151 protein-coding genes, 5 pseudogenes, 4 riboswitches and 1 other annotated feature are annotated in these 189,097 nt (G+C 40.5%); of the genes and pseudogenes, 47 read left to right on the top strand and 109 right to left on the bottom strand.

All coding sequences use genetic code 11. From position 1 onward, the window contains the following. Both ACFX4H_RS21760 and ACFX4H_RS21755 read right to left on the bottom strand, forming a co-directional pair. Nucleotides 1–238: hypothetical protein (locus ACFX4H_RS21760; RefSeq protein ID WP_377436194.1), on the bottom strand; the 238-nt coding region annotated here is incomplete at its 3' end. Between the two features lie 221 nt (nucleotides 239–459). Then, nucleotides 460–633 carry a hypothetical protein gene (locus tag ACFX4H_RS21755; protein WP_377436193.1) on the bottom strand — a complete coding sequence of 58 codons (174 nt, stop codon included), beginning with the start codon at nucleotides 631–633 and terminating at the stop codon, nucleotides 460–462. 513 nt (nucleotides 634–1,146) lie between these two features. Between ACFX4H_RS21755 and ACFX4H_RS21750 the strand changes: the two genes are divergently transcribed. Then, entirely contained in the window at nucleotides 1,147–2,535 is a 1,389-nt protein-coding gene (locus tag ACFX4H_RS21750; protein ID WP_377436192.1) for a hypothetical protein, read from the top strand. Between the two features lie 359 nt (nucleotides 2,536–2,894). Here the strand turns inward: ACFX4H_RS21750 and ACFX4H_RS21745 are convergent, their stop codons facing one another. The 14 genes from ACFX4H_RS21745 to ACFX4H_RS21680 form a co-directional block, all read right to left on the bottom strand. Further along, nucleotides 2,895–3,626: a thioesterase II family protein gene (locus ACFX4H_RS21745; protein WP_377436191.1), complete on the bottom strand. Its 732-nt coding sequence runs from the start codon at nucleotides 3,624–3,626 to the stop codon at nucleotides 2,895–2,897. 20 nt (nucleotides 3,627–3,646) lie between these two features. Then, nucleotides 3,647–6,550 carry a non-ribosomal peptide synthetase gene (locus ACFX4H_RS21740; RefSeq protein ID WP_377436190.1) on the bottom strand — a complete coding sequence of 968 codons (2,904 nt, stop codon included), beginning with the start codon at nucleotides 6,548–6,550 and terminating at the stop codon, nucleotides 3,647–3,649. Beyond that, on the bottom strand, nucleotides 6,547–14,229 hold the full coding sequence (locus ACFX4H_RS21735) for an amino acid adenylation domain-containing protein (RefSeq protein ID WP_377436189.1): 7,683 nt from the start codon (nucleotides 14,227–14,229) through the stop codon (nucleotides 6,547–6,549). The genes ACFX4H_RS21740 and ACFX4H_RS21735 overlap by 4 nt, the downstream gene beginning before the upstream one ends. A gap of 79 nt (nucleotides 14,230–14,308) precedes the next feature. Further along, nucleotides 14,309–19,027, bottom strand: coding sequence for an amino acid adenylation domain-containing protein (locus ACFX4H_RS21730; protein ID WP_377436188.1), 4,719 nt, complete (start codon nucleotides 19,025–19,027; stop codon nucleotides 14,309–14,311). Between the two features lie 26 nt (nucleotides 19,028–19,053). Beyond that, nucleotides 19,054–19,320, bottom strand: coding sequence for a phosphopantetheine-binding protein (locus ACFX4H_RS21725; RefSeq protein WP_053533736.1), 267 nt, complete (start codon nucleotides 19,318–19,320; stop codon nucleotides 19,054–19,056). A gap of 10 nt (nucleotides 19,321–19,330) precedes the next feature. Further along, on the bottom strand, nucleotides 19,331–26,860 hold the full coding sequence (locus ACFX4H_RS21720) for an amino acid adenylation domain-containing protein (protein WP_377436187.1): 7,530 nt from the start codon (nucleotides 26,858–26,860) through the stop codon (nucleotides 19,331–19,333). A gap of 18 nt (nucleotides 26,861–26,878) precedes the next feature. Then, nucleotides 26,879–27,538 carry a hypothetical protein gene (locus tag ACFX4H_RS21715; RefSeq protein ID WP_377436186.1) on the bottom strand — a complete coding sequence of 220 codons (660 nt, stop codon included), beginning with the start codon at nucleotides 27,536–27,538 and terminating at the stop codon, nucleotides 26,879–26,881. Next, on the bottom strand, nucleotides 27,529–28,239 hold the full coding sequence (locus tag ACFX4H_RS21710) for a 4'-phosphopantetheinyl transferase family protein (RefSeq protein ID WP_377436185.1): 711 nt from the start codon (nucleotides 28,237–28,239) through the stop codon (nucleotides 27,529–27,531). Before ACFX4H_RS21710 ends, ACFX4H_RS21715 begins: the two co-directional genes overlap by 10 nt. 359 nt (nucleotides 28,240–28,598) lie before the next feature. Further along, nucleotides 28,599–28,886, bottom strand: coding sequence for a transposase (locus tag ACFX4H_RS21705; RefSeq protein WP_053533732.1), 288 nt, complete (start codon nucleotides 28,884–28,886; stop codon nucleotides 28,599–28,601). An 88-nt stretch (nucleotides 28,887–28,974) separates the two neighbouring features. After that, nucleotides 28,975–30,567 carry a hypothetical protein gene (locus ACFX4H_RS21700; RefSeq protein ID WP_377436184.1) on the bottom strand — a complete coding sequence of 531 codons (1,593 nt, stop codon included), beginning with the start codon at nucleotides 30,565–30,567 and terminating at the stop codon, nucleotides 28,975–28,977. Further along, a complete protein-coding gene (locus ACFX4H_RS21695) occupies nucleotides 30,542–31,258 on the bottom strand; it encodes an ABC transporter ATP-binding protein (RefSeq protein ID WP_034305539.1) in 717 nt (238 codons plus the stop codon). The genes ACFX4H_RS21700 and ACFX4H_RS21695 overlap by 26 nt, the downstream gene beginning before the upstream one ends. A gap of 49 nt (nucleotides 31,259–31,307) precedes the next feature. Then, nucleotides 31,308–32,096, bottom strand: a complete 789-nt coding sequence (locus ACFX4H_RS21690) for an ABC transporter permease (protein ID WP_034305541.1) — start codon at nucleotides 32,094–32,096, stop codon at nucleotides 31,308–31,310. Continuing rightward, on the bottom strand, nucleotides 32,093–32,998 hold the full coding sequence (locus ACFX4H_RS21685; protein WP_034305544.1) for an ABC transporter ATP-binding protein: 906 nt from the start codon (nucleotides 32,996–32,998) through the stop codon (nucleotides 32,093–32,095). The genes ACFX4H_RS21690 and ACFX4H_RS21685 overlap by 4 nt, the downstream gene beginning before the upstream one ends. After that, on the bottom strand, nucleotides 32,995–33,234 hold the full coding sequence (locus tag ACFX4H_RS21680; RefSeq protein ID WP_034305547.1) for a PLD nuclease N-terminal domain-containing protein: 240 nt from the start codon (nucleotides 33,232–33,234) through the stop codon (nucleotides 32,995–32,997). Before ACFX4H_RS21680 ends, ACFX4H_RS21685 begins: the two co-directional genes overlap by 4 nt. A gap of 402 nt (nucleotides 33,235–33,636) precedes the next feature. On the opposite strand from ACFX4H_RS21680, the gene ACFX4H_RS21675 reads away from it, so the two are divergent. Then, entirely contained in the window at nucleotides 33,637–34,182 is a 546-nt protein-coding gene (locus tag ACFX4H_RS21675) for a helix-turn-helix domain-containing protein (RefSeq protein WP_034305549.1), read from the top strand. Nucleotides 34,183–34,368: 186 nt separating this feature from the next. On the opposite strand, the gene ACFX4H_RS21670 is transcribed toward ACFX4H_RS21675, so the two are convergent. After that, nucleotides 34,369–34,929 carry a thioredoxin family protein gene (locus ACFX4H_RS21670; RefSeq protein ID WP_249597502.1) on the bottom strand — a complete coding sequence of 187 codons (561 nt, stop codon included), beginning with the start codon at nucleotides 34,927–34,929 and terminating at the stop codon, nucleotides 34,369–34,371. Between the two features lie 213 nt (nucleotides 34,930–35,142). On the opposite strand from ACFX4H_RS21670, the gene ACFX4H_RS21665 reads away from it, so the two are divergent. Then, on the top strand, nucleotides 35,143–35,994 hold the full coding sequence (locus ACFX4H_RS21665) for a GRP family sugar transporter (RefSeq protein WP_377436183.1): 852 nt from the start codon (nucleotides 35,143–35,145) through the stop codon (nucleotides 35,992–35,994). Between the two features lie 18 nt (nucleotides 35,995–36,012). After that, nucleotides 36,013–36,798, top strand: coding sequence for a glucose-1-dehydrogenase (locus ACFX4H_RS21660; protein WP_034305557.1), 786 nt, complete (start codon nucleotides 36,013–36,015; stop codon nucleotides 36,796–36,798). Nucleotides 36,799–37,138: 340 nt separating this feature from the next. Here the strand turns inward: ACFX4H_RS21660 and ACFX4H_RS21655 are convergent, their stop codons facing one another. Beyond that, a complete protein-coding gene (locus tag ACFX4H_RS21655; protein ID WP_063592181.1) occupies nucleotides 37,139–38,527 on the bottom strand; it encodes an amino acid permease in 1,389 nt (462 codons plus the stop codon). 508 nt (nucleotides 38,528–39,035) lie between these two features. Continuing rightward, nucleotides 39,036–39,114, top strand: a riboswitch (glycine riboswitch). 188 nt (nucleotides 39,115–39,302) lie between these two features. Between ACFX4H_RS21655 and ACFX4H_RS21650 the strand changes: the two genes are divergently transcribed. From ACFX4H_RS21650 to ACFX4H_RS21640, 3 genes are all read left to right on the top strand, one after another. Continuing rightward, entirely contained in the window at nucleotides 39,303–40,643 is a 1,341-nt protein-coding gene (locus tag ACFX4H_RS21650) for an amino acid permease (RefSeq protein ID WP_377436182.1), read from the top strand. A 276-nt stretch (nucleotides 40,644–40,919) separates the two neighbouring features. After that, nucleotides 40,920–41,120, top strand: coding sequence for a DUF3311 domain-containing protein (locus tag ACFX4H_RS21645; protein ID WP_048685209.1), 201 nt, complete (start codon nucleotides 40,920–40,922; stop codon nucleotides 41,118–41,120). Next, a complete protein-coding gene (locus ACFX4H_RS21640; RefSeq protein ID WP_096338936.1) occupies nucleotides 41,117–42,595 on the top strand; it encodes a sodium:solute symporter family protein in 1,479 nt (492 codons plus the stop codon). Before ACFX4H_RS21645 ends, ACFX4H_RS21640 begins: the two co-directional genes overlap by 4 nt. 135 nt (nucleotides 42,596–42,730) lie before the next feature. Here ACFX4H_RS21640 and ACFX4H_RS21635 read toward each other — a convergent pair whose 3' ends face one another. Then, a complete protein-coding gene (locus ACFX4H_RS21635; RefSeq protein WP_323602339.1) occupies nucleotides 42,731–42,937 on the bottom strand; it encodes a hypothetical protein in 207 nt (68 codons plus the stop codon). 230 nt (nucleotides 42,938–43,167) lie between these two features. Here ACFX4H_RS21635 and ACFX4H_RS21630 point away from each other — a divergent pair, with 230 nt between their 5' ends. Further along, the gene (locus tag ACFX4H_RS21630; protein ID WP_377436181.1) at nucleotides 43,168–43,419 is read left to right on the top strand and encodes a hypothetical protein; all 252 of its coding nucleotides are present in this window, start codon (nucleotides 43,168–43,170) and stop codon (nucleotides 43,417–43,419) included. A gap of 27 nt (nucleotides 43,420–43,446) precedes the next feature. Here the strand turns inward: ACFX4H_RS21630 and argH are convergent, their stop codons facing one another. The 5 genes from argH to ACFX4H_RS21605 are packed head-to-tail and all read right to left on the bottom strand — an operon-like array spanning nucleotide 43,447 to nucleotide 50,065. Beyond that, entirely contained in the window at nucleotides 43,447–44,931 is a 1,485-nt protein-coding gene (gene argH, locus ACFX4H_RS21625; RefSeq protein WP_034305612.1) for an argininosuccinate lyase, read from the bottom strand. Nucleotides 44,932–44,946: 15 nt separating this feature from the next. Beyond that, a complete protein-coding gene (locus ACFX4H_RS21620) occupies nucleotides 44,947–46,635 on the bottom strand; it encodes an ABC transporter permease (protein WP_377436180.1) in 1,689 nt (562 codons plus the stop codon). After that, complete coding sequence (locus ACFX4H_RS21615; protein ID WP_377436179.1) at nucleotides 46,632–47,744, bottom strand: ABC transporter ATP-binding protein; 1,113 nt, start codon at nucleotides 47,742–47,744, stop codon at nucleotides 46,632–46,634. Before ACFX4H_RS21615 ends, ACFX4H_RS21620 begins: the two co-directional genes overlap by 4 nt. A 15-nt stretch (nucleotides 47,745–47,759) precedes the next feature. Continuing rightward, the gene (locus ACFX4H_RS21610) at nucleotides 47,760–48,839 is read right to left on the bottom strand and encodes an extracellular solute-binding protein (protein WP_377436178.1); all 1,080 of its coding nucleotides are present in this window, start codon (nucleotides 48,837–48,839) and stop codon (nucleotides 47,760–47,762) included. Continuing rightward, nucleotides 48,839–50,065, bottom strand: coding sequence for an ROK family transcriptional regulator (locus ACFX4H_RS21605; protein WP_249597495.1), 1,227 nt, complete (start codon nucleotides 50,063–50,065; stop codon nucleotides 48,839–48,841). Before ACFX4H_RS21605 ends, ACFX4H_RS21610 begins: the two co-directional genes overlap by 1 nt. 254 nt (nucleotides 50,066–50,319) lie before the next feature. Between ACFX4H_RS21605 and ACFX4H_RS21600 the strand changes: the two genes are divergently transcribed. After that, nucleotides 50,320–52,827, top strand: a complete 2,508-nt coding sequence (locus ACFX4H_RS21600) for an NEW3 domain-containing protein (RefSeq protein ID WP_377436177.1) — start codon at nucleotides 50,320–50,322, stop codon at nucleotides 52,825–52,827. A gap of 243 nt (nucleotides 52,828–53,070) precedes the next feature. Here the strand turns inward: ACFX4H_RS21600 and ACFX4H_RS21595 are convergent, their stop codons facing one another. The 4 genes from ACFX4H_RS21595 to ACFX4H_RS21580 form a co-directional block, all read right to left on the bottom strand. Then, nucleotides 53,071–53,805: an amino acid ABC transporter ATP-binding protein gene (locus tag ACFX4H_RS21595; RefSeq protein WP_377436176.1), complete on the bottom strand. Its 735-nt coding sequence runs from the start codon at nucleotides 53,803–53,805 to the stop codon at nucleotides 53,071–53,073. Then, the gene (locus ACFX4H_RS21590; protein WP_377436175.1) at nucleotides 53,802–54,446 is read right to left on the bottom strand and encodes an amino acid ABC transporter permease; all 645 of its coding nucleotides are present in this window, start codon (nucleotides 54,444–54,446) and stop codon (nucleotides 53,802–53,804) included. Before ACFX4H_RS21590 ends, ACFX4H_RS21595 begins: the two co-directional genes overlap by 4 nt. 73 nt (nucleotides 54,447–54,519) lie before the next feature. Then, nucleotides 54,520–55,296 carry a transporter substrate-binding domain-containing protein gene (locus ACFX4H_RS21585; protein WP_328137171.1) on the bottom strand — a complete coding sequence of 259 codons (777 nt, stop codon included), beginning with the start codon at nucleotides 55,294–55,296 and terminating at the stop codon, nucleotides 54,520–54,522. 515 nt (nucleotides 55,297–55,811) lie between these two features. Then, nucleotides 55,812–57,149 carry a YjiH family protein gene (locus ACFX4H_RS21580; protein ID WP_328137172.1) on the bottom strand — a complete coding sequence of 446 codons (1,338 nt, stop codon included), beginning with the start codon at nucleotides 57,147–57,149 and terminating at the stop codon, nucleotides 55,812–55,814. A gap of 671 nt (nucleotides 57,150–57,820) precedes the next feature. Between ACFX4H_RS21580 and ACFX4H_RS21575 the strand changes: the two genes are divergently transcribed. Further along, complete coding sequence (locus ACFX4H_RS21575; RefSeq protein ID WP_377436174.1) at nucleotides 57,821–58,876, top strand: potassium channel family protein; 1,056 nt, start codon at nucleotides 57,821–57,823, stop codon at nucleotides 58,874–58,876. Between the two features lie 355 nt (nucleotides 58,877–59,231). On the opposite strand, the gene ACFX4H_RS21570 is transcribed toward ACFX4H_RS21575, so the two are convergent. From ACFX4H_RS21570 to ACFX4H_RS21545, 6 genes are all read right to left on the bottom strand, one after another. Further along, the gene (locus ACFX4H_RS21570; RefSeq protein ID WP_034305633.1) at nucleotides 59,232–60,737 is read right to left on the bottom strand and encodes a malate:quinone oxidoreductase; all 1,506 of its coding nucleotides are present in this window, start codon (nucleotides 60,735–60,737) and stop codon (nucleotides 59,232–59,234) included. Nucleotides 60,738–61,332: 595 nt separating this feature from the next. Next, entirely contained in the window at nucleotides 61,333–62,253 is a 921-nt protein-coding gene (gene coaA, locus ACFX4H_RS21565; protein ID WP_377436173.1) for a type I pantothenate kinase, read from the bottom strand. Nucleotides 62,254–62,348: 95 nt separating this feature from the next. Then, a complete protein-coding gene (locus ACFX4H_RS21560) occupies nucleotides 62,349–62,642 on the bottom strand; it encodes an RNA polymerase alpha subunit C-terminal domain-containing protein (protein WP_377436172.1) in 294 nt (97 codons plus the stop codon). Nucleotides 62,643–62,795: 153 nt separating this feature from the next. After that, complete coding sequence (locus ACFX4H_RS21555) at nucleotides 62,796–64,193, bottom strand: amino acid permease (RefSeq protein ID WP_034305642.1); 1,398 nt, start codon at nucleotides 64,191–64,193, stop codon at nucleotides 62,796–62,798. A gap of 333 nt (nucleotides 64,194–64,526) precedes the next feature. Beyond that, a complete protein-coding gene (locus ACFX4H_RS21550) occupies nucleotides 64,527–65,486 on the bottom strand; it encodes an L-threonine 3-dehydrogenase (RefSeq protein ID WP_034305644.1) in 960 nt (319 codons plus the stop codon). A gap of 45 nt (nucleotides 65,487–65,531) precedes the next feature. Then, nucleotides 65,532–66,722 carry a glycine C-acetyltransferase gene (locus ACFX4H_RS21545; protein WP_053533707.1) on the bottom strand — a complete coding sequence of 397 codons (1,191 nt, stop codon included), beginning with the start codon at nucleotides 66,720–66,722 and terminating at the stop codon, nucleotides 65,532–65,534. 374 nt (nucleotides 66,723–67,096) lie between these two features. Between ACFX4H_RS21545 and ACFX4H_RS21540 the strand changes: the two genes are divergently transcribed. Further along, on the top strand, nucleotides 67,097–67,228 hold the full coding sequence (locus ACFX4H_RS21540; protein WP_283867064.1) for a hypothetical protein: 132 nt from the start codon (nucleotides 67,097–67,099) through the stop codon (nucleotides 67,226–67,228). Nucleotides 67,229–68,106: 878 nt separating this feature from the next. Here the strand turns inward: ACFX4H_RS21540 and ACFX4H_RS21535 are convergent. The 5 genes from ACFX4H_RS21535 to ACFX4H_RS21515 form a co-directional block, all read right to left on the bottom strand. After that, a complete protein-coding gene (locus tag ACFX4H_RS21535) occupies nucleotides 68,107–68,634 on the bottom strand; it encodes a YehS family protein (protein ID WP_241637247.1) in 528 nt (175 codons plus the stop codon). Nucleotides 68,635–68,751: 117 nt separating this feature from the next. Continuing rightward, nucleotides 68,752–70,137: a 23S rRNA (uracil(1939)-C(5))-methyltransferase RlmD gene (rlmD, locus tag ACFX4H_RS21530; protein ID WP_283867062.1), complete on the bottom strand. Its 1,386-nt coding sequence runs from the start codon at nucleotides 70,135–70,137 to the stop codon at nucleotides 68,752–68,754. Then, complete coding sequence (locus ACFX4H_RS21525) at nucleotides 70,134–71,018, bottom strand: DNA-3-methyladenine glycosylase family protein (protein WP_377436171.1); 885 nt, start codon at nucleotides 71,016–71,018, stop codon at nucleotides 70,134–70,136. The genes rlmD and ACFX4H_RS21525 overlap by 4 nt, the downstream gene beginning before the upstream one ends. A 122-nt stretch (nucleotides 71,019–71,140) precedes the next feature. Then, entirely contained in the window at nucleotides 71,141–71,926 is a 786-nt protein-coding gene (gene pdaA, locus ACFX4H_RS21520; protein WP_376708045.1) for a delta-lactam-biosynthetic de-N-acetylase, read from the bottom strand. Nucleotides 71,927–72,061: 135 nt separating this feature from the next. Further along, nucleotides 72,062–72,247 carry a hypothetical protein gene (locus ACFX4H_RS21515; protein WP_034306471.1) on the bottom strand — a complete coding sequence of 62 codons (186 nt, stop codon included), beginning with the start codon at nucleotides 72,245–72,247 and terminating at the stop codon, nucleotides 72,062–72,064. Between the two features lie 111 nt (nucleotides 72,248–72,358). On the opposite strand from ACFX4H_RS21515, the gene ACFX4H_RS21510 reads away from it, so the two are divergent. Beyond that, a complete protein-coding gene (locus tag ACFX4H_RS21510) occupies nucleotides 72,359–72,496 on the top strand; it encodes a hypothetical protein (protein ID WP_174878768.1) in 138 nt (45 codons plus the stop codon). A gap of 49 nt (nucleotides 72,497–72,545) precedes the next feature. On the opposite strand, the gene ACFX4H_RS21505 is transcribed toward ACFX4H_RS21510, so the two are convergent. Next, complete coding sequence (locus tag ACFX4H_RS21505; protein WP_034305659.1) at nucleotides 72,546–74,114, bottom strand: fumarate hydratase; 1,569 nt, start codon at nucleotides 74,112–74,114, stop codon at nucleotides 72,546–72,548. Between the two features lie 291 nt (nucleotides 74,115–74,405). Next, the gene (locus ACFX4H_RS21500; RefSeq protein ID WP_034305661.1) at nucleotides 74,406–74,591 is read right to left on the bottom strand and encodes an SE1561 family protein; all 186 of its coding nucleotides are present in this window, start codon (nucleotides 74,589–74,591) and stop codon (nucleotides 74,406–74,408) included. Nucleotides 74,592–74,747: 156 nt separating this feature from the next. On the opposite strand from ACFX4H_RS21500, the gene yfkAB reads away from it, so the two are divergent. Continuing rightward, complete coding sequence (gene yfkAB, locus ACFX4H_RS21495) at nucleotides 74,748–75,869, top strand: radical SAM/CxCxxxxC motif protein YfkAB (RefSeq protein WP_376708046.1); 1,122 nt, start codon at nucleotides 74,748–74,750, stop codon at nucleotides 75,867–75,869. A 33-nt stretch (nucleotides 75,870–75,902) separates the two neighbouring features. On the opposite strand, the gene ACFX4H_RS21490 is transcribed toward yfkAB, so the two are convergent. Together ACFX4H_RS21490 and cax are read right to left on the bottom strand one after the other, a co-directional pair. Next, nucleotides 75,903–76,715, bottom strand: a complete 813-nt coding sequence (locus tag ACFX4H_RS21490) for a YfkD famly protein (protein ID WP_034305665.1) — start codon at nucleotides 76,713–76,715, stop codon at nucleotides 75,903–75,905. A 461-nt stretch (nucleotides 76,716–77,176) separates the two neighbouring features. Continuing rightward, nucleotides 77,177–78,235, bottom strand: a complete 1,059-nt coding sequence (cax, locus tag ACFX4H_RS21485) for a calcium/proton exchanger (protein WP_034306474.1) — start codon at nucleotides 78,233–78,235, stop codon at nucleotides 77,177–77,179. 189 nt (nucleotides 78,236–78,424) lie between these two features. Here cax and ACFX4H_RS21480 point away from each other — a divergent pair, with 189 nt between their 5' ends. Then, nucleotides 78,425–79,591 (top strand): MFS transporter, encoded by a 1,167-nt coding sequence (locus tag ACFX4H_RS21480; RefSeq protein WP_377436170.1) that lies wholly within the window; start codon nucleotides 78,425–78,427, stop codon nucleotides 79,589–79,591. Nucleotides 79,592–79,923: 332 nt separating this feature from the next. Continuing rightward, a complete protein-coding gene (locus tag ACFX4H_RS21475) occupies nucleotides 79,924–81,843 on the top strand; it encodes a heavy metal translocating P-type ATPase (protein ID WP_377436169.1) in 1,920 nt (639 codons plus the stop codon). A 229-nt stretch (nucleotides 81,844–82,072) separates the two neighbouring features. Here the strand turns inward: ACFX4H_RS21475 and ACFX4H_RS21470 are convergent, their stop codons facing one another. Further along, nucleotides 82,073–82,912, bottom strand: coding sequence for a YihY/virulence factor BrkB family protein (locus tag ACFX4H_RS21470; RefSeq protein ID WP_063577426.1), 840 nt, complete (start codon nucleotides 82,910–82,912; stop codon nucleotides 82,073–82,075). A gap of 16 nt (nucleotides 82,913–82,928) precedes the next feature. Next, complete coding sequence (locus ACFX4H_RS21465) at nucleotides 82,929–83,321, bottom strand: hypothetical protein (protein ID WP_048685126.1); 393 nt, start codon at nucleotides 83,319–83,321, stop codon at nucleotides 82,929–82,931. Nucleotides 83,322–83,552: 231 nt separating this feature from the next. Between ACFX4H_RS21465 and ACFX4H_RS21460 the strand changes: the two genes are divergently transcribed. The 4 genes from ACFX4H_RS21460 (at nucleotide 83,553) to ACFX4H_RS21445 (ending at nucleotide 85,898) form a co-directional block, all read left to right on the top strand. Beyond that, the gene (locus tag ACFX4H_RS21460) at nucleotides 83,553–83,777 is read left to right on the top strand and encodes a DUF1128 domain-containing protein (protein ID WP_034305672.1); all 225 of its coding nucleotides are present in this window, start codon (nucleotides 83,553–83,555) and stop codon (nucleotides 83,775–83,777) included. 97 nt (nucleotides 83,778–83,874) lie between these two features. Next, a complete protein-coding gene (locus ACFX4H_RS21455) occupies nucleotides 83,875–85,140 on the top strand; it encodes a molybdopterin molybdotransferase MoeA (protein ID WP_377436168.1) in 1,266 nt (421 codons plus the stop codon). Beyond that, nucleotides 85,128–85,643, top strand: a complete 516-nt coding sequence (gene mobB / locus ACFX4H_RS21450; protein WP_377436167.1) for a molybdopterin-guanine dinucleotide biosynthesis protein B — start codon at nucleotides 85,128–85,130, stop codon at nucleotides 85,641–85,643. The genes ACFX4H_RS21455 and mobB overlap by 13 nt, the downstream gene beginning before the upstream one ends. Nucleotides 85,644–85,655: 12 nt before the next feature. Further along, nucleotides 85,656–85,898, top strand: coding sequence for a DUF2164 domain-containing protein (locus tag ACFX4H_RS21445; RefSeq protein WP_034305676.1), 243 nt, complete (start codon nucleotides 85,656–85,658; stop codon nucleotides 85,896–85,898). 40 nt (nucleotides 85,899–85,938) lie between these two features. On the opposite strand, the gene map is transcribed toward ACFX4H_RS21445, so the two are convergent. The 6 genes and pseudogenes from map to ACFX4H_RS21415 form a co-directional block, all read right to left on the bottom strand. Beyond that, on the bottom strand, nucleotides 85,939–86,685 hold the full coding sequence (gene map, locus ACFX4H_RS21440; protein WP_034305678.1) for a type I methionyl aminopeptidase: 747 nt from the start codon (nucleotides 86,683–86,685) through the stop codon (nucleotides 85,939–85,941). A gap of 106 nt (nucleotides 86,686–86,791) precedes the next feature. After that, nucleotides 86,792–87,307 carry a type 1 glutamine amidotransferase domain-containing protein gene (locus ACFX4H_RS21435; RefSeq protein WP_034305681.1) on the bottom strand — a complete coding sequence of 172 codons (516 nt, stop codon included), beginning with the start codon at nucleotides 87,305–87,307 and terminating at the stop codon, nucleotides 86,792–86,794. Nucleotides 87,308–87,434: 127 nt separating this feature from the next. Then, nucleotides 87,435–87,686, bottom strand: coding sequence for a late competence development ComFB family protein (locus tag ACFX4H_RS21430; protein ID WP_377436196.1), 252 nt, complete (start codon nucleotides 87,684–87,686; stop codon nucleotides 87,435–87,437). Between the two features lie 69 nt (nucleotides 87,687–87,755). Beyond that, a pseudogene (gene motB / locus ACFX4H_RS21425) lies at nucleotides 87,756–88,512 on the bottom strand (flagellar motor protein MotB). After that, nucleotides 88,505–89,296, bottom strand: a complete 792-nt coding sequence (gene motA / locus ACFX4H_RS21420; protein ID WP_377436166.1) for a flagellar motor stator protein MotA — start codon at nucleotides 89,294–89,296, stop codon at nucleotides 88,505–88,507. The pseudogene motB and the gene motA overlap by 8 nt, the downstream one beginning before the upstream one ends. Before the next feature lie 384 nt (nucleotides 89,297–89,680). Beyond that, nucleotides 89,681–90,778, bottom strand: a complete 1,098-nt coding sequence (locus ACFX4H_RS21415; RefSeq protein ID WP_377436165.1) for an AbrB family transcriptional regulator — start codon at nucleotides 90,776–90,778, stop codon at nucleotides 89,681–89,683. Between the two features lie 276 nt (nucleotides 90,779–91,054). Here ACFX4H_RS21415 and mreBH point away from each other — a divergent pair, with 276 nt between their 5' ends. The 5 genes from mreBH (at nucleotide 91,055) to ACFX4H_RS21390 (ending at nucleotide 95,911) form a co-directional block, all read left to right on the top strand. Continuing rightward, nucleotides 91,055–92,062, top strand: a complete 1,008-nt coding sequence (mreBH, locus tag ACFX4H_RS21410) for a rod-share determining protein MreBH (RefSeq protein ID WP_057278618.1) — start codon at nucleotides 91,055–91,057, stop codon at nucleotides 92,060–92,062. Between the two features lie 268 nt (nucleotides 92,063–92,330). Further along, nucleotides 92,331–92,894, top strand: coding sequence for a tyrosine-type recombinase/integrase (locus tag ACFX4H_RS21405; protein ID WP_034305689.1), 564 nt, complete (start codon nucleotides 92,331–92,333; stop codon nucleotides 92,892–92,894). A gap of 52 nt (nucleotides 92,895–92,946) precedes the next feature. Next, nucleotides 92,947–93,444 carry a cation:proton antiporter regulatory subunit gene (locus ACFX4H_RS21400; RefSeq protein ID WP_034305691.1) on the top strand — a complete coding sequence of 166 codons (498 nt, stop codon included), beginning with the start codon at nucleotides 92,947–92,949 and terminating at the stop codon, nucleotides 93,442–93,444. 6 nt (nucleotides 93,445–93,450) lie between these two features. Next, nucleotides 93,451–94,677: a cation:proton antiporter gene (locus ACFX4H_RS21395; protein WP_063577434.1), complete on the top strand. Its 1,227-nt coding sequence runs from the start codon at nucleotides 93,451–93,453 to the stop codon at nucleotides 94,675–94,677. Between the two features lie 367 nt (nucleotides 94,678–95,044). Further along, a complete protein-coding gene (locus ACFX4H_RS21390; protein WP_057278615.1) occupies nucleotides 95,045–95,911 on the top strand; it encodes a YihY/virulence factor BrkB family protein in 867 nt (288 codons plus the stop codon). Nucleotides 95,912–95,959: 48 nt separating this feature from the next. On the opposite strand, the gene ACFX4H_RS21385 is transcribed toward ACFX4H_RS21390, so the two are convergent. The 4 genes and pseudogenes from ACFX4H_RS21385 to ribE all read right to left on the bottom strand — a co-directional run bounded on the left by ACFX4H_RS21385 (nucleotide 95,960) and on the right by ribE (nucleotide 99,375). Continuing rightward, the gene (locus tag ACFX4H_RS21385) at nucleotides 95,960–97,126 is read right to left on the bottom strand and encodes a DHH family phosphoesterase (protein WP_377436164.1); all 1,167 of its coding nucleotides are present in this window, start codon (nucleotides 97,124–97,126) and stop codon (nucleotides 95,960–95,962) included. Nucleotides 97,127–97,530: 404 nt separating this feature from the next. After that, a complete protein-coding gene (gene ribH, locus ACFX4H_RS21380) occupies nucleotides 97,531–98,001 on the bottom strand; it encodes a 6,7-dimethyl-8-ribityllumazine synthase (protein WP_034305700.1) in 471 nt (156 codons plus the stop codon). A gap of 78 nt (nucleotides 98,002–98,079) precedes the next feature. After that, nucleotides 98,080–98,718, bottom strand: a pseudogene (ribB, locus tag ACFX4H_RS21375) (3,4-dihydroxy-2-butanone-4-phosphate synthase); the annotation flags it as partial. Nucleotides 98,719–98,736: 18 nt separating this feature from the next. Further along, nucleotides 98,737–99,375, bottom strand: a complete 639-nt coding sequence (gene ribE, locus ACFX4H_RS21370) for a riboflavin synthase (protein ID WP_034305702.1) — start codon at nucleotides 99,373–99,375, stop codon at nucleotides 98,737–98,739. A 146-nt stretch (nucleotides 99,376–99,521) separates the two neighbouring features. Then, nucleotides 99,522–99,653, bottom strand: a riboswitch (FMN riboswitch). A gap of 201 nt (nucleotides 99,654–99,854) precedes the next feature. On the opposite strand from ribE, the gene ACFX4H_RS21365 reads away from it, so the two are divergent. Further along, the gene (locus tag ACFX4H_RS21365) at nucleotides 99,855–100,592 is read left to right on the top strand and encodes a TspO/MBR family protein (RefSeq protein ID WP_241637261.1); all 738 of its coding nucleotides are present in this window, start codon (nucleotides 99,855–99,857) and stop codon (nucleotides 100,590–100,592) included. Here the strand turns inward: ACFX4H_RS21365 and megL are convergent. The 4 genes from megL to putP form a co-directional block, all read right to left on the bottom strand. Next, entirely contained in the window at nucleotides 100,589–101,764 is a 1,176-nt protein-coding gene (gene megL, locus ACFX4H_RS21360) for a methionine gamma-lyase (protein ID WP_377436163.1), read from the bottom strand. The two genes, ACFX4H_RS21365 and megL, sit on opposite strands and share 4 nt — an antisense overlap. Before the next feature lie 220 nt (nucleotides 101,765–101,984). Continuing rightward, on the bottom strand, nucleotides 101,985–103,121 hold the full coding sequence (locus tag ACFX4H_RS21355) for a DEAD/DEAH box helicase (protein WP_034305811.1): 1,137 nt from the start codon (nucleotides 103,119–103,121) through the stop codon (nucleotides 101,985–101,987). 47 nt (nucleotides 103,122–103,168) lie between these two features. Next, complete coding sequence (locus ACFX4H_RS21350) at nucleotides 103,169–104,446, bottom strand: ATP-binding protein (RefSeq protein ID WP_241637264.1); 1,278 nt, start codon at nucleotides 104,444–104,446, stop codon at nucleotides 103,169–103,171. 165 nt (nucleotides 104,447–104,611) lie between these two features. Next, nucleotides 104,612–106,081 carry a sodium/proline symporter PutP gene (gene putP / locus ACFX4H_RS21345; RefSeq protein ID WP_034305814.1) on the bottom strand — a complete coding sequence of 490 codons (1,470 nt, stop codon included), beginning with the start codon at nucleotides 106,079–106,081 and terminating at the stop codon, nucleotides 104,612–104,614. Nucleotides 106,082–106,238: 157 nt separating this feature from the next. Here putP and ACFX4H_RS21340 point away from each other — a divergent pair, with 157 nt between their 5' ends. Next, the gene (locus ACFX4H_RS21340; protein WP_377436162.1) at nucleotides 106,239–108,284 is read left to right on the top strand and encodes a molybdopterin oxidoreductase family protein; all 2,046 of its coding nucleotides are present in this window, start codon (nucleotides 106,239–106,241) and stop codon (nucleotides 108,282–108,284) included. A gap of 192 nt (nucleotides 108,285–108,476) precedes the next feature. Here ACFX4H_RS21340 and ACFX4H_RS21335 read toward each other — a convergent pair whose 3' ends face one another. The 3 genes from ACFX4H_RS21335 to ACFX4H_RS21325 form a co-directional block, all read right to left on the bottom strand. Continuing rightward, a complete protein-coding gene (locus ACFX4H_RS21335; protein WP_063592217.1) occupies nucleotides 108,477–109,997 on the bottom strand; it encodes an aldehyde dehydrogenase family protein in 1,521 nt (506 codons plus the stop codon). A 216-nt stretch (nucleotides 109,998–110,213) separates the two neighbouring features. After that, nucleotides 110,214–111,653: an aldehyde dehydrogenase family protein gene (locus ACFX4H_RS21330; protein WP_377436161.1), complete on the bottom strand. Its 1,440-nt coding sequence runs from the start codon at nucleotides 111,651–111,653 to the stop codon at nucleotides 110,214–110,216. 12 nt (nucleotides 111,654–111,665) lie between these two features. After that, the gene (locus ACFX4H_RS21325) at nucleotides 111,666–112,991 is read right to left on the bottom strand and encodes an aminotransferase family protein (RefSeq protein WP_063592218.1); all 1,326 of its coding nucleotides are present in this window, start codon (nucleotides 112,989–112,991) and stop codon (nucleotides 111,666–111,668) included. Between the two features lie 400 nt (nucleotides 112,992–113,391). Here ACFX4H_RS21325 and rpoN point away from each other — a divergent pair, with 400 nt between their 5' ends. Next, a complete protein-coding gene (gene rpoN / locus ACFX4H_RS21320; protein ID WP_377436160.1) occupies nucleotides 113,392–114,732 on the top strand; it encodes an RNA polymerase factor sigma-54 in 1,341 nt (446 codons plus the stop codon). 119 nt (nucleotides 114,733–114,851) lie between these two features. On the opposite strand, the gene bluB is transcribed toward rpoN, so the two are convergent. The 3 genes and pseudogenes from bluB to dacB form a co-directional block, all read right to left on the bottom strand. Then, nucleotides 114,852–115,493, bottom strand: a complete 642-nt coding sequence (gene bluB, locus ACFX4H_RS21315) for a 5,6-dimethylbenzimidazole synthase (protein WP_034305824.1) — start codon at nucleotides 115,491–115,493, stop codon at nucleotides 114,852–114,854. A gap of 91 nt (nucleotides 115,494–115,584) precedes the next feature. Beyond that, nucleotides 115,585–116,191, bottom strand: a pseudogene (locus ACFX4H_RS21310) (uridine kinase family protein). A 478-nt stretch (nucleotides 116,192–116,669) separates the two neighbouring features. After that, nucleotides 116,670–118,091: a D-alanyl-D-alanine carboxypeptidase/D-alanyl-D-alanine endopeptidase gene (dacB, locus tag ACFX4H_RS21305; protein ID WP_483878271.1), complete on the bottom strand. Its 1,422-nt coding sequence runs from the start codon at nucleotides 118,089–118,091 to the stop codon at nucleotides 116,670–116,672. A 303-nt stretch (nucleotides 118,092–118,394) separates the two neighbouring features. Between dacB and ACFX4H_RS21300 the strand changes: the two genes are divergently transcribed. The 4 genes from ACFX4H_RS21300 (at nucleotide 118,395) to ACFX4H_RS21285 (ending at nucleotide 122,522) form a co-directional block, all read left to right on the top strand. Then, nucleotides 118,395–118,889, top strand: coding sequence for a PH domain-containing protein (locus tag ACFX4H_RS21300; RefSeq protein WP_034305830.1), 495 nt, complete (start codon nucleotides 118,395–118,397; stop codon nucleotides 118,887–118,889). Further along, nucleotides 118,889–120,361, top strand: a complete 1,473-nt coding sequence (locus ACFX4H_RS21295; protein ID WP_377436158.1) for a PH domain-containing protein — start codon at nucleotides 118,889–118,891, stop codon at nucleotides 120,359–120,361. The genes ACFX4H_RS21300 and ACFX4H_RS21295 overlap by 1 nt, the downstream gene beginning before the upstream one ends. 300 nt (nucleotides 120,362–120,661) lie before the next feature. Then, a complete protein-coding gene (locus ACFX4H_RS21290) occupies nucleotides 120,662–121,504 on the top strand; it encodes a cache domain-containing protein (protein WP_377436157.1) in 843 nt (280 codons plus the stop codon). Continuing rightward, nucleotides 121,497–122,522 (top strand): methyl-accepting chemotaxis protein, encoded by a 1,026-nt coding sequence (locus ACFX4H_RS21285; protein WP_377436156.1) that lies wholly within the window; start codon nucleotides 121,497–121,499, stop codon nucleotides 122,520–122,522. Before ACFX4H_RS21290 ends, ACFX4H_RS21285 begins: the two co-directional genes overlap by 8 nt. A gap of 52 nt (nucleotides 122,523–122,574) precedes the next feature. Here the strand turns inward: ACFX4H_RS21285 and ACFX4H_RS21280 are convergent, their stop codons facing one another. Continuing rightward, nucleotides 122,575–123,081 carry a general stress protein gene (locus ACFX4H_RS21280; protein ID WP_048685038.1) on the bottom strand — a complete coding sequence of 169 codons (507 nt, stop codon included), beginning with the start codon at nucleotides 123,079–123,081 and terminating at the stop codon, nucleotides 122,575–122,577. Nucleotides 123,082–123,244: 163 nt separating this feature from the next. On the opposite strand from ACFX4H_RS21280, the gene ACFX4H_RS21275 reads away from it, so the two are divergent. The 5 genes from ACFX4H_RS21275 (at nucleotide 123,245) to ACFX4H_RS21255 (ending at nucleotide 129,715) form a co-directional block, all read left to right on the top strand. Next, entirely contained in the window at nucleotides 123,245–124,309 is a 1,065-nt protein-coding gene (locus ACFX4H_RS21275) for a M20 family metallopeptidase (protein ID WP_241637271.1), read from the top strand. 647 nt (nucleotides 124,310–124,956) lie between these two features. After that, nucleotides 124,957–125,520: a 3D domain-containing protein gene (locus tag ACFX4H_RS21270; protein WP_034305842.1), complete on the top strand. Its 564-nt coding sequence runs from the start codon at nucleotides 124,957–124,959 to the stop codon at nucleotides 125,518–125,520. A gap of 147 nt (nucleotides 125,521–125,667) precedes the next feature. Continuing rightward, nucleotides 125,668–126,588, top strand: a complete 921-nt coding sequence (locus ACFX4H_RS21265; RefSeq protein WP_312019038.1) for a ketopantoate reductase family protein — start codon at nucleotides 125,668–125,670, stop codon at nucleotides 126,586–126,588. 230 nt (nucleotides 126,589–126,818) lie between these two features. Continuing rightward, complete coding sequence (locus tag ACFX4H_RS21260) at nucleotides 126,819–128,087, top strand: dicarboxylate/amino acid:cation symporter (RefSeq protein WP_377436155.1); 1,269 nt, start codon at nucleotides 126,819–126,821, stop codon at nucleotides 128,085–128,087. Nucleotides 128,088–128,296: 209 nt separating this feature from the next. Continuing rightward, on the top strand, nucleotides 128,297–129,715 hold the full coding sequence (locus ACFX4H_RS21255) for an NAD-dependent succinate-semialdehyde dehydrogenase (RefSeq protein ID WP_249597472.1): 1,419 nt from the start codon (nucleotides 128,297–128,299) through the stop codon (nucleotides 129,713–129,715). 55 nt (nucleotides 129,716–129,770) lie between these two features. On the opposite strand, the gene ACFX4H_RS21250 is transcribed toward ACFX4H_RS21255, so the two are convergent. From ACFX4H_RS21250 to ACFX4H_RS21210, 9 genes are all read right to left on the bottom strand, one after another. Continuing rightward, a complete protein-coding gene (locus ACFX4H_RS21250) occupies nucleotides 129,771–130,877 on the bottom strand; it encodes an AI-2E family transporter (RefSeq protein ID WP_249597471.1) in 1,107 nt (368 codons plus the stop codon). Nucleotides 130,878–131,271: 394 nt separating this feature from the next. Continuing rightward, nucleotides 131,272–132,798: a succinyl-CoA:acetate CoA-transferase ScpC gene (gene scpC, locus ACFX4H_RS21245; protein WP_034305854.1), complete on the bottom strand. Its 1,527-nt coding sequence runs from the start codon at nucleotides 132,796–132,798 to the stop codon at nucleotides 131,272–131,274. A gap of 131 nt (nucleotides 132,799–132,929) precedes the next feature. Next, nucleotides 132,930–133,580 (bottom strand): LytTR family DNA-binding domain-containing protein, encoded by a 651-nt coding sequence (locus tag ACFX4H_RS21240; RefSeq protein WP_063592230.1) that lies wholly within the window; start codon nucleotides 133,578–133,580, stop codon nucleotides 132,930–132,932. Nucleotides 133,581–134,148: 568 nt separating this feature from the next. Next, entirely contained in the window at nucleotides 134,149–134,511 is a 363-nt protein-coding gene (locus ACFX4H_RS21235; protein WP_034305860.1) for a P-II family nitrogen regulator, read from the bottom strand. Between the two features lie 14 nt (nucleotides 134,512–134,525). Then, nucleotides 134,526–135,740: an ammonium transporter gene (locus tag ACFX4H_RS21230; RefSeq protein ID WP_249597470.1), complete on the bottom strand. Its 1,215-nt coding sequence runs from the start codon at nucleotides 135,738–135,740 to the stop codon at nucleotides 134,526–134,528. A 300-nt stretch (nucleotides 135,741–136,040) separates the two neighbouring features. Further along, nucleotides 136,041–136,244 carry a YbdD/YjiX family protein gene (locus ACFX4H_RS21225; RefSeq protein ID WP_377436154.1) on the bottom strand — a complete coding sequence of 68 codons (204 nt, stop codon included), beginning with the start codon at nucleotides 136,242–136,244 and terminating at the stop codon, nucleotides 136,041–136,043. A gap of 13 nt (nucleotides 136,245–136,257) precedes the next feature. Next, on the bottom strand, nucleotides 136,258–138,312 hold the full coding sequence (locus ACFX4H_RS21220; protein ID WP_063577456.1) for a carbon starvation CstA family protein: 2,055 nt from the start codon (nucleotides 138,310–138,312) through the stop codon (nucleotides 136,258–136,260). A 376-nt stretch (nucleotides 138,313–138,688) separates the two neighbouring features. Beyond that, nucleotides 138,689–140,479 (bottom strand): ABC transporter ATP-binding protein, encoded by a 1,791-nt coding sequence (locus tag ACFX4H_RS21215; protein ID WP_377436153.1) that lies wholly within the window; start codon nucleotides 140,477–140,479, stop codon nucleotides 138,689–138,691. Then, nucleotides 140,454–142,202, bottom strand: coding sequence for an ABC transporter ATP-binding protein (locus ACFX4H_RS21210; protein ID WP_249597468.1), 1,749 nt, complete (start codon nucleotides 142,200–142,202; stop codon nucleotides 140,454–140,456). The genes ACFX4H_RS21215 and ACFX4H_RS21210 overlap by 26 nt, the downstream gene beginning before the upstream one ends. Before the next feature lie 446 nt (nucleotides 142,203–142,648). Here ACFX4H_RS21210 and ACFX4H_RS21205 point away from each other — a divergent pair, with 446 nt between their 5' ends. Beyond that, nucleotides 142,649–143,209: a nitroreductase family protein gene (locus ACFX4H_RS21205; RefSeq protein ID WP_377436152.1), complete on the top strand. Its 561-nt coding sequence runs from the start codon at nucleotides 142,649–142,651 to the stop codon at nucleotides 143,207–143,209. A gap of 618 nt (nucleotides 143,210–143,827) precedes the next feature. On the opposite strand, the gene ACFX4H_RS21200 is transcribed toward ACFX4H_RS21205, so the two are convergent. Beyond that, nucleotides 143,828–145,174, bottom strand: a complete 1,347-nt coding sequence (locus ACFX4H_RS21200; RefSeq protein WP_034305877.1) for an aspartate kinase — start codon at nucleotides 145,172–145,174, stop codon at nucleotides 143,828–143,830. 202 nt (nucleotides 145,175–145,376) lie between these two features. After that, nucleotides 145,377–145,877, bottom strand: coding sequence for a preQ(1) synthase (gene queF / locus ACFX4H_RS21195; protein WP_377436151.1), 501 nt, complete (start codon nucleotides 145,875–145,877; stop codon nucleotides 145,377–145,379). Nucleotides 145,878–145,981: 104 nt separating this feature from the next. Then, a riboswitch (PreQ1 riboswitch) is annotated at nucleotides 145,982–146,027 on the bottom strand. Nucleotides 146,028–146,157: 130 nt separating this feature from the next. On the opposite strand from queF, the gene ACFX4H_RS21190 reads away from it, so the two are divergent. Further along, nucleotides 146,158–147,015: an EamA family transporter gene (locus tag ACFX4H_RS21190; RefSeq protein ID WP_230134444.1), complete on the top strand. Its 858-nt coding sequence runs from the start codon at nucleotides 146,158–146,160 to the stop codon at nucleotides 147,013–147,015. Between the two features lie 245 nt (nucleotides 147,016–147,260). Continuing rightward, nucleotides 147,261–147,395, top strand: a complete 135-nt coding sequence (locus ACFX4H_RS21185) for a BA3454 family stress response protein (RefSeq protein WP_034305885.1) — start codon at nucleotides 147,261–147,263, stop codon at nucleotides 147,393–147,395. Between the two features lie 478 nt (nucleotides 147,396–147,873). On the opposite strand, the pseudogene ACFX4H_RS21180 reads toward ACFX4H_RS21185, so the two are convergent. From ACFX4H_RS21180 to ACFX4H_RS21145, 8 genes and pseudogenes are all read right to left on the bottom strand, one after another. Beyond that, nucleotides 147,874–148,317: pseudogene (locus ACFX4H_RS21180) on the bottom strand (YfmQ family protein). 318 nt (nucleotides 148,318–148,635) lie between these two features. Continuing rightward, the gene (qoxD, locus tag ACFX4H_RS21175; RefSeq protein ID WP_034305888.1) at nucleotides 148,636–148,920 is read right to left on the bottom strand and encodes a cytochrome aa3 quinol oxidase subunit IV; all 285 of its coding nucleotides are present in this window, start codon (nucleotides 148,918–148,920) and stop codon (nucleotides 148,636–148,638) included. A gap of 1 nt (nucleotide 148,921) precedes the next feature. Next, nucleotides 148,922–149,518 (bottom strand): cytochrome aa3 quinol oxidase subunit III, encoded by a 597-nt coding sequence (gene qoxC / locus ACFX4H_RS21170; protein ID WP_034305890.1) that lies wholly within the window; start codon nucleotides 149,516–149,518, stop codon nucleotides 148,922–148,924. Further along, nucleotides 149,518–151,464: a cytochrome aa3 quinol oxidase subunit I gene (gene qoxB, locus ACFX4H_RS21165; protein WP_034305892.1), complete on the bottom strand. Its 1,947-nt coding sequence runs from the start codon at nucleotides 151,462–151,464 to the stop codon at nucleotides 149,518–149,520. The genes qoxC and qoxB overlap by 1 nt, the downstream gene beginning before the upstream one ends. A gap of 73 nt (nucleotides 151,465–151,537) precedes the next feature. After that, complete coding sequence (qoxA, locus tag ACFX4H_RS21160) at nucleotides 151,538–152,461, bottom strand: cytochrome aa3 quinol oxidase subunit II (RefSeq protein WP_034305893.1); 924 nt, start codon at nucleotides 152,459–152,461, stop codon at nucleotides 151,538–151,540. Between the two features lie 1,130 nt (nucleotides 152,462–153,591). Further along, nucleotides 153,592–153,906 carry a hypothetical protein gene (locus tag ACFX4H_RS21155; RefSeq protein ID WP_052137210.1) on the bottom strand — a complete coding sequence of 105 codons (315 nt, stop codon included), beginning with the start codon at nucleotides 153,904–153,906 and terminating at the stop codon, nucleotides 153,592–153,594. Between the two features lie 255 nt (nucleotides 153,907–154,161). After that, nucleotides 154,162–155,397: a S1C family serine protease gene (locus ACFX4H_RS21150; RefSeq protein ID WP_249597466.1), complete on the bottom strand. Its 1,236-nt coding sequence runs from the start codon at nucleotides 155,395–155,397 to the stop codon at nucleotides 154,162–154,164. 191 nt (nucleotides 155,398–155,588) lie between these two features. Next, nucleotides 155,589–156,269, bottom strand: a complete 681-nt coding sequence (locus ACFX4H_RS21145) for a hypothetical protein (RefSeq protein ID WP_249597465.1) — start codon at nucleotides 156,267–156,269, stop codon at nucleotides 155,589–155,591. Nucleotides 156,270–156,456: 187 nt separating this feature from the next. On the opposite strand from ACFX4H_RS21145, the gene ACFX4H_RS21140 reads away from it, so the two are divergent. Beyond that, a complete protein-coding gene (locus tag ACFX4H_RS21140; RefSeq protein WP_048684962.1) occupies nucleotides 156,457–156,813 on the top strand; it encodes a hypothetical protein in 357 nt (118 codons plus the stop codon). Nucleotides 156,814–156,921: 108 nt separating this feature from the next. On the opposite strand, the gene ACFX4H_RS21135 is transcribed toward ACFX4H_RS21140, so the two are convergent. The 10 genes from ACFX4H_RS21135 to ACFX4H_RS21090 form a co-directional block, all read right to left on the bottom strand. Continuing rightward, nucleotides 156,922–157,374 (bottom strand): helix-turn-helix domain-containing protein, encoded by a 453-nt coding sequence (locus ACFX4H_RS21135; RefSeq protein ID WP_034306554.1) that lies wholly within the window; start codon nucleotides 157,372–157,374, stop codon nucleotides 156,922–156,924. 661 nt (nucleotides 157,375–158,035) lie between these two features. Then, nucleotides 158,036–158,290 carry a YciI family protein gene (locus ACFX4H_RS21130; RefSeq protein ID WP_057278570.1) on the bottom strand — a complete coding sequence of 85 codons (255 nt, stop codon included), beginning with the start codon at nucleotides 158,288–158,290 and terminating at the stop codon, nucleotides 158,036–158,038. A 14-nt stretch (nucleotides 158,291–158,304) separates the two neighbouring features. Beyond that, nucleotides 158,305–159,747, bottom strand: a complete 1,443-nt coding sequence (locus tag ACFX4H_RS21125; protein ID WP_249597464.1) for an aldehyde dehydrogenase family protein — start codon at nucleotides 159,745–159,747, stop codon at nucleotides 158,305–158,307. A 38-nt stretch (nucleotides 159,748–159,785) separates the two neighbouring features. Beyond that, complete coding sequence (locus ACFX4H_RS21120) at nucleotides 159,786–160,091, bottom strand: hypothetical protein (RefSeq protein ID WP_063577466.1); 306 nt, start codon at nucleotides 160,089–160,091, stop codon at nucleotides 159,786–159,788. Between the two features lie 85 nt (nucleotides 160,092–160,176). Next, entirely contained in the window at nucleotides 160,177–160,737 is a 561-nt protein-coding gene (locus ACFX4H_RS21115; RefSeq protein ID WP_249597463.1) for an NADPH-dependent FMN reductase, read from the bottom strand. 57 nt (nucleotides 160,738–160,794) lie between these two features. Further along, the gene (locus ACFX4H_RS21110) at nucleotides 160,795–162,279 is read right to left on the bottom strand and encodes an aldehyde dehydrogenase (RefSeq protein WP_249597462.1); all 1,485 of its coding nucleotides are present in this window, start codon (nucleotides 162,277–162,279) and stop codon (nucleotides 160,795–160,797) included. Continuing rightward, nucleotides 162,276–163,088 carry an alpha/beta fold hydrolase gene (locus ACFX4H_RS21105; protein ID WP_249597461.1) on the bottom strand — a complete coding sequence of 271 codons (813 nt, stop codon included), beginning with the start codon at nucleotides 163,086–163,088 and terminating at the stop codon, nucleotides 162,276–162,278. The genes ACFX4H_RS21110 and ACFX4H_RS21105 overlap by 4 nt, the downstream gene beginning before the upstream one ends. After that, the gene (locus ACFX4H_RS21100; RefSeq protein WP_063577469.1) at nucleotides 163,088–163,666 is read right to left on the bottom strand and encodes an amino acid synthesis family protein; all 579 of its coding nucleotides are present in this window, start codon (nucleotides 163,664–163,666) and stop codon (nucleotides 163,088–163,090) included. The genes ACFX4H_RS21105 and ACFX4H_RS21100 overlap by 1 nt, the downstream gene beginning before the upstream one ends. Beyond that, nucleotides 163,667–164,812 (bottom strand): LLM class flavin-dependent oxidoreductase, encoded by a 1,146-nt coding sequence (locus tag ACFX4H_RS21095; protein WP_377436150.1) that lies wholly within the window; start codon nucleotides 164,810–164,812, stop codon nucleotides 163,667–163,669. A 20-nt stretch (nucleotides 164,813–164,832) separates the two neighbouring features. Beyond that, nucleotides 164,833–165,489 (bottom strand): GntR family transcriptional regulator, encoded by a 657-nt coding sequence (locus tag ACFX4H_RS21090; RefSeq protein ID WP_377436149.1) that lies wholly within the window; start codon nucleotides 165,487–165,489, stop codon nucleotides 164,833–164,835. Between the two features lie 378 nt (nucleotides 165,490–165,867). On the opposite strand from ACFX4H_RS21090, the gene ACFX4H_RS21085 reads away from it, so the two are divergent. Then, nucleotides 165,868–167,280 (top strand): purine-cytosine permease family protein, encoded by a 1,413-nt coding sequence (locus ACFX4H_RS21085; RefSeq protein ID WP_241637289.1) that lies wholly within the window; start codon nucleotides 165,868–165,870, stop codon nucleotides 167,278–167,280. Between the two features lie 332 nt (nucleotides 167,281–167,612). Here the strand turns inward: ACFX4H_RS21085 and hmpA are convergent, their stop codons facing one another. From hmpA to ACFX4H_RS21070, 3 genes are all read right to left on the bottom strand, one after another. After that, a complete protein-coding gene (hmpA, locus tag ACFX4H_RS21080) occupies nucleotides 167,613–168,833 on the bottom strand; it encodes an NO-inducible flavohemoprotein (protein WP_241637290.1) in 1,221 nt (406 codons plus the stop codon). Nucleotides 168,834–169,120: 287 nt separating this feature from the next. After that, nucleotides 169,121–170,104, bottom strand: a complete 984-nt coding sequence (locus ACFX4H_RS21075) for a ketoacyl-ACP synthase III (protein ID WP_377436148.1) — start codon at nucleotides 170,102–170,104, stop codon at nucleotides 169,121–169,123. 285 nt (nucleotides 170,105–170,389) lie between these two features. Continuing rightward, complete coding sequence (locus ACFX4H_RS21070) at nucleotides 170,390–170,740, bottom strand: winged helix-turn-helix transcriptional regulator (protein WP_034305903.1); 351 nt, start codon at nucleotides 170,738–170,740, stop codon at nucleotides 170,390–170,392. A gap of 125 nt (nucleotides 170,741–170,865) precedes the next feature. Here ACFX4H_RS21070 and ACFX4H_RS21065 point away from each other — a divergent pair, with 125 nt between their 5' ends. Beyond that, nucleotides 170,866–171,489, top strand: coding sequence for a nitroreductase family protein (locus ACFX4H_RS21065; protein WP_034305905.1), 624 nt, complete (start codon nucleotides 170,866–170,868; stop codon nucleotides 171,487–171,489). Nucleotides 171,490–171,549: 60 nt separating this feature from the next. Here the strand turns inward: ACFX4H_RS21065 and ACFX4H_RS21060 are convergent. Further along, nucleotides 171,550–171,868, bottom strand: a pseudogene (locus ACFX4H_RS21060) (ABC transporter permease); the annotation flags it as partial. 342 nt (nucleotides 171,869–172,210) lie between these two features. Between ACFX4H_RS21060 and ACFX4H_RS21055 the strand changes: the two are divergent. Continuing rightward, the gene (locus ACFX4H_RS21055; protein ID WP_034305908.1) at nucleotides 172,211–172,741 is read left to right on the top strand and encodes an NAD(P)H-dependent oxidoreductase; all 531 of its coding nucleotides are present in this window, start codon (nucleotides 172,211–172,213) and stop codon (nucleotides 172,739–172,741) included. Between the two features lie 71 nt (nucleotides 172,742–172,812). Here ACFX4H_RS21055 and ACFX4H_RS21050 read toward each other — a convergent pair whose 3' ends face one another. The 6 genes from ACFX4H_RS21050 to ACFX4H_RS21025 all read right to left on the bottom strand — a co-directional run bounded on the left by ACFX4H_RS21050 (nucleotide 172,813) and on the right by ACFX4H_RS21025 (nucleotide 180,849). Beyond that, nucleotides 172,813–173,172, bottom strand: coding sequence for a winged helix-turn-helix transcriptional regulator (locus ACFX4H_RS21050; protein WP_034305910.1), 360 nt, complete (start codon nucleotides 173,170–173,172; stop codon nucleotides 172,813–172,815). A gap of 280 nt (nucleotides 173,173–173,452) precedes the next feature. Then, nucleotides 173,453–174,457: an ABC transporter permease gene (locus ACFX4H_RS21045; RefSeq protein WP_034305912.1), complete on the bottom strand. Its 1,005-nt coding sequence runs from the start codon at nucleotides 174,455–174,457 to the stop codon at nucleotides 173,453–173,455. A 1-nt stretch (nucleotide 174,458) separates the two neighbouring features. Further along, entirely contained in the window at nucleotides 174,459–175,961 is a 1,503-nt protein-coding gene (locus ACFX4H_RS21040) for a sugar ABC transporter ATP-binding protein (RefSeq protein ID WP_249597455.1), read from the bottom strand. Nucleotides 175,962–176,017: 56 nt separating this feature from the next. After that, nucleotides 176,018–177,130 carry a sugar ABC transporter substrate-binding protein gene (locus ACFX4H_RS21035; RefSeq protein ID WP_377436147.1) on the bottom strand — a complete coding sequence of 371 codons (1,113 nt, stop codon included), beginning with the start codon at nucleotides 177,128–177,130 and terminating at the stop codon, nucleotides 176,018–176,020. Between the two features lie 116 nt (nucleotides 177,131–177,246). Next, nucleotides 177,247–177,352: riboswitch (SAM riboswitch) on the bottom strand. 94 nt (nucleotides 177,353–177,446) lie between these two features. Beyond that, nucleotides 177,447–180,188: a GTP-binding protein gene (locus tag ACFX4H_RS21030; RefSeq protein WP_377436146.1), complete on the bottom strand. Its 2,742-nt coding sequence runs from the start codon at nucleotides 180,186–180,188 to the stop codon at nucleotides 177,447–177,449. A 487-nt stretch (nucleotides 180,189–180,675) separates the two neighbouring features. Then, complete coding sequence (locus ACFX4H_RS21025; RefSeq protein WP_164468807.1) at nucleotides 180,676–180,849, bottom strand: hypothetical protein; 174 nt, start codon at nucleotides 180,847–180,849, stop codon at nucleotides 180,676–180,678. A 207-nt stretch (nucleotides 180,850–181,056) separates the two neighbouring features. Then, nucleotides 181,057–181,303 (top strand) — a binding site (T-box leader). A gap of 98 nt (nucleotides 181,304–181,401) precedes the next feature. Between ACFX4H_RS21025 and brnQ the strand changes: the two genes are divergently transcribed. The 4 genes from brnQ to rluF all read left to right on the top strand — a co-directional run bounded on the left by brnQ (nucleotide 181,402) and on the right by rluF (nucleotide 185,646). Then, nucleotides 181,402–182,733: a branched-chain amino acid transport system II carrier protein gene (gene brnQ / locus ACFX4H_RS21020; RefSeq protein ID WP_063592245.1), complete on the top strand. Its 1,332-nt coding sequence runs from the start codon at nucleotides 181,402–181,404 to the stop codon at nucleotides 182,731–182,733. A gap of 110 nt (nucleotides 182,734–182,843) precedes the next feature. Continuing rightward, complete coding sequence (locus ACFX4H_RS21015) at nucleotides 182,844–183,776, top strand: aldo/keto reductase (protein WP_377436145.1); 933 nt, start codon at nucleotides 182,844–182,846, stop codon at nucleotides 183,774–183,776. 147 nt (nucleotides 183,777–183,923) lie between these two features. Next, nucleotides 183,924–184,823, top strand: coding sequence for a DMT family transporter (locus tag ACFX4H_RS21010; protein ID WP_034305924.1), 900 nt, complete (start codon nucleotides 183,924–183,926; stop codon nucleotides 184,821–184,823). A 115-nt stretch (nucleotides 184,824–184,938) separates the two neighbouring features. Further along, nucleotides 184,939–185,646: a 23S rRNA pseudouridine(2604) synthase RluF gene (gene rluF, locus ACFX4H_RS21005; protein WP_034305927.1), complete on the top strand. Its 708-nt coding sequence runs from the start codon at nucleotides 184,939–184,941 to the stop codon at nucleotides 185,644–185,646. 520 nt (nucleotides 185,647–186,166) lie between these two features. Here the strand turns inward: rluF and ACFX4H_RS21000 are convergent. The 4 genes from ACFX4H_RS21000 to ACFX4H_RS20985 all read right to left on the bottom strand — a co-directional run bounded on the left by ACFX4H_RS21000 (nucleotide 186,167) and on the right by ACFX4H_RS20985 (nucleotide 188,615). Then, complete coding sequence (locus ACFX4H_RS21000) at nucleotides 186,167–186,916, bottom strand: ABC transporter permease (protein ID WP_063592246.1); 750 nt, start codon at nucleotides 186,914–186,916, stop codon at nucleotides 186,167–186,169. Further along, nucleotides 186,917–187,678, bottom strand: coding sequence for an ABC transporter ATP-binding protein (locus ACFX4H_RS20995; protein ID WP_377436144.1), 762 nt, complete (start codon nucleotides 187,676–187,678; stop codon nucleotides 186,917–186,919). 198 nt (nucleotides 187,679–187,876) lie between these two features. Beyond that, the gene (locus ACFX4H_RS20990) at nucleotides 187,877–188,230 is read right to left on the bottom strand and encodes a DUF1048 domain-containing protein (protein ID WP_034305937.1); all 354 of its coding nucleotides are present in this window, start codon (nucleotides 188,228–188,230) and stop codon (nucleotides 187,877–187,879) included. Nucleotides 188,231–188,294: 64 nt separating this feature from the next. After that, nucleotides 188,295–188,615 carry a PadR family transcriptional regulator gene (locus tag ACFX4H_RS20985; protein ID WP_033796096.1) on the bottom strand — a complete coding sequence of 107 codons (321 nt, stop codon included), beginning with the start codon at nucleotides 188,613–188,615 and terminating at the stop codon, nucleotides 188,295–188,297. Between the last annotated feature and the right edge of the window lie 482 nt (nucleotides 188,616–189,097).

Below are 189,097 nucleotides of genomic sequence, written 5' to 3'. Positions count from 1 at the left end.
CATACTTTCTGACCTCACCAATGTGGTTATCTACTGAGGCAACAACTGACACTTCATTGTCAGTACTATTAAGTATACTTCCTTCATCGATAACTTTACTTTTCAATTTTCCCACCCCATATCCAACCGAACCATAATCAGCTGCATTCGTTACTTCACGTTCTTTTTCAATAACATCGATATTAGAAGTGGTTAATTCTTTAGGTGGAGATAAGAATAAAACCAGTAAAAACCCCAAGCAATACCAAAATAGATAGCGCAGATATGTAGTATTTTTTCATAAACCAATCTTCTTCTAATTAAAAGAGATATGCAATGAGCATATCTCTTCATTATTTTTCTATTACCAATTACCAATAGGCCTCTGTTTGACCATTAACAGTTTTATACCCTTTTAAGTTTAAAAGTATGAGTCCCAATAGCAAAATCATTCCTGAAGCATGTTCAACCGTTCAATGTTTAATCTCCAATATAGTCCGCCTTTGTAGAACTTGCCGATTTAGTTTTGATTAAAGAACCATCACCATTAAAGGTTTTAGCTCGTGCGTAAATATAGTCCTGTATCTTATCAGAAGATGATTTAGCGACTGCATAATTAGTCGATAAAATTGGGTTGTATGTACTTAAACTCATACGAACTTTCTTCTTTGCTAGGATGGTACTACCTGTACCATCTGGTTCTTGAGTAAATGATGTTTCTTGTGAATTTACCAGACCTTCAGTTTCAGCTGCACTTGCCCCCGTAGCCGAACCTAGTATTGATAAACCTCATGCTGTAATAATGACCTTTTCAACTTCAATATAATAGCCTCCCCTTCGTTCGATATTTTACTATATAAGTAAATAAAAGTAATTATATCAATGGTTAAATTTAGTAAAATAACATTTTTGGATACAAATTAATCCTTTAATGCATAAGGCAAACAGACAAGGAATTGAAGTTAATCAGAATCAGATGTGGAGAGACTAAGTTGCTCACCACACATAATAAACCAAATAAATACGCTAACCATGTAATCTCCTCTTATACTCGTTATTTACAACATAAGTTTTAAATAAGATAAGCCTTTAAATTTATGAAACAACTCACCACCCCGTACCTCCCTCATAATCTGTAACTAGGCACATTTATGAGGGGGACGGATCTTGGAGATGGAATTAACGGCACTCCATTGGATTTATGTTGTATTTATTGCATTGATAATCGGGTTTATGGTAAAACGTCGTGATACTACCCTCATCTGCATAATTGGCATTTTCCTTTTGGCCTTAGTGGCTACAGGCAGTTTAGCCTCTTCCATAAGCGGGATATTCAACAGCTTCATTTTCGCAATCACGGAATTAATGTCCACGATATTAATCATTTCCATCATCGTTGCCATGAGTACGGTTTTGACGAAGTCGGGCATTAATGATGTCATGATTGCACCATTTGCGAAATTCATTAAGAACCCTACACTCGCCTTTTGGGTAATTGGAATCGTCATGATGGTGATATCCTGGTTTTTCTGGCCATCACCTGCCGTTGCCTTACTTGGTGCAGTCCTGCTCCCAGTTGCCTTACGGGCTGGTTTACCTGCACTCGGCGTGGCGATGGCGATGAACCTTTTTGGTCATGGAATCGCATTATCAGGGGATTTCATCATTCAGGCTGCCCCTAAACTTACGGGCGATGCGGCTTCCATACCAGTCGGTGATGTCATCGCTGCGAGCATACCCCTTGTCATTACAATGGGGGTTGTCACCACCCTCTCCGCCTTTATCCTTTTAAAGCGGGATATGAAGCTTGGAAGAATCAAGGCGGATAATGAGGGATTTGTCCAAGATCAAACAATGAGTGAAAATCTGCTTACACTGGCACAAAAGAAGTTTTTTGCCGTCTTCATTCCGATCGCCTTTCTGTTGGATGTTGTGGCATTGTCGATTTTGAAGTTGCAAGGCGGAGATGCCACGGCGTTGGTTGGCGGTACAGCGGTTTTCATTTTGCTGATTTTATCCCTTGTCGCACATAAACAGCAAGGGCTTGAAAAATCAACGGGCTATTTGATTCAGGGTTTTCAATTTGGCTTCAAAGTATTCGGACCCGTCATTCCGATCGCCGCATTCTTCTATTTAGGTGATTCTGGATTCAATCAGATCATCGGTGACTACTTACCGAAAACATCCCTCGGCATCGTCAATGACCTCGGTGCCGCATTGGCGGCCTCCGTTCCTTTAACGAAAGAAATAGCCGCCGTCACATTAACCGGCATTGGTGCCATCACTGGCTTGGATGGATCGGGCTTCTCAGGCATTTCTTTAGCGGGATCTGTCGCCAAACTTTTTGGCACGGCCATCGGAGGCGGAACCGCCACCTTGACTGCACTCGGGCAAATAACAGCGATTTGGGTTGGCGGAGGTACCCTCATTCCATGGGCACTGATCCCGGCAGCTGCCATTTGTAATGTCAGTCCCTTTGAACTTGCCCGCCGGAATCTGCTTCCGGTAACCATTGGTTTAGCAGTGACTACAATAGTCGCGATGTTTCTCATTTAATCGATTTGTGTGGACCCTAAAACACGGAACGGATCTTCATTTCCGTTCCATTTTTAAAAGAAGGTTCGATTGGTTTTTACTTTATAAGGATGGACCCTCATTGATTGAAGAAATTAGCACATTCCTGCCGAATAACTGGCTAGCTGGGACCCCACAGGCGCTTCCGTCGAGGAGGCTTAGCAGACTTGTCGGCGTATGGGAGTGGATTTCTGAAAGCAACTGGAACTTTATAAATTTGTCTACAGTAAAAAGGACTGAAATAAATCAGTCCTTTTTGAGATGAAGATTGGGTTTCATTGGTATCCAAACGGATGCTTACATTAAGGCAAGTTTTGGTGCAAGGCAGTCAGTCAGCTATCTTAAATCAGAACTTCACAACGACTATTAAGTACATACTCTTGAATGATTTTTAAAACGATATCCTGGTTTTGCTTTATATAGAAATGATCACCCTTTAATATATGCAATCCTTCAATATGTTCAATATATTCATTCCAGCTTTCGATACTTTCCTTCGTCACGGTATCATTCGATCCCAATAGCAAAACGGCTTTGTTTCCCACCTTTTTCTCGCGTTTTTTTTCATGGTGGTAGTTGGCTAATACATTCAAGTCCGACTGGATTATCGGAAGGAATATATTCATGAAATCTTCCGTTTCCAGGAGTTCCTTGTTTGTTCCCCCGATTTTTTCAAGCGATTGTTTTAAATGTTTTGTATTAGAGCAATCGATTTGATCTACTTTATATTTTGGGGACGACTTACTTGAAATGAATAAATGTTCAACTTTATTATCATCTCTCTCTTCTAATTTTGCCGCAATTTCATAGGCTACGATCGCACCCATGCTATGTCCAAACAAAGAGATGTTTTCCAGTGAATTCATTTGATGTTTCGTTTCCATTTCCTTCAATAGTATATCCGTCAAATCCGTCATATGTTCACATAGAGGTTCACTATATTTACTGCCATGTCCAGGGTATTCCAGCGGGATTACCTCTATCACATCATCATCAAATTTCCATTCTCTATAAAAAGATGCACTTCCCCCAGCATAAGGGAAACAAAAAAGTGTTTTCTTCAGTCCTTCCATCCCCCTACTACTATGATCAATTATTTCAACATGTACTTCATAAAGCTTTCAACATACCTTGAATCGATTTCCGGCATTTTCATTGATAGTAGTTCCATTTCCTTCTTGGTTTTTCCTTGCAGGATTTCCGACTCTTTTAATTTAGTTGATTCATCTATTAACTGGGACAAAGCACTTAATGAATGAATCTCGTTAGATTGTGTCTTTTCTTTTAAAGATTGTAACCACTCTTCCAAATCCATATTGGAGTAAGGTATTTCATTCTTTTCGAAGAAGGAGGTCACGAATTCACTTGAAACCCTCTGATCATTGAACATATGATAGATCCCGAGCTTCTGATTCTCTTTCAATCTTGATATTTTGTAAATAAACTCACTTACAAAATCGACTGGCATCAATTCAAAATGAATTTCCTCTTTAAATGGCAATATCCTTTGTTCAATAAATGATTCAAAAACCTTGTACAACATATCCTTCTCGTTCCAAACCCCATTTGAATTAGATGAAATCCTGCCTAACCGGAAAATATCGATTGTCAGTCCGAGTTCCCTTGCTTGAAGAAGCAATTTCTCGGCAACCCATTTGGACTGGCTGTATCCGATCATTAAATCGGGGGAATAAACCAATTCGTCTTCCTCGTCCCATTTCCTTTCTCCGGTCAAGACAGAAAGCGTTGATGCATAATAAATGTTTTTCCGATTGCATGATGAAGCAAACTTAATGACTTCCACTACACCATCCACATTCGATATTTTTGATTTGCTATACGGCTCGAAGAAATTCGTTTCAGCACCGACATGATACACATGAGAAACATCATTGCTTAATTTCTCATATGTCACATCATCCAGACCGAAATGATGTTTACTAAGATCCCCTTCAATGACAACGATTCGACTTACGAATTCATCCTGCCAAAGACCATATTTCATTAAAGTATCTTTCAATCTATTTCTCGAAGGAAATCTAACCAAACAATAGATTTTGACATCTTCCAATTCCAGTAATAATTTGTTTAATAGGTGTGCTCCCAAAAAACCTGTTCCACCTGTAATCATCATATTTTTTTCAATTTGAACGGGTTTAGCGGATATTTCCCTTATTTTCTCCATCAATTCTCGATCGAGCACGGAATCCTTCTCCATCACTGCTTCCATGCTGCAAGAATAATCGACTTCAAGTGCTTCAACGAATTTATTCACTGTATTATTTTCCAATAAGATTTGTAAAGTGGCTTCAGGAAGTACCGTTTCCTTCATTACATAGACCAGTTTGGTAGCTAAAATGGAATGGCCTCCATGTTCAAAGAAGTTGTCGTCCATTCCTAGACTTTGATTTCCTAATACATTTCTCCAAATCTCCAATACTTCTTTTTTCTTTCCAGTTTCCTGATTGGCTAAGGAAGTTTTATTTTGCCCGATCTCCATTTCCAATAATTTCTCTTTATCGACTTTACCGTTGGCATTAAGCGGGAAATCATCCACTCTGACAAAAAAGTGGGGAATCATATATTTCGGCAATTCATTGTTCAGATAATCTTTAATATCCTTTTCAGCGTTTTCCGCTTTTTCATCTTCATGTTTGTAATAAGCGATCACATAATTTTCATCATTGATGTTTTTAACTGCAACGACTGAACTTTCAATCTTCATGTATTGATCAAGCTTGTCTTGAATTTCATTCAGTTCAATTCTAAAACCGCGAATTTTCACTTGACTGTCTTTCCGACCTTTATACAGGATCTCACCATTTCGTAACCGGATGCCATGATCACCTGTTTTATACCACTTCGTCTGATTCAAATCATCCTTGATCAACGCTTGATCCGTTAATTGCGGCTGATTTAAATAGCCTCTCATGACCCCTTGACCGCCAATGTAGATTTCGCCTATTTCCCCATCTGCTACCTCGACTAGTCCTTCAGATAGAATCTTGATTTCTACATTGCTCAATGGTTTTCCAATGGGAATAACATCTGCATCTTTTTCTTCGACCTCATGACATATGGCAAAAGTGGTGCATTCAGTTGGTCCATACCCATTAATCAAGGAGAAGTGACCGATTGTTTGCTTCAATCTCCTCACATGGGAAACCGAGATTTTATCTCCGCCAACCACAATTTTCTTTAATCCTTCAAAAATCATAGGATCCTCATCTACCATTGCATTGAAAAGACCTGTCGTAAAAAAAGCTACATCCACCTTTCCAATGGATATCGCTTCTTTCCAATCATCAAAAGAAGTGAACTCATTCGGCATCAGGAATAAAGTCGCTCCATTCAATAAAGCTCCCCATATCTCAAAGGTTGCGGCGTCAAAGCATGGGTTGGAAAATTGGGCCACTCTATTATTTTCATTAATTTCTAGTATTTCAGAGTTCAATACTAAATTGACTACACTTTTATGCTCTATCATTACACCTTTTGGCTTTCCAGTCGTACCTGATGTATAGATGACATATGCGAGACCATTCTCCGAGGAACGGTTAACGGGAATATGCCCGTCCCTGCTTAGTTCATTCATCTCAAATGGAATTGGTTCAATATCCAATTCCATTAGCTTCCCTTCTTGACCATTAAACGATAAGAAGAACTTCATATCCGTATCTGCAAGCATATATTCCAATCTTTTTAATGGGTAATTTTCGTCGATTGGAACATAGCAACAGCCTGACTTTATTATGGCAAGCATCCCTATGATCAGTTCAATGGACCTTTTGCTTGGAATGCCGATCATTGTTTCTTCTTGAATCCCCAGATCAATGATCCTTTTGGCAAGCTTATCTGAAAGCATGTCTAGTTCTTTATAAGTAATTTGACGTTCATTTTCGCAAAGTGCCGCTTTTGATTGATTATCCTCCACGATTTTTTTAAAAGCTTCAGTTATTGACATCAATTTATTCGTCGTCATCGATTTACTTATCATCGGGCCCCAACTTTCAAGTGATTTATTAATTTCTTAATAGATGGCAGTGTTTCATTTTCTGTTAGTTTTAAGAATATTTCCTGCATGGAATCCATAAAACGTAAAATTTCATTTTCGGAGAATTTACTGTCTTTATAAATGATCTTATAATGCAGCTTGGTTTGCACTACAGCCGCAGAGAACGTAAGATCAAAATTGGTCGATTCACTTCCGACTGAATTTTCGATCATGATTCGCGAATCCTCTGCCGATTCTGTGCTCGGATAATTTTCGAATACAAATATATGTTGGAATAATTCCTTATCCCAAGGAATTTCAGCGTATCGCTTTATATCCGTAAGTGCACTGAACTCATACTCTCTCATTTGTAATTGCTTGTTTTGAATCGCAGTAAGATAGGATTGCAAATCATCATCCCAATCGATTTTCAACGAGAATGGCAGAGTATTGATCAATAAGCCTACAGCTGTTTCAATATGCGGAATGCTGAGGTTCCTTCCCGAGCTTGTCACTCCATAGCATACTGAGTCGCTCTCACTTAGGCACGATAGAACGATGCTCCAAACTCCTTGAACAACGGTATTGATCGTCTTTCTATGCCGCTTGGATAATTCTATTAATCTATCGGTAAGCTCTTCAGGCAGGCTATATTCAATAACTTTATCCGCTGTAAAAGCTTCCTTATCCGTTTTCTTACCTATTAGTGCTTTTACTTGTTCAAAATCCCTTAATTCTTCATTCCAAAAAGCTGCTTCATCCTGTTTATTCATATTCCTGACATGATTCATGACTTGCTTATAGGCAATCTTATGTTCATCACTGTCTTTTACCATATTGGATGGGTTTCGATAATTATCCAAAAAATGATTAATGACGATTTGCAGGCTCCAGCCATCCATTAAAGCATGATGATGTGTCCATATGAATTTATAGCGATGATCCGATAGCTGAATCAAGGTGATGTTCATGAGCGGACCATTCTCTAAATCCATTTGTCTGTTTTTGCTATGCTCTAAAAGATTTTCTATCTTGGATGCCGATTCGTCCTCACTAAACGTCGTTAGATCCACATGATTAAACACATAATAAATGTCATTTAGTATGATTTGGTAACGGTCCCCCAATTGATTGCGCCTGAAAACGGATCTAAGAACGTCGTATTTTCTACAGGTTTCATTCCATGCTTCTTCCAATTTGTCCAAGTCCAGATCACCTAATAAATCAATGGATAGCTGTGAAATATATTCAGGACTTTGAGTTACTTCACTATGGAATAACATGCCTTCTTGAAGTGATGTCACTGGGTAAATCTCTTCAATGTTATTAAACTTATTAATGAAATGGGTAATCGTACTTCCATCGACTATCTTCTCAGCTTGAAAATCCGTTTCGACAATGGAGTCATTCAAATCTGCGCTTCCACTTAAAATATTGTTTAAGTGTACTTCAACTTCTTTACATATCATTTGGTAGTTTTCATTGTTGCTATCGCCAATAATATTCAGCATGAGCCTATTGTTTACGATGCTGGCGACAAAATTGAGCTTATATGGAAATGTATAGTTCAAATCGATATTGCTGCTATTGGTTTGTTCCATATCACCAGTGTTATTAAATTGACCTAGATAGTTGTAACTCACAAGGCTGTCTGGATAGTTATGATTCCTAGTGGAAATATACTTTAGGATTCCAAAGTCAAACCCTTTGTTTGGCACACTTCTTAATCTGTTTTTTGTATTTCTCAAGGTTGAGCCCAAAGACGGCATTCCTTTAATCCTTACTGGATAAATAGAGGTGAACCACCCTACTGTCCTTGATAGATCAATATCATCTTCAATATCCTCTCTGCCATGACCTTCTAAATCGAGCCAAAATTCATCAATTCCCATTATTTTGGAAACTGAATGGGCAATAACGGATAATAAAACCTCATCAATCGTCGTTTTATGTTTTCTTAAAGTGTTTTTAATGAGGTTTTGTGTTTGGTCCTCATCCACCTGTATTTTGTACATGTTTTCAAAATCACATGTTTCTCCTAAGCTATGCGTCAGCGGAGAAACTGGAATATTCATTTCCTTTTCCCAATATTGAACGGCATCTTCCGGTAGGCCAGTGTTCTGATACTCGTTCAGTTTCTCGGACCATTGTTTATAAGAAGTCGTTTTTAAAGGCAGTGATGGTTCTTGTCCATTCTTTATCTGTTGATAGCATCTTTCGAAATGATCAAGAAGTATCCTCCACGAAACACCATCAACCACAAGGTGATGAATCACCCAAAAAATCCTTACGTTCTTTTGATCCCTGAATAGAAGGAACTTCATCATGGGGCCATTGTGTATGTTTAAACTTTGTTGGGCGTTTTCTTCCAGCTCCTTAATTACTTTCAGACTATTTTCATCTTTAAAACTGGAAACTTGATACTCATGAAAACCGCATGCCGTATCAGCATTTGATATATTGCCAATATAAGAATCACCATGTCTTTCAAAGAATGTCCTTAATATGTCGTGCTGATCAATTAATTTCATGATGATTTGTTTATATTGTTCGGTCGCCAATGCATGATCCTTCATCAAAACTACTGACTGATTCCAATGATGGATATTGTCATGATTTTCATTAAAAAACCAAGATTGAATAGGCGTCAACGGTACATAACCTGATATTTTTTCTTGGACCACTTGTTTTTGTTCCAGCTCATTTACGACATTCCCTAGCTCACGGACCGTTTGGTATTCAAATATATCCTTAGGCGTTATAAATAGATCTTTTTCTTTTGCAGCCGAGCATATTTGAATGCTGATGATTGAATCACCGCCACATTCAAAGAAGTTATCTTCCGGTCCTATAGCGGGATCGTTTAATACATCTCTCCATATTGTCAGAAGCTCTGTTTCAGTTTTGGACAGCTCTTGCACATCCGGCACTTTTTTATTCCTCTCATCCAACTGTTCCGTCCATTTCGGCAGGGATTTCCGATCAACTTTTCCATTCGGCGTCAAAGGGAATTTATCCAGTTGCATAAAATGAGCAGGAATCATGAAAGCAGGCAGTGTTTCTTTCAGTCTTCTTCTGATTGAATCCACCGAAACCTCATCATTCACCGTATAATAAGCAATTAGCCTTTTATTCTCAAATCCATCTTCCATTGCCGTTACATAACTATCTTTGATTTCTGCTAGTTTTCGTAATGAAACATTAACCTCCGATAGTTCAACACGGTATCCTCTTATTTTCACTTGGTCGTCCGCTCTGCCTATATAAACTAATTCCCCAGCTTTGTTATGCTTAACTAAATCCCCGGTTCTGTATACTTTTTCAGCAGGGTTGAATGGATTGGATATGAATCTTTCATTTGTCAGGCTCTCATTATTCAGATATCCCCTCGCTAACCCAATTCCTCCGACATAAAGTTCACCAACAGCTCCTGCCGGCACTAGTTTCCGGTTTTCATCCAGCACAAGTGCAACCGTGTTAGTCAGTGGCTTCCCAATTGAAACAACGAATTCATCTGTAGCATCCTCATTCGGGGGAAACATTTTAAAACTTGTACAGACCGAATATTCAGTAGGCCCGTAGCCATTGAAAAACGATATATGCTTAAACTTCGAAACGAGCTCGACTGGACATTCAGAACCTGCAGATCCCAACACTTTAAGCGTGCTCAATTCATTGATTGGCAGTTCCTTCAACACAGCAGGCGGTAAAATGATATGAGAAATTCCTTCACGCTTAATTTGTTCAACAAGTTTACTCATGTCAAATTGATTTTCTTTATCTACGCTTATATGCAGCTCGGCACCGAACAATAGTGTGCTGAAAATCTCTATGACGGATGAATCAAAATTAAAAGTAGCGAATTGCAGCACTTTAGCTGATGTATCTAAACACATCATTTTATTTTGATTATGAACCAAGTTAATGATTCCCCTATGTTCCAACATGACTCCTTTTGGCCTGCCTGTCGTTCCAGAGGTATAAATGACATAGGCTAAGTCCCGCTGATCTGCAATGTGAAGATTCTCTGTCATTGACAAATCCGATTCATTTTCAATATTTTCAAAATATATTATTTTGGATGGGTCAATCAAACCATTCTTTCCAAGTTCTTTGTGACTCAAGCAATAGGAAATGGACGAATCTTCAACCATATAGCTTAATCGTTCATTAGGATAATGAGGATCCAATGGAACATACGCAGCACCTGCTTTAATTACTGCCAACATCCCCGTCACCATATCAATTGATCGATTCACATAAATTCCGACTCTTTCTTCTTTAGAAATCCCTTTGCTTAGTAAATAGTGAGAAAGCCGATTGCTCTTTTCATTCAATTCGCGATATGTAATGGTTTCGGAACCATCAACAATGGCTACCTTATCAGGAAATCGCTCGACAATTTTATGGAAGGCTTGTGGGATTGTGTCATTGATCCCCTCAAAGCGAATGGTTTCTCCCTGCCATTCTTCCAATAATAATTTCTCCTGCTGCTTACTCACGACGGATACCTTGTCAATGGATTGTTCAGGCCGATAAGTAATCTTCCTGATCCACTCCAGGAAATTTTCAGCTAATGATTGAATGGTCTGTTCATTGAAGATCCCTGAATTATACTCGAAGGCGAATAATAGCTTATCTTCATATTCTTCTGCAGCTAAACTCAAATCGAATTTTGCTGCCTTTGACTTTATTACTTCAGGCGTTATCTTTATGTATTCACTTTCCAATGCAGATTTGGCATTATTTTGTAAAATGAAGACGGTTTGAAATAAAGAAGTGCTGGCTAAATTTCTTTCAGGGTTAATGACTTCAACGATTTTCTCCAATGTCATTTGCTGATGATCATAGATGTCGATGATATGGCCTGTATTTCTTTGAAGTATCTCTTCAAATGTTTCTTCATGTCCCAGCTTTAATCTAAAGGGCAGTGTATTGACAAAATAACCTATCGATTTTTCTGTCCCTTCAATCATTCTATTCGCCAAAGGACTTCCAACGATGATATCGTTTTGACCTGTATATTTTGCCAGGAAAGACTGGTACATCGTTAGCAGTGTCATGAATAATGTAGAGTTTTTTTCCAGGGACATCCGCTTTAAACCCTGAAGCTCTTCCCTCGTTAGTTCCACTATAAAACTACTGCCATCGTTGCGATTTTCTTTTGAACGTATCTTATCTAAAGGAAGCTCCAATTTAGGTAATTCCCCAGCTAAGTTTGTTTCCCAAAATTGCGATTCTTCTTTCATGTTATTTTCCAACCATTTTTTCTGCTCTAATGCAAAATCCTTATATTGTTTAAAGTCTTTTCCAAGGATAAGTTCCTTTTCATTCACTTCACTGTCATAAAACGATAACCATTCATCTAAAAATATACTCACTGACCATCCGTCAAAAATGAAATGGTGGAGATTCACAAATAAAACAAAATCCTTTTCACTCAATTTAACAAGTTTCGCTGTCAGGAGTGGACCTTTTTCAACTTCAAAGATTTCCGATTGGACATCGTCTTCAATTTGCAGCATACGAGTCGTTTGCTGTTCGGGCTTTAACGCAGAGAGATCGATTTCATCTATTTTAATGTATAAATCTTCCCTGATTTCCTGATAGCCTTTACCAGCGTTTTCACGGACGGTGGTCCTCAAAATCTCATGTCTAGTAACGACATGATTTAAGGCTTTTTCCAGCATTGGAGTATCAACTGTTCCAGTCATTTTATATTTCTGAGGGATATTATAATTGGCTGTCTTACCGTTGAGTTTTTCGTTGAACCATAAAGCCTCTTGGTTACTGGATAAAACATGATTTTCTTGTTGCACTTCTATGTGCTCCATGTCATGATCTGAAATTTCATTAATGATGAAGTCCGTCAACGAATCGATTGTTGAATTTTGAAAAATATTTTTCAAAGTTAGAATTTGATTGTATTCTTTGTTTAATTTCGTTAATAATTTCATGGCTAAAATCGAGTGTCCGCCCATTTCAAAGAAATCGGCATCTCTATCGATTTGACTTGTTGATAAGACTTCCAAAAATGTCTTTTCCACAAAAGATGATACGACCTGCGTTTCATTTCTTGGAGGTGTACTCATTTCCGGAAAGATCTTATGATTTAGCATTTTCAATGTAGGATTTTCAAACAAATCAGCTAATTTCATATTCGCATCAAGTCTTTTATTTATTTTAGACACCATTTTCATGGCTGTTATCGAATGCCCGCCCAATTGAAAGAAATCATCATTAATATCGCTGTTCAAGAAAAACTCTTGCCAAATTTCTTTAAGTCCTTGATTAACGGATGTGGATGTAATCGAATGGGCATCCGTTGCTGCTTGATCGTCTATACTCACATTATTGTTTAGTTTTGAAAAGTCAATATCCACATATATTTCATCAATTTGCTGAGCTTCAGTAATTTGATGGGCAATCTGCATGAAGGCTGATTGGATATCACATACTAGCGAACGCTGTAAGAAGCAGGTATTAAAGTACAATTTGCATGTAATCGTTTCTTTACTATCCTGGGCTTGTAACGATAACGGAAAGCTATGTGACTCTTTTCCTCCTTCAACCTCCCAGTTAATGCTAAAGCCTTCATCTTTCGCTTCCGGATAATTTTCATAAACAAATAAAGTTTCGAAAATCGGATCTTCCTTCTTTAATTTCGTATGCCTTTTGATATCCACTAAAGAAATTTGGGAGTAATCCAGCATATTGTTCAATGTTTCCTGGAATCGTTTCAGTAAATCGGTAACGCTGTCTGTATCGTTTATTTCAGCTATCATAGGAATCGTATTAATGAGCATCCCAACGATTTCTTCCGATTTGAATAAGTTATTCGACCTGCCAGAGCTAACGATTCCAAAGACGATTCGATTTTGATTGGACATTTCCTTTAGGACGATTGACCAAATTAACTGCAGTAATACATTAAGCGTTACATGGTTTTTAGCGGCAAACTCTCTTAAAAGCTTACTTTGCGTTTTATTCAGCTCCCAGAAGAGATCATTGTCCTGCTGGTTTTCCTTCACATGTTTTAAGACGGGAAATGTGATCGTCGGCTGAACAATATCCTTTGCAAGCTCTTTCCAAAAACGATTTAAATCTTCTGCATCTGTTTTATTCATATACCGGATAAAATCTCCATATTGCTTTGGCTTTTCAATAAGTCCTTTGGAGTCTTTTCCTACAATTCGGCTGTAAATAACAAAGAGTTCATCGATGACTATGCTGGTACTCCAGCCATCCAAAATTATATGGTGATGAGTCCAAATCAAGTTAAACTGATTTTCTTCAATTTTCACTAACTGGAGTTTCATCAAATTGGAGTTATTAACATCCATCTCCTGGGATTCGGAAGTCACTCTTTTAATTTCCATTAATTGTTCATGCTCACTCAACTCTGTCATATCGATCATTTCCGGTTGATAATCCATTGTATTGAAGACAACCTGAACATTATTTTCAATATTTTTAGAGATGACCTTCATTCTTAATGCTTCATGTCGTTCTACAACCTGACTCCACGCCTCGAACAATGCATCCACTTCAAGAGCGCCCGTTATCCTGATTCGCATTTGAGAAATGTAAAGGTTCTCTGTTGAATTGTTCATTTCCAGTTCATAAAGGATTCCTTCTTGAAGCGGAGTTAATGAGTAGATATTCTGAATAGATTTCTCCAATTTTGCGCCTCCCTATTCCATTATCTTCGTGTCTTCCATACCCGCTGACCACAATCATTCTATTAAACCAGTAATCACCTTATTTGTTAGAATTCAATATATGAAACAAATCTTCCTCAGTGAGCATCGCATCCGGGAAATCACTTTCTATTAAAGAACCTTGGTCAAATTCAGTTCCCTTGATTTCCATGACAACATCACCAATAGCTTCCATTATTAGATTCATCTTTTCTTCGGCTAATTTTGAAATTATTTTTATGGTTAGTTTTCCATCCTGGATAAATGACAGGAAATGCAATTTTGGTTTATTTTCAAACTCACCAAAGTCCCTGCTATTGGATGATTCAAATTGAGAATCCAATCTTCCTAAGTAATTAAAAGTAACGTAGATATCCGGCTCCTGAATGACCCCAGGTCGTAAATACTTGATGACGCCATAATCAAAACCTTTATTCGGGATTTCCCTTATAGCATTCTTCGTGTTTTTTAAAGTATCGTCAAACGTCCCATCTGAATGCAGCAATATTGGATACATCGCAGTAAACCAGCCAACGGTCCTAGTAACATCGATTGTTTCATCCACCATTTCCCTGCCATGCCCTTCTACTTCCAACCAGAAGTTCTTCACTTCAAAAGATTGTTTCAAACCCTTTGCGATTAATGACAACAATACTTCTTCCACAGTCGCTTTTGATTGCCTTGATAATTCCTGGATCAAGAATTCAGTTTCTTCCTCACTGAATGGTTTCTCCATCGTTCTTTCTTCTTTAGCTATAAAGTCTTCCGCTATCTTAAAATCCGTTATTTCACTTTTTGTTTTTTGTTCCCAATAACGGAGTGTTTCAGGGTCCATCAACGATTCATTGTATTTCTTCAAGAAGTTTGACCAGTCTTTGAATGATGACGTTTTATGAGCAAGCCTTCCTGTTTGATTGTTTAATGCCAGATCATGGAGAGTATTGAAATCCTCAAGTAAGATCCTCCAGGAAACAGCATCAATCAATAAATGGTGGATTACCCAAAAGAAGCGATACTTGTTCGGCTGTTCTTTTAAAACAAGCATTTTCATGATCGGTCCATTACTTATGTCCAATGAACCTTGAGCCTTACTTTCCCATTCATCTCTCACCCTTATTCGCGTTTCCTCATCCAAATGATGTATATCCTTATAGACTAACTCCCATGTTTTGTGTTCGGAGTCTATATTCCCGATATATTTATCGTCACGTTTTTCAAATAGGGTTAACAATCCATCATGATGTTCCACGATATGTGATAGGATTTTTTCAATGTCCTCCATTTGAGCACAGGAATCTTTACTAAAAACAATGGACTGGTTCCAATGATTGATGGAAGCAGTGTGCTCCGCAAAGAACCATTCTTGGATGGGGGTCAGTTCCACATTCCCTCTAGTGGCTATAGGTTGAATCATGACCTTGTTTTCAGTTTTCGCTATCGCTGCCAGCTCTGCTACCGTTTGATTTTCAAAAATTGATTTTGGACTGATGATTATACTTTCCTGCCTTGCTAGTGAACATATTTGAATGCTCTGAATGGAATCGCCGCCAAGTTCAAAAAAGTTATCCCGGATACTGATGTCATCCAATCCTAAGACACTTTTGAATATTTGAAGAAGCACTTTCTCATTGAATGTCTCAGGTTCTTCCAATGTATTGCTTCGGGTTACGGGTACCGGAAGAAGTGCTGAATCAATTTTCCCATTTGCATTTAACGGAAATTTGTCCACTTGCATAAAGAATGAGGGAATCATGTAACTTGGTAATCTCTCTTTTAAAAATGCTTTTAAGTGATCGTAATCAATTTGTTGTTTGGATGTGAAATAAGCGATTATTTGTTTATTTAAGTTTGGCTGATCCTGAACCTTAATGAATGAGTCACTTACTTGCGGATAAGCATTGAGGTTGACCGAAATCTCATCAACTTCAACACGGAAACCTCTGATTTTCACTTGATTATCTTTACGCCCCAGAAAAATCAATTCGCCATCGCTCGTGAATTTTGCAAGGTCACCGCTGCGATACAAACGCTTACCAGCTTTAAAAGGATGTTCAATGAACTTTTCTTTTGTTAACTCATCATTATTCACATATCCAACGGCTAATCCTTCACCACCAATATATATTTCCCCTGCCGCACCTATCGGGACGAGTCTTTGCTCTGGACTTAATAAATAAACGTCAGTATTCAGGATGGGTTTGCCTATCGAGACTTTATTATTGGTAGTCTCATCGTTTTCATACGCTTTGAACATCTCAAACGTCGTCCATACTGAATATTCCGTTGGACCGTAGGCATTATAAAAGTTTATATTTTGATAGCGTTCCAGCAAGGCTATTGGACATTCAGACCCGGCTGAACCGACGAATTTCACATGGGATCCCTCTATATCGAGCTCTTGTAATACTGCAGGCGGCAATACTAGATGCGTTAATTTTTCACTTTTGATTTGATTTTCCAACGCAAATAAATCAAACATTTCCTCCTTATTATTCCCGATATGCAGCTCTGCACCATTTAATAAGCTTCCAAAAATCTCATATATAGAAGCGTCAAAATTAAAAGTGGCAAATTGTAATACCTTTGAGGTCTCATCAAGTTGTAAGTACTTGTTTTGGCTTATTATTAAATTCACTACGCCTCTATGGGGTAACATGACACCTTTGGGTTTTCCTGTCGTTCCCGAAGTATAGATTATGTAAGCCAGATCGGAAGGTGCAATAGATTCGTTACAGCATTCGGTAGCTACGTAATGTACGGATTCAAGATCAATCACCTTAGCTACTTTTTTAATGGCAGGAGCCTCAACTTGATTCGTAATGCATATATCCATTTTCGAATCATTGATGATATATTCCAATCTTTCAGCTGGCAGCATAGGATCAAGCGGAACGTATGCACACCCGGCTTTAATGACTCCCAGCATGCCGATTACCATATCAATCGACCTGTTTACATGCAGGCCTACCTTATTAGAACCTTTTTCGGTATGATTTCTGACCAATTTCGCAATCACATTCGATCTATGATCTAATTCCGAATAAGTAATAGCCTGACCATTATCAGCAACGGCTAATTTGTTTGAATGCTTCTTGACGATTCTTTTGAATATGGAGGTGATCGTCTCATTTTGATGTGCATCCGAAACCTCACCTTGCCACTCAAATAACAAATGATTCATTTGATTGTCATCTAAATACTCCAAATGACAGATAGGTATATCCGCATTTCTGCAAATTTGGAATAACCATTTTTCGAAACTCATCATGAGTCTTTCAATTGTTTCCCGTCTGAAAAGTTCATCGGAATACTCGAATTCCAGGATTATGTCATGAGAACCCTTCACCTTTATAGTCAGGTCATAATTTGAATAAGGAATTTCGAATTTGTCCTGTTCAAGAGTGAAGAATGCATTGCTGAAGTTCCCATCAAAGCTTTCTTCCATTGCCAAAGCTGTTTGGAACAATGGGGAATGGCTGAGATCCCTGTCTGGATTAATGATTTCAACGATTTTTTCAAATGGAAAAGCTTGATGTTCCAATACATCCAAAATCACTTTACGATTCCGGTTCAATATTTCATGAAATGATTCTGATGGATCAACGGTCAGCATCATTGGCAGCGTATTGACAAAGCATCCAACTGTCCGGGCAAATTCTTCTTGGCCGCGGTTTGCCACGGTACTCCCGACAATGATTTGATTCTTCCCGGTATACCGACTTAAAAACACTTGATAGGCGGTCATCATGAAAGCATATAAAGTCGTACCATTCTCCTTTAAAACCCTGTCAATCCATGCACGAAGTTCATTCGTTATGGCCATTTCCAGTCTTTCGCCTGAGTAAGAAGGTGATTTTGGACGTTGAAAGTCAAATGGAAGTTCTAACGCTTCTTCCTCTTGATCTAAATAACTTTCCCAAAACCTCCTTTGGCTTGGCGTACTTTCCTTGACCCACTCCTTATGCCAGACAGCATAATCTAAATATTGCATGTCCAGAGGGGGAATATCCCCGACCCTGCCTGTTTGAATTCTTTCATAAATCTCCAATAACTCTTCGAAAAAGGTGACGAACGATACTCCATCAAAAATGATATGGTGAAAATTGCATACCAAATAATGTTTTTCTTCATCAACTCGAAATAGTTTCATATTAAATAAATGATCATTTTCCAGGTCGAAGCATCTTTCCATTTCTTCAGTAAGATGGGAGGTGACCATTATATCGCTGACTTCGGGAGCTAATCCCCGGCAGTCTTCATAGGCAATCATGTTTCGGCTTTTTTTTGATAAGAATTGAAGGATTTGATGTTCTTCTCCTTTGAAATTAGTTCGCAAAGTTTCATGGCGTTCAATCATGAAATCTAATGCCTGTTGCAGGTCATCAATGTCCACAACGCCATTTAAAATGAATTTAAATGGCATATTATAGAGCATTTTCCTTTCATCCAGGCTGTCGAACAGATACATTCGATCTTGATTATGAGAAAGCATTCCTTCACTTTTCCCACGTTTATAAGGCTTATTTACCTCGTCTTCCCTCATGTCGAGGAGCATGTCCAGAAAACTTGCCAGTTTTTCTATATTCCATTGACTTGAAATGATTTCCGGTGTTAATTGAATACCAAACTCCTGTTTTATCGAAGACAAAAACTCATCTTTTTTTTCATTTGTGCTTAGTGATTCATTCATGTCCTCTACTAGTGATAGTTTAAAAGGTTCAATAATAATTGAAATCAAGTTTAATAGCCTATCTTCCGTTTCACTGATCATCCTGTTCATAGAAAAACACCTCAATTCTTTTCCATTCAACTTAACTTATGCATATCGTCCAATTGTTTGATGAGTACTGATAGTTCCTTGATGGTGGATTGTTCGAACATCACCTTGATTGGTAATCTCACTCCCAGGTTATTCTTCACCATTTGAATAAATTGCATCGCTAAAAGGGAATTCCCCCCTAAGTCAAAGAAGTTGGAATCTGTATCTATTGTCTCTTGTTCTAAAATTTCTTTCCAAAATCCAATAAGTTTTTCCTCAATTAACCTTTCCTTCACCGCAATTGTTGTCTCCATATATTTCCCCTCATTTCACTTTTGATTTTTCCAGCATTTCACTTAAGATTTGATTAAATATAGAAAGTACGGATGACCTTAACTTTGGATTGACCGCTGCCTCATTAAATTTAATTTGAACACTTGAACCAGGGGTGATGATGATGACGATTGGATAATGGGTCGTTTCCCGTCCTTCTTTCAAACTAACATTGATTTCATCATTATTAACTAGTTTCATCGGATAGTTTTCAAAAGCATATAATGATTCAAATAGTTGGTTTTCCAAATTAGCCCACTCATAAATCTCTGATAAAGGTGTATTCTCATAGGCACTTAATTCCAAAAATTCATTTTGAACCTCATCCAGTATTTCCATGTAGCTCTTTTCGTGGCTGATATGCTTGATGAACGGCACAGTGTTGATAAATGGACCAACCATTGCCTCAATATTTTGGATAGGAATATTCCTGCCGGATGTCACTACGCCGCAGCATACATTTTCCGTACCTTTTATTTCTTTCAAAGTGGCTAGCCAAATGGTTAGAAAGAAAGTATTCATGGTAATCTTGTATTCCTGACAGAATCGTTGAATGGAATCACTTAATTCTTCATCCAATACTTTCAAATAGCTATTCTCAATGTACCCCTCGCCTTCTTGCACTCCCATTAAACTGGATCCGGAATTTCGAGCACCTTCCAACTTTCCTGCCCAATAGTCCCGCAGTTCCTTATTACTTGTATAATCTTTCATATATTCAACATACTTTTTAAATGAAGGACTCACGGATGATGATGGTGTTATTGAATGATAAGCAGCAAAAATGTCATTAATCACCATCGAGTAACTCCAGCCATCCATAATAATATGATGGAATGTCCATATTAATTGGTATTGATTTTCCGCAAGCTTAACGATCATGAAGCGATTCAGCTTATTATTCTCGATATCTATGATCTTATATTGATCAGCTAACAACTTTTCCAACTTCTCTTGATGATCGATCATTTCTTCATATTCAATCTCGGTATCCATGGAACTCATTAACAGTTGGTAGAATACCCCTTTTCTGCTTGAATACAATTTGGTTTTTAAAATGTCATGTTTCCCTGCAGTTGTCACAATGGCATTGGTTAATTTATCGACGTCCAGGAAACCTTTAATATCAAAAATGAGCTGTACTTTATACTGGCTGCTTTCACTATCAAACAAGCTATGGTACAGCATCCCTTTTTGCAAAGCCGTCAATTCATAAATATCAACAATTCTTGTTTCTTTGTGCAAGAGTTGGTTAAGTTCCTCTTCAGGCATATCCACCAATGGAAAGTCTTCCGGACGGTACATTTGTTTTTCCCTTGTTTCTTCTTCCAATGTCCGTAACAATTCCGGCATATTGTGTTGAATATATTGCTCAAAATCTTCTCTTACGAAATGTCTGTTATAGTTTATTTTTATGGTTTGCTCCTCATTCACTACAAGCAATTCGATATCGACTTCATGTTCGGTATAGGAATTATGTTGAATATCATGTTCACTAAAAAAGGTGACCTCTTTTGCAGCCCATTCATTGTTTTGGTGAAATCTACCTAGATTATTGAAACTGATGATCGGCCTATTTTGTTTCATATATGTCTCGCCGCATAATTCGGTTATGATCCCATACTCAATCCCTTTATTAGGCAGGGTCCTTAATTTTTTCTTTGTACCTTGAATCGTGTTCGAAATCGATTCTTTATTTTCTATATAAACCGGGCACATGGTAGTAAACCAGCCTACTGTCCTGGATAGATCGACACCTGCAAATAACTCTTCGCGACCATGTCCCTCCAAAGTAAAATGAATATCTTTTTTATTAAAATATTTCCCTATTAGCGCTGCGAAAATGGATAAGTATATTTCATCAATAGATGCTTTATACGTTTTTGTCATATCATTATAGATTTTGCTTGTAATCTCTTTATTCAGTTTCATTTCAAATGATTTTCCATCGTAAACATTTCCTGTTTTGACCAGGGCGTTTTCATATACCGTTTCATGTTCATTCAGCCAGTACTCTTTAATGCCTAAAGGAATGCTATTTTTATATTCATTGAGGTTATTCGCCCATTCCTTATATGATGTCGTTTTATTATCCAGTTTTAGTTCCTGATTGTTTATATCCTGAATATATAGCCGGTCAAAATCTTCGATCAAGATTCTCCAGGAAACCCCATCAACAAGTAAATGATGAATGATCCAAATGATTACATGCTCGTTTTGCCCAGTATTGATGCATACTATTTTCATTAATGGTCCGTTTGAAATGTTGATGCCCTGTTGTGCACCGATCCCGAGTCTAGCTATTTCCCGTCCCTGCTGGTCCTTATTCAGGTTTGATAGATTTACGTAATTCAAAGTCCAATTTTCAGACGGGCCGATTTGCTTTTCCACTTGCGAAAATGATTCTTCTCTATTGAACCTTGATCTGAGCCCATCATGATGTCTGACGATATGGGCCATGATTCTTTGCAGCCGTTTCTCATTCAATTGCGGGTAGCCCTTTAACGTTACAGATTGATTCCAATGATTATAATTATTTATTTGTTGAGTGAAAAACCAACTTTGAATAGGTGTAAATGGTGCCTTTCCAAAAACATCTGACTGATTTATCGTTACATCGCCCGTCAATTCCACAACCTTTGCCAGCTCTTCGATACTTTGTTTTTCAAAGATGTTTTTTGAAGTGATGAGAAGATTTTCTTTCTTGGCAAGTGAACAAATTTGAATGCTTAGGATGGAGTCTCCTCCACATTCGAAAAAGTTATCAAAGATGGTTATTTCCTGATTATTCAGTACCTCTTTCCATATCTTTAACAATTTTTGTTCCGTTCCATTCATGACACTTTTACTGTTAGTGCCTTCCGGGTTCGTTTTTGTATCCGGTAAGCTCTTAGCATCCACTTTGCCGTTAACGGTTAGCGGAAAGGACTCCATTTTAATGAAATAAGAAGGAACCATATAATGTGGAAGATGATTCTTCATATAATCCCGGATATAATTTTCTTCAAGGTCATTGTCGGAGATATAATAGGCCATGATGAATTTCTTCGATTTAGATTCATCTTTTATCGCTATGAAGCAATCCTTTATACCAGGGCATTTATTTAGAACTGCACTGACCTCCCCAAGTTCGATACGATATCCGCGTATTTTCACTTGGTCATCAGCCCTGCCTGCAAAGAGTAGATTTCCATCCTCCGCATACTTAACCAAATCTCCAGTTTTATATAGTTTCCTTGAGGGATTGAACGGATTTTGAATGAAGCTTTCATCGTTTTTCCCCGGATTATTTATATATCCCCTTGCAATGCCTTTCCCGCCGATATACAGCTCACCTATTTGACCTTTAGGAACAGGCTTCATCCTGGAATTGAACACGTATGCTTCTGCATTTAAGATTGGCTTTCCGATCGGAATCACTTGATCATCACTTGGAAGTACCTTATATGCTGTTGCAACGACAGTGCCCTCCGTTGGACCATAATTATTATATAAATCAAAGCTCAAACGATCGGGTATCGTTTTTAAACGATCTCCCCCTGTCAAAATGGCTCTGATTGATTCTGGAAATTTCATATCGTTAATAAATAATTGCTCGAGCAGCCCCGTTGAAAAAAACGCGAGTGTGACCTTCTCCTTTTCCATCTTCTCCGAAAGGATCTCTACATCCAATAAATCATAGTAATCCAGTATCAGGAGTTTATTCCCATTCGTCAGATAAGGGAATATCTCCCAAACGGATGCGTCAAAAGATGTATTCGAAACCAGTACTGCTGCATCCTTTCCATCTACTGAATAATAATTGATATGCCAATTACAGAGGTTGGCCAACCCTCCATGTTCAATCATGACCCCTTTAGGTTTTCCCGTTGTTCCTGAAGTGTAGATGATATAGGCCAGATCACTTTCCGATATCTTTGTTGAATCGAATACTGTGCATTCAATTTCTGGTTCTTTTAGTATGTCTTCGATACATAAAAGTTTTCCTTCATCACCGGGATACTTTGGAAGTCCTTCTTCATTACTTAAACAATATGTGATTTGAGAATCCTCAATCATATGTTTCAACCGTGACACTGGCTGTGAAGGGTCCAAAGGCACATATGCCGCCCCAACTTTCATAATGGCTAAAATGGCCGTAACCATATTGATCGATCGATCCATAAAAATCCCAATTCTATCCTCTATACCTACATGATTTAGGAATAAGCGTTGTGCCACCTGATTTGCCCGGGCATTTAACTCGCTATACGTCACCTGATCATCACCATGAACAATGGCAACATCATTGAAATTTGTACTCACTTTATTCTCAAACCTGGTTATTACATCTTCAAAACGATGACCTTCCACTTCTTGAGTTACATTGCCTGTCCCCATTTCGATTAATGATCGCAACTGTGCAGGCTCTAAGTAGGTAATGTCCTTTATCCGCTTGCTTTCCTTGGTTGTAATCTCTAACAGCCAATGCTGAAAATTACTAGCCATTCTTTGAATCGTCGTTTTATTGAATAATGCTTTGTTATATTCAAACGAAATGAGTAATTCATCCTCATCCATTTCTTCTGCCTGAACAACCAAATCAAATTTAGCTTTAAAGGTATTGATTTTTTTCGGTTTTAACTTGAAATTCCTATATGCCAGCTTTTCTTTTTGGTTATTTTGCAGGACGAATACTGTATCGAACAATGGAGTATTTTCCATGGTTCTTTCTGCCGATAAATATTTCAAAATCTCCTTAGTAGGTAAATTTTGATGGTCAAAAACACCTGCAATATTTTTTATGTTTTTTCGCAAAATCCCTTCAAATGAATCTTCCTGGGATACATGTAATTTAAAGGGCAAGGTGTTGACGAAATATCCTATCAATTGTTCAGTATCCACATGGTTTCTCTTCGCCAAAGGGCTGCCGACAACAACTTCCTCTTCATCAAAGTAAACCGATAAAAAGGTTTGATAGGCGGTAAGTAAACTCATGAACAAAGTCGATTTCGTTTTTTTATGAAGACTTTCCAGGTTGTCTTGAATTTCTTTAGGTAACAAAAAGCTGATAATATCGGACGTGCTTTTACCTTCTCCGGTTTTTTGATGATCATATTGTAAAAAAGACTTTTGCCGTAATGCCGTTATTTCATTACTCCAGAACTCATTATCCTTACCTGTTACATAATTTGGTGAGTTTTTTTGCCATAAAGCATAATCTCCATATTGGATTGATTGGTTATCTCTATCATTTCGGTCGCCATTCTCGATTTCCTCATAAATGGCAAACCAATCATTGATCAATAATGGAATCGACCAACCATCAAAAATAATATGGTGGATGTTACATAATAATTGATATTCACTTTCATTCCTCTTCACTAACGTAATTGATAGGAGGGGACCATTTACTAAATCAAATTGCCGTTCCGTTTCTTCCTTCACAAAGTGATTCATTTTTTCTTCCTGCATGTCTAAAGGAAGATCCGAAACATCGAAATAATTAATATCATGATGAATCGACTCATCGAAAACCAAGATGCCCATTCCAGCTTCTTCCCTAATGACACTTTTTAAGATTTGATGTTTATTGCTTAGCTTATCTAACGATAATTCCAGGTTTCCTTCATTCACTTCACCTGCTATTTCATACGAAAAAACGATGTTATATAATGATTTGTCTACATTGGTTTGATGAATGAACCACAAATTTTCTTGCTCATATGTTAAAGGATATGTATTTCTGGCATTGATATGGATAGGTGTATAATCTTGCTTTCCCTCTTCTTTTTGACGAGCTTCTATGACTTCGGATAATTTCATAATCGTATCGTTTTCCAATAAAACGGAAGGAGCAATTTCAATATGAAATTGATTTTTAATATTGACAATCAATCTCATTATCGATAATGAGTTCATTCCACTTTCAAGTAGCGACTGATTATTTTTTATAACCCCATTGCCTATGATGCTAACCACCAATTCCCTTACTTTTTCACTTATTGTTTCATCTACTGGATTCTTGAAATTCGGTGTAGTTTCACGGTCTTTTATTATGAATTTTGGTAATGAAGATTTATCCAGTTTTCCATTTACAGTTAGGGGGATGTTGTCCACCTTGATAAAAAAGCTTGGTATCATATACGCTGGCAATGAGTTTTTTACACTTTCCCTCAAATAATCAGCAGCTAATTCTTCATCAGCAACATAGTATAAAAATAAATGCATATCATCATTAAACGCTTTATCCATCGTAACAACTGCGTTCTTGATGTTTTGCAATTCATTATACGCGCTCTCAATTTCCCCTAATTCAATCCTGAAACCTCTTAGCTGCACTTGCTCATCATTTCTGGAGATATATTGCAGATCACCATCATCCAACAGTTTCACTATATCCCCTGACTTATAGTAGCGGACATTATCGATATCCGTAAATTTCATCTCATTCATCATCGGGTTTTTATAGTAGCCAAGCGATACACCTTTTCCTGAAACGTATAACTCGCCCTCTTCATCTCCAGTTACTTCTTCTCCATTTTGATTCATCACTTTGAACCCAAGATGAGGCAAGACTTTTCCGATATTGGTCATTCCTTTTTCAACATCACTCTTAGCGATTTCTTTGTAGGTTACATGAACGGTGGTTTCAGTTATTCCATACATATTTATTAGCTTTGGCAGCCTGCCATTTTCGGGTGAAAACCACTGCGCCAATTTCTTGAAGTTTAATGCTTCCCCTCCAAAAATAATGTATTTTAAACTTAATTCATTTTGACGATTTATGAGCTCACCACTCACTTCGAAGAAAGCGCTTGGCGTACAATTAAAAACGGTTGTTTGTGTATTTATCAATAACTCAACAAAGGATATTGGATTTCTGCTTTCTTCAAATGAAACCACAACAACTTCTCCGCCATATATCCAAGCCCCCCACATCTCCCATATGGAGAAATCAAATGCGTAGGAATGGAAAAATGTCCATTTATCTTTATTAGTAAACTCGAACAAATCGTCGCAGCCATAAAACAAGTTCATGACGTTTTCATGTGAAACACAAACTCCTTTAGGCTTTCCCGTTGAGCCCGATGTAAAAATGATATAGGCTGGATCTTCTTGTTCAATTAAAGTATGTACATTCTCACCTGTCATACCTTTTGATTTATCTATCACTTCATCAATAGATACATAATTACAACCAATGTCGCTAATCCGGCTTTTATCCCCAATTAATAACTTCAATTCTGAATTCTTTATTATATGCTTTACTCTTTCATCAGGACTTTTAGGGTCGATAGGTACATAAGTAACACCCGATTTAAGCAGGGCTATGATCAAAAATAAAACCTGCTCGGATTTTTCAATATAGATTCCGACATTGTCTCCTTTATTTATCCCTTTGTCCTTTATGTACATTGCCATTTTATTTGCCAAGATATTCGTTTCTTTATATGTAAATTGCATACCCTTATTTCTTACTGCAATATTGTCTCCATATTGCCTGACACTTTCTTCAAATAAATTCGCTAAAGAATTCATATTCATCATTTTCCCCCGTTATTTTAAATATGTGCCTGATGCAACTGTCAACATATGAAAAACCAAAGAAACCAAAGCGATTACAATCGTTATGATCCATGCATTTCTTCTCTTAATGAGCGCCAATTTTCCCAGACTATAGCTGAATAGAATTAAACTGACAATGTAAAACAACTCAAACTCAGCCATGAATGTGTGAAGGATGGAGTTTTTATCATGCACCAGTAAGGATAAACTAGTGAATGTCGTTTCCTTGCTCTTAACCAATAATGCGACGATTGCATTAACACCGGATCCAATCACGATGCATACCCCTGCATTTATGACAGCTTGGCAAACCCCTTTTATATTTACCGGTCTTTCTTTTAAAACTAAAAATAATAGGCACACAATTAATATTTGAATGATGAATGTAACCAATAATCCAAGAGCTCCCATTACAATTGTGTTAATGGCAAAACTAAGGGCTCCGATCTCTGAAATGGACATGCCATTTAATACGTTCATCCCTTTTTGATCTGCAGAATATAACAAAAGCGTCGTTTCGATACCTGCTATTAAACTGAGTATCAATAACGAAATGATTAACTTGTGAACTCTATCCTCTTTTTTAAAAAGATATTGTACTAATTTGTTTTTGTTTTTTAATTCAGCATTTGCTTCCATTTTTAATTCCATTGGTATTCCCCCTCAATTATTTTCGTAGAATTTATCGGAAAGGTAACACTTCTTATTTCATCATTCACGAGTACAACCGTTGATTTATATTGGGTAAAATTTTTATAGAAAAGTGAGATGTTATCATGATCCATGTCAACCTTGGAAATTTCATAGATTTCAAGTGGAGAGGTCAATCCTGTTTTTAATATCTTTGATAGACTTTCTTTTGCACTAAAGAAAACTTCTTTACTTAAAACACCATCGCTTTCCTTAATCATTTTTTTCTCGGATTCCGTTAAGTAGGTTTCTAAAAATTCAGAATCGGATTTCGTTTTAGTCTCAATATCGATTCCCATTGGATGCAGTTGATCAAAAAGCAATATTCCGAATGTTTTATCCGTATGTGTGATGGATATACCTATGTTCGTTAAAAAGAACAAGCTTGTAACAATGACCGGCTGTCCAAAGACTCCTTTCAACAGGGATACATTCTTTATTTCATCCAAACCGATACCAAAAAACTCCATAATTGCTTTTTTTCCAAAGTACAAACTTTTCTTTGCTTCGATGGATCTTTTGGGACCATTTTGCAAATTTAAATAATTCCATTCTTTTTCGTTAAAAATATCATCAATATAGTCCAAATTGACTGAATCCGCTTCATAATACTTGATATAAGATTTATAAATTTTTTTCTTATTCATAAAGTATTCAATCATTTATAATTTTCCTCCCCTCTTTTTTCTAGAAATCCTGCATTTTTTCTCCATTTTTTCCCTATAAAATTTCTTTTTTAAAACAATTATTTCATTTTCTGGGTTAAATATTACCTATTATCATTATCGATAACACTTTATCACAACAATTTTGCCGAGTCCATTAAAAATTTGTAAATTATCTACATTACATAATAACTTTACCAATTTTCATTATTTTTCTACTTTAGTAGTATTTTCATAGGACTTATCGTGTGAAATTTAGAATAAAAAATCAACTTGAAATTTTCTAATTAAAAAAGCCATATTTTATTTTTCACTATAATTTGTGAAAAATAAAATATGGCTTTAATACTGTTCAATCATTTTGGTTGTTTAATAAAAATGTGCATGGCCTTTTTTAATATCTCATTCTCTTCTTGTAGATCTTTAATTATTTTATCCTTTTCCTCTTTCAGACTGAGCCCTGAAAAACCATTACTGGAGTCCGCCGAGCCAACTTCATTTGTTTCTTTATAGATATTGATCCAATTTCTTAATGTAGGTATGGATATATTAAGTTCTTCGGCCAATTCTCTAGGCTTTCTGCCTTCTTCCAATACTAATCGAGCAGCATAAATTTTAAAATCTTTATCATGGTGCTTCCCCATAATAAGACACTCCTTTTTTAAATTTATTTAGTGCCGATTTTCTGTACTTCTTTTATCAAACGAAAATGTTTTTCTAATATAAAGACTTTCATAAATTTAATTTCAATCTATTAATCAAAATGGAATTGATCGCTATTGCGATCACTAAAATCATTAGCGCCCCAATCAGGGGTTGGACACTGAACCAAACCAAGCCAAAATGAATCGCTGTTACCAAGATCAATAATGGCAATCCATAAAGCAGGCTTATTAATACATTGGGGTTGGATTTAATTGCAGCAGATGGGTTCTCCCATTCAATACTAGGATTTTTCATATCATATAATGGTGTTAGAAGATTATAGCAAACCACTAAACAAGAAGTGATTAATAACATGACTGCATTTTCCATTTCCCAATAGCCAAATAGAGCAAATATCAAAAAGCTGATCACCACGGCTATAATACTGATTATTGATGAAAATATCACTTTAGAAAAATAAACATATTTTTCATCAAACGGGACGCTTTTTAGTAAATAATGGTATTTACCTTCTCTTGAATATGGGGTTCCGCTTATATTATTTATACAACACAAGAAAAGAACCGAATAGGAAAAGTATTTATCAAAGACTCCCTCTTTCGTTATATTCAAATAATTCGGGAATACTTCATTCTGAATCAGCAATAACATGACAAGTGAAAAGATCGGAGGCAAAAGAAGACCTAAAGCGATTTGCATCTTAAAATATGCTTCAGACTTAATGATCCATATCTCTCTTTGTAAATAGTTACTCCATTGATTTTTTGATATATTTACCTTTGAGTTTTTCATATTCGTTTTGTTGTTTCCCAATATCCCATTTTTAAAGTAATGAACAGAAATGTTCTCTATAATCATTGAATACAAAAGGAAACCTATTACCATTATCGAAATATAAATAATGAAAAATTGAACGGTTATTTCATTTGATACAAAAGCATCCAATATCCATTTGATCACTGGAATCATATTTGCGGTTTCAAATATATGTCTCATCAACAATTCCAACGAGTTTTTTAGCCCTTCAAAAGAATTCAAATCTATTTCCGAGATGACCTTTGAAATGGCAACTGATGATTTTCCTGCAAAATATACAATGGAAATAATCATAAGAGTTAGGATGATACCAATGTTAACCATTAAGTATGCTACTTTACTTTTGAATCTATAATAATGCCTATTCATGCACGATAGGATAAAAAGCAGGAACAAAGCCGTTAAACCATTGACAATTGGTAAAAATGTGATTAATTTAATCGCTTCGATAAACTTTAGATCGACTATCAAGAAGCCTAATGTTGGCACTTGGATCATCATTGATAAGATGATCGGGACCCATAAGCTACTTAACACTTTGGCCCTTGATATTTCCTTATAGGTGAGTGGCAGAGGTGCCAATACTTTAAATTCATCATAAGAAAATATTTGTGATGTGGACAAATAGCAAACCAACGCAAAGACAAGAATGCTGGAAATCGTTAAATTATAAAACAGGAAGACCTGGGTATCTCCAAGAAAATAAACAAAGGCGTTAACGACAGTCAGCTGCAAAAACATATAAAAAACGGCTATTATCAGGACAGCCTGTAACATTGTCTGCTTGGGCATTTTATAGAAGGAAGAAACGAAAAATCTAGTTAACTGAAGTTTTTCCTTCATATACCTGAGCCTCCATAAAGGTAGATTCTAATGAACTTTCACCTATTATATTTTGTATCTCATCATGCAGGATGATTTTTCCCTCTTTTAAAATAGCCACTGTATTACAAATTTTCTCTGCCACATCCAGCAGATGCGTCGAGAAAAACACTGTACCGCCCATTTCAACATATTGTTTGATTAACCCCTTGAAAACTAAAACAGCGTTTGGATCTAATCCGTTCAATGGTTCATCCATAATGATGATCGGGGGATTAATGGTAAAAGCCGCTATCAGGGATACCTTATGCATCATTCCATAAGAATAACTTCCCATTGGCTTTTTAATGGACTCCTGCATCCCAAACCGATTGATATATTTCCCCAACCGTTCTTTGTCATCATTTCCATATAGGTTCATCAAGAAACGAATCCAATCAAATCCCGAAACATTGTTAAACACATTGATAGTATCAGGAATGAAGAAAAATTGTTTTTTATATTCTATGCCGTCTTCTTTGGTCAGGCCATTTATTTCAACCTTTCCATTTTCTGAATCTAAAATGCCTGTAATGATGTTCAGCGTCGTGGTTTTCCCTGCACCATTTGCTCCTATAAAACCTAAGGTTTCCCCTTTTTTGATTTCTAGATTTACACCATTCAAAATCTTCTTGGCCGAGTAGCTTTTCTCCAAATCTGTGATGCTTAACAAAGTTATCATCCTCCCATCACTTCATGATTAACACATTTCCATCCTCAACTTATTCATTATTGAATTTCTTTTTAGAAATCCATATGTTCGTTATCAATATCGTTACTGCCGTCCATGCAAGTGCAGCTAATGCACCCCAAAGCGCTTGTGAATTGACTGTGCCTAAAATCAGTACTTCCATGGCATGCTTACTCATGCTTGCCGGATTCACATTGTCTATTACCGGACTTAATCCAACTATGATTCTGCAGCCGAGGAGAAATACTATCGAAATTAATGCAATGATACCCTGGCTATTAAAAATGGTACTGATCATCGTCGTGAATGAAACGATAAATAGGATCCACAGCAGATAGAACAGTAAAGCCACTATTAAATCCCCAAAATCAACACTCGTAAACAAAAAAACTACATACAGATATGAAACCAAATATCCCAATGCCACACTGCAGGCAACAAACAGGTAATTGGAAATGATTTTCCCGCTTATATAAGATCCAACCGTCACAGGCCTTGTAAGTATGAAAGCAAGCATCCCATTTGCTTTATCGGATTGAACGACTCCCATCATGGAAACGATGATGATCATGACCCCTAACTGATCAAATTGAGACCCTAAAGTACTGGCAAGAACTTCGCCGCCTTTTTGGGCAGCCATGCTTGGATCAATGGTGATCCCTTGGCCCCCGCCCAGTGCCTCTAATATTGAAGGTAAATAATAGCTTACAACTGGTTGAGTTATTCCTAAAAATATAAATACAAGCGGCAGCCAAATCACTTTAAATTCACGTACCATCTGAACAAATTCCTTTTTAGCTAAAACGGCAAAGTTATTCATTTTTCCACCACCAATTTTAAGAATATCTCTTCCAATGTATCGTTATCTATTTCGAACCTGACAAGATCAACATTATGCTCCAAAGCATTCGCCAGTAACATATTCTTGTTTGACTCAATATCTTCCACTTCTATCTTCAATTTGTTCCCCATTACCTCTACACCCTTGACGAAGTTCAAGCTTTTAACGTTTTCAATCCATTTTTGACTTTTAGAGGTTATGTCGACATTGATTTTATTTCCGCTATTCCTGTTCAATAATTCTGACATCGTTGTGTCCTCAATTTTTTTACCGCTTTTTATAATGACAAACCTCTCACATATTTCTTCTGCATCGCTTAATATATGCGTCGATAATAAAATTGTCGTATCTTTTTTTATCTCTTTTATGATATTCAACACTTCTCTCCGGCCGATGGGATCTAATGCCGAAACCGGTTCATCCATGACAATCAATGCCGGTTTATGTAACAGCGCCTGTGCAATACCAAGCCTTTGTTTCATTCCGCCTGAAAAAGTCCGCACCTTTGAATTCTCTTCCCCGCTCAACCCGACTTTCGACAATATCTCTGGGATGCCGTTTAATAATTCTTCCCTCTTGATACCCGAAAGCTGCCCCATGAAAGTAAGGGTTTCTTTGGCAGTCATCCATTGAAAGAAGTTAGGGTATTGTGGTAAGTAGCCTATTTCCTTTTTCATTTTTGAAATTTTCTTACCATCAAGCAATACTTCTCCCGTACTTGGATCTATAATATCTGCAATCACTTTTATCAGTGTCGATTTACCAGCTCCATTTGGCCCAATCAATCCAACACATTCCCCTGATTGCAATTCCATTGAAAAATTATTGACCGCTGTTTTTTCTTTGAATTTTTTTGTAACATTTTTAATTTCTAATTTCATATTCTTTCACTGTCCTTTCTACCGATAACGAAGTACAGAATTGGACCGATAGTATTTGCAAAAATAATGATGAGTGTCCACAATAAAACATTTTTCCTCGTCTTTCGATTTCTGTATAAATCAATTAATGCTATAAGCACTAAAATCATTCCAATTGCAATTACCGGTAAAATGATCGGCAGAATAGACATGAAATCAATATCTTTCAATTCGTTCCATCCATAATGCAATTCCATATATACCACTCCTTTGGTAACGAATATTATTATCATTATCGATAATGATAACATCTAATTTGGAATTTTGCACCTATTTTTTTTCTTAATAAAATATTGTTTTAGTTTTTATTGTTATTTATAATGATAATATTATCATAATGAATAATAATAAAAATATAGCGATATTTATTAATTTTCATGAAATGTAGACATTTTTTAAAAATTAAAAAAATTAAAAAATAATTATTATTTACTTAGAAAAAATATTTCGGTACTATTATTTTTCGAACCGTGTCATTTTTATGTAATGACAATGATTCAAACATTACAATATATGAAGAGTTAAACGTATTATTCATGACCAACAGGAAAGTTCACTAAAAATTATCCAGTTATAATTTCCAATGTGAGGAGAATAAGATGATTAATAAAGCTGAAATTTTAATGCACCCAGTAAGAATAAAGATTACCCAAGCTTTAATGAGAAATAGGGAAAATGGTTTAACACCATTAGAAATGTTAAAAATCATTAAAGATGTACCCCAAGCAACATTATATAGACATATACAGGTCCTTTTGGATTCAGGGGTCATTCGCATAGTAAAAGAGAAAAAAGTGAGATCCGTTTCCGAAAAATACTACGTTTTAAATGAAGAAGAAGCACGACTTAGCGGGGAAGAATGGAAAAAATCCTCTAATGAAAAAAAGGTGAACTATTTTTCTTATTATCAATTATCCCTTATGACCCAATATCAAAACTATCTTACTAAATTGGAAGAAAGAGACTGCGCAGAAGATGGTTCAACCTTTTCCCTTTTAGAACTAAAGCTTGATGATGAAAGCTTCCTTAACTTCCAAAATGAATTGAACGATTTAATGTTAAAATACTACAAAGCAACGAATCAAAGTGCCAAACAAGACTCTCCTATTCGAACAATCGGCGTTACAATTATTCCAGAATCATAAAAGAATGAAAAGGCTGTTCCAAATCCTTGGACTCAAAAACGAATATTATAGAAAAAACCGTTAGGAAACATATCTATATATTCACCAACCAATCAGGTTGCAGTCCATGTTTTGAAACAGCCCAATAAATTCCATAATGGGTTTACAACCCGTTATGGGACATGACTAAAAGTGATGCACCCGCAATCAGCAACTCCCCAATGTTTCCTTGATACTGCTGTATACTTCGTCCCACAGGTGTTTTTCTTCAGCAAAAGCCGCAGTTATCTTTTTAATAACTGCTTTTTGCTCTGCCTCGAAACGTTCATCATCCTTGGCAGGCAGGTCAGACCTTAACTCCATTACGAACTCTTGTACCTTTGGTGCACGAGGTCCCCAAACAGCTTTTTCTTCACCATCCTTATCAATGAATATAAAAATGGGAATCGAACGCGCTGTTCCATTCGTTAAATATTGATCCATCAGTTCAAGATTTTGATCTCGTAAAATCATGCGAGTTTCGATATTTGCCGCTTCAGATATATTCAGCAGTATAGGAATATTCATCATCGCGTCTCCGCACCAGTCTTCAGTAATGACAATAACTCGAAGTTCCTTCCTCTTTAATGCATCAAAAAAATCTTGGTCCTCTGCAGAAGTGGAAAAACCTTGCTGGATCGATTGTAAGTTTTCTTTATGAACTTTCATCGAAGATACAAATTCTTGAGCGGGAATCCCCTTTTCAAACCATTCATTCAGTGTCGTCATCGTATTTCTCCTAACTATTCTTTAAATTAAAAGTACCATAAACCACTTATTATTTCATTGTTTCCACATCGAAAAATAAAATGACAAATTGGTAAATTAAATCCATGTTTTCTTTCCCGTGTAAAGGGAAAACTATACATACATTCAATAGCTGCTTACTAACTATTTTATATTGATAAAAACATTGTTTTCTAGTTTAGGAGATGAAATTTTGTGGAAGGCTTTCTCTTTGCGCTACTCCCTGCATTGACATGGGGCAGCTTAGTGCTTGTTTCCGAAAAACTCGGAGGCAACTCTTATAATCAAACACTTGGCATTACAATCGGTTCATTACTGTTCGCCGTCATGATGTCTTTCATCAATCCACCGGAATGGAGCAGTCTAGTGTGGATTGTCGGCATCATTTCCGGGATAGGCTGGGCATTCGGGCAGTTATTTCAATTCAATAGCGTCAAGGAAATCGGGGTATCGAAAACCGTTCCAATCTCAACAGGACTGCAAATTCTAGGAAATACATTTTTTGCAGTCATCATTTTCAGGGAATGGAATGACAAGATGACAATCATCATTGGCATTGTTGCAATCATCTGTTTGATTACAGGTGTCTTGCTGACAAGCTATGGCGATGGTGATAACAAAAAAGAAGGAAGCATGAAAAAAGGGTTTTTTTACCTTGCCATTTCTACGGTGGGTTATGTTACATATGTCATCGTCGTCAGATGGAATGAGGTTGACGGATGGTCAGCGATCCTGCCGCAAGCAATTGGCATGTTCCTGGCTGCCTTGCTCCTTTCCATCAAACATAAACCGTTTAATAAGTATGCCGGACGGAATATCCTTACCGGAATGATGTGGGCTGTCGGTAATATCGGTCTCCTGCTCGCTAATCCGAAAGTGGGCGTGGCCATCGCATTCTCATTTTCCCAAATGGGAATCGTCATTTCCACTTTAGGCGGCATCTTTCTTTTAGGAGAGAAAAAATCCAAAAAGCAAATGGCCTTTGTCATCATCGGGTGTGTACTCGTAATTGCTGGCGGAATCATGATTGGCTTTACAAAAGAATAGTCAAAGGAGAGCTGAACGATGTATGAAGATTTAGAGAAAAAAGTGGTCGTGATCACTGGCGCGGCAAAAGGATTAGGAAAAGCCATGGCCGAAAGGTTCGGTAAAGAAAAAGCACATATCGTATTAAATTATCACACTGAAAATGGCGACCATAAGGAAATCATCAAAACGATTGAAGCTGCAGGCGGGAAAGCCGCAGCCATTCAAGGTGACGTTTCAAAGGAAGCTGATGTGAAGAAATTGCTTTCTTTCGCTGTGGACACCTTTGGTACAATCGACATCATGATCAACAATGCTGGTATTGAAAATGAAGTGCCCAGTGAAAAATTGACTTTTGAAGATTGGCAGAAAGTCATCGATGTAAATCTAACGGGGATGTTCCTGGCAAGCAGGGAAGCAATCAGTTATATGCTCGATCATGGCATTAAGGGCAATATCATTAACATGTCTTCCGTTCATGACCGGATACCTTGGCCTCATTTTGTCCACTATGCAGCAAGTAAGGGAGGAGTCAAGATGATGACAGAAACCCTTGCACTTGAATATGCTCCTAAAGGGATTCGCATTAATAATATTTCACCTGGTGCAATCGACACACCCATCAATGCCGAAAAATTCAATGACCCGAAAGCTAAACAAGAAGTCATCAACCTGATACCGATGGGATACATCGGAAAACCGGAACAAATTGCCGCTTGTGCCGCTTGGCTCGCTTCCGCTGAATCGAGCTATGTAACGGGTTTGACCTTATATGCTGATGGCGGAATGACCAAATATCCAGGTTTCCAAGCAGGAAAAGGCTGAACTTAACTAATGAACCACTCCATCACAAACTTGGGGTGGTTCTTTTCATGACCCTGGACAAGGATGCTGCACAAGCTAGAAGTTTGCGGTCTTTTTCTCGGGTTGGTTGTCCCATTCGGATCGATTTCTGCATTGGAACCAACAAATTCAAATCATTCTCCCTTCTGGTCCCTCTTGTTACGAGGTCAAATTAGCTACACTCGTGAGTTTCGCTGTTTTACTCGTGAATTCCACGACTTTACTCGTGAGTTTCGCTGTTTTACTCTTGAATTCCACAATTGATCTATAAGGACAAAAAAGGCCCTTCTCGAATTAGAGAAGGGCTTTTTACTAGAATTTCTTATCCTGAAATCTCATCATCGGATTTAACATCCAATGGTGTTCGTTTATCCATTTTCAGCATGTAATAACTTGCTATTACCAAGGCTAGGAAAACGATCCCGACTACCAAGGAAATCCTTGTACTAGGATTGATCCACATACCTACCAGCACCATCAGTAAAAAGGCTATTGTCGCATAGTTACTATAAGGGGCCAACGGCATTTTAAACGGATGTTTCTCCATTTCAGCGGCATTTACCTTTCTGAACTTAAGCTCACTGATAAGTAAGACAAACCATGGAATCATCCCAGGCAAAACACTCGCACTGTACACATAAAGGAATACTTGCGGCGGTGCAAGGTAATTCAGGATAACCCCGATGCCCAACCCTAATAGTACAGCGATCGTGCAATATGCCGGAACTCCATTTTTAGATACTTTAGCAAAGACTTTCGGAGCTTGGCCATTCAATGCCAGTGTGTAAAGCATACGACCTGCACTGAAAATCCCACTGTTGCATCCAGACATTGCCGCAGTGATTACGACAAAATTAATGATGCCTGCCGCTGCAGTGATACCTATTTTGGCAAAGGTCGAAACAAACGGGCTGCCTAAGTCATCCAGTTGATCCCAAGGGAATACTGTCACGATGACGAAAATGGCACCAATGTAGAAAATTAAAATGCGCCATATAATTGATTGGATCGCTTTAGTTACGGTCTTCGTTGGGTTTTTCGCTTCCCCGGCTGTGATGCCGATAAGCTCAACGCCTTGATAGGAAGCCACGACAAGTGAAAGCGCAAAGAAGAATCCTGTCCAGCCTCCTGTAAAGAAGCCGCCATTTGCCCAAAGATTCGATAATCCAAGCGCATCCCCGCCATTGCCTATTCCAAAGAAGATAAGGCCCAGGCCGGCAACGATCATCAATATAATCGTTATGATTTTTATAAGTGCAAACCAGAATTCAAATTCTCCGAATGATTTAACGGAAATGAGGTTGGCCGCCCCCAAGATGATCATGGCCACTACACCTGGTATCCATGCCGGTAACTCCGGGAACCAATATTGCATATACAGCCCAACCGCAATGATTTCGGACATTCCGACGATTACCCATTGAAACCAATTGCTCCAAGCAGTCATATAACCTGCCAAAGGATGTATATAGCTGCTCGCAAAGGTTGCAAAAGAACCTGTAGTCGGTTCTAAATAAAGCATCTCACCCATGGAACGCATGATGAAAAATATAAAAATACCTGCAATGGCATAAGCAAGCATTACAGAGGGCCCGGTCCATTTGATCGTGCTCGCAGATCCCATGAATAACCCGACTCCGATGGTTCCGCCCAAAGCTATCATTTGAATGTGACGTGCTTCCAGCCCTCTCTTTAATTCCTTGTTCGACATGATTAACTCCCCCAGATGCAATATCGGTAATGCTTTTCTATCCTTACCACGAACTTATTAATTATTGCAGTTAGAAATGCTCTATCTAAAAAATATCAATAACACTTCATTTATGTTTTCTTATCTTATAATAGTAAATATTCTGTAAAAATACAATTGTATTTTTGAAATAAACAGTTGCCAATAATATCTTGTTGATTTTTCTAATCTAAAAATATCATTTTAAAAAAATGATGTTCAGTATTTTATTATAGTGATCGTTCATAATGAGTAGAAAACAATCACTTCTGCTTAGACCTTAAGTTAAATACAGACCACTATTAAACTACAGAAAATGCCTGTTTCATTTCAAAAGAAATTGTTGACCTACCGAAAAATAGATGATAGAATTCCAATATTATTTTATAAGCATAATGAAATGATCAAGCAGTGGAAAATCATCACTGACTGACATTTCTTCACAACCGCATACAAGCAAGCGATGAATGCTATGGATCACACTATAGCAGGAGCAGCTTCTGGAGAGACTGTACAAGATGCAGCGCCGAAGGATTCACAATCTCAGGCAAAAGGACAGAAGAGTAACGAATGATATATTGTTATTCTGAGCCCTTTAAGAGATTGGTATTATCCAATCTCTTTTTTTATTGTCCATTTTGTGATTGGACTAAAACAACAAATGGGAAAGGCAAGCTGGACGATAATCACGTCCCTCTCTCCAAGACCATGCAGGTAAACATTCACTACCAAGACTATAAAAACGGGGGCGTACGAATTGGCTAAACAAGAATTAAAAAGAGATTTAAAAAACCGACATGTACAACTGATTGCAATAGGAGGAACCATTGGCACCGGTTTATTTTTAGGTTCCGGAAAAGCCATACAATTAGCAGGTCCTTCCATAGTATTCTCTTATATGATAATAGGGATTGCCTTGTTTTTTGTGATGAGGGCCCTGGGGGAATTGCTTTTATCCAATGCAGGGTACACATCATTCACTGAATTCGCAACTGAATATGTCGGTCCATGGGCCGGCTTCCTGACCGGTTGGACATATTGGTTTTGTTGGATCATGACCGCAATGGCCGATATCATAGCTGTCGGTGTTTATATGCAATATTGGTTTGATGTCCCTCAATGGATTCCGGCTCTGCTTTGTCTGGTCATTCTGTTAGGATTGAACCTATTGACCGTTAAGATCTTTGGCGAATTGGAATTCTGGTTTGCCATCATTAAAGTAATCACGATCATCGCCTTGATCATCGTAGGAATTTTCCTTCTGATCCTCGGCTTCAATACCAATACCGGAACGGTTTCCCTAACGAACCTTTGGAATCATGGCGGCATGTTCCCCAATGGCATTTCCGGATTCCTGTTATCTTTACAGTTGGTCGTCTTCTCATTTGTCGGTGTCGAATTGGTCGGGGTTTCTGCAGCAGAAACGGCAAACCCGCGAAAGAACATTCCATCTGCCATCAATAAAATCCCTGTCCGGATTTTGCTTTTCTACGTTGGTGCACTATTCGTCATTCTCTGCGTCAACCCATGGACACAACTGGATGCCACAAGCAGTCCATTTGTAGAGGTCTTTGCGTTAATCGGCATTCCAGTCGCTGCAGGGATCATCAACTTCGTCGTTTTGACATCCGCTGCTTCTGCATGCAACAGCGGTTTATTTTCAACGAGCCGAATACTTTATACGTTAAGCAGGAATGGTGAAGCCCCAGCTAAGCTGGAAAAATTAAATAAACAGGCTGTTCCGAGCAATGCCTTATTCACATCCACAATCGTTGTATCAATAGGGGCATTATTAAGCAAGCTGATACCGGAACAGGCATTTACAGTCGTGACTACCATCAGTGCCATCTGTTTCATATGGGTATGGAGCATTATCTTGATCTCCCATATCAAATATTCGAAAACAAGGCCTGACCTAAGAGCCGAATCGACTTTCAAGGCTCCTTTTACACCTTTTGTCAATTACGTCATTTTAGGCTTATTCCTGTTCATCCTTATTGTTATGCTATTCGCTGAAGCTACACGGCTATCACTGCTCTTGACCCCAATCTGGTTCATCCTCTTGGTGATACTATATAATTATCGAAAAAAAAGATAGCTAAAGGAAATAAAGCCTTGAACTCAATATGAATTCAAGGCTTTATCTGCTTATGAACATATTAGGCCTTCGGCTTTCTGCACACTTTTGCTAAAATATATCAGGCAACTGCATTAAATTTTATATCAAAATAGTGTAAGCTAATATATATTATCGGACCTTTTCCGTCATGTATGAATTTTCCATCCGGTTTGGTTCACCATCCATCAGTGGCATTGAAGAATAAACCCCCATTGGTGGGCGTTTCACTTTATTTAAAACGGAGGGGGTTTTTTAATGAAGATTATATATATTCTTACACTAGTTCCTTTTATAGGCATACTGGGATTTCTACCTTTTGTTAATAAAATAGAACCATACGTATTAGGGATGCCTTTCAATATGTTCTGGATGGCTATGTGGGTGGTCCTTACCTCTGCCATACTCGGCATCATGTATAAGCTGGATCCCAGGAATCGGGAAGGTGACCAGGAATGAATATTGCTCTCTTAATCATTTTAGCATTTTTGCTTCTATCGATATTTTTAGGAATACGCTCTTCAAAAGGAAAAGATATGGACTTGGAACAATGGACGGTGGGCGGACGCGGTTTTGGTGCGATATTCGTCTTTCTGCTGATGGCTGGGGAAATCTATACGACCTTCTCCTTCCTTGGCGGCAGCGGCTGGGCTTATGGTAAGGGTGCACCCGCTCTATATGTTCTGATTTACATTACTTTGTCTTACGTATTATCCTATTGGCTCCTTCCGGAAATATGGAGATATGCCAAAGAAAATAAACTGATGTCTCAATCCGATTTCTTTGTAAGCAAATATAAGAGTCCCAGTTTAGGAATTTTGGCTGCACTTGTCGGTGTGGTGTCGATGATCCCAGTGATCGTCGTGCAGCTGAAAGGATTGGGGATCATTGTCTCAGAAGCATCTTATGGTGCCATCTCAATGTCTGAGGCAGTTTGGATGGGGGCGATCAGCCTTACCATTTATGTGATGATCTCCGGTATCCACGGTTCAGTTTGGACCGCGGTCATTAAAGATATCATGATGGTCGCCATAATAGGATTTTTGGGGATTTATCTGCCGATTCATTACTTTGGCGGATTTCAGCCGATGTTTGAAGCGGTTGATGCCGCCAAGCCTGGTTTTCTAAAGTTCCCTGATCAGGGGCTTAGCGTATCATGGTTCATCTCCACGGTAATATTGCTCGTATTCGGTTTCTATATGTGGCCACAAGTTTTCAGCGCTGTTTATTCAGCACGCAGCGGCAAGGTATTTCGAAAGAACGCCATCATCAGCCCTTTATATACACTCATGCTGTTATTCGTCTTTTTCGTTGGGTTTACAGCTATATTGAAAGTGCCCGGACTCGTTGGGGCAGATGCGGACCTTTCATTGCTGCGCCTTTCGATCGAGACCTTTGATCCATGGTTTATAGGCATAATCGGCGGCGCTGGATTGTTGACCGCATTGGTGCCGGGATCCATGCTTTTGATGAGCGTCGCTACACTGCTCGCGAAAAACGTTTATAAGGAATTTGCACCTGACGTATCCGATCGCCATATTGTACGATTGGCAAAGTTCCTTGTGCCAATCATTGCCCTTATAGCCGTCTACTTCACCTTAAACGGCGGCGAAACGATGTCGGCATTAATTCTTATGGGATACAGTCTCATCACACAGCTCTTCCCATCCCTTCTCTTTAGTCTGAAAAGGAATAATCCGATCAATAAATTTGGCGCAATCGCCGGCATCATTACCGGATTGGCCATCGTAATCTGCATTACACTCAGTCAATCGACAATAGGGACCTTGTTTCCATCCTTGCCGCAAGCAGCAAAAGATTTGAATGTGGGAATCATTGCATTGGCAGTCAATTTCATTGTGATGATCACGGTGAGTATTGCTTTCAGAAAGCACGCGGTTCAGTTGGAACCTAAATCCGTTAATGATATATGAAGCAAATTTTGAAACTGGTTATGGATCAATAAACATTGGAGGCTCAGTCAAAAGACTGAGCCTTCCTTATTCTCGGCTTCCAAGCATAGTGTCCTTTATCTCAATATTATTTATGGGAAACCTTATTTTAGACTATTAATCTTTTCTGTTTATAAACAAATCCCCTATTTTAACTAATAAATACAACGAAAAAATAATCATCAAGGTTCTGGATACTACCAGGCCATCAATAGCTAAATCATATCCACCTCTTAATAAGACTTCCGGATTCAAACAAAAAGTAATCGATATTACGAAAGCTATTAAAATCATGATAACACCGAACTGAGATCTATTTGACATTAACATTCCGCCTCACATTATATATTTTCCGAATAATAGAATTGCTTTTAGGAATAATCTACATTCATGGTCACTGGGGATGACTCAGTTGCATAAAAATCCAAAATAAATAGCCACCCTCATAAAGAATGACTATAAATCATAAAATATGAAGCTTCCTCAGTAAAATGCATCGTATTGCTTCCGATCCAACAAAAAATACTCTCTTCAGAAGGTTCGGGCTTTTATTCGTGAGTTTGAAGCAAATACTCGTGAGTTTCATGCTTTTACTCGTCAGTTTCGAGCAGATACTCGTGATTTTCATGTTTTTACTCGTCAGTTTGGAGCAAATACTCGTGACTTTCATGCTTTTACTCGTGAGTTTGGAGCAAATACTCGTGACTATCATGCTTTTACTCGTGAGTTTGAAGCAAATACTCGGGAATTTCATGCTTTCACTCGCGTCCATGAAGCAAATTAATCGGGAATTTCATGCCCGTTAAAGCATATTTTCTTTTTAGCCCGTACCTTCAGTAATCCACTAAGGCCTTCCTGCCATCATTCAATTCTTTGACCACTTTCTTATATTCCTGCAACTCTTGTTCCAGTTTTTGTTTTCTATTTAAAATCATTCTCGCAACCTCTTTCGGGGAGGGCCCGCCTTGAATGCTTCTGATTTTCACAAAATATTCGGGAGAGATTATTTTTTTCCATTCATCTTCTGCTATGTTCACTGATACGAATTCATTGATGATTTTGTTGATTTCTTGTGTGTCCCAATCATATAACTCTTTCCCTTCACTAATCGACTTTTTTGCAATATGACTGGCTATGGAATGGGCTTTTCTAAAGGATATGTCGTAATCTCTTGAAAGGGTATCCGCTAATTCAGTAATCGTTATACTGGATTTTGCGGCCATTTTCTTTGTATGTTCTTCATTTACTTTCAAAGTCGACATGACGGCATACATTAGTTTCATGACACGGCCTGCATTCGAAAAAGCCCGATATAAATGTGGCTGTAAATCATCTTCCGTATCGACGATATCACCAAATGGTGTATTGTGAATCATATTCATTGCAGCAAGTGCATCACCATACGCACTGCTTGCAATCGAACGGGAATGTTCAATGGAGACAGGATTCCTTTTTTGCGGCATGATGCTGCTCACTTGAACATAAGGGTCCGCCACGTGAAATGTACCAAACTCCCTTGTCACATGCTGCAGGAAATCTTGGATCCACCTTCCGGTATTGACCATGCACGTCATGATGGCAGTTGCGGTTTCCAATAAATAATCTGCCCCGCCTATCGAGTCATAGGAATTTTCAATAACCGAATCAAACCCAAGCAGTTCAGCCGTACGGTTCCGACTGATCGGAAAACCGGTGGTCGTTAACGCGGCTGCACCCAAAGGGGATTGGTTAACCGTTTCATAGGCTGCCCATAACCGGCCAATATCCCTTTGAAGCACATCATAAATGGCTAAAAAGTAATGTCCTATTGTAGTCGGCTGAGCCGGTTGGGTATGTGTGTAACCTGTAATATAGGTTTCTGTATGTTTTTCAGCCTGCACCAAGAATGCTTCACTCAATTGGTTTGCATAGCCAACCAATTGGAGCAGATGACCTCTCAAAACAAGCCGGTACATCGCAACCCCCATATCATTACGACTGCGGCCGATATGAATCTTCCCTGCAAGTTCATGGCCGATTTCCTCACCGATCTTTGCCTCCATCATGAAGAATAAGTCTTCGAATTGGGGCTGATAGGTCAACTGCGTGAGATCTGTTTGGGCCACTTTCCGAATCCCATCAAGCATGGTTTTCGCCTCTTCATCTTTAATGATCTTTTGTTCCGAAAGCATGATGACATGTGCCCGATGAATATCGAACATTGCATCAAATAAGTAATCTCTTTGATCATTAAAAACAGGCATCAGAAGCTCTCTAACATAGGTTTTTCCGGGAAAGACACTACCTTCATTTTTGATAAATTGTTCAAGCCTGCTCATCTTTGAACCTCCGATTCATAAAGCTTTTTCCGCTTTGATTCCAAAAAACTTGTTCGAAATAAAGAGAACGATTACAATCAGCGTGATTTGAATCATCCCATAGGCAGCGGCCTGCCCCATATTGAACATCCGAAGCTGATTCATGATTTCAATGGATATGGGCCTGTTCGAAATCGTGTACAACAGGACCGAGGTCGGGAATTCCCCCACAGATTCGATAAATGCCAATAATGTCCCTGATAAAACACCAGGCATAATAATCGGAAATATGACCCTTCTGAAGGTATAAAACCACTTAGCCCCCAAGTTTCTGGCTGCTTCCTCAATCGAATCATCCAGCTGCTCCAGAACGGCATTAGTCGACCGGACAACGAGTGGAATATGCCTGATGAAATAGGCAAGCGGCAAAATCCAAAATGTTCCTACCAAGATTTGACCGAAAGAAAAAACGCTAGGTTCATTGAATGCGAATATCAAGTTCATCCCTATGACCGTTGCAGGCAACGCCCAAGGAATCATGACTAGAATATCGACAAAGCTTTTCCCGACGAATTTCCGTTTGACAAGCACATAGGACGCTATGACGCCAAACACCAGATTTGCCAACGTTGCAATAAACGCCATCAGTAAACTATTTCTTAACGGCTTGAAGATATTAGGGTCTTCAAACAAAAGCCTGTAATTTTCAACATTAAATACTGTGGGATACGTTTGAAATGTCCAGGTTCCATCCGGCACAAGTGAAAGTAAAAGAATCGTAAAGTGTGGTAAAAGCAGAATAATTACGCCGATGACCCCCGTTACGACCATCACCCATTTCATAACCGGGTTCTTCACTTCACCCCTGTGTGCCCCAATCCCTTTCGAGGCCATTCGATAATCCTTCCTATTTTGATACCAACGCATGAATAATAGAAATGAAATCGAAACGATGGATAGAATGACCGATTGGGTAGCGGCAATTTCCATATCACCATTGATTTTTGAAAAATAAATTTGCAGGCTCAACACCCTGTATCCGCCAGCTAATAAAAACGGGGCACTGAAAGAAGCCATCGATATCATGAAAACAAGTAAAGAGGCGGCAACGATGGCAGGTGTCAATAATGGAAATGTCACCTTCCAAAAAACCTTTAATTTATTTGCGCCTAAGTTAAAAGCGGCTTCTTCAAGTGATGGATCTATTTTATTGATTGCAGCGGATACGGTCATATAAAAATAAACATACATCGTATAGGCATGCACGATAAGAATTCCCGATACCCCGCCAATCTTGAATGGAACCTTATCGAGACCGAACAGGTCCTTGATGGCATTTGGAATCAATCCCGATTCTCCATATAAAAACATAAAGGCCATGACCCCTACCAATGATGGAAGGACAATCGGCAAAATCGCTGCTGATGAAAAGAAGCTTCTGCCGGGAAAATCGTAACGGTTAAAAATGAATGCGAGCGGAATGCCAATCAAGGCACTGACCAATACACTCAATAAGGATATATAAACAGAATTCCAAAGAGCCTCTAAGTTCGTTTTCGATTCCTGTACGAAGAAGTCCTGATAATTTCCAAGGGATATCGTTCCGTCTTTTTGCAGACTTTCAATAAAGGTCCTCAATGACGGGTAGAGTACATATGCTATGAGCACCAATACAACTGGTATAAGGAGCCAAACCGTCAATCTCGTATCACGATTTTTAATCATGGCGCATCACCGCTTATGACAGGGATAAGACGCAGCTGTTTCTCGGGAAGCTGGACATACACTTCCTTTCCTTGATAAAAGTATCCAAAATCATGGGTGTTAAATACGTCGACCCTTAGTAACACGTCTTGAACATCCACCATGACATTCACAACAGATCCAAAGAATTGGACCGAATTTATTTTACCTTTAAAGATATTCCTTCCCCCCTCGATCACATCCAGAATCCTGATTGCTTCAGGACGAATCGAAACAGCAAGGTCAGCATCACTCTGTATGATTGAAATTCCGTCCCCAGCTTGATTTTCCACCTTCAATTTAATCGGTTTTTCACTATTCTTAAGGACAACCTCTATATTATCTTGTTGAACTTTTTCAACTTGAACTTGCAAAAGATTAATCTCGCCTATAAAACTCGCCACAAAATCATTGGCCGGCCGATTATAAATTTCTGTTGGCGTCCCGACCTGGTGACATACACCATAATTGAACACAGCGATTCGATCACTCATGGATAATGCCTCAGCCTGATCATGAGTGACATAAATGGTGGTAATCTTATAATCACGCTGCAGCCTTAAGATTTCCACTCTCATTTCATCACGAAGCTTGGCATCAAGATTACTTAATGGTTCATCCAGCAGTAATATTTCCGGTTCAATGACCAGTGCTCTCGCCAGGGCCACCCGCTGCTGCTGCCCTCCGCTTAACTGGCTCACTTGACGATCCGAGTAGCTCTCCAGCCTGACCTTTTGGAGAGCATCCAGCACTCTCTTCTTTAAGTCAGCAGAAGAAACCTTTCTCACACGCAAGCCAAACGCTACATTTTCAAAAACAGTCATATGGGGAAAGAGGGCATAGTTTTGAAAAACCATGCCTGTATTTCTTTTCTCCGGAGGTACACGCGTCATATCTTTGTCGCCAAATCGGACGACACCTTTAGTTGGATAATAAAAACCGGCAATCATCCGAAGTGTTGTCGTTTTACCGCAGCCGCTTGGACCAAGAAAGGTAAAAAACTCACCTTCTTTGATGTCCAGATTTAACTGGTCAACAGCTATCGTTTTCCCGAAGGCTTTTTGGACATTCTCTATTTTTATTGACGCCATCCCAACGACACTTCCTTATTCTTTAATTTCTTTATCTCCACTTTTAATATTTTCGTCCCAGTATTTCATCCACTCGTCACCTTTTTCCTGGAATGCATTCCAATCAATATCCATCGCTTTAATTTCCGTTTCCGTGATCCATTTAGGTAAACCCTTCACATCACTTCTGGTCGGAATCCTGTAAAATTCTTCTGCCAAAGTTTTTGCGGCTTCTTGTGAATTCACGAACTCATAAAAGGCTTCAGCCGCTTTTGGATGCTTGGCACCTTCAACGATGGCGATACCTTCTGTCAATACTGGCGTTCCGCTTTCTGGAATGACGAACTCAAATGGATAATTTTTATTTTCTTTCAGCATGACGACATCCGGCATTGCCCAAACGGAAAGTGAGCCCTCTCCTTTGGCTACCTTGTTATACATCATTTCCGGATTCGCTGAATATTCCTTCGTGTTTTGGTCGAGCTTCTTTAACCAGTCATACCCTTCTTTCGGATCATTTGTATCCTTATACGTACGATAGATCATCGCAGAAAAAATTGTCCTCATCGTTCCTGAGGCTAACGGATAGCGGATGATGATTTCGTCTTTCCATTTCGGATCAAGCAGCTCATCCCAATCTTTCGGTACCTCGTCTTTTGATAATTCTTTGCTGTTATACATGATGACTTCCGGTGTCTGGCTCGTTCCTGTCCAATACCATTCCGGATCGCGGAATCCTTCATCGAGACTATCGGAATAGCTAGGCTTATAAGCGGCCAGCAGCCCATCATCCTTTGCTTGATTGAAGTACGTGGAAGGTGCACCCCACCAAACGTCTGCCTGCGGATTACTTTTCTCTGAACGAACACGGTCAAGGATTTCCTGAGACCCCATATCAAGCCACTCAACATCAATACCATACTTATCTTCGAATTGCTTTTCGAATTTTGATAAAATATCTTTGCCATGTGGTGAATAAACCACGATTTTATCTTCCAGCTCACCCTTTTCGCCAGCATCCGAATTCGTTTTCGTATCTGTACCGTTACATCCTGAAATTAATAGTGCTGCCGATAAGGTAAGTACTGAAACAAGCATCTTTTTCCTTTTATGCATTAATATTCCCCCTCATCACGAAAATTCAAAATGCCATCATGTTCCCTTAAAAATAGGGAAACCGCTCCAAGCACCCCTGCGTTTTCTCCCAGTTGTGAAGTTTTCATTTCTACTAAACTTGGAAGATATCGATCAACGACCTCCCGAATTCTAGGTAAAATGTATTCAGCAGAATTTAATACACCACCCCCTAAAATGATCACTTCCGGATTTAGCAAACTAGCCGCATTGACAATTCCGCAGGCTAAATGTTCGATGGCTTCATTTATGATGGCCATAGCTGCAGTGTCTCCTTTTTTTGCTGCCAAAAAAGCATCTTCCCCCGATAGTTCGGAAGATTTGGCCCGTTCGAATAAAAAATGGTGAGGATCCTTGAGGACCTCCCTGGTAAAATGACCGCCAATCGACTTGCCTCCAGCGACACTTTCCAAATAGCCGTATCTCTGGAAAATCGGCTTGAATTCACGTTTTATATCCTCTTTGTCCGTCACCATATATCCCATTTCCCCAGCGGCACTGGAAGCTCCTCTATATAACTGGTTATTCAAGATGATGCCGCTTCCGATTCCCGTGCCAACCGCAATGAACAGTAAATTCCGCTTATTTTGTGCATTACCCAGCCACTGTTCACCTAGTGCAGCCGCGTTTACATCATTGTCCAGAAAGATGGGGAAATCAAAATAACGCTTCGCTTCTGCTATAAATGGATATTGTACCCAGCCTAAACTCGGTGCCTCTATTACTAATCCGCTTGCCGTTTGCGTAATGCCAGGGATCCCGACTCCCATCCCCAATATCCTTTCCTTCGCAATCTGATTCTTTGCAATTAACCGCTCCGTTTCAATCGCCATTTGTTTAAGCAGCCCTGAATTTAAATAAGTGTTTGTTGAAAAACTAGTGTCAGCAAGGATGTTACCACTTAAATCGCTTAAAACGATTTTCACTTTCGTCCCGCCTATATCGACACCGATGATATAGGCAGCCTTTTCATTAAAAAAGAGCTGGATGGGCCTCCTCCCGCCTTGAGATGAGGATACTCCTATTCCTTTCTCGAATACCCATTTCTCCTGTATAAGTTCATCCACAGCCTGAGAAACAGTTGGTTTACTTAGCTGAAGCTTAACGGCGATTTCAGCTCTTGAAATGGGTGAACATTCTTGGATGCATTGAATGATCCTTTTTTTATTTACATATTTTTGATGACTGGGTGTCCTTTTAAAACTCATCACATCACGGCCTTACATCATTTAGTTAGTAAATCTTCCTAATTAAGTAAAAATATAACTTAAATAATTTCAACGCACAAGTATTTTTCGGAACATTTAAAATGTTCATTTTTTAATAGTTACTTCGAATTATTTACATTTATAACCATTAGTGCTATTTATTAGATAGGTTTTTTATCTGGTTAGTTAGAAAACATTACTAACCTACATTTTTTTTAGGTGTTTTATAAAAGTTGAAGGGGGTTAAAAGAAGAATGAAAAAAGCTTTGTTATCGTTGTTTTCCCTTTTGTTGGTTTTTGCATCATTGCCGCTTGGAGGCAGCGCTGCAAATCCTGATGAAACCAACGTCGAATTATGGAATTCGGTCAAGCCGCTCGAAACGACTGTGACATTCTTGAACAGCGGTGCCCATCCCGATGATGAACGCAGTGACTTTCTCGCTTATCTATCGAGAGGGTTAGGGGTGAAAACATCCAGCCTGATTGCAAACCGTGGTGAGGGAGGACAAAATGAAATTGGGGATGAACTGGACAACGCTCTTGGAATCATCCGTTCGAGGGAAATGATAGAAGCTGCAAAAATCACCGGGGTTAAAGCCTATCATCTAAGCGAAACCACCTCTGATCCCATTTATGATTTCGGTTTCTCTAAAACACCAGAGGAAACATTACAAAAGTGGGGCGAGGAACTCACATATGAACGGCTTATCCGCTTTATTCGGACGTATCAGCCAGATATATTGATGCCATCCTTTCAAAATGATGATACCCAGCATGGACATCATCGAACAATGACAATCCTAAGTGAACGTGCCTTTACTGATGCCGCCGACCCAACTGTGTTTCCACAACAATTGAAACAAGGTCTATCGGTATGGCAAGTGAAAAAGTTATATTTGCCCGTTTCCTCGGCAAATCAAGCAACCACTTCGATAGAAATCGGTAAATATGACCCAATATACAAAATGACTTACCCACAGCTTGGAGAACAATCCCGCTATCTGCACAAAAGCCAAGGCATGGGTTCTGATATCCCTGCAGCACCACGCCAAATCCATTTGGATTTGAAGCAAAGCGCAGTTGATACAAAAAGCGAGTCGGACCTTTTTGCAGGTGTGCCTTACAATTTTACTGAATGGGCTGAAAAACTCCCTAGCTCAGCTTCAAAATTAAAAGGTGAATTTAGGTACCTGCAACGGAATCTGGACGCTGTTATTGAGTCTTATCCCCATGCTAAACGTGTTTTTTCAACATCCCAAAAAGCTCTTTCCAATGTTCGTTCAATGACTGCGCAAGTCAAAAAGGCAATGCTAAGCCCTGCCATCCAAAACGACTTGCTTCATAAGCTCTCATTAAAAGAAGAGCAATTGCAAAACGTCAGTTTTGTCTCCTCAGGGCTCGAGGTTCAGGCTGAAGTAGCTTCAAAGATTCTTACGAAAGGTCAAAATACGTACGTAACCATAACCATGAAGAATAACGGGAAACAAACATTGAAAAAAGTCGCTGCTGCATTGAACGTGCCTAAAGGATGGAAGACAAAAATAAAATCAAAAGATGTCAATCTGGCACCTAATAAATCAGCGACAATGACCTACCTGGTTGAAGTCCCTGAAGATGCAGCTTATTACCATGCCTATGATGAATCAACCATTACAGCCAGCATTTCTTATAAATACGGGAGCACAAAAACTTCCATCAAGGAAGAATTGGATGGAACGATCGCCGTCCTTCCCGACGTTGCCCTTACCTTATCTCCTGAAGATATCGTCGTAAATACAGCAGATGTAAAAGAGGAAATCCCAGTGGCGGTGACCTTGAAAAACTATACAGAAGGAAAAGCATCAGCAAAGGTCGCTTTAAAAGTCCCTGAAAATTGGGGAGTTCATCCCCAAAATGCCACTGTATCATTTAATGAAAAGTCAGAAGAAAAACAAGTGAAGTTCACCCTCAGACCGCCGAAGGCCATCCAAAAAGGCGAATATCAGGTGAAGGCTGCTGCCACTGTCAATGGGAAAACCTTTGATTCGACCATACAGGAGATTTCCTATGACCATATCGGAACATTCTATTACCAATACCCAGCAGCTATCAATACCGTTGCATTTGAGCTTTTGAAGCCAGCTTCATTAAAAGTGGGGTACATTGAAAGCGGATTCGATAAAGTGGCAGATTATTTAAGCAATGCAGGGCTGAACATTACGAAGTTAACTGAAGCTGATTTAGCTGAAGGTGATTTAAGTCAATATGACACGATCGTTACAGGCATCCGTGCCTATCTATCGAGGGAAGATTTAAAGGCATATAACGCGCGCTTACTTGAGTATGTGGAAAACGGCGGACATCTCGTCGTGCAATACCATAAACCAGGTGATGGATGGGATGCATTGAAGACAGCTCCATATCCTCTTACCCTCGGGAATCCTTCGATTCGCTGGCGGGTAACCGATGAAAGAGCCACAGTAAACGTGTCGAAACCAGAATCGGCGCTTTTTACTTATCCAAATAAAATAACAAGTGATGACTGGAGCAATTGGGTCCAAGAAAGAGGATTGTATTTCCCAATGGAATGGGATGAACGGTATGAAACATTCATTTCCATGGCTGATCCGAATGAAGAACCGTTTGATGGCGGTATCCTTATGGCTAAATACGGTAATGGCACCTACCTCTACACCAACCTTGTCCTATACAGGCAAATTCAAGGCCAGGTTCCAGGCGGATATCGAATCATGACGAACTTGATTAGTTACGGTGCCAAATAAAAAAAAGAAACCTATGCATGTGTTGAATGCATAGGTTCCTTTTCTGTGACGTTTGCCCGATTGAAGCTGATATGAATAAAAACAACTCCTGACTGATAGGTTCCTGCTCTAAAAACAAAAAAAGTTATGCACAAAGAGGAGGGAAAGGCTCATGCGTTTGGGGTTTCCCCTCATTTCCCGCATTGCTTTGTCCACACTTTATGCACAACTTCATTCATGATTTACGATCTTAAAAACATCCCGTTAAAGCACTTTGCTCAAGAATGCTTTGGTTCTTTCGTGCTGAGGGTTACCGAATAATTCATTCGGCTCATTTTCTTCCACGATATACCCTCCATCCATGAATATCACCCGGTCCCCGACTTCCCGAGCAAAGCCCATTTCATGCGTAACGACGACCATTGTCATTCCTTCTTTAGCAAGTTGTTTCATTACCTCCAAAACATCACCGACCATTTCAGGGTCAAGGGCAGATGTCGGTTCATCAAATAGCATGATCTTCGGATTCATCGCCAATGCCCTTGCGATGGCGACCCGCTGTTTTTGTCCGCCGGAAAGTTCCCCCGGATAGCTATTTGCTTTTTCCTTTAGACCAACCTTATCCAATAACTCAAGCGCTGATCTTCCTGCTTCCGCTTTATCGGTGGCACGAATTTTAATAGGGCCCAAGGTTATGTTCTCCAAAACGGTCTTATGTGGAAATAGATTGAAATGTTGAAAAACCATTCCAACCTCTTGCCGGACTTTGTTTATATTGATTTTCCTTTTAGGATCGGTAATATCATGTCCGTTAATGACCACCTCGCCGCCCGTAACTTCCTCAAGGAGGTTCAGGCAACGCAGGAATGTACTCTTTCCAGATCCAGAAGGGCCTATTACGCAAATTACTTCCTTTTCCTGCACTTCTGCATTTATATCTTTTAAAACCTCGACAGTTCCAAATGATTTTCTTAGGTTTTTTACTGTAATGATGCTCATCGAACTTGTACCCTCCTTTCTATGAAATTAGCAATTAGGGTTAACAAATAGATGATGATAAAGTAAATTACACCTACGGCCATCCAAACCTTGAATGCTTCAAAGGTTGCCGAAGCTTGAATCTGACCTTGCTGGGTTAAATCGGCTATACCAATTACGGATAATAGAGAAGTGTCCTTCAAGCTGATGATCGATTGATTCGTAATGGTAGGGAGCATCCTTCTAAAGGCTTGCGGAAGCACGACATATCTCATTGTTTGAGCTCCAGTGAACCCGATGGATCTTGCCGCCTCCGTTTGCCCTTTATCGATTGATTGTATCCCCGCCCTTATTATTTCAGCAAAATATGCCCCTGCATTGATCGCAACGGTAATTATTCCAGCTGTTGTACTGTCCAAAGAAATCAAATTCAATGAATTCACACCAAAATAGATAAAAAATAACTGAACGATGAACGGTGTCCCTCGTATTGCATCCACATAAACCTTTGCAATCCAGTTCAAGATTTTGATGGGGGCAAGTCGCAGCAAAGCGACAAGTAAACCAATCAAAAAACCTAGGATAATGGCAATCACAAAGATATAAAGTGTCACCTGAAGTCCTTTTAATAAAAGTGGCAACGCCGCAACAATTATATCCATTTCTTTCACCCCTTTGAAAAAGAAAGCGCGCCATAAGCGCGCCTAATGAGCTTTAATCTATTGTTTATTAACCTTATTCACCAAGATACGTTTTTATAATTTCATCATATGTGCCGTCTTTTTTAAGATTGGCAAGACCATCATTTATTTTTTTCAATAAATCCCCGTTTTGCCCTTTCAATACAGCTATTCCATATTGGTCACCATTCAAACGGTCACCTACGATTTTCAACCCAAGATCTTTTTGGGCGATTGCATATGAGATGACAGGATAATCTTCTATAAGGGCATCCGCATTACCGTTGGCCACTTCCTGGAACATCGCTGGACTATCATTGAATTGAACAACTTTGATTCCTAGTTCCGTAGCATTATCCTGTGCATATTTAGCACCTGTTGTTCCTTTTTTCACTGCTATGGTTTTTCCTTTAAGATCCTTAACGGTTTTAGTGCTTGTATTATCTTTCTTAACAACTATTGTTAACCCTGCATCAAAATACGGTGTTGAGAAATCCACTACCTTTTTTCTTTCCTCTGTAATGCTCATTCCTGCAATGGCCACATCAAGCTGATTGGCTTGCATAGCCGGAATGATTCCACCGAAATCCATTGGAGACAATTTGATTTTGAAATCCTGGTCTTTCGCGATTGCATTGATCAATTCGATATCGATACCTTTATAGTCGTTCCCCTCTTTAAATTCAAAAGGAGGATAAGTCGTATCCACACCAACTTTATATACCTTTTCAGGTTTCTTTTCCTCACCTGCATTTTTTCCTTCATTGGTTCCACAAGCCGAGATAAAGATGGTTAAAATCAAAAACATACTCAATAAACCAAGTTTCTTCATTCAAATCACTCCAATTCTTAGATTATACGTGATAATAAATAATTCTCCCTATAATATAGCATAAGAACAAAGTGATATAATATGAATTTTCGGAATATAAATTATTTTCTTTAAATAATTTATATGGATGTTTTTCCTAATATTGTTACAGTGATGGAAAACACAAAAAGGCTATGGGATCCTTCTCGATAAAAATAGCCGATCATGTCATCAATACCTGTAAAACAAGACCATTGGAGGGTGTTATTCACCAGGGTTCCTTTGGTCATCCCTAATAGGAGATACTCCATTAGTTGGATAAGAAAAAAACTAAATCAATTAACTTTTGGATGCTTTTAAACTAGAATATAGGAATTGTTTTTCCGCCTCCACTCCCCCTGCTTCAAAATGTCCCGCGCCCTACCATGTCTACTTCTATCAAAAAAAGGCCAACCAGTAATTTTTTTTACTGGTCGACCTTATAATACGAACGAATCCGCTCGATTTGTGATCGAATTAAGATTCATTGATTTGCACTAAAGCAGCAATATCGCGATGGGTGCCGTAATAATTAACGTGATGAGCGTCCGTTCAAACCAAATTACAACCAACTTCGTAATACTGATCGGGATTTCTGTTGATAGGATACAAGGTATCGTCGCTGAAAAGAACAATATGGATGAAACAGAAACCACGGCAATGATGAACTTAGTTACCAGAGGTGCATCAACTACAAGAAGCGCCGGCAGGAACATTTCTGCAATTCCTATAGCTGAAGCTTTTGCAGCCAAAAATGGTTCAGGTATTTGCAATGCCCAGGTAAATGGGTAAAAAAGATAGCCAAGTAAATTAAATACTGGAGTGTACTCCGCTAATACAAGGCTGATGAGACCAACAGATAAAATGGAAGGCAGAATGCTCATTGTCATAAGAAAACCGTCCTTTAAGTTTTCCCATAAATTTCTGCCAAGACTTATGGAATTATTTGCTCCTACCATCGCACTGTTCCAGGCATTTCGGAAAAGTCCTTCTTTGATAACTTCTTCTGGATCCGCATTATCCGAATAATATTCGTCGCTCATTTTATTTAATGGCCAAATACGTACGGTAATGGCAGTGACAAGGTACGTGATTCCTAAAGAAACCCAAAAGAAAAGCGACCATAGGTCCATAAGCCCGAGGGTTTTTGCTACAACGATCATGAACGTTGCTGAAACCGTTGAAAAGCCAGTTGCAATAATAGCTGCTTCTTTAAGGGTGTATTTTCCTTCTTTATATAGTCGATTCGTAATAAGCATACCAATGGAATAGCTACCTGCTAAATCAGCAACCATATCAACAGCTGAACGCCCCGGAGTTTTAAATATCGGCCTCATGATCGGCTGCATCAGTACACCTAAAAATTCGAGAAGCCCGTATCCAATGAGCAGCGCCAAAAATAGAGCGCCAAAAGGAACGACAAGACCTACAGGTATGACAAGTTTTTCGAAAAGGAAAGGACCCATACTTGGGGCCATTAACCATTCGGGTCCGATCTTGAAATATATTAAGATCGCAACAACAGCACCTAATACTTTTAATGAAGAAAAAACGATTGATACCTTATCTTTGCTCCAACTTTTTGAAATAAATGGATAAACAGCTCCTAATAGAATGACAATAAGAGCATAAATAGGAACGGCTGTCGGCAAGGTTACTTTGATCCATGTTACTATATGATCAATTGGTATGCTTGAAACACCATTTATGGTAATGGGAATAAAAAACATAAAACTTCCTATTAAACTGTATATAATAAACTTCAGTACATTCGTAGTAGATTGAATCTGCGGCTCCTCTTGTTTCGTATTTGTCGCAACATTTGGTGATTCCATAATCATTCCCCCTTTAATTTAATTGCCTTCTTGGTAAATCCTGGCGTCATGCCCACATCCAATCACGTAAAGTTTCACCTTCTTCCAGCAGCAAAACACCCCAGCTATGTGCCGCTTTCCAATCCCCCGTGTACCGGTGCACAACTGCAACCCGGCAATATTGTTCATTAACATGCGAAGCACCGCCACTTGTTGCGAGACTTTTATATGCAATCCTGTTCTTTTTTTAATATCTTTACTCTTTCACTTGTATCCGCTTTCATTTTGGTTGTCCTCCTCATTATTTAACATTCATTGTATACTGAAAATTCTAATAATAATTTTACTTTTTGATGATTATTTTATAATTTATATTCTAAAATTCATCTATTATTGTCCTTTTTATAATCCATATTAAAATTAGAGCGAAATTTAAGAGCAGAATCTATAGTTTTGGTACGAAAAACTAACTGAATGAGTGGTCTATTAAGCTTGGGCAGATAAAACTCAGTGTTCCTGCCCCTTTTGTGCATAAGAAACAGAGCTGAACGTCACACATCCAACCAAGCTTTCTTTTATATGCTTTTTTGCTCCCAACTTGGGAATAAATAGTTCTTACACTTACGTTTAATTATCTGTTAAATCGGGGAAATATAAATTCAATCGACGATGACTTTATAACTAGGATGGATATGATGAGAATTAAGGTAAAAAAAATAATATATTACCTGATTAAATTAAGAGGGAAAATCTTTATACCATTTGCCATTTTATACATATTAGTTGCAGCATATATTGCTTTTTCTATAGAGCCACAGACGTTCGAATCATATTTAACTTCAGTTTACTGGGTTCTTACAACGCTTGCTACGGTTGGTTTTGGTGACTATGCACCGGTCACCGATCTTGGAAAAGCATTTACCATCGGTCTATACATAACGGGTATTGGGCTTGTTAGTCTTTTTATTGGAAAAATCATTAAATCTGTATATCTTATCGAAAAACGTAAAGTTGGTGGAAAAATGAAATATACAGGTAAAAATCATATCATTCTGATTGGATGGAGTGAAAAGTCAAAATCAGCAATTCAAGAGATTTATAAATCTGATGAAACCATTGATATTGTTATAATTGATAGCCTGGAAAAATCCCCCATGATGGAGGAGCGTCTGTTTTATGTTCGCGGGGATGCCACCGATGAAGAAACATTGCTCCGTGCAAATCTGCCTAAAGCAAAAGGCGTTATCATTTTTGCTGACCAAATAACACAAGATAATTATGCTACAAAGGATCCGTTACTTGTCGATGGAAAGACATTATTAGTTGCCACTGCCATAACGTCCATTGAAGAAATAACCAATACGGCAATACACGTCACCGCTGAGGTAATCAATCAAAAGCATATTCGTTTATTTGAGCGCGTAAAGGTGGATGAGTTTATTCCTACACAAGAAATGATCTCCCACGCAGCAGTACGATCATTATTTTCTCATGGAGTCACTCACATGTATTCAGAACTCATGAGCTCAAAGTACGAAGAGGCGATGTATGAGATTTCTAAACAAGATGAATGGCGAACCTATCGTGATGCATTCATGGACCTTCTTGATAAAGGGGCCACACTGGTAGCAGATCGTGGTGATCTTAACATAAACCAAAAATTAGATGCACGAATTCCTGATGATGCACAGCTTTTCATTATTTGCGATAAAGAGACCATTTCCAAAATAAATTCAAAAATACATTAGAATCAGAAATCTTTAGGGATGCTATAATAGCATCCCTCAGTTTGTAGGCAAAAGGGTTTTATCTAAAGTTAAAACTAAGTTGATTGGAGCGGGTGTTCGGGCCTCCTGCTTAGAAAAGCGAGTCTAGGGGAGACCCCGCAGGCGCAAGCCGAGGGCGGACCGCCTGCGGAAAGCGAGTGCCTCTCGTTCCATCAACGTCCAAATTGCACATGCCATAAACTCAATTTTCTTCAAGTTTGCCTGCAAATATGCTCCTAAATTGAATAAGCTTTAAAACAAAAAAAAGAACCTTCAATCAAAGATCGATTAAAGGTTCTGTTGTTTTTAATTTCAATGATGCTTCGATATCCAAAAATTAACTATAAACTAGCTCTTTTTTTTTGCTCAGACCAAGCGTCTCTGATGTTGAAGTTTGAATTTCGTGCAAAAGCTCTGTATTTTCCATTAGTGACTCTCCATAAGAAGGAATCATTTCTTTAATTTTCGGTTCCCACTCTTTCATGCGTTGCGGGAAGCATTTATTAATTACCTCAAGCATAACGTGAACAGCAGTAGAAGCCCCTGGAGAAGCACCTAGCAATGCTGCAATAGAGCCATCGGATGCACTTACAACTTCCGTACCAAATTGAAGTGTACCTTTGCCGCCTTCAGCAGTATCTTTGATAACTTGTACACGTTGGCCAGCTACTACTAAATCCCAATCCTCGCTCTTAGCGTTCGGGATGAACTCTCGTAACTCTTCCATGCGCTGTTCTTTCGATAACATAACTTGCTGGATCAAGTATTTTGTCAATGGCATCTCTTTTGCACCTGCCGCCAACATAGTTAAAACATTATTCGGTTTTACGGAAGTTATTAAATCGAACATTGAACCTGTTTTTAAGAACTTCGGTGAGAAGCCCGCAAATGGTCCAAATAGCAACGATTTTTTATTGTCGATAAAACGTGTATCAAGATGCGGAACAGACATTGGTGGTGCACCAACTTTAGCTTTTCCGTATACCTTCCCATGATGCTGTGCAACAACTTCCGGATTATTACATACCATGAAGTATCCACTTACCGGGAATCCTCCGATATGTTTCCCTTCAGGAATGCCGGATTTTTGCAGTAAATGCAAGCTTCCGCCCCCGCCTCCGATAAAGACGAATTTAGCATTATGACGTTCTACGCTACCGGTATCGACATTACGCACTTTTAATTCCCATGAGCCATCACTGGCACGTTTAACATTATCAACACTATGTTTATATTTGATATCGACGTTTTGAGCCTTTAAGTGGTCAAACAACATGCGTGTCAGAGCACCGAAGTTAACGTCTGTACCGTAATCAATTTTTGTTGCCGCTATAGATTCATTCGATGGACGGTCTTGCATAATAAGTGGAATCCATTCCATCAGTTTTGCTGGGTCATCGGAATACTCCATACCTTGGAACAGAGGATTTTTGGACAGCGCTTCAAAACGTTTCTTTAAGAACGCTACATTGTTATCCCCTTGCACCATACTCATATGAGGCAATGGCATGATAAAGTCTTGCGGATTATCAATCAGCTTACAGTTTACAAGATACGACCAAAACTGCAATGAAACTTGGAACTGTTCATTTATTTTAATTGCTTTGCTAATATCTATAGATCCGTCAGCTTTTTCGGATGTATAGTTAAGCTCGCACAGTGCAGAATGTCCCGTACCCGCATTATTCCATTCGTTAGAGCTTTCTTCTCCTGCGTTTGCAAGCTTCTCAAATACTTTGATTTCCCATTCCGGTGCTAACTCTTTCAGTAATGATCCCAAAGTCGCGCTCATGACTCCGCCGCCAATTAAGATAACGTCTGTTTGTTTCTGTATGTTGCTCATTATAACCTTCCTTATCCCCTATATTTGCAAAAAAGATGTAGGCGCTCCTGCTTAGGTGTCAAAAAAAGCCCGGCACGAACTAGGAACACACCTTTTCTGTCTCCTTATAACTATATCATAATCTATTATTATTATTTCATAGATTAAAATATTCTACTATTACTTTTTTTGTTAAAATGTTGATTTTGAAAAGAAATTAGCTTAAACTAATCCGCCCCGATAGTCGCATTAAAAGATTTCTTCAGCAACTCCCCATCATTGAAGGAAGAAACTGTTAGTGAAATAATATTGACAGATTCGAAAAAGCCAGGAAAATACACATTTATTGACAAAAACAGAAGGGAAATTAGAATTTTCTGTAACCATTTCCCTAAAAAACTAGGGCCTTCCTAAAATTGCTAAACTCTTAACTTTTTAACTAGTATCATAAATTCCACCCAATTATTAGATATTATAACAATACCAATAATTACTGAAAATTAAACCAATATAAGGTAATATCATCGATAATATTCTTAATTTTAAGACTTATCTCATAGTCCCTCATTAATATAATTTCTTAACTTATTGCTATTACAAAAAAACATTATTTCTCTTATTTTCGCAAAAAGATATTTTCAACTTTATGTTCCGACCCTTTTTTCAAGATGAGTTTTGCCCGTCCTTTTGTCGGCAGTATATTTTCATGTAAATTTTTCAAATTAATTTCTTCCCAAATTCGAGTCGCTTTTTTTATGGCCTGTTCTTTAGAAAAGTCAATATAACGATGGAAATAGGATTCGGGACTTTGAAATGCAGTCTTTTGAAGTAAAAGGAACCTTTCGACATACCACCGCTCTATGTCGTTAACATCTGCATCTACATAGAGTGAGAAATCAAAAAAGTCACTGACGAATACTTGATTTTCCTTGTCAACTTGAAGAACATTAACACCTTCCACTATTAAAATATCCGGATTACAGATCGTCTGCACTTCATTTGGCAAAATGTCATACTTCAAATGTGAGTAGATTGGAACTTCCACTTTATTTTTTCCCGCTTTTACATCTCCGATAAGATTGATTAATTTTTGGGTATCATAACTTTCAGGAAACCCTTTTCTTTTCATCAATCCTTTTTCTTCTAAAAGATCATTTGGGTACAAAAAACCGTCGGTAGTGACAAGACCTACGTTTCTGTGATTATCCCATCTGGATAATAAAGTCTGAAGCAACCTTGCAGTCGTACTCTTTCCTACAGCTACACTCCCTGCAATCCCAATGATATAAGGTACTTTTTTAGCATCAGTTTTTAGAAATGAAGAAGTGGCTGTGTTAAGCTGCTGTGATGCCTCAACATGTAAATTGATCAAACGGGTCAAGGGCAAATAAACCTCTTCCACTTCCTGAATGGATATTTCTTCATTTATTCCTTTTAAGTTATCCAATTCTTCTTCAGTTAAAGGAAGAGGGGTATGGTTTCGCAAAGATGCCCACTTTTTTCGATTGAATTCAAAATAGGGAGTATAGGAACTCATGATTTTTCGTTACCTCACTTTTTAGAGTTACTATCAGTTTAACAAGGATGATGTCTATAAAAAAGATGTTCCTGATCCCTTATTCACTAAATTGATTAAGCTTTGAATGATAATCCACCTATCTCCAAAGCTTCCCTAAGTTTCGGTAAAGAAGCTGGTCCCATACCGTGGAATTTCAAAATCTCTTTTTCACTATATGCTGATAGCTGTTGTAAAGAGGTTACCCCATTGCTTTCCAATGCACGTCTGGCAGGTGCCGAGAGCACTGAAAGGAATCCTGTATCAGGTTTTCGTTCCAGCTCACATACAGGGCAGGTCGGACAGTCGCTGGATTTATAGTATTTGTGTCCCTTTTCGCAAGTCCTCAAATTCTTCTTTGAAATGGTCATTGTCAATTTCTCCTTTTCTTCTGAATTTCAAGTCCAAACATAAAAAGTTCCCCCTTCACAATGAAGCAAATCATTTTAATCCATTTTATCATTAATTTCATTGGAAAAGGGCTGCCGCAGCAACCCTTTGCAAAACGCAAAGTGAGTGATGGATTAACCCACTTTGTCCTCCTTCTTAGCCTCTGTTTGAGCATTTGCCTGTACACGCTTGTCTATTCCAAAAGCGAAATAACTGATTGCTACGATAGCCAGAAAACCTATTCCAACCATAAGAGATATACGTGTGTCATCATTAAACCACATACCGATCAATACCATGATCAAGAAAGCGATGGTCAGGTAGTTTGTAACAGGTGCAAACGGCATCTTGAATGGATGATTGTGCATTTCAGCTTTTTTGACCTTCCTGAATTTAATTTGACTGATCAGAATGACAAACCATGGAATCATTCCAGGAAGTACACTCGCACTGTATACATGCACAAATAAATTTTCTGGTGCAATATAACTTAAAACAACCCCAATCGCTAAACCGACGATCACTCCGAACGTACCGAATAAAGGGACACCGCTATTAGATACTTTTGCAAAGAACTTTGGCGCTTGTCCATTCATCCCTAATGTGTAAAGCATGCGTCCTGCACTGTAAATACCACTATTGCAGCCAGACATTGCAGCCGTGATAACGACAAAATTAATGATTCCGGCTGCTGCCGTGATACCAACCTTCGCAAAGGTCGCAACAAATGGACTGCCAATCGAACTTAATTGATCCCAAGGGTAAACGGTTACAATAATGAAGATCGCACCGATATAGAAGATTAAAATACGCCAAATGGTACTTTGAATCGCTTTGGTTATCGTTTTTTGCGGATCTTTTGCTTCACCAGCCGTAATCCCGATTAATTCTACACCTTGATAAGCGGCAACCACCAGTGAGAGAGCAAAGAAGAAGCCCTTCCAGCCGCCTGTAAATAAACCGCCATGTTCCCAAAGATTCGATAACCCTAAGGCTTCCCCACCGTTACCGATCCCAAAGAAAATCAGTCCAAAACCTGCAACGATCATTAAAATAATCGTTACGATTTTAATCAGTGCAAACCAAAATTCAATTTCCCCAAAGGATTTAACGGAAATTAAGTTCGCTGCTCCAAGAATCACCATTGCAATTAAACCTGGAATCCAAGCAGGGAGATCAGGGTACCAATACTGCATGTACGTCCCCACTGCAATAATTTCTGCCATCCCGACGATAACCCACTGGAACCAGTTACTCCAAGCTGTCATATACCCTGCCAATGGATGAATGTACTTATAACCAAATGTTGCAAATGAACCTGTACTTGGCTCTAAGTACAACATTTCCCCCATTGCGCGCATGATCAAGAATATAAATAAACCAGAAATCGCATAAGCTAACATTACAGACGGACCTGTCCATTGAATCGTGCTGGCTGAACCCATGAATAAACCGACACCAATCGTTCCGCCCAAAGCGATCATCTGAATATGACGACCTTTTAAGTCCCTATTCAAATCTTTGTTTGCCATTCCATTTCCCCCTACACTACTAATAGTCGAAATTTTATGCAAGATGCTTATTACACTCCCTATTTAGTATAGAAATGATATAGCAGGCACCACTTTATTTAATCTTTCTTAAAGCCGCCTCATAAAATCACTCTTCACTTTTAAGCATTCCTGACAGTTGGAAAGATTACTATCCATTTTCATGTTAATTCTTTATTCTGTCCTAGGTGCCATAGAAAGCGCTTACTTTTTACCGGTTATAACAAGTTCACCCCTTAAACGGTAAAAATTCCCCTGTATAAAATAACTCGAATAAAAGAGTTTTGCAACTCTTTTATTCGGCTGGCAGGTTTATTACGCTGTTACCAAAAGGGACTTTAATCTCAGCTTTAACAACATATCATTGGTCATTTTCTCCAAATCATATTCCGCCTTGAATCCCCACTCTTCCTTTGCACATGTTGAATCAATTGTATTTGGCCAACTGTCTGCAATGGATTGTCTTACAGGATCGACTTCATAATTCATGACAAATTCCGGTATATGCTTTTTAATTTCGGCTGCGATTTGCTCCGGATCAAAGCTCATGGCAGAAACATTGAAAGAATTCCGATGTTTCAATTTTGAAGCATCGGCCTCCATTAAAGCAATGATGGCAGCTAAAGCGTCCGGCATATACATCATGTCCATATACGTTCCCTTATCAATGTAAGAAGTATATCGCTTGTTTTTAATCGCTTCATAGTAAATTTCAACTGCATAGTCGGTAGTTCCGCCGCCAGGAGGCGTGACATACGAAATCAGTCCCGGGAATCGAAGCCCCCTCGTATCAACCCCAAATTTATGATGATAATAATCACATAATAACTCTCCGGATACTTTATTCACGCCGTACATCGTATTTGGCCGTTGAATGATGTCTTGCGGTGTCCAATCTTTAGGAGTGGTTGGACCAAACGCACCAATGGAACTAGGTGTGAATAATTGGCAATCGAGTTCTCGTGCCGTTTCCAAAGCATTGACCAATCCGCCCATGTTTAAATGCCAAGCTAAAAGCGGCTTCTTTTCAGCTGTTGCCGACAATAAAGCGGCCAAATGTATAATCGTATCCACTTCATGTTTTTTTGCCATGTTATACATCGCTTTTTCATCCGTAACATCCAAAACTTCAAATGGACCTGATTGAGCAACATCACTGTCCGTTTTTCGGATATCTGTCGCAATGATATTGTCAGCTCCATAAACCTCTCTCATTTTTAGCGTCAGTTCTGAACCAATTTGACCTAAAGCTCCCGTTACCAAGACCTTTTTCATCAAAAATCCCTCCCCATGTTTTAAACTCTGAAACAAGCAATCTACTTATATGATCGACATCTCTTTTCCTACTTTTTCATAAATGGCCAATGCGCTATCCAACATCTCTTTTGTATGAGCCGCAGTAGGCATATTCCTCACTCTTCCAGTACCTTTTGGAACGGTAGGGAATACGATGGATTTAGCATACACACCTTCTTCATTCAGCCTCTTGCTGAATTGCTGCGTTTTTGCTTCATCACCTATAATGCAAGGCGTGATCGGTGTTTCGCTCTCCCCGATATCAAACCCTAATTCTTTTAGGCCTTTTTTCAAGTAATCGCTATTTTCCCAAAGCTTATTTTGAAGTTCTGAGCTATTCATCAAAATATTGATGGCTTCTATGCTAGCTGCAACTGCTCCCGGTGTGGCAGCCGTTGAAAATAAAAATGGACGGCTTCTCACCTTTAACCAATCAATCAAATCTTTCTTTCCTGCTACATAGCCCCCCACAACACCAATGGCTTTGGATAATGTTCCAATTTGGAAATCCACTTTATCCGATAACCCAAAATGCTTAACCGTTCCTGCACCATTACCTAATACACCCGAACCATGCGCATCATCAACATACGTAATTAAGTCGAACTCTTCGGCAATCTTCACAATTTCAGGAAGTTTGGCTATATCCCCATCCATCGAGAACACTCCGTCGGTAATGATCATGATCTTGTTATACAATCCGGACTCCTTTGCTTGACGTGCCTTTGTCCGTAAATCGTCCATGTCGGAATGGATAAAGGGAATGATTTTTGCCTTGGATAGTCGGCATCCATCAATGATTGAAGCATGATTCAGTTCATCTGAAAGAATGGCATCATTTTTATCCATCACTCCTGAAATCGCTGCCATATTACAGTTAAATCCAGATTGATAAGCAATGGCTGCTTCTGTATGCTTAAACTCGGCGAGCTTTTCTTCCAATTTGACATGAATATCTAACGTTCCGTTGATCGTACGAACGGCACCTGCACCGACACCATATGTTTTCGTCGCTTCTATGCAAGCCTCTATTAATCGTCTATCTGTTGCTAAACCTAAATAATTATTGGATGATAAATTAATTAGCTCCCTGCCCGCAATCGTGATAACCGGACCATTAGCACCTTCCACTGGATCAATAACGTTGTAAAGTCCCTTTTCTTTTAAATCTTCCAAATTTTCTTTCAAAAATTCATTTAATATTTCACTTGACATTTAATATACCCCCTTATTGATGGTTGGAATACATGCAGGATTTTTTTATGTTTTACACCTATTTTAAAAATATTGTATTTTTTCCCTTTTTTTCTAAAAATACACGTGTCTTCTCCAAAAACACACACAGTATTAGTGAAAATCCCTTTATACTAAGTGTTATAACACTCATAATAATGGATAATTTTAATGTTGTCCATATTGTGTGGACAAAAAATTTGAATTTTTGTAGTTCTTACAATCAACATCCACCTAAAATGCGTTTATATCAATGAAAATACGAAGAGAATTTCATCAATTTTCCAAGGCAAACGATGTTATATCTACTGGTTTTTTGGAGACCTTAACCATTAACCTAATTAAGGAGGGGTATAGTGAGAACGGAAGATGAAAAAACCTCAGAAGGCCTAAATGAGATTTTTGAGATTATCAATGCAAAAGGTGATATTGGAGAATTAAAAGAAATCGTCCAAAAACCTGATGAACAAACAAACGAAGACAAGTAAACCAAGGGGAGAAATCTCTTTCAGTCAGTTTGTTGACAAAAGGAAGTTCAGAATGGTTCATTCCTGATCATGAACTGTTTTTGAGGCTTATTTCCCTCTCCAGGCAATCGCTTTCCTCGGGGGGCTTTGCGCCTGAGGGGTCGCTTTTTTAAGCAGGAGTCCCGTTCAACCGCTCCAATCAACTGGATTGTTTTTTAAAGATAAAAACTGCAGGAAATACCAAGTTCTCCTAATTATTCTATAGTCATCAAGGGGATTAATTATCCTCTTTTTTGTCTGTTTTACATTGTACTAATGGACGCTTAAGTCCATTACAACAATAAAAAATGAGCTGCTGATCAGCTCGGATATTGAATTGAATCTCACGTCCAAAAAACAAAAAAGTCATGCAAAGGAATGGGATAAAAGAGTTAAGAATAAGGATTTTCCCTATTTCTCTTCCTTGTCCACAATCCATGCATAACTAACAAATTACTCCTCTACTTCACTAATCCTAGGACAGTAGTGCTCCATAAATCAGATTTCCATGTCCCACCGTTCCTTTTCGGTCTCCTTCATCCGTTTTTCCGTTTTCTCGGGATGGACAGTACGGAATTTATGGTGGTCAGCCGGGATGATTTCGATCATCTTTTCTATTCATATCTTCCGGATCGAATTGGTTTTTTAATCCCTTTTCTTGCTTTTTCATAGCCTCTGCTCTTGTAAAATTCTTTTCTCCATCGTACCATGTCCATTTTTCCTGCCTTGAGGGTCCCTTGTGTTTTTTTACTATTTCGCACTTTCTATCCCTTCAATAACATCATAAAAAAAGATCATGAAATCGTGAAAAGTATTTTTCACGATTTCATGATCTGATTCATAATGGGCATGTTACAGTGTTATCCCCTATATCTCAAAGTTAATCCTTTTAAGAAATTCCTGGCGTATCGATCTCCGCACTCTTTATAATTCCTATGACCCACTTTTCTTAATATAGCGCTTAATTCCCCTTTGGTTATCATGACTCCTGCTTCTTCCAAAATATCAATCATATCCTCACTGGTTAATGATAATGCTATTTTCAGCTTCTTCAGAAGGATATTATTCACACTTTCCTTATGCTTCACAGCCGTTGCCTGAATTTGAGGCTGACCAGGTTTTGGCTCTTGTCTCCCTCTTTTAAAAATGATCAAACCATTTAAAAAGGACTCTAGCATCATGTTATTGCAGTTTACCCCATCATCAGCTTCATCCAAATCATCATATTCTTCATATTCATCATAATAATCATCTTTTGGTTTTGTGAGCATCTGCATGACTTCTTCCATTGTCACTTCGATCTCCCCAAGTTTAAATATCTCAACCATATCTTTATTTTTTATATCCAACGCATATCTTAATCGAATTAATATATCATGATTATGCATCCAAAACCCTCCTATGTATTTCTCGATTTTCACAGTACTTTTATTATTTCACAAATGGTTGGAAATAAACGCAGATTAAAATCCGAGAACCTTTTACAGATTCCCGGATCACTCTGCTTATTCTTTAATCAGCTTCAATGAGGTTACTACTTCCACATGGCTCGTTTGCGGGAACATGTCCACGGGCTGCATGGCCTCCACTCGATATGAAGAGCCCAGTTCTTGCAAGTCCTTCGCCAATGTGGACGGGTTGCATGATACGTACACTATGGTTTTCGGTTTAACTTTCAAGATTGTCTGCAGTAAAGATTGGTCACAGCCGGATCTTGGCGGGTCGACGACCAGTACGTCCGGTTTCCAGCCTTCTTTGGTCCAGCGTGGAAGGATGTTCTCGGCTTTGCCTGTTTCATAGTATACATTGTTGCGTTTATGTTTTTTGGCATTTTTCTTGGCGTCCTCAATGGATTCTTTGATGACGTCCATTCCTCTGACTTCCTTGGCGTTTTCAGATAGCCATAGCCCAATGGTTCCAACACCGCAATAAGCGTCAACCACTTTTTCCGTGCCGGTTAAGGCTGCTGCTTTTTTCACTTCATCATATAAGCGGACAGTTTGAACCGGGTTAAGCTGGAAGAATGTACGGGCCGATAGTTCGTATGATAGGTCACCCAATGTTTCGTTGATGACTTTTTCGCCTGCCAGGTGAATCGTTTTTTCGCCAAAGATCAGTGATGTGTCCCGGTTGTTGATGTTTTGTACGACCGATTTCACTTCTGGCAATTGGTCACGAATTTGTTTTAGCAACTGATCTTTTTGTGGAATTTCCTCCGCTCCCGTAACAAGGACAACCTGAACTTCACCTGTTTCAAATCCTACCCGTGTAATGACAGTACGGATGACACCTTTTCTTTTTCTTTCGTTATAAATTGAGATGTTCAGGTTCTTCAGTATCTTTTTCACTGTACGTGTTACCTTATTCGTTGCCTTATGCTGTACAAGGCAATTCGGGATATCGATCAGTGTATGGGAATTCATGCCATAAAGGCCCGCAATCAGCTTGCCATCTTTTTGGCCGACTTGATACTGACTTTTATTGCGATAATTCCAAGGATCTTCCATGCCGATCGTTTCTTTTACATTTAATGAAGAAACTGGAAATTTTGAATGACGTTCCATCGCTTGAATGACGATATCGCGTTTTTCAATAAGCTGCTGGTCATAGCTCAAATGCTGCAACTGACAACCGCCGCATTCAGCGTAAACCGGACATGGCGCTGCAATGCGATGCGGTGATTCTTTACGGATGGTTTTTATTTTCGCCTCGGTGAAGTTTGGCTGAACCTTTGTAACCAAAGCTACAATTTCCTCACCAGGTAATGCTCCTGGGACGAAGACGACTTTCTTTTTGAAATAACCGACTCCCTCTCCGTTAATTCCCAGCCGTTTAATCGTAAGGGGAAGGGTTTGATTCACTTCTAGTTTTGTATCTTGAATGTTTGTCATTTCTTTTCACTCCGTTTTTCAATGCTTCTCCACAAATAGAGGGAAGCGTAGCTTAGATATGGAGCCCATTTCACACTATAGGACTCCATTTCTTCTTGGGTTGGCTTTTGCGGTAAGCCATATAATATTCTCAAGGCATTTTGAATGCCAATGTCGGCTTTAGGAAATAGGTTCGGCCGGCCAAGTCCAAAAAGCAGGAAGTTTTCAGCCGTCCATCTACCGATACCGCGTATTTTTATTAGTGTATCCATAACCTCTTGATCGGATAGCTTTTCCATTATATCTAGGTTGAGATGGCCCTGAATGATCTGCTTGGAAAGTCCGATGACGTATTCCGCTTTCCGGCCACTGAATTGAATGGCTCTTAATTGCTCGATTTGTAGTTGGGCGGTTGTTTCCGGTCTCGGATAAAACCAGGCGCCTTCCATCTGGAAGCCGAAGGTTTTAACGAATCGTTCCGTGAGCGTATGGGCAAAAGATAAGTTCAATTGCTGATGTATGATGCATTTCACGAGGCAACTGTAGTAATCGAAGTCCAAGACGATGGCAGTACCGCGGTGCTCTTCGAAGATTTCCCGCAAATCGGATTCCCGGAAGTGCCGGGAAACGCCTTCCAATGGCTGATGCCAATGAAAAACCTTTTTTAAACGTTCGATTGCTTTTGACTTGTACACCTCTGATTGACCTTTGATGATAAAAGATGGTTCATCGATATTTCCTATTGCCTGAACCTGCAAAACGATCGGTTCTTTTTCTATATATAGCGGAACTTTTACCGTCCTGTTAGTAAAATCAACTACCTGAAGTGGGTCTAACGATAATCGTTCGAGAACAAGATCGAAATTATAGGGTCCTTGAACCTGTAATTTTTCTGTCCACACAAGCGATCCATCCTTTAGCAGTTTTCCACGTATTATAGCATGTTTCCTGAAATATTACTTGAAATCGAGAAGAATGGATAAAAGCGGGACCTGAAATATCACGACAGGACCCGCTTCTCATTTTAATAAAGCATTCGGTTCGGCAACTGTTTCGCAATCATTAATTCATCAAGGCTACCAAAGGTGTACCCCTGTTTTTCAAGATCCGTCAGAATCGAGTCCAATGCTTCCGCATTATCCTTCGATACGGTATGCAATAATAAAATCGCGCCGGGATGAATCTGCTTAAGCACTTCATCATGTGCAAAAGCTGCACCCTTTTGTTGATCTACAATCCAGTCCCTATATGCCAGTGACCAGAAGATGTGGTAATACCCTTCTTTTTTTGCGACCCTCATTGTTCTCTCATTAAATACGCCACGAGGCGGCCTTAAATAGTTCATTCCCTTTTGCCCCGTTAATTTTTCCGTTGCTTCTTTTACCCGTTCAAGCTCGGTGCGGATCACATCGTCCGTCACGCTGGTCATATCCGGATGGTTCCATGAATGGTTTCCTACGATATGCCCTTCATTGGCCATACGGACAACAAGCTCAGGTGCCGTTTTTAAGTAATGACCCGTGACAAAAAAAGCTCCAGGAGCACCATGTTTCTTCAGAACATCTAAAATCTGGGCCGTATAGCCATTTTCATAACCGTTATCAAAGGTTAAATAAACGACTTTTTTCTTTGTATCCCCCTTATAAATCGCTTCATATTCAGGCAGCATTTCATTGAATTTTTTTCCGGCATCGGCAGGTGTACCATTTTTCCCTTTATTGAATCCCCAATTATAGGATTCTGCAAAAGCTGGACTGGCCAAAGAGCATATCAAGCATATAAAAGCGGATAAAATCACCATTTTTTTCATTGGAATATCCCCCATGTCATTTTTCTTATTGTTTGGAACATGGAGATTTATATGCATGATATTGTGAAGGTCAAATTCCTCGCAAAACAAAAAAAAAGGCCCTTCCTCCGAAAAGGATAGGCCTCCATGTTCTGTTTATCCTTTAAATAACGCTTGTGCCGCCTTCCAAATAATGGCGATGGCGAAAATGAGAACGATTACAATTCCGACTACGTCAAGGAATGTTTCAAGACCGGAGAAAATCGTGTTTGCCACAGGAAGTTGGATGAAAGCAAAACCGGTTATCATGGCGAAAAAGAATAAGATGTAGTTATTCTGCATGAAAATCCCTCCTTTCTCTTCTAATGTATGTGCGACCATTCCAAAAGATTGTACTTTTCTGAGGTAATTTTCGCCTTTTTTTTCATATACATGTACCAAGGGGGGAATGTAATGCTGGAATGGGTTATCACTCTTGGCTTTGTTGGTTGTCTTGGTTTAAGTGGTGGAGTGTTTGTTCATTTTGTGAAAAGCGGATTGAATTTGGAGGATTCATCAAGGATCGATCCACTGCCGGAAGTCAAAGAGTAAGATATGCAAAAGACGCTCAACCTTTTGGTGAGCGTCTTTTGCCAAACATTTATTTAAATACCGGTTCTTTGAATTGTGCCAATTTTTCCAATGAAGATTGCTGAACGTCTTTATGCAGGCTGTTTCCATGTGAATCCATGGTAACTACTGCAGTGAATCCTTCAACATTAAGATGCCACATTGCTTCTGGAATACCAAATTCAGTGAAGTTCACACCTTCGACGGATTTGATGCAGTCTGCATAATATTGAGCAGCCCCGCCGATTGCATTTAGATAAACGCCGCCGTGTTCACTTAATGCTTCAAGTGTTTTTGGTCCCATTCCGCCTTTACCGATAACTGCACGGATGCCGAATCGCTTCATGATATCGCCTTGGTATGGTTCTTCACGAATACTTGTTGTTGGTCCGGCGGCCTTCACATGCCATTTGCCCTCTTCATCCTTCAGCATAACTGGTCCACAGTGATAGATGATTTGTCCATCCAGGTCGATTGGTGCAGGATTTTCAGATAAGTGCTTGTGGATGGCGTCACGGCCTGTATACATTCTGCCGTTAATATGAACTACGTCACCCACTTTTAATTCACGGATTTGTTCTTCCGTGATTGGTGCTTGCAGGGTGATTTCACGGGAAGCTTCAACGTCCGATTCTGCAGCGGCTGCCACTTCATCCTTCGCCGCTTTTTCTGCTTCCAGAGCAAAGTCGATTTTCTCGCCTTCTTGATACAACCACTCATTGATTTCGCCTGTTTCAGGATTGACTTTCACTCCTAAACGGCGGAACGCCCAGCAGTTGTAAGCAACGGATACGAAAAAGCTTGCCGGAATACGGTGCATGACACCGATTTTACATCCAAGCAGTGTAGTTTCGCCGCCAAAGCCCATCGTGCCGATGCCCAATTCATTAGCAGTCTTCATGATGTAATCTTCAAGTTGACGAAGATCTTCATTCGGATTCACATCTTCATTACTGCGGAAAAGTTGAGCCTTAGCCAGATCATATCCGGATGAACGGTCCCCTCCGATACCCACGCCGATGAAGCCGGCACTGCAGCCTTGTCCTTGTGCTTGGTAGACAGAGTGAAGGATACATTTACGGATTCCGTCCAAATCACGGCCCGCTTTTCCCAATCCTTCAAGTTCCATAGGCAGACTGTATTGGATGTTTTTATTTTCACAGCCGCCGCCTTTTAAGATGAGACGAACATCAATATAGTCTTTTTCCCATTGATCGAATTTAATGACAGGAAGACCTTCCCCAAGGTTATCCCCGCTATTTTCACCCGATAAAGAATCAACTGCGTTTGGACGAAGTTTTCCGCCTTTTGTCGCTAAAATGATTGCATTTCGAATTGCTTTTTTTATTTCAAGTTGGTTGACGCCAACTGGAGTTTTTATTTTGAAAGTCGGCAGACCAGTATCCTGGCAAATCGGTGATACATTGTCGTCAGCCATTGTAATATTATTCGTGATGGTGGTCAGGCTCAATGCAGAACGAGTACCTGCATTTTCACGTTGTTTTGCACTTTTGACCGCACGACGAACATCCTTTGGAAGATTCGTTGAAGTTTCAACGATAAGACTGTACATACTTTCTTGGAATTTTTGAATATCCAAATTTCTCTTCCCCCTCTTATTTCCCCTAGATTAGATTTAATCATTTCCCTGCTTCTCTATAAATAGTGAATGATTCACACCCGTTTTATTATACATCTAACATAATCTTTCGAAAACAAGTAATTATTTTTCTTAATGAACAGCAATTTGGAGAGAAATGAGTAAAGCGCCAGAAATAGCCCATATGTTGAATTTCTTCACCAAACATTTCCATCAAAAAAGGATGACGAAGTTTCTCGTCATCCCCTCATGAATATTAACATTGAAAAAATCATACTATCGAAACAGATATTAGTCTTCGCGGGTTTTGAATTGTTCCACTTTGCCTTCCAAATCATCTATCATGCCGATTAAACGGTCTATATCTTCCAACTCCGTATTTTCCGGTTCTATATGATCAAGAACTTCCATGAACATCGTGAGGCGTTCTTTTAAGTATGTTAATTGTTCGTTTTTACCTGTAATGGATTTTCCCATGAGGCACTCTCCTTCCGTTCTTCTTTCATCGTAACGAAATCTGCTTGAAAGTGCAATGGCAAGCTATAAATGCAGCTCTCCGCCATTTGACAATTTTTGTCCCCATTGTTCATAATGGGTTAGTGCATTATTACGTAAGGAGTTTTAAATATGTCAATAATCAAGCAAGATCTTTTAACACCAATTACACCCAAGTATGATCCTTGGGAAGCATATATGGACGTTGAACAATATGGAAAACTCAGCCTTACCAATGTGGAGTTCACCACCACCACCCTTTGCAATATGCGATGTGAGCATTGTGCCGTCGGTTACACACTCCAGCCCAAGGACCCGGATGCACTGCCTCTGGAATTACTGATCCAGCGCCTTGATGAGATCCCTTTGCTTCGCTCGCTCAGCATTACTGGCGGGGAACCGATGCTTTCAAGAAAACAAGTGAAGAATTATGTTTTGCCTCTTTTGAAATATGCCCGTAGTCGCGGGGTCCGGACACAAATCAATTCCAATTTGACCCTTGACTTGGAACGGTATGAGGAAATCATTCCTTATTTGGATGTTCTCCATATTTCCCATAATTGGGGAACGATCGATGAATTCATTGATATCGGCTTTGCCATGATGGATCGAAAACCATCCCGGGAACAGCGAAAGAAATTATTTGATAAAATGATCGAAAATTCCCGTGCCCTGACAAAGGCTGGTGTACTGGTATCTGCGGAAACGATGCTTAATAAACGGACATTGCCTCATCTTGAGCATATTCACAGGCAGATCGTCGATGAAATGGGATGTCAAAGGCATGAAATTCATCCGATGTATCCAAGCGATTTCGCTTCGGCACTTGAAACTTTATCACTGGACAAAATGCGTGAAGCGATTCATCATTTGCTTGATATCCGGGATGAAAATGTTTGGATGCTTTTCGGTACCCTGCCATTTTATCCTTGCAATAACAGTATAGAGGATATTAAGCTGCTTCAACGCCTTTATGGTTCACATAAAGTGACTGTGCGAAATGATCCTGATGGACGATCACGGTTGAACATCAATATTTTCACCGGGGAAGTGATCGTGACCGATTTTGGGGACGCGCCTACATTAGGGAATATCAAAGATCAGCCCTTGACCGAATCCTATGAAACATGGACGAATTCGAAACTGGCCAATGAATTGAATTGCCACTGCCCGGCAGTCAAATGTCTAGGTCCGAATGTACTCGTCAAAAATGCATACTACCCGAAAGAGGACTTCAGGATCAGGAAGTCAACCATATGAAGAAAAACTCGCCAATCCGGCGAGTTTTTCAATTTACCTGGGTTGCTGTGAGACTGTAAAACTGAAGGAAACATGGTCCTGAACCGGTATCCATGCACCGATGCCTTGGGAAGTGATGTTCTTTATCGTAATGGTTCTTTTATTTCCTTTTAGGTTCAAATACACTTCCCCATATGTGACCTTGCCTTTTTCATTTACGGCGGAAGCAAAACTGGATAAGTAACCAATCCTATTTGACGCAACATTGTATACTTGATCTTTTTTCGTACCAGCTCCAATGATCGTTTCAAAAGCCAAAGGCAAATTCGTTTTCTCGGTGGCTTTTAACAGCATCATCTTTTGAACATCCTCAGCCTTAGGAATTTTCGCCGTCAGACCGCCACTCACTGCCTTCTGACTTTCCTGGACATAACGGATCTTATATGGAACTTCACCGCCGCGATTATCATAGTAATTCGTATTGATTTTTTGGTATTCCCAGTTTGGTGCCGTTTCCGAAGACTCATAATTCAAGGCCCAATGACCAAGGTAAATGGTCGCCCTGTATCCAAAAGCAAGCGGGGCCTTTGCAATTGCGGATTCATTCAACATTTGGATGAGTTCTGGATTTTCAATCTTGATATCCGACGATTCGATCAATTGTTCGGCAAGATTACTTGGCTGCAGCATCGGAAGATCCTGGGTCGGGTTCGGATACGTATTCTCCTTTGCAATATTCAATACGGAAGGAGGGATATTCACCTTATTCGGATTTGCTTTGACTTCTGGTATATCTGCTGCAAAACTTACATTCGCCTGTATGAAGGCAATTAGGGCAATCATCGTAATAAGAATAGTTCTTCTCATGCTGTCGCACTCCTTTTGAGGGGTTCAATCATTTGTTTATAGATTTTGTTTTTAGCCAACATTCTATACATTTCATTCAGATTTCAACTTTGTAATGAATTTGTAAAGTTCAGAATATTTACTTTTCTTTTCAAATCGGTTATACTTAATTTACATTATAAAAAGGAGGCGAAATCGTTCATACCTATTAAACCTTCAGGAGGTATGCTTATCGAACAATCCATGACACCCTTTTAAAGGATGACAGAAAACGAATTCGCCAATACTTAAATCTGATGTAAAAGGATGGTGTGACACTCTAGAATATTTTCTCAACTTTTACAAAAGCATGATGAAAAATTTTGGAATAACTTATGAATGGTAATTTACTAATATAGAAATGACTCTGCTAAATCTAACCTGAGCAGAGTCATTTTTATTTTATTAAAAGAAAGACCTTCCACATCGGAAGGCCTGCATTCTTATAATAAGTAAAATCCAATTCCCATAATGAAGTAAGCAGCCAATAAGGTAAGGCCTTCAAACCAGTTCGTTTCCCCGTCATTGGAAATCATGATCATCAAGAAGACTGCTGTAACCATGGAAATCAGTTCTGGCAGTGTGAAGACGAGCGGCATATGCGTTGGATACATTAACGAAATAAGTACGAGTACAGGAGCTACGAACATCGCTACTTGAAGCGTGGAACCGACGGCTATCTCCACTGCGACATCCATTTTGTTTTTATAGGCCATTATGACGGCGGACGCATGCTCTGCCGCGTTACCCACGATTGCAACGATAATGACACCGATGAATAACTCCGACCATCCGAAGGTTTCCCCCACTTCGCTGAACGTATGGACAAGTTTCTCCGATACGTACGCAACAGCCAATGTAGCGGCAGCAAGTATTATAATTGCCTTTTTCCTGCTCCACTCCGGTACTTCCTCCTCATGTTCCTCGGGTTTCTCCGTATGCTGATATACCCCGCGGTGAGTCACCAATTTAAAGAATAATGCAGCAAGATATAATAAGATCAGTATAATGGAAATTCCTACACTTAACGACATCGTGCTTGATTCACTCATGTCTTGTGTGAATACTTCCGGTATGACAAAGGCTACAATAACCGCAAAAATCAATAGACCGGCATTATGTCTCGCATCGAATACATTAAACTTCTGCCGTTTGTATTTAGTCCCTCCGACAAAAAATGAAAGGCCTGCCACCAACAATAAGTTCCCTAATACGGAACCAGTCAAAGAAGCCAACACGACCCCCACAAGCCCCGCCTTTAATGAAAAGATGGATATGATCAATTCCACTGCATTCCCAAAGGTTGCATTCAAAAGACCGCCAATCCTTGGTCCCATGACGATCGCTAAGCTTTCAGTCGCCCGGCCCATGAAGCCTGCAAGCGCGACGATGGTTAAGCAATATACGATGAACATGATCACACTCGGCCAATGCAAAAATGACCCGATGACAGATATAGGGACTCCCAGCAGGACAAGCCCCAAAAATATTTTATTCACGATACTTCTCCTCACAATCCTATAGTTCTTTTTATGTAACAAAAACTATCATACAAAATCTTCGGGCGAAGACAAAGGAAAGTTTTATCATCTCCTCTCTCCTTGTCAATATTTACCCAAATTTCTATTGCTTAATCCTCTTCCTAAGATGTAACATCAAGAAGGTATACATTTCTTAGGAGACTTGATTTTATGAATAATAAATTGCTTTTTAGCGTTTTAATCTTAATTGTCGGCATATCGGGGTTTTCTCAAGGGATGCTTCTGCCGATCATTGCCATCATTTTTGAAAATGACGGAATTAGTTCATCCCTGAACGGGTTTCATGCAGCCTCGCTTTATATTGGAATTCTGTTGATTTCTCCTTTTATGGAAGCACCCCTCCGTAAATACGGCTATAAGCCTTTGATAGTATTTGGCGGGATAACGGTCATTCTATCGCTTGCCTTATTTCCTGTTTGGAAATCATTCTGGTTTTGGTTTGTCCTTCGTTTCTTCATTGGAATCGGCGATCATACACTTCACTTTGCTACCCAGACCTGGATCACTGCCATTTCACCTAAAACGAAGCGCGGAAGGAATCTCGCCATTTATGGACTTTTCTTCAGTCTTGGCTTCATGGTAGGCCCGCTGATGACGAAGCTTCTCGAGATTAATCAGTCTTTGCCTTTCATCATCACATCCATACTTAGCCTTCTGGCTTGGTCTGCTGTTTTCCTTATTAGAAACGAACTTCCTGAACAGGATGATTCCGAAAGCACCTCATTCCTGGGCACACTCAAAAGGTTTACGAAAGTGAGCCGCATAGCTTGGGTCGCATTTTTGCTTCCGTTCACATTCGGCGTGCTTGAGGCATCATTGAATAGCAATTTTCCTGTATTCGCCCTGCGTTCCGGAATCGATTTAACCGCAGTTTCCATCATCATTCCGGCATTTTCCGCGGGGACCCTACTTACCCAGATTCCCTTGGGGATGATAAGTGACCGTTTTGGACGGCGAAAGACCTTGCTGACGATCCTTTTTTCAGGGTTTGCCATATTCACGCTTGCAGGGATTTATTCCTATTCAGTGCTTGGTCTATTCATCTGCTTTATGTTTGGCGGAATGATGGTTGGTTCGACTTTCTCGCTGGGAATCAGTTATATGGCAGATCTTTTGCCTCGAAACCTATTACCTGCAGGAAATTTATTATGCAGTATTTTCTTTAGTCTCGGCAGCATCGGCGGTCCATTTTTTGGCGGCCTTGTCATTGATCATATCCAAGGCGGGAATTTTTTCTACATGATCAGCATCATGCTTTTCCTTGTCTTCATTTCATTGGCCTTGTTTAAGGAGAAAATGCCTGCTTCAGTTATGTAATATAGTTTATTATCTGGACTACTTCTTTTATTATTCAATTTGACCGGTATTTATCAAGAGTGCCTGTATATTGGAGATTCGATACTTTATATTTTTTACTAGATTAGAATCATTCTTCTTTATTTCTGAATAGGATATGTGGTAATATAATATTAACAAAAGGGACATCACCTTAATAAACCTTTGAAAACATTGCTGTCATCGCAATTACGATGGCAGCTTTCATATTTTATCCAGAGAAATGACGTTGATTATCTTTCTCAATTAGATATAAAGCAAATGATAATCTATATCATCTACACAAAATAGAGAAGAATGTGGGAGGGAATCTTATGACTACAGATACTAAACATTTAACCCAACCGGCTACATGCAAAACCACTTGGTTGGAAAAAGCAAAACCTCATTTAGAACTTATTGCTGCATTATTCAGCGGTTTATTAATAGTTTTAGGCTGGGCCCTTTCAAAGAACGGAATGGAGTCCGCTTCCATCGTCATTTACTTAGCCTCTTTCTTGATTGGCGGATATGCCAAGGCAAAAGAAGGCATAGAAGATACGATTGCCGACCGAGAATTGAATGTTGAGATGCTGATGATTTTTGCGGCCATCGGTTCTGCTGTCATCGGATACTGGACGGAAGGTGCCATTTTGATTTTCATCTTCGCTTTAAGCGGCGCCCTTGAGACATACACGATGAATAAAAGCCATAAAGAAATTTCGGCACTTATGGACTTGCAGCCTGAAGAAGCGCTGCGCATCACTAACGGATATGAAGAAACCGTGTCCGTTTCCCAGTTGCATGTCGGGGATCTGATTTTAGTGAAACCGGGTGAGAGAGTTCCTTCAGATGGAAAAATCACGGACGGACGTACCAATATCGATGAAGCCGCCATTACTGGCGAATCCATACCAGTCAGTAAATCATTGGATGATGAAGTTTTCGCTGGAACGGTTAATCTCCGTGGTACGATTACCGTGGAAATCACCAAACCGGCAAGTGAAACACTATTTCAAAAAATAATCACTCTCGTTCAATCCGCACAAAGTGAAAAGTCCCCTTCCCAGTTGTTCATTGAACGGTTTGAAGGGACTTATGTAAAAGTGGTATTGACGGTTGTCGGTTTGATGATGTTCGTACCCCATTTTCTATTGGAGTGGAGCTGGACCGAAACATTCTACAGGGCGATGATCCTGCTCGTTGTCGCTTCTCCTTGCGCCCTTGTGGCCTCTATTATGCCTGCTACACTTTCAGCCATTTCAAATGGTGCTCGTCATGGCATTTTGTTTAAAGGCGGCATCCACCTTGAGAATCTAGGTAACCTGCAGGCAATTGCTTTGGATAAAACCGGTACATTGACAAAAGGAAAACCAGAAGTAACGGATGTCATTATCCGCGAAGATTTAAACGAAGAAGATTTCTTATTTCACATTGCATCTGTTGAAAATTATTCGAACCACCCTTTGGCAACTTCGATCGTTCGTTATGCCAAAACGAAATTGCAAAGAGATATCATTAAACCGGTTAACATGGAAGATATCTCCGGTAATGGGGTTCAAGCATACATCAATGGCGTGCTTTGGCAAGTCGGAAAAGCTGATTTCGTCGGTCGCAGTGAAGCAGAACGATTCCAAAATGGCATTGCGCTGACATTGGCTGAACAAGGTAAGACAATCGTGTATGCTAAAGATGATCACGGAATTGCCGGTATACTCACTTTGAAAGATGTCGTGCGTGATGAAACCGTAACAGCCATCGAAGCTTTGAGGAATGAGGGCATCCATACCGTCATGCTGACAGGCGATGGTGAAAAAACGGCTAAAGCGATTGCCTCGGAGAGCCATATTGATGCATATATTGCCGAATGCCTGCCAGAAACGAAAGTGACTGAAGTGAAAAAGCTTAAAGAACATTTTGGCACTGTAGCGATGGTTGGGGATGGCATCAATGATGCACCTGCTCTGGCAACAGCATCTGTTGGTATTGCAATGGGGGAAGGAACGGATGTTGCCTTGGAAACAGCGGATGTCGTTCTGATGAAGAATGACCTGCCGCGCATCGCGGAAGCTGTCAAATTATCCAAGAAGATGAATCGGATCATCAAACAAAACGTCATCTTTTCCATTTCGGTCATCATGATTCTGATAGCATCCAATTTCCTTCAATTCCTGGACCTCCCATATGGCGTCATTGGCCATGAAGGAAGCACAATCCTCGTTATACTGAACAGCTTAAGACTTTTGAGAAACTAAACCATGAAAAAGGAGCCATCCAAGGCTCCCTTTTTTTATGTTCATTTAATGATATCCGTTCTTACCGTTTGCAGAACCTGATGTTTTATGGTTCGAACCTTTATTTTTTCCTTTTTGTTTTGTGCCGCCATCCTTTTTACTCATGAAAGAACTCCTCCTCTTTAAAATTGTCATTTCTTGAATAGTATCCGCAGCATGATAATCCGCTATTACGGAAACTCCAGGAAGCTCATGCACATTCTGGCTTTTTCCTTTCACTAATGAGCGCATTTATTTCCCCGCCCAGTATGATGATGAGGCCCGATAAATAAAACCAGACCATTAATACGATTATCCCTCCAAGACTTCCATATGTTGCGGAATAATTAGCGAAGTTCTCCACATAAAATGAAAACAAAAAAGAAGCGAGGCTCCATCCTGCTGTTGCAAAGATTGCACCAGGCAGTACGGTTATGCACTTTAGCTTAATGTTGGGCGCAATCCAATAAAGGATGGTGAACACAATTAAAAATACAAGCGTACTGACCACCCAGCGAAGTTGGTTCCAAATCGTAAGAAATTCATCGGATTGTCCAATTTCGGCAAATAGGAACACTCCGATCTGTTTTCCGAATACCGGCAGCAATAAAACGACAATAAAAACAAAAATCATCGCTAAAGTGAGAAGAATCGACATTCCCCGGGAAATAAAGAAAGTTCGACTTTCTTTTACACCATATGCATGGTTAAATGCTTTAATGATTGCATTCATCCCATTCGATGCCGACCATATCGTTCCTATGACACCAAACGACAATAAAGTCCCATTCGCTTCCAACACTTCCGATAGGTTAGCTTCAATAATTTTCATCGAATCGTCAGGAGCATATGTACGGACGGTATTTAATATATCTTCTTGTGAAAATGGCAGATAGGCCAATAAAGTGAATAAAAAAATAAGCAACGGAAACAGGGAAAGTAAGAAGAAATAAGACAGCTGTGCGGCAAGCCCCGACACATCATCGACCTGTAACCGTTTTACCAAAGTCTTGAAGAATGAGCCTTTCAGCCATTCTTTTTTATTGGCCATACCCCCACCCCATTTTCTAATTTAAGGAAATTCGTTCGTGGTCTCTAGAAGACGGCTCTTCTTCCTCTGCAGTAAAAACTTCCTTCGTCTCCATCACCACTTGGGCAACTTGTGATGGAATATCTTTCATTTCCTCAACCTTTTGGGAAATGAAGGATACATCTTCGGAAATTTTTTCAACAGTGGAACGGACCTTGGATGATGTCTCACGTACTTGTGTAAGCACCCCATTGGGATTCTTCACGAATTCCTTCATATTACTCATGCAGCTTTTGCTGTTTTCCAATACAGAATAACGCGTTTGCTTGTCAAAAAGGCTTATTGCCGCCCCAGCTAACGCCCCAATAAAGACCGCTTGCATAAACTTACTTTTCTTGGCACACTTATATTCTTCTCGAATGTTGCTCATATATTCTCCTCCTCGTCATATATTAGTTGATGGATAATGGTAGCTCTCTCCATTATACAATGTTTAAAAAAGTTTTTTCCTATCTTTTCCCGAACTCTCTCACTTTAAAACGCAAAGATCACCAAGATTATCGGGGGGCAAGCTTCATATCCCACCCGAATACTCATTGACTTCCAGCGGTAATCATGCAAAGATGAAAATAATTTAGGAACGTATGAAAGGATGAAGGAAATGGATTTAACGCAAAACACAGCTGAAAGTGTCGAGTTTATGATCGAGGCAATCAAGGATAAATTAAAAGTAATGAACTTCGGTGCAATCAAATCAACTCATTTTGATATTGAAATGTACGAAGAACTGCACGATATTTATACAATGGTGATGAAAAAAACGAATTTCAGTGTCCGTGAAATGGAAGCGATCGCTGAAGAACTTGGAAGACTGCGTAATAAGTAACATTTAAATCCTCCCATACCGGTGAGGATTTTTTTCATTTTCAAAAAAATTCTGCTACATTTGATATAGAAATTGAAAACGGACAGGAGTTGTAGGCATGGTAGAAAAAAGAACGCCCATCAGCATCGCAGAATCAGTGGAAAAAGTGATGAAGCATAAATTAACAGGACATGTGGAACTGATTCCCCTCGAGGACAGCCAAGACCGCTTTTTGGCTCAGGATATTGTAGCTACAAATGATGTTCCGCATTTTAACCGCTCCCCATATGATGGATTCGCCCTCAGGTCCAAGGATACTTCTGAAGGTTCCATAAATAACCCCCTCGAGTTCGAAGTGGTGGAAGAGTTGGCTGCGGGTATGGTATCGACTATTCCCGTTCAAAAAAATCAAGTGGCAAGAATCATGACTGGAGCCCAAATGCCAGCTGAGTGTGATGCCGTAATCATGCTTGAACTTACGAAGGAATTCGAAAAGGACGGAAAGAAGTACATATCATTTAAACGCTCACTTAAGGAAGGCGAAAACGTTTCTTTTCAAGGCGAGGATGCTAAGAAAGGCCATGTTCTTGTAAAAAAAGGAACAGCGATCAATCCAGGGATCATCGGCTTGCTGGCAACATTCGGTTATGCGGAAGTGCCAGTTGCCAGGAAGCCTGTCGTCGGATTATTCGCTACGGGATCGGAACTGCTTGATGTTCATGAACCGTTGCAGCCTGGGAAGATCCGCAACAGCAACTCACATGCCATCTCCGCCCAAATTCGGAGGGCCGGGGGGGAAGTCCGTTTTTATGGAAAGCTTAAGGACGAATTCGAATTAAGCTACGAGGCCATTTCAACTGCTTTGGAGGAAGTGGACCTGCTCATTACAACAGGAGGAGTTTCTGTCGGTGATTTTGACCTTCTTCCGGATATTTATCAAAAGATTGGCGCCGATGTATTATTCAACAAAGTGGCCATGCGCCCCGGCAGCGTGACGACTGTAGCGGTATATAATGACAAATTTTTATTCGGTTTATCCGGCAATCCATCCGCCAGTTATGTCGGCTTTGAACTATTTGCAAGACCGATCATCCGCACCATGCTGTTCTCGGAATATCCGCATTTAAGAAAAGAGACGGCCCAATTGGCAGAGGACTTCTTAAAACCCAATCCATTCTCACGTCTGCTTCGCACCCGATTATTTTACGAATCCGGTCAGTTGAAGGTAATTCCAAGCGGTGTGGATAAATCAAATATTACAACAAGCTTGGCAGGTGCCAATTCACTGACCGTCTTACCTGGGGGGACACGTGGTTTCCAAACGGGAGACTTCGTGGACATCCTGCTCCTCGATGATCAGGAAGGTTCCAAATGGCCTTGGTGAAGCCCTTTATTTTTCAGGTGGTTGGCTACCAAAATAGAGGAAAAACGACCTTCATAACGAATTTAATCAAAAAGCTGCGCGAAGCAAAATTAGAGACAGCCGTTTTAAAACATCATGGACATGGCGGAAAACCAGATGTTACAGGCACGAAGGATTCCAATAAACACTTTCTTGCCGGGGCGGCCGCTTCACTTGTTGAAGGAGATGGAACAATCGAGCTGCTCGGCAATTTCAGGGGGAGCGCCCCTATCACTGAGCTGATTCAATTACTGTGTCTATTTCTCCCTGATGTGATTTTAATTGAAGGGTATAAGCAAGAGGATTTTCCCAAGGTCATTTTAATCAAGGAAGAAAGTGACCTCCCGTTATTGGAACGGCTTACCAATGTCAAGGCAGCGGTGGCTTGGCCCGAATGTTTTGAACGAACCAGGAATCATGCTTCAGTACCTGTCTTCCCTTTGGATTCGGATCAATTCATTACATGGTTTTTAGAACAAATATGAAGGAGTGGGACAATGTTCATTCAATTCCCCATAGAAAAACGCCGCAAAATGATCGAAAGTATCCAAGAATATGTGTATCAGGAACATGGGAAGGAAATCGGTGAAATTGCTGCTGAAAATCACTTGCAGTTCATTTTCGAAAATATCGCTCCCTTTATTTACAATGAAGGGATCAAAGATGCTAAAAAAGTCATGGAGGACAGATTAGGAAATATCGAAGAGGATTTGTATTCATTGGAACGCCCCATTGATTAAAATGAAAAACAGCATCATAATCGATGCTGTTTTTTTATGTTCACTGTTCGGTTAGAATAAGCGGGCCGTTTTTCGTTATGGCAATCGTATGCTCATATTGAGCCGAGTATTTCCCATCTGCAGTGGATGCCGTCCATCCATTCGGGTTCCGGCTTGCTTTATATGTACCTACGTTTACCATTGGCTCGATGGTGAATACCATTCCTTCCTTAAGACGCGGACCTTTATTCGGTAGTCCATAATGCGGAACCTGAGGCTCTTCATGAATGACATTCCCTATCCCGTGTCCGATGAAATCACGAACGACAGAGAAGCCTTCCGCTTCGACATATGTTTGTATGGCATGACCTATATCTCCAATCCGATTGCCTTCCACACATACTTCAATCGCCTTATATAAAGATTCCTTCGTCACATTCACTAAATGTTCGGTTTCCTTAGAAACCTTACCGACCGTATACGTCCAAGCAGAGTCAGCAAGGGCCCCATTATAATTGACGACCATATCAATCGTTACGATATCTCCGTTTTTCAAAGGGGTCTTACGAGGGAATCCATGACAGATTTCTTCATTTATGCTGGCACATGTCGCATACTCATACCCTTTGTAACCCTTTTGTTCCGGCTTCGCACCATGTTTTTTTAAGAATCCTTCAACAAATTCTTCTATTTCCCATGTTGTCACACCAGGAACAATCAACTTTGCAATCTCCCTATGACAAGCTGCCAAAATTTTACCCGATTCATGCATCGCTTGAATTTCACGTGCAGATTTTAATACGATCAATCGTGACACTTCCTTTTTTATTCGTCTCTCCTTTTATTTTACTGCAAAGATTGAAGTATATGAATCCTTTAAAATGAAAAATCCCGGCAGCCGCCGGGATTTTTCATTATTTCAATAGATTGAGCGATTCCCGGTTAAATGCCGGTAGATCTTCAGGAGTCCTGCTGGTTACAAGCTGGTTGCCGCAAACCACGACCTCTTTGTCCAAATATGTGGCACCTGCATACTCCATATCGACTTTAATGGATGTATACCCTGTTGCGTGGCGTCCTTCAAGTGTTTTGGCCGTAATCAGCAACTGCGGTCCATGACAGATCGCAAATACAGGTTTTTTATCATCCATGAACGATTTTGCGAAAGATACGAAGCGTTCGTCAGCACGCAGTTGATCAGGCGAGAACCCACCGGGGATGAATAACGCATCGAAACTTTCCGGTTTCACCGAGTCGATGCTTTCATCAATCTCGACTTCCACCTCCCCTTGTTTCCCTTTAACCGTTTTCCCTTTCACCATTTCAATCGTCGTTACCTTATGGCCAGCTTCTTCAAATGCTTTTGCCGGTTCACTATACTCCGAGTCCTCAAACATATTCGTTACTACACATGCGATTTTTTTACCCATAATCATTCATCTCCTCAATTTTTGATCGAATGAACCTACTTTGCACTTTATTTATGTTCCCTCTGACACTATAAATAAAACACATAATTAATAGTTGACCTTTTGTTTATGAGTAAAATACCGCGAATCAATGTTTAGGGTACTGGCCAACAACGTGTATAGCATTGATGATTCTTTTATTGATCCATTTCCTGTTTTCTTCTGTATTCAAATTCCTAAATATCCTAATCCGACCTACTTCCGTGGTTACATAGTACTTAGACAGGTTATTCAATAATAATGTGATGATGTCATTTTTACATTTCCTGCACGAACAAAATGTTTGGTATTCTATACCTGACATTAAAACCTGCACCCATGTCACAACGATTTCTTCCATCACATTAGTGTATTCTCTTTCCATATATTCCCCTTCAAAAACAAAAAGCCATCCATTCCTGACAGGTTTTCACTCATTTATCGCTGTCCGTGGAACAATTAGGATTTCAACTCTCCGGTTTTTCGCCCTTCCTTTTTTCGTTTCATTGGAAGCAACCGGCTTGAATTCCCCATGTCCTTTAGCACTGAACATTTCGGGATCCAAATCCTTATTTTCGAGGAGAAGTTTCATAAAATTCACGGATCGCATCACACTCAGGTCCCAGTTGGATTCATACTTGGAATTTTTAATAGGAATATTATCGGTATGTCCGCTTACGATGATGTTTCTGGGTAAGTCCATGACCAGTAACCCCGAGATTTCTTTAGCCATTTTACGGTTTTCACTTCTCACCTCGGCCACACCCGATTCGAACAGCACGTTTTCCCTAATTGAAATCAACATACCTTCATCCGTAAGGTTCGTTCCCAATTTATCCGTTAAATCATTTTTTTCTATATAGGCATCTACGCGCTCCTGAACTTCCGTAAGTTCTTCCTGCTCGTTTTTCCCTAGCTTCTCAAGATCTTCTGCACCTGTTCTTTGTTCGGGTGACGTCGGCTCATTGCTGGGGGAATCACTTGGAAAATCCATAAAACCCGTTCCGCTTGTAAAAACCTGGTTAAATACATTGGACAACTGCTGGAACTTTACTGCATCAACCGAACTTGAAGCGAACAAAACGATAAAAAGCGCAAGAAGCAATGTTAAGATATCGGCATAGGGAACCAGCCATGTTTCCATCGATATGCTCTTCTTGCCTTTGTTTCTTTTTGCGCCTAGCCATCATCTCTCACATCGCCTTCCAACCACTTTTTACGATCTCCAGCAGGCAAATATGATGTTAATTTCTGTTCGATCGTTCTCGGCGCTTCCCCTTCGATGATCGATAAAATCCCTTCAATCATCATTTCTTTGATTCTGATTTCCTGCTGCGATTTCCGTTTGAGCTTATTGGCAAATGGATGCCATAACACATACCCCGTGTAAATCCCCATCAAGGTCGCGACGAACGCTGCAGATATGGCATGTCCCAATGCCTCTGTGTCAGCCATATTCCCCAATGCAGCAATCAGCCCGATTACGGCACCCAATACTCCAAGCGTCGGTGCGTATGTACCGGCTTGACTGAAAATCGCCGCCGCACTTAAATGACGTTCTTCCATCGCGTCTATTTCCTCTGCTAAAATATCACGAATATAATCGGCACTCTGACCTTCGACTGCAAGGTTCAAGCCATTTTTCAAAAAGGCATTATCCACCTGATCCGAAATGCTTTCCAAGGCCAATAATCCTTCCTTCCTGGCAATGACCGCCCATTCCGAAAAGGTCTTTATCAAATCTTCCGGCTTTGTCAATTTTTGTTCAAAGAATAAAATCTTGAATATTTTTGGCAGTCTTTTTAATTCCGACAAAGGGAAAGCCGTTACGACAGCAGCTATCGTCCCTACAATGATGATCAAAATAGCCGCCGGATTAATCAGCGCCGTTACACTAACACCTTTCAACACCATTCCGACTAAGATGGCCACAATACCAAGGACTACGCCCAAAACTGATGTTATATCCATAATACTCACCCATTCATTTAAAGTCTCGTCTCCTCCTTATATCGGATGAAGTTCAAAAAAAGTGAGGATTATTTTACTATTCAGTTTCAATTTTCATTAAATCATCATAAAATCTTCCCACCTTATTGCCTGCATGTGCTTATCAACAGCAAAAATATTCCTTCAAGAATGGAACCTCAAGCTGTTCCGTACATGATTTTCTCAAAACATCTGGAATATGCGCATTTATTCGTGGGTTTCACGCTTTTATTCGTGAGTTTCACACTTTTACTCGTGGGTTTCGTGCTTTTACTCGTGAGTTTCATGCTTTTACTCGTGAATTCCGCATATCGCTGACATTTTTTCTCACTCTTCAGTTTTTCCAAAAGAAAAGGACAAAGCCTGTCAGCTTTGTCCCTGTTCTTGTTTTCCATGATTTCTTCCGGCCAGCCATTTTATGATGGGGGACAGAAAAAATAAAATGAATAAGATCCTGAATAAATGAAAGCTTGTGACAACGGATAAATCCACATGCACAGACATGGCTGTGACCGCCATTTCGGCGACGCCGCCTGGCGCCATGCTCAAAAAAAGTTCATTCGCCTGTAAAGATAGGGTCGGGGCAAACTGAATGGAAAGATAATAGCAAAATCCAATCAATAGGACATTACTGACGAATACGGCTCCGAACATCTTTCTAAAAAGTCGGGGATTATCTACCTTCAGTGTGTAGCCTAAATGTGCGCCGATCAGCAATTGCGACAGGTTCAACCAAAAGGCAGGAATCTGCGGGGCACCTGGGCCTGCTAAATTGAATAGTGCTGCGGCCATGAGAGGTCCTAGCAAAAAAGGCAGCGGAAAATTGGCTTTCTTTGTGATGAAAATGAACACTAGCAAGGTTAACAACATCATGATGGCAAATTTCCCATCATATTCAAAAAAGAAAAACGGCCGCTCCGTTATGGCCATTACCGCACCTGGTTCAACTGACATTACATGAGTCACAATCCAAGGGACAATGGAAATTACCAGGATGACCCGCAGTGTTTGCATGAAACCTACAACCGTTTCATCACTATCCTTCATTTCCTCACTTAAGACCACCATCTGGGAAAGACCTCCCGGGAAACTGCCCAGCATGGATGTGCCCAAGGATAAGTTCATTCGTTTTCCGATAAACCAGCCAGTCAACACTGTAAATGAAATGATTGCGATTGTCGTAAAAAGCATTACAGGCAGATATTCAATCATCTCATTTAACGATTGTTTCGTGAATGAACTGCCCAATTGTAAACCTAGAATGACCAATCCAGTACTTCTAAAGGTTTTAGACCAATATAAGTACTTCCTTAACTTCACTTTCGCAATCATCACGACGAATAATGGTCCTAGCATCCATGGCAGGTATATGCCAAGGCTATTAAACGCGTAACCACCGAGGAATGCTAGAAAAGCTGTAAAAATGATTCTAAAACTCTTACTATCGATTAAATTTGCACTCACAAAATTACCTTCTTTATCTAAGCGGTTTTTCATCTATATCTTAACATAAAATAAGTTGGTTCAAAGCTGTCATCCACCCTTGCTTTCGACTGAAGCGAGGAGCGCAGCAGAGATACCTTCTTCAGTGCACTTTTTTATATTTAATCATGTTTTGGCTCCATGAAAAGAAACAGCATGGCACTTCCACCATTTACTAGATTTCCCACCCCCACAAACTCGCAATAAAAGGTAGAATAATATATATAGGGGGTCAAACTCTTATGGAGGGGTGACTAGATGTTATCAAATACAGAAATAGGCATTGACTTAGGAACTGCAAATACGCTAGTTTACAGTAAAAATAAAGGAATCGTATTTAATGAGCCATCTGTGGTGGCCATTGATATAGAGACTAATAAAGTATTGGCAGTCGGTGTTGATGCAAAAAACATGATCGGGAAAACACCCGGCAATATCGTGGCAATCCGTCCGCTTAAGGATGGTGTCATTGCGGATTTTAATGTGACCGCGCAAATGCTTAAGGAAATCATGAAAAAAGCAAGCAAGGCCCTAGGTTTATCGATTCGCAAACCTAGTGTAGTGGTCTGTACACCATCAGGTTCCACTTCAGTTGAGAGAAGGGCCATTCAGGATGCAGTCAAAAGCTGCGGAGCGAAACAGGTCCACCTTATCGAGGAACCGGTAGCGGCAGCAATAGGTGCGGGCCTGCCTGTCGAAGAGCCCGTTGCCAATGTCATCGTTGATATCGGCGGCGGAACGACTGAAGTCGCAATCATTTCTTATGGCGGTGTCGTTTCCTGCAATTCTATCAGAATTGGCGGAGATCAACTGGATGAAGATATCAGCCAATATGTCAGGAAAAAACATAATGTGCTGATTGGGGAAAGAACAGCCGAGGAAATAAAAAAAGAAATCGGCTACGCACTCGTTGAACATTCCGTGATCACCATGGAAGTCAGGGGCCGCGATCTTGTAACCGGGCTACCAAAACCGATTACAATATCATCCACTGACGTCCAGGAAGCCATCCAGGAATCACTTCTTCATATACTGGAAGCAATAAGGGCCACTTTGGAAGATTGTCCTCCTGAATTGAGCGGCGATATCGTCGATCAAGGAGTCATCTTATCCGGCGGGGGTGCACTTCTCAACGGGGTACAGGAATGGCTGACGAATGAAATCGTCGTCCCTGTCAAACTTGCGGATAACCCGCTTGAATCAGTTGCCATCGGAACCGGGCTTTCACTTGAGGTCATTCACAAATTACAAAAAGCCGTGTACTAAAAAGATTAGGAAACCCCAACTTGGGGTTTCTTTTTTTATCATTCCAGACCGATCCCCCCCCCCCATGATGCAAACAGCAATCTCCACATTAAATAACTTCCCGGAAATATTTTACCTCGTTTGAGCAGAGAATAAGGAAAAAGATTTTTTACGTTCGAAAGCAAGCATTACTGATTGGGTAGGCATCACGTGCAGAACTAATCGCATGCAATGTTACATAACTTGTGTTATAATGTAATTATGTTACATTGGTAAGAGGAGAAGATCTATGGAATATGTAGAAGCCTTTAAGGATATCAATCAAATCAGCAAAATAAAAACATACTTACGCGCTCACTCCAGTCGGGATTATTTATTGTTTGTACTCGGCATCAATACAGGTATGAAGATAAATGAAATGCTCGAAATCACCGTCGCCAGCGTTCTGGATGAAACGGGCAAAATCAAGGAGTACTATGAGCAACGGACGGAAAGTGACGAAGTCAACCAAATTTATTTGAACCTGAAAGTCCGTACCGCCTTACAAGAATACCTTAAAGGCTCGAAGGTTATCGAAGGTCAGTTTTTATTTCTTTCCCCTAAGACAAAAAAGCCGATTACACGTCAACAGGCGCACCGAATCATCCATGATGCTGTTGAAGGTGCAGGGCTGACAGGCAAATTCGGAGCAAGTTCGATGCGTAAGACTTTTGGCTACCATGCCTATAAACAAGGAGTGTCTCTGGCCTTGATACAGAAGCACTACCATCATTCCAGTCCATCGGAGACATTAAAATACATCGGTTTATCCAAGGAGAAGAAATTCAAGACGAATATTGACGTTAACTTATAAACATTCTGCTATCTTCTATTAACTCTAACCAACATTTTAAGGAGGAATTCCAGTGAAAATTAGAGAAAGTGAACTTCCTGGTATTGGTCAAAAATTCGAAATCATAACGAGAAATGATGAAAAGTTAGTAATCGTCATTCACGATGATGGCCGTCGGGAATTATACCATTTTGATAATGAACATGAGGACGTCATATCGAGCATCACCCTTAATGATCAGGAATCCCGGCAACTGGCTTCCATCATAGGCGGCATGGTCTATAAACCACAAGCACTTGAAACAATTGAAATGTCATTGGGTGACTTGGTGATCGAATGGTTCAAAGTCGAACCCGGTTCAAAGGCCATCAATCAAACGATCGGTTCGATTGATATCAGGAGCAATTATAACGTGACCGTCATCGCCCATTCTAAAAAAGGCAAAAAACAACTGAATAATCCTGGTCCAGACTCCATCATCGAAACAGGCGACACCCTTGTAATATCCGGTGAAAGAAAAGATATTCGTAACTTGATAAGAGAATTATTGACCGACGAAAGGAGTGACTAAGCTCATATGGATCATTTAGTCTTTGAAGTGGGAACTGCCCTACTTCTAGTGGCATTAGCCGCTCTCGTTGCAGGTAAATTCAAAATATCAAATGTTCCGCTATTAATTATCATCGGGATGCTCGTTGGACCCCATGCCCCGCACTTCGGATTAATTGACCTGCGTTTCATTGAAAGTGATGAAATCATAGCATTCCTCGGTCGTGTCGGTATTCTATTCCTTCTGTTTTACCTTGGGCTTGAATTTTCCGTCAAAAAGCTTATGAAGTCAGGGAAAAATATCGTGACAGGCGGAACCTATTACATTTTAATCAACGTGGGAATGGCCTTGCTGTATGGTTTCCTGCTAGGTCTTCCATTAAAAGAGGTCCTGATATTAACCGGGATCATCAGTTTTTCTTCAAGTGCCATCGTAGCAAAGGTACTTGTGGACCTTAAAAGGACCGGTAACAATGAAACGGAGTTAATCCTTGGCATCATCATGTTTGAAGATATCTTCCTCGCTGTTTATTTATCAGTCGTATCCGGATTGGTATTAAGCTCTTCTGGTTCCGTTTGGGGAACATTACTTTCTACATTTATCGCGATTGGGTATATGCTGATATTTTTCGTTATCGCCCGGAAAGCATCTGGGGTCCTTAACAAATTATTCAATATAACCTCCGATGAGATTTTTATCATCGTCGTGTTCGCATTACTATTCTTCATCGCCGGTTTCTCGGAAACGATTCATGTTGCGGAAGCCATTGGTGCTTTACTGCTCGGCCTGGTCTTTTCTGAAACGGAGCATAGCGACAGGATCGAGAAACTTGTCATTCCCTTCAGAGACTTCTTCGGGGCCATATTTTTCTTCAGCTTTGGCTTGAGTATCGATCCGACGACCCTTGGCGGAGCTGTCTGGATGGTTCTTGGTGCCGTAATCATCACCATAATCGGTAACTTTGCAGCTGGTATGATTGCCGGACGCAAATCCGGTTTATCTCACAGAGCTTCCGCAAACATCGGTTTAACGATCGTTTCACGCGGCGAATTCTCCATCATTTTAGCCAACTTAGGCATTGCAGGAGGTTTAATGCCTATACTAACCCCGTTTGCAGCACTTTATGTTTTAACCTTAGCGATTCTTGGGCCCATCCTTACAAAAGAATCCAAACACATCTATAATATCCTAAATAAAGTATTCAAATGGACCCCTCCGAAGGTTCAAAAGAAACAGGAAAAAGAAGTCCAATAGAAGAAAAAGGCCGGAAATTTCTTACTGGCCTTTTTTCTGTTTACCTTTCATAACTCACTAACATGATAATACTTGTAAGAAAGCGGGCATAAAATCATACCTAGTAGTAGTATTGGTGCCGTACTAGAAGTTTAAACAGCACCTATTCACAGTTATTCTGGAAACTTTCGAGATTGAGGGATATTTCTTTACTGAGGATTTAAAACTTGCCTCTCTCCAAATTTGTTTTACGGGCTATGTCATTGTCACAAGCTTCTACAAGTGCCCGGATTAGAGGTTACAATTTCTTTTCTTTTGAGGATTAACTTACATGAACAGAGGGAATAGAAGCAGATAACCTAAGTAACTATTCAGGAGTGATGCCCAGATGAATAAGTCGATCCAATTTTCAAAGAAACTTATTAAAGAAATAAAGGAAGATCGTGTGACCGGGCTGGCAGCAGAACAAGCTTATTACTATTTACTGGCACTATTCCCTTTGCTCATATTACTGCTGTCCATATTACCTTATCTGAACATCGATATTCAGACAGCCCTCGACACGATAAAAACCTTCATGCCTGCGGAAACGATGGAAGTCATCGAGAAAAATATCATCAACATATTATCTGAACGGAACGGCGGCTTACTGACCTTTGGTATCCTTGGAACGATATGGTCCGCATCCAACGGAATGAACGCGTTCATCCATTCCATGAATATCGCCTATGATGTGGAAGAAACAAGGAATTTCATTAAAGCCCGCTTCATTTCCATTATACTGACATTAGGCCTGGTTGTAGCATTCATCGTCATGTTAGGTCTCCCCGTCTTTGGAAAGGTCATCATCGAATTATTACAGCAGGTCATTCCGATCCCAGAAGAAACGCAAATCTTATTCAGCTTATTACGGTGGGTCATCGCGGTTGTGGTCATCTCACTTGTCCTGGCCTTTTTATATCGCTTTGCACCGAATAAAAGTTTTCCCATTAAACATGTCATCCCTGGCGCAGTTACCGCAACAGTACTTTGGCTGGGAATATCACTTGGATTTTCATTCTATGTCAGTAACTTTGCCAACTACTCTTCCACTTACGGCAGTTTAGGAGGCGTCATCATATTGATGCTATGGCTGTATTTAAGTGGTTTGATTTTTGTGATCGGCGGAGAAATCAATGCAATTCTTCATCGCCAAAATTCCATTCCAAAAAAACAGTCACGCACGATCGTTCATCCTGTCCCGCTTAAAAGATAAAATCAAGATTGAAAAGCGGCTGTCCCATTCGGACAGCCGCTTTTCTAATTAACCCTTATTGACAAACTCTTCATATCTTTCATCATGGGCCAGCCATGCAGCATATTTCCGCTTCATGTATTTTTCCGCTTCCGCAAATGCATCGAATGTTTTTTTCTGTTGTTTTCCGTTGATTTCAACAATCCATTCCTCTTCTTCATCTTCATAGATGAATATATCCTGTTTGTCTCTTGTTGAATATAGGCAACCCTCTGGGGATCCTTTTATATTCAATTGATTCTTATGTGCGTCTCGTTTAAGGGGCTCGGCATAGAAGGTCTTTTCGACATATTGGCTATATGCCTTTTCGGACATCGTACAACCGGCGGCTTTTTGGTGGCCTCCACCATCGTACTTGCCAGCAACCTCAGAAACATCTATATCATCGTGGATTGTCCGGAAGCTGATTCTTTTGCTTCCTACCATCAGGATGGCTATATAATCCAGATGTGAGAACTCCTTCGACAGTTCATTTCCCAATTCCGAGTGGTATGACTCTGCATGGACCACACCAGCTGTATGGGGACCGACCGTAGCTTGATAAACTTCTCTTTTTTTCCTGTTTATGTACCGGTCCACTCGACTCTCTTCAACATTCAGAAGCGTTTGCTCCACTTCGTCAAAAGTGAAACTTTCAGCCGTGGACAGCTTATTTGCGATTTTCATTTCGAATTCCTCTATCGGAATCATGAAAAACAGGTCATTCAATCGCTTTGCCGTTGTATTTTTATTGACTTCCCATTCCCAAGTATCATATTGACGGACCAATTCAACGAATTCAGCGACAATGGTTGAAGGTTCCAGCAATTTATTTTCAACTGCATACTGATAGAATAATGATGTGGCTGCCGTCTGTTTACCATCTTCCTGTTCGACAGTTACAGATGCCCAATCATGTTCGTTCAAATGCAGTGCTGACTTATGATGATCGATCAGCAGCGCCTTGCCTCCATCTTCCACAAACTGGGTAATCATTTTTTCATTATCTTCATCAACCGATAGATCAGTAACGATCAATGTATCTTCAATCTTGGCCTGTTCAAGAAATGCGCCTACATTCTGATTAAGGCGACCAATTGAATTATAACTAACAACTACTTCATCTCCGAATGCCAGCTTAGCTACAATGCCGCACCCGACTCCATCCAAATCATTATGTGTAAAGAGATGGTACACACAAACCCCTCCTAATAACTAATAAATTTACTTTTCCCTAAAGACATGAATTTCAATTGCAATCTTTACAATTGTAGCATAATCATATCTGCATATTTTATCATGCTTCCATTACGTGACGCTTTTGCTCGTTTTTTTTTCGAGGGATTACCTAATGATTCCTTATTACCCATAATTTATAATAATAAATAATGAAAAAACACATTACTTTGAAATCGGGGTATTTCCATTGAAGGAGTTTCGGTGAGGTCGAAGAGCAGCATTAGCTAATCGATCAATGGCTAACTTTACGAACTTTAAAGAATTGCCAGATGGTTGAAGAAAGTTGACTCAATCAGACCACGATCCGGCACATCAAAAAAAAGCCGCAGGAATGTTATCCCCCGCGGCTTCCTTATGTGAAATCACTGTTCAATCAATTTTCCAAGGTTGGCCATTTCAATTGCACTAACGGCCGCTTCATAGCCTTTGTTACCTGATTTTGTTCCAGCACGTTCAATCGCTTGTTCAATATTCTCAGTTGTCAGCAAACCGAAGATAACCGGTACACCTGTTTCCAAAGAAACGGAAGCCATGCCTTTAGCTGCTTCATTGCAGACATAATCATAATGTGAAGTAGCACCCCTGATTACCGTTCCAAGACCGATTACCGCATCATATTTACCTGTATTCACAAGTTTCTTAGCAATTAACGGAAGTTCAAAAGCACCCGGGACCCACGCGATGTCAACATCATTCTCATCAACGCCATGACGCTTAAGGCCATCCATTGCCCCTCCTAAAAGCTTGCTTGTGATAAACTCATTAAATCTTCCTACCACGATTCCTACTTTCAATCCTGATCCGATTAATTGTGCTTCAATAGTTTTCCCCATGTCCAATTCCTCCTAATTTTTAAAAACAATAATTTTTTTCATGTTAAGATTTCATTCCTTAAAAATCCGTCAAGCTTTCGGGATGTTCAGTTCAAGTTCCTGTTTCCCGATTGGATCATTATGTTGAAGATACCGAATCAAATCGGCTATCGTAATGAACTTCAGGTTGAATTTATCAGCGATGACTTCTAAATCGGATACGCGGGCCATCGATCCATCTTCATTCATGATCTCACAAATTACACCGGCTGGGGCGGCACCGCATAACTTCGCCAAGTCCACCGATGCCTCCGTATGTCCTGCCCTTCTTAATACGCCGCCTTCTTTAGCGACTATCGGAAAAGTGTGACCTGGCCTTTGGAAATCTTCAGCGACCGAATCTTCATTAAGAAGCTCAAGGATGGTCAAGGAACGTTCAAAAGCACTGATTCCTGTAGAGGTGCTTTTATGATCGACACTCACCGTAAAAGCAGTGCCATGATGATCGGTATTTTCGCCTACCATAGGATGCAGTTTCAATTTTGCTGCCAGTTGTTCAGTGATGGTCGTACAAATCAAACCACGTCCATGAGTCGCCATGAAATTAATCGCTTCCGGTGTCGCCTTTTCGGCCAACACTACAAAATCCCCTTCATTTTCACGGTCTTCATCATCGGACACGATTACTACCTTGCCAGCCTTCAAATCTTCTATTGCTTCTTCTATTGTATGGAACATCATTACACCGCCCTTTTATTAGAATCCATGCTCTGCCAAAAACTCTAAATTCAGTCCTGGTTTTGGATTGCCATTTTTCATTTGATGTATTATATATTTCCCAATCATGTCGTTTTCGATGTTAACGATATCGCCAGCCGCTTTTTGTCCCAATATGGTGTCCTGATGAGTCAATGGAATCAATGATACCGTCAAAAGGTTCCTTTCGATCCCAAATATCGTCAAGCTTGTTCCATCAATGGCCACGGAACCTTTTGGAATGCAAAAGGCACTAAGCCCTTCTTCCAGTTGGATTACATAATATACGGCATTTTCTTTCCGTTCTTTTTTTATGATCGTTCCGGTTCCGTCGATATGACCTGAAACAAAATGACCGCCAAATCTTCCCTGTGCACTCATGGCTCGTTCGAGATTAACAGGTGATCCCAATTTTAACGTCCGGATCGAGGAAGCTTTGACCGTTTCCGGCATCACGTCGACCGTAAATAAACTTTTCGTGAAGGACGTTACCGTTAAGCAGACCCCGTTGACTGAAATACTATCCCCCAGATGCACATCTTCAAGGATTTTTTCAGAACGAATCGATAACTCCATACTGCTTTTTCCTTTTTTCAAGGAATGTACGGTACCGATATCCTCAATGATTCCCGTAAACATGTTTTTCCCCCTTTTATAAAATATAAAAAACCCCTTAGGATGGCCTAAGGGGTTAGCAGGAGAAATGAGTGAAAAAAATTGTATACCTAAAAAGCCTAATATTTTCATTTTCGAAAAATTAGGCGTACGTATACACTTGGGTTCCACACGTCCTTCTCCCATCCAGACTGTACTGTCGGCTTTGGAATCTCACCAAATCCTGCCTTTTAACAGGCTCGCGGGCTTAGAATTTCTTCATCACCGCCGGTTGGGATTTTCACCCGACCCCGAAGGACTAAAATAATATGAATCTTTGAATATTTTATCACCATAAAGTGAAGATGTAAAATTTCTAACCTTAAATGGTTCAATTGTTACAGGAACTTCCTATCTTTATGTAAAAATGATCCCCATTAACCCCGATGTGCTCCAAAAAGGTTAGGCAGGCTTAATATGTGGAATAGGATTAGAGAATCACAATTCATATAAGGAGGAAGACCATGCTTATTTCCATCATCAACCTGATTTTCTATCTGTTCGTCGTCACGATGAATTTTTCAGCCAATTTCCTGCCATTGAACGGCCAGACATCAGGAGAGATTTCCGATAAACTTAATGTCCTTTTCACTCCTGCCGGATATGTATTTTCCATATGGGGCTTGATCTATTTCCTGCTCGCCATCTGGGTATTCAGGCAGTTTTTAAGTAAACATCAAAACAGCCCTGCTTATAAGGCATCCTTCCCTTGGTTCGCTTTAAGCTGTGTCTTGAATGGCGCTTGGCTTTTAGCTTGGCACTATGAACACTTTTTGTTATCCGTATTCATCATCATTGCTCTTTTGGCTACTTTAATGGTCATTTATACAAGCATAAAAAAAGTGGGACACACTACTTTCGACCTATTTCCGTTCTCCGTTTATACAGGCTGGGTAAGTGTCGCAACTATAGCTGACATTTCTTATTACCTAACCTATATCAAATGGGACGGTTTTGGGGTTTCCGAATCAACTTGGACGATCGTCCTGCTGATTGCAGCAACAACCCTGGCCTTTGTCTTCGCAGGTAAAAACCGGGATTGGTGCTATCCTCTCGTATTCGTTTGGGCGTTCATAGGCATCGGGATACGAAATAGCTCCGCCTATCCTATAATCACGGACATTTCTTATATCCTCGCTGCCATCACTTTTATCATCTCCATAACCATCTTCATAAAAAGTAGAAGGAATATGGTAGCCTAAAATGCTTGCTGAAGATCTTGCCATACATCCTGCCAAGCTTCTAGACCAACAGAGAGACGGACCAGCTGGTCACTGATGCCCATTTGTTCCCTTGAAGCTTCAGGAACGGCAGAATGCGTCATGGTAGCGGGATGCTGGATCAATGTTTCGGCATCCCCAAGACTTACGGCAATTTTAATTAGATTCAATTTATTGAGGAATTCCTGCGCATCCTGTTTTGTGCCATGCAATTGGAAAGAGATAAGGCCGCCGCCATGTTTCATCTGTTTCTGCATGATATAATGATCCGGGGAAGCATCATCACCTGGATAATATACCTTTTTCACCTTTGGATGTTTCTTAAGTTCATGAAAGATTGCCATTGCATTGGCCGAATGACGGTCCATCCTGACGGGCAAGGTCTTTAACCCCCGCAATAGTAGCCAGGCGTCGAATGGTGAAATGATTCCACCGATATCTTTCTGTGTAGTCCCAGCTATATGATTCATGAATTCCTTTTTGCCGACGACAAGTCCCGCAACGACATCCCCATGCCCGCAAAGATATTTCGTAGCGCTATGAAGGACAATATCACAGCCATACTCAAGCGGTCTCTGTAGGTATGGCGTCGAAAACGTATTATCGACTACGACCGTCACATTATATTCCTTCGCAATCCTTACCACCATCTGTAAGTCAATCATTTTCATCGTCGGATTGATCGGGGTTTCTACATAGATGCAGGTCGTTTCCGGCCGGATCATTTTCCTGACCTGTTCTTCAGTATCCATTTCACAAAAATCATGAGTGATCCGGTATTTATTTTTCATTAGCTGCAGAAGGCCGAATGTACAACCATATAACCCCTGAGAGCAGAGGATGTGATCATCTGTTTTAGTTAACGCAAAAAGTACTGCTGAAACGGCTGCCATGCCTGAACCGAAAGCAAGGCCAGCTTCCCCGCCTTCCAGTGCGGCAATCTTTTCTTCAAGCACTTGTACCGTTGGATTTCCAAGGCGAGAATAAATATATCCATCTTCGATACCGGCAAAACGCCTCTCCCCTTGCTCGGCATTTTCGAAAGTGAATGTTGAGGTTTGGAATAAAGGTGTTGCCAAGCTTCCCAAATGCTTCTTCGAGTCATATCCTTCATGGATGACTGCCGTTTCAAATTGTTTATACTTTCTTGTCATGCCGTCTCCTCCTAACCTATGTCTATTGCTATCATATGTCAAAAACCCACATAAAGGAAGCGTTTTCATTCATGATTATCACCCATAAATGAACCCTGAATTTAGTAAAAATAAGCTTCATTCTGTTCAGTTGGATCCTGCAAATTGAGCACCTCTTTTAATTTTTAATCCTAACTCCCAAAAAAAGGGACAGCCGCCATGGCCGTCCCTTTTTTGCGAATCATTCATCGACTACGATGTTTCCACCATAGAAGGTTACTCTCGTTAATGGTAACTCCAGTTCACGAGCCATTTTTTTCAACTCTCGCTCTTCTCTTTCCGTTACGATTGAAATGACCGTGCCATCTGCACCTGCACGCCCAGTTCTCCCGGATCTATGGATATATTGTTCGATATTGTCAGCCATATCAATATGAACGACCGCAGTAAGGCCTTTAATATCGAGCCCCCTTGCCGCTACATCCGTTGCTATCAGCATCGGGGATTTTCCGGAACGAAGCTTGCGCAGTGCTTTCTCCCTGTCGACTTTATTGGATTCACCGTGAAGCACGCCCATTTCAATACCTTTATAACTCAGCTTTTCATGTAAGACGCTAAGCTCCGCAATATCATTCAGGAAGGCAAGTGCCTTCACATCTTTAAGTCTTGTGATTTTCTCGAGAATCTTGGACTTTTCCCGTCTCTCAACAACAAAGTAAAGATGGTCCACCTTGGATTCCATTTTTTCATTTTTATCGACCTTGATCATTTCGGGTTCATTCATGAATCCCCTGGCCGCTTTTTCCGTTTCCTCTGGCAGGGTTGCTGAAAATACCATGATTTGCCGATCTTTTAGTGTTGTTTTGATAATATTATTGATCGTTCCCATATGCTCTGGAATGATCAATTGGTCACCTTCATCAAGTACTATCGTCTTAACTTCATGCATCTTCAGTTTCTTTTGGGCAATCAATTCGTAAATCCGCCCCGGTGTTCCAGCAATCACCTGTGGACGCTTCTTCAGTTTGTCCAACTGCCTTTTCACATTAGCACCGCCGATGAATGCTGCACCCGTAATGCCGCTTTTCTCTGACCAAATGCGAATTTCTTCATTGATCTGCATGACCAGCTCTCGTGATGATGCCAGAATCAAAGCTTGGGGCGATTTTTTTTCAGGATCAATCTTTTCAAGCAATGGCAGTAAATATGCCAATGTTTTTCCTGTACCTGTCGGTGATTCGGCCATGATATCCTTTCCCTCGACAATCACGGGGATCGCTTTCGTTTGTATCGGGGTAAGTTGTCCGAATCCGGACTTTTTCCAGGCTTCTTGTATATATGGTTTTCTATCGTTTATTAATGCAGGTAATTCGCTCATATCGTTCTCCTTTAATATAAAACTTTTCCTATCTTTCATAGTACCATTTATTCTTGTCCAGTAGCCAACGGAATACGAATTGTAACCGTCGTCCCTTTGTTTATCTCACTTTCAAAATCCATTTCCCCCTGAAGGCGATGAACGATTTTCCGGCAAATTGCTAGCCCGATCCCTGAACCTTTTTCCTTCGTCGAGTAAAAAGGTTCACCAATCCGTTCAAGGCGGTCGGGCCCCATTCCCATGCCATTATCACTCACGCTGACTACAGCATGTCCATCGATGATTTGCAGCGATATATGAATTTCCCCATTATCTTCAATCGCTTCAATGCTGTTCTTGACGATATTGATTACCAACTGTTTAAGTTCAATTGAATCAGCCATAATATAAATCGGTTCGGCGGTTTTAATCCTTAGCCCCATTTCGATATTATTCAAATTCGTTTCTGCTTTCATCAACGTGAATACCTGTTGTAAACTGTCGGCAAGATCGATCCTGCAGAATGCCACATCCTGTTTCTTCCCGAGAACCAAAAGTTCACTTGAGATAATATTGATTCGGTCAATTTCCTTCAACATGATGTCAGAATGCAGCGGGTTCACTTCCTGGGTCATATCCATTAACTGTACGAATCCTTTTAACGATGTCAGCGGATTCCTTATCTCATGTGCGACGGCTGCAGCCAGATGTCCGATAACAGATAGCTTTTCAGACATGATCATCAATTCCTCTTCGCGTCGCAATTCGGTAATATCCCTTACGATGGCATATACTCCAAGCATTTCCGAGTGGACGATGATCGGTAAAAAAGTTACACGGATTATCCGTTGTTCATCACTGCTATTCTGAATGGTCGTTTCGAATTTTACAGCCTCCCCTTGAAGGGACTGTAGAAAGAATTCAGCTACTTTATCACTTTCATTCCAGTTGATGAGATGATTCGCATTCTTGCCTTTCAAATTGTCACTATGATGACCTAACAGTTTTTCTGCTTCCGGGTTTATCGAAACGACATTTCCTTCGAGATTCAGCTCAAGGACACAATCCGGGTTATGCTTGAACAGCGATCGATACTGTTCATCCTTCAGAATGAATTCCTGTTGGGACCTCAGCATTTTCCCCGTCCAATACCTGATTATGAAGTACAGGAAAAGTCCGGTTATGAATATGAACATCCACCCTTTGGAATGTTGAAACATTGCATATATCTGAACATCTGACCTTGCCTGCGTCATAGAGATGTAATCCGTAATGATAATCCATAAGACCCCAATGAATATATATATAAAAGCCACTTTACATGCAATTTTATGAGATTGGTTCATATTTTTTCCTTTGTATTGTTTTTTGGTTTATTATTCCCAAATCACTCAAAAAAAGCCCTCATGTTTTCAACATAAGGACTCTATCGATATTGTAACATATATATAGAAATCATTGTTTTATATCGTTAAAAAATCCAGCAGCATTACTACTGGATTTTCAATAAATCAAGAGAGGTCTTTAATGGCTTGATTGAATTCTTCTTCGATATCTTTTGTAGGCTTGGCCGATAGTAAGCTGAAAACGACCACCGCTATTGAACCAGCGATGAAACCAGGAATGATTTCGTATATTTCAGCAAACCTATCGATCATATCCCAGACGATCACGGTTGCCGTACCGACAATCATTCCCGCCAAGGCTCCCCATTTCGTCATCCGTTTCCAGTACAGGCTTAACAAAATGACAGGACCGAATGCCGCTCCAAAACCAGCCCATGCATAACCAACCAATTTAAGGATCGTACCGCTTGGATTAAAAGCCAATAATAGGGCAATGGCAGATATCGCCAACACACCAAACCGACCTACCAGAACTAATTCCTTATCAGATGCGTTCGGCCGAATGAACTGCTTATAGAAATCATCTGTCAGAGCACTTGCCGATACTAACAGCTGTGATGCAATCGTACTCATGACCGCTGCTAAAATCGCAGCCAACAAGAAGCCTGTAATCAAAGATGGAAACAGTTCTTTAGCTAATATGATGAAGACGGACTCAGCATTCCTATCCCCTAAAGGACTATTTGTCAGGTTAAAATATGCTATCCCCACCAATCCGGTGAACATCGCTCCAACAATAGCAAAAATCATCCATCCCATGCCGATTCGCCGTGCACTTTTCAATTCTTTAACAGATGAGACCGCCATGAAGCGGACGATTATATGAGGCTGCCCGAAATAACCAAGCCCCCATGCCAGAAGAGATATGATGCCAATGGTTGATGTTCCCTCAAAAACATGCAATAAATTCGGGTTAATCGATTTTATTTCATTGAAGGTGGGATCCCAGCCCCCAATATTTACAATAGTGACAACTGGTACTAAAATTAAGGCAATGAACATGATTGTACCTTGTACGAAGTCCGTCCAGCTGACAGCCAGGAATCCGCCAAATAATGTATAAAGAATAACAACGCTTGCCGTCAGCCAGATACCCCACCGGTAATCTAAATTGAAAGCCGTACGGAAAAGCTCACCGCCTGCCACCATGCCTGAAGAGGTATAAAAGGTGAAGAAAATTAAAATGACCGATGCTGATACCACTTTTAAGACGCGGGAGCCATCTTTAAACCGATTTCCCAAAAAGTCGGGAATCGTAATCGAATTGCCGGCAATTTCCGTATATGTCCGAAGTCTTGGTGCCACGAATAACCAGTTTAAATAAGAGCCTGCACACAGGCCGATGACAATCCAGCCAGCACTCAACCCGCTTATGTACATCGCACCAGGAAGACCCATCAACAGCCAGCCACTCATATCGGAAGCCCCTGCACTCAATGCCGTTACAGCCGGCCCCAAGTTCCGGCCGCCAAGCATGTAATCGGTTAAGTTAGCCGTTTTCCGATAGGCCAAATAACCAATTAAAAGCATACCTGCCATGTATATTGCAATTGATATTATAATTCCATATTCCAAAAATGAATCCTCCTATTTATAGGTTAATTTTCATCTTGTAAGCTTATCAGAAAAAAAAACATATGTTAAGAAGTTCTTGCACCTTTCAACGATTTCACTTTCAATATAAGTAAGAAAATTCATTTTATTAGAATAAATCATTTAGGAGGAATACGCCATGCAATCCTATATCAATCAGCCAGATGGAGTCTTTCCCTCTGTTTGTTCTCTTGACTGTCCTGATCAATGCGGTTTACTGCTGCACAAAAAAGATGGAAAAATCATTAAAGTTCAAGGAGACCCTGATCATCCAGTCACAAAAGGGAATATTTGCAACAAAGTCCGCAACATGACTGCCCGCCTATATGACCCCAATCGCTTAAAACAGCCATTAAAGCGCATCGGTCCGAAAGGAAAAGGGAATTTCGTTCCAATCAGCTGGGAAGAGGCCATTGACACAATCACTTCCAAATGGAAAGACTTGATCGAAATGCATGGACCGGAAAGCATACTTCCTTATAGTTTTTACGGAAACATGGGCAACCTCAGCGCCGAGGGGATGGATCGGCGCTTTTTCCACAAACTCGGCGCAAGCATGCTCGAGCGTTCCATTTGTAATGCGGCAGGCTCAGTCGGATACAGCTATACAATGGGTGGTTCATTCGGCATCGATCCAGAAGAAACGATCCATACGAAGCTTTTCATCATGTGGGGCATTAACGCTGTGAGCACAAATATGCACCAAGTGACGCTTGCCCAGCAAGCCAGAAAAAACGGGGCCAAAGTAGTTGTCATTGACGTTCATAAAAACCAAACCGGCAAGTGGGCAGATTGGTTCATTCCGATTCTGCCCGGCACCGATAGTGCACTTGCCCTCGGATTAATGCATATTCTTTATGCCGAGAATCTAGTCGACCAGCCCTTTCTCGATGAATACACAGTGGGTGCTGCTGAATTGCGTGAACATGTCCGCCAATATGACCCTGCGACCGTCTCCGCGATAACTGGCGTTCCCATTGATGACTTATATGAACTTGCCAGGATGTATGGCACCATCAGCCCATCATTCGTTCGGATAGGCAATGGCCTGCAGCACCATGACAATGGAGGCATGGCGGTACGTACCATTGCCTGCCTGCCTGCCCTTACCGGCCAATGGATGGAGGAAGGCGGCGGAGCCATCAAAGGTAATTCAGGATATCTAGCCTTTAATATAAATGCCTTAAGACGTCCTGATTTATTGCGAAATAAAGCTACCCGGACCATTAATATGAACCAAATCGGCCAAGCTCTTATGGAAAAAGAAAACCCGATTCGCTCTATGCTTGTATACGGCTCCAACCCAGCACTTGTCGCTCCGAATGCAAATAAGGTGCAGGAAGGTCTAATGCGGGAAGATCTATTCACAGTGGTACATGATCTATTCTTAACCGAAACGGCCATGTTTGCCGACCTCGTCCTTCCTGCCACTTCATCTTATGAAACGGAGGATTTTTATAATTCATATTGGCATAATTACGTCCAAATACAAAAACCTGTAGTCGAAAAATATGGCGAATCGAAATCGAATGTTGAATTGTTCAAACTGTTGGCTGCTGGAATGGGATTTGGGGAACAAGCATTTGAAGATTCAGAGGAAGATATGATACGGCAGGCTCTGGATTTTCCCGACAACCCGCATTTGGAAGGCATCACCTATGACTCCCTTTCAAGGAATCAATTTGTCAAAGCTAAAATGCAGCCGATGTTCCCAGGCAAACTCCCGACACCAAGCGGTAAAATCGAACTTTATTCCGAACGGATGAAGCGGGATGGATTCGAGCCATTGCCCACATATACGCCTATCATAAAAGACAGCGACCTGCCATTTTTATTCATTCCGGCACCTAATCACAATTTCTTGAATTCAACCTTTTCAAATAATGCCAAACATATCTCCATGGAAAAGGAACCGAAACTGCACATGAATGCCGCTGATGCCAAAACAATGGGGATAGCCGCCGGAGATATGGTTAGAATCTGGAATGGTCGCGGTGAATGCTTGCTTACCGCTGCTCCCGGTGAAAATGTGTTACCAGGCGTTCTTGTCAGCCAAGGCTTGTGGCAGAATACGCCTGAAACAAAGCAACACATCAATTCCCTTACCCCAGATCGCCTCGCGGATATGGGTAATGGCGCCGTTTTCTTTTCAGGACGGGTTGATCTTGAAAAAGTCCAACAATAGTAAAGAAATGTTTAGCAATCTTTGAATATATCTGCGGTTTTCGGATTATATCTGCGATTCTCGAATTATATCTCCGATTTCGGATTTTTATCTGCGACTCAAGGATTTTTATCTGCGATTCTCGGATTATATCTCCGATTCCATAGAAAAAAGGCTGTTCCCCAAGGAACAGCCTTTTTTTCGTCAAGCTATTTACTCTTCATCAAACCAGCCTGTTGGCTGGATATCTAAGTTATTATTGATTTGCTTCACTTCAGTGTAAGCTTCGTAACCGAAAGTTCCCAGTTCGCGTCCATTTCCACTTTGCTTGAACCCTCCCCAAGGAGCTTCGTTATAAGTCGGATGATATGAGTTTATCCACGTGATGCCGGCACGCACTTTTTTAATGACACGGTACGCTTTTGAGATATCATTCGTGAACACCGCTCCCGCTAAACCATATTTCGTATCATTGGCAAGTCGAAGAGCTTCCGCTTCATCCTTGAACTTTTGAACGACAAGCACCGGTCCAAAAATTTCTTCCTGCACAATCCGCATATCCGGTGTCGTATCAACAAAAATAGTAGGTTCTACAAAGTAACCTTTATCCATGCCTTCTTCTTTAATTCGATTTCCACCGACGATTAATTTCGCACCTTCTTCTTTTCCGATTTGGATATACGATAATATTTTGTTCATATGGGCTTCTGAAACGATAGGTCCCATCTGGCTGTTTTCATCAGAACCTGAACCTACTTTGATTTTTTTCGCCTTCGCAGTAAGACTTGCAATGAACTGATCGTAAATGGACTCTTCCAATAGTAAACGGGAGCCTGCTGAGCACACTTGTCCTTGATTACAGAAAATCCCGTATAGAGCATAATCAACTGCAGTCTCAAAGTCAGAATCCGCAAATACGATATTAGGTGATTTGCCGCCGAGCTCCAATGTGACTTTCTTTAGGTTACCCAGCGAAGCCTCCATGATCTTACGTCCTGTTGCCGTGCCTCCTGTAAAGGCTACTTTATCGATTTCCTCATGCTCTGCAATGGCTTGTCCGACAACTGGCCCCGCTCCTAACACAAGATTCGCAACACCTTTTGGCAATCCTACCTCATCCATGATTTCAAATAGTTTGACCGCCGTCACCGGAGTGATCTCAGATGGTTTGAACACAACGGAATTTCCTGCAGCAAGCGCCGGAGCAAGTTTCCAGGCTGACATCATTAGTGGGAAATTCCAAGGAACGATCTGCCCGCATACACCGATCGGTTCCCTTACGACCATCGCTTGCTGGCCGTCAGGAACTTCAAAAGTCTGACCTGTCGGTTTTGTGGCCAATCCTGCATAATATCTAAAACATGCTGCCGAATCAGCTATATCAAAACGAGCCTCACGCAATGGTTTCCCATTATCCAATGTTTCCAACGCAGCTAGTTCTTCAGCTTTTTCTTCTATTTTGTCGGCTATTTTGAATAAAATCCTAGCTCTTTCGACGGCAGGAGTTCCCCACCAGCCACCTTCATAGAAAGCATATTTTGCTGCCTCGACCGCTGCATCCACATCTTCCTGTGTTCCTTCCGCTGCTTTGGCAATAACTTCCCCCGTGGCCGGATTCAATACATCCCTCTTCTCACCCGAAGTCGAATTCACCCATTCCCCATTGATGAACATCTTTAAGTCCAATGCTCCCGTTCCTTCTTTTTTCGTATTATTTTGCAAAGTTTCCTGCATGTAATTTCCTCCTCTGTTTTAAGTTATCTACCTATATATAATATGAGCAAGATTCATGCCAGTTTGAAATTTTAGGTAACTCACGTTTTTTTGCCCTTTCCTGTCATATTTAAATTCAGTCGTGAATTACCTATTCATTTTTGCATAACTCATAGGCAGAACTTCTTCCAAGTTTCACAGAAAAAAGAGATGAGCAGCTGCTCACCTCTTTTCTTATTAATTCCGATTAATAATAACCAATTTCATTTCCGTCATTTCTTCAATGGCATATTTCAATCCTTCGCGCCCAGTCCCGCTTTTTTTGACTCCGCCATATGGCATGTTGTCAACACGATAAGTTGGGATATCATTAATAATGACACCGCCCACTTCCAATTTTTCTGCGGCAGAAAGAGCTAGATTGATATTTTCTGTGTAAATCCCGGCCTGCAATCCGAATTCGGAATCATTGACAAAGTCAATCGCTTCCTCAACGGAAGAAACCTTATTGATCAAAACTATTGGAGCGAACACCTCCTGGCAAGATACCTTAAGCATGGCATCCACTTCCAGCAACACAGTGGGATGCAGGATATTACCTTCAGATTTACCTCCTGCTGCAACTATCGCCCCGTGTTGTTTAGCTTCACCGATCCAATCCAGACTTCTCTGTACATCCCCAGCGCTGATCAATGCTGAAATATCCACAGACGGGTCCAAAGAATCTCCCAGTTTCAAGCCATTCGTTGCTTCCGTGAATTTTTTGACGAACTCATCATACACCTCTTCATGAACATAAGCGCGCTGTAAGGAAATGCAGACCTGCCCTTGAAAAGCGAATGCTGCCGATACACAGCGTTGGATGATTTTATCGATATCGATCCCTTTATCCACGATGACAGCCGCATTCGAACCTAGTTCAAGACTCACTTTCTTTAACCCGGCCTTATTACGGATCCCGATTCCTACAGCCGGACTTCCAGTAAATGAGATGCTCTTCACCCGTGAATCGGTGACTAATTTATCACCGATTACCGAACCGCTTCCGGTAACTAAATTAAACGCACCTGCCGGCAAATCAGTTTCGGCCAATAATTCAGCAAGAAATAGTGAAGATAGCGGTGTTTGGCTCGCAGGTTTCAGGACGAGTGTATTTCCTGCAGCAATGGCCGGGCCCACTTTATGGGCAACCAGGTTCATCGGAAAATTAAATGGCGTAATCGCACCCACAACGCCTAGAGGCTCACGGACCGTGTATCCTATCCTTCCTTCTCCGTCAGCTGTGGCATCCATCGTCAATGTTTCTCCATGAATCCTTTTTGCTTCCTCTGCTGCAAATTTATATGTGGCAATCGTCCGGGATACTTCAACCATTGCCGTTTTAATCGGTTTCGCTGCCTCTTTTGCAATAATTTCAGCTGCCTCATCTTTGCGGCTTTCCAAAAGGCTCGCAAGCTTTTCAAGAATGGCAGCGCGTTTATGACTAGGTAAAGCTGCCATCGTTTTTCTAGCTTGATAGGCTGATTCTATGGCCAACTCGACATCTTCAAGGCTTGCCGAGGGAATCTCCGCTAGGACTTCCCCGCTATAAGGAGACTTTAGTGTCGTGAACTTTTCAGCTTCTTGCCATTTACCATTAATGTATAATTTCTTTTTCAGCATTTCCGTCATGACCATCACTTTCACCTCTTATAAAATTTCTTTTTCGACTGCAGTAAATGTCTCATCAAGGATTTCAATCATTCTTTCGACTTCTGCTTTAGTAATGATTAAAGGCGGTGCGAATACGAGTGTATCTTGATCAAACGTAACTGAACGGCAAATCAAACCATTCTTCGCAGCTTCAGCAACAAGTCTTGGAGCAAGCTGTGTGTCAAAGCCTTCACCTGTTTGTTTGTCCTTTACGATGGAGATGCCTCCAATTAGTCCAAGTGCCCTTACATCACCAACAATCGGATGTTTACTTTGAAGCTTCTTAAAGCCGGCAAGCAACTCTTCACCACGCTGTTTCGAGTTTTCTATAAGGTTTTCACGTTCAATTATTTCAATATTTTTCAAAGCAACCGCACATGCCATCGGATGGCCACTGTATGTGTAGCCGTGTAAAAGCGTACCTTTTGAAAGGGCAATGAAATCCTGATGCATCTTATCATTCAGGACGACCCCGCCTAACTGTGCATATCCGCTCGTCACACCTTTTGCAAAGCACATCATATCAGGCACAACGCCAAAGTGTTCAATCCCAAAATAAGTCCCTGTTCTTCCGAAACCTGTAATGACTTCATCCGTCACCATCAAAATGCCGTATTCATCACAAATTTCCCTTACTTCCTTAAAATAGCCTTCAGGAGGGAGGTTCACGCCACCTGCCCCTTGAATCGGTTCAGCGATAAATGCCGCAATCGTTTCCGGTCCTTCCTGTTCTATGACCTTACGCAACTCCTCAATGGAGGAACCGTCCACATGGTAAAAATCAGGTGCGATTGAATTCGTGAAATCCCGGAACGGCTTCAGCCCAGTCGCACTTGTAGCTCCCATTGCCACTCCATGATAGGATTTCGAGCGGGAAATGATTTTTTGACGATTAGGCTGCCCTTTCAAAAGCCAGTAATGACGAGCAAGTTTGATCGCCGTATCATTCGATTCCGATCCACCTGAAGTGAAGAAAACTGCATTCAAATCCCCAGGTGCGATGGATGCGATTTTGGCCGCCAAACGGATTGCCGGCTCATTGCTGAAAGTGGCGAAACTTGAGGTGAAAGCTAATTTGGCCATTTGTTCCTTCGCGACTTCAGCCATCTCTTCTTGTCCATGTCCAATATTCACATTCCAAAGTGAAGCCATGCCATCAATGACAGTCCTGCCCGTGACATCCGTAAGATATATTCCCTTCCCTTCCTTAAAGATGAAACTTGGACCATCTGCCTGCTGCTGTTCGATTGCCGTGGTCGGATGAATAAAATGCTTTTTATCCAAATCGATTAATTCCTGAATACTCGTAGTCTCTTTAATCATGTAAAAAACACCCTTCTCATGTAATGGATTTTTTCAAGCTAGTTTATTTTTATATTTATAGATGTAGCAAGATGCATGCCAAATTATATGAGCCTGATATTAAAGGTATTCAAGTTAAAACGATTCATATATAAATCAATAGGAGCACTAGTTGATTCACATATAAATCATTTGATTCACATTCGAATCAATCAACTCCCATTCATTAGTTTAACTACTGAATGACAAGCATTTTTTCGAATCCCCATCTTTATTTCTAATTGATGTTACAAAACCTGACACGTAATGTTGAATTTTCTGAAGATTTGTATTATTATCATGTTAATATTTTTTCATTCCTTTTGAGCCGCTATGTTAATCTAAATGAAAGAAGTTGATATATATGCAGGTAGGATTTAAAATGTACCAAAAACAAACCTTGAAGTTGTCATTAACCCCTGAATTACAGCAATCGATCAATATCCTTCAATATTCCACCCATGAACTGATAGATTTTCTGAACCGACAGGCTTACGAAAATCCCGTTCTCGAAATTAGCTTTAAAGCCCCCCCCGCATCGCTCAGTATTCGTACAAATAAAATAAATTCTCAGATACGCGGTTCTTCCTCTAAAAGTAAAGGTTTCAACGGAGACAATGATTACAACCCTATCAACAATCATTCAGTCAGCACAGAAACACTTGAAAGGCATTTACTGGAACAATTGAGTTTACTTAGTTCATTGAATGCATTTAAAAAGAAGATTCTCCAATTTTTGATTGGAAACTTAAATGATTATGGATTTCTAGAATTGGATGTCCATTGGACTGCTTCGCATTTTTCCGTACCCGTGGAAGAAATCGAAAATATGATTCAAATATTGCAATCACTTGACCCAATTGGAGTCGGGGCTAAAGATCTGACCGATTGTTTACTCATCCAGCTGCGTGAGCATGAGAATCACAATGAATTGGCGTATAAGATCGTTAAAAAGCACTTAGCGGATTTAGCAGAAAAACGCTATAGGAAAATTGCCGCCTTTCACCAAGTGACCGTTCAGGAAGTGCAAGAGGCCTCGGATTTCATCCGTACGTTAAACCCGCGTCCTGTCAGTCACTTTTCCGATGATATGACTCATTACATCGTTCCGGACGTTTACGTGGAAAAAGATAAAGATGGTTTTCTGATAACGGTCAACGATAGCTGTACACCTAAACTTTCCATCAATCCTTACTACAAGAACCACGTCGCCATCAATTCTGTTAATCCAGCTAAAGATTATATAAAAGGGCACTTAAATGATGCCCGATTACTGTTAAAAGGGCTCGAACAAAGGCAAATGACGCTTTACAAAGTGACCGCGTCAATCGTGGAGGAGCAGCATGAGTTTTTCATGAAGGGAATTACAGGATTAAAACCTATGACACTGAAGGATATTTCGGAAAAACTTCAGCTTCATGAATCAACGATCAGCAGGGCGACGAGCAATAAATATATCCAGACGCCGCATGGCCTCTTTAAACTAAGGAACTTCTTTACTAGAGGGTTGCACCGCGTGAACAGCCCAGCAACCGAATCAACGGCCACCATCAAAGAAAAAATAAAGGTCCTGATTGCCGATGAAGATAAAATAAAGCCTTTTTCAGATCAGAAACTTTGTCAAATATTCGAAAATGAAGGGACGAAGATCTCCCGCCGCACTATTGCAAAATACCGTGAAGACCTCGGTATACCGGGATCTTCAAAAAGGCGCAGATTTTAAAATCAAACCAAATTTTTAAAAAGACTCTTACAAATGAGTATTTATTGTAAGAGTCTTCTATATTTACCACCCCTGAACCAGGGGCTTAATAAACAGTTTTGGAATCATAATATATCGGTTTATTTATTCCCCCATTTATCCTCGAAAATAAGGTCATCCATCAGCCTTCTTTTTTCCCAATTAGCAAGTTCAAGAATGGGTTTATCCGGATATTGATCCGTATAGCCAATCGACAGGAGTGCAACAGGTTCTATATGCGGCGGAATCTCCAAAATATCACGAATATCATTTTTCTTATAAAAGCTTACCCATCCCATTGCCAATCCTTCCGCATAGGCAGCCAGCCACATATTTTGAATGGCGCAGGCAGTGGATAGGATATCGGTTTCCGGAATGGAGTTCCTCCCTAAAACATGGGAGCCTCCCCGTGTCGGGTCGCATGTAACACAAATGGTATATGGTGCTTCTTTTAACCCTTCCACTTTCAAACTAAGAAACTTATTTTCTTTACCTCCTTCATAATGAATAGCGAGGGCCCTTCTTTCTTTATCCGCTGCCCATGCCAAACTGTTCTTGGTTTCCTGAGACGAAATCACGATGAAACTCCAAGGCTGCATGAATCCTACAGACGGCGCATGATGTGCAGCATCCAAAATTCTGCGGAGTATATCCTTTGAAATGGGCTTTGGCAAAAAACTCCTGATATCCCTACGGTTATAAATGGCTTTATATACGGCAGCTTGTTCTTCATTAGTAAACATAATTTCCCCCCTGTTTCCGGCTCCCCGGAAATTTATCTAAACATACAATATATTTTATAGGTAAACCCTTACAATTAAAATATCCTCTGACTCAGCTCGTTCCGTCCACAACAAGATCCGCTCTTTCTTGAGGCCTTTGCACACCCACATAGAGATCTTCATGAACCATCCAATTATCCTCCCACATTTGACGCGCATCTTCACCATCCCGCTCAAGGCCACGTTTCAAACGCTGATCACGGGGACATTCCACCCAAATCGTGAAATCATGGTACCCTGCCAATTCTTTACGGATGGAATACGTTCCTTCTATAATCACAAGGCCCCCAGCAGGAACTTCATGCCATTCGGCCATAGTATCCGTTTCCCAATCATACCTTTGATATCTTGCTTCCTTCCCCTTTGTAAGCGGTTTTAGGATTTGGTTACAAACCCGTTCCCAATCATAATCCGCCCCAATCGGCTTTTGGGATGGAGGCAGTTGAACCCTATCCGATGAAGGCAAATAAAAATCATCCATATGAACGGCCACGCTACCTTGGACATTCTGCTTGGATACGGGCAGCGAGTGTACTTTTTCCAGATCCGCCCCGGCCATCTATGGCCAATATATAGAGTGAGCGTTTTTTGGGAATTTCGTGAATTTCAGCTATAAGACTGCTGATCGTATACTGTCCATTAAGTGTTGGAAAGTTCATAAGCATTCCCCCCTATATACTTATTTCTATTAATCCTCCCTTAAACTCCTTCCTTGAGGGGATAATTTAAAAAATAAGAAGAAGGTGCTGACATTGAATAAAATCCAATTTGCCCCCAGCTTCATGTCTGATTAAAGAAACAGAGGAGGAAAAGGGCCCCTTTCCCTCCACTTCATGGAGAAACTGTCTACGATCAAACGGCTAGGACTTTCCATGTAATGGACTTGAAAACTTCTTGTTATAGACATATATATCGGAGAAAGGCCTTCGAATGTTCGAATGCCGACTTGATTCAATGTTATATAATGACCATCGAATTGAATACTCCATTCGGATCTGCGTTTGAAACCTGATCGTCAGCAAATAAAATGGCTTAGCGGCATTATGCTGCCAATTCGGACTTGCTGAAGAAAATGATTTGACTGATACCGACCTCTTTCTCGCAGATCCTGAACTTCAACTTAGCTTTCAATGGATACTAATGGCCGCTTCCCAATAGGTTTTCCTGTTCTGCGAGCATTACGGCTATCTTATCCTGGATTGCCGTAATGCCTTTTTCTTCTACAAAATTATTCAAGATGATTGAAAATATGATTTTTTCCCCTCTTTTGGTCGTCACATAACCTGATAAGGAGCTCGTACCTGAAATTGTCCCTGTTTTCGCACGGACATTCCCGGCTGCAATTGTCCCTTTCATCCTCTTTCTAAGAGTACCGCCCACCATCCGATTTTCGTTGCCTGCAATCGGTAAAGCATTCAAGTAAGCAGGAAACCACGTTTTTTCCTGAATGGCATACAGCAGCTTCGTTATTTCATTCGCTGGAATCATATTGACTTGGGAAATTCCAGATCCATCACGCATCATGATCGTTTGCATATCAAGACCCATACTCTTCAGCTGATTTCGAGCAACCTTCAAACCATCCTTCCAGCTTCCCTCCCCATCTGCTTCTTTGCCCATTTCCTTCACCAAAACCTCGGCATGGCTGTTATTGCTCAATTTCATGAAAGGAATAAGCAATTGTGAAAGCGGCATGGACTGATGAGCGGCAATCATGTCCGCTCCTACTGGCGTTTTCCCTTTTTTCCTTTTTCCCAACACTTTAATTCCACGTTTCTTCATTGATTTTTCAAATAGGCTCAAGGCATATTCTGTGGGATCTTCCACCGAAATCCACTCTTTGGTCACCCCGGCATCTTCCGGAATGGTCCCAGTCACCGTAACGACTTGTGTGCCATGAGACCGTTCAACTTCAATTTTATTATTAGCATCTGCCGATACAGTTTTCGTTTTGTTGATGACCTTCACGTGATCGGTTTCAGGCTCCAGCTTTACCGTTGCCCTCTTTCCAGCCTTTTCCCCAGGAGCTAACTCCACAATGATGGTACCGGTATCGTAATCTTCATTCGGGGAAGCAGTTAAAGCCGAAACGGCTGCACCGTAATATTCCTGTTCATCGCCCCAAACTAAGTCTTGAGAATAACGAACATCATCATACCAAGAATCGTCCCCTATAAGATCCCCGTGAACGAACTTAACTTGCCTTTGCTTCAGTGAAGCTGCCAGCTCATCAAAATCCTTTTCCAATAATGTGGGATCCCCTTTTCCCTTCAGGTATACATTGCCCTGCAGAACATGGCCAACCTGCACTCCTTTTATGTATAGTTCCGTTTGAAAAGTATGATCTTCCCCTAAAGTTTCCAGCGCAGCTGCTGCTGTCAAAAGCTTAAGATTCGAAGCAGGCCGCAATCTTGTTTGCGATCCCCGTTCATAAATCATTTCCCCCGTTTCAGCTGAACGGATGGAAATTCCCGTCAACGCCCCAGCCAATTCTGGCGATTGCTCCAATATTCGTTGAATTTCCTGCCCTAGGTTTCCATCATCATTCGCAGCCTGCATCGACTCTCCATTAAAAAAACAAATCAAAAACAGGAAGAATATAAAACTCAACTTCCTTTTGTACGTCAAACCTATCACTCCCACTCTAGAAACTCACCACTTCTATCTTGTCCATTTTTCGGTCATATAAAAAGAAAAGATCCACTGGAAAACTCCTTATTTATACATACTCGGGAAACTGCAGGATTATTCGCCCGCCACTCCATGGCATGGGCTGCATAATTTCTATACATATACCAATCATAGGGAACTTTTTTGCAAGATAATCCGTATAAGTATAAAGACATAGTAAGGAGTGAATATATGTATTCCAAGATACAGCCACCAACGAAGAAAATATCCAAAGAATCAGTGAAGGTTTGGCGGATGACTGAAGCCATTACCAATCTCATTATCCTCGCCGTCCTTGGCATCCTATTATTTGTTGATGATTATTTTACTTGGAAAGAATGGATTGGATGGATTTTAAACGGACTTATCGTATTATCTTTTTTCCATGCTATCTGGTCCATCTTCATTGAACCGATACTTTTGCAAAAGTATTGGCGTTACGACGTGAACGAAGAATTCATTCAAACAAAACGTGGAGCCTGGAGTGAAACGCATGAACTCATTCCGATGACGAAGGTTCAATCCGTCAAATTGAACCAAGGACCGTTTTTGCGAAAATACAACCTTTATTCCCTAAGCATCGGAACAATGGGCGACTCTCATGACATACCGGCCATTCCCGAGAAAGAGGCGTATGAATTACGAGATAAAATTGCCCATTTCGCGAAAATTAAGGAAGTGGATTAATGATGGAAGAACACGCAAAACGATTACACCCTATCAAAATCCCTTTCGAATTTTGGAAATTGCTGAAAGGAAATGTATTTTTCATAATCATGCTTTATATCCTGAATTTCGGTTCTGAAAAGATGTATATGAAATTACTCCAAATTGGCTTTCTAGTTTATCTGGTTTGGAAAGTCATTTCTGTCATCCTTAAATGGTATACATACAAATACAAAATCAAAGATGGTACCTTATACATTACTTCAGGGCTTGTCTCGAAAACGTATCGAACTGTCCCGCTTCATAAGGTTCAGAATGTCCAGCAACGCACGACGTTATTTCATAAGATTTTCAGATTGACCTCTTTAACATTCGAAACGGGGATGACTGGTGAACAGGGTAGCGTACCTTTCGAGATGATTTCCCGAAAAGAGGCCGAAAGGCTTGAGGGGGAATATGCTTCAAAACAGGAACTTCCGGTTAGTGAAGCGGATATTTCCGAAGAACGAATTGCTGAGGATATGGAACCAGCCATTGAAAAAACGATCCATTTCACTCCAAGCAAACATGATGTGCTGAAAGCTTCCTTTACATCACTCAGTTTCCTGGCTCTTATCCCGATATTGGCTACGTTATATAATACACTCGATGATTTTATTGATTTGGAGAACGCCGATGGGTTTCTTGCCAAGTTATTGGATACATGGTGGATCATTACCATCGTTATTGCAGGCCTCATATGTGTCGCCGTTGCCTTCGGAATCGTTTCCACATTCGTTAAATATGGAAAATATGAAATTTCATCCGATCACGAGCGCATATATATCAAGAAAGGTGTACTGGACGAATCCGCTTTTTCCATTCGGAAAGAAAAAGTACAAGCAGTCGAAATCACCCAATCAATCATTAAAAGAGTGCTGGGGTTGGCAGAAGTGAAACTGATCAGTGCAGGAAGCACCGGTGATGAAGAGCTGGAAACGAACACCCTCTATCCTTTTTTATCAATTGAACGGGCATACGGGATGGTAGAAGAGATTTTACCCGCTTACAAAGTGGAACGAACAATGAGGTCACTATCGAAACAGGCCTTCAAAATCCGAATGCTGCGACCTAGCTTTGTCTGGATTCTCACAACATTGGCGATTTATTATTTCAAACCCTCCCTATGGTATATCTCGCTGATTCTACTCGTCCTCATTTATACATTGAGAATAATGGATTACAAAAATAGCCGTTACTTGTTAAATGATGAGTTCATTCAGTTCAAATCCGGAAGTTTGGAAACATCACTATTCATTACCAAAAGAAGCAAGGTCATTCAAATTGAGGTGGAACGTTCGAAGCTGCAAAAGTTTTTCGGGCTTGCCACAATTGAAACGATCAACCGCTCCAAGCCTGTACACCATACAAAGCTCCAAGATGTATCCGTTGAATATGCAGACGAGTTTTACACATGGTATATGGACAGGACAAAAAATATCCAATTCGAATAGTATTCAATGAATGAAAGAGTTGACCATGGCAGTCAGCTCTTTTTTTTATCCACTATATTCCACCCCCTTCCCACCTTTGCACTTCATGACAAAATTAATATTGGAATTTTCTAACTTGTCCCTTCAAAAAAAGCGAAAGAAGACCGAAATATCAAATAGAAGTCAATATTAATTAGAAGTATATAAGGAGAATTTTACAGATGAAAAGACTGACAGACTGGTATTTTAATTCGCTAAAAAAACAAATATTGATTCCCTTTTTAGCTTTGATCATGATAAGCGGAATGGCCATTTCCTTACATGAGCTATAAAAATAGTATCGAGTTGACGACCCAGGAAATTACCGGATCGACAGAAGAACAAGTCAAGTCAATGAACGATTCTTTCGAGACCTTCTTTCAAAAAACGGACAATCAATTGGATAGAATCAGTAAATATCCTATTATGATTTCTTATGATAAGAACCTCGAATCCATAATGGATGAATTTTCTTATACGCAAACCAGTAACTCTGAAATAAATGGTATATATCTCGGCACAGAGAAAGATGGAAAAGCATTTATATTCCCAGAAACTGAATTGCCGGCTGACTACGACCCAAGACAGAGGGATTGGTATCAATCCGCATTAAAACAAAAAAACAAGACCATTTGGACGGAACCTTATACTGATCAGGCTACGAATGAACTTGTCATTACGGCAGCCAAAACCATATATGATGATCGTGATGAATTAATAGGCGTGCTAGGTGTCGACATCTCGATCGATACATTGATCACGATGGTCAATCAAACGAAATTCGGCGAAACGGGCTATACGGTTTTGCTTGATCAGGAAGGGTCATTCGTTACACATCCAGACAAGGAAAAAATTCAACAGGATATATCAAAGGAAAATATTTCCAAAAAAATGAAAGGTGAATCCGGATCAATGATCGAGGAATTTGAAGGGCAAAGCCGGATCGTCGGATACGCCACAAATCCTACCACCGGATGGAGAATAGCAAGGGTAATGGAGGAAAATGAAGTGAAAGTCCGGGCAAGCCATATGATAATCGATAATGTCATCACACTGTTGATTGTCTTTACCGTCACTGCACTATCTGCCATCTTCATCGCAGGAATCCATACGGAAAATGGCTGACGGCGATTTCACCTCCTGGAATTCCATTTCCAGAAAAGATGAGATTGGCCAACTTGCAGAAGACACCAGCATGACCAGGAATATGAGTCATATGTTAGGGGTTGTCAACAACCTTTCCGATAAAGTATCGGATTCCTCCATGACGCTAGTGGCCAGTGCCGATGAAAATTCAGCGGCAGCTAACGAAGTGGCCATGACGATGGAACAAATAGCAGCCGGTGCCATAGACCAAATCGAAGTTGGGCAGAATAACGAAATGGCCGTAAAGCTATTGGCTGACAAAATCAATGATCTTGAGGCGCAAACGGGAAAAATGGCCACGGAATCCGAAAATATGTTCAAGGCTTCCGAAAACGGAATCACTCAAGTACAAGGCCTGAAACAACAATTCAATGAAACGTCCCAGATATCCAATAAGATGAGCACGGCAGTCAAATCATTGGATGCACGATCCAATGATATCAGTGCGATCGTAAAAACCATAAGCGGGATTGCAGGACAAACGAATTTACTCGCCCTGAATGCTGCCATCGAAGCAGCGAGGGCTGGTGAACACGGAAAAGGGTTTGCAGTTGTTGCCGATGAAGTGAAGAAATTGGCCGAACCAACGGAAAAATCACTGAAAGAAATCTCTGAAATCATTCAAGCCATGCAAACAGATACAAACAATACCGTTCATTTGATTGATCAAGTCAATCAAAAAATCCATCTTCAGGATACTTCTGTAACGGATACGGAAAATGCTTTCAGTCACATTGCATCCATCATCACGACCACATTCAGCAATTTTGACGAAATAAAAGAGATGATGAACGATATGGTAAACGAGGTCACACGGATGGCGGGCAATGCAGAAAAATTAAATTCAATCAGTCAGGAAACTGCGGCAGGAACTGAAGAAGTATCAGCTTCCGCAGAACAAACGAATGCTTCCATGGAACAATTAAATGCCCTGGCTAGTGAATTGGATGCCCTATCCCAGGAAATGCACAAAGAAATAAAGAAATTCACATTCTAATCAAAAAAAGGACGGCCCCCCTAAGGGATCCGTCCTTTAAAAAAATTACGACTTATAGAGTTCTTCTGCCATTCGTCAGCGTTTCATCGGTTTCGGTTATTCCCGAGTAAGAAGAACTGGATTTTCTCGCATCCGAATCGACTAACACAAGCAATTTGCCGCTCTTTACATCCGCTTCATAACGATTCGCTTCGTCTTCAGGTATGCCCATTCCGATTAATGTACCGGCCAATCCTCCTGTTCCAGCGCCTACAGCCGCTCCGGCTAATGTTGCAGCAAGCGGTCCAGCAGCCAGTACCGGCCCGATTCCCGGAATCGCCAACGCACCCACACCTGCCAATAATCCGGCAGCACCGCCCAAAATGCCTCCAGTCGCCGCACCAGCTGCGAGCCCCTCTTCAACTTTTGTACCCGTTTCTTCATTCACTGCATTTAATTCTTCTTTATCTTTAGCTACCACTGAAATATCTTCACGATTATACCCTTGGGCCTGTAATGACTCAACAGCCTTTATGGCTTCTTCTCCAGTTTCATATACACCAATTATACGTTTATCCATATCTATCATCCTCCTTAAAGAATGTTAATTGTCGCTCCCCCTTTACATACCCCAGGGGATGAAAATGCTAAACGTTATTTAACAGGAAAATATTTTCGAGTTAACCCTTACTCAGAAAGGGTATATATAATAGTAGTATGCATATTTTTAGGAGGTTTTCTTTTTGCTCATCGAGTTACTTAAAGATTTAGTATCCATCGACAGTTCATCGAAAGAAGGAGCCAACCAAGCGGTAGATTACTGTGCGGACTGGCTTAAGGATCAAGGACTTACCGTGAATGTGATCGTAAATAACGGTTATAAAATGCTTGTTAGCGAGATTGGCAGCGGAGATAAAACCCTAATTTGGAATGGCCATGTCGATGTTGTCAGCGGTACGCCGGATCAATTTTTCCCTGAGGTTCATGAAGGAAATTTATATGGGCGCGGAACAGCCGATATGAAAGCTGGAGTTGCAGGGATGATGTGTGCATTTACCGAACTGAAAGATAAGGACTTAGGTTTAAAAATCCAGCTACAGATCGTATCGGATGAAGAGATTGGCGGGTTGAACTGTTCCGGATATTTAGCGAAACATGGTTATCGGGGGGACTTTGTAATTTGTGCTGAACCGACGCAATTGGGAATCGGACTCCAGGCAAAGGGTGCCCTTCGTCTCGATATTGAAGTATCCGGCAAATCTGCACACGGAAGCCGTCCATGGGAAGGCGTGAATGCAATTGAAAAGGCCTATGATCTCTATCAAAAAATAAAGGAACTTCCATTCACCCGGGATCATACTCCCCTTTACTCTTCCCCTTCACTTAACCTAGCAAAAATAAAAGGCGGGGATGTCTATAATAAGGTACCGGATGCTTGTTTGCTAAGTCTTGATATTCGTTATCTTCCTACGCAAACAATGGAAGATATCATTGCTCAGATCGAAAGTGTGACAGGAAATAATGTTCACCTTAATATGTACAGTAAACCTGTAAAAACCGAAGAGTCAGACCCATTCATCACTTTGCTCCGACCGATTATCGAAAGAAACACCAAGCAAGACGCTGTCATTTTCGGACAACATGGCTCCGCAGATACCGTCTTTTTTGCGGCATATGATATCCCAGCGATTGAATTCGGACCAAAAGGCGAGAACTGGCATGGAGATAGGGAATGCGTCAATCTTGAATCAGTAGCAGTCTATCAAAAAATGCTGGTCGATTTCGCTTCTGAATTTGTTTTACATTAAGCCAAATCATGAAAAAAGCCTGAATCACATATAGACAAAAGGAAGTCTATCTACATTTTAAAAACAAAGTTGATTGAAACGAAAGGTGCGAGACTCCTGCGGGAAAAGCGCGTCCAAGGGAGACCGCACAGGCGCACAGGCGCACAGGCGCCGAGGAGGCTCCCGGACCGCCCGCGGAAAGCGAGTGCCTGAAGTGTAAATCAATGTTCGAATTTTAACAAGCTCTCAAAAAAAAATTAGACAAACTCGATTTTGTCTACGGTTTGAGCCGGCATTACATAGATGTCGGCTTTTTTCATGTTCCGAATATCCTCTCCTACTAAAATAAACAGCATTCAATCGTCTATTATTACATTGTTTTTTTACAAAATATACAGGACTTTAAAACCAGGGATTTCACATCCATATATTACCTCATTAAACAGGATACGCCATTACATCAACACTATTTAACAAAAATACGCTTATACTGACATAATAAATAATATATTTACATTAATTAGATAAGTACTTTTGAACTAGTTTATATTACATTTATTTATCAAGGGAAACCTTTTTGTAACACAATTACTATTCCACCGAAACATTATTGTCATAAAGACCTGTTATTCTAAGTCTACGATTTAAAACAAAGGAGACTATTCATTTTGAAAAAAATACTACTTCCACTATTCACTGCTTTCTTTTTGGTATTTAGTTTTTCCGGAGTTTCATCGGCTGCTACTACTACATACAAAGTTAAAAGCGGCGACACACTATGGGGTATCGCCAATAAACATAATATAACAGTCAATCAACTCAAAAGTTGGAACAACCTGAAAAAAGATAACATCCATCCAAAACAAGTTTTAAAGGTCAAGAAAACATCGACCTCTGCTAAACCTAAAGCTAAAGCAAAAACAACATCATCATCCAAGAAATATAAAACGATCACGGTGAAGGCAACAGCTTACACAGCGAACTGCAAAGGCTGCAGCGGGATTACAGCATCTGGTCTTAACTTAAAGAAAAACCCTAACGTAAAAGCCATCTCGGTTGACCCTAAGGTCATTCCACTAGGAACAAAAGTTCATGTAGAAGGATACGGGGATGCCATTGCGGCAGATAAAGGCGGCGCAATCAAAGGGAATAAAATTGACGTCTTCTACTCTTCTCACTCAAAAGCTATCAATTGGGGCAGAAAAACCGTTAAAGTAAAAATCTATAAATAATGATAAGCACCAGCCTGAAACCTTTCAGGCTGGTCTTTTGTTTTTCCCATTCTTACAAACATCTAAACTACCAGTTGACCTTCAAACGGAAATATTTACTGAAATTTCAGTCAATGTTATGATTAGTACATCTTAATCAAAAGAGAGGTGTGCGCTTTGAATATTGTCATTATAGGGGCCGGGGCACTCGGCTCCTACTTTGGGGGCAGGTTGCAGCAGGCCGGGCAGGATGTTCAATACCTTGTCCGAAAAAACCGCGCCAAACAATTGAAGGAAAACGGGATCAGCATAACCAGCCCACATGGAAACTACCAATTCAAGGACCTTCATATCACAGAGAATGTAAGTGACATCGAAAAGGTCGACCTCGTGATTCTCGCCGTAAAAGGCCAGCATCTGCAAGGCACACTTACAGATTTAAAGGTCCTTGTTGAAAAAGGGGCAAAGGTCCTCCCGCTTTTGAATGGATTGGAGCATATATCCATTTTACAGGAAGCGCTTGGAGATGAAGCTGTCTTGGGAGGAAGTGCCTTCATCATCGCCACCCTTGATGAAAAAGGGCATGTCATTCATTCCAATGAAAATCACGATTTAATCTATGGCCCCCTTCACCCGTCACAAAAAAAGATTTGTGATGAATTCGAACAGGCGACGGAATCAGCTATCATGAAGGTTAGCAGAACGGAAAACATATTGATCAGGATGTGGATCAAATACATGTTCATCACCGCGTTCTCCGGTGTGACAACTGCCTCCAACCTCCCTATCGGCACGATACGGAGATTCCCGGAAACCAATGGATTGCTAGAAAAGGTCCTTGGTGAAATGAAGGAGCTTGCAAATGCTTATGATGTCGGGATCACTGCGGAGAATATTGCTCAAGCGTTGGAAAACATGTCAGTCTTACCTGATGAATCCACCTCTTCCATGCACCAGGACCGCCGGAAGGGCCTCACCCTCGAAGTTGAACATTTGCAGGGCGGTGCACTGCGCCTAGCCGACAAGGCCGGTTTGAAACTTCCTGTGATTGGAACTCTATACGCACTCATAAAACCATTTGAAAATTGATCTTTACCCAATACCGGTGCTCCACCGGTATGTTTTTTTCAGCTTATTAATCTATCTCTATATCCTAATGTCACTTTTAATTCCTCTTCTTCCCTTCAGTTATTAAAAATCCCCAAGACCAAAAAGAACAAAAAGAAAACAATATCACCAAAAGAATATTCTGATTCTTTCTTCTGTTACACTATTATCAAGTTAAGAAAGCGCTATCATATAACAAAGGAGAATGCCCCTTGAAAATATTAAAAAATTTAACAGTTCAGGTCATCATCGGTATCATTCTGGGTATAGCAGTCGGTTTCTTCTTCCCTGCTTTCGGTGAGCAGCTGAAGATATTAGCAGATTTATTTATTAAAATGATTAAAATGGTCATTGCACCAATCATCTTCTTAACCGTCGTAATCGGAATTGGCGGTATGGGTGATATGAAAAAGGTTGGCCGCATCGGCGGAAAGGCCTTGCTCTATTTTGAAATCGTTACCACTTTCGCACTTGCCATCGGAATCATCGTGGTCAATCTGCTGGGACCCGGTAAAGGCTTTAACATCGATTCAGTCGAGGGCGGAGATGTATCACAATATACGACAGCCGCTTCCGAAACGGAACATGGCGCCGTTGCTTTCATTTCTAATATCATTCCTGATAATGCCGTTGCCGCACTGGCTGGCGGAGACTTACTCCCTATTCTATTCTTTGCCGTATTATTCGGATTATCGATGGCAGCAATGGGACCGAGAGTGCAGCCAGTCGTTTCTTTCTTTCAGCATATTGCCGACATTTTCTTCGGTATAGTAGGTATGATCATGAAAGTTTCTCCATTGGCCGCATTTGGAGCAATGGCTTATACAATCGGTAAGTTTGGCCTTGGTTCTTTATCCTCGTTAGGACAATTAATGGGCAGTGTTTATATCACAATGGCACTTTTCATCGTTCTTATCCTTGGCTCGATTGCAAAAATGTATGGCTTTAATATTTTCAAGTTCATTGCCTATATAAAAGAAGAGATTCTCTTAGTTTTAGGAACCTCTTCATCGGAATCCGCCCTGCCAAGCGTGATGAAAAAACTCGAAAAATACGGTTGCTCAAAATCGGTAGTCGGTTTGGTTGTCCCAACCGGTTATTCTTTCAACCTTGATGGCACTTCCATCTACTTATCCATGGCTGCGATTTTCATCGCCCAAGCCTATGGTGTCGATTTAAGCATCTGGCAGGAATTGACCCTTCTAGGAATCTTGATGTTAACATCCAAAGGTGCTGCCGGTGTAACGGGATCCGGTTTCATCACACTTGCTGCAACATTAGCTGCCTTCCCAATGATTCCAGTTGAAGGAATGGCATTACTGCTTGGAGTCGACCGCTTCATGTCAGAAGCACGCGCCATCACCAATCTAATCGGTAACAGTGTCGCTACGGTGGTCATTTCTAAATCAGAAGGTGAATTCAATTCAAACCAAGCCATCTCAGATGATATGAATGAAGTGGCTGTTTCATCGGAAAAATAATCGAACCTTGAATGAAGAGGTGTGCAGCTTGCACCTCTTTTTTTGTGTATTCCTCCCTTTCTAGCAATGAAAAGCCATTTTTCTATAAATAGCCAATCAAATAAATTTCAGAATCATTGAAAAGTGTTTATACTTTTATGTAACAGGTAAAAGTATAAAGTTAGAATTTTAGTAGTTTGATGGATTTAACCAAATTAGGAGGTTTTATCATGAAGGATTACGGATTATTTATTAACGGTGAGTGGTCGGATTTTGGATTGGATAAAATTGAAGTGAGAAACCCGGCAACGGATGAAGTAGTTGCCACCGTTCCTAAAGGCGGTGCAACTGAAGCGGCGAAGGCTGCAGATGCCGCATATGAAGCCTTTACGGGCTGGGCTTCACTCTCAGTCTACGAACGTGCTGAACTAATTTGGAAATGGCATCGATTGATTGATGATCATAAAGAAGAACTGGCAAAAATCATGACTGAAGAGCAAGGAAAGCCCCTTAAAGAAGCTCTTGGTGAAATGACATATGCCAATGGCTTTTTATCTTGGTTTGCCGAAGAAGGAAAAAGGGTGTACGGCGAAACGATTCCTGCTTCCGTGTCCAATAAGCGGCTTTTCGTGACTAAACAGCCTGTCGGAGTTGTAGCTGTCATTACGCCTTGGAACTTTCCTGCAGCCATGATTACAAGAAAAGTGGCACCAGCGCTTGCCGTCGGCTGCACAGTCGTCATTAAACCGGCAAACCTGACTCCCATAACAGCTTTAAAAATGGCTGAATTAGCCGAAGAAGCTGGCATTCCAAAAGGGGTCATCAACGTCGTGACAGGAAAATCCTCAGAAATCGGCGAAACTTGGCTTCAAGATACGAGGGTTCGTAAATTGACGTTTACCGGTTCTACAGAAGTCGGCAAAACCCTGATGAGGGGCTCCGCAGACACGGTAAAGAAAATCTCGCTAGAACTCGGAGGTCACGCACCAGCAATCGTTCTTGAGGATGCCGACCTTAATAAAGCGGTTGATGGCATCATCAGTTCAAAATTCCGTAACGCAGGACAAACATGCGTCTGTTCAAATCGCATTTATGTCCACGAAGCCATTCAAGAGGCATTCATCGAAAAGCTCGTTGCCAAGGTCAAGGAACTAAAGGTAGGAAACGGACTGGAAGATGGCGTCGATATCGGTCCGCTTATCGATCAAAATGCAGTGGATAAGGTTCAAAAACAAATTGATGAAGCAATCAGCAGCGGCGCTAAGCTCGAAGCTGGCGGTAAATCAATAAGCGGCCTTTTTCTTGAACCGACCGTATTGTCCAACATTGATGACAGCATGCTCTGCATGAAGGAAGAAACATTTGGTCCACTAGCTCCCATCGCCACCTTTAAGACTGATGAAGAGGCAATCAAGAGGGCAAATGACTCCATCTTCGGTTTGGCAGCTTACGTCTTCACTGAAAACATCACAAAGGGCATCAAATTCACCGAGGCACTTGAATTCGGTATTGTTGGCTTGAACGATGGACTTCCTTCCGTTCCGCAGGCTCCATTTGGCGGATTCAAGCAAAGCGGACTCGGCCGTGAAGGCGGACACCAGGGCATCGAAGAATTCCTGGAAGTAAAATATATTTCCTTAGGTTTGTGACCTATTTACCACACTAAGAAAACGGGCCCGACTCAATTAAGTCGGGCCCGTTTTCTCATTCCAATATATCTTCTTCAAGCTTTTCCTCTTTTCGGATCCTGATGAATTTAACGATATTCAATACTATCGTCTTAACAACCGAGTAAGTCGGAACGGCCAAAATCATGCCGATGATACCGGCAATGTTTCCGGCCACGAGCAATAGGATGATGATGGTCAGCGGATGTGTGTTCAATTTCTTCCCGATGACTAGCGGTGAGATGAAATTACCATCCAATTGCTGAATGACCGTTACAACCAGAATGACCAATAATGCCTCTGTCGGTGAATGAATCAATGCCACAATGACAGCGGGAGCGGCTCCGATAAACGGTCCTACATATGGAATGATATTGGTTATAGCACCAATCAGCGCGAATAAGAACGCGTAAGGCAAACCAATGATCAAATACCCGATGAACGTTCCGATCCCGACAAACATGCAAACAAGAATCTGCCCTTGTATGTATGTAGTAAGCGTCCCGCCAGTTTCCTGAAGTACAGTTAAAGCTGGTTTTCTATAGCGAAGCGGTACGAATTTCATAATGGCGGCCGGAAGCTTATCCCCATCCTTCAACATATAAAACAGGATGAAAGGAACCGTTACGACCACTAAAGTAATATTCGTCACCACGCTGAAAACGGAAGTTAAACTGTTCGTTATATTACTAGGTAAGTTGGTCAAATATTTTTGCAGCGAATCCCCTACTTCTTGCAGAGGTACATAATCTTGTTCCACCGTCCATAAAAACCATTTTGAATCCGCAGAATCTTCAATGAACTTCCTTGTTTGATTGAAATAATCCGGAAGGTTATTGATTAAGTCCGTAACCTGTTTGGAAAGTGACGGGCCAACCAGACCGACCAGTAAACTAATCAACCCTAGGAAAAATACGTAAAGCAATAAAATCGCCAATCCCCTTGGCACTCTTCTTTTAACGAGGAAATCAACAGTGGGATTGAACAGGAAGTAGAGAAAACCCGAAATCAAGATTGGAAAGAACAATGTAGATGTAAAAATGACTATTGGTTCAAAAAGAAAAGAAATCTTTGTACCAACATAAAAAAGTAAAGACAATAGTAATAACTCTAACGTCCAAAAATGCAGTTTTTGCTTGAACAAATTATCTCCTCCACTATAAGCAATTCTATATAACTCCTTATTTCTAAGGAAACAACATCATGAATGTGAAAAACTCTATGTATGATAATCTTTCATTGTTAGCAGTTTACCATATTTCTATAACTTGAATGAATAATTATATACAAAAATAAAAGAAAAAAGCCTAAAGATACAGTTCCCTATCCATTTGATGGTTAAGCATCATTTTACACTTTAAATCTGTTATTTGTCGCAGGAAAATGAATCAATAGGAAACACCATACAAATTACTTAGGAGAAATAATCTATTTACCTTTCAATATTCCATTGATGTGACGAAAGATTCATTGGTTTTCACCTATACCGGACACGGACCCAAATAAAAAACCCCGCTGTATTGGCGGGGTTTTGAGTCTTATTTTTGATCTTGAAGAACCGCTTCAAGCATCGTACCGTTTTTAGCTAGGTTCGTATGCCATGAAAATGCTTTTTCAAGTATGTGCGGAGTTTGATGCCCGCCCGTTTGCGCTACTGCTTCAGTGAAGTATGCACGAAGCTGCGGACGGTAGTCAGGATGAGCACAGTTTTCTATGATTAACTCTACGCGCTCTTTTGGTGCCAAGCCACGTAAATCAGCGATCCCTTGCTCTGTCACTAATACATCAACATCATGTTCAGTATGATCCACATGAGAAACGAAAGGAACGATACTGGAAATTTTGCCGCCTTTTGCATATGATTTCGTTACGAAAATGCCTAGGCGTGAATTACGGGCAAAATCTCCTGATCCGCCAATTCCATTCATCATTCTTGTCCCAGAAACATGTGTCGAGTTTACGTTACCATAGATATCACACTCTAAAGCTGTATTGATTGAAATCAAGCCCAAACGACGGATGATCTCAGGATGGTTAGATATTTCTTGTGGACGAAGAACTAGTTTATCACGGTATTTTTCAAGCTCACCGTAAACTTGTTTCCCTTTTTCTTCAGCTAATGTAATCGAACACCCTGAAGCGAATTTAACCTTTCCAGCATCGATCAGATCAAATACCGCATCTTGCAGCACTTCCGAATAAACTTCCAAGTCTTTGAATTCAGAATCAAGGAAGCCAGCGAATACTGCATTTGCCACTGAACCTACACCCGACTGAAGCGGAGCAAGGCTTTCAGTTAAACGGCCAGCCTTGATTTCTCCACGAAGGAAGTTAATGAGGTGGTTGGCGATTGTTGCAGTTTCTTCATCCGGCGGCACGATTGTGGAAGGTGCATCAAGATCTGTAGAAACGACGATTCCCATTACTTTTTCAGGATCAACCGCAATGCCGATCGATCCAAGGCGATCACTTGCTTTAGTCATAGGAATCGGTTCGCGTTCCCCTTGTTTTGCCGGTGTATATATATCATGCATCCCTTCCAATCCTTCTGGATGGGACACGTTCAATTCAATGATAACATGTTTAGCTTCTTGAACGAATATGGCTGAGTTGCCTACAGAAGTTGTCGGGATGATCAATCCATCTTCCGTAATCGCCAATGCTTCGATGATTGCAAAATCGATTGGTCCGACAATGCCTTGACGAACTTGTTCAGCTGTATGAGACAAATGCTGATCCACATAAGTTACTTCATCAGCATTGATTTTATTGCGAATGCCTTTATCCGCTTGGAACGGCAAACGTTTATTTATGATACCTGCTTCCGCCATATGTTGGTCAACTTCCGGTCCTAATGAGGCACCAGTATAAACGTCAACTTTGAATTTTTCAGTTTTAGCTCTTTCAACTAGAGCCATCGGAATAACTTTAGCATCACCAGCACGGGTAAATCCACTCATACCGAGTTTCATCCCATTTTTAATCCATGAAGCTGCTTCTTCCGCTGTAACTACTTTCCCCTTAAATTGTTCGTTGCGAATTTTTTTGAAAACGCTTTCGTTCATACAAAAGACCCCCATTTTTCGCTTTTCTTACACTTAATTTTACCAATCCTGTGTAATTGTCACATTCGTTTTCGAATGAAAAGCCTTAAATTGGGCATAAACCAGCATTTCTTTCACACAAAGGAGAATCACTAAAACCCCAAAGCCCTTCTGAATTGACTTGCATATGTTTGACTGACCTGGATTTTGGAGTTGTCTTTCATTATCAATAAAAATGTAGAATGGAAATCAGGGAGGATCTCTTGTATATAGTTGATATTGACGATGTACGAACGGTGCACACGAATGAATGAATCACTAGGTAAAATGAATTCCAATTCACTTAAATTCATTTTATGAAATCCACTCACACGTTCGGACTGAATTTTAGTTTTCCTATTTTGAGCTTCCAAATACATAATTTCATCATATGGAAGCGGTATCCAGCGATCATCTGTTTTAATGGTCAGGAATGATGTCGGTAAAATTAATGGCTTTGACGGCAAGATGGCCGTTACCGCCCCTAAAGGGTTGCCCTCGTCCATGATAGGAACACTCAGCCCATAGTAAGGTACGCCAAATACATTACTTTCAACTTGCACCCCTATTTTTTTACGGACGCTCAGCGCTTTATATGTCGCCGTATTTTCACTGATTAAATCACCTGGTTTTATTCTTAAGTCCACTTGTTTGCTCGGTTGATAATAAATGTATTTTTCGGAATCAGCCACAGAAATTGAAGCATCCTTCGGAACAAACTCCCTGATGATATTTAAAACGGATTCGACCGTAAATTGATCCATTTCCTTTCACCTCTTAAAAGAACATATTAATAATTCCCCTATTATTAAGCAGGGCATTCATGAAGTAATTCATAGTTTATTGGTAAACTTACATTTTTTTGAATTCACTTTTCGGAAAATTAAAGAAAAATTGAAGTAACTAAGCGAAAAGTGTCGAAAAAAGCAAAAAAATCGTATTTAAATTTATATCCTTATTCATTATAGTTGGAATGCTCCGCGATTTCCATGGGGGATTCAAGAAAAAAGTTTCCTTATTATACAAACATTTTAATATCACAATCCAGCTGGACATCATACAAAAAAGCCGCTCTCCCCTAGGATAACGGCTGAAAGGTCATTTTTTTGAAGGGGGATTTTGAAACGGGGATTTTAATCGGAGTGATAACATCTCTTCTAAATTTTTCAGTGGCAATTCCAATAAAAAGGGTCGGTCATCAGGTTGATATACATCCTCTGAAATGAGCGTATTAACGATCTTCTGTTTTTTTGCATTAACAATTCGGACCAGTCTCCCCATTTTCAGCTCCCTTTCTTTAATCTTCTGTATCCGGCGGAATTGATCACAGCATCAGATGTCATTCTTTAACGCATCATGACCTTCTTTACCGGTACGGATATTCACAACATTCGCCAATTCATATATGAAGATTTTACCGTCTCCCGGTTTACCGGTACTCAAGAATTTCCTTGCTACATCCACAACATCCTGAACTGGCACTTCACACACGACGATTTCGATTTTCATTCGATCATGCAATGACATTTCACGATTTCTGCCTCTATATGTTTCCACATAACTTTTCTGAAGACCCGTTCCTTTTACTTCCGATACCGTCATTCCGCTTACCCCTATTTTCGCAAGTTCCGCTTTGAATTGTTCAAATTGGATAGGACGTGTAATGATTTCTATTTTCGTTAAAATCCCGGACATATGGGCACCCCCTTTTAGATTGATTCGTGATAAGCTTTTTCTCCATGAAGTGTAAGATCGAGCCCCATTGACTCATCTTCTTCACTGACACGCAACGGTATGAAAAGGTTAATGGCTTTAGCAACGATATAAGTGACCACGGCAACGAAGATATAGGTCGCAATGATCGCTACAAGCTGCTTCCACAACAAGTTGAAATCTCCATAGAATAAACCATTTGCACCGCTTTCGTTTACGGAAGTTGTCGCGAACAAACCTGTAGCGATGCCCCCCCATGTCCCGCCGATACCATGTAATCCGAAAGCATCAAGCGCATCGTCGTAACCCAGTTTATTCTTCAGGAAGAATACGCCCCAGAAACAAACGGCACCGCCGATGACACCGATGATGATTGATGAAGCGGGCGTTACGAATCCGCAAGCGGGTGTAATGGCCACCAAGCCAGAAATGGCTCCGGATACTGCACCCAGCAATGTTGCCTTTTTATTAGCCATATACTCGACGATCAGCCATCCAATGATACCAGCAGCTGCTGCAACAGCTGTATTAACGAATACATTCATCGCCACTTCATTGATTGTCAGTGCACTTCCGACGTTGAAGCCATACCAACCGAACCAAATTAATGAACCTCCAAGAAATGTTAAAGGAAGATTATGCGGTGCACTGTCCCCCGACTCTTTCCTTTTACCTAACATGATTGCCAATACCAAACCTGCAACCCCTGAAGAAATATGAACAACGTTGCCACCTGCAAAGTCAAGTGTACCCAGTTCCGCTAACCAGCCTCCACCCCATACCCAGTGTGCAACGGGAGCATATACGAATAAAGACCATAGGATCGTAAAAATCAGGAATGCTGAAAACTTCATCCGTTCGGCAATGCCACCCGCAATGATCGATACCGTTAAAACGGCAAAAGTCATTTGGAATAACATGAACAAACTATGGGGAATTGTTTCGCTGTAAGGTCCAGGTGCAAAACCCACATCCTTTAAACCAACCCAGTCCAGACCGCCCAGAAGTGAATTACCAGGTGAAAATGATAATGAATACCCAATCAGCACCCAAAGAATAGAAATGACAGCCAAAGGCATATAACTATGCATTGCCGTATTCAGGACATTTTTACTTTTTACCATCCCTCCATAAAATAGGGCAATCCCTGGTGTCATTAGCCAAACCATCATCGTCGCCAAAAACATGAATACCGAATCTGCCATTTGCATACTGTTTTTTCCCCCTTTTTTATATATGTTATGTTTATTAACACTATTATGTTATATTTTTTATCATATACTTAATTTTCTAATAATTCAACTTAATTTTTGTATTTTCCAGAAAAAATGTTAGATTATATAACATCAATAAGAATAAAGGACCAGCAAATGTGATTTTTTTGGTTTAATAGTTACTTTTCCACATCTTCACGACTCCATGGATGTTACATTTCACCCTCCACTTATTCCCCCTCGAAAAAACCATTAAAAAAAGGGCCCTCCTATTGAGGACCCTTCAATAAATATTCATTAACAGCAACGGGACACTTTACCACCCTTTGCGTTATACCGTTCATCTTGGGCTTCGCAGAAAAATACTTTCCTGGTTTTCACGGGATCTTCAGGATGATGCTTTCTCATATGTGCCACATACGTATCATAACTTGGCACGCCGACGAGCAAACTGACGAATTGCTTTCTGTAGCTGAGAATTGTAATTATTCTTTTCAACATCGCTTTCCCTCCCTTATGACGACCTTGATACATAAGGCGTTTCATGTAAATCTATTTTCTGGTTCTTCAAGACTTTTATCCATAACCTAATGGCAGAAATCAGGACCGTGATCACCACGATCATGAAGATGGCACATAGGGCAGCATCCACATAATCATTGACGATAACCCGCTTCATCTCGGCCAGATTGGCTGCCGGAGCAAGAACTTCCCCACTATCATAAGCCGCTTTAAATTTATCCTTATGTGCTAAAAAGCCAATTGCCGGGTTTTCGTGGAACAGCTTTTGCCACCCTGCCGTCATGGTCACTATCAACAAGAATGTAGTGGGTACAAGAGTGACCCATGTGTACGCTTTTTTGCCCATTTTGAAAAGGACCGTCGTCCCAAGCAGCAACGCAATGGCAGAAAGCATCTGATTCGCGATTCCAAACAATGGCCAAAGGGTATTGATTCCGCCAAGAGGATCAATGACCCCTTGATAAAGGAAGTAGCCCCAACCGATTACACAAATGGCAGTCGCAATTATATTGGGCAGCCATCTATTCGTTTCGGCAAATGGTTTGTAAAAGGTGCCGATGATATCCTGTATCATAAAACGTCCCACCCTGGTTCCTGCATCAATGGTGGTCAATATGAACAATGCCTCGAACAGTATCGCGAAATGATACCAGAACGCCATCAGTGACGCCCCCCCAATCACTTGCGAGAAGATATGGGCCATGCCGATTGCAAAGGTTGGAGCTCCTCCAGTACGGGATATAATGGTCTCTTCCCCAACATCGTCTGCAAGGCCGGTAATCATCTCAGGTGTCACAAGGAAACCCCAATCTGATATCGTAGCAGCCACTTGCGCTGGTTCTGTTCCCACAACGGCCCCCGGGCTGTTAATGGCAAAATAGATGCCTGGCGTCAATACACAGGCGGCAATCATCGCCATGATCGCTACAAAGGATTCAGTCAACATCGCCCCGTATCCGATTGGACGTGCATGCGATTCACGTTCAATCATTTTAGGAGTTGTACCTGAGGAAACGAGTGCATGGAATCCCGATACCGCTCCACAAGCGATCGTAATGAATAGGAACGGGAATAAATTTCCGGAAAACACAGGTCCCGTTCCATCGATGAATTGAGTGACCGCAGGCATTTCAAGGCTCGGCATGACAATAAAGATACCTAGTGCAAGTCCGATGATCGTACCGATTTTCAAGAATGTGCTTAAATAATCACGCGGTGCCAATAACATCCATACTGGCAAAACGGAAGCAACGAAACCATAGACAATCAACATGATGGCAATCGTTTCCCCGTCGAAAGTGAACATCGGGGCCAATGTTGCACTCTCGGCTACAAAGCGTCCGAAATATAATGCGAGCATCAAAAGTATGATTCCGATAATCGACCCTTCACCAACCCGTCCCGGCCTTATATAACGCATGTAAATGCCCATCAGGACTGCAATCGGTATGGTCGAGGCAATCGTGAACATTCCCCACGGACTGCCCACCAGCGCTTTTACGACAACCAGGGCAAGTACCGCCAGTAAAATGATCATGATACCGAGGATACCGACCATCGCTATCAAGCCTGTAATCGGTCCAATCTCCTCTTTGATCATTTCTCCCAAAGATTTGCCGTTACGGCGCATCGAACCGAAAAGAATGATGAAATCCTGTACGGCACCAGCCAAAACAACTCCGACTACAAGCCATAGCGTCCCTGGCAAATATCCCATCTGAGCTGCAAGGATGGGACCTACGAGAGGTCCAGCTCCGGCAATTGCTGCAAAGTGGTGGCCAAACAACACCCATTTGTTTGTAGGTACATAATCTTTCCCATCATTATTCGCTTCCGATGGAGTCTGGCGATTGTCATCTAGCTCAAACACTTTCCGTGCAATGAATTTACTATAAAAGCGGTATGCAATTGAATAAACACAGAGTGCCGCAGTAACAATCCACATGGCATTGATGCTTTCCCCCCGGTTTAGCGCGACGAAACCAAAACTCACCGCACCCAATGCAGATATGATCCCCCAAAGAATAACAGACTTAAGCGCTTTCAATTTTTTCCATCTCCTCTCTATCGATCTAGTGTACAACTATAAAAAACCTTCATTTATAAGGGGCCAGGGCTGTATTTCTTCCCGTGCCCATTAAATTTAAAGAATTTTATATATATTCTGAATTATATGTTACCGTAAGGTTTTTTAGCAATAGCAATTTAGTCAATTTGTAAAGTATTTTCCATTATTTTGTCGATAATTCCCTCTTTTCCCACTTTGGTGGAATCGATGATTTTCATGCTTTATAAAAATCGTATTGTGTGAACGCATTTTTAGAAGGTTCATCATTAAATGAACGGGATGCGATCCCCAAGTTTATGATGCTCGTTATGGGACCAACACAAAAAATGTGCGCCGGATGGCACACATTTTTTCTTTATCCTATCTGATTTTCCCTTAATGAGCTGCGGTTTAGATCGTAATAAAAACCCCTCTGCCGCAACAATTCATCATGGGATCCTTTTTCAATGATCTTTCCTTCATCAAGTACGAGGATTTGATCACTTTGCTGAATTGTATTCAATCTGTGGGCAATGACAAAACTTGTCCTTCCCTCCATCAAGCGGTGTAATGCTTCCTGGATTTTAAGCTCGGTTATCGTATCTATGCTACTTGTCGCTTCATCCAAAATCAATAATACGGGATCCGCTAAAATAGCCCTGGCAATCGATAATAGCTGGCGCTGCCCCTGACTTATTCCACTGCCATCTTGATTCAAGATGGTATCGTATCGATCCGGCAGTTTCATGATAAAGGAATGGGCATTGGCAAGCTTGGCTGCATTCACCACTTCTTCATCTTCTGCCTCCAGCCGGCCGTAGCGGATATTTTCACGAATCGTACCTTGAAACAAGAAGGAATCCTGTAAAACGAAGCCCATATGCTTACGGAGACTGGACCTCGTCACCTGTTGGATATCCTGGCCGTCAATCAATATCCGGCCGCTGTTCGGCTCGTAAAAACGGGCAAGAAGATTAATGATCGTGGTCTTACCTGCACCCGTGGGACCTACAAGCGCGACGGTCTCCCCTTTTTTTGCATGGAAACTAACATCATATATCGTTTGCTCTGCATCATTATACGAAAAGGAAACACCCTCAAAGTCCACCTCACCGCGGACTTCACGAAGTTCAAAAGCCTGTTTCTCATCCACTTCTTCTTCTTTTTCATCAAGTATGGCGAAAACCCGTTCAGCACCGGCAACAGCTGAGAGGAGTGTATTGAATTGGTTAGCCAGGTCATTGAGCGGACGGGTGAATTGCCTTGAGTACTCGGTGAAAATGACAATGACCCCGATGGAAACCGTACCTATGCCATTCAGCGCCAAAAACCCTCCGGCAGCGGCTATTACCGTGAAACTTAAGTTGTTCAGTAAATTCATCAGTTTTGGAATCAGCCCTGAGTATGATTGTGATAGGAATCCGGCTTTCTTTAAATTTTCACTCCGGATGATAAAATCACGGATCACTTTATCTTCCTGTGAAAAAGCCTTTACGATCCGTTGGCCGGAAATCGTTTCTTCTATAAACCCATTCAGTTCTCCAAGGTTCTTCTGCTGTGCTTTAAACAGCTTTCCCGTCCTGTTCGTTATCCACCTCAGACCGAAGAACATGAGAGGAACGATAAATAAGGTTAGAATAGTTAATAAAGGGCTCAAATACAGCATGACTCCGATCGTCCCGACAAGTGTCAGCACACTTGAAAAGATCTGGATGACGGAACTATTCAAAGTGGAACTGACATTTTCAATATCATTCGTGACCCTACTCATCAACTCCCCGTGCTGACGCCGATCAAAAAAGGGAATGGACAACTGGTGAAGCTTTTTGAATAGTTGATTGCGCATCGCATAAACCGTATCCTGTGCAATTCCGATCATCCAATAATTCTGAAGCCACATGGATAGGGAATAAAATATGTAAACTCCGAGAAGCCCTAAAAGAAGGCTGATCAGCCCCACGCTATCACTTGTGACAATATAATCATCAATGGCCATCCCAACAAGAAAGGGGCCAAGCAATCCCAAAACCGAGCTTATCAGTACCATGAAAAGGACACAAAATAGCAGGCTTTTATTCGTTGCCAAGTAGGGAATGATCCTCTTTATCGTATTCCAGGAGTTGACCGGTTTAGACTTTGCCTTATCGGGAGATATTCTTCGACTCAAGCGAAATCCCCTCCTCCCCAAACTGTGAGCGAACGATTTTTCGATAAAGATCGCTTGTTTGCATCAAATCCTGATGTTTCCCCAGCGCAAGGACTTGACCGCTTTCCAGCAACAAGATTTTGTCAGCCTCCATGGCTGTACTGATTTTTTGTGTAATGATGAGCGTTGTGCATGTATAGTCCTTTAAAGCGGCAAGCAATTTACTTTCCGTCTTCAAATCCAGCGCACTTGTACTATCATCCAGAAGGAGAATCTTCGGTTTGCGCACCAATGCTCTTGCAATCGATAAGCGCTGTTTTTGCCCTCCAGACAGATTCACTCCTTTTTGCCCTAACTGGGTTTCATATTGCTTCGGAAGTTTCATTACGGTCTCATGGACCTGAGCATGCATGGCCGCAGCCATGATTTCCTCCATCGAGGCACCCTCTTTTCCCCAAGCGACATTATTTTTTATGGTCCCCGAAAAAAGCAGGGCCTCTTGCGGTACATAGCCGATCCTGTTCCGCAGCGAATTCAAGGGAATATCTTTCAGATCTTGGCCATCAATTTGAATGGAGCCGCTTTCAACTTCATATAATCTCGGAATCAGCTGAAACAGTGATGTCTTCCCTGATCCTGTCGCTCCTATGATGGCAAGCGATTCTCCGGGATCGATGGAGAAGGTCAGGTTTTTCAATATCGGGGTTTCGGTTCCAGGATAGCGGAAAGATACATCCAGAAACTTAATGCCTCCCCCATTGACGGCCCCATTCTTGCTTTCCGCTTTACCTTCATCAATATCTATCGGGGTTTCAAATATTTCCGTCACACGTTCCGCTGAAGCCTTTGCACGGGAAATGACCATGATCAGCCATGAAAAAACGGAAAGAGATGCCGCTATCCTCGTGGCATAGTTGACAATCGCCACAACTTCCCCTACCTGTATATCTCCCATTGTTATAAATTCACTTCCAAGCCAGAGAATGATCATAATCGCCATATTCATGACAAGCATCAGCACAGGCATCGTCGTTTCAATTAAACGAAGGGAAGACACAGTCTTTCTTTTCAACTCTTCATTCGCATCGTCAAATCGGCCGATTTCATGCTCCTTACGAAGAAAAGCTTTGATCAAGCGCATGCCTATCAGGTTTTCCCTCATGACTCCATTGACATTATCGAGTTTTTTCTGGACGAGCTTAAACAGCTTAGCCGCCCGTTTCATAACCCATCCCAAGAAGAAAACAAGAACCGGAATTGAAATGACCAATACAAGGGATAATTTCAAATCGACCGCAATAGCCATGATCGCTCCGCCGATTACGATCAACGGCGCCCTTGCCATGATACGCAAGCCCATAAAAACCGTATTTTGAAGTTGGGTCACATCATTCGTCATCCTTGTGATCAACGAGGAAGTCGGGATATTATTCAAGTTCGCAAAAGAAAACGCCTGTATTTTACCAAAAAGGCTTGTCCTGACATCATGTCCAAAGCTTTGACTTACATGTGATGCCGTAAATGAATTAACGATCCCGCCAAGAAATGAAAAAACGGAAAGTCCAACCATGACACTTCCCCATTTAATCACCACCGATAAATCTTTCTGCAAAATGCCATCATCAATGATTTTTGCTATAAATAGAGGTTGTAATAGCTCTACCCCGAGCTCGACAATCATTAAGGATAAAGCAAGAATGATCAAAAGCCAGTATGGCTTAAGAAATGAGGACAATTTTTTCATCTATGACACCTTCGATTCTCCGTATGTAAATAGCATCTTTTCATCCTCTCATTATACATTTTTATACAGATTTTTTAAAAGATTTTAACTGTTTTAAGGCATTGGTAAATATCTTAATTTTTTTTGTAAATACCCTTGACAAATAGCAGGAAATAAGCGAAAATTCTAATTGATAATGATTTTCAATTTCATTATCGATCTCTGAAATTTGATAAGCAATTACGATATTCTCTTATCGTACCCTTTTGATATTGTACATAGATACAATGTCGCCCCGGCTTCTCTGTGCCTAGTAAAATTATATGCTCATTAGCGAATGCAAGTCACTAGAATATTGCCCCCTCTTTATTCAAGTAATTTATTCACATTGGAAGCATATTAGGCAGCCGGGGACTATTTTTTTCAACTATTAAACTTACATATATGATTAAAGGAGCAGGATGATCATGAAACTAGAAGATATCATTAAAGAACGGCGCAGCATCAAACGATTTAAGGACATTCCTGTTCCTATTGATACCATCCAATCATTATTGGAAACTTCGACATGGGCACCGAACCATAAAATGACCCAGCCATGGCGCTTCGTCGTGGTGCATGGTGATAGCCGTTTAAAACTCACAGAAGCAACACGTGCATTCATGGAAGGCAAAGAGAAGGACCCTGAAAAGAAAAAAGCAGCCGGACAGCGAGGATATAATAAACTCATAGGTGTACCGATGTTTGTCGCAGTGATCATGGAAGAGAATCCGAATCCCATGACACGTGAAGAAGATTATGCGGCTACAAGTGCCTTGATCCAGAATTTCAGCCTGCTTGCCTGGGAACAGGGAATCGGGATGATATGGGAAACATACGGCATGATACACAGCATGGAGTTTCGTGAAGCTTTGGGCGTGAAACCAGGCGAGAAGGTCGTCGGCAGCCTTCACGTTGGCTATCCCGATATGATTCCTGCCCCTCGTCCAAGGAACGCGATCGATCAACTCCTGACCGTCATGGACTAACATAAAAGGAAGGCCTCCAATCTTCCAGTTGGAGGCTCAGACTGTAGACAAACTCGATGAAAACCGGGTTTTCTACAGTTTTTTTATTGCTTTTTTGAACGTCGATTTCCGCTCCAGGCACTCGCTTTTCCCGCAGGAGTCTCGTGCCTTACACTCCAATCACATATAGATAGAACTTATTCCTACATTCTTTTTTTTGTATTATATAGAAGTATTTAACTAGGTGATAAGGATGCTTTTTAAACATGATTCCATTCAGCAAGATCAACTCGAAGTAATTACTTAAATCAATTTGTGCCAGTAAATCATTTAGCTCGTAAACTTGATGTGCCATTGACATCTATTTCATTTATAATTTGGTGTAAGATATGTATGAGGTTGGACGTCCCTTTATATCCGTTTCAAGAGCGTCAACTCCGTTCTCCTCCAATTGCTTTAGCCACCTGAAAACAGACGCCCTAAACCCTACAGCGCGTCTGTTAGCTTGGAATGATTATCCCCACGGTCATTGCCACTACCATAAAGAACCAGATAAAAAAAATCCAGCTTTTATGTATATTGATTAAAAGATCAATCAAAAAAACCTCCTTCTAAAAGGAGGTCCCTAAACGCTCATACTCAAAAGAACTCGTGATATAATGCCTGAATTGCCGTCTCTTCGTTGTGCCCTTTCACACCGAACATCATGCTTACCTCCGAAGAGCCTTGATTGATCATCTCAATATTCACCTTTGCTTCGGCCAAGGCTTTTGACGCTCTTGCCGTTGTACCGACATTATGGCGCATTCCTTCCCCTACAACCATGATCAAGGCAAGATCATGTTCCACATTCACTTCATCGGCATGAAGCTCTTTCTTGATTCGGGAAATGATTTTCTTTTCGGCATCCCCTTTCATCTGGTCCTGCCTTAGAATAAGCGTCACATCATCGATGCCTGATGGAATATGCTCATATGAAACTCCATAATCCTCGAGGATGTGCAGCAGTTTCCGGCCAAAACCAACTTCCCGGTTCATCAAATATTTGCTAATGTAAATACTGCAAAATCCTTTATCACTTGCAATCCCAATAACAGGCCCGTTCGTATTATCCCGTGTATTCACAATGCGGGTCCCCTGCGCCGCCGGATTGTTCGTATTCTGGATATGGACAGGTATTCCCGCCCGGAATGCAGGAATCAGCGCCTCATCATGAAATACCGAGAAACCTGCATAAGAAAGCTCACGCATCTCACGATAGGTTAGTTCCCGGATTCCCTTAGGATTGGAAACCACATTTGGATTCACAGCATAAACGGCATCCACGTCCGTAAAGTTCTCATACAAATCAGCTTTGACCCCATTAGCAAGAATCGAACCCGTAATATCGGAACCGCTTCTTGAGAAGGTTAACACATCACCATCTAACGTATATCCGAAGAATCCTGGGAATACAACGATTCCCGGCTCATCACGCAGAGCATATAACCGATCATAAGACTCTGGCAGCACCCTGGTAAATCCACCTTCATCCGCTACGATCAAGCCTGCCTTCTTCGGATTGATATACTGTGCCTCCACTCCAAGGCTTTGGAAATAACCTGCGACCAGCTTCGCATTATTATCCTCGCCACCTGCCTTCAAGGCATCCAGATAGCGCTTTGGGTTAGTTTGATCTGCATGCAGCAGCGCCATTAAATTTTCATGAATCCCTGTGATGACACTCTCGGATATATCCAATTCTTCAGCAATGCTCGCATAGCGGGATACAACATCTTCTATCAAATGCTCTCCGTTATCCCCGCGCAGCTGCTGTTCCGCAGCTTCAATCAATAAATCCGTCACCTTTATGTCATCGGAATTGCGTTTTCCTGGAGCGGAAACGACCACAATCTTCCTCTCTGGATCAGAAACAACAATTTCGAATACCTTCCTCAACTGATCACCTGACGCAAGTGAACTTCCACCAAACTTTGCAACTTTCATCTCGACATCCCCTATTTTCGTAAATATTCTGTCAAAATTAACTCTCCCTATTATTACGCTTTTTCTCGAAACAATCAAGTGAAAATTCCATTATAGGAGGACATTTGTACTTTTAAAAAGGACAAATGACAGAACCACTGATCGAAATTAGCTATAAACTAAAAAAAGACAACGGGCATATGCCCATTGTCCCTCCTATTCTTTAGCGATTATCCACGGTTTCCGGGTATAAGTCATGATTCATCAAGCGGTAATTCGCCATTTCCTCATACTTCGTACCAGGTTTCCCATAATTCGTGTAAGGGTCGATGGAAATTCCGCCCCTAGGTGTAAACTTGCCCCAGACTTCAATATATTTAGGGTCCATCAATTCGATTAAATCAATCATGATGATGTTCATGCAATCTTCATGGAAATCACCATGATTGCGGAAGCTGAATAAGTAGAGTTTCAAAGACTTACTTTCCACCATTTTCACACTGGGAATATAGCTGATGTAAATGGTAGCAAAGTCCGGCTGGCCCGTGATTGGACATAAACTAGTGAATTCCGGGCAATTGAATTTGACGAAATAGTCCCGGTTCGGATGCTTGTTGTCGAATGACTCAAGGATTTCAGGAGCATAGTCGAATGTATATTTTGTTCCTTGATTCCCAAGCAGTGTGATATCTTTTTTTAATTCTTCTTCTTTTCTTCCAGACATGAAAAGTCCTCCTAATCCCACATTTCAGGGAGATTCATAAAATGGGCCTCTATATAACAAAAACCATATCTCCTCAAAGATATGGTTGATTCGCAAAAAATATCAAAGCCATAGTTTTTTTAAGAGGGTGATGCTATGAACCTCTCCCGTTTATCGGGAAATATTTTAAAATTGTCATAGTAAATATAGAAAAAAATATCTAATCTGTCAATCATACATTTTAAATTTGGTTTGATTCCTAACGGGATTCAGCTTAAAATGTAGAAGAAGTTTATCCTACATGAAGGAAGAGATTAAGTCAATGTGGATTTTTGCGGCACTCATCACGAGTTTATGTTTCGGAATCAATAACAGCATTTTTAAATGGAGCAGCGGAAAAGGGTATTCCAAGATACATATCCAATTTTTCTTTTATTTTTCAGCTTTTATTTTGTCCATTGTTTATGGAGTATTAATGGATGGTTTGCAGCTGAACTGGCTGTCCATCATGCTTGGTGCAGCAATTGGTGTACTGAACGCCAATGGTAACATCCAGATGGCAAGCGCCTTTGAAAAAGGTCCGGCAAGCTTGACATCTCCATTAATCGCAGCGAATGCCATATTCCCCATTCTCTGTGCAGCTTTAATTTTTCACGAACATATTTCTTCCTTGCAGTGGAGTGGAATCGCCTGCATGTTTATCGCTACATTAGTCATCCAATATACACCTAATGCAAAAGGTAATCATCAATATGTCCCATGGATGATGCACACATTACTCTCCATCTTATCTTTTGGTGTGCTCGGCATTCTTATGACGACATCAACACGTCTTCAATTAAACTCCCTTGATATCCTTGTATCAATGTATGGAGGCGGAATGCTTTATCTTCTTTCGGCTCTAGCCTTTAAAAAAGAAAAAATCAAGCTAAAGGAAGTCAAAATCGGTTCCTTAGTAGGCTTTTTAAGCATGATAGGCTATGGATGTTATTTCTTTGCGTTGAACACTGGCATCGCAAGCATCATTTTCCCTGTCGTCAGCCTGAACTGTTTGGTTGTCGTATTCGCTGGATGTTATATATTCAAGGAAAAACTAAAAAACTATCAAATTGCTGGTGTCCTCGCAGCATTAATCGGTATTATTTTAACTAAAATATGAATATAGTTCGTTTTAAAAACAACCTGGCTGTCATGTATACAAGCCAGGTCGTTTTTTTAAAAAAACTGAAAATGGGGCATGTCAAAAAAAAGTGTTGACACTTCACTTAAAATATCAGATAATTTTGAATATTAATTCTCACGATTTTAGCTTTTGAAATGTTTGATTATCCTTCTGCCACGGGTATAAAAGAAATAGGTACAACCACCTCATTTAATTCTGAATTAGGAAAGGAAAGATGCATAATGGTAAAAGTTACAGTAACAGTTGATTTCCAAGGAAAATCTTATCAAACTAACGTCCTTGCTAAACCGGGTACTGATCATGAAGTAATTTTACAACAAGCCCTTCATCAAGTTGAAAAACAGTGGAAAGCATAAAAAAGCAGGCATCGCAATAGATACCTGCTTTTTTATTACCTTAAATACTATCCCAAATACTTTTCATATGCACGATTAACGACCCTCTTGCAATTCCCTCCTACTTAAAAACACTTTTAATTGTTTTTTTCAAAAGGCACTAGAATCAAGATGCCAGTTTGTGTACCAGAATTTTTATAATGAAAAAATATCTTTGAACTGGAATTATATTAAAAGCCTTATAAAAAAGAAGGTATTTTTAAGGCGCGTCTCAGCTGTAGACAATTTAACCGTTAATTTCCACTCCAGGCACTCGCTTTCCGCGGGCGGTCCGGGAGCCTCCCCGGTGCCTTTGCGCCCGCAGTGCTCCCTTGGACTCGCTTTTCCCGCAGGAGTCTCGCACACCCGCTCCAATCAACTATGTTTTAAAGTTTAGTTAGAGCCCTTTTGTTTATAAACTCAAAGACGGTATTTTAAGGACCGTCTTTTTAATGTTCTATTAAACTAAATTTCTTATTAATGGCATGGAACGTTCTTGAAGGCTATCTGAAAACAGACTATAAGAAATGAGCTTCTTCTAGTACTGTTTAACTACATCCACGCGGTCGCTGTAAATATATACAAATAACCTAACATCCTTTTTGCCTCTTTTAGTATCAATGACCAATGGAGTCCCACTATTTTCTGGATGTAAAAACAATTCCTCATTCCCCAGGAATATATGATTTTTCTTCAAAAATAGCGCTATTAAAATAATTAATAACTTGAATTTTTTCTTCACCTTCCAAAGGTTTTCCGTCAAAGGTTACGATTGTATTCCCGCCACTAATTTCTGAATGTATTTTAAATTTACTGATAATCCAATTAACTGCATCTGTCGGAAGTCAAGAAACCAATATTTTAACAAACTTAAGATAATAATTGTCACAATCAAAACCGGCAATGTCAATTCATCATCTACGCTACATTTATTAATTAATTCTTATATAACTTATTATATCAAAAGTGGCTGATCGTTTTCTTAGTAGATGTGTCCGTTCTATTAACGTTTTACTTTAGCAAAACATTGCACTTAAACGTACGGGCGCGCTTCGAAAGTGAAAATTTCCCATTATAAATATAATGTTGCGATATGGTTATACTAACCAATATGGTTTCGGCCAAATCCTTGTTAACAAACTTCCATGAATGAAATGGATAGACCGGTTTAAAAATCAAAAAAACTGGGCGTCATCAAGACACCCAGCTTTTCCGGAATCGATTATTGATATCCCCAAATCATTGTTAGCATTGTACCGAAAATTGTAACCAATGCAACGAACAATCCGTAATAAACGTTTGTATAAATCGATGCTTTATCTTCAGACTCACCTGCGTGCATGAACATAACTAATTGAAGTGCAGCTTGCATGAAAGCTGTAACAAGAAGGATGATCACACCCATTTTAAGTGAGAGATCAAACATAATAACTGATAGTGCGACCAAAGTCAGGACTAGTGAAAAGGCAAATCCCATAACTTGGCCCCGTGGGAATAATTCTTTCATATTACATCATTCCTTTCAGGTAGACGAAACTGAAGATGAAAATCCAGACAACGTCCAAGAAATGCCAGTAAAGTGAAAAGATGAAAGCCTTGTTTGTTGTTTCTGGAGTCATACCGCGCTTTTTGATCTGCATGATGATGAAGGTTCCCCAGAATAAACCAAGTGTAACGTGAGCTCCATGCGTACCTAGTAATGTAAACAAACTAGATAAGAAAGCACTTGTTTGAATGGTTGCTCCTTCATGTACATACTCCACGAATTCATAAATTTCGACTCCCAAGAAGCCTAAACCAAGAATAAGGGTGATGATGAAGAAACCAATCGTTGCTTTCTGCCTGCCAAGTCTCATTGCATTGATTCCAAGACCAATGGTAAAACTACTGGTTAAAAGAAAGATTGTTTGAAACATCAGGGTTGGCACTTTAAAAAGATGTTCCCCTGTTGGACCATTTCCAGTTCCATCAACTAATACAAAATAAGTGGCGAACAGTGTAGCGAAAAGAGCTATTTCTGCTCCTAGGAAAATCCAGAATCCAAAAATCTTTAAGCGATTTTCTTCCGTGCTATATTCTAGTGGCAGCGAGTTATCTATTTTCATTACTTAGCACCTCGCAATTTATTTTCAGTTTCTTCGATCTCTTCAACAGAGATATAACGTCCGTGGTCTTTTTCGAATGAACGGTGAATCATACAAGCAAAGATACCGATCGTTGCAATGATTGCAATGATCCACATGCTGAATACCAATGCAAAGCCCCAAACGAAGAAGATACAGCTCATGATAAACGGCACGCCACTGTTATTTGGCATATGAATCTTTTCTACTTTACCGCCAAATAATTTAAAGCCTTTTTTCTTTGCATCCCAGAATGCTTCTGTAGAAGCAACTGTTGGCACAACTGCAAAGTTATATTCAGGGATTGGAGTATGTGTAGCCCACTCTAGAGAACGTGCATCCCATGGATCGTTTGAAATATTTCTTGACGCATAACGAGTGCTCCAATAGATATTGTACACAATAAGTGCAAAACCTATTGCCAAGCCAATCGCTCCAACGAAAGAGAGCATATTCAATGGACCATACCCTGTTGATTCAGAGTACGTATACATACGACGTGCCTGCCCATCTAAACCAGTGATGAACATCGGGAAGAAGGTTACATTAAAGCCGATTGTAATGAACCAGAACGACCATTTCCCAATTTTTTCGCTCAACATGAAACCGAACATTTTTGGCCACCAGTACGTGAAACCAGCAAGTACGGCAAATACAGTACCAGGGATTAAAACGTAGTGGAAGTGAGCTACTAAGAACATTGTATTATGGTATTGGTAGTCAGCACTTGCCATGGCAAGCATTACCCCTGTTACCCCACCGAGCGTGAAAATCGGAATGAAAGCTAAAGAGTATAGCATTGGAACGGTAAATACGATTTTACCTTTCCAAAGTGTGAACAACCAGTTGAAAATCTTAACACCAGTCGGTACGGCAATTGCCATCGTGGTAATCGAGAAGATACCATTAACCATTGCACCGTGACCCATTGTATAGAAATGGTGAGCCCATACAATGAAAGATAGAGTAGAAATAGCTACCATGGAGATAACCATCGAATTATACCCGTACAGGTTACGACGTGCAAATGTCGAAATGATTTCACTGTAAATACCGAAAGCTGGAAGAATTACTATATAAACTTCAGGATGTCCCCAAACCCAGAACAAGTTCGCCCAAAGCATATCGCTACCGCCATTGGCCATCGTAAAGAATTGAGTTCCGAATAGACGATCCATTGTCATCAACGCAAGTGCCACTGTCAATACAGGGAAAGCGAAAACGATAATGAAGTTAGTGATCAAGATAGACCATGTGAACATTGGCATTTTCATTAAGTTCATGCCAGGTGCTCTCATTTTCAAGATTGTTACGATAAAGTTGATACCAGTCAGTAATGTACCGATACCTGCTATTTGAAGTGAAATCGCGTAATAGTTCGAACCGACTGATTCACTGAAATCGTTACTTGCCAGCGGGAAGTAAGATGTCCAGCCTGCATCAGGAGAACCACCGACTACGAAAGAGATGTTAAATAGCATTGCCCCCATGAAGAATAACCAGAAGCTTACTGCGTTCAGACGTGGGAATGCTACGTCACGCGCTCCAATTTGTAATGGTGTAACAATGTTCATTAACCCAATGATAAATGGCATAGCCATAAACAGGATCATGACGACCCCGTGTGTTGTAAATACCTCATTATAATGCTGTCCATCCAAAAGACCGTTATCTGGAATAGCCGTTTGAGCACGCATCATAAGAGCATCGACGCCACCGCGGAAAAGCATAAGCAGTGCTGCCAAGATGTACATGATACCAATACGTTTATGGTCAACCGTTGTTAACCACTCACGCCATAAGTAACCCCATTTTTTAAAATAGGTAATTCCGGCAACAACCGCAATCATGGTTAAACCAATGGCAACCATGGATGCATAAATCGCAGGACTTGGATGAGGTACGGCAAATCGATCAAAGTAATCCATACTTTTGTGACTCCTTTCAGGAAAATATTCCTTATCTTGTAAACCTAGTTGTTTTATCGAACGAAATTAATTCTTAGTGATTCATGTTGCTGTGTTCTGAATGTTCCTCGTGTGAATCCTTGGAATCATGTTCTTCAGTATCGGAAGATCCGTGGTCATGACCAGCATTTTCCCCTTCAGGAGCTGGTGAAAACTCTAAATGAGTTCCAGTGTATGTGGATTGTCCCACATGACCAGGTTTTAATAATTCATTGAATTTTTCCTCAGTAATCGGTTTAGCAGTAGCTTTAATTTCATCTACCCACTTATCGTAATCTTTTGCTGACAATGCATTAACGTTAAACGTTTGCTGAGCAAAACCTGAACCACTGAAGTTTGAATTTCGACCCATATACTCACCTGGTACATCAGCTGCTAAGTGCAACGTATTAACCATGTCCGACATCGCGTATTTTTGTCCTCCAAGTTGCGGAATCCAGAAACTTGAGATTGGACCGAATGAGTAAAGTTTAAATTCGATTGGTCGGTTAGTCGGTATAAACAGATAGTTGACCGTTTCGATATCTTCTTCCGGATAGCTAAAATGCCACTTCCAGTTGGAAGATGAAGCGTAAATAACTAAAGGTTCTTGATCTCCGTATCCTTTAGGTGTTGCCTCAACTTCATTTGTTGTTTTAACAGTAACAACGGATAGGAAAGCGACGATTATAATTGGGATCGCCACCCAAATTATTTCAAGAACCTTACTTCCTTCAATATGAGGCGGTTCATAATCATCACGTTGTTTGGAAGCACGATATTTCATTATCATGAAGATATACAGTACCATAACGACAAGGACGACAAAGGCCATTGTCCATATCGAAATCATAATAACATCTGCTTGTGTTGCAGCTACTGGCCCTTTAGGGTCCAAGACCATTAATGGGTTATCGCAACCGGTTAGCACAGTGGCAATAGTAAAAAGTATAGTTAATAGAGCCCATTTTATTTTCATAGTACTACCCCTTTCTTACATAATAAAATTCCAATTGGTAATTATTCGGACAAAGTGTTACCATGTTCACAAACCCCGACATACCAATATTAATCCCAAGTCTAAAAAAAGACAATACAAAGTGACATCTGTCACATAAAGTTCAATAAAGAGCAGTAAGAAGATGGTAAATGAACTGAAATGTTCGAAAATCTTCAGCAAATGAAATATAATAATTGTTTAATAACATACCTATGGACATTCACTTATCAGTACAGGATTGCATATATTACCGGTCCACTACCCATTTATTATTACTCTAATATAATGAAATGAAAATTTCACATTATATTCTCCGTGTTTATTGCCTCAACCTCCCTCAAGAATATGAATGATATTACCTATCCTGTCAAGTAGGTATTTATCGTTGGAAAACATGATTTAAAACGGATCTTTTACACTCGGACAGGGAAGTTGGTAAATGGTAGCCGCATTGGATATGATGTTGAATCCATGATTCCAAACTCTAATGATCCAACACTGGTCAATATTATATGTATATAAGGAAACAACGAGTGGGTAAATTGGGCTCTTTCTCCTCGCAATACTTATTGCCCTTTCAGTATTCCTAACCAGCCGTTTATTAGTAGTAATGAGTGAAATAATTCAGGGGTCGGTCAAACTTGTTGCAACTAGTGATGTTTATCGGTCAGCAGGACAGGACTGAATTACAGAAATGGACATTTGGTTGTTCAATAAACTCCGCCTTTGTAACCCACGACTTCCTCATTGAATGAAACTTCAAGTAAAAGTACAAAAAAAAACACAAAAAAAGGACGTTTAAAAAATGTCCTTTTCTCGTGGATATAGTTCAAAGTTAGAACTTCCTGCGCTCGGGCAGTTCGGTTTGGATATCTGAGCACATCGTGTGTATTCCATTTAATGAGAGGGTTGGTCATATTTTTGATACATAACGAGTGCAGTATATTGTATTGAATTAAAAAGTAGCCAACTGATGATTAATCCAAGTCCTCCACAATATGAAAGCGCATTCAATCATTCGGATCACTTTGACTCAAATTCTTTAGACAGGCGTTCATCCATGTTAGTAAATCTGATGCTAGAATGCTCATTATGCTATATTCCTCGTTTTAGTTACTGAATTCTGTACTTCTTTTTGTTTGAGTGTTAGACTTTGACTTCATTTTTATGATTTTAGTCGTTTCCGGTACAATTCTTTCACCTTTATGTGTTTTCATTACCATTTCTTCTGTCAGGACAAAAAATATACCAACTAGAAAAATTGCAGCTGCGCTTAGTGTGATGGCGATTCCAACGGAGGTAAATATATAATCTTTATTGTAATCGCTTACAATGAAGCTTAAAGCAAAAATAATAGTTCCGATTACACAACCTGTGCCCGATACCCATTTCACTGCATCTAACATCTTCTGATTAGCTTCCATAATTTCATCCCCTTTCTTTCTATTTTATGACATTTCACAAATTTGTCAAATCTTTTCTATATTTTAACATATTCACAATGAAAACCTTGACAAATAGAACATGCCACTATTAACCTTTAGGTATTAAGGACTAGATTAAAAATCTAAAAAACAGTGCAAATACACTATCTATTTTTCCGATATTAAAATTGCGTTTACTATTAAAAACTTCTAAATAAAAGGCCCCTGATGAATGATTAGGGGCCTTACCTCTTTCTATGGTTTTTGCAAGGTTATCGTTACCGTTTTCTCTTCAGTACCTCGGTATACTTTAATTTTTACTTTATCGCCGATTTTCTTATCTGTATATAAGTATTTCCTTAATGCTGCGGAAGTATTTATTTTCGTTCCATCAATCTCAACAATGATATCCTGTTGCTTAAGCCCTCCATTCGCCGCAGCCGATCCCGCCTCTATACTCGTCACCATTACACCGGACTTTACTGCTTCAGGAACATTTTGAATGTAATATTGCGGAAGTTCTTCCATACTGGCCAAGCTGACTCCTAAATATGGACGCGTGATTTTTCCATTTTCAATCAGTTCCGTAACAATCGGAATCACATCATTGCTTGGTATGGCAAACCCTAAGCCTTCCACACCGTTTTCGGAAATCTTCAGACTGTTTATGCCGATCACTTCCCCAGCGGTATTGATCAAAGCACCGCCGCTATTGCCAGGGTTGATCGCTGCATCGGTTTGAAGGACATCAAGTGCCCACTCCCCGTCCGAGGTATCGACTGAAATGGTGCGTCCGTTGGCACTGACGATTCCTTGTGTAACCGATCTTGAAAAATCAAGTCCAAGTGGGTTGCCAATTGCCAATACTTCTTCACCTGGACGCATTCTATCAGAATTCCCGAATTTAATTCCCTCTGGTGCTTTCGAGGCATCAATTGTCAAAACCGCCAAATCCGTCAAAGCATCTGCCCCGACAACAGCTGCCGTTGCCTTTTGTCCGTCATACAATGAAATTTCGACTTCCTTAGCTCCTTCAATAACATGATTGTTCGTGATGATATAGGCTTTCCCATCAGCTTTTTTATAAATGACCCCTGAGCCAGTTCCGCTCTCAACCGTTTCGCTCTCCGTGCTTTGCCGCTGGTACGGGTTCTGGCTTTGCATCTCCTGTAAATTCACGACCCCTACAATCGATTTGGATGCTGATTCGACCATCTCTGCCCTATCATTTGAATCCGTACTTGTCGATAACTTTTCCGCCGTGACATTTTTATCCTTTTCAACACTGTCCGTTAGCTGTACACCTGCCGTTTCGGTTGACTCATTCACTGAACTTTTCCCTTGATCTATAAAGTCTCCGCCAAATAGAAATACAGATGATGTAACCATAGAAGCAACCGTTCCGGAAACAAGGCTAGTTATCCAGAGAGACTTACCCTTTTTCCGTTCTGTCTTGATTCTGACTTGCTCCTCACCATTATAATTCTCCATCTTTATCCCTCCTATGATTGTCCTTTACTTGCCCCAATCATAAACAGGAATTATTAAAAATTCCTTAAGAAAATAAAGAATTCGGCTATCCTTTAACAAAAATCATAAAATTTTATCGAATCCTGTATGTTGCCGCACAACAAAATAAAAAGGCCACAACAGGGGCCTCCCATTCGACCATTCAGTTATCCTTACATGACTTCATAAACTTCTTTGGTCTCCTTATTCACGCCATACCAGCCCCAAGTGGTTTTGTGTCCGCTTTTCTGACTAGGTTCATCTACCTCGAAAACATGAAAAATATAATCTCCCTTTTCGGCATCATGATCATATTCGATTTGCAATTGCGAAAAGTTTTCCATATCCACGTAATCCCTCACAAGCTTCTCCGCCTGAGATTTACTTAATGCACGCTCCGAATCCTTGCTTCCCTCTTTGCCTTTTGTATCCGTTGCCGCCTCATCTTCTGCTTTGGATCCTTCCTCGGTTGTTTCCTCCGTGGATTTCACTTCATCATTTCCCACTACTGCTTCTATCGTGGCGGAGTCTGATACCGGGTGCATTTCCGCCGCCTTTGAAACCATTTGTTTACCTTCCCGGTATTTTGCTTTATATGCGGTTGCTTCTTCAAAATCTTTTTTGGCCGATTCAAAATCCTGTTCGTCGTATTTCTTCATTCCACTCGCCAGCAAACCTGAAAGATCCATTAACTCCCTTGATTTAGGTGTTTTTGCTTCTTTATAAGCTAATTCAAATGCCTCGTGGGCTTCTAAATAATTTTCCTCATTCAACTGACTTTTCCCTAAATCCATATTGGAATCATAATTCCTTGTTACGCAGCCTGAAGCAATCAACACAAAAAAAACAACCATGATTGACCTCTTCAATATCACCACTCCATTTACCATATTATTCTGTAAATCCATCTTAAACCATTTGATAAGGAGTCCGATACCTTTATTTCCTATCTTTTTCATTAAGGAAATGTTTACTTTCATGATTAACTTTTTACAAATAGTGGTACAGAATAGATAAATGCCGGAAAGGGTGATGTGCAGAATGATACAGGAAAAACAGACCTACCATGTCGATTTGGTCAGCGGTGACGTACTCGGACAAAAACTTGAAGAGAATCCGAGCTTCACGGTGCACGCAACTGATGAGGAACTTGCAGAATTGAAACAATGCTTGGAGGAACACCGGACAGATGACCTGGAGGCATATGCCCGATCACATGTGCCCTACCTTCTCTATCATCATGACCGGGCAAATGATAAATACGATGCAGCCATGAAAAGGCTTTATGCCTTAATTTATAAATTAGGGGATGAAACGGCACGAAATCATATTGAAGAAATTGGAATATTGAAAGATAACAAATTCGAGGGAAATGAAGAAGTGCAAAAGTTCAAATAAGAAATGGGAACAGAACCTGAAATTCAAAGGTTCTGTTCGTTTTTGATCAAGTTTACCAAAAGGTTTTCATTCACTTTAATCACTATCCCTTTTTAGAAGAGAGTATTTTTAATCTAGATATTTATCCTTCAAATAATCTGAACCGATACCGCCAATAACCATCAAAGCTAAGGGTAAAAAATTAGATACAACCGGCATGCTTTTTAAAATGGTAATATCGGTGCCAGCAAATTTGTTAAGACCAAAAATAATTAATTTGGACACTAATAAAAATGCTCCTATTAGTAACACGATATCAAAAAACATTTTCCAATTTGGAAATGCTAACTGCTTACTTTCCCGTATTATTTTTTCTTTCAATTCCTCGTCACTCCTTAATAATTCATCTACCGTAATCTGAAATAAATCACTTAGATTAATGAGTACTTCAATACTTGGATAATTTTTTCCCGTTTCCCATTTGGACACAGATTGGCGACTCACATGAATCTTCTCTGCAAGATCATTTTGTGACCAGTTTCTTTTTTCCCGTTCTTTTTTTAAACGTTCGCTAAAAATCATAATGAGTTCATCGCCTTTCCTACTCCTAGTATTGTGAGATGAATCGTGCAAAGTAAAGATAGTAATAAGCGCAATACTATGCAACCTATGAGTGACACCGAGGAAAACCTTGATATACCGGGGTTTTCCGTTTAATTTTACGGAACTGCTGCAGAAAGAAAAAATCAAAAAATCCCCAGTTGATTTCAGAAATCCGATCCCTTTCCGCCGACTGTCTGCCAGGCCTCATCAAAGCAAGCGCCTCCGGGGTCTCTGCTAGCCAGTTAATCAGTTACTCCATTCTATAATTTTTCAACTTAATAAACCATCTTGCCATCAATTAATTGGCCTTAATCAAAAAGCCTTTATAGACAAGACTTTTAAACTACTTTTTATACAATCGGTGTAATTCCAGCTGTTTATCTTCACGAAGCATTTTTTCGTTTCGATCTTTGGACCTTTTTGCACTACTACTTTCACATTATAACAACCGGCAGTTATCAAAGGGTAGTAAGGTCCGATGAATATCGTGACTCACTTTTGGTATAACTTTGCCTTTCCGTTATCGTTTGATTTGCACACAAAAAAAGGCTGCCTCGGCAACCCTCCCTATTAATGAAGGAACTGTCTCCAGCTCCCGGTATATATTCATTGCACTGACCCGCACTCATTAAGTTACTTATTAAATGTTCCACTCTTTTAATTCCAGTCTCCGCACTTTATGTACAACGTGGGGATCATTTTCCGCTAATGAGAGTGCTTCTTCAAATGTGTCTGCAATATAGACAACCAAGCCGCCTGAGCCATCCGCAAAAGGCCCTCTTGCAAAAATCTTCCCTTTACGATCAAGTTCGTTTAAATACTCGATATGATGTGGACGCACTTCTATATTTTTTTCAGCATCAATCATATGTAAAATTGCTGCATAATAAGCCATGCTTTTTCCACTCCCTAATTTCGGTTCCAGACAACAAGCTTCATTTCTGTCATTTCTTCAACAGCATATTTTAATCCTTCACGGCCAGTTCCGCTTTCCTTCACTCCACCGTACGGCATATTATCCACACGGAATGTCGGAATGTCGTTGATCATGACTCCACCAACTTGTAAATTATCGGCTGCATCCAGAGCTGTATCTACATCGTTCGTATAAATCCCTGCTTGCAGGCCATAAATTGAATCATTCACCATATCAATGGCTTGTTCTACTGATTGAATCTTGTTAATCAAAACGATTGGGGCGAACACTTCTTGACAAGATACCTTAGCGTAGGGATCAGCATCCAAGATGACGGTCGGATGAAGGATATTGCCTTCCGCTATTCCACCTGTTGCAATCTTGGCTCCACCTTGTTTCGCCTCATCAATCCAATTGAGGGTTCTTTCAACATCATTAGGCGAGATCAAAGCGGAAACTTCCGTTTCAGGATCAAGCGGATCACCTAATTTTAATAGTTTCGTTGCTTCTATAAACTTTTCAACAAAGCGATCGTAAATTTCTTCATGGGCATAAATCCTTTGCAAAGAAATACATACTTGTCCCTGGTTTGAAAATGCTCCAGACACACAACGAGAAATAATCTTATCGATATCCACACTCCTGTCAATGATGACAGCTGCATTGGATCCCAGCTCCAGCGTCACTCGTTTCAATCCTGCCTTGTTACGGATACCAATCCCAACTCCCGGGCTGCCGGTAAAAGTAATCATACTTACTCTAGAATCAGTGACCAACTTATCTCCAACCACTCTTCCTCCACCCGTGACCACATTTAATGCTCCTGCCGGCAATCCGGCTTCCTGTAATAGTTCCCCGATGAACAGGGAGGATAAAGGGGTTTGGCTTGCTGGCTTTAATACCATTGTATTTCCTGCAGCGATAGCGGGACCTACCTTATGAGCGACAAGATTCATGGGGAAATTGAAAGGTGTTATGGCCCCAATCACTCCAATCGGTTCACGTACAGTGTAACCGAGTCTGTTTTCGCCACCATGGGCGGCATCCAGCGAAAGCGTTTCTCCGTGAATTCGTTTCGCTTCTTCAGCAGCAAACTTGTAGGTTTCAATGGTTCGCGCCACCTCGCCCTTCGCGGTTGTAACGGGCTTTGCAGATTCAATAGATATGATTTGGGCGGCTTCATCCGCGCGCTCTTCCAAAAGGCGGGCCAATGTTTCCAGGATTCTTGCACGTTGATGGGCTGGCATTTTTGCCATCACCTTAGCAGCTTTTTGTGCCGCTTCAATAGCTTGGTCGGTTTCTTCGTCTGAGGCCAGGGGGATTTCAGCTATGACTTCTCCTGAATAAGGAGATCGAAGCGGGCTATACTCCTTCGCCTCTACCCATCTTCCTTTTATAAGTAAATGTTTTCTTTCTGCTTTATCTATTATTGTCATGTCCTTAGCCATCCTTCACTCTTTGTATGTGCTTTCATCTAAAGATTAGAGGCAATTTTTGAAACGGTCGATTCGATTCTTGGAAAATAATATTCTTCTAATTTTGTCGTTAATCCACCGTGACCAAATTTACAGGGGTTATTTTCACACTCGGAATTTCGCTTAATGAATTCAAGGAAATATATTATACTATTGCGTCTTTCTAGGATGTTACTAATTCCTTGCTTATAAAACCAAGCATCAATGGTATTATAGACCCCTCTATTGATCCCATACTGATCATTACAAACTTTAATAAAGGATAAATCAGTTAAGTTTATTATTTCTTCTACATCTAATAGCAATTTGTCCCCTCCTTGCTACTTAGCCTTGCTAATTGACATTAATCCATTCCCAAACGATTTATCAACTGAGGAAATCTCCCATCTTTTAGCTTAATTGGTGCTCTGGTTTAGTACTTTTAAGTGCTTTTTGCATTAAAACGATTTCTTCACTCAGCATTGCAATACGTTCCAAAACTTCCTCATCAACCAATTCATTTTGTGGATTGAAATGGTCGTTATGAGCATAAACAGAGCCAGGTGCAACAAATGCACGGAAATAACCGGCTATAGGTTTCAGCTGATTTTCAATGACTAAATAATGCTGGTAGGTTCCTCCTGTAGCCACAAGCCCCATTACTTTATGACGGAAATCCTTCGGGGGTATTAAGTCAAATAAGTTTTTAAGAGCTCCAGTAATCGACCCTTGGAATATTGGTGTTCCTACAATGTAAAAGTCCGCTGAGGTAACGATATCTATTACTTTTTTCGTATCTCCAGTGTATGTTGACGGATTACGGCCATCACAAAATTGAACATCATACTTTTTCAAATCAAGTAGTTCGATTTCGATATCAGGATGGTTATTCTTAACTTCCTCTAAAACCTTTTCAATAACGACTTTCGTCTTTGTCCCTATTATCGTTCCTGAAATCCCCAGTAATTTCATTTCACTATTCCTCCTTGTTCAAACTTCGATACAAAGCGTCTGTCCTGCAAATTTCCACTACCTCATTATGAAGGGGTCAGGAATCGGTTCAGATGATGTATTGATCCAAACCACTTTATCTTGCATATATTCATGAATCGCTTCATAACCGCCTTCTCTTCCATAACCACTTAGGCCAGATCCGCCAATTGCAGCAATTGGTGATATGCTACGATAGGTATTCACCCAAACGATTCCAGCACGTATAGCTTTCGCGACTCGATGAGCTTTTGCAATATCACTCACCCAAATTCCAGCTGCTAATCCGTAATCCGTACTGTTTGCTAATTGAATAACCTCTTCTTCATTTTTAAAAGGGATAACACTTAACACAGGACCAAATATTTCTTCCTGAGTAATTCTGGAATTATTATCATCATGCTCGAAGATCGTGGGCTCAAAGTACCACCCTTTTTCTAAATATTCAGGTTTTTTACCACCGCAAACAAGCTTTCCGCCTTCATCCAACCCGATAGCCACGTATTTTTCGACACGCTCCAATTGGGCTTGCGTTGCCAGCGGTCCCATTTCTGTATCATCTTGAAAAGGATCACCAATCTTGATTTTCGATACTCGGTCCACGAGTTTTTGCATCACTTCCTCGTAAATATCAACATGTAAAAATGCACGCGAACCAGCCACACAACTTTGTCCTGAAGCACCAAATATACCAGCTATGATTCCCATTGCGGCATTATCGGGATTAGCATCCTCAAACACGATATTGGGTGATTTCCCTCCAAGTTCAAGTGATACCTGTGCAAAATTTTGAGCCGAATTACGAACAATATGGCGTGCTGATTCTGAACCTCCCGTAAAGGCCACACGCCTTACAAGAGGATGGGAGGTGAGTGTATCGCCTACAGGAGTTCCAAAGCCGGTAACTACATTGACTACACCAGGTGGAAAACCAGCTTCTTCAACCAATTTCACCAGTTCCAATAGTGATGCCGAAGTCATTTCTGAAGGTTTAATGACTATCGTATTTCCTGCTATAAGTGCAGGAGCAAGCTTCAAGGTTGTTAAATAAAGAGGGGAATTCCAAGGAGTAATGGCGGCTACAACCCCCAACGGCTCTTTGGATGTAAAAGCAAACATATCTTTTTTATCAATCGGTAAGGTTTGACCATGTATTTTATCTGCTAGTCCTGCATAGTAATAGAAAAATTCGGGTAGATATTTTACCTGGCCACGCATTTCGCGTATTAATTTCCCATTATCCAGTGATTCGACTTTCGCAAGCTCTTCAGAGTGAATGGCAATCAGTTCCCCAAGCTTTCTAACCAGACGCCCCCGCTCTGTAAATGTCATATCAGTCCATCCTGAATGCAAGAATGCATTATGCGCAGCTTGAACGGCACGATTTACATCTTCAGCATTCCCTTTGGCGACTTGACACCAAGCTTCTTCGGTTGCAGGATTATAACTATCGAAATATTCACCGCTTGATGATTCTACCCATTCCCCGTTTAAATACATCTGGTATTTCTTAAGCTCTTTCACCTCGAGTCACCCCTTTGCTTTTGTCTTTCAATAAACGACCTAATAGCTTCGTTCACTATTTTGGCTCCTTCAATCGGCAGCATATGCCTCATATTAGGTACTATCATTAGTTCTGAACCCACAATCATTTCATGCATTTGTCTCGCCATTTCCGGATTTGAACCTAAATCATGCTCCCCTGTTATAATTTGGGTCGGTATATTAATCTGGTGGATTTGTGGCCACAACTCTTCATCCGCAGTTGCAAAAAGTGTATAGGCCGCTAAATATGAAGCAGCATCGTTTGTCCGAAGCCTTTCCCGGATCTTACTGACGGTTTCTTCCTGTAAATCCATGAATTCAAGATTAAACCAGCGTTTAATGGCTGGTTCAATTGTTGCCAAAGGCCCTGTTCTTTTCACTTCTTCAACCCTTTTTAAAACGGCATTCCTCTGTTCCTTCGTCCGATTGGCCACTGCATTCATGATTGTTAGCGTTTTCACTTTACCCGGATAATTTAATGCAAATGCCTGGGCGACCATACCACCCATGGAGAAACCAATAATATGACTTTTTTCAATCCGTAAGTGATTCATTAGCTCTGCTAACTGCTCAACGAACTGTGAAAGGGAATAAGGACCTGGAGGATGCCCAGATCCTCCGTGCCCAACCATGTCGTATGAGATAACACGGAAATGTTTCGACAAATCTTCAACTTGTTTTTCCCACATCGTAAGATCAAGACCAACACCATGAATAAAGATAAGCGATTGACCAATCCCTTTCTCTTCATAATGAAGCGAACCTTTTCCATGTAATGCAGTTGGCATTATACCAGCCCCATTTCAACCATATCTTGATGCCTGTTTCCTGTTCTCGGATGAGGACGCCCTCCTGTAGAAGCCCCAATGGCAACAACAATTTCATCGGCCCTTGGTGCATCAGGTATGGAAGCTTCAAATGTAATGAAATGAGAGCGTTCAGACTCGTCTGTCTTATGTACCATCGGTATGAGCACTGCAGATCCAGCTCCACCACGCTTATTAGTAAAGCTTAAGATGCTCGTTCCTTTCACGGCGTCCCGGAATTTGTTACCGAATTTCAAAGTATGGATAAAAGCTGATGCATGTTCAACTTCCCCATCAACTCCCACGACAGCTGCCTTGCCGAATGCTTCGACGTCATCAGCGGAATCAATATGCTTAAATAGTTCAGCAACTAATAGTTCGCCAATTTGCGGTGCATATTCGTCAATTTCCGGTTTTAAATTTTCAACATACCCTCTTCCAGCCCATGGGTTTTTGATAACCGCCATAGTTGTTATCATCTTGATGGGATTCTCTACTTTTTTACCGCCCTCAATACGTGTTTCTTCAATAGCTGTATACACTTTACGAATATCTAACATTTACATTACCCCCAATTTAGTTTCTGTGAATCTTGGCATAACTTCTTCCGTGAACAACTTTAAACTTTTCATCATTTTTTCATGTGGCAAACCATTATGGTTCACCCAAAGAAGTAATGTTTCTAGATTCAGTTCTTCCTTCAATTCTTGAATTTTCTCAGCTACATAGTCAGGTGTACCAAACAATAAATTTCTTGGATGTAAGAATTCATAGTTCAATTCCTGGCCTTCTTTTACTGTTTCGCCCGGATCCATGAGGTTGCCAAGCCCTCTCCAATGACAAATCCAGCGATAATTGTTCAGCACTGCTTCAGCCGCATCCTGACGGGCTTGTTCCATCGTTTCCGCTACATATACATCACGCACTAATGCAATACCATGACCAAGTGGCACTTCATAGCCTCTGGCTTTGGAAGCCCTTTCACGGTACAGTTCAAAACGGCCTTTTAATTCTTTGACGGTCGGCATCCAAAACATTCCTTGTATATTGTTCTCCGCGGCCATTTCAATAGAACGCGGTGAATCAATTACTTGCCACAGAGGAAGCGATTGCTGGTAAGGTCTAGGCATAAGGGAAATTTTATCGATTTCACCTTTTTCCATATCCATAAATTCCGGTGTTGATGGACTCATAGGGTGACTCCACTTTAAACCTTTAGGAGGAAATTGATAGATATCACCTTGATGTGAAAAGAAACGGTTTGACCAAGCCTTTCTTAAAATTTCTAATGTTTCTTCAAACAGTGCACGGTTTTGTTCTTGATTTGCTGGATCTGCCAAAGTGTTTAAATTAGCCGCTTCCCGTCCATATAATCCACGTGCCAGTCCAACTTCCACACGTCCTTTGCTTAACTGATCAAGCATTGCTACGTCTTCCGCCAGACGCAGCGGATGCCAGAAAGTGGCGACATTTGCCGCTTGTCCAATTCGAATATTCTTAGTACGTGCCGCAATATCAGCCCCCATTAGGATCGGGTTAGAAATCAATTCATTTCCTTCATGACCAAAGTGGTGTTCGGTATACCAAATCGAATCATAACCATTTTCATCACAATAAATAGCTTGCTCACGGGCTTCATCCAGTACTTTATAATACTCATCATGTCTTCCCTGTCCTGCAAGATTTGCAAAGATTCCAAATTTCATAAATCTCATTCCCCCTCATATCACTTTTTTTGACCAAGTTTCTTTGCTATGTCCATTTTAAGTTGCATTCCACTTGCTTTAACATGCTCTCGCATGGCCTTCTCCGCTTCCTCCCGATTCCCTTTTTCTATAGCTATCAAGACCGCCTGATGTTCCTTTAGTGATCTTTCCCGGCGATTCGGATCTTCGATGGTTAAAAAGACATACTGTCTATATGGTATTTGATTGAGCAGCAAATTTAGCATATAACTTAATTTAGAGTTATTGGCGCCTTCTTGGATGACTGAATGAAAAACATCATTAGCCTCGACATATAGCTTTTTATCAGAGGTTTGTATAGCAATCTCCATGTCAGACACTGCTTGCTTAAGGTTATTAATGTCTTCAGCATTCCCGCTTTCGGCAAGCAGACCCGCTGCAAGCCCTTCCATTACTTCTTTTAAAGTAAATAACTCATCCAGTTCCTTTTCAGTTGGTTTGGTCACACATGTCCCGACTCTTGGAATGATCTCGACTAACCCTTCTCTTTCTAGCTGTTTAAATGCTTCCCTGATAGGGGTTCTACTAACTTTGTAATATTCAGATAAAACGGTTTCCGATAATTTTTGTCCTGGTTCATATTCTCCTGTTACTATGGATTCGCGTATGGCGTTAGTAACCTGAGCCGTAATCCCCAATGTTAAGATAGCTGTAATGAAAAGCCCCTCCTTCTAAAAAGTTTGTACCATGTACCATGCAAGCTCTTGATAAGTGCAATTATAGGACATGGCAAATAGACTGTCAATTCAAAAAAATATAAAATTTATTTTTTTATTCGAAGATACGTTGTTCCATATTTTTCAAACTACCGTTTAATATTTTCAATCATTCTATCTAATATTCAATCTGATTTATTGACAATCACTAGATAAATGAATGGATTTTTTATGATAATTCCCTTAAAAATTATTTTTTCTGAAAATATTGACATCTGTATACGCTTACAATTATAGTGATTCTATAAAATAAGCTTGCATGGTACATGGTAGAATACAATTTTGATAGGGGGTACATTGATGAAAGTTGAAACTCGCAGTATAGAATATATTCCGGCAGATGAACGCCATGGCAAGGCCCGTGATTTATTTCCAATTTGGTTTGGGGCAAATATGCATATTACCACCCTTGTGACCGGGGCATTGCCCATTACATTAGGTCTTAATTTATTTTGGAGTCTGGCTGCAATAATTGTCGGTACCTTATTAGGCGCCATTTTCATGGCCTCCCATTCAGCTCAAGGACCTCAACTCGGAATTCCGCAAATGATCCAAAGCCGGGCCCAATTCGGTGTGATTGGAGCCATCTTCCCCTTGTTTCTCGTTATGTTTGTCTATTTAGGCTTCTTTGCCAGCAGTGGTTTGCTTGCAGCACAAACCTTAAGCAGTTTAACTAAGATCGACCAAACATGGAGCATAATACTTTTAAATGTTCTTTGTTTCGTAGCCACCATATATGGCTATAACTTAATTCATAAAATGCAAAAATTATTGTCATGGGCGTCTCTTTGCATTTATATTGTAGCTACATATATAGTCTTCCAATTGCAAATTCCGGCAGGCAGTTGGGCAATGGCAAATTTGGATTTACCAGTGTTTTTGCTGGCGGTGAGTATGGTTGCTACATGGCAATTGGCGTATGCCCCCTACGTTGCAGACTATTCACGCTATCTACCGATAACCACACCCACCGCCCATACATTTTGGTATAGTTATGCCGGCACAGTCATCGGGACTATATGGATGATGACATTAGGCGCAACCTTAACCATAGCGATACCTAACTTCCTTGATCACTCTGGCGGTAACTTGGCCAGCCTGTTTGGAAATTTTGCTATAATCATGTTCTTTATAATCATTTTTGGACAACTTGCTATAAATGTCTTCAACCTTTATGGAGCATTCATGGCAACCATAACGACAATTGAACCGTTTATTAAATTAAGAGTCACACCGAAAGTTAGAATAGGAATGATATTCTGTGTAACAGTGGCTGGAACCATTTTGTGCTTACTAGGTCAGAGTAATTTCCTATCCTTTTTCTTGAATTTCATCTTTTTCATTAGTTACTTTTTAATACCTTGGACATCCATCAACCTTGTCGATTATTATTTGCTGCGACATGGTCATTACAATGTAAAAGATATATTTGATGTGAACGGTCAATATGGCAAAATAAATTGGATTACTTGTATGGCATTTCTTGTATCAATTTTGGCGGAAATCCCTTTTATAAACACATCTTTCTATGTAGGACCGATTGCCAAAGCCTTTGAAGGAGCAGATATCGCTTGGATTATTGGGTTAGTTGTCCCAGCTGTTTTGTATTACTTCCCAATGAGAAAAAAGTTGAATATAGCTGAAAATGCAATAAACAAACAAGAGACTGGTTCAATAGAGAATACAGACGCTTCCGAGAAAAATGTTAAGTAACTTAATATCAGGTGTCGATAATAGAGAACCCTAAAATGAACTGCACCCCAATCGTTAGTCACCATCTAACAATTGGAGGTGCAGTTTTTTTGACTTTATACGATTAAGGAAAAAAACCTAAATCTATTGCACAAAAAAGACATGAAGCATCTCAACAAGAACTAGAAGAATATTTCCATTACTACAATCACAACGAATCAAGAAAAGATTAAAAGGCATGAATCCGGTAGATTACCGGGTTCATGCCCTCAAGGCTGCCTAAGTAAATAATGTGTCTAGCTTTTTGGGTTCACTTCAATGAAAGATCCTTTTTATTCACAAATTTAGTTTACTTATTTTTCTCCTAAAATAGCGAGTGGACTAAATACTTCATAATGAATACGGTCTTTCGATACACTCCATTTATTTAGGGCCTCATTGATTGCTTCCATAAAAGGAATAGGTCCGCAAAAATAAAAATTAGCTTCTTTTGATGGAACGATAGATTGCAGGAAGTCTAAACCAACGTATCCTTCTTTATCAAAATGCCCAGAGGTTCGATCGGCTTCTGTTGGTGCACCATAGACTACAAATGATTTTATATGTTGATGTTCATTCACTATTTGTTGCAGATGATGTTTAAAAGCATGTGTTTGACTATTGCTTGTTGCATGGATGAACGTAACCTGACGTTGTGGCTGCTTTTCTATAATGGTATTTAACATGCTAAGCAAAGGTGTAATGCCAATACCGCCACTAATTAGAACAACGGGTAAATCGGTGTTATCCAGTTCGAAGTCACCTGCTGGAGCAGAAAATTGCAGCGTATCTCCAACTTGCAGCTGTCTATGTAAATAGTTAGATACAATTCCAGATGGAGCATCTCCATGGGCATCTTCACGTTTAACACTAATTCGGTAGTAATCCTTTCCAGGTGAATCCGAAAGACTGTAATGGCGTATGTGCGTATATTTCTCGCCAGGAATTTCAGCCTTAAGTGTTAGGTATTGCCCAGCATGGTAGGAGGCAATGGGTTTTCCGTCTGTAGGCTTTAGATAAAAGGAGGTTACCACATCACTTTCTTTTATCTTTTTATCGATATTGAAGCTTCGATATCCTTCCCATCCACCATGCTGATGTTCTGTTTCCTCATAAAGGTTTTTTTCAATATCAATAAAGGCATCTGCAATATAGCCATAGGCCTTTCCCCATGCCTCTATGATTTCATCTGTGGCTGCGTCACCCAACACATCTTTAACTGCTTGAAGCAACGTTTCACCTACAACCGGATACTGTTCAGGCTTGACCCCTATCGCACGATGTTTCTCAGTAACTCTTTTAATTACAGGTTTTATCGCTTCAAGGTTCGTAATATGTTCACCAGCAGCATAGACAGCATATCCCAAGGCCTCTTGTTGAATTCCTCTTTTTTGGTTCGTTTGGTTAAAAAGATTATACAAATCAGGAGCTTTTGAAAATAGTAATTCATAAAATCTCTTTCCTATTGGTTTACTATGTTCCTTGAGAACAGGTGCTGTTGACTGAACGATTTCTATGGTCTTAGCATCAAGCATGTTAAAATTTCCTCCTCAAATTTCAGGGATATATACTGTAAATAGCATTCCCACTAAATATTGGAGTAAACATGATATTTTGGTCCTGTTCACTTATCACTAACAAACCCAAACTTCTTACTATAGGCGACTTCCGCCCATTTTGAGATTTTGAAATCCTTAAGATAATTCAAAGACACCATACCTATTAGTACGGTGTCTTTTGTTATTTTAGTATCCTTGATAACTTTAACTGACCCTTTATATCAATAAGAACAAAGCTGCTGATCAGTAGCAGAAAAAAAGTGTTATAAGGTCCAATCGATAAGCAATCCAGCTTGAGCTAATCCACCGCCGAAACCATATAATAAAACCTTCTCACCACCACTGAGCTTCCCTTCTTTTAATCCTATTTCCAAAGATAAGGGAATTGTTGCTGAAGAAGTATTTCCATACCCCACTAAGCTATATAAAGTTCGTTCGATTGGAAAGCCGCTTCTTTCACATATTGACTCGATCATTCTTAAATTTGCGCTATGCGGTACGAACCAATCAACATCATTCAATTGATATTCAGCATTTTTCATCACAGTTTGCATTCCTTTTGGAACGGTCGTGACAGCCCATTTATAAACCTCGCGTCCATTTTGTACAAGGTTGCCGCTATCATTTAAATCTTCACCATTTATGCGTGTCGATAGGTTTGTACTATATAAATGTTTTCCGCCTTCACCCTCCGAATATAAATGTGAAGAAAGAAAACTTGGCTGTTTTTCATCATATTCTACAAGAACTGCTCCTCCGCCGTCTCCAAATAAAATACATGTGGCTCGATCTTCATAGTCCATAAGTTTTGATAAAGTGTCCGCTCCAATAACTAGGATTTTCTTATTTAATCCCGATGTTACTAATCCATTAGCTACATGCAGCCCATAAGTAAATCCTGCACAGGCAGCGTTTAAATCAATAGCTCCAGTATTCTTAATGCCTAGCTTTGCTTGGACTAAAGATGCTACACTTGGAGTGTTGAAATCAGGAGTAAAGGTACAGACAATGATCATATCAACATCTTCGACAGATTTATCATACCGTTCCATTAAATCCTTTACAGCTTTATAACCGATATCACTAGTAAACTCCTCTTCATGTGCAATTCTTCGTTCTTTAATACCGGTACGTTTAACAATCCATTCATCATTGGTTTCAACCATTTTTTCTAAGTCTTTATTTGTTAACCTTTTTTCAGGAACATACGAACCTATCGCAGTAATACGTGCTTTGGATTTGAACATAGAATAGCCACCTCGTGTGTATGAATTGCATCATTTTATAACTTGATATTAACACCTGGTACTAATTATAAAGCAAAAAAAATCTTATGCAACTAACCGTTACATTAAAAAAAGAGCGGGGCGGGGCAAAGCAACTTTAAAGTAAAGCACCTATTAGTTTAATACAATCTTTAGAGAGAATGCCAAAAGTCATCTTCAAGACATTTCCTCTACTAATATTAAATTCTGCTTGCCTTACTGAACTTGTAAAAAAAATCCACACTCCTTAGTTGAAGCATATCTTACTTATTTATGATGACGACAGATTTGATCTTGTCTTTCGAGGTTTTGTTCGACTGCATATGTAGTGCCCCATTCACACATTGTATTTAATACAGGTACAAATGATTGACCTAACTCAGTTAAACTATATTCTACTTTTGGTGGTACTACTTTATATACTTCTCTTCGGACAAGCCCATCTCTTTCCAGCTGCTTTAATTGGTCGGTTAAGACTTTCTGGGTTATGGCCGGTATTAGAATATAAAACTCTTTTGTCCTCATTGGTTTTTGACTCAGAAAAAAAAGGATTAAGCATTTCCACTTTCCTCCTACAGTATTCATGAAAATATTTATTCCCGTATTTAGACTCTTCATTCCTCATTCCTCCTGAATAGGCACATAAAGGTGGCTATGCCACTTTATTGTGCGTTATTTTCTTCTACATCATGGGTCCATTATACTCTGATTATAAAGCAAATATAACATTGGGAGTGAACACGATGAGTGTAAAAGAGACTATAGAAAAAAGACGTTCCGTAAGGCAGTATGATCCCCATTATAAAATTAGTCCAGAAACGTTGGCGACACTTATTGAAGGAGCCAGTAAATCGCCTAACGGAAACAATATTCAAGCAACACGATACCTGGTTATAGATGAACCATATTTAAAGGATTTGTTACTGCCCATCGCTTTTAATCAACAACAGGTAATTGAAGCCTCAGTACTGATTGTTATACTAGGTGATTATCAAGCATTTGAAAAAGAAAATATCATAATGATACATGAGGATGAATTTCAAAAAGGTTATTTTGACGCATCAGTAAGAGATTATCTAACAAACGCGGCAATCAATTATTATCTAAATAAATCAAAAGAAGATTTAAAGGTTGAATTAATAAGAGACGCAAGCCTGGCGTCAATGTCGTTAGTTTTATTGGCGAACGAGGCAGGTCTTGAAACCATTACAATGTCCGGGTATGATTCCGAACAATTAAAGTCAGCCTTAAACATTTCCGATAGGTATTTAGATGTTATGCTTATTGCCATGGGGAAAGGAATGAAAGAAGGTCACAAAACAGTAAGACACGATGTTAGCAAAGTCATTTATAAAAACAAAATATAGTGAGTGTATTGGAAAGAGGGTTAAAAAGAACCCTCTTTCTTCTTAATCTTTCGTAAAACTTTAGTGTTTTAGCTTGTAATAGGTTACCGCGAGCGCAAGGGCAAGAACTGTTCCTTTGATGATATCAATCGCATCCATGATAAGGAATCCGCTCAGGACTGCACCGCTGAAGCCTCCAAAGGCATTCGGTTTTCCCGCTCCTAAAACGGAGGAACCAATGAAGGCTGCTGCGACGGCATCATTAGCGGGATCCTGAATTGATTTCCGATTTCACGCCCCTTAATGCAAGGACAATTCCCCCGATTGCAGCAAATAGAGCTGAAATCAGATGGGTATTAACTGATATCCCGGAAAGTCTAGCCGCTTCCTTATTCCCCCCACTCTAAAAAGGAATCAATCACATCTCTAACAATTTACCATTCCAGGAGTTTTTGTTTAAAGCCTTCTTCACACACTGAGATACGTCTTTAATATTTTCTTCACGAACAATTTTGGCTAATTCAAAGCCGTACATATCCCTCCTAGGATGAGCGTGTCTATCTGGCCTTTTAACATTCCTTTATTAACATCTTCCTTATTTTGGAATTTTCAGATCGTTTTTTTAGTTATAACAGATTTAACACTCTCCTTTAGGTAAGTACCTATACTAAAAGTGCATACTTACGCACTTGCAGAATGCACTTTATACTTAAAATAAATAATAGTTAAGGAGGAGAAATCTTTGAAAACTCTTGTTATCGTAGCACACCCCAGTCTAGAAACATCCCTCATAAATAAGCGATGGGTAGAAGCGCTAAGGAAATATCCGGAAAAGTATACCGTACACGAATTGTATAAGGTTTACCCTGACGGAAACATTAATGCGGAAAAAGAACAGCAATTAATCGAATCGCATAGTAATCTTGTTTTACAGTTCCCTTTTTATTGGTTTAATTGTCCGCCTCTCCTAAAAAGATGGCTTGACGATGTTTTTACTTATGGTTGGGCGTATGGTTCAAATGGAGGGGATAAATTAAAGAATCGCAAAGCAGCTCTAGCTGTATCTGCCGGAATTAGCAAAGAGGATTATAGTGAAGAAGGAAGATATCGCTATACACTTGAACATTTATTATCTCCCTTTGAAACTACCTTCCTATACTGCAATGCAGATTATCGTTCATTCTTTGCGTTTTATGGTGCTGAAAATGAGCCATCCGTGAGCGAATTGGAAAAAAGCGCACAAGATTATTTGAATTTTGTCGATAACCTTTAATAGGCAGTTCATTAAAGAAGTATTTCCTTGTCAGGGATATACTTCTTTTGATTTAATCAAAATAGCAACACCTACTGCTGTTTAGTCTCCTGAACTGGCAAACTGTTTTTCTCTCCCCACTCGCACATCATATTTAACAATGGGATGAGAGATAGACCACGTTCAGATAATGAATATTCTACTTTTGGAGGGATTTGGGGAAATTCCTTGCGTATGATAAGGCCGTCTGCCTCCAACTCTTTTAACATGATGCTTAGCGTTTTAAAGGAAATGGTACCGATACTTCGCTTCAGTTGATTATGACGCATGACCTTATTTTCAGACAACCAATACATTATGATCATTTTATATTTGCCGCCAATCAAGGACAGCGTATATCCAAAGCCAGTTTCATTCGGTTTCACACCTGCCGGAACACAGGTTTCTCGCATAAGTTTACACTCTCCTTTAGATAAGTATATGATATGAATGTTCATACTTTACAATAGATCATTATCAATCTTATTAAAAGGTAAATAAGGTCCCTATAAAAATTACAATTGCGGTCAATCTTTATACTCCAAAATGAGGGTTCAAAAAGTGCTCCTGCCACCATTTTAGCGTAAGTAAAATGATGACGATCTCCTTAACCCACCCCTTTTTAAAAAGGAAAAATCCTGTTGCATTACAACAGGATTTTTTCATATTATTGAGTAACGTAACGAATTCTTTTTAATGTTTTTGCTTGTAATAGGTTACAGCGAGTGCAAGGGCCAGCACTGTTCCTTTGACGATATCCATCGCGTAATACGGAACGGACATCATGATCAGCCCATTTTGAAGGATTCCGATCAGGACTGCACCGATGAAGGTTCCAAAGGCATTCGGTTTTCCCGCTCCTAAAACGGAGGAACCAATGAAGGCTGCCGCGACGGCATCCATTAAATAGGGTGACCCTGAATTGATTTCTGATGTCATGACTCTTGAAGCAAGGACAATCCCCCCGATTGCAGCAAATAGAGCCGAAAGCAGATAGGCAAGGATTTTGTATTTATTAACCGATATCCCGGAAAGTCTCGCCGCTTCCTTATTTCCCCCAATAATGTACATATAACGACCGTGCTTCGTATAAGTCAAAAAGATATGGGTCGCTATCACAATGACGGCCATGATCAGGATTATCCATGGCACTTGGCCAATTTTGGCGAAAAACGGGCTGATCAGTCCTGTTGCGAATGTCCCGTCGGGCATGACCATATTTTGCGAAACCGTGGCTCCTTTTGTATAGGTAAGGGCAATTCCCTGGATAATGAACATGGTAGCCAAAGTCATCAGCATGTCGGGAATTCTCAATTTAACGATCATGAATGAATTCAAAGCCCCTACGAAAAGTGAGGCACCGACCGCAGCTAATATGGCGATGAATGTATCCTGAGAAAACCAGACAAACATCGAGATGACGATGGCATTGGCCAATGATGCGACGGAGCCGACGGAAAGGTCGAAGCCATCCACGGTCAGTGATATCGTAATGCCGATCGCAATGATGGTCACGATTGAAATGGAACGCAGGATGTTTATCAGGTTAGAAGTTTGGATGAAAGATGGATTGGATACGGCGAAAATTCCAATCAGAATGATAATCGTCAATATTGTGCCGTATTTATAGAAAAAGTCGAATAGTTCCACCTTTTTCTTCGCTTTCGCTGTCTGTGTAACAGGAATGGGTATGCTCATCCTATTTACCTCCTGTTGAATAGAATAGTAGTTCTTCTTCATTCGTTTTGCTTGTTTCTAATTCGATGACAGTGCTCCCGTCATATAACACATAGGTCCGGTTGGTAATGCCAATGATTTCGGAAAGCTCGGAGGATGCATAAATGATCGCCTTTCCATTCCTTGCAAGCTTTGCAATCAATTCGAATATATCCTTCTTGGCTCCGACATCGACCCCTTTCGTTGGTTCATCGAATATGTATACATCCGCATCTGCCATAAGCCATTTTCCAATGGCAACTTTTTGCTGGTTACCACCGGATAGGTTTTCAACCTTCACTTCCCCTGAAGGAGTCTTAATGCCAAGACTTGCGATCATTTCCTTTGCCTTTTCCTTTTCCGCCTTACGATCGACGACACTGAATGTTTTGCAGAATTTACCGAGACTGGCTGCAGTCAAGTTTGCCGAGACTGATTCCTGTACAAGGACCCCTTCTTTCCTGCGTTCCTCAGGTACAAGTGCCAGCCCGCTTTTTACTGCTTCATGCGGTGATTTCAGAGAAAGCTTTCGACCATTCAGGATGACTTCACCCGCTGTGATGGACGTATGACCGAAAAGGGTTTTACACAGCTCCGTTTTCCCAGCCCCGACCAGCCCAGCCAAGCCGATTATCTCGCCTGCTTTAATATTCAGACTGACATTCTTAACTTTCTCGGCATCTGACAATCCGTTCACTTCCAGAATTACGTCTCCAATCGAAGCATTCACTTCAGGAAACTGTTCATCCATGGTTTTCCCGAGCATGTTCTCTACCACTTCGGCACGGGTTATGTCCTCGATTTTTCGACAAGTGACACGCTCCCCATTCCTCATGATCGTAATTTCCTCACAGATTTCAAAAATCTCAGGCAGACGATGTGAAATGAAAATGATTGCCACGCCTTTTTGCTTTAATTCATTTACAATTCGAAAAAGTTCCGTCGTCTCCGTATGACTTAACGGAGCAGTTGGCTCGTCGAGAATCAGGAATTTGCATTCTGTCGAAACGGCTCTTGCTATCAGGACCATCTGTTTTTCAGCCAAGGTCAGGTCTCTAACCAACTTTTTCGAAGGGACATGAATTTTCATATCTTCAAGAATAGAAGTGGCTTTGTTGTGCAGTTCTTTCCAATGTACCCTTTGTTTTTTTCCCATGTTTTGTACCATATCATTCAACATTACATTTTCCCCAACTGTTAAATATGGGATGAGGGCGGTATCCACTTCCTGATGAACTATTTGAATGCCCTGTTCCTGAGCAGCTTTTGGCGAGCGGATATCCCGCTTCATCCCATCAATAAAAATGTCACCAGAATAATGAACATGGGCTCCCGATAAAACTTTCATTAACGTCGATTTCCCTGCTCCGTTTGCACCGACCAATGCGTGGGCTGTTCCTGATTGTACGGAAAAATCAACATCACTCAGCGCCTTCACCCCCGGAAATTCAATCGAAATCATCTTCATTTCTAGTTGCTTGCCCATGTCCATTCCCCCTTATTGAACAGACACTCCCTTCGCTGGAAAGAGAGTGTCTCTTTTTATTTTTTATAATGATCTTTCAAAACCTTCATCCAATCTTCTTCAAATTCCGTCGATACACCCCAGCCATCGACAATATTAGACAGGTTGGCCATGTTTACCGCTTCTTTTGAAGCTTGGATTTGCTTTTGCGAAATGAATGAAGCCTCCAAATCATATGTTTGCGGTGTTTCTTCACCCGCTAATTTTTTAGCCAATATCCTCATATTCACTGCACCGATCAACTTGGGATCGACCGCTGCCGTGTAGGACCAAGAGCTATCAGCGGATTGGATTTCCTGGAGATCTGCATTCGAAACATCAATTCCATATATCTTCACTTCATCGCGGCCCGCTTCTTTAATCGCCCGGGCTGCACCGATAGCAAAGGCATCCCATGTTGCGAAAATGGCATCCAATTTACCTTTAGGGTATTTATTCAGCATTGCGGCTACAGCATTTTGTGTCTGAACCGAAGTATCAGCGGATGCCACTCCGAATCTTTCGACTTCTTTAATCCCAGGATTTTCTTTTAGTTTTTCCTTATAGACTGCATTTCTTCTTACCATTGGAGGAAAACCATCCACCCAAAGATATGCAATTGCCGCTTCACCTTTCTGTTCTTTTATCAGTTTATCGAAAGCCAGTGTTGCCAGCGCTTCATCATCTTGTGAAGTTAATGTCACGCCCTCTATTTTAGATAGATCGCTTATTGAATCGAATGTGACAACGCTTTTACCTGCATCAACCAACTTCTGAACGTCATTTACAGTTGCGGCATCATCACCATGTGAAATGATATAGCCGTCGTAATCTTCCTCCAAAGCCTGTGCTATCGCATCATGGAATTTAGCCGTATCACCATTGGCTGTGTACGTATCGACTTGAAATCCCAGTGCTTCTCCTTCTTCTTTCGCCCCCGCCAAGTATTGGGCAGTATGATCATCACCGCCAATTTTACGGATCACTTTGATCTTGGCTCCATCGCCATCAGCAAATCTTTCCGGGACATTTTCAAATGATACTTTTTCTTCTTTCTTCGATTCTGTGGAACTCTGCCCTGCAGAGCAACCCGTTAAAAGCAAAGCCGAAGCGATGGCAAAAATGAATATCCCTTTAATAGACCTTCTCATCTTGTTTCCCCTCCATGTTTTCTCATTAGTCTTATCAGTTAAGTCGGTGTAAATTCCAAAATAAAAACCTCTCTAATATAGAGAGGTTTAATCGGCTGTTTTGCAGACTTGTCCCTCTCTTATCTGTCAAAACATTTCTGTTTTGCAGGATTTAGCACCAATTCCTAATGGAACGGTTGCTGGGCATCTTAGGGCCAGTCCCTCCGCCACTCTTGATAAGAGATATATTGTGTTACGTTTTCGTAATTATCACTTTATAGGGATATAGTCGTAAAGTCAATAGATTTTTGAATATTTGAAATGTTTCCCGTTATTTTTATTTTCTTTGAAGCTGGGCTAGACGCTTTTTCTCGATTTTTTCAAGCCTCTCCAACTGCCTTAATTTCACTTCGAACAACGTGATCGGATCACGGTAAACTTCCGGATTTTCTTTCATATGCTCCAATGCAGCCTGGTAGTCTTTTATTTCCGTCTGCGTCTGCTCTATCGTTTTTTGAAGTAAGGCAAATGAACTGCGATAGAAAAGTGAGATGTCCCGATCCAATGATTTTTCAAACAATCCAAATTGGGTTAGGAAACGTTCCGTGATCATTTCGGCAACATCCAGGTAATCTTCACTTTCCAGGTATTTCTTGTAACGATTGTACATATTGGCCTTATTTTGCGGTATCGCCCCAAATAGCTTCCCTGCTCCTTTAAGCAGCAATTGTGATGGAGTCCTGCGCAAAAGGATATTAACGTTTTCGATGCGGATACTGCTTGTCATCCGGTCGGCATCACGGCGCCAGTCATCCAATACCCTGAAGTCACCTGCCAGCATAATCCGTTCTTCTTTGTATAATTCATTGAATCCGGCACTCATCTCATCCATGAACTGCTGGCTTTGTGTGAACTCCATTTGGGAACTGGCAATCCAGTCTTGAAGAGAACGGTAATATTGAGGCATGATCTTGTCAGAAATGAAGTTTTGAATCCGCTCATTCATTTCCTGGTTTAACTGTACATGGACCTGACTGAAATCACTGCTTTCCGTTAACGATTTAGAGCAATCCCTCAGTAATTCAGGAATTTTTGAATAAAGCTGACTTTTCACTTCGTCCTTAAGCGAACGATACGACCTTATGATATTTTCACTTTTTTCTTTTTCCAGATCAGCCAGTTGATTGACCGCTCCATTCAGTTTGACTTCCATCTGCTCATTCCAAGAGATGGAATGCTCGCATTTCCGCTCATTGGCAACCCGTTTTTCTAATAGATAAGATAAGGTTTTACGAATGAATGTCAGGATTTTTTCAGATCTTCTTTCCTTCCAATTATCATCTTGATAATTCGATTCAAGGAAGGCTGAAAGGTCCTTCAATTGCTGCCTGCTGTCATAATGTTTGGAGAAAGCGAACACTTTCGCATTCGGGAAATATGCATTAACTTTATCCCATGTTTCGTCTTCCATCCGGACTGCGACCTGATCACTGTATATCGTATCCATTTTATTTAATAGGAAATGGATCGGCAGTTTAGGTGCCTTCATTTGAATTTCCAATAACAGATCCCTTTCGCTGCCGGTGAAAGGAGCCCGGGCGTCAAGAACGAACATCAGGCCATCACTGCCATGTAAATAGCCTTGGAAATCGGATTCCACGCTTTGTTCCCCATTGAACCCCGGTGTATCCAATAATCGCAAATGATTATTTCTTAGGTAGTCACTGATGATTGTCACATCGACTATAGTCCCGCGCTGACGGCGTGTTTCATCCAAATCAGTTAGCTCCTCGACAACTTTGCTATCTGTATCGGTAATTTCAAGGATTTCCAAATCATCCCCGTCTTTGACACTGACTAGGGAAGAATGGTCCTCAGCAGCAATGCTCTCTCCAACGATTGACTGAATAAAGGATGTCTTGCCATTTCCTGTACTTCCTGCAAGAAGGAGATTGAAATTGCTGGTATCTTTAAGCCCCTCCACCATCCATTTAAGCTTATTTCCAACCCTTAAATCATTATCTTCAGCCCACTGGATAATGGAATTGAACAGTTTCTCTCCCGCTTCCAGTCCGCCTCCCAATTTAGGCGATTTCGAAAGCAGGCTCTCTGCATCCTGAATGACCAGCGCATTGATCGTATCCGGGAAGATTTCATTCCAGGACAACGTGGATGCCGCCGCAAACAGCGAAAGCTCTCCGTCTGCGATTTTGAGCCAGTTTTCCAGCAACCTTGGCACGACAGGACTTAATTCTTTGATTAGATGCGTTCCTTCTAACAAACCTGCATATGCATCCCTGTAATAGACGGAAAGCTCATCCCATACATCCGCATGGTTCAATTCGATGGTATCTATCAAATTATTAATCACTCTTAACCATTCGAAATAAGCATCCGTATATTTATAATTTTTCCAAAGGGCAACCGTCATTTTCTCGAAACGTTCCTGGTCGAGTGTGTATAGCGAACCAAGGACAGTTGAGAAATAATCCGGCTCCATCGATTGGGCAACACCCTGCTGGATATATGTTTTCAGCACATCGAACCAGCCCATTGACTCTGTACGGATACTTTCATTCGCCGCTAATACCACTGCACTGTTCCAATCCTTTTGTTCTTCAAAAAAGGCGCGTGCGATTTCAGTGACATTCGGGTAGTCTGGTTGAAACTCGACTGCTTCTTTCACGACTTTGGAAGCCAAATCATTTCTCGATTCCACTATGTACAGGGAAAACAGCTGCAAAAGAACTTCTGTTTTCAAGACAGCTTCATCCGTATCGACGGATTTATAGATATCCTCTGCGGTTGAATACATTTCCAATTCAAAATACGCATCAGCGATGTTTTTCTTCGCCCATGAACCAAGTTCCCCTTCTATGTTTTCCCATTTAAAAATGGCTGCTTCATAGTCATGGTGCTGAAAATACACCTCTCCTTGAGCAAATCTAATTGCGGTTAAATCGGATCTTTCCTTTTTTTGTTCCACGAGGAACATTTCACCCAAAGCTTGAATGGGGTGCTTCCTTGTATCCTCAAGCATCGTTTCATAATATTTTTTTCCGATCAGACGTTCGTCCATCTTTATTCCCCCGATATATTTCATATTTTCAATTAAAGGATAATCACTGATTCTATAAGACTCATAGCAGACCTAATATTCAATTTATAGGTTCCTTTAGTTAAAAAATCATTTACAAAACCTTAAAATGTTATTTTAGCAAAACAATATGGTAACAACATGTCACCACTCTTACAATTTTAAAACAGAAACAACTGGAACTGTAATGTTTTTAATAAACCGATACAGAGATGTCATTTCCATTTTCGAGAAAATATGTTTTTCTACATATCAGCTAGAAGTGAGCGAACCATTCTCCATCCCTCTAAATGACCAGAAGCCCAGCCCTTCAACTTACCTATAAACGATAAAAAACAAAATCACTCTGGCTCGTCCATTACTTAATCCCCATCTTTTGCATTCATATAAAAAAGCAGTACCCTCATTCATAAAAGGTAACTGCTCAATGATAAGCTCCGAACAGTACTTGTCCTTTGACGAATTAGGATTATACCCCTGTACGCTTACGTTGGTTATTCGGCTTTTTGGTCAACTGGCTTTTTAGCTGTTTCGTTTTCTTCACAACGCCTGTTTCCAGTTTATCTTTACTTGATCCTGCTTGCTTTTGAGCCAGTTTTTGTTTGACTGCATCCGCCAGGCTTAATTTTTTATTTTCAGACATGTTGTTGTCTCCTTTAGTGTTCTGCCTTCTATTATAATATAGTTGCGATTAGAAAGATAATAGGGAGTAATATCCTATTCTTCTTCAAAAAACACTCTTGATAAAGTTGGTTTCGCCAAATGGGGACTAATTTCCTGCTCCTTTGAAAGGATTAATGATAAATTTTGTTGACTTCATAATCAGAATTTGCTAAATTATCTTTATATTATAAAATCTATGAAGAGAAAGAGTAAGATGAGAACCCTGTTCCACAGAGAGTCGACATGTGGTGGAAGTCGATGTCCAAGGCCTATCCGAAAATCATCTCTGAGATGCAAAGCTGAAAATGCAGTAGGCTTTGACGGGTTTCCGCCGTTACAATGGATCACGTATGAATTCGTACGTTGACTGAGTGCCGCAGCTTCTTTGAAGTGCGGAATATGGGTGGTAACGCGAGCACAAACTCGTCCCTGATTTTTCAGGGGCGAGTTTTTTATTTGCACAAAACACTTTAATTAGCCTTTTTCAGGCCAGTCGGCGGGAGTTACCATTAAAAAAAAAGGAGAAATCACCATGAAAAAAACAGACACATTATTTATCGGCCTTATGCTTTTCTCAATGTTTTTCGGAGCCGGGAATCTCATATTCCCTCCATTTTTAGGAGCATCTTCTGGAACTTCTTTCTGGCCAGCCATCGCCGGTTTTGTCGCCACCGGAGTCGGCCTGCCAATTTTGGTGCTTCTTGCAGTCTCACTTGTTAAAGGCGGCGCACAAACCATCGGTGCCCGAGTACATCCCCTATTCAGCACGTTGTTCATGGTCGTAATCTATTTAAGCATCGGGCCGTTTCTGGCCATTCCGCGGAATGCGAATGTTGCCTATGAAATGGGCTTCAAGCCGTATCTTGGCGACTCTGTGGATCAACCACTATTTCTATTCATTTTCACAACCATATTTTTCATCATCGTTTATGCCATTTCATTGAATCCGGAAAAAATGGAAACCTTCATGGGACGCTGGATCACGCCCGTTCTACTTTTGTCCATGGTCATTCTCTGTGTCGTTGGGTTCGTAAAGCTTGATGCTCCTTTCCAAGCTCCAACCGAAGCATATGCTGCAGGAGCCTTTTCAAAAGGGTTCATCGAAGGCTACAACACGATGGATGCTTTAGCTGCCTTGGCCTTTGGGATTGTCATCCTTACTTCAATCCAGCAAAGGGGGATTTCCGAACGAAAACAATTGACGAGATATACAGTAAAAGCGGGTCTCATCGCTGGCGTTTTGCTTTCTTTAGTTTATATCTCCTTAGGTGTAATGGGAGCACGCATGGCGGCCGGTGGGTCATTCGAAAACGGAACGGATATCCTCACTGTCGCTTCCACCCTTTTACTAGGAACCGGCGGGAAGGCCCTTCTTGGCATCATTTTCACTTTGGCATGCTTCACCACCGTTGTCGGGTTGACGACTGCTTGCGGACAGTATTTCTCGAAACTTTTCCCAAAGCTGAACTATAAAACCGTCATTCTGATTGTAACAATCGTCGGTTTCATCCTTTCAAATATGGGTCTGAATCAAATTCTGAAAGTATCGGTTCCATTCCTTGTGATGGCTTATCCGCTAACGATCGTCCTGATTGTCCTGACATTCTTCAGCCGTCATTTCAAAAACCCGAAGAAGGTTTATCGCAGTGCAATGACTTTCACAGGAGTATTCGCCTTGATGGATGGGCTGAATGCTTTCGGCTTACAATTAGGACCCGTACAAACCTTGACTGATGTCCTTCCCCTTTCCGCTTACGGCATGGAGTGGGTCATCCCTGCTCTCGTCGGTACAGCCCTTGGCATTCTGCTCAGTCAAATTGGACAAACTGCTCCCGCTGAGGAGTTGGAAGTCGAAACACTATAATAATGAAGTAAGCAGGTGATCTTTCCGGTCATCTGCTTACTTCATTGCTTTATTTTGGAAATCGGCAACGACTTTTTGTTATGATGGTGTCAAAGGAGATGATAAGTAATATGTCCAAGCAAACCCGTATTGGTAAAACAGATCTGTATGTAAACCCGATTGGCCTTGGCACGAATGCAATTGGCGGACATAACCTATTCCCTAATCTAAGTGAGGATACAGGAAGGGATGTTTTGAGAACGGCATTGGAAGAAGGAATCAACTTTTGGGATACAGCTTACATTTACGGTCCTGAACGTTCAGAAGAACTTATCGGTGAAATCCTTAAAGAGAGCCTGAAACGCGAAGAAATAGTCCTTGCCACTAAAGGGGCACACAAATTTGTCGATGGCAGCATCGTTTTTGATAACTCTCCCGCTTTTCTGAAAAATGCCGTGGACTCGAGTCTAAAAAGGCTCCAAACAGACTACATCGACTTATTCTATATCCATTTCCCTGATGGTGATACCCCTAAAGATGAGGCAGTGGGTGCCTTAAAGGAATTGAAGGATGCAGGCAAGATAAAGTCAATCGGCGTCTCTAACTTTTCGTTTGAACAATTGAAGGAAGCGAATAAAGACGGCTATGTCGATGTCCTGCAATCCGAGTACAATCTATTCAAACGGGAGGCAGAACAAGACCTGCTTCCATATACAGCCGAAAATGATATTTCCTTCATTCCTTATTTCCCCCTTGCTTCCGGTTTGCTCGGCGGCAAATATAATCAGGATTCAACATTCGATGACGGCCGGGCAAAAAGTCCGCTTTTCCAAGGACAAGCCTTTGTAAGCAACCTGCACAAAGTGGAAGAAGTACGGGCGATCGCCAACAGGAAGCATACCGATGTCGCCGATGTCGTACTAGCTTGGTATTTAACCAGGCACTCGATAGATGTACTGATTCCCGGAGCGAAAAAACCAGAACAGGTCACACGCAACCTACAAGCATTGGACGTCGATCTAACCATGGATGAAATCGCCGAAATCAGTGCCATTTTCGCTTAATATAGATGTGTGAAAAGGCTGTTCAGCTAAAGTTGAACGGCCTTTTTATCCTGTTCAAAATTGACTGATAGGCCCCCTATATTGCTTAGGTACCCCTATTTTGCTATATTTAGTGAATATTCCATAAATTCAGGGAGAGGCAGTCTGATGAAAAAATCTATTGTTATTTTATTTCTTATCTTGGCAAATTTGTTCTGGGCCGGTAATTATATATTCGGAAAGTACGTTGTGACCGAACTTTCCCCGATCCAACTAACATTTGCGCGATGGCTAATCGCAGTTTTCTTATTGTTTCCTTTAGCGCAATGGATTGAAAAACCAGACTGGAAGAGTGTATGGAAAGCCTGGAAATTACTGCTAGTCATGGGTGTGCTCGGGATCATCAGTTATAATTTTTTCCTTTATTGGGCTCTGACCTACACAACTTCCATGAATGCAGCTCTTGTCAATTCCATGAACCCTGCATTAATTGTTCTTTTTTCTTCTTTGCTGTTAAAGGAGAAAATTTCATCCATCCATGCACTCGGACTTATCATATCTTTATTCGGCGTTTTATTGGTCTTGACAAAAGGACACCTTCTGGATATATTCGAGCTCAATTATAATAAAGGCGACCTATTGATGATCCTGGCGATTCTCGTTTGGACCTTCTATTCTATAATCGGTAAAAAACTGAAAAACATTCCGATCATCTCAGCCACTGCAGTTTCCGTATTTCTCGGTTTGTTTCTCATTGCTCCATTTGCCATTGGCTCGGGAATGAACCTTGATTTAAGCAGTAAAGCCATCACCGGTCTCTTATATATCGGGATTTTCCCTTCTGTCGGCTCATTTATTTTCTGGAATATTTCCCTTCGTCATATCAATGCCGGCCAGGCTGGGATTTATCTAAATCTGATTGCTGTATTTACCGCCATTCTTAGCCTTATTTTGGGTCATGCGATTACGACCATCCAAACCCTCGGTGGCCTCCTTGTTTTCCTCGGCGTCTACCTGACAAGCAAAAAGAAAAAAGCAGATCCGTCAGCTATCACGAAGAACATGTAAAGGGCATCCAGTGATACACATCAACGAACGCTTTCTTCTCTTTTCCCCTTGTCTATGCACCATGATTTACGTTATCCTTTAAAGAAGAAAATCTGAAAGTAAAGGTGTGCTTTAGTTGAGGATCAATAAATTTATCAGTGAATCCGGAATTACCTCGCGACGAGGCGCAGACAAATGGATAGCCGAGGGCCGTGTGACGATTAATGGCACTGTAGCTGAGCTCGGCAGTCAAGCTGAACCCGGCGATGATGTCCGGGTGGACGGCAAGCCGATAAAAGTCGAACAGCAAAATGTCTATATTGCACTGAATAAACCGATAGGGATTACAAGTACGACCGAAAAACACATAAAAGGGAACATCGTTGATTTTGTAAATCATCCGCTTCGCATTTTTCATATCGGACGGCTGGACAAAGACTCAAGCGGTCTGATCCTTCTTACAAATGACGGAGATATCGTTAATGAAATCCTTCGTGCAGAAAACAAGCATGAAAAAGAATACATCGTAACCGTGGATAAGCCACTTACCGCTTCCTTCATCAAAGATATGTCATCCGGAGTGGAGATTTTGGATACGAAAACACTTCCTTGTAAAGTTGAGCAGTTGACCAAATACACATTTAACATCACTTTAATGCAAGGACTGAACAGGCAAATCCGCCGTATGTGCTCCGCACTAGGTTATGAAGTCCGTGATTTACATCGAATCCGGATCATGAACATCCATCTGGACGGACTGGCGATCGGACAATGGCGTGACCTGACCGAGGATGAATTGACGGAACTATTTAAGGAATTGGATTATTCCCCTAGGAAAAGATGATAATGAAGATGCCCCCAGAATTCCGGGGGCATCGCTTTTTTAATTTCAGGAGAATTTCCTGCAATCATTTTGCTTTTATTCGTAGTTTTGCAGATTTACTCGTGAATTTCACGCTTTTACTCGTGAGTTTTGCACTTTTACTCGTGAGTTTCACGCTTTTACTTGTGAATTCCGCACTTTTACTCGCGAATTCCGCGGGGAGCTCCATGCATTTTATGATAATGATAGGAATCTAGTTTTTAAAGATTGTTTCTGGATTCTACTCTTTTCCTGTCAATTACATCTATGTGCTTTATTCTTTTCATTTTTCCTCTGCGAACGACCACTACCCTTTTGCTGTAAATTCTTCTAAAGCAAGTATGGCAAATCCCATGATGGGATAAGTGGCCGCCACCAATCACATCAATTTTGAAGGTTTCCATGATTTCATGGATGGTTGCTCCGGCATTTAAGCAGTCTTCCATGTGATGCATTCATCGCATCGGCTGACTATGAGATGACCAATCCGATAATGGTGTACTTACCCGAACTGGCGTTTAAATACTTTACTGGCGAAGAAGTAAGCGATGACCATGATGCCGACACACCAGGCAAGCGCAATCCAGATATCGTTCCCAACAGACCCTTCATACAAAAGGGCTCGAATCGCATTCACGATTGAAGTCACTGGCTGGTTCTCGGCGAACGCACGGACAATTTTAGGCATGGTTTCGGTGGGGACGAAGGCCGAACTGATAAACGGCAGGAAAATCAGCGGGTACGAGTAGGCTGTCGCTCCTTCCAAAGACCCCGCTGTCAATCCAGGAATGACCGCCAGCCATGTCAGCGCCAGCGTAAACAGCACGATTATCCCAGCTACCGCTAGCCAATCCAGGATATCAGCGCTGGAACGGAAGCCCATCAAGAGTGCGACGAGGATAACCACGACGACAGTAAGCAAATTGGATATTAGCGAGGTCAACACGTGAGCCCACAATACCGACGAGCGCTTGATGGGCATGGTAATGAAACGCGCCATCAACCCGCTCTTCACATCCGTAAACAGCCTTACTGAAGTGTAAGCGACGCCGGATGCGATAGCCATCAGCAAGATTCCCGGCAATAAATAATTGACGTAGTTGTCCGAGCCTGCCTCTATGGCCCCGCCAAATACGTAGACAAACAGCAACATCATCATAATTGGCGTGATCGCCACCGTGATAATCGTATCCGGGCTGCGCATGATGTTGCGCATTAAACGCCCTAGTAATACCCCTGTTTTGCTATTCATTTACATCTCCTCCTTTTTGCCGATGATTGCGAGGAAAATTTCCTCCAATGTCGGCTGCTTCTCGATGTACTCTACTTTCGCTGGCGGGAACATCTCCTTGAGTTCGGTAAGGGTACCGGTCGAGATGATTTTTCCGCCATGCAGGATGGCGATACGGTCCGCCAGTTGTTCTGCTTCCTCCAGGTACTGGGTCGTCAGCAGAATTGTCGTGCCGCCGCCAGCTAGCTCCTTGACCGTATCCCAGACTTCAATCCGGGCTTCGGGGTCAAGCCCTGTCGTCGGTTCGTCGAGAAAAATGACTGCTGGCGTCCCGATTAGGCTCATGGCGATGTCAAGCCGGCGCTTCATCCCGCCGGAATATTTATCCGCCCGGCGGTTGGCCGCATCGGTCAGGCTGAATCTCGCAAGCAGATTGTCGGCGACTTGAGCGGGATTGGAAACTCCCCGCAACTTGGCGACCATCAGCAGGTTTTCCCGCCCGGTGAGCATGCCGTCTAAAGCTGCGAACTGTCCTGTCAGGCTGATGCTCTGACGAACATGATCCGGTTCACGCTGAACGTCAAAGCCGCAAATACCTACTTTGCCGCCATCGGACTTTATCAGCGTCGAGAGGATGTTGACCGTCGTCGTCTTGCCCGCTCCATTTGAGCCCAGCAGGGCAAAAATTTCGCCACGCCGCACCTCAAAATCCACCCCCTTTAAAACTTCATTGTCTTTAAAGGATTTTTTTAACCCCTTTACAGTAATCACTGCATGGCTCATACTTTTTTCCTCCTTTTAATAGCGCAGTAATGCCGCTTGTAAGATTCGAATTTATCCTTCCGAGCACCCAGCGGACTAGGTTGCCTATTCTCCTCTATTTAGTCTTACTGATAATCTGTATAACTTACTACTGGGTTAAAAATATAACTGAATAGCGAAGGTGGCATTCCACATTTGTAACCAGCTATTCAGTCGGAATTATTTATTGAATTTATTTTTTCCCAATCGCTTCATGATACTGTCATTCAAATCCTCACGATACTTGGCGAAATAGGTTCTAGCATTTGCCACTAGTTCGTCGGCAAAGGACGCCACATCGTCCCCAGTGATTTCCAGCACTTGCCTGCCTTCCGCAGCACCGGCTTCGAACAACTCGATTAATTCATACTGCATGTGCAGCATATCCATCCCGTTGCCCGCTGAGAAATTCCACATATAGTTTTGAATTTTCTTAAATACAAATTGGTAGTCCTCTGGCAGAGCTTCAACCCGTGCCATCATCATTTTATACTCTTTTTTATCACCAATCATTTTTTTGAATAATTCCATCATGTTATTTATCCTCCTTTTTTATAAACAAGACACTCCAAAAATGCGTACGGAATATCTTATGAAGCTAGATTGACTTTAAGACATTGATTTTTGATGAAACAAAATCCCATTTTTCCCAAAACAATTCAAGTTCCTGGCGTCCAGCCTCATTAAGTGAGTAAAACTTGCGGGGCGGCCCCATATCTGACGGTTTCTTCTCTATGTTCACCAGTTTTTTCTTTTCTAATCGCACGAGGATGGTGTAGACCGTCCCTTCCACGACTTCAGTAAACCCAAGCTCGTTCAGGCGGCGGGTAATCTCGTAGCCATAGGTTTCATGGCGGCTGATGATTTCCAGCACGCAGCCTTCCAGCGAACCCTTCAGCATTTCAGTTAAATTTTCCATGCTCAGCCTCCTCTATTTTGTGACTTATATTACAACGTAGTTCCGAGGGAAATTTTTATACTGAATAGGTTTTGGGAAATCACACTATTTAGTATTACTTATTACAACTAAACTGTAACACCGAGTAGCAGAAGTGTCAACTTTCTTTCTTAAAAATATTTCTGCAACTTCACTACTCGGTGATATTGGTATCTTGTGTTACTTACTACAAGGTATGCTGTAACACGCAGTAGGGTGACTATCAAATTGATTTTTTTTTTAAAACTAGCTCTCTCGATACAGCAGACGTAAATTATGCTGTTTTACTCGTGAATTTCACTTGTAGCTGTGAGTTTCATGCTTTTACTCGTGAATTATGCTGTTTTACTCGTGAGTTTCGCACTTTTACTCGTGAATTATGCTGTTTTACTCGTGAGTTTCGCACTTTTACTCGTGAATTATGCTGTTTTACTCGTGAGTTTCGCACTTTTACTCGTGAATTA

This window comes from Peribacillus sp. YIM B13477 (genome assembly GCF_042787955.1).
GTDB classification, from domain to species: Bacteria; Bacillota; Bacilli; order Bacillales; family DSM-1321; genus Peribacillus; species Peribacillus frigoritolerans.
The sequence above is the reverse complement of the archived record's forward strand: the minus strand, read 5'-3'. Positions and strand labels throughout refer to the sequence as shown.

Bases quoted from the DNA above. Each gene is read 5' to 3' on its own strand.
- ACFX4H_RS21755 (WP_377436193.1), bottom strand. From the start codon at position 633: ATGAGTTTAAGTACATACAACCCAATTTTATCGACTAATTATGCAGTC.
- ACFX4H_RS21745 (WP_377436191.1), bottom strand. From the start codon at position 3,626: ATGGAAGGACTGAAGAAAACACTTTTTTGTTTCCCTTATGCTGGGGGA.
- ACFX4H_RS21740 (WP_377436190.1), bottom strand. From the start codon at position 6,550: ATGATAAGTAAATCGATGACGACGAATAAATTGATGTCAATAACTGAA.
- ACFX4H_RS21730 (WP_377436188.1), bottom strand. From the start codon at position 19,027: ATGAACAGGATGATCAGTGAAACGGAAGATAGGCTATTAAACTTGATT.
- ACFX4H_RS21725 (WP_053533736.1), bottom strand. From the start codon at position 19,320: ATGGAGACAACAATTGCGGTGAAGGAAAGGTTAATTGAGGAAAAACTT.
- ACFX4H_RS21720 (WP_377436187.1), bottom strand. From the start codon at position 26,860: ATGAATTCTTTAGCGAATTTATTTGAAGAAAGTGTCAGGCAATATGGA.
- ACFX4H_RS21715 (WP_377436186.1), bottom strand. From the start codon at position 27,538: ATGGAATTAAAAATGGAAGCAAATGCTGAATTAAAAAACAAAAACAAA.
- ACFX4H_RS21710 (WP_377436185.1), bottom strand. From the start codon at position 28,239: ATGATTGAATACTTTATGAATAAGAAAAAAATTTATAAATCTTATATC.
- ACFX4H_RS21705 (WP_053533732.1), bottom strand. From the start codon at position 28,886: ATGGGGAAGCACCATGATAAAGATTTTAAAATTTATGCTGCTCGATTA.
- ACFX4H_RS21700 (WP_377436184.1), bottom strand. From the start codon at position 30,567: ATGAAGGAAAAACTTCAGTTAACTAGATTTTTCGTTTCTTCCTTCTAT.
- ACFX4H_RS21690 (WP_034305541.1), bottom strand. From the start codon at position 32,096: ATGAATAACTTTGCCGTTTTAGCTAAAAAGGAATTTGTTCAGATGGTA.
- ACFX4H_RS21685 (WP_034305544.1), bottom strand. From the start codon at position 32,998: ATGAAATTAGAAATTAAAAATGTTACAAAAAAATTCAAAGAAAAAACA.
- ACFX4H_RS21680 (WP_034305547.1), bottom strand. From the start codon at position 33,234: ATGGAATTGCATTATGGATGGAACGAATTGAAAGATATTGATTTCATG.
- ACFX4H_RS21675 (WP_034305549.1), top strand. From the start codon at position 33,637: ATGATTAATAAAGCTGAAATTTTAATGCACCCAGTAAGAATAAAGATT.
- ACFX4H_RS21670 (WP_249597502.1), bottom strand. From the start codon at position 34,929: ATGACGACACTGAATGAATGGTTTGAAAAGGGGATTCCCGCTCAAGAA.
- ACFX4H_RS21660 (WP_034305557.1), top strand. From the start codon at position 36,013: ATGTATGAAGATTTAGAGAAAAAAGTGGTCGTGATCACTGGCGCGGCA.
- ACFX4H_RS21655 (WP_063592181.1), bottom strand. From the start codon at position 38,527: ATGTCGAACAAGGAATTAAAGAGAGGGCTGGAAGCACGTCACATTCAA.
- ACFX4H_RS21645 (WP_048685209.1), top strand. From the start codon at position 40,920: ATGAAGATTATATATATTCTTACACTAGTTCCTTTTATAGGCATACTG.
- ACFX4H_RS21640 (WP_096338936.1), top strand. From the start codon at position 41,117: ATGAATATTGCTCTCTTAATCATTTTAGCATTTTTGCTTCTATCGATA.
- ACFX4H_RS21635 (WP_323602339.1), bottom strand. From the start codon at position 42,937: ATGTCAAATAGATCTCAGTTCGGTGTTATCATGATTTTAATAGCTTTC.
- argH (WP_034305612.1), bottom strand. From the start codon at position 44,931: ATGAGCAGGCTTGAACAATTTATCAAAAATGAAGGTAGTGTCTTTCCC.
- ACFX4H_RS21620 (WP_377436180.1), bottom strand. From the start codon at position 46,635: ATGATTAAAAATCGTGATACGAGATTGACGGTTTGGCTCCTTATACCA.
- ACFX4H_RS21615 (WP_377436179.1), bottom strand. From the start codon at position 47,744: ATGGCGTCAATAAAAATAGAGAATGTCCAAAAAGCCTTCGGGAAAACG.
- ACFX4H_RS21610 (WP_377436178.1), bottom strand. From the start codon at position 48,839: ATGCATAAAAGGAAAAAGATGCTTGTTTCAGTACTTACCTTATCGGCA.
- ACFX4H_RS21605 (WP_249597495.1), bottom strand. From the start codon at position 50,065: ATGAGTTTTAAAAGGACACCCAGTCATCAAAAATATGTAAATAAAAAA.
- ACFX4H_RS21600 (WP_377436177.1), top strand. From the start codon at position 50,320: ATGAAAAAAGCTTTGTTATCGTTGTTTTCCCTTTTGTTGGTTTTTGCA.
- ACFX4H_RS21595 (WP_377436176.1), bottom strand. From the start codon at position 53,805: ATGAGCATCATTACAGTAAAAAACCTAAGAAAATCATTTGGAACTGTC.
- ACFX4H_RS21590 (WP_377436175.1), bottom strand. From the start codon at position 54,446: ATGGATATAATTGTTGCGGCGTTGCCACTTTTATTAAAAGGACTTCAG.
- ACFX4H_RS21585 (WP_328137171.1), bottom strand. From the start codon at position 55,296: ATGAAGAAACTTGGTTTATTGAGTATGTTTTTGATTTTAACCATCTTT.
- ACFX4H_RS21580 (WP_328137172.1), bottom strand. From the start codon at position 57,149: ATGGAATCACCAAATGTTGCGACAAATACGAAACAAGAGGAGCCGCAG.
- ACFX4H_RS21575 (WP_377436174.1), top strand. From the start codon at position 57,821: ATGATGAGAATTAAGGTAAAAAAAATAATATATTACCTGATTAAATTA.
- ACFX4H_RS21570 (WP_034305633.1), bottom strand. From the start codon at position 60,737: ATGAGCAACATACAGAAACAAACAGACGTTATCTTAATTGGCGGCGGA.
- coaA (WP_377436173.1), bottom strand. From the start codon at position 62,253: ATGAGTTCCTATACTCCCTATTTTGAATTCAATCGAAAAAAGTGGGCA.
- ACFX4H_RS21560 (WP_377436172.1), bottom strand. From the start codon at position 62,642: ATGACCATTTCAAAGAAGAATTTGAGGACTTGCGAAAAGGGACACAAA.
- ACFX4H_RS21555 (WP_034305642.1), bottom strand. From the start codon at position 64,193: ATGGCAAACAAAGATTTGAATAGGGACTTAAAAGGTCGTCATATTCAG.
- ACFX4H_RS21550 (WP_034305644.1), bottom strand. From the start codon at position 65,486: ATGAAAAAGGTCTTGGTAACGGGAGCTTTAGGTCAAATTGGTTCAGAA.
- ACFX4H_RS21545 (WP_053533707.1), bottom strand. From the start codon at position 66,722: ATGTCAAGTGAAATATTAAATGAATTTTTGAAAGAAAATTTGGAAGAT.
- ACFX4H_RS21535 (WP_241637247.1), bottom strand. From the start codon at position 68,634: ATGCATAATCATGATATATTAATTCGATTAAGATATGCGTTGGATATA.
- rlmD (WP_283867062.1), bottom strand. From the start codon at position 70,137: ATGACAAACATTCAAGATACAAAACTAGAAGTGAATCAAACCCTTCCC.
- pdaA (WP_376708045.1), bottom strand. From the start codon at position 71,926: ATGAAAAAAATGGTGATTTTATCCGCTTTTATATGCTTGATATGCTCT.
- ACFX4H_RS21515 (WP_034306471.1), bottom strand. From the start codon at position 72,247: ATGCAGAATAACTACATCTTATTCTTTTTCGCCATGATAACCGGTTTT.
- ACFX4H_RS21510 (WP_174878768.1), top strand. From the start codon at position 72,359: ATGCTGGAATGGGTTATCACTCTTGGCTTTGTTGGTTGTCTTGGTTTA.
- ACFX4H_RS21500 (WP_034305661.1), bottom strand. From the start codon at position 74,591: ATGGGAAAATCCATTACAGGTAAAAACGAACAATTAACATACTTAAAA.
- ACFX4H_RS21490 (WP_034305665.1), bottom strand. From the start codon at position 76,715: ATGAGAAGAACTATTCTTATTACGATGATTGCCCTAATTGCCTTCATA.
- ACFX4H_RS21480 (WP_377436170.1), top strand. From the start codon at position 78,425: ATGAATAATAAATTGCTTTTTAGCGTTTTAATCTTAATTGTCGGCATA.
- ACFX4H_RS21475 (WP_377436169.1), top strand. From the start codon at position 79,924: ATGACTACAGATACTAAACATTTAACCCAACCGGCTACATGCAAAACC.
- ACFX4H_RS21470 (WP_063577426.1), bottom strand. From the start codon at position 82,912: ATGGCCAATAAAAAAGAATGGCTGAAAGGCTCATTCTTCAAGACTTTG.
- ACFX4H_RS21465 (WP_048685126.1), bottom strand. From the start codon at position 83,321: ATGAGCAACATTCGAGAAGAATATAAGTGTGCCAAGAAAAGTAAGTTT.
- ACFX4H_RS21460 (WP_034305672.1), top strand. From the start codon at position 83,553: ATGGATTTAACGCAAAACACAGCTGAAAGTGTCGAGTTTATGATCGAG.
- ACFX4H_RS21455 (WP_377436168.1), top strand. From the start codon at position 83,875: ATGGTAGAAAAAAGAACGCCCATCAGCATCGCAGAATCAGTGGAAAAA.
- mobB (WP_377436167.1), top strand. From the start codon at position 85,128: ATGGCCTTGGTGAAGCCCTTTATTTTTCAGGTGGTTGGCTACCAAAAT.
- ACFX4H_RS21445 (WP_034305676.1), top strand. From the start codon at position 85,656: ATGTTCATTCAATTCCCCATAGAAAAACGCCGCAAAATGATCGAAAGT.
- ACFX4H_RS21435 (WP_034305681.1), bottom strand. From the start codon at position 87,307: ATGGGTAAAAAAATCGCATGTGTAGTAACGAATATGTTTGAGGACTCG.
- ACFX4H_RS21430 (WP_377436196.1), bottom strand. From the start codon at position 87,686: ATGGAAGAAATCGTTGTGACATGGGTGCAGGTTTTAATGTCAGGTATA.
- motA (WP_377436166.1), bottom strand. From the start codon at position 89,296: ATGGATATAACATCAGTTTTGGGCGTAGTCCTTGGTATTGTGGCCATC.
- mreBH (WP_057278618.1), top strand. From the start codon at position 91,055: ATGTTATCAAATACAGAAATAGGCATTGACTTAGGAACTGCAAATACG.
- ACFX4H_RS21405 (WP_034305689.1), top strand. From the start codon at position 92,331: ATGGAATATGTAGAAGCCTTTAAGGATATCAATCAAATCAGCAAAATA.
- ACFX4H_RS21395 (WP_063577434.1), top strand. From the start codon at position 93,451: ATGGATCATTTAGTCTTTGAAGTGGGAACTGCCCTACTTCTAGTGGCA.
- ACFX4H_RS21390 (WP_057278615.1), top strand. From the start codon at position 95,045: ATGAATAAGTCGATCCAATTTTCAAAGAAACTTATTAAAGAAATAAAG.
- ribH (WP_034305700.1), bottom strand. From the start codon at position 98,001: ATGGGGAAAACTATTGAAGCACAATTAATCGGATCAGGATTGAAAGTA.
- ribE (WP_034305702.1), bottom strand. From the start codon at position 99,375: ATGTTTACGGGAATCATTGAGGATATCGGTACCGTACATTCCTTGAAA.
- ACFX4H_RS21365 (WP_241637261.1), top strand. From the start codon at position 99,855: ATGCTTATTTCCATCATCAACCTGATTTTCTATCTGTTCGTCGTCACG.
- megL (WP_377436163.1), bottom strand. From the start codon at position 101,764: ATGACAAGAAAGTATAAACAATTTGAAACGGCAGTCATCCATGAAGGA.
- ACFX4H_RS21355 (WP_034305811.1), bottom strand. From the start codon at position 103,121: ATGAGCGAATTACCTGCATTAATAAACGATAGAAAACCATATATACAA.
- ACFX4H_RS21350 (WP_241637264.1), bottom strand. From the start codon at position 104,446: ATGAACCAATCTCATAAAATTGCATGTAAAGTGGCTTTTATATATATA.
- ACFX4H_RS21340 (WP_377436162.1), top strand. From the start codon at position 106,239: ATGCAATCCTATATCAATCAGCCAGATGGAGTCTTTCCCTCTGTTTGT.
- ACFX4H_RS21335 (WP_063592217.1), bottom strand. From the start codon at position 109,997: ATGCAGGAAACTTTGCAAAATAATACGAAAAAAGAAGGAACGGGAGCA.
- ACFX4H_RS21330 (WP_377436161.1), bottom strand. From the start codon at position 111,653: ATGGTCATGACGGAAATGCTGAAAAAGAAATTATACATTAATGGTAAA.
- ACFX4H_RS21325 (WP_063592218.1), bottom strand. From the start codon at position 112,991: ATGATTAAAGAGACTACGAGTATTCAGGAATTAATCGATTTGGATAAA.
- rpoN (WP_377436160.1), top strand. From the start codon at position 113,392: ATGTACCAAAAACAAACCTTGAAGTTGTCATTAACCCCTGAATTACAG.
- bluB (WP_034305824.1), bottom strand. From the start codon at position 115,493: ATGTTTACTAATGAAGAACAAGCTGCCGTATATAAAGCCATTTATAAC.
- dacB (WP_483878271.1), bottom strand. From the start codon at position 118,091: ATGCAGGCTGCGAATGATGATGGAAACCTAGGGCAGGAAATTCAACGA.
- ACFX4H_RS21300 (WP_034305830.1), top strand. From the start codon at position 118,395: ATGTATTCCAAGATACAGCCACCAACGAAGAAAATATCCAAAGAATCA.
- ACFX4H_RS21295 (WP_377436158.1), top strand. From the start codon at position 118,889: ATGATGGAAGAACACGCAAAACGATTACACCCTATCAAAATCCCTTTC.
- ACFX4H_RS21290 (WP_377436157.1), top strand. From the start codon at position 120,662: ATGAGCTATAAAAATAGTATCGAGTTGACGACCCAGGAAATTACCGGA.
- ACFX4H_RS21285 (WP_377436156.1), top strand. From the start codon at position 121,497: ATGGCTGACGGCGATTTCACCTCCTGGAATTCCATTTCCAGAAAAGAT.
- ACFX4H_RS21280 (WP_048685038.1), bottom strand. From the start codon at position 123,081: ATGGATAAACGTATAATTGGTGTATATGAAACTGGAGAAGAAGCCATA.
- ACFX4H_RS21255 (WP_249597472.1), top strand. From the start codon at position 128,297: ATGAAGGATTACGGATTATTTATTAACGGTGAGTGGTCGGATTTTGGA.
- scpC (WP_034305854.1), bottom strand. From the start codon at position 132,798: ATGAACGAAAGCGTTTTCAAAAAAATTCGCAACGAACAATTTAAGGGG.
- ACFX4H_RS21240 (WP_063592230.1), bottom strand. From the start codon at position 133,580: ATGGATCAATTTACGGTCGAATCCGTTTTAAATATCATCAGGGAGTTT.
- ACFX4H_RS21235 (WP_034305860.1), bottom strand. From the start codon at position 134,511: ATGTCCGGGATTTTAACGAAAATAGAAATCATTACACGTCCTATCCAA.
- ACFX4H_RS21230 (WP_249597470.1), bottom strand. From the start codon at position 135,740: ATGCAAATGGCAGATTCGGTATTCATGTTTTTGGCGACGATGATGGTT.
- ACFX4H_RS21225 (WP_377436154.1), bottom strand. From the start codon at position 136,244: ATGTTGAAAAGAATAATTACAATTCTCAGCTACAGAAAGCAATTCGTC.
- ACFX4H_RS21210 (WP_249597468.1), bottom strand. From the start codon at position 142,202: ATGAAAAAATTGTCCTCATTTCTTAAGCCATACTGGCTTTTGATCATT.
- ACFX4H_RS21205 (WP_377436152.1), top strand. From the start codon at position 142,649: ATGAAACTAGAAGATATCATTAAAGAACGGCGCAGCATCAAACGATTT.
- ACFX4H_RS21200 (WP_034305877.1), bottom strand. From the start codon at position 145,174: ATGAAAGTTGCAAAGTTTGGTGGAAGTTCACTTGCGTCAGGTGATCAG.
- queF (WP_377436151.1), bottom strand. From the start codon at position 145,877: ATGTCTGGAAGAAAAGAAGAAGAATTAAAAAAAGATATCACACTGCTT.
- ACFX4H_RS21190 (WP_230134444.1), top strand. From the start codon at position 146,158: ATGAAGGAAGAGATTAAGTCAATGTGGATTTTTGCGGCACTCATCACG.
- ACFX4H_RS21185 (WP_034305885.1), top strand. From the start codon at position 147,261: ATGGTAAAAGTTACAGTAACAGTTGATTTCCAAGGAAAATCTTATCAA.
- qoxD (WP_034305888.1), bottom strand. From the start codon at position 148,920: ATGAAAGAATTATTCCCACGGGGCCAAGTTATGGGATTTGCCTTTTCA.
- qoxC (WP_034305890.1), bottom strand. From the start codon at position 149,518: ATGAAAATAGATAACTCGCTGCCACTAGAATATAGCACGGAAGAAAAT.
- qoxB (WP_034305892.1), bottom strand. From the start codon at position 151,464: ATGGATTACTTTGATCGATTTGCCGTACCTCATCCAAGTCCTGCGATT.
- qoxA (WP_034305893.1), bottom strand. From the start codon at position 152,461: ATGAAAATAAAATGGGCTCTATTAACTATACTTTTTACTATTGCCACT.
- ACFX4H_RS21155 (WP_052137210.1), bottom strand. From the start codon at position 153,906: ATGGAAGCTAATCAGAAGATGTTAGATGCAGTGAAATGGGTATCGGGC.
- ACFX4H_RS21150 (WP_249597466.1), bottom strand. From the start codon at position 155,397: ATGGAGAATTATAATGGTGAGGAGCAAGTCAGAATCAAGACAGAACGG.
- ACFX4H_RS21145 (WP_249597465.1), bottom strand. From the start codon at position 156,269: ATGGTTGTTTTTTTTGTGTTGATTGCTTCAGGCTGCGTAACAAGGAAT.
- ACFX4H_RS21140 (WP_048684962.1), top strand. From the start codon at position 156,457: ATGATACAGGAAAAACAGACCTACCATGTCGATTTGGTCAGCGGTGAC.
- ACFX4H_RS21135 (WP_034306554.1), bottom strand. From the start codon at position 157,374: ATGATTTTTAGCGAACGTTTAAAAAAAGAACGGGAAAAAAGAAACTGG.
- ACFX4H_RS21130 (WP_057278570.1), bottom strand. From the start codon at position 158,290: ATGGCTTATTATGCAGCAATTTTACATATGATTGATGCTGAAAAAAAT.
- ACFX4H_RS21125 (WP_249597464.1), bottom strand. From the start codon at position 159,747: ATGACAATAATAGATAAAGCAGAAAGAAAACATTTACTTATAAAAGGA.
- ACFX4H_RS21115 (WP_249597463.1), bottom strand. From the start codon at position 160,737: ATGAAATTACTGGGGATTTCAGGAACGATAATAGGGACAAAGACGAAA.
- ACFX4H_RS21105 (WP_249597461.1), bottom strand. From the start codon at position 163,088: ATGCCAACTGCATTACATGGAAAAGGTTCGCTTCATTATGAAGAGAAA.
- ACFX4H_RS21100 (WP_063577469.1), bottom strand. From the start codon at position 163,666: ATGTTAGATATTCGTAAAGTGTATACAGCTATTGAAGAAACACGTATT.
- ACFX4H_RS21095 (WP_377436150.1), bottom strand. From the start codon at position 164,812: ATGAAATTTGGAATCTTTGCAAATCTTGCAGGACAGGGAAGACATGAT.
- ACFX4H_RS21085 (WP_241637289.1), top strand. From the start codon at position 165,868: ATGAAAGTTGAAACTCGCAGTATAGAATATATTCCGGCAGATGAACGC.
- hmpA (WP_241637290.1), bottom strand. From the start codon at position 168,833: ATGCTTGATGCTAAGACCATAGAAATCGTTCAGTCAACAGCACCTGTT.
- ACFX4H_RS21075 (WP_377436148.1), bottom strand. From the start codon at position 170,104: ATGTTCAAATCCAAAGCACGTATTACTGCGATAGGTTCGTATGTTCCT.
- ACFX4H_RS21070 (WP_034305903.1), bottom strand. From the start codon at position 170,740: ATGAAGAGTCTAAATACGGGAATAAATATTTTCATGAATACTGTAGGA.
- ACFX4H_RS21065 (WP_034305905.1), top strand. From the start codon at position 170,866: ATGAGTGTAAAAGAGACTATAGAAAAAAGACGTTCCGTAAGGCAGTAT.
- ACFX4H_RS21050 (WP_034305910.1), bottom strand. From the start codon at position 173,172: ATGCGAGAAACCTGTGTTCCGGCAGGTGTGAAACCGAATGAAACTGGC.
- ACFX4H_RS21045 (WP_034305912.1), bottom strand. From the start codon at position 174,457: ATGAGCATACCCATTCCTGTTACACAGACAGCGAAAGCGAAGAAAAAG.
- ACFX4H_RS21040 (WP_249597455.1), bottom strand. From the start codon at position 175,961: ATGGGCAAGCAACTAGAAATGAAGATGATTTCGATTGAATTTCCGGGG.
- ACFX4H_RS21035 (WP_377436147.1), bottom strand. From the start codon at position 177,130: ATGAGAAGGTCTATTAAAGGGATATTCATTTTTGCCATCGCTTCGGCT.
- ACFX4H_RS21030 (WP_377436146.1), bottom strand. From the start codon at position 180,188: ATGGACGAACGTCTGATCGGAAAAAAATATTATGAAACGATGCTTGAG.
- ACFX4H_RS21025 (WP_164468807.1), bottom strand. From the start codon at position 180,849: ATGTCTGAAAATAAAAAATTAAGCCTGGCGGATGCAGTCAAACAAAAA.
- brnQ (WP_063592245.1), top strand. From the start codon at position 181,402: ATGAAAAAAACAGACACATTATTTATCGGCCTTATGCTTTTCTCAATG.
- ACFX4H_RS21015 (WP_377436145.1), top strand. From the start codon at position 182,844: ATGTCCAAGCAAACCCGTATTGGTAAAACAGATCTGTATGTAAACCCG.
- ACFX4H_RS21010 (WP_034305924.1), top strand. From the start codon at position 183,924: ATGAAAAAATCTATTGTTATTTTATTTCTTATCTTGGCAAATTTGTTC.
- ACFX4H_RS21000 (WP_063592246.1), bottom strand. From the start codon at position 186,916: ATGAATAGCAAAACAGGGGTATTACTAGGGCGTTTAATGCGCAACATC.
- ACFX4H_RS20995 (WP_377436144.1), bottom strand. From the start codon at position 187,678: ATGAGCCATGCAGTGATTACTGTAAAGGGGTTAAAAAAATCCTTTAAA.
- ACFX4H_RS20990 (WP_034305937.1), bottom strand. From the start codon at position 188,230: ATGATGGAATTATTCAAAAAAATGATTGGTGATAAAAAAGAGTATAAA.
- ACFX4H_RS20985 (WP_033796096.1), bottom strand. From the start codon at position 188,615: ATGGAAAATTTAACTGAAATGCTGAAGGGTTCGCTGGAAGGCTGCGTG.